Below are 230,686 nucleotides of genomic sequence, written 5' to 3' on the forward strand. Positions count from 1 at the left end.
CGCCAGCCGCTGCCAATGGCTGCCCCCCAGCGCGTCGGCGCGCGCCTGGGCCTGGGTGATGGTGTCGAAGCTGCGACGATAGCAGGCGAGCACCAGCTCGTCCTTGGCGTCCAGATGGTGGTAGAAGCTGCCCTTGGTCACGTTCAGCTCCGACGCGATCCGCTGCACCGAGGCGCCGCGATAGCCGAGCTCGTTGATCAGCCGCGTGGCGGCGAGCAGGAAGGCGGCCCGGCCCGGCTCCGCCTCGTCATGCGCTAGGTCGAGCATCACCGGGCTCCACGGCGCGCCGGGCGCGGCGATGCCGTGCGCGAACACGTCCATCAGCCGCGCCTCGACCCGGTCATATTGGTCGAGATCGTAGCGCTGGATCCAGATCGGCAGCCAGAAAGTATTCTCCAGCAGCACATGCGCGCGCGCGCCGGCCAGATCCTTGTGCGCCCGGCTGACGGGTGAGCCCCATAGCGCGCGGGTGTCGCGGAACACCCGCTGCCAGCCGGTCATCAGCCGGGTGCGGATCGGGTCCTCGGTCGCGCGCAGGTCGGACAGGACGGCGAACGCCTTCTCCTCGCCCGTCGCGATCCGGGCCAGCCGCACCATGTTGAGCCGCAGGTAGCGGGCGACGCGCGCCTGCGGCGTCGGCTCGCGCATCGCCTCCGCCAGCATCTCGCCCAGCCGGTCGAGCGTGTTCTCGAACGCGGCGGCGGCCAGATCCTCCTTGCGCTTGAAATAATAGGTGACGCTGGTCGTGTTCAGCCCGACGCGGCGCGCCACGTCGGCAAAGGTCATGCCCTTGGCCGACTGTTCGTTGATCGCCTCCGCCGCCGCTGCCAGGATCGCGTCGCGCTTGGCGCGGAAACGGCGGGTGCCGCTCTCCTCGGCGGCCGGGGTCCGGGGGGTGTCCTGCTCCATCCCGATCTGGGTAGCAGCTTGGTTTCGAAAAACCAGTCGCTTTGTTCAGTCAGGCGATCATGGCTTTACCGAAGATGCGGTACGGTTTACCTCTTCCGGGAATCATGGGATGGGAGAGGTGCCGTGGACTTCACGTTGACCGAACGGCAGGCCTATTATCGCGACCGCGTGCGCGCCTTTATCGATGCGGAGATCCGGCCGCGTCATGGCGACTATCTGGCGCAAAGCCACACGGACGAGCGGTGGAAGGTGCTGCCGGTGATCGAGGAGGTCAAGGCGATCGCCAAGGCCCAGGGGCTATGGAACTTCTTCATGCCGCCGCGCGCCGGCCGCGCCCATGTCGACGATAGCTTCCAGTTCGAGGGCGAGCAGCTTTCCAATCTGGAGTATGCTCTGTGCGCCGAGGAGATGGGGCGGATCGGCTGGGCGTCGGAATGCTTCAACTGCTCCGCGCCCGATACCGGCAATATGGAGGTGTTCGAGCGCTACGGCACGGCCGCGCAGAAGGAACGCTGGCTGCGGCCGCTGATGAACGGCGAGATCCGCTCCGCCTTCCTGATGACCGAGCCACAGGTCGCCTCGTCCGATGCGACCAACATCCAGACCGCGATGGTCCGCGACGGCGACCATTATGTCGTCAACGGCCGCAAATGGTGGTCGTCGGGGGTCGGCGATCCGCGCTGCAAGGTCGCGATCCTGATGGGCAAGACCGATTTCGGCGCGGAACGGCACCGGCAGCAGTCGATGATGATCCTCGACATGGACACGCCGGGCGTGAAGATCGAGCGGATGCTGTCCGTCTATGGCTATGACCATGCGCCGCACGGGCATGGCGAGGTGACGCTGACCGACGTCCGCTTGCCGGTGGAGAACATGCTGCTGGGCGAGGGGCGCGGGTTCGAGATCGCGCAGGGACGGCTCGGACCGGGCCGCATCCATCACTGCATGCGCACGATCGGCGTCGCCGAGGCGGGGATCGAGGCGATGGCCAAGCGGCTGCTGTCGCGCGTCGCCTTCGGCAAGCGGATCGCCGACCATAGCGTCTGGGAACAGCGCATCGCCAAGGCGCGGATCGATATCGAGATGACGCGCCTGCTTTGCCTGAAGGCGGCCGACATGATGGACAAGGCGGGCAACAAGGCGGCGCAGCTGGAGATCGCGATGATCAAGGTCGCGGCCCCCACCATGGCGCTCCAGGTGCTGGACGATGCGATCCAGGCGCATGGCGGCGGCGGCGTCAGCGAGGATTTCGCGCTGGCGCACGACTGGGCGGCGCTCCGCACGCTGCGCTTCGCCGACGGGCCGGACGAGGTGCACAACCGCGCGATCGCCCGCGCCGAGTTCGGCAAATATGGCGAGTGGAAGGCCGAGCTGCCGACCCGCTGATCCGATCTTCGAAGGACATGATCATGAAGGCAGCCGTGCTGTTCGAGGCCGGGCAACCGCTCCGCATCGAGGACGTCACCATCGCCAAGCCCGCCGCGCATGAGGTGCTGATCCGCACCGCGGCGGTCGGCGTGTGCCGGTCCGACCTGCATTTCGTCGACGGGGCCTATCCGCACGCCATGCCGACCATTCCCGGCCATGAAGCGGCGGGCGTGGTCGAGGCGGTGGGTGAGGAGGTGCGCTGCGTGAAGGTGGGCGACCATGTCGTCACCTGCCTGTCCGCCTATTGCGGGCAGTGCGAGTTCTGCGTCACCGGTCGGATGTCGCTGTGCGTCGACGCCGCCGTCCGCCGTCCGAAGGGGGCGCCGCCCCGCCTGATGCTGGGCGACGTGCCGGTCGCGCAGATGCTCAACCTGTCGGCCTATGCCGAGATGATGCTGGTCCACGAACATGCCTGCGTCGCGATCGACCGGGACATGCCGCTCGACCGCGCGGCGCTGCTCGGGTGCGCGGTGACGACGGGGGCGGGAGCGGTGTTCAACACCACTGACGTGACGCCCGGCGAGACGGTGTGCGTGGTCGGCTGCGGCGGCATCGGGCTGGCGGCGGTCAATGCCGCGAAGATCGCCGGCGCGGGCCGGATCATCGCGCTCGATCCCGTGGCGGAGAAGCGGGCCATGGCGGAGAAGCTGGGCGCCACCCACAGCTTCGACAGCGCGTCGGAGACGGTCGCCGACGAGGTGGTCGCGCTGACCCGGGGCGGGGTGCATCATGCGATCGAGGCGGTCGGCCGGCCGCAATCCGCCGCCACCGCAGTTAAGGTGCTGCGGCGCGGCGGCACCGCGACGATCCTGGGCATGATGCCGCTGGGCGAGAAGGTCGGCCTGTCGGCGATGGACCTGCTGGCGGGCAAGCGCTTGCAGGGCGGGCTGATGGGATCGAACCGTTTTCCCGTCGACATCCCCCGCCTGGTCGACTTCTACCTGCGCGGGCTGCTCGATCTCGACACGATCATCGCCGACCGGCTGCCGCTGGACCGGATCAATCAGGCATTCGACGAACTCCGCCGGGGCGAGACGACGCGCAGCGTGGTGACCTTCGCATGACCGGCGCGCCGAAGGAGGCGACCGTCGCGGTGGCGGAGAAGGACCGGCTCGATCTCGACCGGCTGGCCGATTGGATGCGCGGGGCGGTGCCGGGCTTTGCCGGGCCGATCGCCTATGCCAAGTTCGCGGGCGGCCAGTCCAATCCCACCTATCGGCTTGACACGCCGGACCGCGCCTATGTGCTCCGGCGCAAGCCGTTCGGGCCGATCCTGCCCTCGGCCCATGCGGTGGAGCGCGAATATCGCGTGATCGCCGGGCTGCACCCGACCGGCTTCCCCGTGCCGCGCCCCTACGGCCTGTGCGAGGATGCGGGGGTGATCGGCGCGCCCTTCTACGTCATGGAGATGGTGGAGGGGCGGACGATCTGGGACGGGGCGATGCCGGACCAGACGCCGACCGAACGCCGCGCCCATTATGACGCGATGATCGACACGCTCGCCGCGCTCCATCAGGTCGATCATGCGCGCGCGGGGCTGGCGGATTACGGCAAGCCGGGCAACTATTTCGAGCGGCAGGTCGCGCGCTGGACCAAACAATATCGCGCGTCGGAGACGGAGGTGATGCCGGCCGTCGACCGCCTGATCGAATGGCTGCCGCGCACCCTGCCCGAGCAGACACGCACCGCGATCGTCCATGGCGATTATCGCATCGACAACATGATCTTCGCGTCGAACGAGGCGCGGGTGGTCGCGGTGCTCGACTGGGAATTGTCGACGCTGGGCGATCCGCTGGCCGACTTCTCCTATTTCCTGATGAACTGGGTGACGGAGCCGGAGGGGCGATCGGGCGTCAAGGGCCTGACCGGGCCGGAGACCGGCATCCCGACGATCGAGCAGGTGGTCGAGCGTTACTGTGCGGCGACCGGGCGCGACGGGGTGCCGCAGCTCGACTGGTACTTCGCCTATAACCTGTTCCGCCTGACCGGCATCGTCCAGGGCATCAAGAAACGGATCATCGACGGCAATGCGTCGAGCGCGCGTGCGGCGGAAACGGCGGCGCGCGTCCACGGCCTGGCGGACGCCGCCTGGGCCTTTGCGGAAAGGGCAGGAGCATGACCGACCTCTTCGACCTGACGGACATGGTGGCGATCGTCACCGGATCGTCGCGCGGCATCGGCCGCGCCTCGGCGATCGAACTGGCGCGACACGGCGCGCGCGTCGTCATCTCCAGCCGCAAGCAGGAGGCGTGCGAGACGGTCGCGGCGGAGATCAACGCCCAATTCGGCAAGGGGCGGGCCATCGCCATCGCCGCCTCCATCTCCGACAAGGCACAGCTGGAGGCGCTGGTCGCCGGCACGCGGGACGCCTTCGGCCGGATCGACGTGCTGGTCTGCAATGCCGCGTCCAACCCCTATTACGGGCCGCTCGCCGGCATCGCCGACGATCAGTTCCGCAAGATCCTGGACAATAACGTCCTGTCCAATCACTGGCTGATCCAGCTGGTCGCGCCCGAGATGCGCGAGCGCAAGGGCGGCTCGATCATCATCGTGTCCTCGATCGGCGGCCTGCGCGGGTCGCAGACGATCGGCGCCTATAACGTGTCCAAGGCCGCCGACTTCCAGCTCGCGCGCAACTATGCGGTCGAATATGGCCCGGACGGAGTGCGGGTGAACTGCATCGCGCCCGGCCTCGTCAAGACCGACTTCGCCCGCGCCCTGTGGGAGGACCCGGAGCAGATCCGCCGTTCGAACGAGATGGTGCCGCTGCGTCGCATCGGCGAGCCGGAGGAGATCGCCGGCGCGGTCGTCTATCTCGCCAGCCGCGCCTCCGCTTTCATGACCGGACAGGCGATGGTGATCGACGGCGGCGTGACGATCTGACGGGAGGGTGAGAATGGAGCAGCGATTCCGGGGCAAGTCGGTGATCGTGACGGGCGCGGGGTCGGGGATCGGCCGCGCCGCCGCCATCGCCTTCGCGAGCGAAGGTGCGCGCGTGATCGTCGCCGATCTGAGTGGCGCGGAGGAGGAGACGGCGGCGGCGATCGGTGCGGCGGCGCGGCCGATCCGGGTCGATGCGGGCCACGAACCCGATGTCGAGCGCATGGTCGCGCTGGCGGAGGCGGCGCATGGCGGCGTCGACGTGATGTTCGCCAATGCCGGCATTTCCGGCGGCATGGCCAATATCTTCGACACCGACCCGGCGCTGTTCGCGGAGGTGCTGCGCGTCAACCTGATCGGCCCGTTCCTGGCGATCCGCCATGCCGCGCCGCGCATCGCCGCGCGGGGTGGCGGCGCGATCGTGCTGACTGCCAGCGTCGCCGGCTTGCGCTCGGGTGCGGGCTCGCCCGCCTATTCGGCGTCCAAGGCCGGGGTGATCAACCTGGCCCAGGTCGCCGCGCAGCAGCTGACCGGATCGGGCGTGCGCGTCAACGCGGTGCTGCCCGGCCTGACCGAGACCGGCATGACCCAGCCGGTGTTCGACCATGCCCGCGCGGTCGACAAGCTGGACCGGATCGGTCGCCTCAACCCGTTGCAGCGCGCCGCCCAGCCGGAGGAACTGGCGGCGGCGGTGCTGTTCCTGGCGTCGGACGCGGCCAGCTATGTCAACGGACAGGCGCTGGCGGTCGATGGCGGCTTGTCGTCCAGCCATCCGGTGACCCGGCAATCCTATGGGAGCACTGCCGCATGAGGATGTGATTACCCCTGCGTTCACCGAATCTTAGCGGTCGAAGCTCACATATTCCTCATGTCCGTCAGCGTCCTGCCCAATTCGTCCAGCCATGCCGATCTCGCCGCCCTGTGGCGCGCGGTCGACATCTCGCAGGTGGTGATCCGCTTCGCCTGCGATGGCACCATCCTCTCCGCCAATGAACAGGCCTGCGCCTTGCTGCACTATCGGCCGGACGAGCTGGTCGGCCGGCATTGCGGGCATTTGTCGCCTGATCTCCAGGTCGGCACGGCCAGCTTCCAACGGGTCTGGCAGTCGCTGCTCGGCGGTCGGCCGCTCGGCGGTGTGCATCGCGGCGTCGGGCGCGATGGCCGCAACGTCTGGGTCCGCGCGACCTTCCAGCCGATCCTGGGCGCGGACGGCACGGCGGAGGGGGTGCTGCTGGTCGGGTCGGACATCACCGCCGCGACGCTGGCCGCCGAAGAGGCCGACCGGCGCATGGCCGCGATCGAGCTGACGCATCTGGTGATCGAATTCGACCTGGACGGGCGGGTGCGCGATGCCAACGACCTGTTCCTCGAACGCATGGGCTATACGCGCGACGAGGCGATCGGCCTGCCGCACCATCGGTTCTGCGATGCCCAGTTCGTCGCCTCCGATGCCTATACGGATTTGTGGGAGAAGCTGCGCAACGGACTGCACAGCGCCGGCCGGTTCCGCCGCATCGCGCGGGACGGCACCTCGGTCTGGCTCCAGGCGACCTATACGCCGATCCTGGACGACCAGAAACGGCCATGGAAGGTGGTGAAGTTCGCCACCGACGTGACCGACGAAGTGCATCTGCAAGAGGAGGTGCGGCTACGCCTGGCGGAGAGCCGCGCCTTCAGCGAGGAGGCGGCGGCGCGGCGGGCGGAGGCGGACCAGCTGGTCCTGCGGCTGGGCGAGATCGTGGAGACGATCGCCGGCATCGCCTCGCAGACCAACATGCTGGCGCTGAACGCCACGATCGAGGCGGCGCGGGCGGGCGATGCCGGGCGCGGCTTCGGTGTGGTCGCGGCGGAAGTGAAGAAGCTCGCCGACGGCACGCGCGCCGCGACCAACATGGCGCGCAAGATGATGGCGGCGCGGTAGGAGCCGGTGGTCCTGTAGTTCGCCGGGCGGTCGACCGGCCGTCATTCCCGCCGCCGGATCAGTCCCTCCTGCGCGGAGCTGGCGACCAGCCGCCCGTCCTGCGTGAACACCCGCCCCCGATTGAAGCCGCGCGCATGGCCGGCCCAGGGGCTGTCCATCGTGTAGAGCAGCCATTCGTCGGCGCGGAACGGCTCGTGCAGCCATAGCGCATGGTCCAGGCTGGCGGTCTGCATCCCCGGCGTCATGAAGCCGACGCCGTGCGGCCGCATCGACGTGCCGAGCAGCGCCATGTCCGACGCATAGGCCAGCACCGCGCGGTGCAGGGCCGGATCGTCGGCGATCGGCGCGCAGATGCGGAACCACAGATGCTGGACCGGCGCGTCCTGCCCCGGCTTGATCCAGCTGCGCGGGCCGACCGGGCGGATGTCGATCGGGCGCGGCCGGAGCAGCCAGGCATGGTGGCGCTCGGGCACCTCCGCCGCCATCGCCTGGCGCAATTCCCGCTCGCTGGCCAGCGTGTCCGGCGCGGGTACGTCGGGCATCATGTCCTGGTGCGCCAGTCCGCCTTCCGGCGTCTGGAACGAGCAGGCCATGTTGAGGATCGGCTGGCCCTGCTGCATCGCGATCACCCGGCGGGTGGCGAAGCTGCGCCCCTCGAAATCGCGCACGACGCGGTAGATGATCGGATGCGCCTCGTCGCCGGGTCGCATGAAATAGGCGTGGAGCGAATGCGCGACCTTGGGGGCGTCGGTCGAACGCTGCGCCGCCTGGAGCGCCTGCGCGATCACCTGCCCGCCGAAGACGCGCCCCTCGCCACCGGGCTGGCGCCCACCCCGGAACAGATCGGTGTCGATCCGTTCGATATCGAGCAGGGCGACCAGGGTCTCGGCCAGCTGTTCGGGCGTCGCGTCATGGGGCGTGTTGAAATCCATGGCTTATTCTCTGCGGAAAAAGCCGCCCGCCCGCAATGCCCGCCCGGCCGGATCAGCGCGTGGCGACCGTCGCGCCGCCCCCTCGCGCTCCAGCGCGGCGGCGGCATTGGCGAGCGCGATGTACATCGCCCCCTCCGGCACGACATATTCATTCTCGCCCCAGAAGAAGGGCCAGTCGTCGCGATTCTCCGGATAGTCGGGCTTCAGCAGCAGCACGCCCGGCACCACGCCGCCGGGGATGAAGGTGAAGTCCGCGCGGTTGCTGCCATAGGCCACCTCCTTCGACAAGGCGCCGACGCCCGAGACGAAGGACCGGTCCGAGGCCGGATGATGGCCGTGCAGATAGTCGAGCGCGCGACCCACGGTCGACCCGTCGACCAGCTCCGGAAAGGCGCGGTGCAGCGCATAGCCGGTCAGGCCGAAGTTCAGCACCGCGCCATTGCCGGCCCAGCCGCCGGTGGTGATCGGCACGCCGAACGGGTTCGCCGTCTCGGTTGCGGCCGCCTGCGCGACCCAGGCCTGCACCGCCGGGCGCAGCGCGGCGCGATATTCGGGCGGCATCGCCGGCAGCGCCTTCACCATCGTGGTGGCGCTGAACGCGAAGCCCTTCAGCATCGCCGGGGTCAGCGCCATGACGCGGTCGGCATATTGCCGGTCTCCGGTCGCGAGCAGCAGCTCGACCGCCGCGCCGAACTCCTCCGCCTCCAGCGGGCCGCCGGTGGTGTTGCCGTGGTGGAACAGGTCGGGGGCGTGGCTATGCTCGTCCTTCCAGACCTTCACCGCGCGGTCGAGGCAGAGGGTCGCGAATGCGTCGTCGCGTCCCTTCCACGCGCGATAGGTCGCGGCGAGCGCGGCGGCCGAGCCATATTCCAGCGCCGACGCCTTGCTGGTGAAGGCCCAGCGATCGTCCGGCGTGCCGCTGCGCCCGCCATTACGGTCATAGGCGCGCTCATAGGGCTTGAGCTTCGGGTCATAGACCAGCCCGTCGGTCTTGCTCGCCGCGTCGCCCAGATGCGTGTACTGGCCGACATCGGGCTCGACGATGCCGTGGATCGCATGGCCGACCGCGTTATATTGCGCCAGCAGCTGCACGCTGCCGTGGCGGATCTGCTGGAGGATGTCGGGCGTGCCGTCGGGCACATGGATCTCGACCCGCCGCGTCGTCCAGTCGACCGCCACCGTGTCGCGCTCCGGCTTGTACCGCTCCCAGATGTCGACCAGCTCGCGGATCACCTGATATTGGGTCTGGGTGCGGATGTCGAAGTCGCCCGCATCCAGCCACCCGCCGACCGCCAGGCCGGGGATGTGCTCGCCGGGCTTGAACGCCGTGTCGGTGGTCGGTCCCTGGCGATAGAGGTCAATATGCTCGTGGTTGATCGGGGCCTGGCGCGCATCGTCGCGATGCGGGTCGCCATGCCAGGTGCGATAGCCCTCGTTCACCGCCATATGGTCCATCGCGATCGGCAGATAGACGTCACTGCTCAGATGCCAGGACGTGGCCGTCAGCCCGGCGGCGATCGGGAAGGGGGCGGTGCGCGTATCGCCATATTGCAGCACATAAGTGCCCGGCGTCTTCACCCCGCTGAAGTCGAAGCGGACATAGCGGTAGCGCAGGTAGCGACCCCAGTCGCGCGCCGCCGGCGTGGCCACCGGGGTCATCCGGCCATCCTCCCCGACCCGGAGCAGGCGCGGCTGCCGGGTGCCGCGATCGTCGCGGTCCAGCTCGATCGTCGCCAGCTTGGGTGCATCCGGCGCATAGCCGAGCTGCGAATGGCCGATCACCGGCGGGCGCAGCCAGCCGGGCACGCTCGCCGCCTCCAGCGTCCATTCCACCACCTTGCCCGTCCGCCCGCCGGGCAGGAGCTGGCGGACGACATACCAGCCATTCTGCGCCTGGTTGCGACCGTCATAGAGCGACAGGTTGCCGCTCGCCGTGGCGATGCCGACGCGCCGCGCCGCATCCTCGGGCGACAGCACCAGCTTGCGGCCCGTCGCGAAGGGCAACGGCTCCGCGCCCGGTCCGTCGCTGCGGCCGCTGGCGGCGTTGCGATCGGGTGTCAGCGTCATCGCGTCCGCCGGGTGGCGCGGGAACAGCGCCGGCCGGCCATCGGCGGAGAAGGAGCGATGGAAATAGGCCGAGGGCACGAATTCCAGGTTCAGCCCTGCCTTGCCGACCAGGTCCGCCGGCAGCGGCTGGTCGAGCAGCACCGACAGCACCACCGCGCTGCCCCGCCGCTCCGCGCGGACGGTGTAGCGGAAGCCGGGATATTCCATCACCGCCTCGATCACCCCGGCCGCCTTGTCGACCCGGCGGCTGACGAACTGCGCGGCCGGGTCCCATTGCCCGGGCGTGGCGGACAGGCGCACATCGCCGTTGGTGGCGGTGCGCACGCCCTGCTGGATCAGTTCGACCCCGCTGATCTTGGCGTCGGCGAACAACCCTTCATTGACATTGGAGAAGATCAGCCAGTCGACGCCCGGCGCCTCGAAATAATCGGCGCGGTCGAAGCGGAGCGGGGTCTGCGCCACCGCGGCGAACGGCAGGCTGCCGAGCAGAGCGGCGAGCAGGATGCTGCGGCGAGGGGACATGGACATTCTCCTGGAGGCGCGGAATTCGGGGTCGGGGTCAGAGCGCGGCGTTGCGCGTGATCGTCAGCCTGGTGTCGCGGCACCAGCCGCAATCGGGTCCGGCGAAGCGGGCGCGGGCCTTGCCGTCGCCCTTCAGCTGCCAGTCGAGCCACTGGGTCACGACCTGCGCCGCCAGCCCGCCATGCGGCTGCATATAGGTGCCGCCATGGCCCACGGGGATGTCGACCAGCGCGGCGGGCACGGCCTGCAACCGGCGGAAATCGTCGCTGCCATTGGCATGGGCGATGTCGTCCGGCCCGCCCAGCACATAGAGGACGGGCGTGTGGAGACGGCCGAGCAGTGCCTTGTCGGAGACGATGCCGGGGATCGGGCTCTTGCCGTCGTTGAAGAAGCCGGTGTTCATCGCCACCACCGTGCGGACACGGGGGTCGGAGCCGATGGTCAGCGCCTGCAACCCGCCGCAGCTCCAGCCGGAGACCGCGATCCGGTCGGTCGCGATCCGGCCGCGCAAGGGGCTGCCGGGCCGGACATTCTCCCGCGCCACCCAGTCGATTGCGTCGGTCATCAAATGCGTCGCGGTCTGGGCCTGGAGCGGGCCACCGGTCGCGGCCGGCTTAAGTCCGGCCTTGCGGATGGTGCCCGAGGCGATCACCAGATAGCCGTGCGAGGCGATCTCCAGCAGGTGATTGCGCGAGCTGGTGGCATCGGCGCTGCACCCGCCATTGCCGAAGATATAGACGGGTAGGGGATCGCGGCCCATTTTGGCGGGGCGGTAGACGACATGGTCGGGAAGGCTGGCGCGTTCCTCGAACAGCGCGGGGAAGGGGCCGCTGCCGCGTTCCGGCGGCGGGCTGGCGGCCATCGTCATGGTAGCGCTCACCACAAGCCTCACGCTCATCAGGATCGTCATGCCGGATCGCGCCATTCGGTCCATCCCCTCGATTATTGTCGGAGCATTTTGCTGCTCCCTGAAGCCCGATCCTGCCCGAGAAGCCGTTTGTGATCAACGGTGTACCACGTAACGGCCATCAATCCCGCGAGATTGGCGGGGTCGTTGCCGAGCGCTGATCGCTATTGTTGTTGGACAAGTTGACGGCCGGCCGCGACCGTGCGTAGGTTGCGCTACCACGGATCGGGACCGGCGCGGGACAGCGTCGGCGCGAGGCAGGGAGAATGAGAGGATGGCGGTGGCCAGGGTCCTGATCGGAGGCGCGATGCTGGCGGCGATCGCCGTGCCCGCGGCGGCGCAGGATGCGCGGATGACGCCCATGGCCGCGCCCGCCGCGCCCGGTGCCATCCCGCTCGGCACCGGACCCGGCAACAGCGCCTCCGCGCCGGCGGAAAGCTGGTTCCGCCAATATGGCGTGGCGATGACGCGCAACGTGTCGGTCGCGACGCTGACGCCGGTCCTGCCCGACCCCGCCAGGGCCACGGGCGCGGCGGCGATCGTCGCGCCGGGTGGCGGCTTCCTGATGCTGTCGATGGAGAATGAGGGCTGGCGTGTCGCCCGCGCGCTCGCCGATCGCGGCATCGCCGCCTTCGTCCTCAAATATCGGTTGAAGCCGACGCCCGCCGACCTGCCGGGCTTCGAACGCGCGGTGAACGCGATGTTCGCCAGCGTCGGACAGCCGCGCGCCCGGCTTGGCTCGGATGCGGCGGCGGCGGGTCTCACCGACCAGATCGCCGATGCGCGCGCCGCCGTCCGACTGGTGCGCGCGCGGGCCGGGGAATGGCATGTCGACCCGAACCGCATCGGCATGATCGGCTTTTCGGCGGGCGCGATGACGACGATGGTCACCGCCCTGTCGGCGCCGGACACGAAGCTGGCCTTCATCGCGCCGATCTACGGATCGATGGAGGCGGTGACGGTGCCCAGGGACGCGCCGCCCCTGTTCGCGGTGCTGGCCGCCGACGATCCGCTCTTCGCGCGCAAGGGGCTAGGCCTGATCGATGCCTGGCAGCAGGCGGGGCGGCCGGTCGAATTCCATCTCTACCAGGGCGGCGGCCATGGCTTCGGCCTCGGCAAGCCCGGCACCACCAGCCCCGGCTGGTTCGACGCCTTCACCCGCTGGCTGTCGGTCAGCGGCATCACCACGCCCATGTCCACCACCGGACCCTCTTCGGGAGCAGCAGGATGACGCGACACGCCTTCTTCGGGGGCCTGATCATGGCCCTGACCCCGGTCGCGGCGACCGCGCAGACGCCGGCCGCCAGCGCCCCCGCGGTGCTGCCGCTCGCGGATTATTTCCAGCCGGCCGCGGGCGGCCCGATCGCGCCGGATGCGGACGGCTTCCTCCGGCGCTGGCTGCTGCTGGAGCCGATCACCAAGCCCAACCCGACCAATGCGGTCTTCACCGGCACCTATGTCCGGGAGACGCTGTCGCCGCAGACTTATCCCGGCCGCTTCGCCGCCCTGCCGCGCGATGGCCAGATGGTGCGGGTCGACCGGCCGCTGCGTTGGCACGCGCTCGACTCGAAACTCTGGGACGTGAAGCTGTTCAACTTCGCGCAGGCGCTCGGCCAGCCCAAATATGGCGTGATCTTCTGGGCGGTGACGGTGGTGAACAGCCCGCGCGAGATGCGCGACGTGCGTCTCGCGGTCGGGTCCAACTCGGCATCGCGCTGGTGGCTGAACGGCGATCTGGCGGTCGAGGCGTTCGACGACCGGCGGATGGTGATGGACGATCTGCTGTCTGATCGCATCACCCTGAAAAAGGGGCGCAACGTGCTGCGCGGCGCGGTCATCAACGGGCCCGGCCTGAGCGACTTCGCGATCCGTTTCGTCGACGCGGCCGGACAGCCGATCCGCGACATCACCACCGACGTGAAGTGAGGATGCCCGTCATGATCAGGACCCTTTGCCGGCTGTCCGCCGGTGCCGCCGCACTCCTCGCCGTCTCGCCCGCCCCGGCGCAGCTCGCCGGCACCGTCTTCATCCACGACCCCTCGACCGTCACCGAGTCGGACGGGAAATGGTTCACCTTCGGCACGCGCGGCGGCGGGCTGATCTCCGAGGATGGCTGGACCTGGCGCGGCGGCGCGGAGCGGCCGGGCGGCGGCGTCGCACCCGACATCATCCATATCGGCGATCGCTATTACGTCGCCTATGCCGTCGGCGGCGGCGGCATGTCGGGCGGCCATGCCAGCCAGGTCAAGATCATGTGGACCAAGTCACTCGACCCGCAATCCCGCGACTTCGGCTATCACGATGTCGGCGTCGTCGCCTCGAGCGACGGGGTGGAGAATCACGACGCGATCGATCCCGCCTTCCTCTATGTCGATGGGCGGTTGTGGCTGAGCTACGGCACCTATTTCGGCTCGATCCGCATCATCGAGCTCGATCCCAGGACGGGCCTGCGCGTCGCGGGTAACCAGCCGGTCGATATCGCCATCGACATGGAGGCGACCGCGCTGATGCACCGCGATGGCTGGTATTATCTGCTCGGCACGCACGGCACCTGCTGCGACGGACCGAACTCGACCTACAACATCCGCGTCGGCCGGTCGCGGAACGTGCTGGGGCCCTATGTCGACAATATGGGCCAGCCGCTGCTGAAGGGCGGCGGCAAGCTGGTCGCCGCCGCGCATGACCGGGTGCAGGGGCCCGGGCATTTCGGGCTGATCGACCTGGGGGGCGGCACCCAGAAATTCTCGATGCACTATGAGTCCGACCTCGACCGGGGCGGGCGCAGCGTGCTGGCGATCGAGCCGCTGCTGTGGCGCGACGGCTGGCCGGTGGCGGGCAGCAACGTGCGGCCGGGCGACTATGAGATCCAGTCGGAGCGGAGCGGCAATGCCTTGCAGCTCAAGGTCGATTTCGTCCGCATCCCCTTCGACGTGCGCGCCAGCTTCATGGCCAAGCCGACCGATGCGACCAGGGCCTTGCCCGATCAGGGTCTGGCGGACGTGCAGGGCGGCTGGCCGGCGGGGCGGGTACGGGTCGAGCTGGCCGCGCATATGAACCGGCCGAACCAGCGCTGGACGGTCACGCCGATGCCCGACAAGGGCGGCTGGTTCGGCGCGCCCTATTACCGCATCGGCATCACCGGCACCGAGCGCGTGCTGGCGACGACGCCGGCGGGCGAGGTGGAGGCCGTGCCGGGCTATACGGGGTCGGATGCGCAATTGTGGCGGATCGATCAGCTGACCGACGGCAGCTACCGGATCACGCCCAAGCTGCGCGCCAAGGGACAGGACAGCGCACTGATGGCGATCGGCACCAGCACGGTGACGCTGGCACCCTTCGACGCGCGCAGCGATGCGGGGCGGTGGCGGTTCCGTATGCCTTGAGCGGGGTGGTGCGGAGGTGGTGTTTCGTTCCTTCTTCGGTTCCCCGGCGAAGGCCGGGGCCCAGGTGGGAAGGTTGATGTAACGGAGCGAAGCACTCCCTACCGACGTCCCCCAACTGGGCCCCGGCCTTCGCCGGGGAACTGGTGGGTCGTTAAATGGACAGGATCGGAGCGCGTGCACCCCACGCACCCGCTTCGCGTCTTCGCGCGATCCCATCGCCCTCACACGAAAAGGCCGCGACCCCTCGCAGGATCGCGGCCTTTCGCTTGAACTCTCAGGCGTCCGGACCGGCCGGACGCCCGGGCACCGTCCTTACGCCGCCAGCTTGCGCAGCACGTAGTGAAGGATGCCGCCGTTCAGGAAATATTCCAGCTCGTTGACGGTATCGATCCGGCAGCGGGTCTGGAACGTCTCGCTGCTGCCATCGGCGCGGGTCAGCGTGACCTCGACATCCTGGCGCGGACGCAGGCCGCTCACATCATGGATGGTGAAGGTCTCCGAACCGTCCAGGTTCAGCGACTTGCGATCGACGCCCGCCGCGAACTGCAGCGGCAGCACGCCCATGCCGACCAGGTTCGAGCGGTGGATGCGCTCGAAGCTCTCGGCGATCACGGCGCGGACGCCGAGCAGGTTGGTACCCTTCGCCGCCCAGTCGCGCGACGAACCGGTGCCATACTCCTTGCCCGCGACCACGACCAGCGGCGTGCCATCGGCCTTGTAGCGCATCGCCGCGTCGTAGATCGGCATCACCTCGCCGTCATACTTGGACATGCCGCCCTCGACGCCCGGCACCATCTCGTTCTTGATGCGGATGTTGGCGAAGGTGCCGCGCATCATCACCTCGTGGTGACCGCGACGCGCGCCATAGCTGTTGAAGTCGGCGCGGCTGACCTGATGCTCCTGGAGGTACTTGCCCGCCGGGCTGTCCGCCTTGATCGAGCCGGCCGGCGAGATGTGGTCGGTGGTGATCGAGTCGCCCAGGATTGCCAGCGGCTTCGCCTCGATGATGTCCGACACGGGGGCCGGGGTCATCTCCAGACCCTCGAAATAGGGCGGGTTGGCGACATAGGTCGAACCGGCGCGCCACTGATAGGTGTCCGACCCGGTCACGTCGATGCCCGACCACTTGGCGTCGCCCTGATAGACATTGCCATAGCGGTTGCGGAACATCGCATCGTCGATGTTCGCGTTCATCAGCGTGGTGACTTCGTCGTTGGTCGGCCAGATGTCCTTCAGGAACACGTCCTGGCCGTCCGACCCCTGGCCGATCGGCGTGGTGTTCATGTCGGTCGTGACCGTGCCCTTGAGCGCATAGGCGACGACCAGCGGCGGCGAGGCGAGGAAGTTGGCGCGCACGTCCGGCGACACCCGGCCCTCGAAGTTGCGGTTGCCCGACAGGACCGACGCGGCGACCAGGTCGTTCTCGTTGATCGCGGCGCTGATCGGCGCGGGGAGCGGCCCCGAATTGCCAATGCAGGTGGTGCAGCCATAGCCGACCAGATTGAAGCCCATGGCGTTCAGGTCCTCGGTCAGGCCCGCCTTGTCGAGATAGTCGGTGACCACCTGCGATCCGGGCGCGAGCGAGGTCTTGACCCAGGGCTTGGGGCTCAGGCCCAGCGCCCGTGCCTTGCGCGCGACCAGGCCGGCGGCGACCAGCACCGACGGGTTGGACGTATTGGTGCACGAGGTGATCGCCGCGATCACCACGTCGCCATCGCCGATGTCATGGTCGCGGTCGGCGACCGGCGCACGGACCGGGCGCTCCTTGTGATAGACCTTGAACAGGTCGCCGTTGAACACCTCGTCCACCTTGCCCAGCGACACGCGATCCTGCGGACGCTTCGGCCCGGCGAGCGACGCGGTGACGGTGCCCATGTCGAGCTCCAGCGTGTCGGTGAAGATCGGGTCCGGGCTGTCGGCGTGACGCCAGAAGCCGTTTTCCTTGGCATAGGCCTCGACCAGCGCGATATTCTCCTCGGACCGCGCGGTCAGGCGCATATAGTCCATGGTCCGCTCGTCGATCGGGAAGAAGCCGCAGGTCGCGCCATATTCCGGCGCCATGTTGGCGATCGTCGCACGGTCCGCCAGCGTCATGCTGGCAAGGCCGGGGCCGAAGAACTCGACGAAGCGGCCGACCACGCCCTTGGCACGCAGCATCTGGGTGACGGTCAGCACCAGGTCGGTGGCGGTGATGCCCTCGTTCAGGGCGCCGGTCAGCTTGAAGCCGACGACCTCGGGGATCAGCATCGACACCGGCTGGCCGAGCATCGCGGCTTCCGCCTCGATGCCGCCGACGCCCCAGCCGAGCACGCCCAGGCCGTTGATCATCGTGGTGTGGCTGTCGGTGCCGACCAGCGTGTCGGGATAGGCGATCATCGCCTCGCCGCGCGCATGGTCGCCGATCTCCTTGGACGACCAGACCGCCTGGCCGATATATTCCAGATTGACCTGGTGGCAGATGCCGGTGCCCGGCGGCACGACCTGGAAATTGTCCAGCGCCTTGCTGCCCCACTTCAGGAACTCGTAGCGCTCGCCGTTGCGCTGATATTCCAGGTCGACATTGTCCTGGAACGCCTGGGGCGTGCCGAACTCGTCGACCATGACCGAGTGGTCGATGACGAGGTGGACGGGGACCTGCGGATTGATCTTCTCGGCATCGCCGCCCAGCTTGGTCATCGCATCGCGCATCGCGGCGAGGTCGACGACGCACGGCACGCCGGTGAAATCCTGCATCAGCACGCGCGCGGGGCGATACTGGATCTCGCGATTGGAGCGCGCATCCTTCTGCCAGTCGACGATCGCCTGGATGTCCTCGCGGGTGACGGTGACGCCGTCCTCGAAGCGCAGCAGGTTCTCCAGCAGCACCTTCATCGAGAAGGGCAGGCGCGACACGTCGCCCAGCTGCTCCGCCGCCTTGGCGAGCGAATAATAATCATAGCTCTTGCCACCGACCGACAGGGTCGTGCGGGTGTTGAGCGTGTCCTGGCCGATGGCGGTCATAGGGGTCCTTCTGCCTGTCTATGCCCCAGCGCGCCGGGGACGCGGGCGCAAGGACCGCAGGGGGCGCGAAGGGCAGGGGTATGGCGCGCGATAGCAGCGCTCCGGCTGGGGGGAAAGGGGGCGGCGCGGGGTTTCTCCCGCAGCGCGCCGGCGGACGATGTCCCTCATCATAGCGCATTTTCGCCTTTGCCGGACAGGGGACGGCCGGGTCCGGCCCATCCTCGGCCACGCTGCCGGCCTTCAAAATCGGATTCGAGCATAATCAAAAGGATGCAGTGATCCGATATAATATTATCCGATTCGGTCCGTCTCCGTCCCGGCCGCCCTCTATGATGCGTTCCATTAACCTCGCATCGTGACGGACCAGAATAGATGACGATCCGGACCAGGCTGATAATATGTCTGTCGTTGCTGGCGCTGGCCTTTGCCGGATTGACGTTGACGCTGCACCTGTCGCTCCATGCCAATCGACAGGCGCTCAGCCAGTTGCTGACCGGCCGGATCGCCCCCTTGCGCGACCTGAAGGTCGTGGCCGACAAATATGCGGTCGATATCGTCGATGCCGCGCACAAGGCGCGCAACGGCAACTTCACCATGGCCCAGTCGCTGGCCCATGTGCATGACGGGCGGACGCAGTTGGCCGAGCATTGGCGCGCCTATGCCGCGACGCGCCCGAGCGGGAAGGAGGCCCTGCTGGCGGCGATCGCCGAGCAGCGGATGGCGGCGGCGGACCGGCATGTCGCGACGCTGGAGTCGATCCTGCGTCGGGGCGACCGGGCGGCGCTCGACCGGTTTGTCATTGGCACGCTCTACGGCACGATCGATCCCGTTTCGGCGGCGATGAGCGACCTGATCGACGAGCAGATCCGTCAGGCCGACGCACAGGTCAGCTGGATCAGCACGATCGACCAGGGCGCGGCGATCACCGCCTGGGTGCTGGCGGCGGTGGCGGCGGCCGTGTGGCTGGCGTCGCAGCGGGTGACGCAACGCGGCGTCGTCAACCGGATCGGGTGTCTGGCGGGGACGATGGAGGATCTGGCGGCCGAACGGACCGTCGACATCCCTTACGTCGACGATGCGGACGAACTGGGCCGAATGGCGCGCGCCTGCGAGGTGTTCCGCGCGCGCGGCGCGGCGCGGATCGAGGCGGAACGGGTCCAGGCGGCGACCCAGCGCCAGGTGACGCAAGGCTTGCAGCGGACGATCGCGGCGGTGTCCGAAGGCGACCTGACCTGTGAGATCCCGGCCGACTTCCCGGCCGATTATGCGGCGGTCGGCCGCGACTTCAATGCGGGGCTGGCGCATCTGCGCGGGCTGATCGGATCGGTTCGGACCAGCGCCGTGTCGATCCGCACCGGATCGAGCGAGATCGCGCTCGCCTCCGAGGATCTGGCCCGTCGCACCGAACAGAGCGCCGCCAATCTGGAGTCCACGGCCGCCGAGATCGGCCGGATCGAGGCACGGGTCACCGCCTCCGAACAGGCGGCGGGGGAGATGGTGGTGAAGGCCGGCGATGCGATCGCGACCGTGGGCGATGGTCGCGCCGTCGCCGACGAGGCGGTGGCGGCGATGCAGCGGGTTTCGGCCAGCGCCCGCGGGATCGACTCGGTGATCGAGGGCCTGGACAAGATCACCTTCCAGACCCGCGTGTTGGCGATGAACGCCGCTGTCGAGGCGGGCCGGGCGGGCGAGGCGGGGCGTGGCTTCGCGGTGGTCGCCGATCTAGTCTCCGCACTGGCGATGCGCGCCGAGGAGGAGGCCAAGCGCGCCCGGTCGCAACTGACCGTGACCCAGGGCGAGATCGTCTCCGCGGTCGATCTGGTCCAGCGGGTCGACGAGGCGCTGGTCGCAATCGCGGGCGATGTCGGCCTGGTCCACGGGCTGGTCGGCCGGATGGCGACGGACAATCAGGTGCAGGCGACGGCGATCAGCCAGATCGCGCGCAACGTCAGCGTGATGGACGGCGCGACGCAACAGAATGCCGCGATGGTCGAGGAGACTTCGGCCGCCGCGCGTACCCTGTCGCACGAGGTGGAGGCGATGGCGCGGCAGGCGGAAAGCTTCACGGTCGACATGCGGGGGGCGCCGATACCGACGCGTGCGCCACAAGCCGGCGTCCTGCTGGAAATGGCCTGACGGGCATGAAAAGACGGCGCCGGTCGACTGGATCGACCGACGCCGTGTCAGGGCAGGGGAATGCCACCCCGGAGGGGTCCGGGGCAACCTGGGGGGATCAGAAGCGGGCGCGGACACCGATGCGGTAGAAGCGGCCCAGCGTGTCGTAGAGCGCCGGATTGACGTCGAGTCCGGTATTGGTCTGCGGCGACGGCGTCGGATCGCGGTCGAACAGATTGTCGACCTTGAAGAACATCGCCACTTCCTTGGTGACGTTCACCGACCCGCCGATATCGACGTAGAAGGCGCCCTTCATCCGGTTTATAGTCGATCGTCGGATTGTTCGCGGTCGAGACCGGGCAGTTGCCGGCCGAGCAGACGACATATTGGTTGCCGAACACACCGTCGCTGAACCAACGCTCCTGGACCAGCAGGCTGAACTTGTCATTGTCATAGGTCTGGATGGCCAGCCACTTCCAGTCCGGCGTCGCGCCCGAATTGGCGCCGGCCGAGTCGACCGGGATGGTGCCGGGCAGGCCGGGATCGGTGATGAAGTCGATCACGTGCGTGCCGAGGCCGCGCAGCGTGAAGTTGCCGTCCAGGCCCAGCGGATTGCGCCACTGATAGCTGGCCTCGATGTCGAAGCCGCGCGTCTTGATCGAGGCGAGGTTGAACGACTGGACGTTGACGAACTTGAAGTCGCTGTCGAGGTCGAATGCACCGCAGGTGGCGGGGATGTTCTGGACGACGCAGAGGTTGACGATCTGCTGCGCCGACAGGCTGGATACGACGTCCTTCACCTTGATGTTGTAATAGTCGAACGACAGGCTGAGACCGGGCAGCCAGGACGGCCGCGCATAGACGATGCCCGCCTCGGTGCTGCGCGCGGTTTCCGGGCGAAGCTGGGAATTGCCGATCGTGTTCTGGATGATCAGCACCTGCCGGCCATTGGGGAACTGCGCCGAGGTGCGCGGATCGGTGAAGTTCGGCACGGTCGTGGTGGTCGGCGCGGCGAACAGTTCCGACAGGTTCGGTGCCCGCACGTCGCGCGAGGTGACGGCGCGGAGGCGGAGGCCGTCGAGCGGCGTCTCCCAGGTGCCGCCGACCTTCCAGGCATAGATCAGGCCCGAGGTGGAATAGCGGGTGGCGCGGCCGGCCAGGTTGACGTTCGCCTTGCCCAGCACTTCCGAGTCGAGCACCGGCAGGTTGAGCTCCAGGAAGCTTTCCAGGACGTGGTACTTGCCCGAGCCGTTCTTGTAGTTGCCGGCGTACCAGTTGCTGCCCGTCGTCGAATTGAGGGTCGGATCGGCCGGGTAGAGGTCCGAATTGGGGCTGATCGACGAGACGCCCGCGCCATACGGATCGGCGTTCACCCGGTAGAATTCCCGGCGATATTCGGCACCGAACGCGATGGCGAGCGGCCCGGCCCACAATTCCAGCGGCGTGCCCGACACGCTGATCGCGGCGGCATCCTGGGTCTGCTTGGTATGCTGGAACGGGCCGTTCTCCGGCACGATGTACGACAGCGCGCCGGCCGAAGGAGTGAAGCCGCCGAAGATGTTGATCGGCTGGCAGCCATTGGCCCGCGCCGTCGCATCGGCGCAGACAATCTGGCCGTTGATCCGGGTCGCGTTGATCGCCTGGTCGTAACGGCGGGTCAGCAGGATGTTGTCGACATTGATGTCGGTGAAGTTGATGCCATGCTCGTAATAGGCATCATAGGACCAGTTGGTCCCGCCCAGATCGGCCTTACCCTTCAGTCCGCCGACGAAGCGATATTGGCGCCGGTCGGTATGGACCTTGATGTTGGGCAGGATCGCGCTGCTCAGGCCGTACTGGAACGAGGAGATGCCGTTCGCCGCGCAGGCCGCGGTGATCGACTCGGGCAGATAGGGATTGGCGCAACTGATCGTCAGGCCGCTGCGCGCCGCGCCCGGATTGGGCTGATTGCTCGACTTGACCTGCGCGACATTGACGGTGGCGTAGATCTCCGTGTCGGGCGCGATGTCATAGCCGATGCGCGTATAGCCGTTCAGCCGTTGGAGCGCCGATTGCAGCGAGGTGCCCGAGCCGACATGGCCCGACTGGTCGCCGCCGACGCAGAAGCCGACGAAGCAGCCGATCACGCTGCCGCCCGCATTCTTGGCCGGCACGCCGTTCGAGCCATAGTTGAACTGGAAGGGGACGCCGTTCACGTCAAAGGCGGTGCCCTGGAGCGGTCCGTTGCTGATCAGGCCGTAGCGGGTATATTGATAGGCCTGGGCATGGTCGCGATAGTTGAACTGCGGCGAGCCGTTGTTGCGGATGCCGGTGTCGACCAGCGTGCTGGCGCGATACCAATCGCGGCTGCCGGCCAGATCCTCGCCGAAATAGCCCGGGCCGACGCCCTGGTCCTTGGAATACTCGCCGCTCAGGATGACGTGCAGCCGGTCGCCGGCAAAGGCCTTGCCGACCGCCGCCTGTGCCAGCACCTGCCCGCCATCGCCATAATTGGTGACGCCGGTCTGAAGGTTGCCCTTGAACCCGGTGAAGCGCGTGTCGGTGATGAAGTTGATGACACCGCCGACCGCGTCCGAGCCATAGGATGCGGAGGCGCCGCCGGTGACGATATCGACGCGCTTGATGAGGAGCTGCGGGAACTGGCTGATGTCCGGCACGCCCGTCACGTTCGCGCCGACCACCCGCTGCCCGTCGAGCAGCGTCAGGGTGCGGATCGTGCCCAGACCGCGCAGCGAGAAGGAGCTGAGACCCTGCGAGCCGCTCGACGTGCTGAACGTGCCCGTCTGCGCGCCGGTCGAGCCTTGCAGCGACGGCAGCTGCGCCACCGTGTTGAAGATGTTGGGCTGCGCGTTCTTGAGGATCTGGTCCTCGCCGATCACCGTCGTCGGCGTCGGCGCGTTAAAGCCGGTCGCGGTGATGCGCGTGCCGGTGACGACGATGTCCGCGCCCGTGGTCGGGGCCTGTTGCGGCTCGGCGGTGCCGTCGGTAGTGGTCTCCGGGGCGATCAGCTGGTCGGGCGCGGCGGGATCGGCGGAGCGCGTGGAGTCCGGCACGCCGGCCTGGTTCTGCGGCGCGGCCGGGGCCGCTTCCTGCGCCAGGGCCGGGCTGGCGATCAGCGCGGCGGCCAGCACGATCAGGCTGGTAGCGTTATCATAAACCCGCGAACCCCGTGTCCGCCCGCGACTGCCCTTCGTCATCATCCATCCCCTTGGTCGTCGGGGCCGTGCCGTTCGATCGGACTGGTCCCCTGGTCGGTGGCGGTCCTTCTACGCCAATGGGGCGCAGCGGGCATCTACGACCAAAGTCGCAGCGACCATCGTGGGGGAGGGGGCTGAACGATCGCCGATCCCGTCGAACGATCGGTGGGAGCGCGACATTCGCAAAACGCTCTGCCGCGCTCCTGCGACGGCAGGAGCCCAGGGCCAGGCCAAGCAACGGCCGGAGATGTGCGGTACCCTGGGCCCCTGCGTTCGCAGGGGCGCGGCAGGGGTACTACAGAGTTGGCGGCCGCCTCGGGTTCGCCCCTGGTTCGGCTTCAGCCGCTTCCGATACGGCTACGCAAAAGGAGATGGGGCGGGCGTCAATCCTCGATCGCGCCCTGACCGCCGGCTTACCGGGCCGCGGACACCCGCCAGATCGCGTTGCCGACATCGTCCGCGACCAGCAGCGCGCCGGTGCGATCGGTGATGACGCCGACCGGACGGCCCATCGCGTCGCCCTTGCCGTTGAGGAAGCCGGTCAGCACGTCGACGGGCTTGGCCCCCTTCACCGGATAGCCGGTCGGACCGAAAGGGATATAGACGACCTTGTAGCCGGACACCGGCTTGCGGTTCCACGAGCCATGCTCGCCGACGAAGGCGCCGTTCGCCCAGGCCGTGCCCAGCTTGGCGCTGTCGGCGAAGCTCAGGCCCAGCGCGGCGACATGCGGCCCCAGCGCATAATCGGGGCGCTTGGAATATTCCTGCAATTGCGGGTTTTTCGGCTCGACCCGGTTGTCGGGATAGCCGCCCCAATAATACCAAGGCCAGCCGAACTGATCGCCAAACTCGACCTGGGTCAGATAATCAGGGGCGAGGTCGGAGCCGAGCATGTCGCGCTCGTTGACCACCGTCCACAATTGCTTGTTGATCGGATTGATCGCCATGCCGTTCGGGTTGCGCAGGCCGGCGGCAAAGATGCGCCAGTCGCCGTTGGGCCAGACCTGGAGGATGTTGGCGCGGTACTTCTCGCGCTCGATCCCCTCATCGGCGATGTTGGTGCGCGAGCCGACCGAGACGAACAGCGTCTTGCCGTCGCCCGACACGATCACGTTCCGCGCCCAGTGGTTGCCGCCACCCGACAGCGCAACGACCTTTTCCGGCTTGGCGGTGATCTGCGTCTCGCCATCGCGATAGGGCACGCGGACCAGCGCATCGGTATTGGCGATGTAGAGCTGCCCGTCCAGCAGGGCCATGCCGAAGGGCGAGTTGAGGCCCTGCATGAAGACGTGGCGCTGTTCGGCCACGCCGTCGCCATTGGCATCGCGCAGCAGCGTGATGCGGTTGGCGGAGGGCACGCCCGCGCCGACCTTGCCGAACAGGTGGCGCATCACCCAGCCCTTGATGCCGCCACCCGAGCGCGGCGGGGAGTTGGTCTCGGCGACCAGCACGTCGCCATTGGGCAGGCGGTAGAGCCAGCGCGGATGATCGAGCCCGGTGGCGAAGGCCACCACCGCCAGCCCCGGCGCGGCCTTGGGCTTGGCGCCGGCGGGCCAGCCGATCGCATCGGCCACCTCGACGGTCGGAATGGTCTGGACGCGCGGCGCGGTGATATCGGGCCGTGCGCCCGCCACCTGGTCGACCGACAGCTTCGCCTCATCGGGCCAGGCGATATAGACGACGATCCCGATCGCCACGACGATGACAAGCGCGAGGACGCGCAGGACGTGCTTCAGCATGACGGCAAGTTAGGCGCTCCGCGTGCCGAACGGAAGGGCCGATGGTTGGTGCGGCGCGGGTTTGCGGATCACGTTGACGATCAGAAACCGCACCGCCCCAACCGCCACGCGGTTAACCGCAATATAAGATAACCACGTCAATCCGAATGCGAAGAGGGCAAGGACCGTGATTAAGCTGGTCATCTGGGATCTAGATGAAACCCTGTGGCACGGCACGTTGGACGCTGGCGACACAATCCGGCTGATTGAGGAGCGTGCCGAGTTGGTGCGGGCCCTGAATGCCCATGGCATCGTCTCTGCCATCTGCTCCAAGAACGACTTCGCGACGGCCCGCGCGCAGTTGGAGGCATTTGGACTGTGGGATGAGTTCGTGTTCCCGGAGATCGCTTATCAGCCCAAGGGCGAGGCGATCGCTACGATCCTTGCCGACATGCAGCTACGCGCCGAGAACACGCTGTTCATCGACGACAATCACGTCAATCTGAACGAGGCCATGTTCCGTCTTCCGGGGCTTAGCACCCTTGATGCAACCTTGCCGACCGTGGAGTCGGACCTGCGCCGCTTGCTCACCGACCAGGCTGCCAGTCGCAACCGGGTCGCCGAGTATCGCAGTCTACAGGCGAAGCGCGACGATCGCCGTACGCAGGGGCAGGTCAGTGATGAAGCCTTCCTGCGTTCGTGCGACATAAAGGTGTGTGCCGTGCGAGGGATGGGAATACTGGATTACCTTCCTCGAGTCGTCGAACTGGTGGCACGCTCCAACCAGCTCAATTACTCCAAAAGTCGTATTTCTTCGGAACATCTCTATGGCTTCATCATGGATGGAAGTCATGCTTTTGACTGTTATACGTTTTTTGCATCGGATCGGTATGGCGATCATGGATTGGTCGGCTTCGGCGTGGTGGATAACGCAACTAAAAATTTGATCCATTTTGTCTTCTCATGCCGGGTGATGCATATGGGCATTGAGAGTTGGGCAATCGAAAAAATTCAATCGTATCATACTGCCGATCTCATAATACCTGGCGACTGGGTGCGGCGGTGGTCGCGGGAAAGTGGTACATGGATCAGTGAACAATATTACCACGAGCCTGAAGTGCGTACTATGCTGCTCAACAGTCAGCACGAAGCCATGGATACGGAATTGTCGATGCGGCTTATGGCTTCCTGCCAGTCAGGAGGCATAGCGCACTATAGTAAGTTTCGTAGTAAAATCGATGCCGATTTATACCCGCGAGAATTTGATTTAGCCAGATTTATTGATGGTTGTTACGTAATTCCTGATTGTCCAAAGTTTATTGTCTATGATGCAGGGTCGCAATACAGATATAGCTACAACACTGGAATTATTATTCAAACTGATATCGGGCTATATGAAGCGTGCGTGGAACACATGTGTCAGTTTCTCGAATTTAATGACATAAAAGCATTGATATTGCTGCCACCGGAGGATTTGGAAAGCGATGCATATCGTAATGATGCTCTCCCCAAGGAAGTATTTTTCGCGCTAAATAGTATCTGGCGACGAATGTTGTTAACGTACGGGTGTATCACTCTTTTCGATATAGGGGTTGGTATCGCTCGGCACGATATAGCCGACGCTCGGCACTTGCGACAAAATGGACCGAAGACGCTCGCTGGCTATATTGATCAGTGGTTCGAGATCGTGACCCAATCCGAGGAAACACAGAGCATCGCGACGACGTCGCAGGACGATCAGCCACGGTGCGAAGCTGCCTGATCACCAGCGGCGCAAGCCGCCGCTGGTGAGGCCTTGTTCAATCGGCGGCCTCGAGGGCCTGCTCGGCCGGCGGGTGGAGCCGCAGCCGGTGGATGCGGCGTTCGTCGGCGTCGATGATCTCGAACGTCCAGCCCGAGGGATGGACGATGCACTCGCCGATCGCCGGGACATGGCCGGCCAGCACCGCCGCCAGCCCGCCCAACGTGTCGACATCGCTGTCCGCTTCGCCCAGCCGCTCGTCGATCGCCTCGGCCGCGTCCTCCAACTCGGCGCGTGCGTCGGCGTCCCAGCCGCCATTGTCGAGCGGGATCAGCAGCACCTGGGGCGCCTCGTCATGCTCGTCCTCGATCTCGCCGACGATCTCCTCGACCAGGTCCTCGATCGTCACCAGGCCCTCGGTGCCCGAATATTCGTCGAGCACGATCGCCAGATGGACGCGCTTGGAGCGCATGTCGGCGAGCACGTCGAGCGCGCCCCGGCTCATCGGCACATAGAGCGGCTCGCGGATCAGTGCCGCGATCGTCGCCGGCTGCGGCCCGCCGCGCGCCAGGATCGCGAACACGTCCTTGATATGGACCATGCCGATGATCGTATCGAGCTTCTCGCGATAGACGGGCAGGCGGCTGTGGCCGGCCTCCGCGAAGATCTGGACCAGATGCGCGAAGCTGGTCCGCTCCTCGACCGCGACGATATCGGCGCGGGGCACGCCGACATCGCCGGCATCGCGCTCGCCGAAATGCAGCAGGTTGCGGACCATCTGCCGCTCCAGCGGCGACAGGTCCCCCTTGGCGTCCGGCGCGGGGTCGTCCTCGTGCCGGTCGATCGCCTCTTCCAGCTGTTCGCGCAGCGATTCCTCGACCCCATTGCCGAAGATGAGGCTTTTCAGGCCGCGCCAGATGCTTTCATCGTGCGCGGCGCTACTTCGGTCGTCGGCCAAGATCAGTCCTCACGTATCAGATAGGGGTCGGCGATGCCGAGCGAGGCGAGCGCCTGGCGTTCCAGTTCCTCCATCGCCTCGGCCGCCTCGTCGTCATCGACATGGTCATAGCCTAGCAGATGGAGCACGCCGTGCACCATCAGATGGGTGGCATGGTCGGTCACCTGGATGCCGCGCTCGGCCGCCTCGCGCTCGCACACGCCATGGGCCAGCACGATGTCGCCGAGCAGCAGCTCGCCATCGTCGCTGTTCTGGCTGACCGTATCGATCAGGTCGGGCTGCACCATCGGGAAGGACAGGACGTTGGTCGGCTTGTCCTTCTGCCGATATTGGTGGTTGAGCGCCTGCACCTCGGCATCGTCGGTCAGCCGCACGCTGATCTCGACCAGGGCCGGCGTGGTGATGAGCGGGCCCTGCGGCGTCCGCTCGATCGCGGCGCGGGCGGCGCGCTCGGCGATCACCTGCCAGTCGCCATCGGGCCAGGGCTCTTCGCGGGAAAGTTCGATCTGGATCATGCCCGGTCCTTAGCCGAGATGGGGAGGGGGGAACAGCACGCCCGTGGATACCGGGCGTGCTGCGCGTCAGGCGTTCGGGCCCTCATAGGCTTCGACGATGCGGCCGACGATCGGGTGGCGGACGACGTCGGCGGCGGTGAAGCGGCTCATCGCGATCCCCTCCAGCCCCTCCAAGCGGCGCACCGCGTCCGCCAGACCGGAGGCGGCGACGCCGCCGGGCAGGTCGACCTGGTTGGGATCGCCGCAGATCACCATCCGGCTGTTCTGGCCGAAGCGGGTCAGGAACATCTTCATCTGCGCGGGCGTGGTGTTCTGCGCCTCGTCGAGGATGACGAAGGCGTCGCCCAGCGTCCGGCCGCGCATGAAGGCGATCGGCGCGATCTCGATCTCCCCGCTGGCGATCCGCCGTTCGACCTGCTCGGCGGGCAGGCAGTCGTAGAGCGCGTCGTAGAGCGGGCGGAGATAGGGATCGACCTTCTCCTTCATGTCGCCAGGCAGGAAGCCCAGCCGCTCGCCCGCCTCGACCGCCGGGCGCGACAGGATCAGCCGTTGCACCGATCCGGTGATCAGCTGCGCCACCGCCTGCGCCACCGCCAGATAGGTCTTGCCGGTGCCCGCCGGCCCCAGCGCGAAGATCATGTCGTTGCCGACCAGTTCGCGCATATAGTGCGCCTGGGCCGGCGTGCGCGGCACGATCGTCTTCTTGCGGGTGCGGATCATGATGCCGGGGCCGCGCTGCCCCTCGGCGGAGACGATGCCGTCGAGCGTCGGCTCCGCCGCCATCGCGATCGAGGCGTCGACCAGCCCCGTGTCGACCGGTTCGCCCCGCTCGACCCGGCTATAGAGATCCTGGAGCACGTCGCGGGCCAGCGCCACCTGTTCGGCGGTGCCCTCCAGCCCGATGCGATTGCCCCGCGCGGTGATGTACACTCCCAGCCGATTTTCCAGCGCGACCAGATTCTGGTCATATTGGCCGAACAGCAGCGCCAGCGCCTGTGGGCGGTCGAACACCAGTTCGGTGCGGGAACGCTCACCCAGGCGGGCGGGGACGGGCTTGCGGCTCATGCGGTCCTTTCAGTGTCAGCGAGTCGAAGGTGAATGTGGGACGCCGACGACCGAAAGGAAAGATGTCATGCGGCCTCGGCCATTCGGACGACGCCCGAAAGCGAAACGGGGCCGGCGGCGGTCAGCGTCACGGTGACCAGATCGCCGATCGCATGGTCGCCCATGAAGTGGACGGATTGCAGCCAGGGCGACTTGCCGAGCATCTGCCCGGGCAGCTTGCCGCGCCGCTCGACCAGCACCTGGCAAATGCGGCCGACGGTGGCGGCGTTGAACGCCTGCTGGTCGCGGCCGAGCGCCGCCTGGAGCCGCTGGAGCCTTTCGTCCATCACCTCCGCCGGCACCTCGTCGGTCAGGCCGACGGCGGGGGTGCCGGGGCGCGGGCTGTACTTGAACGAAAAGGCCTGGGCATAGCCAACTTGCTCGACCAGGCTCAGCGTGTCGCGGAAATCCGCTTCGCTTTCCCCCGGGAAACCGACGATGAAGTCGCCCGACAGCGCGATATCGGGCCGCACCGCGCGCACCCGGTCGAGCAGGCGGAGGTAATCGTCGCGGCCATGGCTGCGGTTCATCGCCTTCAAGATGCGGGTCGAGCCCGACTGCACGGGCAGGTGCAGATAGGGCATCAGGCTTTCGACATCGCCATGCGCGTCGATCAGGCCCTGGCGCATGTCGTTGGGATGGCTGGTGGTGTAGCGGATGCGCGCCAGGCCGGGGATCTGGTCGAGCGTGCGGATCAGGTCGTGCAGCCCGCGGCCCTCATCGTCCCAGGCGTTGACGTTCTGGCCGAGCAGCGTGATCTCGCGCGCGCCGGCCTCGACCAGCGCCCGCGCCTCGACCACCAGATCGTCGAAGCGGCGCGAGACCTCGGCCCCGCGCGTATAGGGCACGACGCAATAGGTGCAGAATTTGTCGCAGCCCTCCTGCACGGTCAGGAAGGCGGAGGGGCCGACCTTGCGCCGCGCGGGCAGCTTGCCGAACTTGGAGGCGAGCGGCATGTCGGTGTCGAGCGCGGGCGCGCCCGCCGCCGCCTTGGCGACCAGATCGGGCAGGTTGTGATAGGCCTGGGGGCCGACCACGACGTCGACCTTGGCGCGCGCGATGATCTCCTCGCCCTCGGCCTGGGCGACGCAGCCGGCGACGGCGATCATCGGCGTGCGGCCGTGCTTGCGGAGCCGGCCGATGTCCGAATAGACCTTCTCCGTCGCCTTTTCGCGGATATGGCAGGTGTTGAGCACGACGAGGTCGGCGCTGTCCGCATCGGCGGCGGTCAGCCCCTGCGCGGCCATGAGTTCGGCCATGCGCTCGCCGTCATAGACGTTCATCTGGCAGCCGAACGACTTGACGTGGAATGTCTTGGGCAGGTCTTTGCTGGGCGCGGTCATGCCGCGCCGTTACCAGAAGCCGGCGCGGAAGGGGAGGGGGCGACGCTGCCGAGCGCCGCGACCGCCGCATGGGCCTGGGCCGCGATGGTCTTGCGATGGCCGTGCGGCAGGAAGGGCTCGCCGAACCGCAGCGTCGGGCGGAAGCGGCCGGGCCGGCGCAGGACGCGCAGCGCATGGGTCAGGCCCGTCTCGTCCCCCCAGATCAGGTCGCGCGCCGCGCCATAGTCGATCCGGACCGGCTGCACGCACAGGCCCGGCGGCGGCGGGGCGAGGGCACCGAGCAGCGCGGGCTTGAACGGGAGCAGCGTCTCGCCGTCGCCCGTCGTCCCCTCGGGGAAGATCACGATCGGCCAGGGGCGGGCCAGCGCGCCGCGCAGCCGCTCGACCTGGTCCGCGATCCCCAGCCGGTCGGCGCGATCGACGAACAGCGTGTGGTTGAGCCCCGCCAGCCAGCCGACCATCGGCGACGCCTGCAACTCCGCCTTGGCGACGAAGGCCGCGCCCGTCTCGCCCGCGAGCAGCAGGATGTCGATCCAGCTCAGATGATTGGCCAGCATCACCGTCTGCGCCCCGGCCGGGGTGCCGATCACGACCGGCCGCGCGCCGACGATCCGCCCGCATCGCCGCAGGAACCGGCGCGGCCAAGGCGATGGCCGGCCCGCCAGTCGCCACAGGCCGTGGAGCGGCAGCGCGGTGACCAATGCGGCGGCGAGCCTGGCGAGGCGCGCCGCCAGTCGGAGGTTGGCGGTCACCGGCCGTGCTCCGCCTTCGGGATCACGGCTTGCGGTCGAGGCGGACGCCGTAGAGTTCCATGCGGTGGTCGACCAGGCGGAAACCCATCCGCTCGGCGATCGCCTTTTGCAGCAGTTCCAGCTCGGGATCGACGAATTCCAGCACATTGCCGGTCTCGACATCGATCAGATGGTCGTGATGCGCCTCGGGCGAGGGTTCGTAGCGGGCGCGACCGTCCCCGAAATCGTGCCGGTCGAGGATGCCGGCCTCCTCGAACAGGCGCACCGTGCGATAGACGGTGGCGATCGAGATGCCCTTGTCGATCGCGGAGGCACGCTCATACACCTTCTCGACGTCCGGATGATCTTCCGCCTCGGACAGGACGCGGGCGATGATCCGGCGCTGTTCGGTGATGCGCAGCCCCTTTTGCTGGCAAAGGGCTTCCAGGTCGATCTTCCGCGCCATCTCATGTCACTCCTTGATGACGACGCATTAGGCCCGTTCGCTTGTTGCGAAAAGAGGATACCGACTCGCAATAAGTGAAGGGGGTCGAATTAGAGGGCGCGCGAATAGGTATGGGCGTCGAACGCCTCGCCACCCCGGCCGCGATAATAGGCGCGACGCTCGCCCACCTTGGCGAAGCCGGCCCTGTCATAGAGCGCCAGCGCCGGATTGCCGGCCCGCACCTCCAGATGCAATTTGGTCACTTCGGCGCGCTCGCACTCGGCGATCACCTCACGCAGCAGCGCGCCGCCGATGCCGTGGCGCTGATGGGCGGGGACCACCGCGAGCAGCAGCAGTTCCGCTTCGTCGGCAACGATCCGGGTCATGGCGAAGCCCGCCGGCACCTCGTCGATACAGGCGATCATCAGCGACACGCCGGGCATCGCCAGCACGCCCAGGCACTGGCTGCGCGTCCAGGCTTCGCCAAAGCGGGGGGCGAAGGCGGCGGCCATCAGCTCGTCGACGATCCAGGCGTCGCGGGTATCGCCAGGGCGCAGGGTGAGCATCCGGGTCGCCATCATTGCGGCAGCTTGGCGTCTGGCGCGCGCCCGTACAAGGGGCGCGGTGGCAGGTCTGCAAGCGCGGGCGGTAGCAGCAGGAGGTCGGCCGCGTCGGGCAGCGCCTGCCGCCGGTCCGCGACCAGACCCTCCAGCCGGTGGACGCCGTTGCCGACCGCGGGTGCGTCGCCGATCAGCGCCGCCGCCTCGGCCGGCGGCATGGAGCGCACGTCGTCGAGCGGCGACAATGCGGCATCGAAGCGCTGGAGGAAGACCTCGCCATGCCCCGCCTCCAGCACGGCGGCGACGAACGCCGCCTCCGTCGGCAAGGGCCGGTCGCGCAACGCCGCCGCCGCGACCAGCGCCAGCGAGGAGAAGCCGCCGACGCTCGCGCCCCAGCCCAGCTTCAGCCCACGCGCCGCCGCGATGCCGACGCGCACGCCGGTGAAGCTGCCCGGACCGACATCGACCAGGATCCGCTCGGCGCGGCCGCCCTCCGGCAGTTCCGCGATCATCGGCACCAGCCGTTCGGCATGTCCGCGCCCGACCACGTCATGGCGCGCCGCGATCACCCGCCCGCCCGCGATCAGCGCGACCGAGCAGCTTTGGGTCGCGGTCTCGATCACCAATGTCCGCATCGACTCAGGCCGTTCCGCTCATGCGATGCTATTGAACTTCTCGAACGCCGGACGCGGCGAGCGGCCATGCAGCGTCGCCGGATCACCATGGCCAAGCGTGGCGATGAAGTTCGTCTTGACCGAGGGCTGGTCGGCGAAAAACAGCTTGTCCACCGCGCCCGCGTCGAAGCCCGACATCGGCCCGGTATCGAGCCCCAGCGCACGGGCGGCCATGATCAGATAGGCCCCCTGCAAGGTCGAGTTGCGGAAGGCCGATGCCTGGCGCAGTTCGGCATTGCCGTCGAACCAGCTCTTGGCGTCGGTATGGGGGAAGAGTTCGGGCAGATGCTCGTGGAACTCGGTGTCCATCGCCACGATCACCGTGACGGGAGCCTTCAGCACCTTGTCGCGATTGCCCTCCGAACAGCATTCGGCTAGCTTCGCCTTGGCGTCGTCCGACGTGCACCAGACGAAGCGCGCCGGCAGCTGGTTGGCGGAGGTGGGGCCCATCTTGAGCAGGTCCCACAATGCGTGGAGCTCGTCCTCCGACACCGGCTGGTCGGTATAGTGATTATAGCTGCGCGCGGTCAGGAACAGCTGGTCGAGCGCGGACGGGTCGAGCTTTGCCATCAGACGGCCCTTACCTCGGTGACTTCGGGAACATAGTGGCGAAGGAGCTGCTCGATGCCGTTCTTCAGCGTCGCGGACGAGGAGGGGCAGCCGGCGCAGGCACCCTGCATCCGCAGATAGACCTTGCCCTTGTCGAAGCCGCGATAGACGATGTCGCCGCCGTCATTGGCGACCGCCGGGCGGACGCGCGTGTCGATCAGCTCGCGGATCTGCGCGACGATCTCCGCATCGGCGGGATCGTCGGTGAACGTCTCGGCCTCGACCGGAACCGAGAAATCGGCGCTGGCGGTGCGGAACAGCGGCATGTGCGCGGAGAAATGGTCGAGCAGGATCGACAGCACGTCCGGCTTGGCGTCGCGCCAGTCGGCCCCCGGCGCGATCGTCACGGAGACGAAATCGCGGCCGAAGAACACGCCGGTCACGTCGCCGAGACCGAACAGCGCCTCGGCCAGCGGGCTCACCTCCGCTTCCTCGGGGGTGGCGAAATCGCGCGTGCCGGCGTCCATGACGACGCGGCCGGGCAGGAACTTGAGCGTCGCCGGGTTCGGCGTGGCTTCGGTTTCGATCAGCATGACCGGCATGTGGCGCGGGCCGGCCGCCGGATCAAGCGTCCAGTCCGGAAACACCGTGTTGCCGGCCTTGCACCGGTCAGCCGCCGGTCAGTGCGCGATAGGTGTCGAGCACCGCCTGGTTCGCGGTGTCCCAGCGATAGGCGGCGGCGCGGGCATGGCCCGCATGGCCCATCGCTGCGCGCTTGGCCGGATCGGCGACGATCGCGGCGATCGCATCGGCATAGCCGGCGATGTCGCGCGGCGCGACCAGATAGCCCGTCTCCCCCGGCACGACGAGGTCGACCGCGCCGGTGGCGCGCGCCGCGACGACGGGCACGCCCGCCGCCATCGCCTCGGTCGTCACATTGCCGAACGTCTCGGTGACGGAGGGGTTGAAGAACACGTCCATCGACGCGACCGCGCGGCCCAGATCGTCGCCGCTCTGGAAGCCGGCGAAGATCGCCTCGGGCGCCTGTTCGGCGAACCAGTCCTGCGCCGGGCCCTTGCCGATCACCAGCACCTTGTGCGGCACGCCGCGCTGGCGGAGCGCCGCGATCACGTCGGCGAAGACGTCCAGCCCCTTTTCCTTGACCAGCCGGCCCAGGAACCCGACCGCCACGTCGCCATCGGCGATGCCCAGCGACCGTCGCCATCCCAAGCTGCGCCGGTCGGGGCGGAACCGGTCATGGTCGATGCCGCGCGACCAGATGCCGATCGGTGCGGCGACGCCCCATTGGTGGAGCAGGTCGATCATGCTGGGGCTGGGCACCAGCACCCGGTCGAACTTGTCGTAGAAGCGGGTCATCAGCCGCACGATCAACGGCTCGACCGCGGCCAGGCCGTAATAGCGCGGATAGGTCTCGAACCGCGTGTGGAAGGAGGCGACGGTGGCGATGCCGCGCCGCTTCGCCCAGCGTACCGCCGCATGGCCGAGCAGTTCGGGCGCGGAGACATGGACGATATTGGGGACGAACGCCTCCAGATCCTGCGCCACGCGCCGGGGCAGGCCGCGCGCGATGCGATATTCGGCGCGGCCGAACGGCATCGGAATGGCGGGCACGTCGACCAGGTCGCCGGTCGGGGCGAAGGCCGGCTTGGGCAGGGTCGGCGAATAGACGCGCACCGCCACCCCCGCCGCCAGCAAATGGCCGACGAGCAGGTTGAGCGACTGGTTGGCCCCGTCGCGGGTATAGTTATAGTTGCCGCTGAAAAGGGCGACGCGAAGATCGGTGGCCTGCATGGAACCGGGGCCATAGCCGGATGGCCCGGGAATGACCATAAGCCGCAGAACGACCGGTTTGCCCTTGGCGTTCCTGTCCTGTTCCCCTATGTCGCTGCCATGGCCAAGATCCAGAAACGCTATGTCTGCCAGTCCTGCGGGTCGGTGTCGCACCGATGGCAGGGGCAATGCGCCGATTGCTCGGCCTGGAACACGCTGGTCGAGGAAGCGGGGGCGAGCGCGACCCCCTTTGCCGCCAAGCATAACCTGCAGGGCGGCGGTCGCATGATCCTGATGAGCGGGCTGGACGCGGAGGTCGCGCTGCCCGATCGGATGACGACCGGCATCGCCGAGTTCGACCGGGCGCTGGGCGGCGGCTTCGTCGAGGCGTCGGCGACGCTGATCGGCGGCGATCCCGGCATCGGCAAGTCGACCCTGCTGCTCCAGGCGGCGGCGCGGATGGCGATGCAGGGCAAGACCGTCGCTTATGTCTCGGGCGAGGAAGCGGCGGACCAGGTGCGGCTCCGCGCGCGGCGGCTGGGGCTGGGGGGGGCGCCGGTGCAGCTCGCCTCCGCCACCTCGACTCGCGACATCCTGACCACGCTGTCGGCGGGGACTCCGCCCGACCTGCTGATCATCGACTCGATCCAGACCATGCACAGCGACCTGATCGAGGGCGCGCCGGGCACGGTCAGCCAGGTCCGCGCCTCGTCGCAGGAACTGATCCGCTTCGCCAAGGAGCGCGGCACCGCGCTGGTGCTGGTCGGCCATGTCACCAAGGACGGCAGCATCGCCGGTCCGCGCGTGCTGGAGCATATGGTCGACACGGTGCTGGCGTTCGAGGGTGAGCGCAGCCACCAGTACCGCATCCTGCGCGCGATCAAGAACCGGTTCGGCGGCACCGACGAGATCGGCGTCTTCTCGATGCAGACGGAGGGACTGGCCGAGGTCGGCAATCCGTCCGCGCTGTTCCTGACCCAGCGCGACGAGGGGGTGACGGGGGCCACCGTGTTCCCGGCGCTGGAGGGGACGCGGCCGGTGCTGGTCGAGATCCAGGCGCTGGTCGTGCGGCTGGCGAGCGGGGCGACGCCGCGGCGCGCGGTGGTCGGCTGGGACAGCGGCCGGCTGGCGATGATCCTGGCGGTGCTGGAGGCGCGGTGCGGCCTCAGTTTCTCGACCGCGGAAGTCTATCTGAACATCGCCGGCGGCTACCGCGTGCAGGACCCGGCGGCCGATCTGGCGGTGGCGGCGGCGCTGATCTCCGCCCTGTCCGAACGGCCGGTGCCGGCGGACTCGGTCGCGTTCGGCGAGGTCGCGCTGTCGGGCGAGGTGCGGCCGGTCGCCCATGGTCCGCTCCGGCTGAAGGAGGCGGGCAAGCTCGGCTTCGAACGCGCGATGGTGCCGATCGCCATGGCGAAGGACGACGGTCCCTTGCGCCTGTCGGGCTTTCGCACGCTGGGCCAGTTCGTTGACCATATGATGGGGCGGGGCTAGTCGAAGGACGAGGCGGCGCGGGCGTGGCGTCGTAGCGTTCAGCGGAGACAGCGTGACCCAGCCAGCCGTCCTGATCGATCAAGGCGAGGGGCTGCGCGCATGGCGCTGACCTCGCTCGACGTGATCGTGCTGCTCGCGGTCGGCGGTGCGGCGGTGCTGGGCGGCATCCGGGGCTTCGTGACCGAGGTGCTGTCGCTGTTCGCCTGGGTCGCGATCGTCGCGGCGCTCAAGCTGTTCCACATCCCGCTCGCCCAGTCGCTGACCGGCGTGATCGGCACCGTCTCTGGCGCGGCGGTGCTGGCCTTTGCGATCATCGCCGGCATCACCTATTTCGGCGGCAAGCTGGTCGCGCGCGCGATCGGGGCGCGGACCCGCACCTCGGTACTGGGGCCGGTCGACCGGGCGCTGGGCTTCGGCTTCGGGGCGCTCAAGGGCCTGATCCTGGCCAGCCTGGTATTCCTGCTCGCCGCGCTGGTGGTCGATACGGTCAGCGGCGGGCCGTCGCGCCGTCCGACCTGGATGACGCAGAGCCGCACCTATCCGCTCCTCAACGCCACCAGCGCCGGCATCGCCGATTTCGTCGACCGCCGCCGTCGCGGCCTGCCGGTGTTCGGCGCGCGACCCACGCCCGCTGCCGAACGAACGAGTAACCAGCCATGACCGAGACGCTGTACAATACCGAGATCCTGCGGCTCGCCGCCTCCATCCCCCATCATGAGCGGCTCACCGATCCGCAAGGGTCGGCCGAGCGCCGCTCGCCGATTTGCGGCAGCCGGGTGACGGTGGACATCGACCTGGGCCCGGACGGCCGGGTCGCCGCGATCGGCGTGCTGGCGCGCGCCTGCGCGCTGGGACAGGCCTCGACCGCTTTGCTCGCGCGCGAGGTGATCGGCCGCACGCCGGCCGAACTGGCGACGGCGCGGGACGCACTCACTGAGTGGCTGGCGGCGGGGCAGGGTGAGCCGCCCGCCTGGCCGGGCCTGGCGCTGTTCGCGCCGGCCCTGGCCTATAGCGCGCGACATCCCTCCATCCGCCTCGCCTTCGAGGCGGCGGCGGAGGCCGCGGCCCAGGCCCAGACACGGGAGGGAGCCGCCGCAGCCGATGCATAACGAGGTATCGCTGCTGCGCGACGGCGCGATCCTGTTCGGGGTCGGCCTCGCCTTCGTCCTGGTGTTCCGGCGGCTGGGGCTGGGGGCGACGCTCGGCTATCTAGTCGCCGGCGCGGTGGTCGGTCCGCATGTGCTGGGGCTGGTCGGCGGCGCGGAATCGAAGATGGGGATCGCCGAACTCGGCATCACCCTGCTGCTGTTCATCGTCGGGCTGGAGCTCAATCCGTCGCGACTGTGGCGGATGAAGCACGAGATTTTCGGCCTCGGCCTGCTCCAGGTGCTGGCCTGCGGGCTGGCGGTGACGGGCGTGGTGTGGCTGGCCGGGTTCAGCGGACCCGCCGCGCTGGCGCTGGGCCTGCCGCTGGCCCTGTCCTCGACCGCGCAGGTGCTGCCGATGCTGCAATCGGCCGGACGATTGCGCACGCCGTTCGGCGAGCGGACCTTCGCCATCCTGCTGTTCCAGGACCTATCGATCGTCCCGCTAATCACCATCGTCGCCGCGCTCAGCCGCAATCCGGCCGACGCCAATGCGCCGCCGGGCTGGCTGCTCGGCATCTACACGCTGATCGCGGTGGCGGGGCTGATCCTGGTGGGGCGGTTCCTGCTCCGGCCGCTGTTCCGGCTGATCGGCAATCTGGGCGAGCGCGAGATGTTCGTGTTCGCGGCGCTGTTCACGGTCATCGCCTCGGCGGCGGTAATGGAATATTTCGGCCTGTCGACCGCGCTCGGCGCCTTCGTCGCGGGCGTGATGCTCGCCGACAGCCCCTATCGCCACGAGCTGGAGGCGGATGTCGATCCGTTCCGTTCGATCCTGCTCGGCCTGTTTTTCCTGGCGGTCGGGATGATGCTGGACCTGGGCGCGATCGCCGAGCGGCCGGCCTTCGTCTTCGCGATGGCGGCGGCGCTGATCGCGACCAAGGCGGTGGTGATCGTCGGCATCGGCATAGTATTCGGCATGACCTGGCGCAACGCGCTGGCGCTCGGCCTGCTGCTCAGCCAGGGCGGCGAGTTCGGCTTCGTGCTGTTCGCGCAGGCGCAACAGGGGCTGCTCGTCGCGCCGGAGGCGGCAAGCCTGTTCGGTGCGATCGTCACCCTGTCGATGGCGACCACGCCGTTCCTGATGGGCGCCACCCGCCGGTTCCGCGAGGCGCCGGTGCAGCCGCTGGAGGCCCCCGACGGCCCCAAGACCGATGGGGCCAATGCGATCATCGTCGGGTACGGCCGCTTCGGGCAGACGGTGGCGCAGATGCTGATCCTGCAGGACATTCCGGTGACGCTGATCGACCGCGACATCGAGATGATCGAGATCGCCAGCAGCTTCGGCGCGACCGTCTATTATGGCGACGGCACGCGGCTCGACCTGTTGCGCCAGGCCGGCGCGGCGGAGGCCGAGCTGATCCTGTTCTGCATCGATGGCGACCAGCTGGAGCCCGACATGCTGGAGGGGGTCCATGCCGCCTTCCCGCAGGCGACGTTGTTCGTCCGCGCCTATGACCGGCGCTCGCTGATCAAGCTGCGCGACGCTCCGGTCGAATATGTGGTGCGCGAGGTGATGGGCTCGGCGATCGAGATGGCGCGCCGGGCGCTCAAGTCGCTGCGCGTCGATGCCGGGGCGATCGACCGCGCGGAGGAGGAATATCGCCACCGCGACCGCGAGCGGCTGCGCGAACAGCGCGCCACCGGCGATCTGCGCGCGGCGCTCGATCGGATCGTCACGCAGAAGGCGAGGGACTGATGCTGGGAATGATGGCGGCGCTGGCGGGTGCGCTGGCGGTGGCGGCAGGCGCGTTCGGCGCGCATGGCGCCCAGGGGCAGGCGGCGGACTGGCTGCGCACCGGTGGCCAATATCAGCTGATCCACGCGGTCGCGGCCCTGGTCGCGCTCCGGCTGGAGGCGCGGGGGCCGGGCTGGCTGTTCGTGGCGGGCGGCGCGATCTTCGCGCTGACGCTTTATGCGATGGCGCTGGGCGCACCGCGCTGGCTGGGCGCGGTCACGCCGATCGGCGGGGCGATGCTGATCGGCGGCTGGCTATGGCTGGCCTGGCGGATGCGGGGGTAGGGGCAGTCGTTCAACTCCTTCCCTTGCAGGGGAAGGGATCTCGACGGCTATTGTGCCGGTCAACTGCGCAGACTGGCCACCGTGGCGAGTACCCGCTCGGCCAGCTCCGGCCGGCAGATCAGCAGGTCGGGCAGCAGCGGATCGGCACAGTTATAGACCAGCGGGCTTCCGTCGATCCGCGATGCATGGAGCCCGGCCGCCAACGCGACGGCGGCGGGGGCGCAATTGTCCCATTCATATTGCCCGCCATCATGCAGATAGATGTCGGCGCGGCCGTCGATTACCGCCATCGCCTTGGCCCCGGCCGATCCCATCGGCACCAGTTCGGCGTCCAAGGCCTTGCCGACCGCCAGCGCGATGTCGGGGCAGCGGCTGCGACTGACCACCACGCGGGGGCGCGGGGGCGCAGGCTCGGTCGCGGCGCGGGCGTGGTCGGTGCACCAGACCCGGTCCAGCGCCGGCACCGCCACCGCGCCGAACGCCGGCCGGCCATCGATGGCGAGGCCGATATGCACCGCCCATTCGTCCAGCCCGCCGGCATATTCGCGCGTGCCGTCGAGCGGATCGACGATCCATACCCGGCTGGCGGCGCAGCGGCGGCGATCGTCGAGCGACTCCTCGGACAGGATGAAGTCCTCCGGCCGCGCATCCGCCAGCCGGCTAAGGATCAGCGCATTGGCCTCGCGGTCGCCCCGGTCGCCCAGCGCCTTGCCCGTCTCCTGCCCCTCCGCACGGATGGCGAGCAGCAGCGCGCCCGCCTCCCGCGCGATGTCGGCGGCCAGTTCGGTGTCGTTCACAGCTCGTGACTCCACACGCCAATGATATGTTCGACGATCCGCTCGGCCGCCGCCTCGGGCGTCTCGCGCAGCGTGTCGACGCGGATTTCCGGCCGCTCGGGCGCTTCATAGGGGCTGGAGATGCCGGTGAAGTCGGCGATCTCGCCCGCGCGCGCCTTGGCGTACAGGCCCTTCACGTCGCGGCGTTCGGCCACCGCCAGCGGCGTGTCGATGAAGATCTCGACGAACTCGCCCGGCGGCAGCAGCCCGCGCACCATGTCGCGCTCGGCGCGGAAGGGTGAGATGAAGGCGGTCAGCACGATCAGCCCGGCATCGGCCATCAGCCGGGCGACCTCGCCGATGCGGCGGATATTCTCGATCCGCCCCGCTTCGGAGAAGTCGAGGTCGCGGTTGAGGCCGTGGCGGATATTGTCGCCGTCGAGCAGGAAGCTGTGCCGGCCGAGCGCGTGCAGCTTCTTCTCGACCAGATTGGCGATGGTCGACTTGCCCGATCCGGACAGGCCGGTGAACCACAGCACGCGCGGCGACTGGCCCTTCTGCGCGGCATGGGCCTCGCGGGTCACGTCGATCGACTGCCAGTGGACGTTGCCCGCGCGGCGCAGTGGCTGGTCGATCATGCCGGCCGCCACGGTCGCGTTGGTGGCGCGGTCGATCAGGATGAAGCCGCCCAGTTCCGCCCCGTCCGCATAGGGCTCGAATACGATTGGCCGGTCGCAATAGACCTCCGCCACGCCGATATCGTTGAGCGCCAGCGTCGGGGCGGCGAGATGCCCTTGCGTGTTGACGTCCACCACATGGCGCGGCGGCTGGATCGTGGCGTTGACCGTCTGCGATCCGAGCTTCAGCCAATAGCCGCGCCCGGGGGCGAGCGGCTGGTCGGCCATCCAGACGATGGTGGCGACGAACTGGTCGGCGACCTGGGGCGGATCGCCCGCCGCCGCCAGCACGTCGCCGCGCGAGCAATCCACCTCGTCCGCCAGCGTCAGCGTCACCGACTCGCCCGCCGTAGCGACCTGCCGCGCGCCGTCCGGCCCCAGGATCGTGGCGATGGTGGTGATGCGGCCGGAGGGGACGACGCGCACCCGGTCGCCGACCGAGACGGTGCCGGCGGCGATCTGTCCGGCAAAGCCGCGGAAGTCGAGATCGGGCCGGTTGACCCATTGCACCGGCATCCGGAACGGCCGCGCGGTCTCGCGCGCGTCGTCGACCGGCAGCGCCTCCAGATGCGCGAGCAGGCTTGGTCCCGTATACCAGGGCATCGCATCGGACGGACCGGTGACGTTCGCGCCGGTCAGGCCGGACAGCGGGATGGCGGTGAACGTCTCGATCCCGATCGTGCCAGCGAACCCCGCATAATCGGCGACGATCTGCGCGAACACGCCCTCGTCATGATCGACCAGGTCCATCTTGTTCACCGCCAGCACGATGTGACGGATGCCGACCAGATGCGCGAGATAGGAATGACGTCGCGTCTGGGTCAGGATGCCCTTGCGCGCATCGATCAGGATCACGGCGGCATCGGCGGTCGACGCGCCGGTCACCATGTTGCGGGTATATTGCTCGTGGCCGGGCGTGTCGGCGACGATGAACTTGCGCTTCTCGGTCGAGAAGAAGCGATAGGCGACGTCGATGGTGATACCCTGCTCGCGCTCGGCGGCGAGGCCGTCGACCAGCAGCGCGAAGTCGATATTCGCCCCTTGCGTGCCGACGCGCGCCGAGTCCGCCTCCAGGGCGGCGAGCTGGTCGGCGAAGATCGCCCGGCTGTCATAGAGGAGGCGGCCGATCAGCGTCGACTTGCCGTCGTCGACCGAGCCGCAGGTGATGAAGCGCAGCATCGACTTGGCGGCATGGCCGGCGAGATAGGCGTCAATATCCTCGGCGACCAGGTCGTCGGGGCGATAGGCGAGATCGGTGATGGCTGCGGTCATCAGAAATACCCCTCGCGCTTCTTCTTCTCCATGCTGGCGGCCTGGTCGTGGTCGATGGCGCGGCCCTGGCGTTCGGAGGTGGTGGTGAGCAGCATCTCCTGGATCACCGCTGACAGCGTGTCCGCCTCGCTCTCCACCGCGCCGGTCAGCGGATAGCAGCCCAGCGTGCGGAAACGGATCGAGCGTTCGACCGGCACTTCGCCGGGATGCAGGCGGAACCGGTCGTCATCGACCATCAGCAGCATCCCGTCGCGCTCGACGGTCGGGCGCGGCGCGGCGAAATAGAGCGGCACGATCTCGATCCCCTCGGCCACGATATATTGCCAGATGTCGAGTTCGGTCCAGTTGGACAGCGGGAAGACGCGCAGGCTCTCCCCCTTGTGCAGCCGGGCATTGTAGAGATGCCACAATTCCGGACGCTGCGCCTTGGGGTCCCAGCCATGGGCCGCGGAGCGGAAGGAGAAGATGCGCTCCTTGGCGCGGCTCTTCTCCTCGTCGCGCCGGGCACCGCCGAACGCCGCATCGAAGCCGTGGAGCGTCAGCGCCTGCTTCAACCCTTCGGTCTTCCACATGTCGGTGTGGCGGCCGCCATGGTCGAAGGGGTTGATGCCCAGCGCCTCCGCCTCCGGATTGCGGTGGACGATCAGCTTCATCCCCGCTTCCTCGGCGGCGCGGTTGCGCAGTTCGTACATGGCGCGGAACTTCCACGTCGTGTCGACATGGAGCAGCGGGAACGGCGGTCGCCCCGGCGCAAACGCCTTTTTGGCAAGGTGCAGCATGACCGCCGAATCCTTGCCGATCGAATAGAGCATCACTGGGTTGGCCGCCTCGGCGACGACCTCGCGCAGGATGTGGATGCTTTCGGCTTCGAGCCGTTGAAGATGGGTGAGCCCGCTCATGACGGTGTCGATGTAATGATCGCACGCGCCGTGGCGACGAAGTTATCCTGTAGCGCGCTCAAGTCGCTCGCGCTCGATCGAGTCGAGGATGCGCGCGCCGGCCATGAACACCGCGACCGGGCAGCAGGCGAAGAGCAGCCAGCCGGCATAGCCGGGATATTGGTGAAGATATTGGACGCCGCGCTGCGTCGCGCCGACCGCCAGGCCGTAAATGACCAGAAAGGCTTCGAACTTGGTCTTGATGACGAACAGGCGGAGCAGCTTCTGGATCATGCTCGATGGTTACGCAAGACGCGCGCCAGTGGCGGAAAACCGTCGATCCGGGTTTAACGAACAGGGTTAACTGTAAGTTAAACCGACAAGGTCGAGCGTTTTCAACAGCGCGGCGCGGGCGCTTTCGATCTGCGCGATCAGCGCCGGGTCGCCGATCGCGTCGGCTTCGATCCGCTCGGGCCAATGCTGCTCGATGACGGCGGCGATCCGGTCGAGCCGGGCGTCGTCGACCAGGAAGCGGGGGTCCACGGTCGCAGGATCGGCGACGACGCGCAGGCGCAGGCAGGCCGGGCCGCCGCCATTGGCCATCGATTCGCGGACATCGACCACCTCCAGCCGTCGGATCGGGCCGTTGCCGGCGACATGCTCCTGCAACCAACGCCAGACCGACGGCGTGGCCCGCCCTTCCTCGGGCAGGATCAGCGTCGGACCGTCCGGGGTGGTGACCAGTTGCGCGTTGAACAGATAGGAGGAGATCGCGTCGGCCAGGCTGACCGAGGCTGCGGGCACCTCGACGATCTCAACCTCGGGCATCAGCGCGCGGATCCGCGCATAGGTGCCGGCGGGGTCGGCAAAGGCCTGTTCGTGGGTGAACAGCACGCGCGCGTCGGCGACCGCGACCACGTCATTGTGGAAGGCCCCGGCGGCGATCGCCTCCTCCGACTGTTCGACGAAGAGCGTGCGGGCGGGGTCCAGGCCGTGGGCGCGGGCGACGGCTTCGCTGGCGGTGCGGTGCTGGCGGGCGGGGAAGCCGCCGCCGCTGCGACCATAGACGAAGATCTCCAGCCCGGCCGCATCATGTCCGGCACAAAGCCGCATATGGTTTGCCGCGCCTTCGTCGCCGAACGGGGCTGGGACGGGGCCGTGCACCACGAAGACCGGATCGGCGAAGGCGAGGCGAAGCTGCGCCAGCGTCGCCGGCCATTCATGGCTGCGATGCGGCATCGTCACGAGGTTGGCGACGGTCAGATGGCAGCGGCCGTCGCGCGTATCCGGCGCGGGCGAGACGGTGGCGGCATTGGCGGCCCACATGGCCGAGGCGGATAGCGCCTGCGCGCGCAGGTGCGGCGCGGCGTCGGCATAATCGGTCGACAGCGATGCCAGCCAGCGATGATCCGGCCGGGGATGGGGCAGGAGGATGCCCTGGGTCAGGCCCAGCGCCAGATTGGCGCGCATCTTGGCGATGCCCTGCAGCGCGGCGGCGCGGGGATGGGCGGTCGCGCCGGCATTGCGCGTCGCGGCCAGGTTGCCGGGGCTGAGGCCGGCATAATTGTGGCTGGGACCGATGATCCCGTCGAAATTGATCTCGCGCAGCATCACCACCGCCCCACATGCAGGACCCGGTCGTCTTCGCCGACGCCCAGCGCCCGCGCGCAATCGGCGGACAGGACGATGCCGTCGCCCGCCTCGCGCACCAGCCCGAAGGCGCAGCGAAAGGCGCCGAGCCGGCCGACCGACACCAAGCTCTCGGCCCCGCCGTCGCGGTCGATCGCGACGATGCGGGCCGAACGCGCCTCGCGGATCGAGCGGACTTGGTCGGTGCGCGCGGTCATGGTCGGCCCGCCATCGAAGATGTCGAGATAATTCTCGAAGGCGAACCCCTCATGTTCCAGCATCCGCATCGCCGCGCGGCCATTGGGGTGGGGCAGGCCGATCGCGGCGCGCGCACCTTCGGACAGCATGGCGGTGTAGATCGGATGCTTGGGCATCAGGTCGGCGATGAACTGGTGGCCGTTGATCGCATTGAACTGGTCGGCATCCTGGAAATTCATGCCGAAGAACCGACCGGCCAGCCCGTCCCAGAAGGGCGATCCGCCGGCTTCGTCGATGATGCCGCGCAGTTCGGCCAGGATGCGGTCGGCGAAGCGCGCCCGGTGGCTGGCGATGAACAGGTAGCGCGACCGGGCGAGCAGCAGGCCGAGGCCGCCGGCCCGCTCGCCGGGGTGTAGGAACAGGCCGCCGACTTCGCTCGACCCCTCCAGATCGGTGGCGAGCGACAGCATCTCGGCGCGGAAGGTGCGGCCCAGCTCGCGGCTATGCTGGGTCAGCGTGCCCAGGCGATAGCTGTAGAAGGGGTGGTGCTGGCCGACCTGGGTGAAGAGCTGGCTGGTGCCGCGCACCTCGCCGGTCTCGACATTCTCCAGCATCAGCACAAAGGCTTCGTCGGACAGGCCGTCCTCGTCCCGGCCGAAGGCGGCGTGGCTGCGGTCGAGCTTGGCGCGCAACGCCCGGCGGTCGGGCGGCAGGTTGGTGAAGCCGCCGCCGGTCAGCTTGGCCATTTCATAGAGATGCTGGAGATCGTCGTCAGTCGCCGCCCGGATTCGAAACGTCACGCCAGTCCTTCCTCTGCAAGCCGCAGGATGGTGAGCGCCGACAGACCGGCGCGTTCGGCCAGGCTGTCGACCAGCAGATATTCGTCCGGCGAATGGATCGCGCCGCCGCGCACCCCCATCGTGTCGATCACCGGCACGCCGGCCGCCGCGATATTGTTGCCGTCACACACCCCGCCGGTGTCGCGCCGGGCGATGGTCAGGCCCAGATCGGCACCGCATCGCTCGACCAGCGCGAACAGCCGCGCCGCGCCCGTGTCGACCGGCTTGGGCGGGCGGTTGAAGCTGCCATGCACCGCGACCTGGACGTCATGCTCGGCGGCAATGGCGGCGGCGGCCTGGTCGAGCGCGGCCTGCGCGGCGGCGATGGCCTCGGCATGGCGCGGGCGGAAGTTGACGCGCAGGACGGCGAGGTCGGGCACGACATTGTTCGGGCCGCCGCCATCGATCCGCGCCGGATTGACCGTCAGCCCCGGCACCGCCGCCGCCGCCAGCCGCACCGCCAGCGCGGCCGCGGCGACCAGCGCATTGCGCCCTTCCTCCGGATTACGGCCGGCATGGGCGCTGCGCCCGCGCACGATGATCGAGAAATTGCCGGTGCCGCCGCGCGCGCCGGCCAGCGTGCCGTCGGGCAAGGCGGGTTCGTAGGTGAGCGCAGCAAGCTTGCCGCGCGCGTTCCGCTCGATCAGCCGGCGGGAGGAGAGCGAGCCGGTTTCCTCGTCCGAATTGATCAGCACGTCATAGCCGATCGCGACCCCCGCCGCCTCGACCGCCGCCAGGGCGGCGAGCAGGACGGCCAGTCCGCCCTTCATGTCGGCGACACCGGGGCCGACCAGTTCGTTCGCGCTCCGCCAGCTCAGCGACTGGAAGGGGTGGTCGACCGGATAGACCGTATCCATATGGCCGGTGAACAGCAGCCGCCGCTCGGCCTCGGGCCGGACGGAGAGCAGCAGGTGGCGACCATGGTCGATCGGGGTGGCGATGCCGTCCGCGCCGACCGTCTCCACCGGCTCCGGCTCGATCAGGCGGATGTCACCCGGGAGCACGGCGAAGGCGTCGGCGAGCAACCCCGCCATGGTCGCCAGCCCGGCCAGGTTGCGGGTGCCGCTGTTGACCGATGCCCAGCGTTCGACCTGCGCCAGCATCGGCGCTTCGCGCGCGCGTTCCACCGTCGACCGTTCCCGGTCCTCATGCCCTCTCATGCCAGCGGTGTAGCCGGAACCGGCGGGCGGGCGCAAATCCGCCGCCTGGGCCGGGATCAGAAGGAATAGACCAGCGAGGCGCGGGTGATCGTGTCGGTGGTCTGGCGGCCGGCCGGCGGCTGGCTTTCATACTGGAAGTTATAGGAAAGCGCGGCGGACAGCGGACCCATCAGCTTCGCGTTCACCGATGTCGTGCCGTTCACCGTGCTGTTGTACTTCTGCACATAGGCGGAGGCATTCTGGGTCAGCGACAGGCCGCCCATGATCCGCCAGCGGAAATCGATCGAACCGCGCCCGGCGATGCTCGATTCGATATTGGAGTCAGTGAACTCGGTGTGGCGGAAGCCGGGCCCGACCTCCAGGTCCAGTTGCAGGTTGCTGCGCTTGATCGCGCTATAGCCGAAGCCGGAGGAGATGGAGAGACGGTTATAGTAGCCCAGGAACCGGTCGCTCTCATATTGCGAAGCGCCATAGACATAGGCGCGCTCGCCGAACTTGTAGTTGGGCTCGTAGGACACGAGGTAATGTTCGCGCGTGGTGACGCCCAGGCTTTCCTGGAAATCGGCCTGCGCCCGGAATTTGTGCCGCCATTGCAGCCCCTCGCGCGAGGCGTCGAGGATGATGCTGCCGCCCTTGGTCTCCGAATTGCCGGTGGTGATGAAGCCGCCCAGCTCGGCCCGTCCCTTCCACAGATTGAGGAAGCCGGCCTGACGGATCACCTGGCGGCGCTGCGCCTCGCGATCGGCCCGCCATTTCTGCGCGATCGCCAGCACCGCGTCGCCGCTCATCGGATCGGCGGCGCGCGCATATTTGACGATGGTCGAGACCTCACCGTCATTGCCCGATTCGATCGCGGCATCCAGCATCGCCCGGATATTCTCCGGGATCATCTGTCCGCCCGCAGACGTCCCGCCATCCGACTGGGGCGGGGCGGGCATGGCGGCGGCCGGCACGGTGACGGACGCCAGGGCGGAAAAAAGGGCAGCAAACACGACCCGTTCCCTAGCGCGGGCGATCCGCCTGGGGAACCGCTTCGATACCAATTTGCGGGCCGAGATGGGGCCGGAACGCGGCCAGCACCGCTTCGTACAGGTCGCGCTTGAACGGCACCACCAGTCGCGGCAGGTCCGCCGGGTCGATCCAGCGCCAACTACGGAATTCGGGATGCGGCGTGGCGATGTCGATATCGCCATCCTCGCCCAGGAAGCGGAACAGGAACCAGCGCTGCCGCTGCCCGCGCCACTTGCCCTTCCACACCTTGCCGATCAGCTCGTCGGGCAGGTCGTAGACGAATTCCTGGTCCGGCGTGGCGATCAGTTCCACCTTGTCGCTGGCGACGCCGGTCTCTTCCCGGAGTTCACGGGTCGCGGCGGTCAGCGGATCCTCGCCGGGGTCGATCCCGCCCTGTGGCATCTGCCAGGCCTCCAGCGTCGAATCCATCCGCTGGCCGACAAAGGCGCGGCCCTGCCGGTCGATCAGCATGATGCCGGCGCAGGGGCGATAGGGCAGGTCGGTCATGCGGCGTCTCCCGCCTCGGCGATGGCGACTTTCAGCGCCGTGGTGAAGCCGGCGACGTCGCCGACGCTCGACGGGATCGCCCGGCGCAGCTGGAGGAAGCCATGGAGCGTGCCCGACGCCTCGCGATAGGTGACGGGCACGCCGGCCATCGCCAGCGCGGCGGCATAGGCGCGGCCCTGGTCGCGGATCGGGTCCAGCCCGGCGGTGACGATCACCGCCGGCGGCAGACCGGACAGGTCGTGGAGCAGCGGCGACGCGCGGCGGTCGGACGGGCTGGGGGCATAGGCCTTGCCGAACCAGCGCATCGTGTCCTGGGTCAGCAGATAGCCCTCGCTGAAGGCTTCGGCCGAGGGATAGTCGGTGACCATGTCGGTCGCCGGATAGAGCGGTGCTTGGACCAGCACCGGCACCGCCGCCGGTTCGTCGCGCAGGGCCAGCGCGGTGACGATGGTCAGGTTGCCGCCCGCGCTGTCGCCGCACAGCACCAGCCCGGTGACCGACCGGCCGAGTTCGTCCGGGCTGTCGGCGATCCAGCGCGCCGCCGCCTCGCAATCCTCGGGCGCGGCCGGCCAGGCATGTTCGGGCGCGAGGCGATAGTCGATCGCCACCACCGGAAGGTCGAGCACCCGCGCCAGCTCCGCGCAGGGGCTGGCATAGCTGGCGATATCGCCGACCACCCAGCCGCCGCCGTGCAGGAACAGCAGCACGGGGCCGGGCGCGCGCGTCTCGGCCGCGTCGTAGAGCCGCGCCGGGATCGCGCCAGCGGGGCCGGGGATCGCGAAGTCCCGCACCGTCGCCAGCGCCGGGGCGGGCAGGTCGGCGACGCCCTGCATCGCCCGAACCAGCGCCCGCGCCTCCGCCGGGGCGAGCTGGTGGAGCCGGGGGCCGGGGACGGATTCCAGATACTCCAGGAACTTGGCGACATCGGGTCGGACGAAGGGTGTCTCGGTCATGATCCTCCGCAGGGGTTGGGCCTGGCTGCTGACGCCCTACCTAGGGGGCGTGATCCCCGTCGTCCATCATCCCGCCTATGTCACCGAAGCACCGGCCCGCTCCACCTATCGCTGGGGCAAGAACGGCGCGATCCGCGATCTGCTGCTGGCGGAGGGCGCGCGGGTGGAATGGCACCAGCCGGAGGCGATGCCGGTGCCGTGGCTGGAGGCGACGCACGACCCCGACTACGTCGCCGAGGTGCTAGAGGCGCGGGTGCCGGCGGCCAAGTCGCGGCGTATCGGCTTTCCGGTGACCGAGACGGTGGCGCGACGCGCGGCGATGGTGCCGGGCGGCACCTGGGCCGCGGCGATACTGGCGCTGGAGCGGGGATTTGCCGCCAATACCGCGGGGGGCAGCCATCATGCGCTGCACGATACTGGCGCGGGCTATTGCGTGTTCAACGACCTGGCGGTGGCGGCGATCCGCCTGGTCGAGGAGCGCACCGTCCGGCGCGTCCTGATCGTCGATGTCGACGTCCATCAGGGCGACGGCACGGCGGCGCTGACCGCCGGACGGCCGGAGATCGCGACCTATTCGATCCATGCCGAGAAGAACTTCCCGGCGCGCAAGGCGCGGTCGACGCTGGACGTGGGCCTGCCGGACCTTGTGGGCGACGACGAATATCTGTCGACGCTGGAGCGGACGTTGGTGCCGCTGCTCGACGATCACGCACCCGACCTGATCCTCTACCAGGCGGGTGTCGACCCGTTCGCGGAGGACCGTCTCGGGCGGCTGGCGCTGTCGCTCGACGGTCTGGCGGCGCGCGAGCGACTGGTCGCCGGATTGGCGAAGCGGCGTGGCCTGCCGATCGCGACGACGGTCGGCGGCGGCTATGGCGACGATGTGATGGCGATCGCGCGCCGCCATGTCGACTCGATCCTGACCCTCGCCGACGCGCTCGGCTGAGCGATCAGGTCAGCGAGGATTTGCGCGGGATCGCCTCTTTGTCGGATTGACCCTTGTCGAGCGTGTCGGACGGGCGGCGGGCATCGCCGTCGCGCTGATGCTCGGTCGACAGGTTGGGATCGTCGGTTTCCGTGGTCGGCTTGATCGGATCGTCCACCTTGCGTCTCCTTCGCGTTTCCAATCGCGCATGCACCCGCGTCGTTCCCTCGTCCTCGCACGGGTGCCTGCACGAGGGGAGGTGACGAACCCGCTCGCCTCCGTCTAAAGCGGCGGCATGACCGAGCTTCCCAAGACCTTCGACCCCGCCGACATGGAATCCCGCTGGTATCGGCATTGGGAGGAGAATGGCCTGTTCCGCCCCGACCGGCCGGGCGCGGAGCCCTGGACGATCGTCAACCCGCCGCCCAACGTCACCGGCAGCCTGCATATCGGCCATGCGCTGGACAATACGTTGCAGGACATCCTGACCCGCCATGCCCGGATGAAGGGCAAGGATGCGATGTGGGTGGTCGGCACCGACCATGCCGGCATCGCCACGCAGATGGTCGTCGAGCGCAACCTGGCCAAGGAGGGGCAGAAGCGCACCGCCATGGGCCGCCAGCGCTTCGTCGAGAAGGTGTGGGAGTGGAAGGCGGAAAGCGGCGGCGCGATCACGCGCCAGCTCCGCCGGCTCGGCTGCTCGATGGACTGGGCGAACGAGCGGTTCACGATGGACGAGGGTTTCTCGGCCGCCGTGCTCAAGGTGTTCGTGGAACTGCACCGCCAGGGCCTGCTCTATCGCGACAAGCGGCTGGTCAACTGGGACCCGGGCCTGGGCACCGCGATCAGCGACCTGGAGGTCGAGACGCGCGAGGTGCAGGGCAAGTTCTGGCACCTGACCTATCCGCTGGCCGATGGCAGCGGCACCATCTCCGTCGCCACCACCCGGCCGGAGACGATGCTGGCCGACATGGCGGTGGCGGTGAACCCGGCGGACGAGCGCTACACCGCGCTGGTCGGGCGGATGGTGCGCCTGCCGATCACCGGCCGGCTGATCCCGATCGTCGCCGACGACCATGCCGACCCGGCGCTGGGCTCCGGCGCGGTGAAGATCACGCCCGGCCACGACTTCAACGATTTCGAGGTCGGTCGTCGTGCGGGGATCGAGGCACGCGACATGCTCAACATGCTGGGCGCGCGCGGCGAGATCGTGCAGACCGCCGATGGCCTGATCCCCGACGAACTGATCGGCCTGGACCGGGCGGACGCGCGCAAGCGGATCGTCGCGTTGCTGGAGGAGGCCGGCGCGCTGGCACGGATCGAGGATCGCGTGATCCAGACGCCCTATGGCGACCGGTCGGGCGTGGTGATCGAGCCCTGGCTGACCGACCAATGGTATGTCGATGCCAAGACGCTGGCGCAGCCGGCGATCGAGGCGGTGCGCAAGGGCGACATCGCGCTGGTGCCGAAAAGCTGGGAGAAGACCTTCTTCAACTGGATGGAGAATATCCAGCCCTGGTGCGTCAGCCGCCAGCTTTGGTGGGGCCACCAGATCCCGGCCTGGTTCGATGGCGAGGGCAAGGCCTATGTCGCCGAGACCGAGGAGGAGGCGCAGGCGCTGGCGGGCGCGGGCGTCGCGCTGGTCCGCGATCCGGACGTGCTCGACACCTGGTTCTCCTCGGCGCTGTGGCCGTTCGCGACGCTCGGCTGGCCGAACGACGACGATCCGACGCTGGGCGGCCGCTATCCCAATGACGTGCTGATCTCCGGCTTCGACATCCTGTTCTTCTGGAACGCGCGGATGATGATGCAGGGGATGCACTTCCTGAAGGAGGTGCCGTTCCGCAAACTCTATCTGCACGGGCTGGTACGCGCCGCGGACGGCGCGAAGATGTCCAAGTCCAAGGGCAATACGGTCGATCCGCTCGGCCTGATCGACACCTATGGCGCCGACGCGCTGCGCTTCTTCATGGCGGCGATGGAGAGCCAGGGCCGCGACATCAAGATGGATGAGAAGCGGGTCGAGGGCTATCGCAACTTCGCCACCAAGCTGTGGAACGCGGCCCGCTTCGCGCAGGGCAACGGCATCGGCGGATCGTCGAAGCTGGAGCCGCCGGTCGCGACCCATGCGGTCAACCAGTGGATCATCGCCGAATGCGTCGCGACCGTGCAGACGGTCGACCTGGCGCTGGCGGAGCTGCGGTTCGACGCGGCCGCGAACGCCATCTACCAGTTCGTCTGGAGCCGGTTCTGCGACTGGTATCTGGAACTGATCAAGGGCCAGGTCGACGACGAGACCCGCGCGGTGGCGGGCTGGACGCTCGACCAGATTCTGGCGCTGCTCCACCCGTTCATGCCCTTCATCACCGAGGAGCTGTGGCATGGGCTGGCCGCTCGCGACCATGACCTGATCGTCGGCCGCTGGCCGCAGCCCGATGCGCGCAGCCTTGATCCGGAGGCAAGCCGCGAGATCGACTGGCTGATCCGGCTGGTGTCGGAGATCCGCGCCGCGCGGACCGAACTGAACGTGCCGCCCGGTGCGCGTCTGCCGCTCCATGTCCGCGATGCGGGCGAGGGGACCAATGCGCGCCTGACGCGCCAAGCGGCGGCGCTGGCCCGGCTGGCCCGTGTCGATCTGGTCGCGGCGGACGCGCAGGAGCCGAGCGGCGGCGCGGCGCAGGTGGTGGTGGACGAGGCGACCTTCGTCCTGCCGCTGGCCGGGGTCATCGACCTGGAGGCCGAGCGCGCCCGCCTGACCAAGGCGATCGCGGCGGCGGAGAAGGAGCGCGATGCGCTGGCGGGGCGGCTGGGCAATGCCAGCTTCGTCGAGCGCGCCAAGCCGGAAGCGGTGGAGAAGGCGCGCGCCGATCACGCCGACAAGGCGGCGGAGGCGAGCCGCTTGCAGGCGGCGCTGACGCGCCTGGGGTAGGTCGCTGTTCGTTTAACACGCTGTTCCCCGGCCTTCGCCGGGGCCCAGTTGGGGGACATGGGTGACGACGGGCAGCGCTCCGTTACCACCACCTTCCCAACTGGGCCCCGGCCTTCGCCGGGGAACATGCTAGAAGGACAGAAGAACGCGGGTTTCCTCTGACCCGTCCACCCCTCACTCCGCCGCCGACAGCGCCCGTTCGTCGATCCGCCGCAGCATCGCCGCGAACTGCGCCAGTTCCTCCGGCCGGAAGGCGGAGAAGATGCGGCGTTCCAGCTCGATCGCCTTGGGCGCGACCGCCGCGTAGAGCGACTCGCCCGAGGACGTCAGCTGCAACAGATGCGAACGCCGGTCGTCCGGATTGGGCGTCCGCGCCATCAGTCCGCGCTCGACCAGCGCGATGGCGGCGCGGCTGACCGTCACCTTGTCCATCCGCGTCCGCACGCCGATCGCCGCCTGGGTGATGCCGCCCGTCTCCGCCACCACCGTCACCAGCCGCCATTCGGGGATCGACAGCCCGAATAGCGATTCATAGGCCCGCGCGATCGTGTCGCTGACCAGGTTCGAGGTGAAGGACAGACGATAGGGGAGGAAGTCGTCCAGGGCGAGCAGCGGCGTGGTCATGGACCGAGCGTACCCGTTGACACCGACGTCGCAAAGATGGATGTTGGTATCAACGGATACCAGTTTTGGTGCCAGTGGAGAGCGACGATGGACCATATGGACGTCAACCCGATGGGTCTGGACGGATTCGAGTTCTGCGAATTCACCTCCCCCGATCCCGAGCGCATGGCCGCGCAGTTCGAGCAGCTCGGCTTCGTCGTCGCCTCGCGCCATTCGAGCCGCGACGTGGTCCGCTACAAGCAGGGGCGGATCAACCTGCTGCTCAACCGCATGGGCGAGGGCCAGGCGGCCGACTTCCGCCGCGACCATGGTCCCTCGGCGAACGGCATGGCGTTCCGAGTCGCCGATGCAAAGGCGGCGTTCGACGCGGCACTGGCGCGCGGGGCGAAGGCGGCCGATGCGTCGACCAGCGCGCTGGGCGAGGGCGCCTATGTGCTGGAGGGGATCGGCGGCTCGCTGCTCTATCTGGTCGATCGCCACGGCGCGGCCGGCTCGCTCTATGACGACTGGCAGGCGGAGCCGGGCGCGGCCGAGGCGGAGGCCGCCAATACGGTCGGGCTCGACCTGCTCGACCATCTGACCCACAATGTCCGGCGCGGGCAGATGCGGACCTGGTCGACCTTCTACAACCAGATCTTCGGCTTCGAAGAGCAGAAATATTTCGACATCAAGGGCAAGGCCACCGGCCTGTTCAGCCAGGCGATGATCGCGCCGGACAAGGCGATCCGCATCCCGCTGAACGAGAGCCAGGACGACAAGAGCCAGATCGAGGAGTTCATCCGCGACTATAATGGCGAGGGCATCCAGCATCTGGCGCTGACCACCGACGACATCTTCACCACCGTCGAGAAGCTGCGGGATCGCGGCGTGCGGTTGCAGGACACGATCGAGACCTATTACGAACTGGTCGACAAGCGCGTCCCCGGCCATGGCGAGGATCTGGAGCGGCTGCGCCGCAACCGCATCCTGATCGACGGCGACGTGAAGGACGAGGGCATCCTGCTCCAGATCTTCACCGAGAACATGTTCGGTCCGATCTTCTTCGAGATCATCCAGCGCAAGGGCAATGAGGGCTTCGGCAACGGCAACTTCCAGGCGCTGTACGAGAGCATCGAGCTGGACCAGATCCGTCGCGGCGTGGTGACGGTGGACGCCTGATTGATCCCGAGCGGAACGGAGGACGCGATGACCGAGCAGCGCACCGACGACGGCTATATCCCCGGCTTCGGCAACCATGTCGCGACCGAGGCGGTGGCGGGGGCGCTGCCGATCGGGCGCAACTCGCCGCAGCGTCCACCCTTCGGCCTCTATGCCGAGCAATTGTCCGGGACGGCCTTCACCGCGCCCAGGCATGAGAACCGGCGCTCCTGGCTCTACCGGATGCGGCCGACCGCCGAGCATCCCGCCTATCAGCCCTATGCCGGCGCCAGGCGGTTCGTGCGGGGCAGCGGCGAGGCGGCGCTCGCCCCCAATCGGCTGCGCTGGGACCCGATCGTCGCGACCGGGGCGCCGGTCGACCTGATCGACGGCATGACCACGATGCTGGTCAACCGCCCGCCCGAGGATCTGGAGGGCGTGGCGCTGCACGTCTATGCGGCGGGCCGGGACATGGTCGACCGCGTCTTCGTCGATGCGGATGGCGAGTTGCTGTTCATTCCGCAGGACGGGCGGCTGGAACTGCTGACCGAACTCGGCCGGATGGTCGTCGCACCGGGCCAGATCGCGCTGGTCCCGCGGGGCGTCCGCTTCCGCGCGCTGCTGCCCGACGGCTCGGCGCGCGGCTATGTCGCCGAGAATCACGGCGCGCTGTTCCGTCTGCCCGATCTGGGGCCGATCGGGGCGAACGGGCTCGCCAATCCGCGCGACTTCGAGACGCCGGTCGCCTGGTACGAGGACCGCGACGCGCCGACCGAAGTCGTGCAGAAGTTCATGGGGTCGCTCTGGACGATGACGCTCGACCATAGTCCGCTCGACGTGGTCGCATGGCACGGCAATCTCGCCCCCTGGCGCTACGACCTGTCGCGGTTCAACACGATCAACACGGTCAGCTTCGACCATCCCGATCCGTCAATCTTCACCGTGCTGACCTCGCCCAGCGACGTGCCCGGTCGCGCCAATGCCGATTTCGTCATCTTCCCGCCGCGCTGGATGGTGGCGGAGGATAGTTTCCGCCCGCCCTGGTTCCACCGCAACGTCATGTCGGAGGCGATGGGCCTGATCACCGGCGCCTATGACGCCAAGGCGGAGGGTTTCCAGCCCGGCGGCTTGTCGCTGCACAATCTGATGGCGGGGCACGGCCCCGATTTGGCAAGCTGGCAGGGCGCATCGAACGCGGAGCTGAAGCCGCACAAGATCACGGGCACCATGGCCTTCATGCTGGAAAGCTGCTGGCCCTATCGCCCGACCGACTTCGCCCTGACGCATAGCCAGCTCGATTATGACGCGGTCTGGGCGGACTTTCCCAAGGCCGTGCTGCCGCGATGATCCGGCTGCACGGCTATTGGCGGTCGGGCGCGGCCTATCGCGTGCGGATCGGGCTGGCGCTGAAGGGCGTCGCCTATGAACAGGTCCATCACGACCTGCGCACCGGCGCGCAACGGGCGGACGATTATGCCCGGCTCAACCCGCAACGGCTGGTGCCGACGCTGGAGGCCGGCGACCTGGTGCTGACGCAAAGCGTCGCCATCCTCGAATGGCTGGACGAATGCCATCCGCAGCCACCCTTGCTGCCCGGCGATCCGAATGGCCGCGCGATCGTGCGATCCATGGCGGCGACCATCGCCAGCGACACGCACCCGCTCCACAATCTGCGCGTGCTCAACGCTTTGCGGAAAGAGTTCGGCGCCAATGACACGGCGGTGCAGCGCTGGATCGCGCATTGGCTCGGCGACGGGCTGGCGGCGGTCGATCGGCTGGTCGAGCGGCATGGCGACGGCTTCGCCTATGGCGACCGGCCGACGCTGGCGGATTGCTGCATCGTGCCGGCGCTCTATGCGGCGCGACGTTTCGCGGTCGACCTGACGCGCTTCCCTGCGCTGGTCGATGCGGGGGAGCGGGCGATGGCGCTGCCCGAGATCGCGGCCGCGCATCCCGACCGACAGCCCGACGCCGACCGGTGAGCGACGAACGCCTGACCGCAACGCCGGCCGGGGTGGCGCTGGGCGCGCTGGACCTGGTGGCGGACGGCGCGGCACGCAACTTCGTCGTGCAGATGCGCGCCGGGCGCTTCCATGGCTTCGTCGTGCGGCGGGGGAGCGAGGTCCACGGCTATGTCGATCGCTGTCCGCATCTGGGCCTGCCGCTGGCGCAGACGCTGGACGCCTATCTGACGCCGGACGGCGGCCGGATCGCGTGCAGCTGGCACGGCGCGCTGTTCGAGGTGGCGGACGGCCTGTGCGTCGGCGGTCCGTGCGCGGGGCAGCGGCTGACGCTCTGGCCGGTGACGGTGGTCGACGGGATCATCCGCACCACCTAGACTAATCCACCCGGTCCCAGGCCGCCGGGTCGAGCCGTTCGCGCAGGAAGGCGATGAAGGCGGGCACGGCCGGCGGCACCATCGTCGCGCGCAGATGGACGGCGTGGATACCGACGCGGCTCGATCCCTGGCATTCGGGCAAGACGCGGACCAGGCGGCCGTCGCGCAGCGCCTCGCCCACGTCCCAGAGCGAACGCAGCGCGATCCCCATGCCGGACAGGGTCAGCTCGCGGATCAGTTCGCTGCTGTTGGTGCGGACATGGCTGGGCCGATCGACGACGACGTGGCGATGGCCGTGCAGCAGTCGCCACGGCATCTGCCCGTCCGCCGCGAGCAGGCGATGCGCGGATAGGTCGTCGATCGTGCGCGGGATGCCGGCCTCCGCCAGATAGGCGGGAGCGGCACAGAGCACGCGGCGGCTGTCGCCCAGCCGGTGGGACTCCAGGCTGGACGGAATGTCGGAGGCGATGCGGATCGCGCAGTCGATGCGCCCGGCCACCAGATCGACAAAGCCGTCGGACAGGTCGACCGACAGCGCGACCTGCGGATGGCGGGCCAGGAACTCGGGCAGCAGGGGGGCGACGTACAGCCGCCCGAAGGAGGTCGGCGCGGACAGGCGGAACGGCCCGGACGGCGTGTCGAGCCGGCCGCTGACCCGGACCTCCGCCTGGTGCAATTGCGCCTGGATCTGCTGCAACTCGCCATGGAAGCGTTCGCCGGCCTCGGTCAGCGCGAAGCGGCGGGTGCTGCGGTGGATGAGTTGCGCGCCCAACCGCTGCTCCAGCCGGGCGATCCGCCGCGACGCCATAGTGGCGGAGATGCCGAGTGCGCGACCGCCCGCCGCCAGACTGCCATGCAGCGCCGCCGCGACGAACAGGTCATAATCGGGGTCCATCATCATTCATTCCCCAGAGCAACGACTGCATCGACATATCGGCGTCTACAGAACGACCGGGAGTGCTGTATACCGGCGGCAGAGGAGTGGACAATGACCGATACGCAGCATCGACATGCCGGCCTGACCGTCGATCCGGCCCTGGCGACGTTCCTGGAAGACCGGGCGCTGCCGGGCACCGGGATCGCCCCGGCGGCGTTCTGGTCCGGTTTCGCGGCGATCCTGGCCCGATTCGCACCGGAAAATGCGGCATTGCTCGCGGAGCGCGACCGGATGCAGGCGGCGCTGGACAATTGGCATCGCGGCCATGCCGGTGCGCCGGTCGATCAGGCCGCTTACCAGGCGTTCCTGCGGGACATCGGCTATCTGGTCGACCCGCCCGCGCCATTCACGATCGATCCGCAGGGCGTCGATGCGGAAGTGGCGCGGCTCGCCGGGCCGCAACTGGTCGTGCCGATCCTCAATGCTCGCTTCCTGCTCAACGCCGCCAATGCGCGCTGGGGCAGCCTGTACGATGCGCTGTACGGCAGCGATGCGATCGCGCCGGTCGGGGCGGGCGGCGGCTATGATGCCGGTCGCGGCGCGCAGGTGATCGGCTGGGCCAAGGCGTTTCTCGACGCGGCGGTGCCCCTGGCGGAGGGGACATGGGCGGACTGGACCGGGGACACGCCCCGGCTGGCGGATGCGACGCAACTGGTCGGCCGGTCGGGCGACCATTGGCTGCTGCGCCACCATGGCCTGCACATCGAACTGGTCATCGACCGCGATCACCCGATCGGCCGCGACGATCCGGCGGGGCTGGCCGATATCCTGCTGGAATCGGCGCTGACCACGATCTGCGATCTGGAGGATTCGGTCGCGGCGGTCGATGCGGCGGACAAGGTGCAGGCCTATGCCAATTGGCTGGGCCTGATGCGCGGCGACCTGTCCGAAACGTTCGAGAAGCAGGGGCGGCGGCTCACGCGCGATCTCGCACCCGATCGGGCGTATCGGGATCTGGACGGCCGTCCCTTTACACTGAAGGGCCGCAGCCTTTTGTTCGTCCGCAATGTCGGTCATCTGATGACCACCCCGGCGGTGCGCATGGCCGACGGCCGGGACGCGCCGGAGGGGATCGTCGATGCGATCGTCACCAGCCTGATCGCGCTCCACGACCGCAACGGTGCGCGCGCGAACAGTCGCGCCGGGTCGATCTATATCGTCAAGCCCAAGATGCATGGCCCGGCCGAGGCGGCGTTCAGCGATCGGCTGTTCGATGCGGTCGAGGATCTGCTGGGGCTGGAGCGCCACACGATCAAAATCGGCCTGATGGACGAGGAGCGCCGCACCTCCGCCAATCTGGCCGCGTGCATCCATGCGGTGCGGCATCGGATCGTCTTCATCAATACCGGCTTTCTCGACCGCACCGGCGACGAGATCCACACCGCCATGCAGGCCGGCCCGATGATCCGGAAGGGCGCGATGAAGGCGGCCGACTGGATCGCCGCTTATGAGGATCGCAACGTGCAGATCGGGCTGGCCTGCGGCTTTGCCGGGCGGGCGCAGATCGGCAAGGGCATGTGGGCCGCCCCCGACCGGATGGCCGAGATGCTCGACCAGAAGATCGCCCATCCCCGCGCCGGGGCGACCACCGCCTGGGTGCCGAGCCCGACCGCCGCGACCCTGCACGCGACGCATTACCACCGGGTCGATGTCGCCGCGCGCCAAGCGGAGCGGGCGGCGGAGCCGGTCGCCGCGCTCGACCGCCTGCTGGCCCCGCCGGTCGCGGTCCGGCCCGACTGGGACGCGGCGGGGATCGCCGAGGAACTCGATAATAATGCGCAAGGGCTGCTCGGCTATGTCGTCCGCTGGATCGACCAGGGGATCGGCTGTTCTAAGGTGCCCGACATCCATGACGTGGGGCTGATGGAGGATCGCGCGACGCTGCGTATCTCGTCGCAGCATATCGCCAATTGGCTGCTGCACGGGATCGTCACGGCGGAACAGGTCGAGGCGGCGCTGGCGCGGATGGCGGCGAAGGTCGATGCGCAGAATGACGGCGATCCGCTCTACCGGCCGATGGCGGGGCGCGCGGTGGACAGCATCGCCTTCCAGGCGGCACGGGCGCTGGTGTTCGAGGGATGCGCGCAGCCCAATGGCTATACCGAGCCGCTGCTCCACCGCTTCCGCGCGGAGGCCAAGGCGGCCGGCTGACCGGGCCCGATACGGGATTTGGCTCGTTGCCGCCGGATGATGACGCGATGGTGCATGGTGGCCGCCCTGATGCTCGGGGGATGTGCCGGATTGGGCGAGACGGAGCGGTTCGCCGCGCCGTCCCCGCCGTTCGAGCCGGCGGCGTTCTTCGCGGGCGCCAGCCATGGCGAGGCACGGCTGAAGATACTGTTCCGCGCGCCGCAGCGGGTGACGGTCGACAGCCTCGGCCGGATCGGGGCGGACGGCGTGCTGCTGCTCGACCAGCGCATCCGCCAGGGGGACGCGCCGGTGCGCGAGCGACGCTGGCGCATCCGCCCCGACGGACCCGGCCGCTATGTCGGGAGCCTGACCGATGCCGAAGGGCCGGTGACGGGGGAGGTGGAGGGCAACCGGCTGCACCTCCATTTTCGCACCCATGGCGGCCTGGACATGGAGCAATGGCTGTTCCTGGAACCGAGCGGGCAAGTGGCGCATAACCGCATGGTGGTGCGCAAGCTGGGGCTGACCGTGGCGGTGCTGGACGAGGTCATTCGCCGGGCCGCGCCGTCCTCAGAACCGGCGGCGCACCGATAGCGCGCTGGTGCGCGGCCGCACCGGGGTGTTCTGTTCGCCGAGCGCGATCGAGAAGGGGTTGCCGAAGGCGAAGCTGTTCGCCCGCGTATCGAGGATATTGTCGATCCCCAGCCGGAGCGTCCAGCGCCCACGGGTCGCGGTGATACTGGCGGCGGTCAGCGTCACCGCTTGGCTCTGGCGGTCGAGACCCGGATCGAAGCTCAACCGCGCATTGCCGACGAAGCTGGCGCGCGCGCCCAGGTCGATCGCCCAGCCGGCCTGTTCGAACCCATAGGCGATCTCGCCATGCGCGCTGACATCGGGGACGACTGGCAGGCGACGATCGGGATTTTCCACCGTCACGACGCCGGAGCCGATCCGCGCCCGTTGCAGCAACAGGCCGGTGGTGATCGTCCAATGCCGGTCCGGTCGCCATCCCAGCGTCGTATCGATCCCGGTATTGTTGGCGAAGCCCGCATTGCGCGTGATGACCAGCCCGTCGCTGCGCAGGAAATCCGCCTGCACGTTCGACCAGCGCGTGGTGAACAACCCCAGGTCGAGTGACAGCCCGGTGGCGGGATGCTGCCAGCGCAGCCCCAGGTCGATCGCGCGCAGTGTATCGGCGCGGTAGCGGGTCGGCTGGTCGCTCGGCCGTACCGCCGCCTGGATGCCGCCCGGCCGCAGGGCGGAGGCGATGCGCGCGAACAGCAGCAATCGGTCGTTCGCTTGCCAGGCCAGCGCCGCGCTGGGGCTGCCCCGCAGGGACGCGCGGTCGGCGGCGGCGTCGCTCGCCACTTCGCGCCGTTCGTCGGCCACGGCGGAGCGGAACAGCCGCAGGCCGAGCGTGCCGCGCAGGCTGTGGCTGATCCGGTAGGTCGCCTCGCCGAACAGCGCCGCCTCGATCACGCTGCGGCGGAAGCGCAGGATGCGGAGCGCCTCGCCGGTCGGCGCGATCAGGTCGCCCGAGGCATTGGTGTCGGCGACCAGCAGCGATGCGCCGGCCAGCCAGTCGACCCGTCCATCGGTCCGTGCGGCGCGCAATTCGGCATTGGCCACCTCGTAGCGGCGATCGTCGCGATAGGTGGCGGGCGCGCTGCCGCCAAGCAGCGTCGCGCGCGCCGAAGCGTCGTAGCGCACGTCCAGTTCCTGACGCGCGGTGCTGACCACCCCCGTCACCTTGAACCCGGCGAGCGGGCCGGTGGCGGTCAGGCTGGCGATGCGGATATTGGTTTCCTGCGGCTCCGGCAGGCGCGCGGCACGCGACGAGGTCCCGCGCTGCTCGACATATTGGCTGTCGGCGATGCGCGCTCCCTGCGCCACGCCGACCAGGTCGACCGTCCAGTCGCCGGTCGGCTTCGCCCGGATCGCGATCCGCCCGCCGCTGCTCTCCCCACGGTTGACATTCGGCCCGCGTCCCGCCTCGTCGATCCAGCCCGACTGGCCGATCCGATAGCCGACCAGCCGCACCGCCAGCCGGTCGGGCAGGATGGGCACGTTCGCCATGACGTCCGCCGCGCCCTGCATCCCGCCATGCGCGGTCGTCCCCAGTCCCAGCCGGATCGCGCCGTCGACACGGTCGAGCATCGGCTTCTCCGGCACCAGCCGATAGACGCCGCCCAGGGCCCCGGTGCCGTAGAGCGGCCCCTGCGGTCCCTTCAGCAACTCGACCTGCGCCATGTCGATCAGCCGCAGATCGGGATCGGGCGCATCATAGGTCAGCCGCGCCTCGTCGAGCTGGACGCTGACGCTGGACTGACCGAAGCCGTCGAACGGGCTGTCGCCGATGCCGCGCAGGAACAGCCGGTCGCGACCCGAACCCAGATTGGTGCTCGACAGGCCAGTTCAGGATCGTCGCGACCCCGCTGGCATCCGGCGCGTCGCCGATCGCCGCGAGGGTGCGGGCATCGGCGACCGACAGGGCCAGTGCCGCCCGGCTGGCGGGCTCGGGCTGTTTGGTGGCGGTGACGATGATATCGGGGCCGGGCGGGGGATCGATGCCATCGGCGGCCGGCCAGGCGGCCTTGGGACCGGCCTCGATCCGCCAGGCACCGGGCCCCGCCGCCTTGGCGCGCAGGCCGGTGCCGCGCAGCATCCGGTGCAGCGCCGCAGCGACCGGCATCTTCCCCCTGACGCCCCGGACCCGCACGGCCGCCAGCGACCCCGGTGCGCCGATCGCCGCGCCGGATTGCTCCGCCAGCGCCTTGATCGCAGCGGACAGGGGAGCGGCGGGGACATTGATCGCGGCCGTCTGGGCACAGGCGGGGGCGGCGCATCCGGCCACCACCGCCAGGCCGACGCCGACCGCCCATGTCCCCCCGCGCCTGCGCATGTCCCTGGTCGTCGACCCCTTCCTGAAGCGGCATAGCCGGCTGTGCTGCACGGGGCCAGCTACCCCCTTAATCGTAGGCGGTCGGCAAGGTCGGATCGCGGTGATGGGCGAACATCTGCCGCAACTGTCCGGGCTGCACCCGACCGAGTGACAGATCGTCGGGCAATGCGTCCTCCGCGAACCAGCCGATTTCCGACGTCTCGATCGACGGCGTCGCCGTGCCGCCGAGCAGGTCGCACAGGAAGAAGGCCTTGGCGCAGGAGAAGACCAGGGGCCCGTGACCCTGGCGCGTCCGGTCCCACAGCGCGACCAGCTTGCGCGCGCGGACCGCATAGCCGCTTTCCTCGCGCACTTCCTTCACGACATTTTCCGCCAGAGTCAGGTTCACGTCCGCCCAGCCGCCCGGCAGCGTCCAGCGCCCGTGATCGGCGGTCTCGCGCACCAGCAGCAGCCGATCCTCCGCGTCGAACACCGCGCCGCGCACGTCGAGCTTGGGGGTCGCATAGCCGGTCTCCGCCGCGAACAGTCCGGCGATCCGCTCCATGGGGGCATCGCTACCCGCCGCCATCATCCGCGCGGCGAGATCGCGTAGCGCCTCATAGCGATCGCGATCATAGGGATCGCGAGTGAAGGCCAGGCCGGTCTGCGCCGTCGCCTGGATCTCCCGCGCCCAGGCCAGCCATTCGGGTTCGGTGCCGCTCATGCCCGTTCGTCCTGTCGTGGAACATGGCCTGCCTCCTGCCGCGTCGGGCGGGGGTGGGCAAGGGACGCCGCGCATGAAAAAGGGCGCCTCCTTCTCAGGAGACGCCCCTTTCCGTTTGCGATCCTGGGATCAGGATCAGTCGTTCAGATACTCGCCGGCATCCGCATCGGTGCCGTTGCCCGAGGGCACGACCTCGGCGAGCGGGTCGGGACCCGTGCCGGTGTCGTCGCGACGGCTGCGCTTCTCCTCGGCGGCGCGGAGTTCCGCGGCCGACACGGGGGCAACGATCGCCGCCGACAGTGCGCGCTGCTGTGCGCGAAGCGCCGCGTCGCGGCTGGAGGCCGCCACGCGCAGGCGGTTCATGCCCGCACCGGTACCCGCCGGGATCAGGCGGCCGACGATGACATTCTCCTTCAGGCCCATCAGCGTGTCCTGCTTGCCCTGGACCGCCGCCTCGGTGAGGACGCGGGTGGTCTCCTGGAACGACGCCGCCGAGATGAAGCTGCGGGTCTGCAGGCTCGCCTTGGTGATGCCGAGCAGGACCGGCTTGCCCTGCGCACGCGCCTGGCCCGGCTCCAGCTTGTCGTTGGTCGCGTCCATCTCCTCGCGATCGACCTGCTCGCCCTTCAGCAGCGTGGTGTCGCCGCCATCGGTGATCTCGACCTTCTGCAGCATCTGACGAACGATCGTCTCGATGTGCTTGTCGTTGATCTTCACGCCCTGGAGTCGATAGACTTCCTGGATTTCCGCCACGAGATATTCGGCCAGCGGCTCGATCCCCATGGTCTCCAGAATGTCGTGCGGGTTGGGCGAACCACCGATCAGGTTGTCGCCACGCTTGACATAGTCGCCTTCCTGGACGTCGATCACCTTCGACTTCGGCACCAGATACTCGACGACGTCGCCGCCATCCTCGGGCTGGATGCCGATCTTGCGCTTCGCCTTATAGTCCTTGCCGAACACGACCCGGCCGGAAACCTTGGCAATGATCGCCGCTTCCTTGGGGATGCGCGCCTCGAACAGTTCGGCGACGCGCGGCAGACCGCCGGTGATGTCGCGGGTCTTGGCGGACTCGCGGCTGACACGGGCCAGAACGTCGCCGCCCTGGACCTGCGCATTGTCCTCGACCGACAGCACCGCGCCAGGGGCCAGCATGTAGCGGGCCGCCTCGCTCTCGTCCGCGCCCGTCAGGGTCAGGCGGGGACGGAGATCCTCCTTCGACTTGGTGGAGGTGCGGTATTCGATGACGACGCGCTGGGCGATGCCCGTCGCTTCGTCGGTCTGCTCGGTCAGCGTCTTGCCTTCGATCAGGTCCTGATACTTCACGACGCCCGAGTTTTCCGTGATCACCGGCATGGTGAACGGATCCCACTCCGCCATGCGATCGCCCTTCGACAGCATGTGGCCGTCGTCGAACAGCACATAGGCGCCGTACGGGATACGGTGCGTCGACAGCTCGCGACCGTCCATGTCGACGATCGCGATCTCGCCCGACCGGCTCAGCGTCACGCGACGGCCACGCTGGTCGGTGATCAGGCGCAGGTCGCGGAACTGGGCGGTGCCGTCGACCGGCGCCTCCAGGTTCGACTGCTCGTTGAGCTGCGCCGCGCCGCCGATGTGGAAGGTGCGCATCGTCAGCTGCGTGCCCGGCTCACCGATCGACTGCGCCGCGATGACGCCCACCGCTTCGCCGATATTGACCGGCGTGCCGCGCGCGAGGTCACGGCCATAGCACTTGCCGCAGACGCCGATCTTGCTTTCGCAGACCAGCGGCGAGCGGATCTTCATGCCCTGGATGCCGATCTTCTCGATCTGCACGATCATCGCCTCGTCGAGCAGCGTGCCCGTCGGGATGACGACCTCGCCGGTCTTCGGATCGACCACGTCCTCGGCCGTGGTGCGGCCCAGGATACGCTCGCCGAGCGAGGCGATGGTCGAGCCGCCCTGGACGATCGCCTTCATCTCGAGCGCGCGCTCGGTGCCGCAATCCTCCTCGATGATGACGCAATCCTGGCTGACGTCGACCAGACGGCGGGTCAGATATCCCGAGTTCGCCGTCTTGAGCGCCGTGTCCGCCAGGCCCTTGCGGGCGCCGTGGGTGGAGTTGAAATATTCAAGGACGGTCAGGCCCTCCTTGAAGTTCGAGATGATCGGCGTCTCGATGATCTCGCCCGACGGCTTGGCCATCAGGCCGCGCATGCCGGCGAGCTGCTTGATCTGCGCCTGCGAGCCACGGGCACCGGAGTGGGCCATCATGTAGATCGAGTTGATGTCCTTCTCGCGGCCGGCCATCGGGCCGTCCTCGTACCGGCGCACCGCCTTGATCTCGTTCATCATCGAGTTCGCGACCTGGTCGCCGCAACGGCTCCAGGCGTCGATCACCTTGTTGTACTTCTCCTGCTGCGTGATCAGGCCGTCCTGATACTGCTGCTCGAAGTCCTTCACCTGCTCGCGCGTCTCGTCGACCAGCGCATCCTTGTCCGGTGCGATGATCATGTCGTCCTTGCCGAACGAGATGCCGGCGCGGAACGCGTGACGGAAGCCCAGCGCCATGATCGCATCGGCGAACAGCACCGTCTCCTTCTGGCCGGTGTGACGATAGACCTCGTCGATCACGTCGCCCACGTCCTTCTTGGTGAGGAGGCGGTTGACGGTCTCGAACGGCACCTTGTGGCTCTTCGGCAGCGTCTCGCCGAGCAGCATGCGGCCCGGCGTCGTCTCGTAGCGCTTCAGATACTGGTTGCCCTGCTCATCGGTCTGCGGAACGCGGCTGATGATCTTGGTGTGGAGCGTCACCGCCTGGGCGTTGAGCGCCTGGTGCACCTCGGCCATGTCGCCCAGCAACATGCCCTCGCCAGGCTCGCCTTCCTTCATCATCGACAGATAATACAGGCCCAGCACCATGTCCTGCGACGGCACGATGATCGGCTTGCCGTTGGCGGGCGACAGGATGTTGTTGGTCGACATCATCAGGACGCGCGCTTCCAGCTGCGCTTCCAGCGACAGCGGGACGTGCACGGCCATCTGGTCGCCGTCGAAGTCGGCGTTGAACGCGGAGCAGACCAGCGGGTGGAGCTGGATCGCCTTGCCCTCGATCAGCACCGGCTCGAACGCCTGGATGCCCAGACGGTGAAGCGTCGGCGCGCGGTTCAGCATCACCGGGTGCTCGCGGATCACCTCGTCCAGGATGTCCCAGACTTCCTTGCGCTCCTTCTCGACCCACTTCTTGGCCTGCTTCAGGGTCATGGACAGACCCTTGGCATCGAGGCGCGCATAGATGAACGGCTTGAACAGCTCGAGCGCCATCTTCTTCGGCAGGCCGCACTGGTGCAGCTTCAGCTCCGGACCGGTCACGATGACCGAACGGCCCGAATAGTCGACGCGCTTGCCGAGCAGGTTCTGGCGGAAGCGGCCCTGCTTGCCCTTCAGCATGTCGGACAGCGACTTGAGCGGACGCTTGTTGGCGCCGGTGATCGTGCGGCCGCGACGGCCGTTGTCGAACAGCGCGTCGACCGCCTCCTGCAACATGCGCTTTTCGTTGCGGACGATGATGTCCGGCGCACGCAGCTCCATGAGGCGCTTCAGGCGGTTGTTGCGGTTGATGACGCGGCGGTACAGGTCGTTCAGGTCCGACGTCGCAAACCGACCGCCGTCCAGCGGCACCAGCGGGCGGAGTTCCGGCGGGATGACCGGCACGACCTCGAGGATCATCCACTCCGGACGGTTGCCCGACTCCAGGAAGGACTCGACGACCTTCAGGCGCTTGATGATCTTCTTGGGCTTCAGCTCCGACTTGGTCGTCGCCAGCTCCTCGAGCAGGTCACGCTTCTCGCCCTCGAGATCGAGATTCTCGAGCATGATGCGGACCGCTTCCGCGCCGATGCCGGCCGAGAAGGCGTCCTCGCCATATTGGTCCTGCGCGTCCAGCAGCTCGTCCTCGGTGAGGAGCGAGTACTTCTCCAGCGGGGTCAGGCCCGGCTCGATGACGATATAGGCTTCGAAGTAGAGCACACGCTCCAGCTGCTTCAGCTGCATGTCGAGCAGCAGGCCGATGCGGCTGGGCAGCGACTTCAGGAACCAGATGTGCGCGACGGGGGCGGCGAGCTCGATATGGCCCATCCGCTCGCGGCGGACCTTCGACACCGTGACCTCGACACCGCACTTCTCGCAGACGATGCCCTTGTACTTCATGCGCTTGTACTTGCCGCACAAGCACTCATAGTCCTTGATCGGGCCGAAGATGCGCGCGCAGAACAGGCCGTCACGCTCGGGCTTGAACGTGCGGTAGTTGATCGTTTCCGGCTTCTTGATCTCGCCGAACGACCAGGAACGGATCTTATCGGGCGACGCGATGCCGATCTGGATCTGGTCGAAGGTTTCCGGCTTCGCGAGCGGATTGGCGAAATTGGTCAGTTCGTTCATGATTTCAGTCCCTCTAGGGGTAGCTTTCCGGGCGGGGAGGGCGGGGCGCTGCCGGAACGACAGCGCCCGCGATCCTTATTCCGCCGCCTCGGCCAGCCCGTCGTCCTGCGTGTCTTCCATCGTCTTGAGGTCGACATTGAGGCCGAGCGAGCGCATTTCCTTGACCAGCACGTTGAAGCTTTCGGGGATGCCGGCCTCGAACGTGTCGTCACCCTTGACGATCGCCTCATAGACCTTGGTGCGGCCGACCACGTCGTCGGACTTCACCGTCAGCATCTCCTGCAGCGTGTACGCGGCGCCGTAGGCCTGGAGCGCCCAGACCTCCATCTCGCCGAAGCGCTGGCCGCCGAACTGCGCCTTGCCGCCCAGCGGCTGCTGGGTGACGAGCGAGTAGGGGCCGATGGACCGGGCGTGGATCTTGTCGTCGACCAGGTGGTGGAGCTTCAGCATGTAGATGATGCCCACCGTGACCTTGCGGTCGAACTTGTCGCCCGTGCGGCCGTCGAACAGCTCCGACTGACCCGACAGGTCGAGACCCGCCAGCGCCAGCATGTCGGTGACGTCCTTCTCGACCGCGCCGTCGAACACGGGGGTGCCCATCGGCACACCGGTGCGGACGTTGTGGACCAGCTCGGCCAGTTCCTCCGGCTCGCGCGACGCGATGTCGTCGGCATAGTGATCGCCATAGACCTCGAGCAGCCGGTTCTTGACCGCGTCGGGCATCTCGCCCGCCTTGGCATCCGGATTGGCCTCGCGCCACTCTTCGAGCTGCGCCGCGACCTGCATACCCAGGTTGCGGGCCGCCCAGCCGAGATGCGTCTCGAAGATCTGACCGACGTTCATGCGCGACGGCACGCCCAGCGGGTTGAGCACCAGATCGACCGGCGTACCGTCCGCGAGGAAGGGCATGTCCTCCTGCGGCAGGATGCGGCTGATCACGCCCTTATTGCCGTGACGGCCGGCCATCTTGTCGCCCGGCTGCAGCTTGCGCTTCACCGCGACGAAGACCTTGACCATCTTGAGCACGCCCGGCGGCAGCTCGTCGCCCCGCTCCAGCTTCTCGCGACGGTCGTGGAACTTGTCGGTGATCAGCTTGGCGGCTTCGTCATATTGCTGCTTGACCGCTTCCAGATCGCTCTGGCGCGCATCGTCCTGCACCGCGAACTTCCACCACTCGTGGCGGTCGACGCTGTCCAGCATGTCCATGTCGATGACCGAGCCCTTCTTCAGGCCCTTCGGCACGGCGGTCGCGACCTGGTCGAGCAGCATCTCGCGCAGGCGGCTCCAGGTCGCCCGGTTGAGGATGGTGCGCTCGTCGTCCGAGTCCTTCTTCAGGCGCTCGATCTCCTCGCGCTCGATCGCCATCGCGCGCTCGTCCTTGTCGATGCCGTGACGATTGAAGACGCGGACGTCGACGATCGTGCCGGCCACGCCCGGCGGCAGGCGCAGCGAGGTGTCGCGCACGTCCGACGCCTTCTCGCCGAAGATGGCGCGGAGCAGCTTCTCCTCCGGCGTCATCGGGCTTTCGCCCTTCGGCGTGATCTTGCCGACCAGGATGTCGCCCGGCTCCACCTCGGCGCCGACATAGACGATGCCCGCCTCGTCGAGGTTGCGCAGCGCTTCCTCGCCGACGTTCGGGATGTCGCGGGTGATGTCCTCCGGCCCGAGCTTCGTGTCGCGGGCCATCACCTCGAACTCGTCGATATGGATCGACGTGAACACGTCGTCCTTCACGATCCGCTCGCTGATGAGGATCGAGTCCTCATAATTGTAGCCGTTCCAGGGCATGAACGCGACGAGGGCGTTGCGGCCCAGCGCCAACTCGCCGAACTCGGTCGACGGGCCGTCGGCGATCACGTCGCCGGCATTGACCACGTCGCCCACCTTCACCAGCGGACGCTGGTTGATGCAGGTCGACTGGTTGGAGCGCTGGAACTTCATCAGCGTATAGATGTCGACGCCCGACTTGCCGGCATCGACCTCGCCGGTCGCCCGGACGACGATGCGCGACGCATCGACCTGGTCGACGATGCCGGCGCGCTTGGCCGAGATCGCCGCGCCCGAATCGCGCGCCACCGTCTCTTCCATGCCAGTGCCGACGAATGGCGCTTCGGCACGAACCAGCGGCACCGCCTGGCGCTGCATGTTCGAGCCCATCAGCGCGCGGTTGGCGTCGTCATTCTCCAGGAAGGGGATGAGCGAGGCCGCGACCGACACCAGCTGCTTGGGGCTGACGTCCATCAGCGTGATCTGGTCGGGCAGCGCCATCAGGAACTCGCCGCCCTGACGGGCCGACACCAGATCCTCGGAGAACGCGCCTTCGTCGGTCAACGCCGCCGAGGCCTGCGCGATCGTGTGCTTGGCCTCTTCCATCGCCGACAGATAGACGACCTCGTTGGTCACCTTGCCGTCGATGATCTTGCGGTAGGGCGTCTCGATGAAGCCGTACTTGTTGACCCGGCTGAACGACGCCAGCGAGTTGATCAGACCGATGTTCGGGCCTTCCGGCGTCTCGATCGGGCAGATACGGCCATAGTGGGTCGGGTGGACGTCGCGAACCTCGAAGCCCGCACGCTCACGCGTCAGGCCGCCCGGCCCGAGCGCCGAGACGCGACGCTTGTGCGTCACTTCGGACAGCGGGTTGGTCTGGTCCATGAACTGCGACAGCTGCGACGAACCGAAGAACTCGCGCACCGCGGCGACCGCGGGCTTGGCGTTGATCAGGTCGTTCGGCATCACCGTCGACACATCGACCGACGACATGCGCTCCTTCACGGCGCGCTCCATGCGAAGCAGGCCGACGCGATACTGGTTCTCCAGCAGCTCGCCCACCGAACGCACGCGACGGTTGCCGAGATTGTCGATGTCGTCGATTTCGCCCTTGCCGTCCTTCAGGTCGACCAGCGTCTTGACCACCGCGAGGATGTCCTCGGTGCGCAGCGTCGTCACCGTGTCCGGGCAGTCGAGGTCGAGGCGCATGTTGAGCTTGACGCGACCCACGGCCGACAGGTCGTAGCGATCGGGATCGAAGAACAGGCCGGCGAACAGCGCCTCGGCCGTCTCCAGCGTCGGCGGTTCGCCGGGGCGCATCACGCGATAGATGTCGGACAGCGCCTGCTCGCGCTCCTCGGCCTTGTCGGCCTTCAGCGTGTTGCGGATCCAGGGGCCGGTCGCGACATGGTCGATGTCGAGCAGCTCGATCGTGTCGACGCCCGCCTGGTCCAGCTTCTCGAGATTCTCGGCGGAGATTTCGTCGCCGGCCTCGACATAGATCTCGCCCGTGGTCTCGTTGATGAGGTCATAGGCGGAATAGCGGCCGAAGATCTCCTCGGTCGGGATCAGCAGCTGGGACAGGCCGTCCTTGGCCGCCTTGTTGGCGGCGCGGGGGCTGATCTTCTGGCCGGCCGCGAACACGATCTCGCCCGACGCCGCATCGACGATGTCGAACATCGGCTTGGCACCGCGCCAGTTCTCGACCTGGAAAGGGATCTTCCAGCCGCCGTCGCCGCGCACGAAGGTGAGGCGGTTGTAGAAATAGTTGAGGATCTCTTCCGAGTTCATCCCCAGCGCATAGAGCAGCGCCGTCACCGGCAGCTTGCGCTTGCGGTCGATACGGACGTTGACGATGTCCTTGGCGTCGAACTCGAAATCGAGCCACGAGCCGCGATAGGGGATCACGCGCGCGGCGAAGAGGTACTTGCCCGAGGCATGGGTCTTGCCACGGTCATGGTCGAACAGCACGCCGGGCGACCGGTGCATCTGGCTGACGATGACGCGCTCGGTGCCATTGATGAAGAAGGTGCCGTTCTCCGTCATCAGGGGCATGTCGCCCATGTAGACGTCCTGCTCCTTGATATCGATGACCGACTTGGCCTCGGTATCCGGATCGACCTCGAACGCGGTCAGGCGCAGCGTGACGCGCATCGGCGCGGCATAGGTGATGCCCCGCTGGCGGCATTCCTCGACGTCGAACTTCGGCGGCTCGAGGACATAGTCGTCGAAATCGAGATAGGCGGTGCCGGCGAAATCCTGGATCGGGAAGACGCTGCGCAGCGTCTTCTCCAGGCCCGACACATGGCCGGTGGCCTTGTCCGAGCGCAGGAACTGCTCGTAGCTCTCGCGCTGCACCTCGATCAGGTTCGGCATCTGCACCACTTCGTGGATATTGCCGAAAACCTTGCGGATGCGCCGCTTGGCGGTGCCGCCCTTGTGCTCGCGCCGGGCAGAGCCGCCGTCGATCGCCTTGGTTGCCATGTCTCGTTCGTGCCTCGTCAGCCAGAAATCCGGGCGCGGTTGCCTTGGACGGAAAAAAGCCGATCGCATGAGAATGCGTCGGCTTCAGCGTCCAAGAACCAGCAGTTTCCTATTCGTAACGACACGCTGCGCGACGGCATGTCCTATCCCGGAAAGCTGTGGTGAGAGGCTGATATAGGCGGCACGTCCCGGGATGTCAAAGGGGTGGAGGGAATGCGGCCGGTCGCCGTCGCGGCGCGCTTCGTCGCAGCACCGCTTGCGTGACGGCGGAAAGCGGGGACCGGCGAGGCGATGCGTTTCCGTACCGCCGCCCTCGCCCTGCTGCCGCTCGCCATGCCCCTGGCGGCGCAGGAGGTTCCGCCGACCCGCGACGACGCGATCACCGCGCCGCTGGTCCTGCCGACGGCCCCGCCGCCGTCGCCGACGCCAACCCCCAGTCCGGTGCCCACGCCACCGCCACCCGTGGTCAGCCTGCCATCGCCGGCCCGTCCGTCGCCGAGCCCCCGCGCCATGCCTGCGGCAGGAGCGGTCGTCCGCCCATCGCCATCGCCATCGCCGACGCCACGTCCAACACCTATCCCATCAGCCACGCCGATCGCCCGTCCGATGGCGGTCGCGCCGTCCGCGCCGATACCCGAGGTGACGCCGACTCCTGTTGCATCACCGACGCCCGCCGTCTCGCCACCGGCGACCGCTTCGGAACAGGGGGGCGGGGCATGGTGGTTGGTCCCGCTGGTGCTCGCCCTGGTTGCCGCGGGCTGGGTGATGCTGCGGCGGTCACGGGCCGATGCCGCGCCGGAAGAGGCGGAGGATCGCCTCCCAGCTGAGAGGCCATCCGACCCCGCGCCCGTGCCGGCCCCTCCGGCCGCACCCTCGGTTACGCTGCGGCCGCTGCGGATCGGCCTCAACATGCTCACCGCGACCTTCGAGGGCGAGGTCCTGCTGTCGAGCGAGGCGGCGATGGAGGATGTCCGGGTCAGCCTGCATCTGATGGCGGCATCGAAGGATGAGGGGCAGGCCATCGCCGCCCTGCACGATGCCCCCATTGGTCGCACGGTGGCGCCGGCCTTCGGCCTCGCCCCCGGCAGCACCCGTACGGTGCGCGGCATCGGCGTGCTGGCGCGCGAGGCGACCGGCGGGCTGGAGGCGGCGGGGCGCCCCTTGTTCGTCCCGCTGGTCGCGGTGCGGCTCGGCTGGCGCGACGCGGGTGGCGTTCACCACCACCTGATCCAGGCCTTTGCGGTGGGGGTGGAGCGCGTCGACTCGCCCAAGCTCGCCCCCATCTGGCTCGACCAGCCGGCGCGCAGCTACGAACAGATCGCCGCTCGGCCGCATGGCAGGGCGATGGTTCGCGACGCGGCGATCGTCGGGGAGCGTTAATTCAGGATGCCCATCGCTAGCGTCACGGAACCGTCATCAAACTGTCGCACGATCCCGCGATAGGCGGGGCATGGCCACTACAGCATTGACTGGCGGTGAATCCGAATCCCGGGTTCGCGGTCCGCATCTCGACGCCAGCCTGCACCCGGCAGGCCGTTGGATTTTCGCCGCCCTCGTGATCGGCGGCCTCGCCTATGCGGGGATCAGCATCGTCGACGACACCGCGCAGGTCGGCGAGCGCCTGGCGACGGGCGCCCTGCTGTTCCTGGGGCTGGCGCTGGTTATCGCGCTCGGCTTCGAGTTCGTGAACGGCTTCCACGACACCGCCAATGCGGTGGCGACCGTGATCTATACCCATGCCATGCCCGCGCCGCTGGCGGTGATCTGGTCCGGCGTCTTCAACTTCCTCGGCGTGCTCGTCTCCTCCGGTGCGGTCGCCTATTCGATCATCACGCTGCTGCCGGTCGACCTGGTGCTGCATGTCGGCAGCGCGGGCGGCTATGCGATGATCTTCGCGCTCCTGCTCGCGGCGGTGGGCTGGAACCTCGCCACCTGGGCGGTCGGGCTGCCCAATTCGTCCAGCCATGCGCTGATCGGCTCGATCCTGGGCGTCGGTGTCGCCAACCAGATGCTGGCGGGCGGCAGCGGCACCGCCGGGCTCGACTGGGAACAGGTGCGTAAGGTCATGTCGGCGCTTCTGGTCAGTCCGCTGATCGGCTTCGTCGCAGCGTTCATGCTGCTGCTGGTGATGAAGCGGCTCAAGCCCGACCCGGTCCTCTATGCCGAACCGAAGGGCGACCAGCCGCCGCCCAGGGGCATCCGTGCCCTCCTGATCTTCACCTGCACCGCCGTCAGCTTCGCGCATGGCAATAATGACGGGCAGAAGGGCATGGGCCTGATCATGCTGATCCTGATCGGCTGCGCGCCCACCGCCTATGCGCTCAACCGCACCCTGCCGGCGCAGGAGACGCCGGCCTTCCTCCGCGCCGCCGATGCCGCCGAGATGGCCTTTAGCCGCCAGGCGCAGGGACTGACGCCCGATCCGGCGGCGGCGCGCGTCGCGCTGACCGACGCGCTGCGCCTGCGCCATATCGAGGGGGCGCGCACCTTCGCGGCGCTTGCTGCGCTGTCCGACGATGTCAGCCACCGGATCGCCTCGCACGGGTCGCTGGGCAAGGTGCCGGCCGCGGAGACGCCGAACCTGCGCAACGACATGTATCTGGTGCTCGACGCCTCGATTCTGGCCAAGCAATCGAAGCAGACCCGCACGGTGATGACCGCCGCCGAGCTGGATGCGGTCGATGCCTATGACAAGAAGCTGCAAGACGGCACGCGCTATATCCCCGGCTGGGTCAAGGTCGCGGTGGCGCTGGCGCTGGGCCTGGGCACCATGGTCGGCTGGCGTCGGATCGTCGTCACGGTCGGCGAGCGGATCGGCAAGACCCACCTGACCTATGGCATGGGCGCGGCGGCGGAGCTGGTCGCGGCCTCCACCATCCTGCTGGCGGTCAAGTTCGGCATGCCGGTGTCGACCACGCATATCCTGTCGTCGGGCGTCGCGGGCGCATCGGTCGCGAACGGCGCGGGGTTGCAGGCGCGGACGGTGCGCAACATGGTGCTGGCCTGGGTGCTGACGCTGCCGGCGGCGATGCTGCTGTCGGGCACGCTCTACTGGGCGCTGCTCGGCCTGGCCCGCACCCTCGGCCTGTAAGCGACTGCACGGCCGATTTTTCTTATGCGGCAGTAGCCCTGTCCGTCTCTTTCCTTTGTGCGGCGATCGTGGAAGAAGGGCGCCATCGCCATGCAACAGAATGACAGCCCGCTCGCGACCGACCAGGTCCGCACGATCAACGACCTCGCCCGGCTGGCGGGCGTCTCCGCCGGCACCGTCTCGCGGGCGCTGGCGGGCAAGTCCGTCGTCAATGACGAGACGCGCCGCCGGATCGAGGAACTGGCGGCGCAGCACCAGTTCCGCCCCAACCAGATGGCGCGGCGCCTGCGCACGCAGCAGACGGGGCTGATCGGCGTCGTCGTGCCCCTGGGGCATGAGCGTCGCCAGCATCTGTCCGACCCCTTTTTCATGAGCCTGCTCGGTCCCCTGGCGGATGCGCTGACCGAGCGCGGCTATGACCTGATGCTGTCGCGCGTCATCCCTGATGCGGACGATTGGCTGGAGCGGATCGTCACCTCGGGGATGCTCGATGGCGTGCTGGTGATCGGCCAGTCCGACCAGTTCGAGACGATCGAGCGTGTCGCCGCGCGCTATCGCCCGCTGGTGGTGTGGGGCAGCACCTTGCCGGGACAGCGCCACTGCGCGGTCGGCGTCGACAATTTCGAGGGCGGGCGACTGGTCGGCGAGCGGCTGATCGCGCGCGGGTGCCGGCGGCTCGCCTTTCTGGGCGAGATCCGCTCGCTGGAGATTTTCGAGCGGCATCGCGGCCTGTGCGCGGCGGCGGCGGCGGCGGGGCTGGACGCACCGCTGCAACTCGACACGCATCTGGCATCGGACGGCATGGCGGGCGAGATCGCCGCGCATCTCGACCGGATCGAGGGGCAGGTGGACGGTATCGCCGCCGCGTCCGACCTGATCGCGATGCGCGCCGTGCGCGATCTGACCGACCGGGGCCTGCGCGTACCCGACGACATGGCGATCACCGGCTTCGACGACCTGCCCTTCGCCGAATATATGATCCCGCGCATCACCACCGTGCGGCAGGATCTGGCGACCGGCGCCAAGGCGATGGTCGAGGCTCTGTTCGCGCGGATCGACGGCAGCGAGGCCCCGTCGGTGGAGATGCGACCGGTGCTGGTGGAGCGGGATACGGCCTGACGGGCTACATTTGTTCCGTTTTGTTGGACAAAGCAGGTACGAAGCCTTAGCCGCGCGACATGGCGGCCTCCCTGTTTCTTCTGCTCGCGGTGATCCTGGCCTTTACCGGTGGCGCCGGACCATGGGTCCTTGGCGCCACGGTGGTGCTGGCGGCGGCGGCGGGCACGCGCTTGCCCGATCTGGATACGCCCTTGCGGCTGGGGCATCGCAGCGCACTGATCCACAGCGTCCTGCCGGCCTTGGTCGCGATGCTCGACGTCCGCACCTGGCCGGTCGCGGCGGGGCTGGGGCTGGGTATCGGTCTGCATCTGGCCGCCGACCTGTTTCCGGGCAGTATGCGCGGCTATGCGACGATCAAGCTGCCGCTGGGGGGATCGATCGGCGTATGGCCGTCCTATCTCTGGATCGCGGCCCATGCGGCGGGCAATCTGATCGGCGGCACCCTGTTGCTGGAGCGGATCGCCGATCGGCCGGTGGCCGTCGGCGCGCTGGCCGCGAGCGGCGTGGTCGGCCTGGCCTATCTGGTGCGGGCGCAGGGCGGATTATGCGCGCTGGCGCTGCTGGGTACGATCGGCTGGTTCCTCCACCGATAGCGGCGCGGGCGGACGGGGATCAGCCCGCCACGCGACGGATCACCGCCTCGACCTGTTCGGGCGTCAGCGGATCGGTATCGACCGAGTTGTGGATGCCGATCCCCTCGATCAGCGCATCGATCGCGCGCGCCGTCAGGGGATCGAAATGCCGCCCGAGCGCGGCCCGGCTCCGCGCCATCCAGCCGCGCATGATCGCCGCGATCTCCGGGTGCCGTGCGGCATAGGCATAGAGTTCGTAGCTGAGCAGCAGGGTCTGCGGCGTCGACCAGAGGTTGCCGGCGATGACGTCGACCGTCGCCGCGATCGCTTGCTCGCGCGTCGTCGCCTGTTCCAGCCGCGCCAGCACGCCGTCCGAACTCGCGTCCGCCACCTGCTCGAAGGCCAGGCGGATCAGTTCGTCCAGTCCGGTGAAGTGATAGGTGAGCGAGCCGAGCGGTACGTCGGCGGCGGCGGCGATGCGGCGATGGGTGGTCCCGGCCACGCCCTCCGCCTCGATCACCGCGATGGTCGCATCGATGATCCGGCGGCGGCGATCGGGATCGACGCGGCGGCGGGGCGGCGAGCTGGTCATGACGGCGGAAAAATCCCGGTTGCACGATGTGTACAAATGTACATAACGATGTTCAGCATAGCGCAGCATGGCGATCGGGCCATCCGGAAAGGGATTTATGGACGCGATGACCAGGCGGGGCATGATCGGCGGCACGCTGGCCACGGGCGCGCTGATGGGACTGGAAAGAACGGCCAAGGCGGCGGCCGGGGGCCCCTGGTCGCAGGGCGTGTGGCTGAACCGCCCGGCCCAGACGAGCGTCACCGGCGAGATGCTGGCGATCGTCACCGACAAGGGCACCGATTTCTGGCGCGAGACCCATTACGGTTTCACCCGGGACTCCGGCCATTTCCTCGGCTTCGAGACGGGCGACGCCTTCACCGCCCAGCTGCGCATCCGTGGCGCGTACCAGAAGCTCTACGATCAGGCCGGCATCATGGTGCGGCTCGACGAACGGCGCTGGGTCAAGGCGGGGATCGAACTGTCCGATGGTCGCGCGATGCTGAGCAGCGTGCTGACCGACGGCCGGTCCGACTGGGCGACCGGCCCCTATGACGGCGACGCCCGCGATTTCTGGATGCGCGCGACGGTGGCGAAGGGCGTGTTGCGACTTCAGGTGTCGGCGGATGGCCGACACTGGCCGCTGGTGCGGCTCTGCCCGTTTCCCGTCGCCACCCGATACCGCGTCGGCCCGATGGCCTGCACGCCGGAGCGTGCGGGCCTGGCGGTGCGGTTCAGCGACTGGTCGTTGACGCCGCCGCTGGGCAAGGACCTGCATGATCTGAGCTGACCGGCACGATCGTCGCCGTCTCCCCCGCCAGCGCCAGCCGGAACCAGGGCGCGACGGTGCCGCCGAAATGCGCGCGACGGATGGCGGCGGTATCGGGCGCGCGGCCGTCCAGGCCCCAGAAGTCGGCGAAACTGATCACGTCCAGCTCGCCCGTCACCCACCAGCAATAGGCCTGGAACGGTTCGGCGGGCGGATTGCCGGCGACCAGCCCGCTGCCGTTCAGCGGTCGCCACGGTCCCGCCATCGAGTCCGCGACCATGCCATAAAGGCCGGTCGGCGCGCCCAGGCCCGGGGCGAAGCGCTTCGCCTGGGTCGACCAGAAGAGATAGTAGAGGCCGTCCCGCACGATGATGTGCGGGCGTTCCAGTTCGCTGTTGACCTCGATCGCCTCGACCAGGGGACGCTGGAGGTGCCACGCGCCATCGTCCCGTCGCGCCACCCCGATGACGCCGTCGATCCGCGCGTCGGTCCAGCCGGCCGAGCCGACGAACAGCAGATATTCGCGACCGTCCGCCGGATCGCGGAAATAGCCCGGATCGCGAAAGCCCTTGATTCCGTGGGCGGGGGCCTCCGCCTCGTTGGCGATGACATAATCCCTGCCATCCGCGACGACCGATTCCACCGGCGTGGTCCAGTCGCTCAGACGACCCGAGGCGAATACGCCTTGCACCTCGAACAGGCGCTGCTCGAACCGGGGGCCGCCCTCGCGCCGTCCCGAGGCGGTGAAATAGAGGGTGAGGGTGCGATCGTCCGCCGCCAGCACTGCCGACCCCGACCATTCGCGGCTGCCGGGCGAGAAGCCGTCCGGAAAGGCATCGCCATGGTCGCGCCAGCCATCCGCGCCAAGGCTGGTCAGGCGGATGCGCGCCAGGTCATGTCGGTCGTCCGGATCGTCGCATTGCGGCGCGTCGAGGAAGAACCACCAGCTTCGCCCGTCGATACAGGCGGTGCGACCATCGGCATAGGCGATCGGCCACATGTCCCAGACGTCGCGGCCGGGCAGTACCGGAACCAGGTCGCCGATGCGGATGACGGGCAGGGCGGCGGCCGACTGATCAGCGGCCAGCGCGGCAGAGGCGGCAGACCAATGGGTGGGCGATGAAGACATGCGGCATCCAATGACGGAGAAGGGAAAAGGGGAGGGGTTGGCCGGCGGTCAGGGCGTCGCGCCGAGCGGCAATCCTTGCGCGTTTCGGGTGCGGACCGACCAGACGGCGGCGGCCGCCGCGAACATCAGCACGCCGCACAGGCTCAGCACGTTGCGCGGGTCACCGTTGAGCAGGGGCTGGTAGATGAAGGGCAGCGTGGCCGCGAGCAGCAGCATGGGAATGACGATCATCATGTTGAAGATGCCCATGTACACGCCGGTCCGTTCCGGCGGGATCGACCCGGCGAGGATGACATAGGGATTGCCCATGATGCTCGCCCAGCCCAGGCCGATGCCGATCGCGGGCAGGAACAGCATCGCCTTGTCGGTGACATGCGGCAGCCAGAGCATCCCCGCACCGGCGACGACCAGGCACAGCGCATGGAGCGTCGCCGCGCCCAGCCGCCGGGCGAGCGGCACCATCGCGAAGGCGGCGACGAAGGCGACGCCATTGTAGAAGGCGGCCATCTCGCCATTGGTCAGCACGGCGGAGTGGAAGCCGGACGAGGTCGGCACGTCGGTGCCATAGACCGAACGGCCGATGGCATAGATGACATAGGCCCAATAGGCCGCCATCGCATACCATTGGAACAGGCTCATCAGCGCCAGCTTGCGCATCGCCAGCGGCATGTCGCGGATCGCGCGGCCGATCTCCGCTACCGCCGGTCCCAGGCCCTTGGGCTGGGCGGCGATATGCGCGCGCTCGGCCGTCGTCAGCGGCAGCTCGGGCACGCGCCGGATCGACCAGAGGATCGTGCAGAAGCTCAGCACCGCACCGGCCATGAAGGTGACGCGCGCGGTATAGGGGATGTTGTGCGCGTCGACCCAATCCTGGTTCATCCCGAACAGCACGAGCAGGGAGGGGGTCAGGAAGGCGAGCATCTGCGCCAGCCCGGTAAAGGCGGATTGGGTGAGGAAGCCGATCTGGTGCTGGTCCTCGTTCAGCCGGTCGGAAACATAGGCGCGATACGGCTCCATGGTGATGTTGTTGCCGGCGTCGAGAATCCACAGCATCGACACCGCCATCAGCAGCGAACTGCTCAGCGGCATGAAGAACAGGCCGATCGCGCACAGCACCGCGCCGAACAGGAAATAGGGCGTGCGCCGCCCCCAGCGGCTGTCGGTCCGGTCGCTCAGCGCGCCGATCAGCGGCTGGACGAGCAGCCCGGTGATCGGCCCGGCGAGTTGCAGCACCGGCAGCGACGCCTCGGACGCGCCGAGATAGCTGTAGATCGGGGCCATGTTGCCCTGTTGCAGGCCAAAGGAGAATTGCAGCCCCAGGAACCCCAGGTTCATCTCCAGGATGCGGGGTAGCGACAGACGGGGTTTTGCGGCGGGGGCGTGCATCCGATCATCCTCTCGGCCGCTTGTCGGCGGCTCTGGCAGCATCATGGCGGCTGTTGGACCAACTTGCAACAATCGATTGCAGGAACGGGCCGGGCGGGGGGCGCTGCACGGCCGGCTTCCCGCCGCGCGGATCAGCGTGTACCGGACGGCAACGACCGGCAAGGGGGAGCATGATGGCGGGATCAGGCATTTTCAGGCGCAAGGCGATCGCGCTGCCAGAGGCGAAGCAGCAACTGGCGCGGACCTTGTCCTGGCCGCATCTGGTGGCGCTGGGCGTCGGTGCGATCGTCGGCACGGGCATATTGACGCTGATCGGCGTCGGGGCGGATCGCGCCGGGCCGGCGGTGATCCTGTCCTTCGCCATCGCCGGTGCGATCTGCGCCTGCGCCGCGCTCGCCTATGCGGAGATGGCGACGATGATGCCCGTGTCGGGCAGCGCCTATACCTATAGCTATGCGGTGCTGGGGGAGGTGATCGCCTGGGTCGTGGGGTGGAGCCTGCTGGCGGAATATACGCTGGTCGTCGCCACCGTCGCGGTCGGCTGGTCCGGCTATGCCAACGGCTTCCTGTTGGGCCTGGGCGTGCATCTGCCCGATGCGATGACCCATGGGCCGGCTCTGGTCGACGGCCACATCGCCCAATGGGGCGTCAACGTGCCCGCCCTGGTCATCGTCGCCCTGGTCGCCGGGCTGCTGACGCTCGGCACGCGCGAGAGCGCCACGATCAACGCGGTGCTGGTGGTGGTCAAGATGATCGCGCTGGCCGTGTTCGTCGTCGTCGCCTTGCCCTATTTTGATACCGCCAACCTCAAGCCCTTCTCGCCCTTCGGCTTCGCCAAGGCGATGTCGCTGGACGGCGTCGAGCGCGGCGTGATGGCGGCGGCGGCGATCATCTTCTTCGCCTTCTACGGCTTTGACGCGATCTCGACGGCGGCCGAGGAGGCGAAGAATCCTGGCCGCGACCTGGCGATCGGCATAGTCGGTTCGATGGTGGTCTGCATCGTCATCTATATGGTCGTGGCGATCGCGGCGGTCGGGGCCGTGCCCTTCACCCGCTTCGGCGCCAGCCCGGAGCCGCTGGCGCTGATCCTGCGCGAACTGGGCCGCCCCGGCGTCGCCGCCTTCCTGGCCGGATCCGCGGTGATCGCGCTGCCGACCGTGATCCTCGCCTTCCTCTATGGGCAGAGCCGCATCTTCTTCGTCATGGCGCGGGACCGGCTGCTGCCGGAGGGGCTGGCGAAGGTGTCGCGGCGCGGCACGCCGGTGCGGATCACCATCTTCACCGCCCTGCTGGTGATGGTGTTCGCGGGCTTCCTGCCGATCGATGCCATCGCCGCGCTCGCCAATGCCGGAACGCTGACCGCCTTCGTGGCGGTGGCGGTGTGCATGTTGGTGATGCGCCGCCGCGCGCCCGACATGGCGCGGCCGTTCCGCACCCCCGCCGCCTGGGTCGTCGGCGCAGGGGCGATCCTGGGCTGCCTCTATCTGTTCATCAGCCTGCCGACGCGGACGCAGCTCTGGTTCCTGGGCTGGAACCTGCTCGGGCTGGCGGTCTATTTCCTCTACGCGCGTCGGCGCGTCGCATGAGCGGCTGGACGATCGGCCTGTTGGGCGGCTCCGGCCTGTACCAGATTGACGGGCTGGAAGAGGCGCGATGGCAGCAGGTGGAAACTCCATGGGGTGAGCCGTCCGACGCGATCCTGACCGGGCGGATCGGCCATGTCCGCGTCGCCTTCCTGCCGCGCCATGGTCGCGGCCATCGCATCGCACCGGGCGAGATCAATGCGCGCGCCAATATCGATGCGCTGAAGCGGCTGGGCGTCACCGACCTGCTCGCCATCTCCTCGGTCGGATCGCTGCGCGAGGACCGCGCGCCGGGCAGCTTCACGATCGTCGACCAGTTCATCGACCGTACCCGGGGGCGGGCGGAAAGCTTCTTCGGCACGGGCCTGGTCGCGCATGTGTCGATGGCCGATCCGGTCTGCCGGCGCCTGTCGGCGCTGGCGGCGGAGGCGGTGCGGGCAGCAGGCGGGACGGTGACGCGCGGCGGCACCTATCTGGCGATGGAGGGGCCGGCCTTCTCGACCCGCGCCGAGAGCCGGCTCTATCGCCAATGGGGCGCGGACGTGATCGGCATGACCGCCATGCCAGAGGCCAAGCTCGCCCGCGAGGCGGAGCTGCCCTATGCGCTGATCGCGATGGTCACCGATTACGACGCCTGGCGCGAGGAAGCGGCGGCGGTCGATGTCGCGCAGGTGCTGGCGCAGGTCGGCGCGAACACGGCGCTGGCGCGGGAGACGGTGCGTCGCCTGTTGCTGGCGCTGCCCGAGGAGCGGCCGGGCTCGCCCATTGATACCGTGCTGGATCAGGCGATCATCACGCCGCCGCACGCGCGGGCGTCGGCGATGATCGCGAAGCTGGATGCGGTGGCGGGGCGGGCCTTCCGCTGAACCCGATCCTCACTCCGCCCGGGGCGCTCCCGACGGCGTGACCGGCCGGGGACCGTCCGCCGTCGCCTCCAGCGAGGAGTCGCCGCCGATGGCGCGGTAGATCGCGACCCGGTTCGACGCGCTGGTGAACAGCGTCGCGATCAGCGAGCGTTGCGCCGTGTAGAGCGTCCGCTGAGCGTCCAGCGTGTTGAGGAACGGGGTGACGCCGCCGCGATAGGCGGCATCGGTCAGACGCAGCGTCTCGGCATTGGCGCCCACCAGCCGGCGATTGGCGGCAAGCTGGTCGGCGATTGTGCCTTGCCGGGCCAGGGCATCGGCGGTGTCGCGAAACGCAGACTGGATCGTCCGCTCATAGCTGGCCAGCGCGGCATCGCGCTGCGCCTCGGTATAGCGGACGTTCGCCCGGCCGGCCCCGGCCTGGAAGATCGGATAGCTGACGTTCGGCGCGACCGAATAGTTGAAGGCGTCACCGGTGAAGAGCGACGACAAGGCGGTCGAGGCGAAACCGACCAGCCCGGTCAGCGAGATGCGCGGGAACAGCGCCGCCCGCGCCGCGCCGATCTCGGCATTATAGGCGCGAAGCTGATATTCCGCCTGCACCACGTCGGGCCGGCGCAGCAGGATCGAACTGTCCAGCCCGGCGGGCAGGGCCGCGATGCTGCCGGCGACGTCCTCGATCGGGCCGGGCAACAGCCGCTGGTCGAAGGGCGCGCCGACCAGCAGTTGCAGGGCGTTGACGTCCTGCGCCACCAGCGTGCGCTGCTGGGCGAGATCGGCTTCGGCGGTCGCCAGCACCTGTTGCGCTTGGGTCAGGTCGGTGCGCGGCGCGATGCCGCCGTCGAGCCGGGCCTGGGTCAGCTGGACGATGCGCCGCGCATTGGCGGCGGTGTCGTTGGCGATGCGGTAGAGGCTCTGGTCGGCCGCATAGGTCAGCCATGCATCGGCGATGTCGCCGACCAGCGTCAGCCGGGTGGCGCGCGCGCCAGCCTCGGTCGCGAAATAACGGTCGAGCGCGGCGCGGCTCAGGCTACGGATGCGGCCGAACAGGTCGAGCTCGAAGGCGGTGGTGCCCAGGCCCACCGACCAGGCGCTGCCCGAGCGCGAGGTGGTGACGATCGTGCCGCCGCCATTATTGCCGCCGCCCACGCCACCGGTGCCGCCGCCCGTGGGATCGCCGGTTCCACCGGTGCCGGTCCCGCCGGTGCCCGTGCCGCCCGTCCCGGTCCCGCCGCCCGAGAGGTTGGTCGCGCCATTGCCGCCGCCCTGATAGCTGTAGCGGCCGGTCGCCGCGATCTGCGGCAACAGGCTGGCGCGCTGGACGCGATATTGCGCGCGCGCCGCCTCGATATTGGCCACGGCGATGCGCAGGTCGCGATTGTTGACCAGCGCCTGGCCGATCAGCGTCTGGAGACGCTGGTCGGTGAAGACCTGCGGATAGGTGATCGCGGGCAGCGACGCCTCCTGCTGGCGCAGATAGGCGTCGCCCACCGGCCAGCTTGGCGGCACCGGCAATTCGGCACGCTGGTATTTGGGGGCGAGGCTGCACGCCGACAGCGCGACGGTGGCGAGCAGCAGGGGGACGTTACGCATCATGCGGGTTCCGGTCGGGTCTGATGGCCGTTTTGGGGCTGATGCGGGCCCTGCGGCCGGGGCGGGCCATAGGGCGTGTCGCCGTCGCCATGATCGTCGTCCTTGCCCTGGTGACCGGTCGGGCGACCGCGCAGCTTGGCGATACCGTCGCGCACGCCGCGACGGACCAGGACGAAGAACAACGGGATGTAGAAGATCGCCAGGAAGGTCGCCGAGAGCATCCCGCCGATCACCGCCGTGCCGATCGCGATGCGGCTATTGGCACCCGCACCGGTCGAGATGGCAAGCGGCAGCACGCCGAAGATGAAGGCGAAGCTGGTCATCAGGATCGGCCGCAGACGGATCTTCGCCGCCTCCAGCGCCGCGTCCATCACCCGCTTGCCCTGGCGTTCGGCCTGTTCGGCGAATTCGATCATCAGGATCGCGTTCTTCGCCGCCAGCCCCATCGTCGTCAGCAGTCCGATCTGAAGGTAGACGTCGTTGGTCAGGCCACGCAGCGTGACGAAGGCGATCGCGCCGATCAGCCCCAGCGGGATGATGAGCAGCACCGCGAACGGGATCGACCAGCTTTCGTACAGCGCCGCCAGGCACAGGAACACGACCAGGATCGACAGGCCGTAGAGGATCGGCGCCTGGCCCGAGGAGACATCCTCCTGATAGGACAGGCCGGCGAGCGCCACGGAAGTGCCGGGGATCTGCCCCGCCAGCCGCCGCATCGTCTCCAGCGCCTGGCCCGAGCTCTGCCCCGGCGCGGCCGAACCCTGGAATTCATAGGACTGGATGCCGTTGAAGCGCGACAGCGACACCGGCGCCTTCTGCCAGTTAGTGGTGGCGAAGGAGGAGAAGGGGACCATCTGCCCCTGCGATCCGCGCACGAACCACTGGTCCAGGTCCGACGGCTTCGACCGGTACGGCGCGTCGCCCTGCACGAACACGCGCTTCACACGGCCCCGGTCGAGGAAGTCGTTGACATATTGGCCGCCCCAAGCCGCCGACAGCGTCGCATTGACGTTCGCCTGGGTCAGGCCGAAGCTGGACAGCTTCTGCGGGTCGACATCGACATGCAGGGTCGGCACGTCGGGCAGCTCGGTCAGGCGGACGCCGACCAGCGACGGCTCCGCCGAGGCGGCGGCCAGCAGCTTGTCGCGCGCGGCCTCGAACTTCTCGATGCTCATGCCGCTGGTATTCTGCAACTCGATCGTGAAGCCGTTGGACTGGCCCAGACCGCGCACCGCCGGCGGCACCAGCGCATAGACCTGCGCGTCGCGCAAATTGCTGAACGCACCCGATGCACGACCGGTGATGGCGTCGGCGCTGTTTTCCTTGCCCTCGCGCTCCGACCAGTTCTTGAGCGCGACGAAGCCCAGGCCGGTATTCTGCCCGCCGGGCGCGCCGCCGCCACCGATGCCGCTGACCGAGAAGGCGGTGGCGATGTTCTTGCCCTCGTTGGTCAGGAAATATTTCTCGACCTCCTTCTGCACCTCGAAGGTGCGGTTCTGGGTCGAGCCGGGCGGCAACTGGAACTGGACGATGCCGATGCCCTGGTCCTCGGTCGGCAGGAAGCCGGTCGGCAGGCGCAGGAACAGCAAGGCCAGCACCGCGACCACGACGACATAGATGCCCAGCCACAGCCATTTGCGCGCGACGATCGCCTTGACCGCGCCGACATAGCGGTCGCTCGCCCGGTCGAAGCCATTGTTGAAATTGTCGCGCGCGCGCTCGAAGAAATGCGCGACCTTGGGGAAGCGGCGGCCGAGGAAGCTGTCGTCGATCGGATCGCCGCTCTCGTCCTGCTTCTTCTGCTTGAGCAGGGTCGCGGTGAGCGCGGGCGACAGGATCAAAGCGACCAGCACCGACAGGATCATCGCCGACACGATGGTCAGCGAGAACTGCCGATAGATCACGCCGGTCGACCCGCCGAAGAACGCCATGGGCAGGAACACCGCCGACAGCACCAGCGCGATCGCGATCAGCGCGACGGTGATCTCGTCCATCGACTGGATCGTCGCCTCGCGCGGCGACATGCCGGGATTTTCCTCCAGCAGGCGCTCGACATTCTCCACTACGACGATCGCGTCGTCGACCAGCAGGCCGATCGCCAGCACGAGGCCGAACAGGGTCAGCGTGTTGATCGAGAAGCCGGCCAGATAGAAGACCGCGAAGGTGCCGAGCAGCACCACCGGCACCGCGATGGCGGGCACCAGCGTCGCGCGCCAGCTTTGCAGGAAGACGAACATGACGATGACGACCAGGATGATCGCCTCGATCAGCGTCTTCACCACCTCCTCGATCGACAGCTTGATGAACTCGGTCGAGTCGTTGACGAAGGTATATTCGTAGCCGGGCGGGAAGGACTTGGCGCTCTCGGCGACCTGCGCCTTGACCAGCTCGGCGGTCTTCAGCGCGTCGGCGCCGGGGGCGAGCAGCACCGCGATGCCGGCGCCCGGATGCGCGTTGACGCGGCTGAGCGCGGCATAGCTTTCCGCGCCCAGTTCCACCCAGCCCACATCCTTGATGCGCACCGCCGCGCCGTCATTGGTGGTCTTGAGCAGGATGTTGCGGAACTGCTCGGGCGTCTGGAGCCGCGACTGGGCGGTGACGACCGCGTTCAGATACTGGTTGGCGCCGGAAGGCTGGCCGCCCAGTTCGCCCGCCGCGACCTCGGTATTCTGGGTCTGGATCGCCTGGACCACGTCCGAGGGGATGAGCTGATAGGCGTTGAGCTTGTTGGGATCGAGCCAGATCCGCATCGCATATTGCGAGCCGAAGACATTGGTGTCGCCGACGCCCGGCGTGCGGCCGAGCGGGTCCTGGAGCGAGGAGGTGAGATAGTCCGACACGTCGCGATTGGTCGTGCGGTCGGTGGTGTCATAGACGGCGGCGACCAGCAGGAAGTCGGGGTTCGACTTGCGGACGATCAGGCCCTGCTGCTGCACCTGCTGGGGCAGGCGGGGCAGCGCCTGCTGCACCTGGTTCTGCACCTGCACCTGGGCGATGTCGGGGTCGGTGCCCTTGTCGAAGGTGACGGTGATCGTCACCTGGCCGCGGCTGGACGAGGCGGACTGGAAATAGAGCAGGCCGTCGATGCCGGTCAGCGTCTGTTCGACGACCTGGGTGACGCTGTTCTGGATGGTCTGGGCGTTGGCGCCCGGATAGGTGGCGCGGATCGACACCTGGGGCGGGGCGACGTCGGGATATTGCGCGATCGGCAGGCCGAGGATGCCGCCCACGCCCGCCAGCATCACGATGATCGCGAGCACCCAGGCGAAGATCGGACGGTCGATGAAGATCCGGCTGAGCATCAGCGGCCCTTCTGCTGGCCGGCGCTGCCGCCGCCGCCCTCACCCTGGGGCGGGGCCTGGACGTTCTGCGGCGTGTTGGCGGGGACCGGCTTCACCGTCTGGCCGGGGCGCAGCTTGCCCAGGCCCTGGACAATGATCTTGTCGCCGTCGGACAGACCCTTGGTGACGACCCAGTTCGGTCCTTGCGTCCGCTCGGCGGTGACGGTCTTCTGCGTCGCCTTGTTGTTCGGGCCGACGACGATGACCGTGGCATTGCCCTGCGGATCACGGCTGACGCCCGCCTGCGGCACCAGGAAGGCGCGGCGGTCGATCGCCTGGGCGAAGCTGGCGCGGACGAACATGCCCGGCGTCAGCAGCCCCTGCGCATTGGGGAAGCGGGCGCGCAGCGTCGTCGTGCCAGTGGTCGGATCGACCAGCGCCTCGGCGAACTCGATCGTGCCGGTCTGGCCGTAATCGCTGCCGTCGGGCAGCTTGAGGCGCACCTGCGCGCGGGTCGGCGCGATGCCGCCGCTGGCCAGACTGCGCCGTAGCGACAGGATGTCGCCGGCCGATTGCTGGATGTCGACGAAGATCGGGTCGAGCCGTTGGATCTGCGCCAGCGGATCGGTCTGGGTCGAGGAGACGAGCGCGCCGACCGTGAACAGCGAGCGACCGATGCGGCCGCTGATCGGTGCCGGCACGGTGGTGAATTGCAGGTTGATCCGCGCGGTCTCCAGCGCGGCCTGGTTCTGGGCCACGGCCGCGGCGGCCTGGCGCGCCTGCGCCACGGCGTTGGTGTAATCCTGCTTCGAGATCGCCTCGATCTCGGCAAGCGGCTTGTAGCGCTGGGCCAGGATTGACGCGGCCTCGCGATTGGCCTGGGCGCTTTGCAGATTGGCGGCGGCCTGGTTGGCGGCGGCGCGATAGAGGCGCGGATCGATCTCGTAGAGCGGCTGGCCGCGCTGGACGATGGATCCTTCCTTGAACAGGCGGCGGCGGATGATGCCGGTCACCTGCGGGCGGACATCGGAACTCTCGAACGCGGTCGTGCGTCCTGCCAGCTCGGTCACCAATGCGGCATCGGTGGGCTGGACGACGACATAGCCAACCTGAGGCGTTCCTTGCCCCGGTTGGCCGCCATTCTTGCCCTTGCCCTTCTGCTGCGACTCACCACCGCTTCCGCACGCCGCCAAAGCGATGGCCAGAGCGATGACCGCGACGCGCGGCCGCATTGCCTGTGACTGCAAAATGTGCGCTTTCGTTCGTTGGCCGGAAGGGACTGCCCGGAACGGGCGGGAAACCAACCGACGGTAAAAAGGTTGCCTTGGCTGTCATATTTTGCGCGGGTCGGGGATACCGATCAAGTCCTTGAGGGTTCATTGCGACAATGTGTGACAAAGTTTTCTCCGGGCCGTCCCAGGCCGAGCTGGACAAGCGCGCGGCCGCCGAGGCGGCGGTGCGGGAAGTGCAGCCGGGCATGCTGGTCGGCTTGGGCACCGGGTCGACGGCGGCGGCGGCGATCCGGCTGATCGGCGAAAGTGGAGTCGCGATCGAGGCGGTGGCCACGTCGGAGGCGAGCGCGGCGCTCGCCCGCTCGGTCGGCATCCGGGTGCGCGACTTCGCCGAAGTGTCGCGCGTCGACCTGACGATCGACGGGGCCGATGCGATCGATCCGCAGTTCCGGGCGATGAAGGGTGCCGGCGGCGCGATGCTGCGCGAGAAGGTGGTGGCGGCGGCGAGCGACCGGATGGTGGTGATCGCCGACGCGAGCAAGCGGGTCGACACGATCGCGGTCGCCAAGCTGCCGATCGAGGTGCTGCCCTTCGCGCGCAGCTATGTCGAGGCGGCGGTACGGCCGATGTTCGCCGAGGTCGCGGTGCGCGGCGGGCAGGGCGGGGCCTATCGCACCGACAATGGCAATATCGTGATCGACTGCCATGCGCCGATGCTCGCCGATTGGGACCGACTGGCGGCCTGGCTGGGCAGCGTGCCGGGCGTCGCGGGTCACGGCTTGTTCCTGGGCGAGGTCGACGCCGCCTATATTGCGGATGCCGGCGTCGTTACGCGGCTGGAACGGCGGCTGGTCACGGGCTAACAGCAGCGCTACATCGCAACCCGTGCGGCGGACGGGCGTTCCGCCAACCGACCGGTTCACCTCAATTGCCAAGCGAGGCCTATTCCATGTCCGATACCCAGACCGCCCCCACCGCGACGGCGGGAGCGTCGTTGCACGAAGACGGCTCCCCCGAGCGCTTGGCGATCGACACGATCCGCACCCTGTCGATGGATGCGGTGCAGAAGGCCAATAGCGGCCACCCCGGCACCCCTATGGCGCTGGCGCCGGTCGGCTGGACAATCTGGGCCAAGTATCTGCGCTACGATCCCGCCCATGCCGACTGGCCCAATCGCGACCGCTTCGTGCTGTCGGTCGGCCATGCGTCGATGCTGCTCTATTCGCTCATCCACCTCGCCGGGATCGAGGAGATCGATGCGGAGGGCAGCAAGACCGGCCGTCCGGCGCTGACGCTGGACGATCTGAAGGGCTTCCGTCAGCTCGCGTCGCGCACGCCGGGCCACCCCGAATATCGCCACACCACCGGCGTCGAGACGACCACGGGGCCGCTGGGCGCCGGGTGCAGCAACTCGGTCGGCATGGCGATCGCCGAGCGCTGGCTGGCGGCGCGGTACAACAAGGACGGCTACACGCTGTTCGACCATGACGTGTACACCGTCTGCGGCGACGGCGACATGATGGAGGGCGTGGCGTCCGAGGCGGCGAGCCTGGCCGGTCACCTCAAGCTGTCGAACCTGTGCTGGATCTACGACAGCAACCATATCTCGATCGAGGGCGGCACCGACCTGGCGTTCGACGAGGATGTGGGCCTGCGCTTCCAGGCCTATGGCTGGAACGTCATCCATGTCGACGACGCCAACGACATCGCCGCGCTGACCGCCGCGCTCGACTCGTTCCGCCGCACCGACGACAAGCCGACACTGATCGTCGTCCATTCGGTGATCGGCTGGGGCAGTCCCAAGGCGGGCAGCGAGAAGGCGCATGGCGAGCCGCTGGGCGAGGATAACATCCGCGCCACCAAGCGCGCCTATGGCTGGCCCGAGGACAAGCAGTTCTACGTGCCGGAGGGCGTGCAGGAGGCATTCCAGTCGGCGGTCTCGGAGCGTGGCAAGCCGCTGCGCGACGCCTGGGTCGAGCTGGTCGAGCAATATCGCGGCGACTATCCGGAGCTGGCGGCCGAGCTGGATCACATGCTCGCCGACAAGCTGCCCGAGGGCTGGGACGCCGACATCCCGGAATTCCCGGCCGATGCCAAGGGTCTGGCCAGCCGCGATTCGGGTGGCAAGGTGCTGAACGCGATCGCCAAGCGCGTGCCCTGGCTGCTCGGCGGCTCGGCCGATCTCGCCCCCTCGACCAAGACGGACATCAAGGGTGCGCCGTCGTTCGAGGCGAACAATTACGGCGGCACCAACTTCCACTTCGGCGTGCGCGAGCATGGCATGGGCGGCGTGGTGAACGGCATGGCGCTGTCGCACTTCCGCGCCTACGGCTCCACCTTCCTCGTCTTCCTCGACTATATGCGCGCGCCGGTGCGACTGTCGGCGATCATGGAATTGGGTGCGATCTGGGTCTTCACGCACGACTCGATCGGCGTGGGCGAGGACGGCCCCACCCACCAGCCGATCGAGCATCTGGCGACGATGCGCGCCATTCCGGGTCTGGACACCATCCGACCCGGCGACGCGAACGAGGTCTCCTGGGCCTGGCGCGCGGCGCTCGAACATGCCGATCGTCCGACCGCTCTGGTCCTGTCGCGCCAGGCGCTGCCGACGCTCGACCGTACCCGATACGCGGCCGCGGAGGGCGTGATGAAGGGGGCCTATGTCCTCGACAGCGACGATAATCCAGAAGTGATCCTGATCGGCACCGGCAGCGAGCTGTCGATGGTGGTCGAGGCGCATGAGAAGCTGAAGGCGGAGGGTGTGCGCAGCCGCGTCGTCTCGATGCCGAGCTGGTATCGCTTCGAGCTGCAGGACGAGGCCTATAAGGAAAGCGTGCTTCCGAACACGGTGGATGCGCGCGTGGCCGTGGAGATGGCCGGTTCGATGGGCTGGGACCGCTATGTCGGGCGCAAGGGCCGCACGATCACCATGTCCACCTTCGGCGCTTCGGCGCCGATCACGAAGCTGCAGGACAAGTACGGCTTCACCGTCGACAATGTCGTCAAAGTGGCCCGCGAGGCGATCGCCAACGCGAACACCCGTGCGGGCGAGGAGAAGTAATCATGGGCAAGCTCAACGACCTCAGCGCCGCCGGCACCGCCGTCTGGCTGGATTTCGTCGATCGCAAGTTCCTGGAGGCCGGTGGCCTCAAGGCGCTGGTCGAGGAGGACAGCCTGACCGGCGTCACCTCCAACCCGTCGATCTTCGAGAAGGCGATGGGGCATGGTGACGCCTATGACGGGACCTTGGCCGCGTTCGACAAGGAGAACCCCGGCGCGGCGACGATCGACCGCTACGAGCATTTGGCGATCCAGGACATCAAGGCGGCGGCCGAGACGCTGACGCCGGTCTATGAGCGGTTGGACGCCAAGGATGGCTATGTCAGCCTGGAGGTGTCGCCCTATATCGCCGACGACACCGACGCGACGATCGCCGAGGCGGACAAGCTGTGGCACGCGGTCGACCGGCCGAACCTGATGATCAAGATTCCCGGCACGCAGGCCGGCGCGCCCGCCATCTCGGCGACGATCGCCAAGGGGATCAACGTCAACGTCACGCTGCTCTTTTCGCAAGCGGACTATCAGCGCGTCGCCGAGGCCTATGCCACCGGTCTGGAGGAGCGTGTCCGCCAGGGCCAGCCGATCGACCGGATTGCCAGCGTCGCCAGCTTCTTCATCAGCCGCATCGACGCCGAGATCGACGGTGCGATCGACAAGCGCGTCGCCGAGGGCGATGCGGAGGCCGAGGCGCTGAAGGCGATCAAGGGCAAGGTGGCGATCGCCAACGCGAAGCTGGCCTATGCCTGGTATCAGGACTTCATCGCGTCGGATCGCTGGCAGGCGCTGGCCGCCAAGGGCGCGCAGCCGCAGCGGCTGCTCTGGGCCTCCACCGGCACCAAGAACCCGAACTATCCCGACACGCTCTATGTCGACGAGCTGATCGGGCCGGAGACGGTCAACACCATGCCGCCCAAGACGATGGACGCGTTCCGCGACCGTGGCACGGTGGCCGAGACGCTGACCCAGGATGTCGAGGGCGCGCGCCACGTCATCGCCGAGGTCGAGCGGCTGGGCCTGGATCTGGACGGCGTCACCGGCCGGCTGGTCGAGGCGGGCGTCGCGTCGTTCGCGGGCGCATTCGACGACCTGCTCGGCGCGATCGCCAAGAAGCAGCCGGCAACGGCCTGATCCACCGGAAGGGCGGCCGCACGGGCCGCCCTTCTTCTTTGTCCATCGGGCGGATGATGCGCGTCGATCGGTCCGGTCCGCGCAACCATCGGCCCGCCGCCGGGTTTCACCCCGGCGGACGCGTACGGGATTGAAGTGAATGAAGATCGGAATGATTGGCCTCGGCCGGATGGGCGGCAACATGGCACGCCGGCTGATGGCCGGCGGTCATCAGGTCGTCGCCTATGACCGCGATGCGGACGCGGTCGCCAAGCTGACCGCAGACGGTGCAGAGGGCGTCGACTCGCTGGACGCGGTGCGCGGCAAGCTCGACAGCCCGGCCATCTGGTGGGTGATGCTGCCCGCCGGCGAGATCACTGAGGGCACGATCGCCCAGATCGCCGACAAGGCCAAGGCCGGCGACATCATCATCGATGGCGGCAACAGCTTCTACAAGGACGATATCCGCCGCGCGAAGAGCCTGCGCGAAAAGGGCATCGAATATGTCGATGTCGGCACGTCGGGCGGCGTCTGGGGCAAGGACCGCGGCTATTGCATGATGATCGGCGCGGAGCCGCGCATCATGGAGCATCTCGACCCGATCTTCGAGACGCTGGCGCCGGGTGCGGGCACCATTCCCCGCACACCGGGACGCGTCGCCGAGAAGGTCGATCAGCGCGCCGAGAAGGGCTATATCCATGCCGGGCCGGCGGGCGCGGGCCATTTCGTCAAGATGATCCACAACGGCATCGAATATGGCCTGATGCAGGCCTATGCCGAGGGTTTCGACATCCTGAAGTCGAAGAACAGTGAAAAGCTGCCCGAGGACGAGCGGTTCGACCTGAACCTGACCGACATCGCCGAGGTCTGGCGGCGCGGTTCGGTCATCTCCTCCTGGCTTCTCGACCTGACCGCGATCGCGCTGGCCAAGGACGAGATGCTGGAACAGTTCAGCGGCCATGTCGCCGATTCCGGCGAGGGCCAGTGGACGATCGACGCGGCGATGGAGGAGAAGGTGCCGGCCAATGTGCTGACCGCCTCGCTCTTCGCGCGCTATCGCAGCCGGGTCGAGCATACGTTCGGCGACCAGGTGCTGTCGGCGATGCGCTTCGGCTTCGGCGGCCATGTCGAGATTCCGCAATAATCCCCTGAATTGAAGACGCGGGCGACCGCCGGAAAAGGAACACAAGGCGCATGGCCATCCGGCTGCTCGTATCCGATGTCGATGGAACGCTGGTCGATCCGCAGAAGCAACTGACCGATGGGGTGATCGCCGCCGTCGGTCGGTTGCGAGCGGCGGGGGTGGGGTTCACCATCATCTCCGCGCGACCGCGCTCCGGCCTGATGCCGATCGCGGACGCCCTGTCGCTCGACGAGCCGATCGGCGCGTTCAACGGCGGCATCGTCTTCCGCCGCTCGGGCGAGGTGATGGCGCATCACCGGATCGCGGGCAACGTGGCGCGCGGTATCTGGGCGATGATCGGCGATGCGCCGGTCGATCGCTGGGTCTTTGCCGACGATCGCTGGTACGCCTCGACCGATCAGGGCGTGCATGTCGAGCATGAGCGCCGCGCCTCCGCGCAGGAGCCGGTGGTCACGCAGGACTTCGACGCGCTGCTCGACCGCGCCGACAAGATCACCTTCGTCAGCGACGACGAGCCTCTGTTGCGGTCGCTGACCGCGCGGGTCGCGCCCGAATATGGCGCGCGCGCGACCGTGGTGCAGAGCCAGACCTATTATCTCGACATCACCGCGCTGGAGGCGAACAAGGGCGCCGGCATCACCCAGCTGGCCGAGGCGTTCGGCGTGACGCTGGCGGAGACGGCGGCGATCGGCGACCAGGCCAACGACCTGGCGATGTTGGAGAAAGCCGGGCTCGCCATCGTCATGGGCAATGCGCCCGACGCGGTGAAGGCGAAGGCCGACAAGGTCAGCCTGGGCAACAACCACGACGGCGTGGCGCATGCGATCGATCATTTCATACTCGAAAAAGGGCAATAATCGATGAAGCAACTGGTCGCCTTCGACCTGGACGGCACGCTGGCCGAGAGCAAGCAGCCGCTGAAGGACAGCATGGGCGAGGCGCTGGCCGACCTGCTGACGGTCGCCCATGTCGCGGTCATCTCGGGCGGCGACTGGCCGCAGTTCGACAAGCAGGTCGCCAGCCGCCTGCCCGAACGGGCCGACCGGTCGAAATTGTGGCTGATGCCGACGACGGGCACCAAGCTCTATACCTATGGCGATGGCCGCTGGAACACCGTCTACGCGGAGCTCTTCACGGACGAGCAGAAGGCGGCGATCATCGAGGCCTTTCATGCCTCGCTGGAAGCGACCGGCTTCGTCCCCGAACAGACCTGGGGCGAGCGGATCGAGGATCGCGGCAGCCAGATCACCTTCTCTGCACTGGGCCAGCAAGCCCCGCTGGAGGCCAAGGAGCATTGGGACCCCGATTTCGCCAAGCGCAAGGTGATCCAGGCCGATCTGCGCCAGCGCCTGCCATATCTGTCGATCAACATGGGCGGTGCGACCTCGATCGACATCACGCAGAAGGGCGTCGACAAGGCCTATGGCCTGAAGCGGCTCCGCGACGAAAGCGGCATCCCGCTCGATGCGATGATGTTCATCGGCGATGCCATCTTTCCGGGCGGTAACGACTATCCCGCCAAGGAACTGGGCCTCGACACGGTCAAGGTCCGCGATCCCGATGAAACGCTGAGCGTGATCGCCGCGATCGTCGCCTGCCAGAAGTGACGGGTTGATATAGATAAAAGCGGGTGGGGAGGTGACGGCGCTACACGCCTTCACCTCCCCCAAGCCTTGTGAGTGTGCACAATCTTCGATCGCCCGTGTCCATGAATGCCGATCCAGCCCGTCGCGTGCTGCCCGTCGAACAGTATCACGCGCTGTTCGACACGATCGATGCCGGTTTCTGCATTATCGAGATGCTGTTCGATGGCGCTCGTGCATACGACTATCGCTTCCTGGAAGTGAACGCCGCCTATGAGCGGCAGACCGGGCTGCGCGATGCGGTCGGCCGGACCGTGCGCGAACTGGTGCCGGAGCTGGAGGATGTCTGGTTCGACATCTATGGCCGGGTCGCGACCACGCGGGAGCCGACGCGCTTCGACAATGGCTCCGAGGCGATGGGCCGATGGTTCGAGGTCCATGCCTTTCCGGTCGGCGAGCCTGAGCGGCATCTGGTCGGCATCCTGTTCACCGACGTCACCGAACGGCGCCTGAGCGAACGGGCCCTGCGCGAGAGCGAGGAGCGGCTGGAACAGGCGCTGTCCGCCGGCGGGGGTATCGGCACCTGGGACTGGGACGTGCCCAATGACCGCGTTTATGCCGATGAGCGCTTCGCCAGGCTGTACGGCGTCGACCCGGACATGGCGCGGGCCGGTGCGGCGATCGGCGAATTCTTCCTCGGAATCCATCCGCACGACCGGCCGCGCGTCGAGGCGGAGATCGCCGAGGCGATGGCCAAGGGCAGTGCCTTTGTCAGCCAATATCGTCTGGTGCAGGCGGACGGCTCGATCCGCTGGGCGGCGGCGCAGGGGCAATGCCGGCTGGGGATCGACGGCCGGCCGCAACGCTTCCCCGGTGTCACCTTCGACATCACCCAGTCCAAACATTATGCGATCCGCCAGGCGGCGCTGCTCACCTTGGGCGACCAGATCCGCGACCTGTCCGACCCGTCGCGGATCGCCGCTTGTGGCGCGGAGGTGCTGGCGAAGACGCTGGACGTCAGCCGTGCCGGCTATGGCATCATCGACACGCTGGCCGAGACGATCCTGATCGAAGAGGATTGGAATGCTGAAGGCGTCCGCAGCATCGCCGGCACGCTGCGCTTCCGCGATTTCGGCAGCTATATCGACGATCTGAAGCGCGGCGACACGGCGATCGTGCATGACGCGCGGACCGATCCGCGCACCCGCGACGCCGCCCAGGCGCTCGCCGCGATCCAGGCGACCAGCTTCGTCAACATGCCGATCGTCGAGCAGGGGCGGTTCGTCGCGCTGTTCTTCGCCAACCATGCCGAACCCCGCCACTGGAGCGAGGACGATCTCGGGTTGATGCGCGACATCGCCGAGCGCGTCCGCCTCGCCACCGAACGCGCGCGCGCCGAGGCGGAGCGCGCGCGGTTGACCGAGACGCTGGAGGAGCAGGTCGCCGAGCGCACGCGCGAGCTGATGCAGGCGGAGGAGGCGCTGCGCCAGAGCCAGAAGATGGAGGCGGTCGGGCAGCTGACCGGCGGGTTGGCGCACGACTTCAACAATCTGCTGACCGGCATCATCGGCAGCCTGGAGATGCTGTCGATCCGCATCGCGCAGGGGCGGATGGCCGATGTCGACCGCTATTCGCTGGCGGCGCAGGGCGCCGCGAAGCGGGCGGCGGCGCTGACCCATCGGCTGCTGGCCTTTTCCCGCCGGCAGACGCTCGACCCGAAGCCGACCGACATCAACCGCCTGATCTCGGGCATGGAGGAACTGGTCCGCCGCACCGTCGGCCCCGCGATCGAGGTCGAGGCGGTGACGGCGGCGGGGCTGTGGCCGACCCTGGTCGACCCCAACCAGCTCGAGAATGCGCTGCTCAACCTCTGCATCAACGCGCGCGACGCGATGCCCGATGGCGGTCGGTTGACGATCGAGACCGGTAATCGCTGGCTCGACACGCGCACCGCCCGGGAGCGGGACATGGAGCCGGGTCAATATGTCTCGCTCTGCGTATCGGATACCGGCACCGGCATGACGCCGGAGGTGATCGCCAAGGCGTTCGACCCCTTCTTCACCACCAAGCCGCTGGGCGTCGGCACGGGGCTGGGCCTGTCGATGATCTATGGCTTTGCGCGCCAGTCCGGCGGGCAGGTGCGGATCTATTCGGAGATCGGCGAGGGGGCGATGGTCTGCATCTACCTGCCCCGCCATTTCGGCACGGCGGAGACGGTGGCCGACATGCCCGATCTGACCGATGCGCCGCGCGCGGCGGCGGGCGAGACGGTGCTGGTGGTCGATGACGAGCCGACCGTGCGGATGCTGGTGATCGAGGTGCTGGAGGAACTGGGCTATGCCGCGATCGAGGCGGCGGACGGCGCGGCGGGCCTGAAGATCCTGCGCTCCGGCCAGCGTATCGACCTGCTGGTGTCCGATGTCGGTCTGCCCGGCGGGATGAACGGCCGCCAGATGGCCGATGCGGGCCGGGAGGGGCGGCCCGATCTGAAGGTGCTGTTCATCACCGGCTATGCGGAAAATGCGGTGATCGGCAACGGCCAGCTCGATGCCGGTATGCACGTCATGACCAAGCCTTTCGCCATGGAGGCGCTGGCCGCTCGCATCCGCGAACTGATTGAGCGGCCCTGACCGGCCGGTTTACTCGACGGTGAAGGCGTATTGGCCCGTCGCATGGTCGCCCTTGCCAGACAGGACGTGCCACTCGACATGGTAGGTGCCGGGCGTCAGCGGCTTGGCCATCGTCACCGTCAGGCCGTTGCCGGTCGGCGTGACGCTCGCCCGGGTGCCGGCGATTGGCATCGGGGCATGGGCGACGCCGCCCATGCCCGTCATCGCCACGCTGGCCGTCGACATGCGCGGCATCACCCGCTCGCTGAAACGCAGGTCGATCCGGCTCGGGGCGGCGACCTTGGCGTCGGCGGCGGGGGTGGCGGAGACGAGGGTCGGCTCGGCCAGCGCCGGGGTCGTGACGAGGGCGGCGGCGAGCAGCAGCGGCAGGCGGATCATGAGGATTCTCTCCGGATCAAAGATATTTAAGCCAAGTGAGGTCCGGCCGACGCCGCTTCAACCCCGCGAACCAACGGGTCGGCGGATAGAGGAGGACGATGAGGATGGCCGCCAGCAGCCAGACCGAGGCGAGCGCGTGGAAGCCATAGACCTTGCCCTGATTGGGCCCCCAGATCGCCAGCGCGCCCAGATAGAGGAGGCGCAGCACATAGAGGTGGAACAGGTAGAAGCCCATCGGTGCGCCGCCCAGCACGGTCAGTCGTCGGGCGATCGCTCCGTCCCAGCGTTCGAACGCGGCGAGCAGCCACGCGCCGATCCCCAGGGTCGGCAGCAGGTAGAGCAGGGATGGCGGGTATTTGGTGAGCGCGATCATGCTCATGGCGGTCCGCAACGGCGATCCCGGCACGACGAACCAAGGCGCGTCGCCATAGAGGTTGACCGCGCGCAAGGCGACGAAGCCCAGGAGCAGGCCGGCACCCCACCGGACCAGCCGCCGCCGGCGCAGGGCGGGCCCCTCCGCGAACCAGGGGCCGATCGCATAGCCGAGCGCGATGACCCCGATCCAGGGCAATACCGGATAGGAGGTCTTCACGGTCAGCGCGCCGATCTGCAACGCCTCGCGATGGTGCAGCAGCGCCCAGGGGATGTGGAACGGATCGCCGGGCGGGACGGTGATGGGATCGAGCAGGTTATGGCCCAGCACGATCGCCGCGCCGACCGCGATCACGCCAGCGCGCGGCAGGTGGATCAGCGCGGCGAGCGCGACCATGCTGACCCCGATCGCCCAGATCACCTGTAGCCACAGGGTCTGGGGAGGCAGGCGCGGGTCCCAGGCGAAGCCGACCAGCGTCACCTCCAGCAGCATCAGGAACAGACCGCGCTTGAGCAGGAAGGCGGAGGTGGCGGCCCGCCCGCGCGTCCGGCCATAGAGCCAGGCGGACAGGCCGGTCAGCGCGATGAACACCGGCGCGCAGATCGAACTGAGCAGCCGCGTCGCGAAATAGGCGGGGGCGATCAGCCGCGCGTCGACCGGATCGCCGACGGTCATGTGCGTGTAGAAGGTGTCGCGGACATGATCGAGCAGCATCACGACCATCACCAGACCGCGCAGCGCGTCGATGCTCGACAGCCGGCGGGTCGGGGCGGGGTCGATCATGAAATATTATCTCCTCGGCAGGTCGCGCCTCCTATCGTGAAAATCCTGTCATGCAAAAGAAAGTTGATGGACGGATCAGTGGCTGCTCGCCTGATCCGCCCCGATCCCGGTCTCCGCGCGGACCCGTTGCGCCTCATAGCCGGAGCGGTCGACGACGCCCCGCGCGCTGCGATCGGTGACCGACACCAGCCAGATCGTCAGGAAGGCGAGCGGCATGGAGAAGATCGCCGGCGAGGAGTAGGGGAAGATCGGATCGGCATGGCCCAGCACCGCCACCCAGACGGCGGGGGACAAGATGGTCAGCACCAGTGCCAGGCCCAGTCCCAGGCACCCTCCCGCGACCAGGCCGCGCGTGGTCGCACCGCGCCACAGCAGCGACAGCAGCAGCACCGGGAAATTGCCCGACGCCGCGACCGCGAAGGCGAGGCTGACCATGAACGCGACATTCTGCTTTTCGAACAGGATGCCGAGCGCGATCGCCGCGACCGCCAGGACCAGTACGGTCCGTCGCGATACGCGAAGCTCGGCGGCGCTGTCCGCCTGCCCCTTGCGGAACACGGTGGCATAGAGGTCGTGCGACACCGCCGATGCCCCCGACAGCGTCAGTCCGGCGACCACCGCCAGGATCGTCGCGAAGGCGACGGCCGAGATGAAGCCGAGGAACAGGTTGCCGCCGACCGCATGCGCCAAGTGGATCGCCGCCATGTTGCCGCCGCCGATCAACGCGCCGGCACCGTCCAGATATTGCCGGTCGGTCGCGACCATCACGATCGCGCCGAAGCCGATGATGAAGGTCAGCAGGTAGAAATAGCCGATCCACCCCGTCGCCCACAGCACCGAGGTCCGCGCCGCGCCGGCATCGGGCACGGTGAAGAAGCGCATCAGGATATGCGGCAGGCCGGCGGTGCCGAACATCAGCGCCATTCCGAAGGATAGCGCGCTGACCGGGTCCTTGATGAAATTGCCCGGCCCCATGATCGACCGGCCCGCCTCCGCGGCGGCCGACGCGCTGTCCCCCGCACGCGCGGCAAGCATCGTCTTCACCGCCACCGCATCGGCGAACATCGCCTCCGGCGAGAAGCCGTAGCGAGCCAGCACCATCACCGCCATGAAGGTGGCGCTGCCGAGCAGCAGCACCGCCTTGATGATCTGGACCCAGGTCGTCGCGGTCATGCCGCCGAACAGCACGTAGAGCGTCATCAGCACGCCGACGATCACCACCGCATATTCATAGCGCAGGCCGAACAGCAATTTGATCAGCTGGCCCGCGCCGACCATCTGCGCGATCAGGTAGAAGAGGACGACGACCAGCGTGCTGACCGCCGCGAAGCAGCGCACCGGCGTCTGCGCGAAGCGGAAGGAGGCGACATCGGCGAAGGTGTAGCGACCCAGATTGCGCACCCGCTCCGCCATCAGGAACAGGATGATCGGCCAGCCGACCAGGAAGCCGATCGAATAGATCAGCCCGTCATAGCCGTCCTTGAAGATCTGCGCCGAGATGCCGAGGAAGGAGGCGGCGGACATGAAGTCGCCCGCGATCGCCAGCCCGTTCTGGAAGCCGGTGATGCCGCCGCCCGCCGTATAGAAGTCGGAGACGGTGCGCGTCCGCCGCGCCGCCCAGCGGGTGATCGCCAGGGTGAAGGCGGCGAAGGCGGCGAACATGGCGATCGCCGTCCAGTTGGTCGCCTGCTGCACCGTCTGCCCGGTCAGGGCGTCGGCACCGGCGATGCCCGGCAGGCCGAGCGCCAGCACGGCAAGGATGATTCGCTTCACGCCTGGTGATCCCGCACCAGCGCGGCGACTGCCGCATCGAAATCGCGATTGGCGCGGTGGACATAGATGCCGGTCAGCGCGATCGCGAGCAGGATCAGGGAAAAGCCCAGCACGATCCCCAGCGAGGTGACCCCGCCGGGATGAATGGGGCGCGCCAGCAATGTCTTGTCGAAGGCGACGAGCAGGATGAAGCCGAAATAGGCGGCGAGCATCACGGCGGTCAGTGCCAGCGTGAACCGCCCGCGTCGTTGCAACAGCGCGCCATAGCGCGGGTCGGCCGCGATCCGTGCCGCCCGATCGGTTTCCCCCACACCGCTCTCCTCATCCCGTCCCGACCGATGCTTCGGCTTGGTGGCGGGATCATGCGGAAAGCAGCGCGGGACGCAAGGATTATTCCGCTTCGGACTGATTTCCGGCTTCGGGCAGCGGCGGTGCTGCATCGTCGCCGCGCTTGGCGCGCGCCGTCATGCCGGTCGCCGAGGCATCGTCCAGCATCTGCTGGTCGACGCTGCGCTCCGGCGGCGGCGGCGGGGCAGGCTCCGCCTCGGCCATGTTGGTGTCCGGCTCGGCGATGTTGGCGACGGGCTCGGTCGGCTCGGGCGTCGGTTCCGCGACGGGTTCGTCGACATAATTCTCGGTCGGTGCCGGCTCGGGCTCGGAGCGCGAGCAGCCGGACAGGCCGAGGGCGAGAAGGCTCGCGGCCGCGATCGGCAGCGACAGGCGATGGATGGTCTTGCGCATGGAAACGGTCCTACACGGCAGGTCTATGGGTAGGCGAGCGACTTATCGCGCCGCCAGCGACTGGCGCGCGGCGGACCGCGCCTCGATCTTGCTCGCCAGCGTCGCGTCCCAGCCATAGGGATCGTCGCGGAAGCCGACCACGCCGTTCGCATTGGCGAAAGCGGTCCAGTAGAGCAGATAGACCGCGACCGGCTCCGCCATGGTGGCACGCACCGTCTTGCCCGAGGCGAGGACGCCATCGACCGCCGCCGGCTGCCAGTCCGGCGTCGTCTTCAGCATCAGCGCGGCGAGATCGGCCGGCTTCTCCAGCCGCACGCAGCCATGGCTCGCCAGCCGGTCGAAGCGCGAAAAGCCCGACTGCGCCGGCGTATCGTGCAGATAGACGGCAAAATCGTTGGGGAAGTCGAACTTGAAGCGGCCGAGCGCGCTCTTCTCCGAACTCTGCTGGAGCCGCTTGCCGCCATTGCCGGTGTCGATGATGCGGAAGCCGCTGCGCTTCAGATAGCCGGGATTGGCCTTTTCCTTCGGCCACAGCTCCTTGTTGGCGATCGACTCCGGCACGTTCCAGGGCGGGTTGAGCACGACACTGTGGATCGAGGACACCAGCATCGGCGTCTCGTTGCCGGGGCGGCCGGTCACCGCCTTCATCGACAGCACCGGGGCGTCGCCGTCGAAGACGGTCAGCACGGCGGCGGCGATGTTCACCTGCACGCGCTTCTGCTCCAGGTGATCGGGCAGCCAGCGCCAGCGTTCCATATTGGCGGCGATCTGGCGCATCCGCGTCGCGACGGGCACGTTGAGCGCGGCGATCGTCTGCGCGCCAACGGTGCCGACCGGGTTCAGGCCATAGCGGCGCTGCGCGCGGCGCACCGCGTCGAGCAAGGCCGCGTCGAAGCGGTTGCCAGTGGCGGTGACGGCGGGGTCCTCCATCGCCAGCCGCTGGCGGAGCGCGGCGACGCCGGGGCCGCTCTTGCCATAGGCCATGTCGGCGGTGGCGACGAGCGGCTGCCAGCCGCCCGCCGCGGCCATCGCGCGGTAGCGGGCAAGGCCGGCGACCAGCGCGTCATAGCCCGCATAGGGCGGCGGCAGCGAGGCGATCCAGGCGGCCAGCCGATCGCGCTTCACCGCCTCCGCAAAGGCGGGCAGGGGATCGTAGCTTTGCGGCCGGATGCCCCAGTCGCGCTGGAAATCGCCCGGGTCCAACCGGCCGACATGCACGGCATGGGCATGATCCAGCGCGATGCGGACCAGCGCCTCGGGCGATGATTCGGAGAGGTCGCGCGGCGCCCCCTGCCGCAGCCCTTGCGCGATTTCGTCGCGCGCGATCAACTGGGCGAGCTGGCGGGCCTGGGCTTCGCTCAGCGTCGGTAGCGTGACGGGCGCGGCCGGCGGGGCGACCGGCTGCATCACCGTCGGCGCGACTGGCGGCGGGACGATCTGCGGCGTGGTGGCCGGCACCGGTGCCGGCATGACGGGCGGTACGACCTGCGCGACGGCGGAGGTCCAGCTGGTCGCAAGCAGCGCGCCGAAGCCGATGGCGCGTGCCCCGTGGCGGCGGACGGACGAACGCGCCCGGCCATCCCAAATCGTCATGGTCTGAAAGTCCCTGCCTGTCATGCCGGCCCCTGTGCCCGGCCCAATACTACGCCAAGCTGAACGAGCGTACAGATGGTTCGATGCCTCGATGAGCCCAAGACGCGCTATGCCAGCCACGCTGCGGCATGGATGCCACAGACAGGGTCGCTCATTGCGTCTGCACATCCTCCGCCGAGACGGCATAGCCGCCGTCCAGCCAGCGCACGACTTCGGCGGCGACCGGATGATCGATCGCGGCATAGCGGGCGCGGGCGGCGCTGCGCCGCTCGGGCGACAGCCGTTCCAGGCCGCTATCCTCGAAGCTCAGCAGATCCGCCTCCAGCATCGCGGCAAGCGGTTCGCCCGCCACCGCCGCGGCCGCCGCCCGGAACGCGGCCATGTAGCGATAGTCCGGGTCCGCATAGAGGCGCGGCAGGGTCAGCGCCGGGATGCAGCCGATTTGGGGCTGGAGCGCCGGGTTGATCGCATGACCCGCCAGCCAGCGGGCATTCTCCGCCGGCCGGCCGGTGAAGCCGCGCAGGTGCAGATGCGTCGACATGCGGGGACCGTCATTGACCGGCCAATTGTCCCACAGCCACGGCTTGCGGCCGAGCCGACCGGCGACCTCGGCGAGATGAGCGGGATCGATGGCGCGCGCGCAGACCTCCTCGCCCGTCCAATAGACCTGGATGGCGGGGTCGAGCCGGCGGCCAAGCTCCTCCAGATAGCCGGGCGGACGCTGGCCGAAGACCCGGTCGAGCACCCGGTCGTCGCTATAATAGCTGGGACAGGTGAAGAGGCGGGTCGCCTGGCTATGCTCGGCGCAGAAGGCGACGATCGCGGCCTGTCGTTCGGCCAGGTCGGGCAGGTCGCCGCGCATGTCGTCGAACAGGATGGCGAGATCGTCGATGCCGATCGCGTCCAGTTGCGCCAGCCGCCGCGCCAGCGCCGCGCGCCCCTCCGCCCCGAAGTCGAGATGCAGGTCATAGGGGGTCAGGCCGATGCCGAACCGCATCCCGGCGGCGCGCGCATCGGCGGCGAGGCGGGCCAGCGCCGTCGCCGTCTCGACCGGATGTTCGCGCCGCCAGTCGCGGCGCAGATGGGCGTCCGCCTTGGGCGCGTAGTGGAACAGGCCATATCCCGCCGGGGCCAGCCGCTCGACCACGGCGCGCCGTTCCGCCCAGGACCAGGCGGGACCGAAATAGCCCTCGATGATGCCGAGTTCGGGGAGGATGCGGGCCGGTTCGATGCGCGTCATGGCCGGGGGCATCGCGCGGGACGCCGCGTCTGTCCAGCGGGTTGCGGGCCGGATTCAACCAGCTATAGCCGGCGGGATATAGAAGGATGTCGCTCGTGCCGACCCGCCGTCAATTTGCCCTGTCCCTCGCCGCCACCCTGCTGCTGCCCTCCGCCGCGATCGCGGCGCCGGCGCGGCCGCCGCTGACGGTGTTCGCCGCCGCCTCGCTGACCGATGCGCTGCAGGCGGTGGCGAAAGTCTATACCGCGCGGACCGGGCAGCCGGTGCGTTTCTCGTTCGAGAGCAGCGGCACCGCCGCGCGCCAGATCGCGGCGGGCGCGCGGGCGGACCTGTTCCTGTCGGCGGATAGCCGGTGGATGGACGATCTGGCGGGGCGCAACCTGCTGGCGGCGCGGCGCGACCTGCTGGGCGGCCGGCTGGCGCTGATCGCGCGGGCGGGCAGCAATGTCCGGCTGCGGCTGCGACCCGGCGCGCAGCTGGCGGCCGCCCTGGGGACGGACGGGCGGCTGGCGGTCGGCGATCCGCGCTCGGTGCCGGGCCGGGCGGTACGCGCAGGCGGCGCTGACCCGGCTCGGCCTGTGGTCCTCGGTCGAGCAGCGGCTGGCACCCGCGCAGGACGTGCGCGCGGCGCTCGCCTATGTCGCGCGCGGCGCGTCCCCGCTCGGCATCGTCTACGAAAGCGATGCCTATGCCGATCGCACCGTGCGGTTGGTGTCGCTGTTCCCGGCGGCCAGCCATCCGCCGATCGTCTATCCGGTCGCGGTGCTGCGCGGCGCATCGGCCGGGGCGAGCGACTTCTACCGCTTCCTCGGCAGTGGCGCGGCACGGTCGATCTTCGCCCGCTATCGCTTCCGCCCCTTGGGCTGAGCGATGCTGCTGACGCCCGAGGAGGGGCAGGCGCTGCTGCTCAGCCTGCGCATCGCGGGATGGGCGACCTTCTGGGGGATGATCGCGGCGACGGCATTCGCCTGGCTGCTGGCGCGGCATCGGTTTCCGGGGCGGGTGCTGCTCGATGCGCTGCTCCATGCGCCGCTGATCCTGCCGCCGGTGGTGATCGGCTTCGTGCTGCTGATGCTGTTCGGCGCACAGGGGCCGATCGGGCAATGGCTGGATGCGACCTGGGGGATCAGGCTGGCCTTCACGCCGGCCGGCGCGGCGCTGGCGGCGGGGGTATCCGCCTTTCCGCTGATGCTGCGCGCGGTGCGGCAGGCGATCGAGGCGGTCGATCCCCGGCTGGAGGAAGCGGCGCGGAGCCTGGGCGCGGGGCCATGGGACCGCGCGGTCACCATCGTCCTGCCGCTGGCGCTGCCCGGACTGATCGCGGGCGGGGTGATCGGTTTCGCGGCGGCGTTGGGCGAGTTCGGCGCGGTCATCACCTTCGCCGCCAATATCCCCGGCGAGACCCAGACCCTGCCGCTGGCGATCTATTCCGCCTTGCAGGTGCCGGGCGGCGAGGGGGCGGCGTTGCGCCTGTCGCTCCTGTCCTTCGCGGCGGCGCTCGGCGGATTACTGCTCTCGGAACTGCTGCTGCGGCATGGCCGGCGGCGGGCGGGGCGGTGATGCGCGTGGCGGCGGTGCGGCGGCTGGGGGACTTTCGCCTGTCGGTCGCCTTCGAAGGGCCGGAGGACGGCGCGACGATCCTGTTCGGTCCCTCGGGCGCGGGCAAGTCGGCGACGCTGGCGGTGGTCGCCGGACTGGCGAAGGCGGAACCGGCGCTGGTCGCGATCGGCGATCGGGTGCTGACCGACACCGCTTCCGGCCGGTTCGTGCTGCCCGAGCGGCGACGGATCGGCATCGTCCATCAGGATGCCCGCCTGTTTCCGCATCTGAGCGTGGCGCGCAATCTGGCCTATGGCCAGCGCCGCGCCGGCGGGCGCGACCGGATCGCGGCCGATGCGGTGATCGACGTGCTGGCGATCCGCCCGCTGCTGGACCGCGCCCCGCGTGACCTGTCCGGCGGCGAGCGACAGCGCGTGGCGCTGGGGCGGGCGATGCTGAGCCAGCCCGACCTGTTGCTGCTCGACGAACCGCTGTCCGCGCTGGATGCGGCACGGCGCGAGGAGGTGCTGGCCTTCATCCTGGCGCTCAAACGGCGCTTCGCCCTGCCGATGCTCTACGTCACGCACAGTGCCGAGGAGGCGCGCGCGCTGGGCGATCATTGCGTGTTGATGGCGGCTGGGGGCGTGACGGCGCAAGGAATGCCGGCCGACCTGCTGCCGGCGCCGACGCAGCTGGGGGAAGTGGTGGCACCGGGCGTGGTGCTGATCGCGGGGCAGCGCATCGCGGTGCCGGGCCTCGATGCGCCGATCGGTACGGCGCTGCGGCTGGAGCGATAGCGGAATATGCGACATGGGTCAGGGCATCGCCCGCCCCCATGCGCCATCGGGGCTTTCGAGCGTTACCTCACGCCGCCAGGGCGAGCTGCCACGCCTCCGCCTTGGCGAGCGCGGCGGCATCGTCGACATCGATCCAGTCAAGATCGCTGCAATCGACGACGCCGGCACGCCCCCGATCAGCGAGCATCCGCATCCCCTCAGTCAGCGACGGCGCGTCGAGGCTGGCGAGCGCGGCGAACAGCCCTTCGCCGATCGCGAAGACGCCGGTGTCATAGGCATCCGCTTCGGCCAGCCCCTTGCCGATCGCGACGATGCGGTCGCCCCGGGTGCGGACCCAGGTGACGTCGTCGGGGTCGACCCAGGGATGGCCGATCCGCCGATCGATACCGAGCGTCGCGCCGTCGCCCACCTCCACCGCCGCCATCCGCGCGTATAGAGCGGGCATGACCAGATGGTCGCACATCGCCAGCACCGCCGGCCGGCCAGAGAGGCGCGGCGCGGCGGCGAGGACGGAGACGCCATTGGGCTGGTGATGGTCGCGCGTCATCACCGTCTCGACCGTCAGCGGCCAGCGACGCGAGGCCAGATGATCCTCGATCGCCTCCGCGCCATAGCCCAGCACGACGATCGCGCGCGACAATCCCGCGTCCGCCAGGCCGGTCAGGGCATGGTCGATCAACGGCCGCCCCGCCACTGGGCAGAGCGGCTTGTACGGCGCATGGGTCCGCAACCGGCTGCCATGGCCGGCGGCGAGCAGGACGGCGGTGTCGATCATGCCCTATGACCTTCAGGCGGCCGCGATGAACTTCTCGACCTCAACCTGGGCGATGTCGTCGGTCATCTGGGTGCGCGGATGCTTGCAGAAATAGGCGCTGGCGGGATCGATCACGCCCTTCAGCCCACGGTCCTTGGCGATCTTCGCACAGCGGATCATGTCGATCGCGACGCCCGCCGAATTGGGCGAATCCTCGACCGACAGGCGCAGCTCCAGGTTCATCGGCACGCCGCCGAACAGCTGGCCCTCCATGCGCAGGAAGCAGACCTTGTTGTCGTTCTGCCACGGCACATAGTCGGACGGGCCGATATGGACATTGTCCTCCTCCAGCCGCTCCGCCGCGACCGACTGCACCGCCTCGGTCTTGGAGATCTTCTTCGACTCGAGCCGGCGATGGTTCGACATGTTGAGGAAGTCGGTGTTGCCGCCGGTGTTGAGCTGGTAGGTGCGGTCCAGCTTGACGCCGCGCTTGGCGAACAGGTCGGTCAGCACGCGGTGGACGATGGTCGCGCCCAGCTGCGCCTTGATGTCGTCGCCGATGATCGGCACGCCCGCCGTCTCGAACTTCGCCGCCCATTCGGGGTTGGAAGCGATGAAGACCGGGATGTTGTTGACGAAGGCCACGCCCGCTTCCAGCGCGCATTCCGCGTAGAATTCGGTCGCCTGCTGGCTGCCGACGGGCAGGTAGTTCATCAGCACCTCGGCCCCCGACGCCTTCAGCTCGGCGACCACATCGGCCTTGCTCGGCTGGGTGTCGTTGGCGACGATGAAGGTGCGGTCGTCCTTGTAATCGGCCATGTGGTCGGCGACGCCGTCGAGCACCGCGCCCATCTTCACGACCGTGCCGGTCGCCGGGATGGTGGCGGCGAACACGGCGGTGCAGTTCGGCTTGGCGAAGATCGCCTCGGCCACGTCCTTGCCGACCTTGCGGCTGTCGACGTCCCAGGCGGCCACCACCTTGATGTCGGAGGGACGATAGCCGCCCATCTCCCAGTGCATCAGGCCGACGAGGTCGTTCGCGCCCTCGCGGTAATGCTCCAGACCCTGCACCAGCGAGCTTGCGCAATTGCCGATGCCGATGATGGCGATACGGATGCTACCCATTACTGACCTTGTTCCTTGACGAAGAAACGCGCCGGTTCTGCCGGCGACGTTGGATTATGTGTTGAAAATTGCAGGAGCGCGCGCTCGACCCGGCGGTGCCAGGCGAGGCCCGCGATCGCGACCAGCGTGAGCGGCACGATCTCGATCCACCAGAAGATGCGCGGATCGCCGATCAGGCAGGCGAGGAAGATCGCCAGCACGCGGACATTGGCGGTTTCCAATGACAGAAGCTTCATCGGCGCGGTCGCGCGCATACCATAGATTTGCGCCAGGGCGCTCGGATCGGCGCTGGAGGCGAGCTTGCGCTCGAACGGCCGCGCCAGCCGGCCGGGCAGGCCGGCGAGGCGGTCATATTGTCGTACCAGCCAGCTGCCGCCGGCCGACGTCCCGCCCTCGGCGATGCCCTTGACCCGGCGGTGGAAGCGGGTGCGTTCGCCCTCGTACAGGCTCGACTGCACGGCATGGGCCGCCCCCGCCGCGATCGCCAGTGCCCAGCCGCCGGGCGTGCCGACGCGCAGCGCCAGCGCGACATAGATGAGGATGAAGACGCCGTGGTCGCACACCCCGTCGAGCAGCCGGCCGAGCGCGCTCGCCGTGCCGGTGGCGCGGGCGACCATCCCGTCCAGCCCGTCCGCGACCAGCCACAGGACCGACAGCCCCAGCCCGAGCAGCGCCATCGCGTCCGAGTCGAACCGCGAATAGGACAGTGCCGCGCCCAGCCCGATCAACAGTCCCGTCACCGACACGGCATTGGCGGAAACGCCCATACGCAGGGCGTAAGGCAGCAGCCGCCGGCCAAGCGGATGAATCAAAAGGAGATTGGATGGATCCTCGATCCGGCGATCGCGCGATCCATCCGGTGGAGGGACTGTCATAGGAGGGTCACATTGCTCCCCGCCCGCGCGGTTGGCAAGATGGCAGAAACGTCACGGTACGTTGTTTTCCAACTCCTCCAGCCAGATACGCGCGGTGCCGTCGGACGGCGCGCGCCAGTCGCCGCGCGGGCTGACCGCTCCGCCGGCCGACACTTTCGGCCCGTTGGGAAGGGCGGAGCGCTTGAACTGGCTGGTCTGGAAGAAGCGGTGCAGGAACCGTTTCAGCCACAAGCGGATGGTCGGCAGGTCATAGGCGATGCGCGCATCGGCCGGGAAATCCTCCGGCCACCGCCCCGCCTCGACGTCGCGCCACGCATGCCAGGCGAGGAAGGCGATCTTCGATGGCGCCAGCCCGTGGCGGAGCACGTAATGCGCGAAGAAATCGTTGAGTGCATAGGGGCCGACGCGTTCCTCGGTCGACTGCATCGCGCCGTCCGCGCCGGCCGGTACCAGTTCGGGGGAAATCTCCTGCGCCAGGATGCCGGCGAGCACGCGGTCCGTTTCCGCATCATATTGCCCGGTGCGGATGCACCAGCGGATCAGGAACTGGATCAGCGTCTTGGGCACGCCGGCATTGACGGCATAATGGCTCATCTGGTCGCCGACGCCATAGGTGCACCAGCCGAGCGCCAGCTCGCTGAGGTCGCCGGTGCCGAGCACCAGCCCGCCGCGCTGGTTGGCGAGGCGGAAGAGATAGTCGGTGCGCAGTCCCGCCTGCACATTCTCGAACGTCACGTCATAGACCGGCTGCCCTTCGGCGAAGGGGTGGCCCATGTCGGCGAGCATCTGCCGCGCGGCGGGGCGGATGTCGATCTCGTCGGCGGTGATGCCCAGCGCGCGCATCAGCGCCCAGGCATGGGCCTTGCTGGTCTCGCCGGTGGCGAAGCCGGGCATGGTGAAGCCCAGGATCGCCGAGCGGGGCCGCCCGATCCGGTCCATCGCCTTGGCCGCGACGATCAACGCGTGGGTCGAGTCGAGCCCGCCCGACACGCCGATCACCAGCGTCTCGGCATGGGCGGCGGCGAGACGCTTGGCGAGGGCCTCGACCTGGATGTTGAACGCCTCGTAGCAATCCTCGTCGCGCCGTGCCGGGTCGTTGGGGACGAAGGGGAAGCGGCGGATGTCGCGGCGCAGCCCCAGGTCGCGGACATCCTCGCCATGGGTGAAGCCGATGCGGCGGAAGCGCCGTTCGGGATGGTCGAGCGCGGCGGCGGCGTCGTTGAACGTGCCGAAGCGCAGCCGTTCCTGGATCAGGCGCTCGCAATCCACGTCCGCGACCAGCAATTGCGGTTCGGTGGCGAACCGCTCCGACCCGGCGATCAGCTCGCCCAGTTCATGGACCAGCCCCTGTCCGTCCCAGGCGAGGTCGGTGGTACTCTCGCCCGGCCCGGCGGCGGAATAGACATAGGCGCAGACCGCGCGGGCGCTTTGCGCGGCGGCGAGCATCGCGCGTTCGCGCGCCTTGCCGATGACGATGTTGGACGCGGACAGGTTGCAGCAGATTAAGGCGCCGGCCAGCGCGCCGGCCGTGGAGGGCGGGGCGGGGGCCCAATAATCCTCGCAGATCTCCGCATGGACGGTGAAGAAGGGCAGGTCGCTGGCGGCGAAGATCAGGTCGGTGCCGAACGGCACCTCCTCCTCGCCCAGCATCATGGTCTGGCCCGACAGGCCGAGCGGCGAGGCGAACCAGCGCTTCTCGTAATATTCGCGATAGTTGGGGAAGAAGCTCTTCGGCACCACGCCCAGCACCCGACCGCGATGAACGGCGACGGCGCAATTGTAGAGCCGCCCGTTCCGCTCGATCGCCGCCCCCAGCAGCAGCAGCGGCTTCAACGTGCGGCTGGCGTCGCGCACCGCGGCGATGGCGGTCAGCGTCGCCCGTTGCTGCGCGCTTTGCAGGTGGAGATCGTCGATCGCATAGCTGGTGAGGTTCAGCTCGGGATAGACGACGAGGTCGCAACCTTCCTCATGCGCGCGGGTGGCCATGGCGATGGCGGTCTCGGCATTGGCGATCGTGTCGCCGACCGTAGCGCGCGGCGTCGCGGCGGCGACGCGGATCATGCGGTGACGGTGCAGCGCGAAGAAGGGATGCTGGGTCATGCCGCACGCGATACCGCGATGGCGGGGCGATGCATACTTATGCGTATGGATTGGGCGGGGCGCCAGCGGCCGAAAGGGCGGTCTACTTAAGAGCGGCCACTGGTTATTCCTCATTTGTCCCGGTGATGCCAGCCAGTTCGCAGGCGCGCAAAATACGTTGTTACACCATAGTTTGGTAGTTTATATTAGGGTTTTTACTAATTTTCTCGACGGTGTTGCATGAAGCGGTAAAATTTCATGAGAATGATCCAAAATGGAAAATACTAAAGTCTTGCTTATACTGCGATATGTCAAAATTGTATGACAAAAAATAATAAACGGATCAAATTGCAAATTATTAACAAGAGGTTGATGGTTGCCAATAAAGGTTATTTATTTATAAATAAAAAAGCGTCATCGATGATCTTTAATTCTATTGGCTGACGCGAACAGGGGGAAACATGCGCTTTTTCATAGCTATGGCACTGATGCTTGCGCCAGCTGCTGTCAACGCACAGGCTGTTCTGACGTCGTCGAACAACAAGGTGCGGATTGGGATCAATAGCACGGGTGATCTCAATGGAGGGTCGCCATATACCGGTCTCGCCTACAATTTCTCCGGTCAAGGCGGAGTAAGTGGTTATCGCGATGCTTTGACGCCGGGCTGCGCGTGTGAGGCATGGGGTGTTGCCGCGAATGGCCGCGAGGGCCAAGTCGGTCGAGTCACTGGGAACACCAATATATCCTTTGTGTCCGCGGCGGCTGGCGCAGGTAGCTATACGTCGGTTACCCGTTTGAGCAACGTGTCAGGGCTGACCGTCACGCAACGCTTCTCGGAAGCGGCATCCACGGCAACGGGCGCCCTGTTCGTCAACCAGGTCACGATCAGCAACACGACAGCGTCAACCATGACCGATGTGCGATACGCACGCGCCATGGACTGGGACGTACCGCCAACGGAATACTCGGAATTCACCACGTTCAAGGGCGTATCGACGACCAAAACGCTGTTGCGGTCCACTGACAACGGCTTTGCCTCGGCCCTGCCCATTTCGGGTATGAGCGATCCGGGCCGGCAAGGGCCCATCAATAGCGACGGGACAACCGGCCCGTCCGACCACGGTGCCTTTTTCATCTTCGGGTTTGGCGACATCGCGGCGATGAGCAACTACACCTTCAACATTTATTATGGTGCCGGTGCCAACCAGTTGGACGCCTTGAACCTACTCAGCAATGTCAGCCCGGAACTGTACAATTTCGGGCAGTCTAACGCATCGGGCAAGCCGGCAACCGAACTTCCGACCTATGTCTTCGCGTTCAGCGGAGTTGGCGGCTCGGTGGTAGTGCCGACCGTGCCGGAACCATCGACTTGGGCGTTGATGGTGGTGGGCTTTGGCGGCGTCGCCTGGGCGGTTCGCCGCCGTCGCGCGACCGGCGGTGTGGTGTCATTGCTCGCATAACGCAACGCGCCAGAGTTCGTAAGCGGCCGAATGTAGTGGAGGCTGCCGATCATCCGGTCGGCGGCCTTCGCGCATGGTGCGACGCTGCAACGAGGGGCAAAGATCCGTCAGTCGTGCTAGGAACCTGGTCCGCAGCAGAATTACGGATCAGAGGGGAATTGACGAAGTGACGACCGGTTTCGGTAAGACGGGGCTCTACGGCATCCCCAATTGCGATACGATGAAGAAGGCGCGGACCTGGCTCGACCAGGCCGGCATCGCCTATCGCTTCCACGACTATAAGAAGGCCGGCGTCGCCGAGGCGGACCTCCGGCGCTGGGTCGACCGACTGGGCTGGGAGACGGTGCTCAACCGCGCCGGCACCACCTTCCGCAAGCTGCCCGAGGCGGAGCGCGCCGGGATCGACGCCGACAAGGCCGTGGCGCTGATGCTGGCGCAACCCTCGATGATCAAGCGGCCCATGCTGGAGTCGGGGGACGCCTTGCTGGCGGGCTTTGCGCCGGATCGCTATTCGGCTGTTTTTGGGAAGTAAGCCATGTCCACCACCTTCACGATCGACAGCGCCACCAGCCGCGCCAATCCCACGCCGGCCCCGCGCAAGCGGCTGACCGTGCCGGCGATCCGCGCCCGCAAGGGGGGCGAGCCGCTGGTGATGCTGACCGCCTATACCGTCCGCACCGCGCAGCTGCTCGATCCGCATTGCGACATGCTGCTGGTCGGCGACAGCCTGGGGCAGGTGATCTACGGTCTGCCCTCGACCGTGCCGGTGACGCTGGAGATGATGGCCGCCCATGCCGCCGCCGTGGTGCGCGGCAGCTATCAGTCGCTGGTCGTGGTCGACATGCCGTTCGGCAGTTACGAGGCCAGCCCGGAACAGGCATTCCTGAGCGCGGCGCGGCTGATGAAGGAGAGCGGCGCGGCGGCGGTGAAGCTGGAGGGGGGCGAGGCGATGGCCCCGACCGTCCGCTTCCTGACCGAGCGCGGCATTCCGGTGATGGGCCATGTCGGCCTGACGCCCCAGGCGGTGAACCTGCTCGGCGGCTACGGCGCGCGTGGGCGCAGCAGCGAGGAAGCCGCCAAGATCGTCGGCGATGCACAGGCGGTGGCGGCGGCGGGGGCGTTCTCCGTGGTGATCGAGGGGGTGGTCGAGCCGATCGCGATCGAGATCACCCGCACCATCGCCTGTCCGACGATCGGCATCGGCGCCTCGGCCCAGTGCGACGGGCAGGTGCTGGTCGCGGAGGACATGCTCGGCCTGTTCGAACGCACCGCCCGGTTCGTGAAACGCTATGACGACCTGGCCGGGCGGATCGGCGCGGCGGCGGAGACCTATGCCGGCGAAGTCCGTTCGCGCGCCTTTCCCGGCGCGGAACAGGTCTATGCGCCCAAGACGTGAGAACATGCCACGAAACATGCCCGGCACGTTTTCGGGCCGAAGCTGACGCGGCTTCCGTTTCGGTCCCGGCGCGGCTATGGGCGCTGATCGTTTCCCCGTAATTCGGAGCCGCTCCTTGGCCTTGCCGCCCGACGCCAATGCTGAAGTCTTCATGCGCGAGGTGGACGACGAGGTCCGTCGCGACCAGCTCACCGCCTTCTGGACGCGCTGGGGCAAGCTGCTGATCGCCGCCATCGTCGTCGGCCTCGCCCTGTTCGCCGCCTATCTGTTCTGGCAGAGCCGCCGGGACGAAGCGGCGGGCGTGCAAGGCGAGCAATTGCAGGCCGCCTATGACTCGGTCGCGGCCGGCGATTATGCCAAGGCGGAAGCGCCGCTGAAGCAGCTCGCCGCCGAGGGTGGCCCGTCCTATCAGGCGCTGGCCAAATATACCCAGGCCGACCTGCTGCTCCAGAAGAACGATCCCAAGGGCGCGGCGGCGAAGTTTGCCGAGATCGTCAAGGACGACTCGATCGCCAAGCCGTTCCGCGACCTGGCCCTGGTGCGCCAGACCGCGATCGAGTTCGACAGCCTGCAACCCCAGGTGGTGGTCGAGCGGATGCGGCCGCTGGCGGTGCCGGGCAATCCCTGGCTGGGCAGCGCCGGCGAGATGATGGCGGTGGCGCAGATCCGCCTGGGCCAGACGCGACAGGCCGGCCAGCTCTTCGCGCGGATCGCCGAGGATGAGGGCGTGCCCGCCTCGCTTCGTCAACGCGCGGTTCAGATGGCCAGCGCCATGGGCGTGGAGGCCGCTCCTTCGTCGGCCGAGGCCGCTATCGTTCGCAAGGTCCAGCCATGAACAAGACTTTCCGCGCGCCCGTGATGGTCGCCGCGCTCATCGCGCTCAGCTCCTGCGGCATTTTCAAGGGCGGTGGCCCGAAGAAGACGCCGACCGTGGGCCAGCGCGTGCCGATCCTCGCCTCGGAGAATGAGGTGGCGACCGATCCGGCGATGGCCGATGTCCAGGTGACGCTGCCCGCGCCCTTCGCCAATGACGCCTGGGCGCAGCCGGGCGGCAACGCCGCCAAGTCGATGGGCCAGCTCGCGCTCGCCGAGGCGCCGGCCCGGGCGTGGCAGGCGACGATCAACGGCGGGTCCGATCGCGAGCGGCTGGCCGCCGCGCCGGTGATTGCCGACGGCAAGCTGTTCATCATCGACGTCGATGCGACCGTCCATGCCTTCGACGCCCGGACGGGCGCGGTGCTGTGGACCAAGAGCATCAATGACGGCGAGCGGTCGCGCGCCGCGCGCTTCGGCGGCGGCGTCAGCTTCGACGACGGCAAGCTCTATGCCACCGACGGCCTGGGCGATGTCGTGGCGATGACGGCGGCGGACGGCGCACAGCTGTGGCGGGCCAAGCCGGGCGGCCCGCTGCGCGGATCGCCGACCGTCGCCAATGGCAATGTCTATGTGCTGAGCCAGGACAATCAGCTGTTCGCGCTCGCCCAGGCCGATGGCAAGGTGCAATGGGCGCAGTCGGGCACGCTGGAGACGCAGGGCGTATTCGGCGTCGCCGCGCCGGCCGCGAGTCAGGGCACGGTGGTGACCGGCTATTCGTCGGGCGAACTCTCCGCCTATCGCTACGAAAATGGCCGCGTGCTGTGGCAGGACGCGCTGTCGCGCACCGCCGTCACCATGTCGGTGTCCAGCCTGGCCGATATCGATGCCGATCCGGTGATCGACAATGGCCGCGTCTTCGCGGTCGGGCAGGGCGGGCGCATGGTCTCGCTCGACCTGTCGACCGGACAGCGGCTGTGGGAGCAGAATCTGGCGGGCATCTCCACGCCCTGGATCGCCGGCGACTGGCTGTTCGTCGTCACCGACGATGCGCGGCTCGCCTGCCTGTCGCGTGCCAGCGGCAAGGCGCGCTGGATTTCGCAGCTGCCCCGCTATCGCAACGTCAAGAAGCGGAAGGGGCCGATCACCTGGTTCGGTCCGGTGCTGGCGGGTGGCCGACTGGTCCTGACCAACAGCGACGGCCAGATCGTCTCGGCCGGTATCGGCGACGGCAAGATCGTCTCGACGATCGAGACCAAGACGGCCTTCTCCCTGCCGCCGGTCGTGGCGCTGTCGACGCTTTACACCATCGACGAGCGCGGACGCCTGACCGCTTTCCGGTAAAGGATGCCCCATCGATCGGGCGGCACGGAAAGGCCGCCCGATCGTGGCGCAGACGGGGTGACGCCTCGCTTCGTAGCGGCTAAGGGCGGATCATGCCCAAGCTCCCTGTGGTCGCGATCGTCGGCCGGCCGAATGTCGGCAAATCCACCTTGTTCAATCGTCTCGTCGGCAAGAAGCTCGCGCTGGTCGACGACCGGCCCGGCGTCACCCGCGACCGCCGCGAAGGCGACGCGCATCTGGTCGGCCTCGATTTCCGCGTCATCGACACCGCCGGTTACGAGGATCACGACGCCCAGACCCTGCCCGGCCGGATGCGCCTCCAGACCGAGGCCGCGCTGAAACAGGCCGATGTCGCATTGTTCCTGTTCGATTCGCGCTCCGGCATCGTGCCGCTGGACGAAGAGATCGCGCGCTGGCTGCGGTCCTCAACCACGCCGGTCGTCCTCGCCGCCAACAAGGCGGAGGGGCGTCAGGGCGAACAGGGCATCCTCGAGTCGCTCTCCCTCGGCTTCGGTGATCCGGTCCAGCTCTCGGCCGAACATGGCGAGGGCATGGGCGACCTGTTCGAGGCGCTGCTGCCGCATCTGGAACGCGGCGAAGCGGAGGGCGACATCGAAGAGGATGAGGACGACCGCCCCGACGCGCCGCTGAAGTTGGCGATCGTCGGTCGTCCCAATGCCGGCAAGTCGACGCTGATCAACCGGATGCTCGGCGAGGATCGCCTGATCACCGGGCCGGAAGCCGGCATCACGCGCGACTCGATCGCGATCGACTGGATGTGGCCCGACCCCAAGGGCGAGCCGCGCCCCGTGCGGCTGATCGACACCGCCGGGATGCGCAAGCGCGCCAAGGTCCAGGACAAGCTGGAGAAGCTGTCCGTCGCCGACGCGCTGCACGCGGTCGACTTCGCCGAGGTCGTGGTGCTGCTGCTCGACGCGACGCTGGGACTGGAGGCGCAGGACCTGCGCATCGCCGACCGCGTGCTGGAAGAGGGGCGGGCGCTGATCATCGCGCTCAACAAATGGGACATCGCCGAAAACGCCTCCTCGCTGTTCAACGGCGTGAAGAAGGCGCTGGAGGACGGTCTCAGCCAGGTGAAGGGTGTGACGGTCATCACCGTCTCCGGCGCGACCGGCAAGGGCATCGATCAGTTGATCGGCGCGGCCTTCGAGGTGCGCGAGGCCTGGTCGAAGCGCGTCGGCACCGGCGAGCTCAACCGCTGGTTCGAACGTGCTATCGAGGCCAACCCGCCGCCCGCGCCTGGCGGCAAGCGGATCAAGATGCGCTACGTCACCCAGGTCAAGTCGCGGCCGCCGAGCTTCGTCATCTTCGGCACGCGCGTCGACCAGTTGCCGGCCAGCTACGAACGCTATCTGGTCAATTCGATGCGGCGGGAACTCGGCTTCGGCGCGGTGCCGGTGCGATTGACGCTGCGCGCGCCCAAGAACCCGTTCGACCGCAAGGACGACTGACGACCAGAGGCAAACTTCTGCCGGTGCGGCAAGATGCTGTTTACCCTTGATCGGCTATGACCCGGCAAGATTTGCCGGTGGAGCCAAGACATTGTCGTTCGAGGGTAGCACGCTGGTCGATTGGCCTGCCTTTTTCGCGACGCGGGCCGAGTTGGGGACCGGCTTCGTCCGCATCCTGGGGTATTTCCGCGAGGACGGAGTGAAATCGGTCGCCGCGATCGAGCTGGCGATGCGGGGGCTGAACGCGGCGGGGCTGGTCATCCCCGCGCATACGCTGAAGGGCGAGGCGCGCCAGTTCGGCGCGCTGCCGCTCGCGACGCTGGCGGAGGAGATCGAGGTGATCGGCCGCGACTGTGTCGAGGCGCAGGAGACGTGCGAGGCGGCGCTGCCGGCGGTCACGCGACTGCGGCCGCTGTTCGAACAGACGCTGACGCTGCTCGAACGCGAGGCGAGCCCGCCGGTCCCCCGCCGGCCGCTGGGGGGCGGGGGGTTCGGGCGCAAGATCGCCTGACGCCTATCCCGGCGTCGCCGCCGATCCGGCGAGCAGGCCGCCATCGATCGTCACTTCCGTACCCGTCACATAGGTCGCCTCGTCCGAGGCGAGCATCGCCGCCACCGCCGCCACTTCGCCCACCGTCCCGAACCGCTTGAGCGGCGTATCCGCGACCAGCGCCGCCATCCGCTCCTCGCGATCCGGACCGTCGCCCAGCATCGGCTCCCAGATAGGCGTCAGGATCGCGGCGGGGTGGATCGAATTGCAGCGGATGCGCCAGCCCTGCTGCGCGCAATAGAGCGCCACCGTCTTGCTATGGTTGCGGATCGCCGCCTTGGACGCGGCATAGGCGGCCGCGCCGGGAATGCCGACCATCCCCGATCGCGACGAGATATTGATGATCGAGCCGTCGCCGCGCGCCTTCATCGCGCCGATCGCATAGCGGCAGCCGAGGAACGTGCCGTCCAGATTGACGCGGTGCACGGCCCGCCAGTCGGCGAGGCTGGCATGTTCGGGATCGTGCGGCACCATTCCCCGTTCGAAGCCGGTGATGCCGGCATTGTTGACCACCACATCCGCGACCGGCACCGCCTCTGCCAGCCGCCGCCACTCGGCTTCCTCGCCCACGTCGAGCGGTAGGAAGCGCGCGCCGATCGACTCGGCGGCCGCCACACCCGCCTCCGCATCCATGTCGGTGAGGATGACGTTGCCGCCCTCCGCCTGGAAACGCGCCGCGATGGCACGGCCGATCCCGCGCGCCGCGCCGGTGATGACGCAGGTCTTTCCCGTCAGTCTTTGCATGATATTCGCCTTGTCCATGAAAACCCGACCGGCGATGCGCAACCGCCGATACTGGCTCGGTCCGCGTCAGCGGCGATGCTGGTTCATGTCGAAGGCTCCTGAACGAGGTCCGAGCCTATGCCTGGCGGATCGTCCGGGCAAGCCGCACCAGCGCCTCGTCCAGGGCGGACAGGAAGCGGGAGCGGTCGCTCTTCTGGAACGGCGGCGGCCCGCCGATCACGTCTCCGCCGGCGCGCAGATCGGCCATGATCGCCCGCGTCGCGATCGCGCTGCCGATCGAGGCGGTGGTGAAGGGGCGGCCATTGGGCGCGATCACCGCCGCGCCCGCCTTCAGGGCCCGGTCGGCGAGCAATATGTCGGCGGTGACGACGATAGTGGCGTTGCCCGCCTGCTCGGCGATCCAGTCGTCCGCCGCATCGAAGGCCTCGCTTACCACCTGACGGGTGATGAGGGGATGATCGGGGATGCGCAGTCGGGCATTGCTGACCACGACCACGGCTGCCCCGTGTCGCAGCGCCACCCGGTAGATCTCGTCCTTGACCGGGCAGGCATCGGCATCGACCAGGATACGGATCATCGCCGGGCGATATCGCTCAGCATCGCCGCCGGGGTGATGACCTCGACCTGCGTCTTCAGGTGGAGCAGGCGGACGCCCGTTTCCCCCTGCGCGCGGGCGAGGGCGGGGCCGAAGGCATCGGTCGTCTCCACCGTCTCCGCCCACGCCCCATAGGCGCGGGCGAGCGCGGCGAAGTCCGGATTGGCGAGGCGGGTGCCGCTGATCCGGCCAGGAAATTCGCGCTCCTGATGCATCCGGATCGTGCCATAGGCGCCATTGTCGACGACGATCACCAGGATCGATGCGCCCGTCTGCACGGCGGTCGCCAGTTCCTGCCCGTTCATCAGGAAACAGCCATCGCCCGCCAGCGCGACCACGCTGCGCCCCGGATGACGGAGGCTGGCGGCGACGGCGGCGGGCAGGCCATAGCCCATCGCCCCGGCGGTGGGGGCCAGCTGCGTACCCGGCCCGGCATAGCGCCAGTAGCGATGCCACCAGCCGCTGTAATTGCCCGCGCCGTTGCAGATGATCGTATCAGCCGGAAGCGTGTCGCGCATCGTGCCGACGCACTGGCCCAGATCGAGCGCGACCCCGGCACGCGGCACGGGCTCGCTCCAGCTTCGATAGGCCTCATGCGCCGCCGCGCCATCGGTGAAGCTACGGCCGTCCACGCTCTGCAGGGCCGCGCCGAACGCCTCCATGCCGGCGCAGATCGCCAGATCGGTGCGATAGGTGCGATGCAGTTCCTCCGGGTCGGGATGGACATGCACCAGGGTCTGTCCGGGATGATCCGGCGTGACGAGCACATAGCCATCGGTGGTCGCCTCGCCGAGCCGCGGGCCGGCGACGATCAGCAGGTCTGCGGCCCGGACTCGGGCGACCAATGCGGGATTGGGGCCATAGCCGAGATTGCCGGCCCAGGCGGGCGACTGGTTGTCGATCGCGTCCTGGCGGCGGAAGGCGCAGGCGACCGGTATGCCGCGTCGCGCCGCCCAGTCGGCGACCGTGTGTCCGGCCGCCTCGGTCCAGCCGGCACCGCCGACCAGCATCAGCGGCCGTTCGGCGCGCTCGACCAGCGCCCCCAGATCCGCAAGCGCGGCGGGGTCGCAGGCTTGCGTGGTCCGCTCGATACGGGGCCGGTCGAGCGCCTCGACCTGATCGATCAGCATGTCCTCCGGCAGCGCCAGCACCACCGGGCCCGGCCGTCCGTTCATCGCGGTGGCATAGGCGCGCGCGATATATTCCGGGATGCGCGCGGCATCGTCGATTCGCGCCGCCCATTTGCACAGCGGCGCGAACATCGCTTGGAAGTCGACCTCCTGAAAGGCTTCGCGGTCACGGGTGCCGCGATCGACATCGCCGATGAACAGGATCATCGGCTGCGAGTCCTGCATCGCGACATGCACGCCGATCGAGGCATTGGTCGCGCCCGGGCCGCGCGTGACGAAGGCGATGCCGGGCCGCCCCGTCAGCGTGCCGTCGGCACAGGCCATGAACGCCGCGCCGCCCTCCTGCCGGCAGACCACCAGGTCGATCGCCGGCGTGTCGTGCAGCGCGTCGAGCACGGCGAGGAAGCTCTCGCCGGGCACGGTGAAGATACGCTCGCATCCTTGCGCGAGGAGCTGGTCGACAAGGAGGCGGCCGCCGGTTCTGCTGGTCATGCCCGGTCATAGCGTGGGCGGATGGGAACGGATAGCCGCCCGGAACCGGCATGGGACTGGCGCATTCGCACCTCGACCTACCCAAATATATGGAGAGCGATCATGGCGTTAGCGCAAGACCCGGTGTGGTTCATCACCGGCTGTTCGACCGGTTTCGGCCGGTCGCTGGCAGAGGCGGTGCTGGCGCGCGGCGAGCGGGTGGTGGCCACCGCGCGCGACGTGGCGCGAGTCGCCGATCTGGAGAGCGCCTCCGACCGGTTGCTGCCGCTGACGCTCGACGTCACGGACGACGCGCAGATCGCGGCGGCGGTCGACGCGGCGCGCGAGCGGTTTGGGCGGGTCGACGTTCTCGTCAACAATGCCGGCTATGGCTATCAGGCCAGCATCGAGGAGGGCGAGGATGCGGAGATCCGGGCACAGTTCGACGCGAATGTGTTCGGCCTGTTCGCGCTGACCCGCGCCGTGCTGCCGCTGATGCGCGCACAGGGCGGCGGGCATGTCATCAACATCACCTCGGTCGCGGGCCTCGTCGGCTTTCCGGGCTCGGGCTATTATGCCGCGTCCAAACATGCGGTCGAGGGCTGGTCCGATGCGCTGGCCGCCGAAGTCGCGCCGCTCGGCCTCCATGTCACCTGTGTCGAGCCGGGGCCGTTCCGCACCGACTGGGCCGGGCGCTCGCTGCGGCAGACGCCGGTGGGGATCGATGCCTATCAGGCGACCGTCGGGCAGCGGATGGAGAGCACGCGCTCGGTCAGCGGCCGGCAGGCGGGAGACCCGGAGCGGGCCGCCGCGGCGATCATCTCCCTGGCGGAGGAGGCCGAACCGCCACGGCATATGGTGCTGGGGGCCTGGGGGATAGACCAGGTCACCGAGCGGCTGCGTCGCCGCCTGAAGGAGATCGAGGCGCGGCGCGAGGCAGCGATCGCGACCGACTTTCCCGAATAAGCTGCGGGATCGGGGGAGGGCGACCCGGCCGCCCTCCCGTCGCCGTCCTTACAGGCCGACGATACCCCCGTCAGTCCGGGTGATGACGATCGTCGCGGACCGCGGGCGGCTGCCGGCGGCGGTGCCCGTCTGGCTGGCCGGCCAGTTGCTGCTGATCGAACGGGCGTTGCCGTCCTCGCCCGGATGCTGGATGTTGACGAACAGCGAGGTGCCGTCCGGCGTCGAGTGGATGCCGGTGATCTCGCACTGCTTGGGTCCGACCAGGAAGCGACGCAGGGTGGTGCCCGGCGTCTTGCCGATGCGGGTGGTGACGGTCGCGCTGCTGCCGTCGACGGTGCTGGTGACCGATCGGGTGCCGCCATCGCCGACCGTACCGGGGATCGCCGCCAGCATCATGCAATTGGTCTGGTCGGTGAAGGCGCCGTCATCGGTCTGGAGCCAGAGCAGCGGCGTCCCCTGGCCCGTGACGTTGCTGGACAGGCCGAACCACATGCCGTCCGGCGAGGAGAAGTCGTTGGTCGCGTCCAGCCCCGACAGGTTGATGTTGGTCGCATCCAGGTCCGACCCGGCGCCGAAGGCGTAGATGTCCCAGGCGAAGCTCATGGCTTCGGACGTGTCGCCGCTCTCGCGCAGGCGGATGACGTGGCCGTTGGCATTGCCGGTGGTCGAGCCGCCGGTCGTCTTGGGGTCGACATAGGCACGCGGATTGGCGGCATCGACGCCGGTCCGCGATCCGCTGGCGACCGGGCGGCGCGAGCCGTTGTTGGTCAGCGTGCAGTACATCTCGCCGGTCGCCGGGTTGACGGCGGTCCATTCCGGCCGGTCCATCTTGGTCGCGCCCAGTACGTCGGCGGCAAGGCGGGTGTTGACCAGCACATCGGCCTGGTCGGCGAAGGGATAGCTGGCGTTGCTGCTGGTCAGGCCGTTCTGCCCGAACACCAGGGGCAGCCATTGGCCGGTGCCGTCCGCGTTGAAGCGGGCGACATAGAGCGTGCCGGTGTTCAGATATTTGTCGCCGACCGCCAGACGGTCGCTGGCATCGGCATCCGCCGCCGACCAGGGCGTGGCGGACACGAACTTGTAGATATATTCGTTCTGCGCGTCGTCGCCCATGTAGAAGGCGGGGCGGACGCCCGCGATGGTGCGGCCGACCTGGCAGCCCTCATGGTTCATGCGGCCGAGCGCGGTGCGCTTGCGCGGGGTCGAGCCGGGATTGAACGGGTCGATCTCGACCACCCAGCCGAACTGGAAGGGTTCGTGGCGGAAATCGCCGCTGCCGTCCGCCGCCTGGGTGGCGTCGGCGGTCGCGTTCCAGCGCGAGAAGACGGTGTTGCCGGCGGTCGCGGGCGTGACCGTGGTCCAGCCATTATTGCCGGTGCGTCCCTCTGAGATACCATAGCGGGCGAGCGAGACATTCTCCTTCGCCATGCCGACCGTGCTGCGCACCGCGGCGTCGCCCACGTTGCGCCGGAAATAGCCGGCCCAATTCTCTTCGTTGGTCAGATAGGTGTGCCACGGCATCGTGCCGTTGGCGCAATTGTTGATCGTGCCGCGACCGCTGGTGCCGTCCGGCGAATAGGCGGTGCGGAGCAGGGCGCTGCCCGCCACCGGGCCGCTGAAGCGCATCGGCGTGTTGGGGGTGATGCGGCGGTTGAGCGCGGACGACTGGACATAGGTCCAAGTGCCGCTGCTGGACTTGCTCACCTCGACCACGGAGACGCCATGCGCCTCGATCTCCTTGATCGCCTCCGCTTCGGGCCGTGCGCCGTTGCTGCTGGTCGGGCCATTGGGGTGGAGATAGGCGGCGGTGATATTCTCGTGGTTGAGCACCAGCAGGCCGCGATTGCTGTTGGCGGCGTCGGGCGTGCTGCCCGACGCCGCCAGACCGAAATAGCTCATGCCGTCATGATGATCGCCGGCGCGCTGCGCGAAATTGGTGTCGGTGCCGTCATTGGCATAGGCCGTGACACTGGAGGCGAGCGGATCGCCCAGCCGGTAGAGGACGGTGACGTTGTAGCCGCTCGGCACCACCACCGTGTCGCCCAGGCCCTTGGCCACGGCGGTGAAGCCCAGCACGGCGGGGTTGACGGTGACCGTGGTCTGCGCCTCGCTCTTCACGCCCGTGTCGCTGGCGGCGGTGAAGGCGAAGACCAGTGGCGTCGCGGCGCTCACGCCGGGCGCGGTGAAGCTGATGCTGTTGACCCCGGTGCTGGTCAGGGTGACGGCGGGGCCGCTTACCTGACGCCAGGCGAGGTCGCGCGCGCCGAACTGCGTCTGGCCGGTCAGCGTGACGGTGCGGCCCGCCGTGGTGGTCGCAGCCTCGCCTGCGCTGATCGACAGCGGCTTATTGGCGTCGTCATCGCCGCACGCGCTCAGCAACATGCCACCGAACACCGCCGCGCCCGCCGCCGACAGACCACCCATCAGCGCCTGACGGCGCGAATAGCGCTGCTCGATCAGGTCGTTGAGATGGGGGTTGGCGCTGCGGTTGGTGTCGATCTCGCCATCGTCATAGCCGGCGATGGTGCTGAACGGTGATTTCATGAAACGTCCCCCGGGGATTGGCCGGCGTGGCCCGGCATGTGCGGGGACGTCAGTGGCGACAAAGCATGTCGCCGTGATTGCACCGCAATGGCGCATCCATGTCAAAGTGATGACGCTTGCATGACAGGTGCGTCAGTTCCGATGGCGACCGCAGGGGACAATAAAAAAGGCCGGGGTTTCCCCCGGCCTTCTTCCTGTCGGTCTGTACGGACCGCAGCTTGGGGATCAGGCCCCGGCGACTTCCGCCGTGTCGACCTTGATGCCCGGGCCCATGGTCGAGGAGATCGCGACCTTGCGGACATACTTGCCCTTGGCGCCCGACGGCTTGGCCTTCACCACCGCGTCGACCAGCGCGTCGAAGTTCGCGCGCAGGTCCTCGGCGGGGAACGACGCCTTGCCGATGCCGCTGTGGATGATGCCGGCCTTCTCGACCCGATACTCGACCTGACCCGACTTGGCGTCCTTGACCGCCTGCGCGACGTTCATCGTCACGGTGCCCAGCTTCGGGTTCGGCATCAGACCCTTGGGGCCCAGCACCTTGCCGAGGCGACCGACGACGCCCATCATGTCCGGGGTCGCGATGCAGCGATCGAAGTCGATCTTGCCGCCCTGGATCTGCTCCATCAGGTCCTCGGCGCCGACCACGTCGGCACCGGCCTCACGAGCCTCGTCCGCCTTGGGGCCGCGCGCGAACACGCCGACGCGCACGGTCTTGCCGGTGCCCTTGGGCAGGTTGACGACGCCGCGGACCATCTGGTCGGCGTGGCGCGGATCGACGCCCAGGTTCAGCGCGACCTCGATGGTCTCGTCGAACTTGCTGGTCGCGTTGCTCTTCGCGAGCGCGATCGCCTCGTCAACGCCGTGCAGCTGCTCGGGGTTGATGCTGTTCGCCTTCTGCTTCTTGGTCAGCTTGGCCATGATCTCAACCCTCCACCACTTCGAGGCCCATCGCGCGAGCGGAGCCTTCGATGATCTTCGTCGCCGCTTCGATGTCGTTCGCGTTCAGGTCCTTCATCTTGACCTGGGCGATCTCCGACAGCTTCGACCGGGCGATCTTGCCCGCGGACACCTTGCCCGGCTCCTTCGAGCCCGACTTCAGGTTCGCGGCCTGCTTGATCAGGAAGGTCGCCGGCGGGGTCTTCGTCTCGAACGAGAACGAACGGTCCGCATAGACGGTGATCTTGGTGGGGATCGGCGTCCCCTTGGCCATGTCGGTCGTCGCGGCGTTGAACGCCTTGCAGAACTCCATGATGTTCACGCCGCGCTGACCCAGCGCCGGGCCGATCGGCGGGGCGGGCTTTGCGTCGCCGGCCGGAACCTGCAGGTTGATGTAACCTGTGATCTTCTTTGCCATGTGTCTCTCTCAGTTTAGCGGTGCTGTCGGCCGATGCCGGCCTCCCGCGATCACTTGCCCCCGAACGATCGCACCCGCGGACGGATGCGCCTGGCCGCGGGGGCGCGGCCGGGATAGGGAAAGCGGGGCCCTTAGCGGGGATGCGACGCGGCGTAAAGCCCGTGCGTCAGCCTCTCACTCGGGGCGACCGACACGGGCGCAGATGCCGCGTCGTCTGACGGGTTCGGCCAAGGCCGACCCGCCGGCCGGCGGAGCACGTCGTCTCCGCCCTCCGGCGGCGCTTACTTGCTCCGCTCGACCTGCTCGAAGTTCAGCTCCACCGGGGTGGCGCGACCGAAGATCGACACGGAGACCGAGACCTTCGACTTGTCGAAGTCCAGCGCCTCGACCACGCCGTTGAAGGTCGCGAAGGGGCCTTCCAGAACCTTGACCGCGTCGCCGATCTCGTAATCGACCTTGACCTTGGTCTTCGGCGCGGCGGCGGCTTCCTCCTTGGAGTTGAGCATCCGCGCGGCCTCGGCCTCGCTGATCGCCTGGGGCTTGCCCATCGAGCCCAGGAAGCCGGTCACCTTCGGCGTGTTCTTGACCAGGTGATAGACCTGGTCGTTCATGTCGAGCTTGGCCAGCACATAGCCGGGCATGAACTTGCGCTCGACTGCGATCTTCTTGCCGCGCCGGGCCTCGGTCACGGTCTCGGTCGGCACCTCGATCTGCTCGACCAGCCGGTCGAGCCCGAGCCGGGTCGCCTCGGCCATGATCGCGTCGCGAACCTTGCCCTCGAAGCCGGAATAGGCGTGGATGATGTACCAGCGCGCCATCGTCATTCAGTCCTTACTGCGCGAGCTTGAGCAGGGCGGTGACCACCGCGTTGAAGAACGAGTCCACGCCCAGGAAGAACAGCGCCAGGATCGTGGTCATGATGACGACCATCAGGCCGGTCATCCACGTTTCCTTCCAGCTCGGCCACGAGACCTTCTTGGTCTCCACCTTCACCTGGTTGATGAACTCGACAGGGGTCGTCTTCGCCACTTGGTTCAGCCCATGAAATTGCACGATCGGGAGACATGGAACCACTCGCCGCTTCCCTTACGGAAACCGGCGCGGGGCGCCATCCTCGCTGTCGGATAGACCATGCACTTAAGCGGAGGAACCGCGAAAGGCAAGGCGCGAGAAAGGGTCGGCGTCAGGAGATGCCCAGATCGCCGGGGCCGAAGGCGGCGGGCAGCAGTTCGGACAGGCGATAGCGGGCGATCGCCTCGCCCTCCGCCGCGCCGCACAGCACTGGCAGATCGCGCCCGCCCAGCTGCGCGGCCTCGTTGATCACCTGGCGGCAGCGGCCGCAGGGCGAGACGGGCTGGGTGCCGGTCGGCCGCCCCTCGGCGTCCATCGCGCCGCCGATCACCGCCACCGCGACGATCTCGCGCAGGCGTCCACTGGCGCTGGCGGTGGCGATCGCCACCGTCTCCGCGCAGAGCGACAGGCCGTAGCTCGCATTCTCGACATTCGCGCCGGTGACGATGTCGCCGCCCTCCATCAACAGCGCCGCACCCACGGCGAAGCGCGAATAGGGGGCATGGGCATGGCGGGCCGCGTCGCGTGCGGCCTGGATCAATTGTTCGTCGGTCATCAGTCTATCCGCGGATATGCAGCACGCAGATGAGCGTGAAGAGGCGGCGGGCGGTGTCGAAATCGACCTCGATCTTGCCCGCCAGCCGCTCCTGCAACATCGTGGCTGCGTCATTGTGGAGGCCGCGACGGGCCATGTCGATCGTCTCGATCTGCGCGGGGCTCGCCTTGCGGATCGCCTCGTAATAGCTGTCGCAGATCGCGAAATAGTCCTTGATCGGCCGGCGGAACCGACCGAGTGCCAGCACCAGCGTCTCCAGGTGCGAACCGTCCTCGCGGTGCATGTGGATGCCCAGCCGGCCCTCCTCCTGCTCCAGCTTGATGCGATAGGGGCCGGCATAGCCATCGGGCTGCTCGCGCTGGGGCGCGAAGCGGTTGTCTTCGAGAAGGTCGAAGATGGCGATCCGCCGCTCCTGCTCGACATCGGCGGAGCGCCAGCCCAGGCTGCGCTCGTCCAGTTCGATGTCGATGATCCGCGGATCGGCCATGCCCCCGCGATAGAGGGTCGGAGGCGGAACGACAATCTTTCGCGCCGCGACCGGCGGTTTGCCGCAGGATGCTTGAGGGGAGGGGGCGGCCGGGTCTACGGCGGGCCGATGGCCACGCTTGCTTTTCCGACTCCCACCACTGCCGCCGCCGAGCCGCAGCAGCTTCCCCGCAACGTCGAGGCCGAAGCCGCGATGCTCGGCGCGATGATGATCGACAACCGACTGGCGGACGACCTGGTCGACCGGCTGGAGCCCGCCCATTTCTTCGAGCCCCTGCACGGCCGCATCTTCGCCGCGATCAAGACGCTGCGCAGCAACGACATGCTCGCCACCCCGGTCACGCTCCGCCCGATGTTCGAGGCGGACGAGGGGATGCGCGAACTGGGCGGCCCGGCCTATCTCGCCAGCCTGACCGGCTCGGGTGCCGGCCTGATCGGCGCGCGCCAGTTCGCGCAGCAGATCTACGACCTGGCGATGCTGCGCGCGCTGGTCACGGTCGGCCGCACGCTGGTCGACCGGGCGATGGACACCTCGGAGGAGGTGAACCCGCGCGCCCAGATCGAACTGGCCGAGGAGGAACTGTACAAGGTCGCGGGCGACGGCGGCGCGGAAAGCTCGATCAAGACCTTCGCCCAGGCGACCACCATGGCGGTGAAGAATGCCGAGCGCGCGCTGAACAGCGGCGGCCATGTCTCGGGCATCACTACCGGCCTAGATTCGGTCAATTCCAAGATCGGCGGCATGCACCGGTCGGACCTCATGATCCTGGCGGGACGTCCCGGCATGGGCAAGACCTCGCTGGCGACCAACATCGCCTTCAACGCCGCGCGCCGCTGGATGCGCGACATGGCGGACGGCATCCCGCCCTCCGAATCGGTCGGCGCCAAGGTCGCCTTCTTCAGCCTGGAAATGAGCGCCGACCAGCTCGCCACGCGTATCCTGGCGGAACAGTCGCGGATCAGCTCGGAAAGCCTCCGCATGGGCAAGATCAGCCGCGCCGAGTTCGGCCAGCTCGCCCAGGCGGCGGCGGAGCTGGAAAATCTGCCGCTGTTCATCGACGACACCGGCGGCCTGTCGATCTCCGCGCTCCACACCCGCGTGCGCCGCCTGCAACGCCGGCATAACAACGAGCTGGGGCTGGTCGTGGTCGACTATCTCCAGCTGCTGACCGCCGGCGGCAAGGGCGACGGCAACCGCGTGCAGGAAATCTCCGAGATCTCGCGCGGATTGAAGACGCTGGCCAAGGACATGAACGTGCCGGTGCTGGCGCTGTCGCAGTTGAGCCGCGCGGTGGAAAGCCGCGAGGACAAGCGGCCGATGCTGTCGGACCTTCGCGAATCGGGCTCGATCGAGCAGGACGCCGACATGGTCTGGTTCGTGTTCCGCGAGGATTACTACACCGCCGCGCGCGAGCCGAAGCGGCCGGTCGAGGGCGACAATGCCAAGGTGTTCGAGGACCACGCCGCCTGGGCCAGCGACATGGAGCGCGTCTATGGCCTGGCCGAGCTGATCGTCGCCAAGCAGCGCCACGGCGCGACCGGCAAGGTGGTGCTGAAGTTCGACCCGACCATCACCCGCTTCTCGGATTATGCGGGCTATTGAGCGGGAGGATCGATAATCCTTCCCCCTGGCTGTTCCCCGGCGAAGGCCGGGGCCCAGTTACGAAACCTTGGTGATGACGGGCAGCGTTCCGTTACAACCACCTTTTCAACTGGGCCCCGGCCTTCGCCGGGGAACAGGTAGCAAGGAAACGCCGCTCGCTCGCCACCCTTACTGCCGCAACCCCGACCCATGATCCGCGCGCCGGGCGGTCAGGACGGCGCGGGCGTCGCCGGGGGTGCGGCGATGGCCATGGCCGTCCGTCGCGGCGGCGATCACGCGGTCGAGCAGTTCCTGCCCTTCGCGCCACAGGCCGAGCCCGCTCGCTGCGTTGATATGGCCATGCGCGCCGATGTCGAGGAAATGGCTGCCCCAGTCGGCCGCCATGCTGTGGGCGCGTTCGATCGATACCCAGGGATCGTCGGTGGAGGCGACCAGGATCGACGGGAAGGGCAGCGAGAGGCGCGGGGCGGGCGCGAAGCCGGTCAGTTCGACCGGCGCGTCGCGGCGATCGACATCGGCGGGCGCGACCAGCAATGCGCCGGCCACCGGCCAGCCATAGGGTTGCGGGCTAAGTTGCGCCCACCACGCCACCGCCTGGCAGCCCAGGGAATGCGCCACCAGGATCACCGGCGCATGGGCATGGCGGATCGCCTCGTCCAGCCGGTTGACCCAGCTGTTGCGATGCGGCGTGTGCCACATGCCAAGCTCGGCGCGGATCGTGTCGACCCGGCTGCTTTCCCACAAACTCTGCCAATGCGACGGACCCGAGCCACCCAGGCCGGGAACGGTGACGACCGTCGGCTGGACGGTCTCGAACGGTGCGAACGAACCCATGGCGCTTCTCCCGACAACAGGGCCCCGAAGACGGGGTTAGGGGGCGGGGCGACTCCGGCGGTCAGGGTCCGCCGTGACGCTACACCCTATGACCGCAACATATTCCTACTAAGCCGATAGGCAATAGCCGTCGCGTCGGAGCGATGGCGGGTTGCGGTAGGGCGTTGCGCTTGTCATGGCCGATCCATGAACAAGGTGGCCAAGCAGCGCGCGGACCAGATGCTGGTCGATCGGGGACTGGTGGAGTCGCGCGCGCGGGCGCAGGCGCTGATCATGGCGGGGCTGGTGTTCGCCGGCGATCGCAAGGTCGACAAGCCGGGCCAGGCGCTGGCGGCGGACGTGATGCTCGACGTGCGCGGACGCGACCATCCCTGGGTGTCGCGCGGGGGGATCAAGCTGGCCCATGCCCTGGTCCATTTCGGGCTGGACGTGACCGGGCAGGTCGCGATCGATGTCGGCTCCTCGACCGGCGGCTTCACCGACGTGCTGCTGCAGGGCGGCGCGGCGCGCGTCTATGCGGTCGACAGCGGCACCAACCAGCTCGCCTGGAAGCTGCGCCAGGACGAACGCGTCATCGTTCACGAACAGACCAGCGCCCGTATCCTGACCGCCGACCATATCCCGGAATCGATCGACCTGATCGTCTGCGATGCCAGCTTCATCGGCCTGGCCAAGGTGCTGGAGCGGCCGATGACGTTCGCCAGGCCGGGGGCGCGCCTCGTCGCGCTGATCAAGCCGCAGTTCGAGGCGGGGCGCGAGGAGGTCGGCAAGGGCGGCGTGGTGCGCGACCCGGTCGTCCACCAACGCGTCTGCGACGAGGTCGCGGCATGGATGAGCGGGCAGGGCTGGTCGGTCGAGGGCATCGTCGCCAGCCCGATCACCGGGCCGGAAGGCAATGTCGAATTCCTGATTTCCGCCCGCCATCCCCCCGTTGACGCAGGGTAATGAGCGACCAAGCCCGGGAAAAACGGGACAGGCGGTTTACTGGTCCTTCATCCTGCGGCAGGACATGGGCGGTGCGAAGATCTCAGGAGCCAATGTGAACGGTATCGCGTCGAAGGGGCAGTTGCGGGCATCCTATCTGCGATGGGCGGTCGTCACCGTGCCGTTGATGCTGCTGCTGGGCTTCGCATCCGGGCGATCGGTCCCGGCCGGGTCGGAAAACGGCTGGTACGTCGCGCTCGCCAAGCCCGAGCTGACACCGCCCGGCTGGATGTTCCCGGTCGCCTGGACGATTATCTATATCTGCCAGGGACTGGCGCTGGCGATGATCCTGAACGCGCGCGGCGCGCGGGGACGGATGACGGCGGTCGCGCTGTTCGCGATCGGCGTGGCCGCGGCGCTCGTCTGGATGCCGTTGTTCTTCGGCGCGCACCGGATCGTCGCGGCGGCGGTGCTGATCTCCGCGATGGTGGTGATCGGCATCGCCACGGCCTTCGCGTTCGGGCGCATCCGGCCGCTGGCCGCGTGGCTGCTGGTGCCCTATCTGGTGTGGATCAGCTTTGCGACGGTGCTGACCTGGAGCATCCACCAGCGCAATCCTGATGCCGAGACAGTTGCGCCGGCGGCGCGCAGCTCCCAACTCTTGTAATCCCCGCCGATTGGAATTCGACATGCAATCCGAGAACCGCATCTTCGACGATCTCGCCAAGCTGATGAACGGCGCGGCCGGCACCATCGCCGGCATGGGCCGCGAGGCGGAATCGACCGCTCGCGCCCGCGCGCGCGACTGGATCGGCGGCCTGGACTTCGTCAGCCGCGACGAGTTCGAGACGGTCAAGGCGATCGCCATCGCCGCGCGCGAGGAGGCCGATGCGCTGCGCGCCCGGCTCGACGCGCTGGAGGCCAAGGCGGCCGACCCGCTGCCCACGGCATGATGAATTTCGATCGAGTGCCGATGTCCCAGGAGGGCGCGTGCGGAGGTCTCTTCCGTCGCGCCGCGATCGGTGCGACAGGATGCTGATGCTCGACCACGACGACCAGGCCGACGACGCTGCCCCCATCGACATGCTCGAGGCCTATTATGCTGCCCATGGCTGGGAGCATGAGCGGCATGACGATGAGATCATCGCCACGGTCAAGGGAAGCTGGGCCAGCTACGAGCTGCGCGCGCTGTGGCGCGAGGAGGACAGCGTCCTCCAGTTCCTGTGCTTCCCGGACATCAAGGTCACCGACGATCGTCGCGCGACGGTCTATGAGGCGATCGGGCTGGTCAACGAGCAGCTGTGGATCGGCCATTTCGAACTCTGGTCGTCGAGCGGCATCCTGCTGTTCCGCCACGCGGCGATGATCGACGGCGGCGACGATCGCGTCCTGTCGCTGACCGCCGCCGAACTACTGGTCGAGTCGGCGATCGAGGAGTGCGAACGCTTCTATCCGGTGTTCCAGTTCGTGCTGTGGGGCGGCAAGTCCCCGCGCGAAGCGCTGGCGGCCGCGCTGGTCGAAACCCAGGGCGAGGCATGAGCGGTCCCGTATCCGTGACCGACATGGCCGCCATCCCGCAGCCGCTCTGGATGATCGGTTGCGGCAACATGGGCGGCGCGATGCTGCGTGGCTGGATCGCCGCCGGGCTGGATCCTGCCGCCGTCACGGTGGTGACGCGCAGCGGGCAGGGGGCGCCGGCCGGCGTCCGGTCGCTGACCGCCCTGCCGGCCGGCGAACGACCGGCGACCTTGGTGCTGGCGGTCAAGCCGCAGCAACTCGATGACGTCGCGCCGATGCTGGCGCGCCTTGAGCCCGACCTGCTGGTGTCGATCCTGGCGGGGGTGGAAGCGGATGTGCTGGCGACGCGCATCCCGGCTGGCGCGGTGGTGCGCGCGATGCCCAACCTGCCGGTCGCCATCCGTCAGGGCGTGACCGCCTTGTTCAGCCCGAGCGATGCAGCCGACGTGCGTCAGGCAGCCGAGGCGCTGGCCCGGCCGCTGGGGCTTGCCGAATGGATCGCGGACGAACGGTCGTTCGACGCGGTGACCGCGCTGGCGGGTTGCGGACCGGGCTTCGTCTTTCGCTTCGCCGATGCGCTGGCGGCGGCCGGGTCGGCGCTCGGCCTACCGGAGGATCAGGCTCGCCGGCTCGCGGTGGCGACGCTGGCGGGGGCGGGGGCGATGGCGGCCGGGGCCGACATGTCGCCGGCCGTGCTGGCGGACCGGGTCGCCAGTCCCGGCGGTTCGACGCGCAAGGGCCTGGACGTGCTGGACGCCGACCATGCCCTGGTACGCCTGCTGACCGCGACGCTGACGGCGTCGGAGCGACGCAATGCCGAGATGGCGGCGGCGGCACGCGGTTGACCGGTAATGAACATCGGGGCGTGACCACGCGTTCCTCGGCCATGCCGATCATCAAGCCCCGCATCCTGCTATGCTCGCCCATCCCGGTCACGCAGCATGAAGGGGGATGGCGGACGCTCGACCTCTGGGCGCGCGATATCAACGCCCAATCCGAGCAGGCGGACATCGTGCTGCTGTGTCCGATCGTCACCGGACCGATCGAGGACGGTGCGCCGCTCGCCTCGGCGATCGAGGTCGTCGACGAAGGGCATCTGTCGGGTGGCCCGACGCTCGACCGGACGGTGGAGTGGTCGACGGCGATCCAGTTGCCGGGCAATGGCGGCTGGCGGATGGCCCGCCGGTTCCGCCCGCTGCTGCGGACGGCGGCGGCCAAGGGGAAGGCGGTATTCCTGGGCATCACCAGCAACCGCGCCCGCACCGCCATATTGAACTCCAGGAACGGGTCGTTGCCGCGTCGCGTCCAGGGCCTGCTCCATTATGCGGATGTCCGGCTGTCGCAGACCTGGCTGGCGCGGCGCTGCGCCGGCGTGTTCGTGGTCGGCGAGGGGGTGCGGGCGCTGGTCGAGCCGGTCGCCCGGTCGATCCATGTCGGCGTGGCGAGCTGGATCCAGGTCGAGGATATCGTACCGCCCCGCCCCCTGGTGGACCGGCCCTTGCGCGTCTGCATGGCGGGACGGCTGGAGCCGATGAAGGGGTTCCATCTGGGCATCGAGGCCTTTGCCCTGGCGGGCGCGGAGCGGTTCGATCGATTGACGATCATCGGCAAGGGCGCGGAACAGGACAGGCTGGGCGCGCAGGCCCTTGCCGCCGGGCTGAAGAATTTCCAGCTCCTCCCGCCGGTCGGCTATCCCGATGCGTTCTTCCGCTTCCTGGACGAGTATGATGTCGTCCTGATGACCAATCTGAACGACGAACAGCCGCGCCTGATCTTCGATGCGATCAGCCGTGGCTGCATCCCCGTCTGCCCCGATACCGTGCCGTACCGGGCCCTGGGGCTCGACCAGCGGCTGCTATATCCGCAAGGCGATGTGGCAGCGCTCGCCGACCGCCTGCGCACCTTGTCCGACCCTAATCTGCGCCGCGACCTGTCCCACGCGATCGCCGACCTCGCCCGGCGTTTCACCTTGCCGGCCATGCACAAGGCGCGCCTGGACTGGATGGCGTCGGTCAAGCAGGGCGGCGGTTGACGAGGGTGGTTCACCTGAGCCGCAAACCGGTATAGACGACGCCATCCCCGGGGGGCCGCTGATGCGCGGCTGAGATTTGGGCCGCAGCCCATGACCCGCTGAACCTGATCCGGATGATACCGGCGTAGGGAGGGTTGGCGGCTTCTCCCGTCGTCCCTTCATGTGAAGTGGACGCGAGACGATGCCGGTTATGAATATGCACGGTCGGACGACGATCCGCCGCGATGCCCTGCTGGTCGCGACGGCGTGGCTGGCGCTGCCCGCCACGGCCGTGGCGCAACAGGCGCCCGAGGCGCCCGCGGATATCCGGGTGATCGGCCATCGCGATCCGGAGGGACTGTTGCCCGACCAGACCGAGCCGAACGCGGTCAGCGCGATCTCCGCGGACTTCATCGTCAAGCAGGCGCCGACCCTCAATGCCTTCCAGCTCGTCGGCCTGTTGCCCGGCGCGAACGTTGCCTCCAGCGATCCCTATGGCCTGTCGACGAGTTCGAGCCTGACGCTTCGTGGCCTGGGCCAGGATGAGATCGCGGTGCTGCTGGAGGGCGCGCCGCAGAACGACATCGGCTATTATTATGCCTATCCGTCGCAATTCGCGGACCCGGCCAATATCCGGCAGATCGCGCTCGCACCGGGATCGGTCGATATCGGCGCGCCGACCGTCGTGGGGGCAGGCGGCCTGCTGTCGCTGACGCTCGACGATCCGAAGGCGACCCGCCAGCTGCTCGCCGACCTCTCGCTCGGATCGCACGACCTGCGCCGGGCCTTCGTCCGGGTCGATACGGGCACGATCGGGGGCAGCGGGGTGAAGGCGTTCCTGTCCTATTCCAACACCCGCGCCGACAATTGGCGCGGCGCGGGTTTCGACACGCGCCAGCATGTCGATGCCAAGCTGCTGCGCGACTGGTCGAACGGCAGCCGCGCCAGCCTGGCCTTGTCGTATAACGACGCCAATTCCTCCAGCTATCCCAGCCCGACCCTGGCCGAATGGCAGGCGCTCGGCCGTAAGTTCAATTACGATGCGCGCTACACGCCGGGGAACAGCAACTATTGGCGGCTCTACCGCGCGCCGTTCCGCAATCTCTACGCCTCCGCGCCGGTGCATTTGGTGCTCGGCGATCGACTGACGCTCGACAGCACGACCTATCTCCAGTTCGGCTACGGCAATTCGCCCTATGGCACGCAGCTCGCCACCACCGGCAATTATCTGGGGGCCGAGCCGCTGGCCGAGCCGATCGCGCTGCCCGGCGCGCGGGACGGCGTCGCGACGGTGATGGGCAATTATACCGGCGACCAGATGCGCGCCGGTCAGGTCGCCACGCTGACCGCGCAGGCCGGTGCCCACCAACTCTCTGCCGGTTTGTGGTACGATCACGGCACCGATCGCGTCACCCAGACCTATACCGCGGTCGATGCCGATGGTCGTCCGGCCGATCGCTGGGGCTATCGCAGCAAGGCGATCCGCACCGCCGACGGCCGGCTGCTCGCCTATGAGAACCAGCGCACGGTCACCGTGACGAAAGGCGTCTTCCTCGCCGACCGCATTGCGCTCGGGCAGGACCTGACCGTCGACATCGGCGTCAAGGGCGTCAACCTCCTGCGCAACGGCCGCAACTATTTGCCCGGGCCGCAGACCCGGGTCCGGAGCGACAGCGTCGCCGTCCTGCCGCGCGCCGCCATCCGCTACGCGATCGACGCGCGCCAGCAGCTCTTCGCCAATGTCACGACCAATTTCCGGACGCCCAACGAGTTCACGCTCTATGACAGCTATGACGGCGGCGTGGTCGCGACCCGTGGCACGAACGCGCTGAAGAACGAATATTCCGTCTCGCAGGAACTGGGCTATCGCTATATCGGCGCCAATGTCTCGGCCTCGGTGACCGGTTTCCACGCCAAATTCCGCAATCGCCAGCTCGCGACCGTCGCCAATGTCGGCGGCGCGCTGGTGAACACCACGCTGAACGCGGGTGGGCAGACCTCTTACGGGGTCGATGCCGAGATCGACTATCGCCCGGCGCGGGGCGTCAGCGTCTATCTGTCGGGCGAGTATCTGCACGCGCGGATCGACGACGACCTGCCCGTCGGCGACGATCACCTGCCGACGCGGGGTCGGCATGCCGTGTCGAGCCCGACCGTGCAGATCGGCGGCGGCGGCACCTATGACGACGGGCGGATATTCGGCAGCGTCGCGGGCAAATATGTCGGACGCCAATATGCGACCTTCCTGAACGATCAGAGCATCCGGGGCTATGCGACCGTCGACCTGGCGATCGGGCTCCATCTCGCCGACTGGTTCGGCGGCAAGCGCACCGACCTGCGGGTCAACGCGATCAACGTCACCGACCCGCATGTGCTGGCCGGCGTGCAAGGGGTCACCACCAACGCGCAGGATGCCGTCGGCCGGAACGGCACGATCATCGCGGGCGCGTCGCCGACCTATTATATCGGCGGCGGCGCGGCGGTCACCGCCACCGTTTCCCGCAGCTTCTGAGCATGGCGGTCTTCCGATGCGGCGGCGGCCGGCCATCATGTCCATGGCATGGGACTGGCCATGGAGGCACCCACCTGGCCGGCGATCACGCCGGACGAAGCGGCGGCGATCCTCGCCCGCTTTCCGGCGGCCGGACGGATCGAGGCGTTGCGATGGCATTCGCCGCGCCCCTTTTCCGCCGCGACGCTGATCGAAACCGGCAATGGCGGCCTGTTCTTGAAACGGCATCACCGCCGGGTCCGCACGGTCGCGGGCCTGATGGAGGAACATCGCTTCATCGCCCATCTGTCGGCGGCGGGCGCGCCGGTGCCCGAACTGCTCCATACGGCAGAGGGGGAAAGCGCCGTCGCATCGGGGCAGTGGACCTATGAATTGCAACGCCAGGCGGCGGGCGAGGATGTCTATCGCGACCGGCTGTCCTGGACGCCGTTCCGGTCGCTCGACCATGCGCAGGCCGCCGGGGAAGCGCTGGCACGGCTGCATCGCGCGTCGCACGGGTTCGATGCGCCGGCGCGGCGTCAGCAGCCCCTGGTCGCCAGCTTCGCCATCCTGGCGGCAGCCGATCCGATGGCCGCCGTCGAGGCCTATGTCGAGGCACGCCCGGCCCTGGCCGCGTTCCTGGCGGATCGACCGTGGCGACGTCGATTGTCGACGCTGTTCGCGGCATCGGGACGGGGGCTCGCGGCGATCGTGGCGCGCCAGGTGCCGCTATGGACGCATAACGACTGGCATCCGTCCAATCTGCTCTGGTCGGGGGATGGCCGGGTGCGGACCTGGCTCGATTTCGGTCTCGCCGATCGGAATTGCGCGGCGCATGATCTGGCGATCGCGATCGAACGGACCGCTTTTGCCTGGCTGGAACTGGGGCAGGGGCGGGACGACGATCTGGCCGATCCCCTGGCGGCGCAGATGCTGATCGCGGGGTATCGGATGGGCGATGCTGCGGACCGTTCGGTTGTCGAGGCGGCCATCCGCCTGTTGCCTCTGGTCCATGTCGAATTCGCCCTGTCCGAGATTGATTATTTCGCCGGGATCGTCGACGATCGCGCGGCGGCGGCGCTGGCCTGGGACACTTATCTCCTGGGTCATGCCGAATGGTTCCTGTCGCCGGCCGGACGGGATGTCTGCGCCCGGCTTTCGGATGGCGGGAGCGTCTGATGTCGCCGCTGGAGGTCGCCGGAGTTACGACCAGTGTCCTGGCGATCTGGCTGACGGCGCGGCGCAATGTCTGGTGCTGGCCGTTGAACCTCGTCGCCTGTGCCTTGTATTTCAAGCTGTTCCTCGACGTGCGCCTCTATGCCGACATGGTGTTGCAGGCCCTGTTCGGGATCGGCATCCTGTATGGCTGGATCGTCTGGAGCCGGGGTCGGCGCGACACGGGCCAGGTCGTGGTGATGCCGCTGCCGGGGCGTCGAGCCGTGGTCGGGATCGCGGCCGGCACGCTGGGGGCGCTGGCGATCGGCTGGTTCACCAGCCGCCACACCGATGCGGCGCTGCCTTGGATGGACGCGACGCTCAGCAGCTTCAGCCTCGTCGCGCAATATTGGACGGCGCGGCGCCACCGGGAAAGCTGGCTGCTCTGGATCGCAGTCGACATCGTCTATGTCGGCATGTTCCTCGCCAAGGGACTGATGCTGACGGCGGGCCTGTACGCGGTGATGATCGGCCTGGCGGTGATCGGCTATCGGGACTGGCGAAAGTCCTGATCGATTCGATAAAATCTCTACCGGCCGGTACAAAAGGCGTTGACGAAACGGTTCGGCGTTAATATACCAGTCAGTATAGAAGAGGGCGCCACCCGAAGCGCCCTGGCTCGCAAGGACGCCGCTATGCTCCATCCTGTTTTCCCGGTGGTGTCCGCCCTGTAATCGGCGGCGCCCGGACCAGCGTTTATCTCTCATCATGGACCCGATCCGCCTGACGCCCGGCGTCATGGCGATGATGGTCCACACCTGCGCGCCAGCGTCATGGCCCTTGCGAAGGGTGGTGGCGAACGTCCGGCCTTGCCCTGACGCGGCGCGCCCATGACCATGAAGGAAGGACAACTCATGGCCTATGTCGATTCTCCCGGCGGTTCCAGGTCGACCGTCGGTGCCGGCACGGCGCGATCGGAGCCACGCGCATGAACATGCTCAGCCCGATCGATGCCCCCGTCGATGATGCTCGACCCGACGCCGCCCGGCGTCGGTGGCGGCGAGTTGGCTGGATCGCCTTGCCCGTCGTCGCGATCGCCGGCGCCTGGACCCTGTTCCATCACGACGAACCGGCTGTGGCGGCCATGCCGACACCGACCGTCGAGGTGGCGCAGCCCCTGGTCCGCGAGGTGACCGAATGGGACGATTATGTCGGCCGCTTCGAGGCGTCGAAATCCGTCCAGGTCCGCCCGCGCATCTCCGGCGCGATCACCGCGGTGCATTTCACCGATGGCGCGATCGTTCGGAAGGGCCAGTTGCTGTTCACGATCGACCCTCGCCCCTTCGCCGCCAGCTTGGCCGAGGCGCGGGCCAGCGTCGCCAGCGCGAACAGCGACCTGGCGCTGGCACGCGCCAATCTGGATCGCGCCAATCGACTGGTCGCCGACGATGCGGTGTCGAAGAGCGATCTCGACCAGCTCGCCGCCCGCGTCCGCGCCGGGCAGGCCGCCCTGGTCGCGGCGCAGGCGCGCGTCCAGGCGCGCGCGCTGGACGTCGAGTTCACCCAGGTCCGCGCGCCGATCGCCGGCCGAATCTCCGATCGCCGGATCGATGCCGGCAATCTGGTGACCGCCGGCGACACCGGCGGCACGCTGCTGACGACGATCAACGCGCTCGATCCCATCTATTTCGCCTTCGACGCGTCGGAGGGCCTGTTCCTCAAGTCCAGGCGCGCCGGGGCGGAGGGGTCGATGGTCCAGGTCCGGTTGCAGGACGAGGCGAATTATGGCCGATCGGGAAGGCTGGACTTCACCGATAACGGGCTCGACCCGCGATCGGGCACGGTGCGGGGGCGGGCGGTGCTGGCCAATCCCGACCTGTTCCTGACGCCGGGCATGTTCGGCAATATGCGCCTCGCCAGTGGCACGGCCGTGCGCGCGCTGCTGGTGCCCGATGCCGCGATCCAGACCGACCAGGCGCGCAAGACGGTGCTGACCGTCACGCGCGACGGCACCGTCGCCGCCAAGGGCGTCGTGCTGGGACCGGTCGTGGACGGGCTGCGTATCGTGCGCAGCGGCCTGGAAGCCGGCGACCGCGTCGTCGTCAGCGGCACGCAGATGGCGATGCCCGGCACGAAGGTGACCGTCCGGCCCGGGCGGATCGCCGCGAACCGCGCGGCGGCCGCGCCATTGCCCGTGGCGATGGTCGGCGAGGCGACGCTGACCCGGTAGCGCGCCGTCGCCGGCCGGCGACCACCGAACCCATCCCGATCTTTTCTCGTCGTCGCCCCATGGGGCGAGGAGGCTATCCATGCGCCTGTCGCGCTTCTTCATCACGCGGCCGATCTTCGCCGCCGTCATCGCGGTCGTCATCACGATCGTCGGGGCGCTGGCCTATCTGGGCCTGCCCGTCTCGCAATATCCCAACATCGTGCCGCCGACCGTCACCGTCGCCGCGACCTATCCCGGCGCATCGGCCGAGACGGTGGCGGAGACGGTCGCCGCGCCGATCGAGCAGGAGATCAACGGCGTCGACGGCATGATCTACCAGTCGTCGCAATCGACCGGCGACGGCCGCGCGACGATCACGGTCACCTTCAAGCCCGGCACCGATCTCGACGCCGCGCAGGTGCTGGTCCAGAACCGCGTCGCCATCGCCACGCCGCGCCTGCCCCAGGAAGTGCAGCGGCTGGGCATCGTCACCAAGAAGACCTCGCCCGACTTTCTGATGGTCGTGAACCTGGTGTCGCCCGACCGTTCGCTCGACACCCAATATCTGTCCAACTACGCCCTGACCCAGGTCAAGGACCGCCTGGCGCGGATCGAGGGCGTGGGCGATGTCCAGCTCTTCGGCGCGCGCGACTATGCGATGCGGGTGTGGATCGATCCGGGTCGCGCCGCCGCGCTCGGCCTGACCGCCGGCGACATCGTCGCGGCGCTCCGGGCGCAGAATGTGCAGGTCGCGGCCGGCACTTTGGGCCAGCCGCCCTATAACCAGGGCAATGCCTTCCAGCTCAACGTCGAGACGCAGGGCCGGCTGACCGAGCCGCAGCAATTCGCCGACATCGTCATCCGCACCGATGCGGACGGTCGCCAGGTCCGGGTGCGCGATGTCGGCCGCGTCGAACTGGGCGCGGCGGACTATTCGACCAACACCTATCTGTCCGGCGAGCCGACCGTGCTGCTCGGCGTGTTCCAGCGCCCCGGCTCCAACGCGCTGGCCGCCGCCAAGGCGATCACCGCCGAGATGGACACGGTGCAGAAGACCTTCCCCAAGGGGCTGGCCTATCGCGTCATCTACAATCCGACCGAGTTCATCGCCCAGTCGATCGACGAGGTGATGCACACGCTGCTGGAGGCGATCGTCCTCGTCGTGCTGGTCATCATCGTCTTCCTGCAGCGTTGGCGGGCGGCGATCATCCCGGTCGTGGCCATCCCCGTCTCGCTGATTGGCACCTTCGCGGTGCTGTTGCTGGTCGGCTATTCGCTGAACAACCTGTCGCTGTTCGGGCTGGTGCTGGCGATCGGCATCGTCGTCGACGACGCGATCGTCGTGGTCGAGAATGTCGAGCGCAACCTGGCCGGCGGCATGACGCCGCTCCAGGCCGCCTTCACCTCGATGGACGAGGTTGCGGGCGCGCTGGTGGCGATCGTCGCGGTGCTGTGCGCGGTGTTCATCCCGACGCTGTTCATGAACGGCATCTCTGGCGCCTTCTACCAGCAATTCGCCGCGACGATCTCCACCGCGACGATCATCTCCCTGATCGTCTCGCTGACCCTGTCGCCGGCGCTGGCCGCGATCCTGCTCAAGAACCATGTCGAGGATCATGGCGGGCAGGGGCTGGTGATGCGCCGGGTGCGCGCCGCCGGCGACGCGTTCAATCGCGGGTTCGAGTCGCTGAGCGCCCGCTACAGCCGACTGACCCAGGCGCTCGTCACCCGGCCAAGGCGCGTGATGGCGACCTATGCCGGGCTGATCGCGGCGACCGTCGCGATGCTGTGGTCGACGCCGACCGGCTTCATCCCGCAGCAGGACCAGGGCTATTTCCTGACCGTCATCCAGTTGCCGCCCGGCTCGTCGGTCGAGCGGACCGACGCGGTGATGCGCAAGGTCGCGGCCCGCATCCTGCCGCTGGCCGGCGTGAAGGGCGCGGTGATGCTGGCCGGCTTCGACGGTCCGTCGCAGACGCTCGCCCCCAATGCCGCCGCGGCCTACATCCCGCTCAAGGACTTCAAGGATCGTAAGGGCATCCATGTCAGCCAGATCATGGCCGAGGCGCAGAAGGCGACCGCCGACATCACCGAGGCGCGGCTGATGATCGTGCCGCCGCCGGTCATCCAGGGGATCGGCGCGGCCGGCGGCTTCCGCATGATGGTGCAGGATCGGGGCGGCCATGGCTATCAGGCGCTGGGGCAGGAGGCGCATGCCCTGATCGCCAAGGCCAACACCGCGCCGGGCCTGGCGGGCGCCTATACCTTCTTCGACACCGCCACGCCGCGCGTCTTCGCCGATATCGACCGGGCCAAGGCCGATCTGCTCGGCGTCCCGCCGGAGCGGGTGTTCGAGGCGCTGAACATCTATCTGGGGTCGGCCTTCGTCAACGACTTCAACCTGCTCGGCCGGACCTATCGCGTCACCGCCCAGGCCGATGCGCCGTTCCGCGCGACCGAGGCCGATATCGCCAATCTGAAGACCCGGTCGAACGCCGGGGGGATGGTGCCGATCGGATCGGTCGCCACCTTCCGCGACAAGACCGGCCCCTACCGCGTCGTCCGCTACAACATGTTCCCTGCGGTCGAGCTGGACGGTAACACCGCACCGGGCTTCTCGTCGGGCCAGTCGCTGGTGACGATGGAGAAGCTGGCGGCCGAGACGCTGCCCGCCGGCTACAGCACCGAATGGACCGACATCGCCTTCCAGCAGCGGCTGGCCGGCAACACGGCGGCGGTCATCTTCGCGCTCGCCGTCGTCTTCGTCTTCCTGGTGCTGGCGGCGCAATATGAAAGCCTGGTGCTGCCGCTGGCGATCATCATGATCGTGCCGATGTGCCTGCTGGCGGCGATGATCGGCGTCAACCTGCGCGGGATGGACAATAATGTCCTGACGCAGATCGGCCTGGTCGTGCTGATCGCGCTGGCCGCCAAGAATGCGATCCTCGTCGTCGAGTTCGCACGACAGGCGGAACTGCAGGACGGATTGTCGCCGGTCGAGGCGGCGGTGCGTGCGGCCGGTGACCGGTTGCGCCCGATCCTGATGACCAGCTTCGCCTTCGTGCTGGGGGCGGTGCCGCTGCTCGTCGCGACCGGGGCCGGGGCCGAACTGCGCCAGGCGCTCGGCACGGCGGTGTTCTTCGGAATGCTCGGCGTCACCGGCTTCGGCCTGATCTTCACCCCGACCTTCTATGTCGTCTGCCGCGCGCTGAGTGACCGGCTCCGCCGCGACCGGGCGGTGCCCGCCGCCCAGTGGCAGCCGGCCGAATGAGGAACCTCTCCATGATCCGTATCATCCTGGCCTCCTCGTCGGCACTCGCCCTGTCGGCCTGTGCGGTCGGCCCCGATTATCGGCCGCCCGCTCCGCTGCTGGCGACGGACAGCCATTTCCTGATGGCCGGTCCTGCCGTCACCGCCACCGCGACCGGAAATGATCGCTGGTGGCAGCTCTATCACGATCCCGTGCTCGACGGGCTGATCGCCGATGCGCTCAAGGCGAATACCGATATCCGGGTCGCCGTCGCGCGGCTGGCCCGGGCGCGGGCGTCGCTGCGCGAGGTACGCGGCGACCGCCAGCCGCAGGCGACGGCGGGGGCCAGCGCCACCTATGGCCGTCTCTCCGCGATCCAGCGCCCGCCCGGCGTCCAGCGCGAGGACTGGACGATCGATACCGGGCTGGATGTCGCCTATGAGGTCGACCTGTTCGGGCGCGTGTCCCGCAATATCGAGGCGGCGCGTGGCGAGGTCGGCGCGGCGCAGGCCGATGTCGAGGCGGTGCGCGTCGCGGTGGTCGCGGACACGACCCGCGCCTATGCCGATGCCGCCTCCGCCGCCGAGCGCCTGACGGTCGCCGAGCGGATCGTCGCCTTGCTCGACCGCTCGCTGCGGGTCACGCAGGGGCGGGCGCGGGTCGGCCTGACCACCGGGCTCGACAGCGCCCGGATCGCCGCGCTGCGCAACCAGCGCCAGGCGGATGTGCCGGCGCTGGTCGCGGAGCGGCAGGCGGCCCTGTTCCGGCTGGCGACCCTGACCGGCCGGATGCCGGCCGAGCTGCCACCGATCGCCGGGGGCCGCGCCACCACGCTGCGGCTCGACCAGCCCATCCCGGTCGGCGACGGCTTCGCGCTGCTGGTGCGCCGTCCCGATGTCCGGGCTGCCGAGCGTCGTCTGGCCGCCGCCACCGCGCGGATCGGGGTCGCGACCGCCGACCTCTATCCCCGCATCAGCCTGGGCGGTTCGATCGGTTCGACGGGGACGGGAGTCGGTAGCCTGTTCGGCGCAGGACCGCTCAACTGGCTGCTCGGGCCGCTCCTTAACTGGAGCGTCAATCCGACCAGGGCGCGGGCACGGATCGCGGGTGCGGAGGCCGACAGCAAAGCCGCGCTCGCCACGTTCGACGGGACCGTCCTCATCGCATTGGAGGAGACCGAGACCGCGCTCTCCAACTATGCCCAGGCATTGCAGCGCCGCACCGCGCTCCAGGCGGCGCGCGACCAGGCGGCCGTCGCGGCGCGCATCACGCGGGCGCAGCAGCGGGAGGGGCAGATCGACAGTCTCGCACAACTGGATGCCGAGCGGACCTTTGCGGATACGGAGGCCGCGCTGGCGCTGGCCGATGCGCAGATCGCGCGGCAACAGATCGATCTCTTCCGCGCCCTGGGCGGTGGCTGGACCGCCTGATCGTCCGGGGTGGGGGAACGGCCCCACCCTCGCTCATGACGATCGGGACGTCCAACACGATGTTGTGCGGCGCGGCGTGCGATGCCGGCCGGATATCGGTGCACTACTGACCAATTGTGAAATAATACATCGTATATCAACCGTTTAGGACCATTATATCTTTGCTTGTTAACCATAATGACCCTAGGCCGCCCCCGGAAAAGGGGCAGCATTATGGACCTACCGGTGCAAGCGCGTTCCCAAGGCCTGGACATCGTTCGCGGGACGGCGGTGATCCTGATGGTCGTGTACCATATGTGCGAATATGCCCCCACGCCGACGAACGCGTCCCTGATGACGATCTGCCTGGCGCTGACGGCCTTCCGCATGCCGGTGCTCTTCCTGATTTCCGGCTTCCTGTCCGCCGGCATCGTCAACAAGCCGAAGCGGCAGGCCTTGTCGCGCGTGACCAACCTGGCATGGCTGTACGTGCTATGGCTGCCGGTGATGCTGTTGGCGTCGCCCGAAAAGGTGCGGGCGGATGCGGTCTATATCCTGGACAATGTCTGGCGGCCCGCGACCGAATTATGGTTCATCTGGGCCTTGATGATCCTGATCGCGTCGCTGTTCATCGTGGTCAAGATCCCACGCCGCACCGTGCTGCTTGCCTCGCTGCTCGTCGCGACCATCGACTATAGCGGCATATTCGGCCTGACCTTCGGTCACGACAATCTGCTGCGATATGCCCCGATGTTCTATGTCGGCGCGCTGTGCCGGGCGGAAGTGGCAGGCCTAATCAAGGCTCCATTTTCGCTGCGCTCGGCGAGCATCGTCGTGGTCGGCATCGCAGCGATCCATGTCATCAGCGAGCTTTTCCGCCATTCGCAGGGTTGGCAGCTTTTTGGCCCGATCGAGCGGATTTCGGTCTGCGCGGCGGCGATCTATCTGCTCAAGCCCGTCGAGATGATGCCGGCCGTCGCCAATTCGCTGGCATCGGTGGGACAGAAGACCTTGCCCATCTATCTTCTGCACCTGCCGCTCTGGATGGCGCTCAAGCCCGTGATCCCGAAGCTGGGAGGGGTGGCGACACCCCTGTTGAGCGCCAGCCTTCTGGTCGTGGCATGTTTGCTGATCCACCATGCGGCTCGCCATAGCCGTATGAAGTGGTTGTTCGGACAGCCGCTTTGGTGGTCCAACGGCATCGCACAGGCGGCCTGGGCGGTGGATCGCCGATACATAGCTCGGTAAGCACAGGACGATGTCGGTTCTCGGTAAAGGCGTTGCCGACGCGTCAAGCGCCGGTCACACCGATCTTCCGGTCACGAAATCCCGATCGTCGCGATGCTAGCGGAGCCCGCGCACCGCCGGCGTGTCGAGGCAGCGCGACAGGGCGGCGGGGTCGGCCTTTGGCGTTTCGGCCGGCGGTGTACCGCTCAGGGGCGGGATGGCGACCGGTCGCCCGATCCGTATATCGGCGAAGCGGCGATCGGTGATGCCCGAGCAGTGCATCGCTGCCGCCAGCAGCCGGGGCGGGGTGCGATAGGCCTCGTAGGACAGCCGGAACGTGCCCCAATGGATCGGGATGGCGGTCTGCGCGCCCAGCCGGTCGAACACCGACACGGCGTGGAGCGGGCCGATATGCGCGCCCGATGCCATTTGTCCGGGCGTGAAGCGGAATGCCCCGATCGGGATCAGCGCCAGCCGGATGGGCCCGAGCCGGCGCGCCTCGCGCGGCCATTCGCCGTCGCCGAAGCCGGTATCGCCCGCGAAGAACAGATTGCCGCCCGGCAGCGTCACGACGAAGCTGGACCAGAGCGCGCGGTTGCGATCCGTGAACCAGCGACTGCCCCAATGATGGTTGCGCGTCACCGCCACGCCGACGCCCGAACGACCGCCGACCGGCACGACGCGCCCCCAGTCCGCCGCCACCGCCTGGATACCATGGGCGCGCAGGATCGCGTCATTGCCCAGGCTGGTGACGATCTGCGGGTGATCGCGGTCCCAGAGACGCTTCAGCGTGCCGAGATCGAGATGGTCATAATGATTGTGGCTGATCAGGATCAGGTCGACATGCGGCAGGTCGGCGAGCGCGATGCCGGGCGCCGCGACGCGCTTCGGCCCCAAGCCGAACGGACCCGAACGCTCCGCCCAGACCGGATCGGTCAGGATGGCGAGGCCGGGCACCTGCACCAGCACGCTGGCATGGCCGATCCAGGTCGCGCGCATCGGTATCGTCGCGGCGGACGACAGTGGTGCTAGTTCCGCCGTGCTCGCCGGTCGAACCGGGACCTGGGTCGGCCAGGGCGGGCGGTCGTCGCTGCCCGTCAGGTAGCGCCAGAAGAAGCCGGCGCGGCTGCCGCCACCGGGCGTACGGCCGGTATCCTGGTCGCCATCGGGATTGGCGAAGCGCGCGCCATCGAAATGGCCACTGACCGGTCCGCGATAGTAAATCCGATCGAGGAAGCGCGGGACGACCACCACCGCCACGGCGAGGAGGATCAGCAACAGCAACAGGACCGCGCCAAGGCGTCGGAGCAGAAAGGCCAAGCGCGCATCCCTATGCCGGCAAGGATCGGGAGACGCTTAACGCCGATCAGCCGGTCCGGTTCATCGCCATCGGCAAAGCGCCTTTCCTCAAGGCCTTGCCTCGGTTAGCCTCACAGTCCTCAACGGGGGAAATCCATGCGTCCTGTCCATTGCGTCGCGCTGCTGCTCGCCCTCCTGCCGGCCACCCCGATCGCCGCGCGCGACGTGCCGGTCGAGGAACGGTCGATCGACGATCTTCAGGCGATGATGACGCGGGGGCAGGCGACCAGCCTCGATCTCGTCCGGGCCTATGAAGCACGGATCGGCCGGATGGATCGCAAGGGGCCGATGCTGCGCTCGGTGATCGCGCTCAATCCGGAGGCCGAGGCACAGGCGCGCGCGCTGGATGCGGAACGGCGGGCGGGGCGGGTGCGCGGGCCGCTCCACGGCGTCCCCATCCTCATCAAGGACAATATCGAGACCGCCGACCTGATGCCGACCACGGCGGGCAGCCTCGCGCTCCGGGCCAATGTCACCCGCCGCGATGCGCCGGTGGTGGCGCGGCTGCGCGCGGCGGGCGCGGTGATCCTGGGCAAGACCAACCTGTCCGAATGGGCCAATATCCGCTCGACCCGGTCGATGAGCGGGTGGAGCGCCGTCGGCGGTCTGGTCCGCAATCCCTATGCGCTGGACCGCACCGCCTGCGGCTCCTCCTCGGGATCGGGCGCGGCGGTGGCGGCGAGCTTCGCCGGGGCGGCGGTCGGTACGGAAACGGACGGCTCGGTCGTCTGCCCCTCTTCGGTCAATGGCCTAGTCGGACTGAAGCCGACGATCGGCCTTATCAGCCGCACCCATGTCGTGCCGATCAGCCATTCGCAGGACACGCCCGGGCCGATGGCGCGCAGCGTCCGCGACGTGGCGGTGATGCTCGGTGCGATGGTGGGGGCCGATCCCGCCGATCCGGCCACCACCGGCGCGGTGACGCGCGACTATGCCGCCGGCCTGTCGACCAGCGCCTTGTCGGGCCTGCGCATCGGCGTGATCCGGCCATCCCTGTCGCCCGCGCTTGCCGCCCGCTATCAGGCGGCGCTCGACCTGATGGCGCAGGCGGGCGCGGTGCTGGTCGAGGTGGAGCAGCCAAAGCTGGAGGGGATCGGCGCGGCCGAGCTGCTGGTGTTGCAGACCGAGCTGAAGGCCGATCTGGACGCCTATCTGGCGACCACGCCGTCCGCGGTGACGACGCGGACGCTGGACCAGGTCATCGCCTTCAACCGCGCCCAGGCGGCCCGGGAAATGCCCTTCTTCGATCAGGAGACGTTCGAGGCGGCGGCCGCGACCAAGGGGCTGGACGATCCCGCCTATCGCGCCGCCCGCGCCAAGTCGCTGCGGCTGGCGGGGGCGGAGGGGATCGACGCGATGCTGCGATCCGCTCGCGCAACCGTGCTGGTGGAGCCGACCTATGACGCGGCTTGGCTCAGCGATCCGGTGCATGGCGACCAATATGGCGGTCCCTCCGCCTCCGAGCTGCCGGCGATCGCAGGCTATCCGCACCTGACCGTACCGATGGGCGCGGTGCGCGGTCTGCCGGTCGGCCTGTCCTTCATCGCCGGGCGGCTGGGCGAGGCGGCGGTGCTGGGTGCGGGCTATGCCTATGAACAGCGCAGCCGGATGCGTCAGGCGCCGACCTATGCCGCGACGGTGGCGGCGGGGCCGGGGCCGGACGGCGTCACTCGTTGAACAGGTCAAGGATGTCCTTGCGCACATGGATCGCCTGCAGCGACACGCGCACCTCCATCATGAAATAGGCGAGCGAGGCGATCAGCAGCAGCATCGCGACGATGAACAACAATGCCACCAGCGTCGCGAAGTGGAGATGCGCCAGGGTGGCGACGAACAGCAGCGCGACGACCAGGCTGGTCATCACCGCGCTCGACACCGCCAGGAAGAGCGAGGCGTTGATGATCGTGATCCGCCGGTCAAGCAGTCGCAGCTCCCAGACCAGGCGGCTGCGATCGCCATCGCCACGCTGATGGATTTCCTGCTCCAACGCGCGCACCCGGTCGACCACACGGCTGAGCCGGCCGGCCAGCACATTGAGCAACTGTCCGATCGCCGTCAGCATGAAGATGGGCGACAGCGCCAAGGTAATGGTCTGGGCGACGGTGGTAATGCCGGGCAGGGTGGGGATCATGCGGTTCCTGATGGCGAGTGCGGGCGCCCACCTAGCTGCCACGCCCGGAGCGGGAGGGCTAGGCCGGATCGACAGGCCGTCCGGATATTTGGATGTATCCCGCGCAAGGCGGGGTGGGCGTGAGGAATGCCCGGCCATCCCCCGCCTTTCAGCGGAGGCATAGGATAACGGTCGATCCCCAGGCCGGGCAGGCCTGGGGATGACAGGGACAACTATCAGAAGTTGAAGCTGGCCCCGGCGCTGAAGTTGCGGCCGACCAGGCCGGCATAATGCCAGCTGCTCAAATAATTGGGATTGCTGGTATAGGCCGCCGCCGCCAGCGGCGCACGGGCGTTGGTCAGGTTCTGCACGTTGAAGAAGAAGCGGAACTGATCGTTCACCCGCACACCCGCGTTCAGGTCGACATAGACGAACGGCCGGATGAAGCATTGGAAATTGGGGTCGGTGCCGGACGGGATCGGCGCCATCGAGTTCTTGCACGACAGGTCGATGACCTTGTTGACCGGTGTGATCTGGTCGGCCGCCACCTGCTTGATCCGGCCGACATAATAGGCCGTCGCGGTCAGCGTGAGATTGCCGACTTCCAACGCATTCTGCCAATTGCCGCGGACGCGCGGCGTGCCGCCACCCGACGACAGCTGGTACGGCCCGAGCGTACCGGCATATTTCTGCACGATGCCGTCCGGCGTCTCCAGGTCGAGGCGCAGGGTGCGGGTGATGTCGAGCCGGCTGATCAGCCGCATATTGCCCGACAGACGGATATTGGCGTTCGCCTGCACGTCGATGCCCGAGCTCAGCAGCGCGTTGGCGTTGACATAGGGCACGTTGAACACGAGCAGTCGGGGCAGGGCGTTGGGGTTGGACGGATCGGGCGCGTCGACCACGGTGCAGCGATAGCCCTCGCCCACGGCGGCCAGCGCGGCGCAGCCATCGGCAGCATTGCTCTGGCCGTAATAGGCTTTGATCGCATCGGCGCGGCGCGGCCCGGTGACGATCAGGTTCGACTTACGGATATTATAGTAATCGACGGTCAGGTTGAACCAGCGCACCGGGTTCAGGATCGTGCCGACCGTGAAGCTGCGCGACACTTCGGGCAGGATGGCGGGATTGCCGGTCGACGCGCTGCCCAGGCCGTATGTGCCGGTATAGGCGGGGTTGCCGGGATGCGCGGCCGCGAAGCTTGCCGGCGGCGTGAAGGAGGCGAAGCCGGCATAGCTGCTCAGCGGATTATTCTCCGCGAAGGTCGGCGCGCGGAAGCCTTGCGAATAGGTGGCGCGGAGCGAGACCTGGCTGACGGGCATGAACTTCGCGCCGATCTTGGGCGAGAAATGACCATAGCCTTGCGAATAATGGTCGTATCGACCCGACACGTTCAGGTCGAACGTGCGGGTGAAGGGCGCATCGATCTCGAAGAAGCTGGCGGTCACGGTCTGCCGGCCCTGCGCCGAGGAGGTGTTGAGGCCGTAATAGGCGAGGTCTGCATTCTGGTTGCGGTTCATCAGCGTCTCGCGCCGGATCTGGAAGCCGCCGCCGATGTTGAGGTCGCCGCCGGGCAGCGCCATCAGCGACTTGAGCAGCGATCCGCCGATCGTCGCCACCGTCGAATAGGAGGGCGTGGTGCGTTCCGGGGAGATTTGCTGGCGGACCGCCGCGCTGTTCTGCGACGGGTCGACGAAGTTGTACGCGCCCGTGTTGATCGCGCCGAGCAGGCCCTGGATGTTGATGAAACCGCGCTGGGTGACGGCAAAATTGTCACGGGCATAGACGCCGTTCAGGCGGAACTTGAAGCCGCCGCCCAGGTCGCCGGAGATGCCGCCGGTCGCGCGGAACACGTCGACATAGCGATGGCTGGAGGCCGGGATGTCGCCGAACAGGTAATAGATGCGCGCGGCGCCGTTGGCGGGATCACCGGCGAAGGCGGCGGCATAGGGATTGTTCGGGTTGAGCCGTCGGTCCGCCGCCGTGGTGCAGTTCACGCCGGCGGCGCAGACATAGACGGGCAGCACGATGCCCGGGCTGCTCGACGCGAGCGCCGGCGAACCACGGAAGGGCTGGGTCTGCCGGATGTTCGCCGGAATGCCGCGAATGTCGACCTCGGAATGCGAATAGCTGCCGCTGGCGAACATCTCCCAGCCTTCGGCCAGGCGGACGGTGAGGCGGCCGGTGGTCGAGTAGCGCTCCTGGCGCGGCTGGATGATCGAATATTCGTCGGGCAGGTTATGGGCGCAGCCGGTGCCGCTTTCTGCGGCCTTGTTGACCGTGAAGGTGCCGAAGGGGCAGGCGCCCGGATTGAGCAACTGATACTGGTTGGTGATCGGCGCGCCGACCTGTCCGGACAGCGGATTGTTCAGGTCGCTCTGCCGGACGCGGGTGACCACCGCCTGCGGATTGGACTGGGTCAGCGATTCGTCGTTCAGGTTGCGGTCGCGCAATCCGCTGGCGCGCAGATCGAGCGTGTTGAACGGGTAGCCGCGCGAATGGTTGGTGATGTACCCGTCATAGGTATATTCGCCGTTCAGGTAGAAATTGAAGCCCTGGGTGGGATAGTCGCCATAGCCGGCGGTCAGCGTCGCCCGGTAATGGGAACCGTCGCCCTGCCCGGTCGCGCCGCCCTGGGCCGATCCCTGGATCCCTTGGACGTTCTTCTTGCTGATCAGGTTGACGACGCCGCCGATCGCGTCCGCGCCATAGGTGGAGGACGCGCCGTCCTTCAGCACCTCGATCCGGTCGACGACGCTGAAGGGAATGGAGTTCAGGTCGACATAGGCGTTGTGGCCGTCATCGTTGAGCGGGAAATTCGCCGAACGCAGTCCGTCGATCAGCACCACCGTCGACGAGACGCCGAGCCCGCGCAGCGACACCGCCGCGCCACCGGCCGAGAAGCCGTTGCGGAAGCCGGTCGAGATCGAACCGGCGCTGTCGGCGGAGACAGAGCGGATCGCGTCCTGCGCCGTGGTGATGTTCGCGCGCAGCAGCGTCGCCGAATTGAGCACCGTGACGGGCGAGATCGAGCTGGCGTTGGAATCGCGGAACAGCGTGCCGGTGACGACGATCGTGGCGGGCTGCGTCGCTTCCGGCTTCGCCGTAGCCGAGGCGGTATCCTTGGCGTCCGGCGCGATCGGCGCTTCCGATGCTGCGCTCGGTCCGGCGGCATCGACCACCTGCGCATGGGCCGGGCTTGCGGCCGCGATCAGCAGGGCGGCGGTCGAGATTCCGTATCGCACGCTAGAAATGGCGGAGTTCATGAAAATTACAAAGCCCTTCCCTGGACACGCAGCTTTCCAATCGGTGCCGGACCCATCCCCCATGATGGTTCCGGCGCTGCGCGGGTTGCGCCCATAATCTAGGAGGCTTTTCGTCCGTCTTGGACAAAGGAGCTGACTTTATATTGCGTGTACGAAGTCGAAGGTCCGGGGATATACTTCGCTTAGACGGTTTTTCGTCGAAATGGGCGCAAAGATCGTCTTTATTATGAATGGATCTCCGCATGTGCTCGTGGATCGACCGACGCGGAACAGCGGCGGCCTTGTGGTCTGCCCATCGGGTGCTGGGATTCGATGCCCATGGTCTCGGAATAGTCGCCGGTTCGCATCCGGGTGCGGCCGATGCTAATCCGTTGACATGATGAAAAGTGAAATCAATCCTCGAGTGTTCTGGGGCGCATCAGCGATCATCGCCCTGCTGCTGGCGACGACGCTCGCCATGCCGGGCACCGCCGATGCCGCGTTCAAGACGGCGCAGGCCTGGGCGATCGACACGTTCGGCTGGTTCTACATCGCGGCGGTGGCGGCGTTCCTGGTCGTGGTGCTGGTGCTGGGCTTCGGTCCGGCGGGCAAGCTGAAGCTGGGGTCGGACGATGCCGAGCCGGACTTTCCCTATCTGTCCTGGCTGGCCATGCTGTTCGCGGCCGGCATGGGCATCGGGTTGATGTACTTCGCGGTCGCCGAGCCGATCCAGCATTATATCTCGCCACCCGAAGCGCCGAGCGGCACGATCCTGGCGGCGCGCGAGGCGATGGCGATCACCTTCCACCATTATGGCGTCCATGCCTGGGCGATCTATGCGCTGGTGGGCATGAGCCTGGCCTATTTTACCTATCGCAAGGACATGCCGCTGACGCTGCGGTCGGGCCTGTCGCCGATCCTGGGCAAGCGGATCGACGGTCCGCTGGGCGACGCGATCGACATCTTCGCGGTGTGCGGCACCGTGTTCGGCGTGTCCACGTCGCTCGGCTTCGGCGTGTCGCAGATGGCGGCGGGGCTGGCCTATGAATATGGCGTGCCCGACACGACCCAGGTGAAGATCGCGATCATCGTCCTGGTCATGGGCGCGGCGACCTTGTCCGTGTTGAGCGGTGCGGATCGCGGCATCCGCCGCCTGTCGGAACTGAACCTGGTCCTGGCGGTGCTGCTGATGCTGTTCGTGATGGCGGTCGGCCCGACCCTGTTCCTGCTGCGCGCGCTGATCCAGAATTTCGGCCTGTATCTCGATCATTTCGTCAAGCGCACCTTCACCCTCTACGCCTATGAACCGCGCGCCTGGATGGCGGACTGGACGCTTTTCTACTGGGCGTGGTGGATCGCCTGGTCGCCCTTTGTCGGCATGTTCATCGCGCGCATCTCGCGCGGGCGGACGATCCGGGAGTTCGTGATCGGCGTGCTGTTCGTGCCGACCGCCTTCACCTTCCTGTGGATGACGGTGTTCGGCAACACGGCGATCGCGCTCGACCTCGGCACGGCGCAGGGTGGCATCGCTGGAGCGGTGCAGGCGAACCTGTCCACCGCCTTGTTCAAGTTCCTGGAATATCTGCCCGGCGCCAGCGTCACGTCGACGCTGGCGATCGTGCTCGTCGGCTTCTTCTTCGTGACCTCGGCCGATTCCGGCGCGCTGGTCATCGACACGCTCGCCTCGGGCGGCACCGAGGAGACGCCGCGCTGGCAGCGCGTCTATTGGTGCGTGCTGCTGGGCATCACCGCGACGCTGCTGCTGGTCGCCGGCGGATTGGGCGCGTTGCAGTCGGCGACGTTGCTCGCCGCGCTGCCCTTCTGCTTCATCATGCTGCTGCTGGCGGTCGGACTGGTGCGGCAGACCAATGCCGATCTGGCGGGCGTGTCGCTGCCCGCCGACGGCCCCGCCATCAGCGAGCGGATCAAGCGTCTGATCGTGCCCGCCCGCCGCGCCGACATCGTTGCGCAACTCCGGTCACAGGGGCAACCGGCGGTGCAATCGGTGCAGGAAGCGCTGAAGGCGGAGGGCTGGACGGCCAGCCGGCTGGACAGCGAGGCGGACAGGGTCGAACTGACCATTACCGCGCGCGACGGCCGCCTCTTCGTCTACCGCCTGTCGCCACGCTCGCGCCCGCTCGCCGCCTATACCGCGCTGGAGGCGCCGGAGGGCCGCCGCAGCCTGGCCTGGATGCTGGCCGCACAGACCAATGGCGAGACGGGCTTTCGCGACCTGACCGGTTTCACCGTCGGGCAGATCGCCAATGACGTGCTGACCCAATTGGAACGCTGGCGGCTGACGGAGGCCCATGTGCAGGACCGCTGAGCGGTCCGATAGCGACGGCCGGTCGTGGCGCGGCGGACGCCCATGCCACGGTGCGGGTGGGTGTTCGCCGATCACCGCGTCGACGCCATCCTGCCGGCCGGCCGGAATGTCGTCGAGCGGTGAGACCTTCCATCTCGCACCGACCCACCGGGAAATGGCATCGGGTCGATCGGAGCGGCGGCTTAAGGCTCCAGCCCGAGCGCGACGCGATCGGCGGTAGCGGCGGCGAGTTCGGCGCGGGCCGCCGCGATCCGGGCCTGCGCATCGATCAGCCGCACCCGGGCGTCGTTCGCCGTTTCCTCGCGCTGGTTGACCAGGAAGAAGTCGCTCGACCCCAGTTCAAACCGTCGACGCTCGGCCGCCGCCAGGCGTTCGGCGAGCTGTCGCTCCTGCTCGGCGATCGTCGCGAGCTTTTCCGCCGCGCCGACGCCGATGGTGATGCCCTCCACCTCGACGGTGATCTGGTCGCGCAGGAAGCGGCGACGCGCCTCCAGCGCATCGATCTCCGCGCGGGCCTCGACGATCTTGCCCTTCGCCGCGCGGTTCTGCAGCGGCAGCGAGAAGCGGAAGCCGACCGCCGCCTCCAGCGGCGTGCGCGTGGGGCCGCCAAGGCCGATCGGGCCGACATCCTTGCCGATCTCGCCCCGCAGGTCGAGCCGGGGACGCAGGTCGTTCTGCGCCAGCGCCAGCTTGGCCGAACCCTGGTCGATGCGGGCCAACAGCATTTGCAGGTCGGGCCGTCGCCGCTCGAAATCGGCGCGCGCCGATGCCGCGACCCCGGCCAAGGCGCTGGCGTCCGGGGGCAGTCGCTCCGGGCCGACCAGCACCGGCTCGCCGGCGGCATCGCGATAATAGAGCGACAGGGCGTTGGCGGCGGCCTGGAAGTCTCCCTCGGCCCGCACCACCAGCGCGCGGCGGCGGACCAGATTCTGGTCGTTCTCGGCCAGCAGGATGTCCGGCCGGGCGCCGAGCTGGACCTGGCGCGCCAGGCCGCCGCGCCGGCTTTCGGACAGTTGGAGAAGGTCGCGATACGCGCGCAGGCGCAGGCCCGCCGCGACCCAGTTCTGATAGGCGTCGATCGCACGCCGCTGCACGCCGATCGCCACCGCCTGCCGCTCGAACTGGGCGATGTCGATATCGCCCGATGCCAGGGTGCGGCGGGTCCGCCGCTCGTCGACCAGCCGGTCGCGGAGCAGCGAATAGAGCGCGCCGACCTTCACCTCGCCCAGGCGGTTGGTGTAATTCTCGTCCTCATAGACGGGGAAGCGCCCGCGACTGGCGCGGTAGCCGCCATAGACATAGCCGCCATTGTCGGTCAGCGGCCGCGTCGCACGGGCGGAGGCGATCGTCCCGTCATAATAGCCGAGCGTGCGCGAGCGGCCATCGGCCTCGAACACCGTGTCGAACGTGCCATCGGCGGTCACGGCGCGGCCCTCGGCGGCGCGGACCTTGGCCAGGGCCTCGATGATCTGCGGCGCGGCGCGGGCAGAGGCTTGCAGCACGTCGTCCAGCGTCAACGGCGCGGTGCTGGTTTCGAGCGCGGGGGCCGGGTTCGCGCGGATGCGCTGCGCCACGGCCGATGGCGCCATGATGGGGGCGGCGACCAGCGCGGCAAGCAGGAGTGGCCGGATCATTTCGGCTTGCCCGCCTTGGAGGCGATCTTGCGATCGTCGTCCTTGCCGCCGCCATCCTTGCCACTGCCGTCCTTATAGGGCGTGGTCTGGCCGAACTCCAAGGGGAAGTCGTTGAGCTGACGCCAGAGCTCATAGCCGACCGTGACCGTCTCGCCCTGCACCCAGCCCTGCACCTTGCCGCCGAGCCGGACGAAGCGCCGATCCGGCCAGGCGGGCTTGCCGGGCATCGGCTCGACCAGGATGCGGAACAGGCCCTGCGCATTGGCATTGGGATCGATGGTGCGGACGCGACCGTCGAAGAAGCCATAGGCGACCGAGGGCCAGCCACTGAACTGGATCGCGGGCCAGCCCTCGAACTCCAGCCGGACCGGACGACCCGGGCGCAGCAGCGGCACGTCGCGACCGTCGATCAACAGCTCGACCGCGCGCTCGACCCGTTCCGGTGCGACCACCGCCAGCGCGGTCCCGGCCGAGACATAGGCGCCACCGGCGGCGGCGTTGAGGTTCTGGATACGGCCGTCGCGCGGCGCCCGCACCAGCTGCGCCGACTGGCGATTGAGCTGCACGTCGATGCGGTTGAGCTTGGCGCGCGACTCCGCCAGCTTCGCGCCCGAGTCCGCGACCTTGATCTGCGCCTGCTCGTAATCGCGACGCGAGGCGAGGCCTTCGGCATAGAGCTGCCGGGTGCGGTTGACGTCGATCTGGGCGACCGCCTGCGACTGGCGGACCGAGGCGATCTCGGCCTGCACCTGCGCCCGCTCGGCGGCGAGGCGCGAGAGCAGGTTGGGATCGAGGTCGATGATGCGGGCGATCGGGTCACCGCGCTTCACATGCTGGCCGTCATGCACATACCAGCGCTCGACCTGGCCGGGCACCAGCGCGGTCACGTCCTGCGCCCGGTCCTGCGGATCGAGCGAGACGACCTGACCGCGCCCGACCGCAGTCTGCAACCAGGGTACGCAGAAAAGGACGAAGATCGTCGCGGCGATGCCCATCGTCACGATCCAGGCGACGGCGACCGCCACCCGGGGCGGACGCAGCGAGGCGAGGGTGCGGAAATGCGCGAGCTGTTCAGGCGGATGCTGCATCGTCGCCCTCCCGGTTGCAGGCGGCCTGGAGCTCGGCCAGCGTGTCGAAGCGACGCTGTTCGGTCAGGCCGAGATAGAGATAGCCGTCGAGCACCAGATCCTCCGGCCGGCCGGTGCAGAGCAGCACGGTCGTGCCATGATCCTTCAATATCCGTATGGCCGCACGCAGCCGTTCGGGTGGCAACAGGTCGAAGATCTGGCCGAGCAGCAGGAGCTTGGGCCGGACGAGGAGGGCATTGGCGAGCTTCAACGCCATCGCCTCGCCGACGCTGAGCGGATAGCCGGTCGAGCCGAGCGGCGTGTCCAGCCCCTGGGGCAGGCTGGCGAGGCGGCGTTCCAGTCCGACGGTCGCCAGCGCCTCCATCGCCGCGCCGTCCAGCCCCTGCGAGGCCAGGCGGAGATATTCGCGGATCGTGACCTCGACGATGGTCGAGCGGTCCAGCACCGTCACGTCGGAGCGGAGATGGTACATGTCGAACGAGCCCAGGTCGCCGCCGCCGATCCGCACCAGGCCGCGTTCGGGCAGGGCGTGCCGCTTCAGCAGCATGGCCAGCCAGCGCTCCGCCCCCGGCTCGGCGACCGCGACGAGCTGCTCGCCGGCGGCGAGCGTCAGATCGTAGCGTGCGTCCTTGAAGGCCACGTCGGTCAGCTTGACCGCGCCGTCGCGCGGGCCGTTGCCGCCGCCTGCGGCACTCTCCTGCGGGATGGCGAACAGCAGCGACAGTTCCTCCGAACTGGCGACCATGTCGTAGAAGATGTCGAGATAGGTGCCGAGCTGGGCGATGCCGTAGAAGACGCCCGACAGGATCAGCTCCGCCGCGACAAGCTGGCCGAGCGATAACTGCCCGCGCAGGATCAACATGCCGCCGAGCAGCAGCAGCCCGGCACTGGCGAAGGCGTAGATCAGCAGGAAGGCGATGGTCTGTGCGAACTGGTAGCGGAAATAGCGCCGATGGGTGGCGACATAGGCCGCGGTCATCGCCTCCGACCGGGTCATCGCGAAGTCGAGGTGGCGCGCCGACTTGTAGAAGCCGTTCGATCCGCCGACGCTCTCCAGCCAGCCGGCGGCATTGTGCTTGGCATGGCTGAGCGCCACCGCCCCACTGATCGCGCCGCGCCGCCAGAGCATCCAGACCAGCAGCACCGCCGCGACCAGCACCGCGTTGAAGGCGAGGAAGACGGGATGGTAGAAGCTGGTGATGGTCAGGCCGATCACCGCCTGCAGCATGATCGTGAAGGCGCCGATCACCATGCTGGGCACCGACTTCTGGACGACCACCAGGTCGAAGAAACGGTTGAACAGATGGCCGCGATTGCCGTCGGCGAAGAAGGGGTCCTGGGCGTGGACGGCCCGCAGCGTGACCTCCGCGACGACGCGGGAGAACAGGCGACGCTCGAACGCGGCCATGATCCAGACGCGAAGCGCACTGAGTGCCGCGACCATCAGCAGCAAGAGGAGAAGGACGCCCGACAGCGCCCATAAGGGGGCCGGCATCGCGGTGTTGGCGACGCTGTTGATCAGCAACTGGACGGAAATGGGTGTCGCGAGCGCCAACAGGCTGATCGCGATGGTATAGACGATGCCTAGACGAATATAGGCCCCGTCGGGCCCGATCGTCTGCGACAGCCACCCCACCGCATCCCGAAATCCCAATCTCTGCGCCGCCAAAACAATCCCCCTTGTCATGCCTCTCGGCAGATCGGCCCTGAAACGATGCTGTGGACATGCCACCACCTCGCAGTGGGGTCACATCATTCATTGATCCAGATTGTTATAGGGTAATGGCATATCATCCGGGTTGCCAATCGGATTATAGCTGTCACGTCTATAGACGGATGCTATAGGGCGCCATGCCTACGCTGCGTCAGCTGGAATATCTGGTCACGATCGCGGATACAGGGTCCTTCGCGCTCGCCGCCCGGGTGGCGAACGTCTCGCAGCCGACGCTCAGTCAGCAAGTCCGCACGCTGGAGGATCGGCTGGGGGCCAAGCTGCTCGAACGAAGCGCGACGGGCGCGATGCTGACCCCGGTCGGCCGAACGATCGTGGCGACGGCACGGCGCATGTTGAGCGATGCCAGCGACATCGTCGCACTGGCGGCGGGGGCGTCCAACAGCTTGGCGGGGATCCTGCGGCTCGGCACGACGCCCACGCTCGGGCCCTATCTGCTGTCGCCGATCATCGCCGAGTTGCACCGCATGGCCCCGAACCTGCGGCTGCATGTCCGGGAGGGCATTCCCGACGAGCAGGTGCTGGAACTGTCACGTGGCGAGATCGACGTGGTGCTCGGTCCATTGCCGATGACCGGCGATGACCTGACGATCGAGCCGCTGTTTCGCGAGCCGCTGCACCTGGTGGCGGCGCTGGATCATCCGAGCGATGCTGGCGGAACCATGCCGGACGACCTTGCCGGCAGTCCGCTGCTGACGCTCGACCCCCGCCATCACCTGGCGCGCCAGGCGGCGGAGATCGCCGAACGCTACGGGATGACCGTGGCGCCGGACTATTACGGCACCAGCCTGGACAGTCTGCACCAGATGGTGGCGAGTGGCCTGGGACTGGCGCTTCTGCCCAGCCTCTACCTGCGATCGGATGTGGGCGGTCTGGCGGGCCTGAAGGTCCTGACGGTCGAGAATTGGCGGGCGCACCGCTCGATCGCCATGGCGTGGCGGCGACAGTCACCGATGAGCGCGGCCTTCCGGTTGATCGCCGATCATGTCCAGAACTGCGCCCGGACCTTGCTGGCCTGATCCGACACCGGCCCTGGTCTGGACGTACCTGGCCCAGGCTCGACACGCCCGGTCCGGAGACAGGGCTTCCATGATCCGTCGAGCCCGAGACCATGGTTCGATCGGCCTCGATCCGGATCGGCGGGGGCGGTCATTCGCTCCCACCGACCCGGCCCGATCCTGACCTTAGGGGATCAGTCGACCGTCGCGCAGCCGCTGGAACAGCGCGAAGAACGCATCGTCGGTCGGCTGATAGCCGGCAAAGCCCAGCCGCCGGCTCTTCGACATGTCGGTGACGACCTCGATCGGACGGCCGAGATCGGCATCGGTGTGCCAGGGCGAGGCGAGCCGGCCGAGTTCGGCCTCGGCCAGCCCCTCGCGCGCCGCGATCTCGCGCCACAGGCCGGCATCGTCGGCCATCTGCTCCTCGAGCGGTCGTACGACGCCATCGAAGGGTGCCGCCTCCACGCCGAACCAGTCGGCGATACGGCCCCACATCCACTGCCAGCGGAAGACGTCGCCATTGACGACGTTGAACGCCTCGTCATGCGCCGCCTCGGTTTCCGCCGCCCAGAGAAGGTGACGGGCGAGCTGCCCCGCATCGGTCATGTCGGTCAGGCCCTGCCATTGCGCGGCCGAGCCGGGGAAGCGGAAGGGCTGGCCCTTTTCCCGGCACAGGGTCGCATAGACCGCCAGCGTCGTGCCCATGTTCATAGCATTGCCGACCGCGAGGCCGATCACGGTGTGCGGCCGGTGGACGCTCCAGGTGAAGCCATCGCGCTTCGCGGCGGCGAACAACGCGTCTTCCTGGGCATAATAGAAATTCTCGACGTCCAGCCGGCCCTGTTCCTCGCGGAACGGGGTCTGGGGCAGGCTGCCCTTGCCATAGGCCTCGAACGGCCCGAGATAATGTTTCAGACCGGTCACCAGCGCGACGTGGCGCGGGCCTTCGCCTCCGCGCAGTCCGTCGAGCAGGTTGCGGACCATCGCCCCATTGACGCGGATATTCTCCGCCTCGCTGTCCTGGCGCAGCCAGGTGGTGACGAACACCGCGTCGGGCGTGAGGCCGCGCAGCGCCGTGGCGGTGGCCTCCGCATCTTGCAGGTCGGCGGCGATCGGCCGGACCCCGGACTGTTCGGTCGGGCGTCGGGCGAGGCCGTGGACGGTCCATCCCTGTTCCACCAGCAGCGTCGCGGTCGCGCTGCCGACGATCCCGCTCGCCCCCACTACCAAAGCCGTTTTCGTCATGAAATTCTCCTTGTCGAGGCATGAGTTAGTCATGGGTGGACAGTGGTTCCAGACGGCACCATCTACGCCCCCAGGCACCAGGAGGTAACCATATGCAACCCGGCACGGCGGATGAGGAATGGCGGGAGGATTGCGCGCCGCGCCGCGTGCTGGAACTGTTCGCGACCAAATGGACCAGCATGGTCTTGCACACGCTTCATGCCCGCCATGACGGCACGGCGCGAACCGGCGTGCTGCTGCGCAGCCTGCCGGGCATCTCGAAGAAGATGCTGACCCAGACGGTCCGGGACATGGAGGCGAGCGGCCTGCTGAGCCGGCACGTCCACAGCGCCATCCCGCCGATGGTCGAATATCGGCTGACCGATCTCGGCCGGCGCTTCGTGGAGCCCGTCGAGCTGCTCTATGGCTGGGGACGCGACAATGCCGATGCGCTGGATCGGCTCGTGCCGCGGGCAAGCTCGCGGCGCGCCTGATCGTGCCGGCTTGCGCCATGACGGCGAGGCCGTGCTAAGGGCGCGTCCATGTCGAAGTCCCATACTACATCCGGCACGATCGCCGTGGATGGCATCCCCTATGACTGGCGCCTGCAGCGCGAACCCCATCTGTCGGACGATGAGGGGTGGAAGGGCATGACCCTCTCGATCCTGCAACAGGATGCCAAGCGCGAGGTCTTCGTGGAGTTCCCGCCCTCCAAGCGGCTGCTCAAGGGACTGCCGCGCGGCCGCCTCCAGCTGGACGATGCGACGATCGCACGGTGCATCCGCGCGGCCCTGTCGGCGGGCTGGGAACCGATGTCGCGCGGCCGGCCGGTGACGGTGGTGGTCGACGCCGAGGGCAATTGAACCGGCCACCGCCCGCCGCCCACTAGGCCACGACCCGGATCGTCGCGTCGGTCGGATCGACCGGGTCCATTATGAACGCCCCGGCGTCGCGTTGCGCCACCAGCCAGGCGACATGCGCGGGCGAGATGCGTTGCCCGGGCACCAGCCGGGGCACGCCGGGCGGGGCGGGGGCGATCATCTCGGCGGCGATCCGGCCGCCCGCATCCTCGTACCGGACCATCTCGACCGGCGCGGCGATCGCGTCCGGCCCGGCCATCGCCATCTCGACGGACAGGGTCTCGATGCCGGGCGTGGTGGCCAGCGGGGGCAGCATCGCGGGATCGGCGGCCAGCCGCGCGACCAGGTCCGCCAGCCCATGCTCCAGCGCGCGGATGTCACCGCGCGTCGTGCCGAGCGCGATCACCGCCAGAAGGTGACGGGCATCGGACAGGCCGATGCTGATGCGATGCTCCGCGTACAGCCAGTCGTCGATCGCATAGCCCGACACACCGAGCGCCGACACGTCGATCAGGATCTTGGTACGGTCGAGATCGGCCCCGGCCGGCACGTCGTCGCGGCCGAGCACGCGCAGCGGCGCGATCGCGGCGATGGTCTCGCGCGCATGGTCGGCCAGCGCGAGGACGTCGTTCCACATCTGCTCGCCCCGCAACGCATGGTCGCGCCGCGTCGCGTCGAGCGACGCCAGGATCGGCACCGAGGGACTGGTCGTCTCGAACAGTTCATAGGCCATCCACAGGCGTTGCCGGTCGAGCAGATCGCCCTTGGCGACGATGATCGATCCTTGCGCCAGCGCCCCCATCGTCTTGTGGGCGCTGTAGACGGCGGCATCCGCGCCCTTGGTCAGCGGATCGTCGGGCAGGGCCTCGCAAAAGGCGAAGGCGCCGCCCCAGGCCGCATCGACGATCAGCGGGATGCCATGCTCGTGGCAGAGGGTAGCCAGGGCGGCCACATCGCTGGTCACGCCATAATAGGTCGGGCTCACCAGGACGAAGGCCTTGGCCGCCGGATGGTGCGCCAGCGACTCCCGCAAGGCGTCGGGCGTGACGCCATGTTCGATGTCCCAGCCCTGGTCGACCTGCACCGGGACAATGCCGATGTCGAGGCCCGCGGCGAGGGCGTAGGTCCGCTCGGCCTTGTGGGCGTTCGCCGCGACCAGGATCGTGTCGCCCGGACCGGCCACCGCCGCCATCACCGTGTGAAGGCTCTGGGTCGATCCGCCGGTGACGAACCGGCAGAAATCGGCGTTCCAGGCCTCCGCCGCGATCTCGTGCGCGCGTTGCAGCGCCAGCGTCCCTTCGGTCCGGTCGTCCAGCCCCTTGGGCGTCAGCACATCGGCGCGGAACGTACGCCGGCCCAACAGGCTCCGCAGACCCGAGGGGATGACGGCCCCCTGATTATGCCCCGGCGCGCCGAACCCGATCAGCGGCTTGCGCTCGATCGCGGCCAACGCCTCCACCAGCGGCGCGCTCTTCTGATCCATGTCGATCCCTTGGTTGTTGGGATCGCATAACGTGCAAAATCAAAAACCTAGGCCAAAGGAAAACGAACTTATTGCGGCTTTGTTATCCGAGGATGCCCTGAGGGATCGCGATCGATCAAAAGGCGACCTGCGCGCGGCCGATCAGGGTCTGGCCATGGTCGGTCGCGCCGCCCCGCTGCGTCGGATTGGCGACCGTCCAGTCGATCGCATTGAGCTGGAGCCGGACGAAGTTGTTGAGGTACCAGTTGACGCCCAGCGTCAGCGCGGTGCCGCGCCCGGCGGTGGGATTGTCGCTATAGTCCAGTTCCTCATAGCGGGTGGCGAGCTCGATCGCGCCGCTGCCGCCCGAGGTGAAGGGACGCAGCACCTTGGGGCGGCTCCAGACGCCGCCACGGGTCAGATAGGGCGGGGTCTCCCCGGTCAGGAACCAGCCCGCCTGCACCGCCCAGGCCGACTGGTCGGTCGACGCGCCCGCGCGATTTTCGATCTGCCGCGCGCCATATTCGCCGTAAGCCCAAAGCGACTTGTGGAACGTGCCCAGCTCGACGCCATAGCCGTCGCCCGACCGGGCATCCGCGAAGCTGCCCGGTAGGATGCGGAGATTGTCGTTGAAGAAGCCGCCGACCGCGATGCTGCGCGTCGGCCGCGTCGCATCGGCGGCGATGTCCTCGTGAAAGCCCCAGAGGCCCAGATGGACCAGCCAGTCGGCGGTCTTCACCGGGTTCCAATGCGCGCGCGCGCCGATCGTCAGGCCGTCGCCCTGGGTGCCGGGATTGTTGATGTCGTCGCCCGAGACCTGCACGCCGACATGCCAGCCATCGCCATAGATGCGGGCCGCCGCGCCTAGGCCGAAGAAGCCGCGCACCGGTATGATGCCGGCACCGACGAAATTCCGTTCCAGGAAGGGGACGGAGATGGTGCCGCTCGACCCGTCCAGCCCGCGATCGTTCAGGCGGTTGCCTAGTGCGAACTCGGCCTGCTGGCCCACGAAGCGCGTCGTCCAAGCAAGATAGGCCGATTTGATCGCCACGTCGTTGTCGGCGAAATCGCCCTCCAGCAGATAGGAGAGGTGCGGGCCGATCGACCCTTCGAACCCCAGGCGTAGCGACCGGGCGGTGGTGGCGGTCATGTTGCGGGCCGGGATCGCGCTGCCAGTCGTGGTGGCGAGATCGACCAGGATGCGGCCGCGCGGGCGGAAGGAGAAGCGGCCGTCGGCGCTGGTGAACTCCGGCGTGCCCTTCGACCAGTCGACATGGACGCCCTCCTTCTGCGCCTGCTCGATCCGCGCCAGCCGCGCGTCGAGCGACGGCGGATGGGCGTCGGAGGGGAGCGACTGGCCGAGCGGGGCTGGACTGCGCGGCCGTTGCGGGGCTTGGGCGGCGGTTCGGGGCGGCGGCGATGGATGCGCGTCGGAGGGCAGCGCCTGTCCCAGCGGCGCGGCGGCGACCGCCGGGGGCGGGGCGCCCTCGATCGCGGCCAGCCGCGCCTCCAGCCGGGCGATCTGCGCCTGTTGCTGCTCGACCAACCGGGTCAGGCGCGCGACATCGTCGGCGCCTTGCGCGGCGGCGGGCAGGGACGTGCACAGGCCGATCGCGAGCAAGGCTCCACGATACATGACGGCATCCTCTCAGGGGTGGGCGGGAAGCACATCGGCTGCCGCCTCTGGTCTTGGACAAGGTGACCGCCGCACCCGATGACGGGCGCGGCGGTCGAGGGGGTCAGGCGGCGCGGCGGCGGCGCGACCCGATCAGCAGGGCGAGCAGCGAGAGCAGGGCGGCGGCGGCGCACCAGGCGCCGGGGATCGCCTTGTCGCCGGTCGCCCCGATCAGCGCGGTGCTGATCGCCGGGGTGAAGCCGCCGAAGATCGCGGTCGCCAGGCTGTAGGCCAGGCTGAAGCCGACGGTGCGGACATGCGGCGGGATCGCCTCGGTCAGGTAAACGATGAACGCGCCGTTATAGGTGGCGTAGATCGCAGCGAGCGCCAGTTCGACCGTCAGCAACCGCCCGAAGCTGGGCGCCGCGACCAGCCAGCTCATCAGCGGATAGGCGAGCAGCGCCCCCAGCACGGTCGCGGTGATCAGCAGCGGCTTGCGCCCGATCCGGTCGGACAGCGCGCCCATCACCGGCAACAGGACGAAGTTGGTGACGCCGACGCAGGCCGTGACGAACAGCGCCGCGCCCGGCGTCAGCGACAGCACCTTATTGCCGAAGGTCGGGGTATAGGCGGTGATCATGTAGAAGAAGACGGTCGTCATCACCGCCATCAGCGCGCCCTGGAGCACCACGCCCCAGTTGGTGCCGATGGTCCGCATGATCTGCGACAGCGGCGGATGCTCCTTGCGCTTCAGGAAGACCTCGGTCTCCTCCATGTGGCGGCGGATGACGAACAGGAAGGGGATCATCACGCAGCCGATGACGAACGGAATGCGCCAGCCCCAGGCCTGCATGGTGACGGGATCGAGGCTGGACGACACGAGCAGTCCGATCAGCGCGGCGAACACCACCGCCGCCTGCTGGCTGGCCGACTGCCACGAGCAGAAGAAGCCCTTGCGGTCGGGTGGCGCGATCTCGTTCAGATAGACCGACACGCCGCCGACCTCGACGCCCGCCGACAGGCCCTGGACCAGGCGGCCGAGCAGGATGATGACGGGGGCGGCCACGCCGATCTGGGCGTAAGTGGGCGTGATCGCGATGGCGAGCGTGCCCAGCGCCATCAGGCCGAGCGTCAGGAGCAGGCCCTGCCGCCGGCCATGCTTGTCGATATAGGCGCCCAGCACCAGCGCGCCGACCGGCCGCATCAGGAACCCCGCGCCGAAGGTCATAAGCGTCAGCATCAGCGACGCGAATTCGCTGCCGGTCGGGAAGAACGCCTTCGAGATGTAGGTGGCGTAATAGCCGAACACCATGAAGTCGAACATCTCGAGGAAGTTGCCGCTGGCGACGATGAAGATCGACTTGAACGCCGATCGCCGGCGCTCGGCCGATACGGGCGATGCCGCGTCCTCGGTGGCGGGGAAGGGGATGGTGGAAGCGGTCATGGCTTGGCCTTTTGCGCGGCGGGCTCCAATCCGCTGTCGCGGATGATCGAATAGGCTTTGGGCGAGGCGAGATAGGCGATCAGCGCCCGCGCCTCCGCCTGATGCGGCGACCAGGCGACGATGCCGGCGGAAAAGGGCGTCACCTTCTGCAAGGAGTCCGGGATCAGGCCGACAATGCGGATGCCCTTGACCGCCTTCAACTCGCTCAACTGCTGGAAGCCGATCTCCGCCTTGCCCTCGGCGACGACGCGGCCGACCGGGGTGGCGGGGATCATCCGTCCCTTGGGGCGGACCTGGTCGGTGACGCCCAGCCGGTCGAGCATGGTTGACTGGATATAGACGCCGGACGCGCTGTCCGACCATGCCACCGACTTGGCGTTGACCAGCGTCGCTCGCAGCGCCTCGGGCGTGGCAATATCGGGCGCGGGAGCGCCGACCTTCACCGCCATGGCGATCTTGGACAGGCCGAGGTCGATGGAGGTGCCCGGCGCGATGCGGCCCTGCTCCGCCAGCTTGTCCAGGCCGCTACGCGCCAGGATGACGACATCGGCATCTTCGTGACGGGCCAGGCGATTGGGGATCGCCTGGGGCGTGTCGCCCATGGAGGGGCCATGTTCGGCGACGATGTGGATGCCGGTGTCGCGCTCATAGGTCTTGGCCAGCGCCTCGAAGGCGGTGGTGAAGCCGCCCGAGGTGACGACGTGCAATTCCCGCACCGTGGCGGCTTTGGCCGCAGCCTTGCCCTCGCGCGCCGCCGCAGGGGTGCCGATCGCGGTCAGCCCGAGGAGCAGCGCCAAGCCGAGCGCCCGTCGCCGTGGCACCACGGTTCGATATCTTGGAGTTCGCACGTTCGTCATACCTCTCTCGGTCGCCCCGTCTTGATGCGGGTTCCTGTTGGAGGGCAGAGGCTTGAGCCATCATGCCGTAGCAGGCACTAAGCAGGACAATGGGTGTTTCGATCAAATGCAATGATCGGTCCGCTCTATGCGTTTGGTGCATGAATAAGGATCGATCCGCTTTGCGCGCCTTGCGCCACCTCCATGTCCAGATGCTGATCGGCATCGTCGCCGGCACGGTGATCGGTGCGCTGGCCCCGGCCTTTGGTCGCGACTTGGGCCCGCTCGGCATCGCCTTCGTCAAGGCGATGCGGATGATGGTGCCGCCGGTCCTGTTCTGCACGATCGTCGAGGGCATCGTCCGCAACGGCGCGGCGCGCGACACCGGCGCGACGGTGCTGCGCAGCTTGATCGTCTTCCTGGGCATCACCATCGCCGCGCTCGCCATCGGGCTGGGCGTGGCGGCGCTGATGCAGCCGGGGCGCGGCCTGCCCCTGCCGCCCTATGGCGAGGCCGTGGCGGAGGTGGAGCGGCAGCTGGCCGGGCGGCACATCACGGGGGCGGGGGATTTCCTGGTACGGATCGTGCCCGACACGCTGTTCTCCGCCTTCACCGCCGGCGACGTCCTGCCGGTGCTGTTCGTCGCCGGACTGGTCGGCTTCGGCCTGTTGCGCATCGGTGCGGACGGCGCGCCGATCGTCCGCGCGATCGAGGCGCTGACCCGGCTGCAATTCACCATCTTCGGTTTCCTGGTCCGCGCTGCGCCGGTGGGAGCGTTCGGGGCGATCGCCTATACGGTCGGCACCTATGGCCTCGGCTTCATCGGTTCGCTGGGCCTGTTGTTCGGGACGCTGGCGCTGGCGTGCGGCCTGTTGATCGCCGGGCTGGTCCTGCTGGTGCGGCTGACCACCGGCCTGGGGGGCGGCATCCTGCTCCGGACGTTCCGCGACGAGATCCTGATCGTGCTCGGCACCGCCTCGACCGAGGTCGTGCTGCCGCGCCTGATCCAGAAGCTGGAGGGATTGGGATGTCCGCGCAGCGTCGCCGGGCTGACCGTGCCGCTGGGCTATTCGCTCAACCTGGCGGGGACGGCGGTCTATCTGATCGTCGCGACGCTCTTCCTGGGCGAGGCGCTCGGCATTGCGCTGACCCCGGAGCGGGTGGCGGTCTATCTGGGCGTGATGCTGGTGACGTCCAAGGCGGCGGCCGGGGTGACGGGCAGCGGCTTTTCGGCCTTGCTGCTGACCCTGTCGCTGCTGCCCGACATTCCGGTCGGCGCGGCGGCGATGCTGATCGCGGTCGACCGTTTCCTGTCGGAGATCCGCGCGCTGACCAGCGGCACGGCCAATGTCTCGGCCTCGCTACTCGTCGCGCGCTGGGGCGGGGCGCGGCTAGGCGGTCCAGGCCTGGGTGAGCAGCCCCATCAGCCGGGCGGCGGCGGGCGATAAAGTCGCGGAGGCGCGGCGCAGCACGCCGATGGTCCGCGCGACCTCCGCCCCGCGCAGCGGCCGCCAGATCAGGTCGCGCGCATCGGCCCCCTCGCAGGCGAGGCGCGGCAGCACCGACGGCCCGAGCCCCGCCTGGACCAGCGCCAGCGCCGAGGTGAGGCGCGTCACCTCGTAGAACCAGCGCAACTCGATCCCGGCGCGCGCCAGCCCGGCGTCGAGCGCGGTGCGATTGCCGCTGCCCGGATGCACCGTCACCAGCCGCTGGCCCGCCAGGTCGCTCCACGCCGGATCGGCCAGCTTCGCCAGCGGATCGTCGGCGCGACAGACCAGCCCATAGGGATCGTCGGTCAACGGTTCATAGACCAGGTCGCCGTCTGACGAGACGGGCAGGGTGATGGCGAACTCGGCCTGCCCGGTCCGCACCGCCTCGGCGCATTCGGTCGCCGACAGGTCGAGCACGCGGACGCGGACGTTGCGATAGTCGCGGCCCAGCGCCTCCAGCACCGCCGGCAGGAACCGGACCGTGGCGCTGGGAATGCTGGCGATGGTCAGCCGTCCCGCCTGTCGCTCGCCGGACGCCATGACGCCCATCAGCGACTCGTCCAGTTCCTCCAGCAGGCGGCGGAGCAGGGGCAGGATCTCCTGTCCCGCCGGGGTCAGCCGCACCGTCCGGCTGGTCCGCTCCAGCAGGGGGGTGCCGACGGTCGCCTCCAGCTTCTGGACCCGGCGGCTGATCGCGGGTTGTGACAGGTGCAACTGCTCGGCCGCGCGCAGAAAGCTCCTGCCCTCGGCGATCGCGACGAACACCCGCATGTCCAGCAGCTCGAAATTCATGGAGGCCATGGGAGATGCTAGCAGGACCGGGCGCGGCCTGTCACACCGCGACCGGCGTGCGGACCATGCCGCGATCGCCGAAGATGCGCAGATAGCGCGCTACCTCTTCAGGCTCCCCCGTCGCCTTGGCGGGATTGTCCGACAGCTTGACCGCCGGCCGGCCATTGGCGTCGATGACCTTGGCGACCAGCGAGATCGGCGCCAGTGCGTCGCCGCCGGACGGGTCGCAATCGCGGAAATCGTTGGTCAGGTTGGTCCCCCAGCCGAAGCTCGTGCGGACGCGGCCATGGAAATGCCGATAGGTCGCCTCGATCGTATCGACGTCCATGCCATCGGAGAAGATCAACAGCTTGGTCGCCGGGTCGACGCCCTGCGCCCGCCACCAATCGATGATCTGCTCGCCCCCCTCGACCGGCGGCATGGAATCCGGGCGGAAGCCGGTCCAGTTGGCGAGCCACTTCGGTGCGCCGGCCAGAAAGGCGGTGGTGCCGAACGCGTCGGGCAGGGCGATCAGCAGGTTGCCGTCATATTGCGTCCGCCATTCGTCCAGCACGCGGTACGGGGCGGCGGCCACGCCGGCATCGTCATCGGCCAGCGCGGCGAACACCATCGGCAATTCGTGCGCATTGGTGCCGATCGCCTCCAGGTCGTTGTCCATGGCGAGCAGCACGTTGGACGAACCGATGAAGCGCGGGCCGAGCCCCTCCTTCAACGCCTCGACGCACCAGCGCTGCCACAGGAAGCCATGGCGACGGCGGGTGCCGAAGTCGGACAGGACCAGGTCGGGCAGGGCGCGCAACCGTTCCACCTTGTCCCACAGCCTGGCCTTGGCGCGGGCATAGAGGATGTCCATCTCGAAACGGCCACGCCCCTTCAACGCGGCGCGCGACCGCAGTTCGTTGACGATCGTCAGCGCCGGTATCTCCCACATGGTGGTGTGGGTCCAGGGGCCGGGGAAATGCAGCTCGAACTGGCCATCGACGACGCGAAGCTCATAGTCGGGCAAGCGGAAGTCCGCGAGCCAGGCCAGGAAATCGGGCGCGAACATCTGTCGCCGACCATAGAAGCTGTTGCCGGCGAGCCAGATCAGCTCCTTCTTGCCGAACCGGACGGAGCGGGCATGGTCCAACTGCTCGCGCAGTTCGTGCACGTCGATATCCTCGGCCAGCCGCACCGAGCGGGTGCGGTTGATGAGCGAGAAGGTCGCCTCCACGTCCGGGTGCAGCCGCCAGATCAGCTGGAGCATCAGCAGCTTGTAGAAATCGGTGTCGAGCAGGCTGCGGACGATGGGGTCGAGCCGCCAGCCATGGTCATAGGTCCGGGTCGCGATGTCGGTGACGGGCATGGGAAATCCTCAGGCGGTGACGGGGGCGGTGGCGGGTCCGCGCCTGTTGCTTCGCGTCCGTCCTTTCCGCAGATAGGCGATCATTCCCGCCGCCTTGTGCCTCAGCCGGAAGGCGTAGAAGCGGCCGATGCCGCGATGGGTCGTGACCGGGTCGACGAAGTCGCGCGACAGGTCCGACAGGTCGCGCATGATCGCGCGGATGATGCGGCGGTCGCGCAGCAGATGCTTTGCGTATAATGCCCCATCGCCATAGCTGTAGCCGGCCAGCAGGCGTGTTTCGTCCTCCACCAGCGTGCGGCCGTGATGATGGTGGACGACGAAGCGGGGATCGTAGCGAAGCGGGATGCCCAATCCCGTCGCGCGGAAGAGATAGTCGGTATCCTCCGCAGAGACGAAGGCCGCGCCCGCGCCGAACCGGGGATCGAACCGGCCGACGCGCCTCGCGACCTCCGCCGAGAAGGCGAGGTTCGCCCCCATGACGAAGCCGCCGGGAAAGGCATCCGGCGGGGCGATCATCGCATGGTCCTCCAGCTTCAGCGTGACGGGCAGGTCGGCGGGGTTGCCGGGCAGGATGCGGCCGCCGACGATCACCGGGCCATCCAACTCGCCGAAGCATCGGGCCAGTTCGATGAAATAGCCGGGATCGAGCACGCAATCATCGTCAGTCATGGCGACGATGCCGCCGCGCACGGCGGACAGGCCGCGATTGCGCGCATGGGCCAGGCCGGCCTGTGGTTCGTGCACCACGCATACGGGGAAGGCTTGGCTCCCGCTCCACCGGGCAAGGCGCTCGGCGGTGTCGTCCTGCGATCCGTTGTCGACCAGCACCACTTCGATCCGGTGGTCGACCGCGCGCGTCACGGCGACGGTGATCGACTCCAGCAGCGTGGCCAAGGCATGGCTGCGGTTGCGGGTACAGACCAGGAGGCTGATGTCGGGCGTTGCGGTCATGCCGCCATCTGCACCAGCGGCGACGCGGCCGTCCAGGCCGCGACATAGGCACCGACCTTGCCATAGTCGTTGTCGAGCACGCGATGCGGAATGTCGAGCAGCAGCGCGAGGATATGACCGTGCAGCCGGTCGGTCACGACCTGCTCGCCGCGCGACAACAGCCGCAGGCCGCGCGCGACGCGGTGGCGGGCCTGCCGTTCCCGGTCGGACGGCGTGCTGCCGGCCGGCAGAGCGGGGTCGTCCTGGAGCCAGTCGACGATCTCGGCATCCTGGGGAAGGGGGCCGGCGTGCGCGCGACGCTCGGCATCGGTGCGCATCAGCCCCAACAGCGGCACCGAGGCGGGTTCGCGGATCTGCCGTCCCAGCGCAAAGGCGGAGTCGGGGGCGATGGTAGCGTGGCAGCCGAGCAGTTCGGCGGCGATCGTCGCGCTCGGTCTATCTCGGACATATAGGGTGAAATCAGGATGGGCGGCGGCGATGTCGGCGAAGCGTCGCGCCGATCCGGCATCGCGGAAGTGGATCGACTGCGGCAGTTGCACGACCGGCCGGTCGCGGATGTCGGTGAGGATCGTCTCCCGCAGACGCTGGTGATGGGGCCAGATATCGCCGAGATTGCCACCGCCATGGAGCAGCAATATGGTGTCGGGATGCATCGTCGCGAAGGCGGCCGCATCGAAATCGTGCCACGTCGCGACATGGTCCGGATCGCGGCCGGTGACCATGCGCAGCATGGTCAATTCCCCCAGCCAGATCGCGCTGTCGCCCACATTGGCATGATCCGGGAAGTCGATCAGCGCATAGCGGCTGCCGTGGCGCAGATGCCTGTGGTAGAGTTCGTGCAGGGCGGCCTGCTGGGTGGCGACGACATCCTCGATCGCGTCCGGGGATCGCGGCACGGTCGGATGTGGATGCGCGCTCGCGCCAGAAACCGGCAGTGGTGCGAGTGACTGGGTCGTCATGCGCGATGCCGCTTCCGGCGTCGGTGATCGGTTTCGGAAGCGCATGGCCGCGCCGCCGCATCGTGTATGTTCCCCGTCACGTTCGGCGTTCTCCCCAAAATCCCGTCTCCCGCACCTCCGGCGACCGGCCGGGGCGGCAGGCAAAACGCGCGAGGCCGTGATGGGTCCATGGAAGCCGGGCAGGATCGGTCCCGGACCTTGCTCGTGAGGCGATCATCGGCCGCGTTTTGCGGGCTGATCCGGCTTCGGCGAGAGGACCAGCAGGGAAACGCCCCGGCGGGGCAGGGTGAAGCGCAATCTGGTCCGGCCATGATCGGTCGCGAACGGCGTCGGCCCGGGATCGATCGTCGCTAGTTCGGCGGCACGCAGCAGGGCGGCGCGCTGCGCGTTGGTCGGTCCCAGCGGCGCACCCATCGCCTGCCATGCGGCGAAGCTGTTCGAATGGGCGTCGTCGATCCGGTAGTGGGTCAGGACCGCGCCGCGCGACAAGGCCGGTGGCAGGCCCCGGAGATCAAGGGCGACTGCCGCCGCCGGGCCCGGCAGATCATCGTCGTGATAATGCCAGACCAGGATGGAAAGCCGATCGCCATCACGGCTGGCGACGCTGCCGACATCCGCCGGACCGTGCACGCCGCCCCGCAGCATGTCGTCCAAGGCGACCTGATGGTCCGAGATCGCCGCCACACGCCGTCCAGTCATTTTGGCGAAGAGCTTGAACATGTTCATGACCGGCAGATCGATGCCGTTCGAGGTCAACTGGCGGAAACCGGCAAAGGGCGCCTGATCCTCGAACTCGAAGGCCCAGGACAGGACGCCCTCCAGCGTCAGGCCGCGCCGCTCGGCGAGGTCGCGGAGCCGGGGGAAGACGGCGGCGGTGTAGCTCGAATACATCGTGCCGTTGCGATAGGCATTGGCCGGCCCCTGGCAGGCGGCGCACCCTTCCGGATCGGATTCGCCGATGATGATCGGCTTGGTGCGGAAGGCGGGATCGCCGGCGATGGCGGCGAATTCGTGATCCGCCGCGCGGAGATGCGTGCCGATGCCCATGCGGACATGGCTGGTCGCGCCGGTTCGCACGACCTCCGGTTGACCCTTGGCATGGAAGGACAGGAAATCCGTCGGCGTGCCCGCGGCCTTCGCGTGGGCCATGAAGGCTTGCAGGAAATCGTCGCCCGCCCCGGCGCTGTCGGGCCCGCCGACCCGCGCGTCCGGCAGCGCCCGCCGCACGCCGTGGATGGCGGCGTCGTGCAGCCGGAAGAACTCCTCTCGCGTGCCGCCCCAATAATATTGGGGCAGGTTGGCCTCGTTCCATGTCTCGAAATACCAGCTCGCGACGTCTTCGCGGCCGTAGCGCTCGACGCAGTGCCGGACCCATTGGAAGATCAGTTCCTCCCACCGCCCATAGTCGCGGGGCGGATAGGCCCAGCCGGTGCGAAGTTCGCCGCTACCGGGTCGCCAGTCATGCTGGTACGGGATCGGCCGGGTCGACATGGCCTCCGGCATGAAGCCCAACTCGACATAGGGCTTCACCCGGCGGGCGCGATAGGTGTCGAAGATGCGATCGACGATCGACCAGTCATAGTGCGGCCGACCTTCGGCATCCTCCGAATAGATGCCGGTCGAACCCCATTTCAACGCGGGCGTGCCATCCCCGGAGGTGAGGAGATTATGCGTCCGGAAATAGACGCGGTCGGGTGCGAGCGAGCCCAACGTGGCGAGGGTGGTCCGCCCGTCCTTCATCGTCGCATAATTCGGCTCGTCCGCGCCGAAGAAGCGCCATTGCGGCTGGACGGGCGGGCCGATGCGGCTCGCATCGACCTGGATGGTCACGGGAAACGGGTCCTGGCCCGGTGTCGGACCTGCCGCCAGCGGACCGGCAAGCGCCATGGCTACCGGACCGATCACCACCAGTCGCTTCCGCATCGCCCCTCCATCCGGTTCCGTACCGCAAAACGCGATCTCGCCGTTCGATGGGCGACCCATGTCCTTGATATCCGCAGCCTTATGACTTGTCGATGACGGGCGCGTCATGGCAGGACGGCCCCCGACAAGCCGGCACCGGTCCAGGGCAAGCAGGTAGAGGAGCGGTGTGATCTCATCTTCACAGGCGACATCGACGACGGCCATCGCACCCGGTAAAAGTCATTTCGAGATCCTGGATGGCTTGCGTGGCATAGCCGCGCTGATGGTGGTCATCTTCCACGTATTCGAAGCCTATTCGGACGCGGACCCCACCAAGCAGATCATCAACCACGGCTATCTCGCCGTCGATTTCTTCTTCCTGCTGTCCGGCTTCGTGATTGCCTATGCCTATGATGATCGCTGGTCGCGCATGGGGCAGTGGGAATTCTACAAGCGGCGATTGATCCGGTTACAGCCGATGGTGGTGCTGGGCAGCGTGTTCGGTGGCGCGCTTTTCTATCTCCAGGCGGGGGGCCTGTTTCCACGCATCGCCGAGACGCCGGTCTGGCAGATGCTGCTGGTGATGCTGCTCGGCTGTACGCTGCTGCCGTTGCCGAAGGCGTTCGATATTCGCGGCTGGGATGAGATCCATCCGCTGAACGGCCCGGCTTGGTCGCTCTTCTACGAATATGTCGCCAATATAGCCTATGCGCTGGTGCTGCGCAGGCTTTCGCGTCGCGGCCTCACGCTGTTGCTGGTGCTGGCGGCCGGGCTGTTGCTCGACGTCGCGCTGCGGGGCGAACGACGCGATCTGATCGGCGGCTGGGCGCTCGACGCGGCCGGCATCCATATCGGTCTGGCGCGTCTATGCTATCCGTTCCTGGCGGGGATGCTGCTGATGCGATCGGGCAAGCGGTTGCGCGTTCGGCACGCCTTTGCCGTCAGCGGCGTCCTGCTCATCCTGGCCTTGGCGCTGCCGCGTATGGGCGACACGCCGCATGACTGGCGCAATGGCCTGTACGATGCGGCCTGCGTGCTGTTGCTGTTTCCGCTGATCGTCGCGATCGGCGCCGGGCAGAAACTGGCCGATGGCAAAAGCCTGCGCGTGGCCCGGTTCTTCGGTGACCTGTCCTTCCCTTTGTACATCACCCATTATCCCCTGATCTACCTCTACACGGCCTGGGTCGTGGACCAGAAGGTCCCGGCCCGTATCGGCGCGCCCATGGGCGTCCTGCTGGTGATCGTCGCCGTGCTGATCGCCTATGCGAGTCTGAAGCTGTACGACGAACCCGTGCGTCGCCGGCTTGCCGCCCGCTTCCTCCGGCGGTCGGCGGTCGCGCCGTCCCGATGACGATCGGGCTTCGATAGGTCGTGATGCGCTTCGTCGGCGACGGGGCATCGGTCTGGAATGGGGTTGCGGGCGGACGGCCTGCCAAGGATGACCCGTCATCCGCTTCCCGGCATTAGCCCGATGATGGCGAAGCCGAGGAAGCGGATCGGGGTCGGAGCCTAGGTACGTCAGACGCTGGCAGTCGCCGAACAGCCCCCGACTGCGCCGGTCAGGCCGTGATTTCCCGCCTGACGATCGCCGCGCCCGCACCCAGCGCCTTCAACTTGCCGGTCGCGACCTTGCGGCTCAAAGGCGCCATGCCGCAATTCGTCGCCGGGTAGAGCTTGTCCGCATCGACGAAGCGCAGGGCGTTGCGCAGGGTATCGGCGACCTGTTCCGGCGTCTCGATGCTATCGGTGGCGACGTCGATCGCGCCGACCATCACCTTCTTGCCGCGGACGAGCTCGATCAGGTCCATCGGCACTCGCGAATTCTGGCATTCGAGCGAGATGATATCGATCTTCGATTTCTGGAGGTTGGGGAAGGTTTCCTCATATTGCCGCCATTCGGAGCCGAGCGTCTTCTTCCAGTCGGTATTGGCCTTGATCCCATAGCCGTAGCAGATGTGGACGGCGGTCTCGGCCTTCAGGCCCTCGGCGGCGCGTTCCAGGGTGACGATACCCCAGTCGTTCGCCTCGTCGAAGAACACGTTGAAGGCGGGTTCGTCGAATTGGATGATGTCGACGCCCGCAGCCTCCAGTTCGCGGGCCTCCTCGTTGAGGATGCGGGCGAATTCCCAGGCCAGCTTCTCGCGGCTCCGGTAATGGGCGTCGAAGAGGGTATCGATCATCGTCATCGGCCCCGGCAGGGTCCATTTGATCGGCTGGGTGGTCTGGGCGCGCAGGAACCGCGCATCGTCGACGAAGACCGAGCGGGGCCGCGACACGGCGCCGGTGACCGTCGGCACGCTGGCGTCGTAACGGTTGCGGATACGCACCGTCTCGCGCTTCTCGAAGTCGACGCCGTCCAGATGCTCGATGAACGTCGTGACGAAGTGCTGGCGGGTCTGCTCGCCGTCTCCCAGGATATCGATGCCCGCCTGGCGCTGATCGTCGACCGCCAGACGCAGCGCGTCCTGCTTGCCCGCGATCAGTTCCTCACCCTCCAGCTTCCACGGCGACCACAGGGTCTCGGGCTGAGCAAGCCAGCTGGGCTTGGGCAGGCTGCCCGCCGTCGTCGTCGGCAACAATCTCGTCATGATGGAATATACCTGTCGTTTGGGTGGGATCAGAGGCCGCAGGTCGCGGACCAGCGTCGAAGGGCGGCACCATGCGGCGCGATGATATGCGCCTCGGCCAGCTTGCCTTGCTCCACGGCGAGCCGGCTGCGCTCCTCGCGATCGTAGACGATGCGGGTCAGCGAATAGTCCTGATATGTCAGGCTCGGCCGGTACTGCTCCGCCGCCACGGAGTTGGCGTTGTAGATTTCGGGGCGATAGATTTTCTGGAACGTCTCCATCGTCGCGATCGTGCCGGCGAGTTCGAGGTTGGTGTAGTCGCTGACCAGATCGCCGATATGATAGAAGGCCAGGGGCGCGACGCTGTGCGGCGGCATGAAGTAGCGCACTTTCATGCCCATCTTCGCGAAATACCGGTCGGTCGGGGAGGTATCGTCGTTCCGATACTCGACGCCGAGGATAGGATGGACGTTTGCCGTCCGGTGGTAGATCGCCTTGCTCGACACGCTCAGGCAGATGACCGGGGCCTTCCGAAAATGGTCGCGATAGGCGCTTGAGCCGAGAAAGCGCTTGAACAGAGCGCCGTGGAGATCGCCGAAATCGTCCGGCGCACCGCCACCTCCGGTCCTGAGGTGGTCCGGGAGAACGACGTTGAAGTCGTAGTCCCGGATGTAGGAGGAGAAGTTGTTGCCGACGATGCCATCGGTCCGCTCGCCGCTGCGTCGGTCGACGATGCTGGTGTGCAGAATCTCGATCAGGGGAAGCGCGTCGTCGGCGTCACCATCGCCAATGGTCAGCGCGGCGGAGATGATCTTCAACTCGATCGTGTAGCGATCACCGGTGGGATTGTCCCAGTGCATCAGCGCGTTGAAACGGCGATCGATCATCATCAGCGTGTTGCGCAGATTCTCTTGCCGGTTGTCGCCTCGGGCGAGATTGGCGAAGTTGGTGGTGATGCGCGTGCTGTCGGCCGGACGATAGTCCTCGTTGAACGGGATGCTGCTGATCGTGAATGTGAACCCGCTATTCGTCATGACTCACCTGGCTTTGCGGACAGAGGTCAGGCGAGAGCGCGCAAGGCAGGGACAGGCCCGGATGGCGGAACGTCACGGACCGTCGCGTCGAGCGCGATCCACCGGAGGAACCCCCGTCCGAGGAACGTTATGGCGTCGAAAGGCAGGTCTCCTGGCTTGCGGGTCGACGCGGTGGCTCCGGCCTTCCCGGGCTCCTTGCGGGAACCCAGTGACACGAATTGGAGCCGCCGCTCGCCGCTTACAGTTGCGGGGGCAGCGCCGGACTCTGCCCTGAAGGACACCACCGGCTTCCCGTCTTAGCCCCATCGCCATGCCTGGGATGGGGAACCTCGACGCCGCGTTCCAACACCAACACCGAGGCATTGTCAATCATGATATAAAGATATCCTTATATCTTGATGACGTGATGTCCGGCGCCCGGATGCCCTCTGGCGCAAGATAGGGCGCGTGCGCCTACAAGCCGGCCTGGTCGATCCTTTGTGCGATTTCGCTGGGCAACGCGGCTTCCGATTTCGGTTGCAGCCGATGAAGCGCCGTCTGCACGCGCTTGCGCGCGACCTGATAGGCCTTGTGGCGGATGACCCGCATCGCGTTTGTCCGCCAGGACGGGCTTTCGCCCAGCCGGGCTTCCCATTTGGCCTCCTCCGCTTCGAGGATCGACAGCGCCATGCGCAGTCCGTCGCGTCGTCCGCGGGCATAGTCTTCGGAAATGGGGGATGTCGTCATCGGGTGGCGAGGGTGGCCCGCCCCATGGTCCCTGACAAGCCAAATTCCCGGCCCGGCAATCGGTCCTGGCCGATATCCGCTTCATCCTTCGGGCCGCCTGCACCGATCCGATGGCCCGGATGCCGCTTCCGTTCGTTCCGGGCACTGTCCCAAGCAGGAGAGAATAGCGTGCTGTTTCACACGATGGTCGGATCGAACGACATTGAGCGATCGAAGCGTTTCTACGACACGGTGCTGGGCACCCTCGGCGTAGGGGAGGCGATGCGGAACATCGCCGACAGCGGTCATACCCGACTGATCTATCGGAACGACAACGGGACCAACTTCATCGTCAGCCAGCCGATCAACGACGAGCCGGCAACCGTCGCGAACGGCAGCACCGTCGCCTTTGCTTGCAACTCGCCGGAGCAGGTGAAGCAGTTTCACGATGTTGCGGTCGCCAATGGCGGCACGTCGATCGAAGCACCGCCGGGTCCGCGCAACACGGCCTCCATGGGCACGATCGAACTCGCCTATGTTCGCGATCCCGACGGCAACAAGCTTTGCGGGATCCATTTTCCCAAATAAGCGGGCCTAACCGTGCTGCCCGTCCCGGTTGCGGGCGGGCAGCACCCGATTGATCCGGTGCGACCAACCACGGAAGACATCGTCCATTCGGGTTCGGCAGGTCAGGCGCAGCAATGCTTGCGCTTCTTTCCCGAGCCGCAGGGGCAGGGATCGTTGCGGCCGGTCTTGGCCGGCGCGACTGTCTCCATGGCATTCGCCTTCGTCTCGCCCGTATGAGCGCGGGCCGCATGGAGGCGCTGGATCGTGTCCGTCAGTTCGGCCACCGCACGGTCCTGGAACGCATTGATCTCCACGCTGTCGAGATCGCTTTCGTCGCGGGCGATCGCGATCAGCGCCAGCAGGCGCCGCCACGGATCGGCCCATTCGCTATCAGCGGCCGCGGCGTCCCACGCATCCGGACGCAACGCGATCGCATCGGAAAAGCCGTCGATCCAGAATTCCCACAGAACGTCGCCATCCCGCTCGTCGATGTCGAGGATCGGCTGCAGCTTGCCGCGGGACAGGTCGCGCGCGATCTCGTCGCGCCGCGCCGTCACCGCCCTGACGAACCATTGCACGTCGAGCGGGTCCTCGAACGGTGGGACGCCATCGATCTCGACGCCCCATATGACCGTCATCCACGCGTCCACCGGGATCGCCTCGGGACAGACGATCAGCCCGGTGAGGAAGCCGTCGAGCTCGGTGAGCAGCATCGGCTCTTCGACCGGAAGGTCCGCCAATGCCCCGTCGAGGCGTCGGAAACGGGATGGCATTTTTCTCACAGGCGAAGGTTCCGTTCGTGCATTTTTGCCTCCTCCTTCACCCATAGCGGCGTAGGATCGCCCGTGACGATATCGGTGCCGTCGATGAGGTGCTTCATATGGGTTTCCCGCATGGCGCGCCCGTTAATAGGATCGTTCGGGTTTGACAGTGGTCGATCGTCGACCGGCCGCGACCTTGACGGACATAGACCCAATGCCGATCTCCGTCGGCGTCAGGAGAGATATGATGGTCGAAGCTCGGTGGAACGGTGCCCGCATTGCCCATAGCGACGAGACGGTCATCGTCGAGGGCAACCACTATTTCCCGGTGGACAGTGTGGATGCCGCCGTCTTGCGGCCGAGTGGCACGACGACCGTTTGCCCCTGGAAGGGAACGGCGCATTATTACAGCCTGCACGTCGCGGGCGCCGACAATGCGGATGCCGCTTGGTATTATCCCGATCCTAAAGCCGAAGCGGAGGCCATTCGCGGCCGTATCGCTTTTTGGAAAGGTGTCACCGTGAGCTGAGCCGGGTCGTGCAAGCATCCGGCCGGTGACGGAGTGTAGCATCCCGTAGTCGTTCAGGCGCAAATTGCGTTTACAGGCGGCATTATGTGCAGAAGCGCGAGCGCTCGACGATGTCGCCATTGCCATTCGACCCGTGAAGGACCGCCACCCGTCCGGCGGCATTGGCACCCGCGTTCGTCCAGTATTCGGTTGATTCCGGGTACCTCGTCGGTGGTGCATCGGCACGACAACCCTGCCGCGGCATGGCCGGCGCTGCCCTCGGGTGCCCTCGCGGAACTCGACGCCCTCGGTCGGTGATCAGGCCCGCCGGTTGGCGAGCACCGCGTCGAGTAGGCCGGGAAAGCGCTCGTCGAATTCGGCCCGGCGCAGCGTGTTGATCATTTCGCGCCCGGCCTGCATCGTCTCGATCAGTCCCGCTGCGCGCAGCAGCTTGAGGTGGTTCGACAGCGTGCTTTTCGGAATCGTCTCGCACGGGGCCGCATCGGTGCAGCTCAGTCGCTCGGTCGCAGCGAGCCGCGCGACCATGCCCAGCCGGTTGGGGTCGGCCAGCGCATGCAATGCCAGATCGAGCGGAACGTCTTCCAGCCGGGGATGGGTGAAGCGGGCCATGCAATCGATATAAGGCATGATCGCTAATTTAATAGTTCGGGAATATTGAACTATTGAACCGTCGTCCCATCTTGCCTCTGCCGACAGCGTACGACGTCGTGATCGCGGGCCGGATTTGGAGAATGCACATGTCAGTCAAGGGGAAAGACAGCGCTCGTCACGGGCGGATCGCGTGGCATCGGCTCGGCCATCGCCAAGCGACTGGCGGCCGATGGCGCGGCGGTGGCGATCACCTATGCCGGCAACAAGGCGGCAGCCGACGCGACCGTGGCGGCGATCGAGAGCGCAGGCGGCACTGCCTTCGCCTTCCAGGCCGATGCCGCCGACCCGGCGTCGCAGCGCGCTGGCGTTGAACAGGCCGCCGCCGCCCTGGGCGGCATCGACATCCTGGTCCACAATGCCGGCGTGGCGGAATTCTCTGCGATCGCCGAGGATACCGACGAGACCTATGACCGCCAGTTCGGCGTCAACGTGAAGGGGCTGCATGTCGGCACCCGCGCGGCCCTGCCGCATCTTCGCGATGGGGGGCGGATCATCCTGATCGGCAGCATTTCCGGCGAAATGGCCTTTCCCGCGACCACCGTCTACAGCGCGACCAAGGCCGCGGTGGCGGCGCTGGCGCGCGGCTGGGCCAAGGATCTCGCCCCGCGCAACATCTTGGTCAACACCGTGCAGCCGGGACCGATCGACACCGACATGAATCCCGCCGACAGCGAATTTGCGGGACAGGTGCTGCAAGCGATCCCGCTCGGCCGCTACGGCACGGTCGAGGAGATCGCGGGTGCGGTCGCCTTCCTCGCCGGTCCCGATGCGAGCTACATCACCGGCACCACGCTCAACATCGACGGCGGTGCGACGGCGTAAGTCGCGGGTGCGGCCCTTCCCATCCGTGGGAGGGGCCGTTGGCGCTCGGGCGACAAGGGTTCAGGGCTTGTTGATCGCAGCCACAAGTCTGCTGCGATAGGCGGGTGGGTGCAGGTTGCACCCGCTTGCCTCCATTCGGTAGCGTGAATGAAGACGGAAAAACGTTGGACTGACGGTGGAAAGCCGATGCACACGTCAGCCTTTGCAATGAATAAGTGGTTGTAAAAGCACAGTCTTCGCTTGATGGTCGGCACCGGCGATTCGGACCATCATGAGGATCAAAGCTATGTTCAGACGATATGCATTGCTAGCAACGTCGATCATGGCTTTCGCTCCCGGGTTGGGAGCACATCAACTAGCCGCGGACGAGAATATAGCTCATGCTGTCACGGGCAAGATAATTGAACCAGGGGCGGAGTGCGTCAATACGCAGCGCTCTCATCCTCGGCTTTTCTCGTACGGATCAAACCTCCTCTACCGGGTCAGCAACGACGTTGTTTATGTTGTGCGGACATCGGGCGGTTGCGAAGGTGTATCACGAGGCGACAGCCTACAAACCCATCCATTTAAAGCTCGGCTTTGTGTAGGCGATATCGCTTACACCACCCAGATCCCATCCAATCTCCCAAGTGGAAGTTGCACCGTCGAAAGCGTGACACCTTATAAATCAAAAGGCTAGATCGTGTTAGAGACCCCGGCACTCTAAGGTCAGGACTTGTTGATCACAGCCAGGAGATGACCGTGGCAGCGAGTGCGACGATGGAGAAGAAGACGGTTGGGCAGCGATCGTAGCGGGTGGCGACGCATCGCCAGTTCTTGAGGCGACCATATATGACCTCATGCGGTCGCGGCGCCGATAGCGCCGCTTATCGTATCTGACCGGCTCGTTGTGGGATCGCCAACCCGGGATGCAGGGCTGGACGCCTTTGGCTTGCAGAACGTCCCTGGAACCAATCGGCTTCACAGCCGCGATCGCCGCGCCGAGTAGCCACTGCGCCTTGGGCATCTCGTCGAGCAGTGCTGCTGGTCCGGTGTCGTCGCTGATCTGGCCTGCGGTCATGGAGAAGCTCAAAGGCCGGTCGTTCTCGTCAGCGACGGCGTGGAGCTTGGTGTTCATGCCGCCTTTGGTGCGCCCGATCAGGCGGCCGGAATCCTCCTTTTTACCCGCAGGCTTAAGGTCGTGCAGTGCGCCCTCAGGTAAATCGCGTCGATCGTGACCGTCTTCGGCTCGGCCCCTGCCGACGCCAACTCTCCCTCATGCGCGTGAACACGCCGGCCTCACCCCAGCGCTTCAACCGATTATAGAGCGTCTTGTGCGGACCGTAGGTGTCGGGTGCATCTCGTCAGCGCAGCCCACTCCTGTTGACGAACACGATGCTACCCGGCACCCGCCGGTCATCCACGCGCGGCTTGCCGTGGCCTTTTGGAAGAAATGGTCGCAGCTGCCCCATCTGCTCATCAGTCAGCCAAAACAGGTCGCTCATTCTGGTCTTCTTACGGAGCCTGAGTCAGGTCGTAACGCTCACATCAACGGATCCTGAAACTAAGCAGGGCGGCAGGACAGCGTTGAAACCTTCGGACTAATCATCTTTTGCAAGTTCGAACTTCTACCCGAATCTAGACATTGGCGCGGGCCAGTGGAGTCCAGCGCTGAATATGTTCGTAATGAACGTATTCCGGCCCTTCCTTTGAGCACCAGTCAACGGATAAGTGGTCTGAGAACAGGGAGGGTCCACATGAAAAAGCTTGCAGCCATTTGTCTGGCGTTAACGATTGGTGGATGTGATGTCCCGAAAGTCACTCAACAGCCAAGCGACAACCATAATCGTGTAGCGACAGAGGGTTCGTCTAAGCAGGTCGCTGCCCGATCCGGTCCGTTCGGCTTCAATATGGGCCAGAGCATCGAGGGGCTTAGCCTTGAAAAGCTGGAAAAGGCCGGCTTCTACATAGCGACTTCGCCACCCAAGTCACATCCGGATATCGAAACGGTGGTCATAGAAGCGTACCCGGAAACGGGTATCTGCCAAATCCGCGGGGTAGGCAGAGACATATCGAACGACGGTGACGGATCGCAGGTTCGGCAGCGGGTCAAGGATTTGGCGTGGGCGCTTGAAACCAAATATGGCAGCGGACGGCTGGTCAATCGTTGTTCGGGTGGCGACATTCAATGCCGAAATGATTTCTGGATGATGACGCTTAGTGATGACGAACGTTTTTACGGCTATCACTGGGACAAGCCAAAAATGGCAGGCAAGCCCGGCGCCATGGGAGAAATTACTGTCGCCGCCGCCGCAAGCAACATCAACGACAGCTATCCAATCGTCGAATATCATTCGGCGAAAGTCCGCGAATGCGAAAAGGCGAGAAAGTCCGTATCAGCCACCAGCTTGTAATTGCTATCCAATGGGCTTCGCGCGGATCAAGGCTCCGCGCGTTGACCAACCAAGGCTCACCCAGGCCTGTCCGCTACGCGTGTGCGTTGTTCGGTGTTCGGTGTTCGCGAGGCGCCTGGGCACCAATTCCATCATCCTGGAAGCGGGCCCCGATGCCGATCGCCGCCTCAAGCAGGCGTTCGAGGCCGCCGTGCTGGCGCGGGCGCTCAAGACCCACCGGGCCGCGTTCTGACGATCGAACGGGGTGGCGGCGGCCATCCCGCCCATCGGATCAAAAGCCAAGTCGCACCGATTGACCCGGCTTCACGGCCACCTCCGCTCGCAGCCGTTCCACCAGATCCAACGCATCCGTCGCAGGCCAGTGGCGCAACTGCCGCGCGACCACCGCGAAGTCGCCGGGAGTCAGCCCCTCTACCGTGCCCAGGCACGCTGGAGCGGACTGGCCGAAAAAACGCTGGAAGGCCGCGGCGGCTCGTTCGGTGCCGAGCGGTTTGAGTCGCAGCTTGACGACGAACCGCCGCAATGTCGCCGGGTCCAGCCCCGCCTCGTGGTTCGTCGCCGCGACCACCGGCAGCGGATGCAGGTCGAGCCACGTCAGCAATTCGTTGACCTGTCCCACTTCCCAACTGGTTCGCGCCGTACTGCGGTCGAACAGCAGCGAGTCCGCCTCGTCGAACAACAGAACGGCCTCCCGCCGCCGCGCCTCGGCAAAGGCGTCGGCGATCTGCGCCTCGGTCTCGCCGACCCATTTGGACAGCAGGTCGGATGCACGCTTGACCAGCAGCGGCCGGTCGAGCGCCCGTGCGAGATGATGTGCGAAGGCAGTCTTGCCGGTGCCCGGCGGGCCCGTCAGTAGCAGCGACACGTCGCTTGCCCCGCCATCTGCCATGGCCGCGAACAGGCGATCGATCGGCCGATCGGTCTCGAACAGGTCGAGGTCGAACGCCGCCGGTCCGGGCGGCGGCAGCGTGCCACCCCGCAGTGCCCGGACCAGCGCTTCGGCCGCGACGGTGCCGCCATCTTCTTCACCGGCCAGTTTACCCGCACGCGCCGCCATGCGCAGAACCGTCGCTGCCTCTGGTGCGGCGTCGAGCAAGGTGGCGAAGGCAGGGCCGGGCGTCACCCGCTCCTCCCGCGCCACCCGGTCGAGCATCGCCGCCGCGGCCGCACGCGACGGCAGGTCGAGCCGCAGCACGAAGCTCATCCGTCGCAGGATCGCCGCATCGACATTGCCGATCGCGTTGGTCGTCCAGATCACCGGCACCGGGTTGGTCTCCAGCAGCCGGTTGACGAAGACCTTGCTGCCCTCGCGCCGACTGAACCAGTCGCCGCCCGCGGACGGGCTGGCATCGCCGATCAAATCCTCCATCTCGTCGAACAGCAGCACGGCCGACCCGCGCCCGCCAAGCAGACGTTGCGCTAGCGCCAGTGCTGCGACGCGGTCCCACCGGCCGGGTTCCTCGCCGTCCTCGTCCGCCTCGCCAACGCCGTGCAGCACCGCGCCTGCCGCCGCCGCCAGCGTACGCGCGAGTTCGGTCTTGCCGGTGCCGGGCGGGCCGTAGATCAGGATGTTGACCCCTGCCGCCGCCTCGCCCAGCGCACCGCGCAGCAAGCGGACGAGGAAGTCGATCGGCTCGACATGCGCAAAGGCGTCGAGCCCCAGCGTTGCCGCCTGCCGCCGACCGACCAAAGTGTCGAGCATTGCCTCCTCGCTCGCCGGAGCCCGGTCGAGCAGACGTTGCAAGGTCCAGCGGATCTCGACATCCGCCTCACCCTCGCGGGTTGCCGTGAAGCAGGCCAGGCCCAGCCGCGTGACCGCACCCCGCCGCGCCGCGCGGTCCGCGTCCTCCGCACCCGCCCCGGCCATCTCGCCGAGGAGTTGCGGCAGGTCATGCCCGTGACGGCTGAGCAATCGCGCCAAGGCACCGACGCGCGGCAGTCGGTCGCACGCGACCATCAGGCGCAGCAGCGCCGCATCGATTGGCGACAAGCCCAGCAACCGCGCCAGCGTACCCGCGAGTTCGAGCGCCTCCGCCCGCACCGGTTCCCCACGCGGAGCAGCCAGACCGGCGAGTAAGCCTTCCCAGTTCCACTCGCCTTCTACGTCGGGCAGCAGCCAGGGCCGATGCGGCTCCGCCCATTCCAGCAGCGCCTTGGCGAGCGGTGCCGTAGCGGGCAACGCGCCCGCCGTCCGGAGCATCAGGCCCCGAACGATATCCAGTTCGTCCATGTCGTATCCACGCGTCTCTCAGGCCGACAGCGCAAGTACGCGCGTCGACGTCATTCCTGTCGAAAGGGTGAGGTGCGGCGGGGGCGGATGCCGGCCCGCCGCCAACGTCGTGGGACGTTTACGCGAAAGGCCGGAGACCGCCGACCCGTGCACCGCAATAGGCGGCAAGGTCGAACACAGCATGTCTCCGTATGGCCCGCCAGTTGGTGCGGGCTCGCAGGGCAGATAGCAGGAAGTCGTTACGCTCGCAATCCGTCAGGCGATCGTCACGGCATGCGCCCCTCCCGCCTGCTGCTCGAACCGGGTGCGTTGCCCGGTGAAGCGCTCGATCACCGTCGCCGCTGTGCGGGCATGCTCGCCCGGCTTGACGGTGGTGAACACGCCGCCCCCCGCCAAGGCCATCGGTAACAGCAACTGGTCGGCGAGATACGGTCCGGCAAAGGCCTTGCACCCCAGATAGCCGCGCATCCGCCCCACCGCCGTCTTCGCGACCCGCTCCGCCGTCACGCCCAGTTGCGCGAAACCGCTGACGATCTCGGTGACATGCTCGAACCGCGCTTCCAGCAGCAGGATGTTGCCGGGCCCCTGATCGACCGGCAGTTCCCGCATGAAGCATTCGCGCTCCGACCAGTCAAACGCCTTGCGGACAACGGCAATCTCGCGTTCGGCAATCGACATGGGCAGTCCGGCGTTTAAGGCGCAGGCCGAGACGCCGACCGCCTCGCCACGCGTCAGGCATTCGATCGGCCGGAGCGGGCCGGGGGTGATATCCACCTCGATCCGCCCGCCGCCGCGCGGGTAGAAGCCATGTCGGACCAGCCGCGTCTCGACCTGCCCGCCCATTCGCCGGACGATCGGCAAGAAGCAGCGCTCAATGAACTCGAACGGCGGGGCCAGCATGTTGTGGGTGCCGCCCTCCAGCACCAGCCGCGACGGAGCGTCGGCGAGCAGCAGCGGCATCAGGACCGTCTGCAGCACCAGCCCCGTCGATCCCGCCGTTCCGACCGAAAAGCGATAATCGCCCGCCGTCACCCGGCCGGGACGGAAGGTCAGTTCGGACGCCCCGACGACCAGCCCCTCGCACGTCGCGCTGCCGATCGCGCACGCCGCCTCGATCGCGGTGACATGCTGACGCATCAACCCCGGCTTCGATCGCTTGGCGCGGACGTTGGTGATGCGGGCCGGCTCCCCGGTAACAAGCGACAGCGCGCACGCATTGCGTACGACCTGTCCGCCGCCTTCGCCCTCGCCGCCATCAATCTCGATCATAATATTCACTCTGACCAATGGTGTGCGTCACCCTTTGACGCACACCACCTGTTTCAACGTATGGACGATCTCGACTAGATCGGCCTGGGCGGCCATCACGGCTTCGATCGGCTTGTAGGCCTTAGGCGTCTCGTCGATCACGCCTTCGTCCTTGCGGCATTCGACGCCCGCCGTATCGGCGATATGCTCGTCGAGCGTCACCAGCTTCTTGGCCGCCGTCCGGCTCATCACCCGACCCGCGCCGTGGCTGCAGCTATCGAACGAGTCCGGGTTGCCGAGCCCACGGACGATGAACGACTTGGCGCCCATCGATCCGGGGATGATCCCCATCACGCCCTTCGCCGCCCGCACCGCGCCTTTGCGGGTCACCAGCACGTTCTCGCCGAAGTGGTTTTCGCGCGTGACGTAATTGTGGTGGCAATTGACCGCCTCCAACTCCGCCTCGAACGGCTTGGTGATGACCTTGCGCAGGGCGCCGATGACATTGGTCATCATCATCCGCCGGTTGAGCGCCGCGTAATCCTGCGCCCAACCGACCGCCTCGACATAATCGTCGAAATGGTCGGTTCCTTCCGGGAAGTACGCCAGATCCTCATCGGGCAGGTTCAGGTGCCACTTGCGCATGTCCTGCTTGGCCAGCTCGATGAAGAAGGTGCCAATCGCGTTGCCGACGCCGCGCGAGCCGGAGTGCAGCATCACCCACACCCGCGCTTCTTCATCTAGGCACAGCTCGATAAAGTGGTTGCCGGTGCCCAGCGTCCCCAGATGCACGAGGTTGTTCGTGTTCTTGAGCCGCGGGTGCTTCTGGCAGATCCGGTCGAAGCGCTGGACGAGCGTCGCCCAGGCCGAGACGATCGCGGGCGGCGGCGAGCCCCAACTCCCATTGTCGCGCTTGCCCCGGCCGACGCTGCGGCCATGCGGCACCGCCTGCTCGATCGCCGAGCGGACACCCTCCAGATGGTCGGGCAGGTCGCTCGCCATCAGCGAGGTGCGCGCCGCCATCATGCCGCAGCCGATATCGACCCCGACCGCCGCCGGAATGACCGCGCCCTTGGTCGGGATCACCGAACCCACCGTCGCGCCGATCCCGATATGGACGTCGGGCATGGCCGCGACATGCTTGAAGATAAACGGCATCTGCGCCGCCCGCGCCAACTGCGCCCTCGCGCCGTCCTCGACCGGCACGCCGCGCGTCCAAGCCTTGATCGGCACGCCGCCGGGAACGTCGGTGTATTCGTAAGCGGTGGCGGTCATCGTCTAACTCCTCGGACTTACCTTTGAGGCGGCCGGCCTATTCCGGCCGCCTCTGCCGCGTGTCGGACCGTTCGATACCATGCGATCCGACGAACATGGCTTTGCGAGGAGCGTGCCAAATGCCGCGCGACAGTCGAAAATCTTGCCTATTCACTTCGTAATTGGGGATTTTCCCGGCACTTCGATCATGAGCGGGTTGATCCACTCCTCAAGTGGTTCCGATCGACATGGATCGTAGTTTATCCTATAGTATCGCCATGAAGCCCACTGTCGCTATCGGTTTTCTCGGCTCGACGCTCGATGCCGCTAAGTTCGACACCGGGCGGTGGAACCGATGGCGGCCGACGGTCGGCCTCACCATGCACGAAGACCTGCGGGTCGACCGGCTCGTCCTGATACACGGGACCCAGCATGCGCGCCTCGCCGCGTTCGTGGCGCTCGACATCGCCTCGGTGTCGCCGGAAACGCGGGTCGAGATGCAGGTGATGGACTTCGCCGACCCATGGGACTTCGAGGAGGTCTATGGAAAGTTGCTCGACTTCGCGCGGGCCTATCCGTTCGATCCGGATACGGAAGACTATCTCGTCCACATCACGACCGGTACGCATGTCGCGCAAATCTGTCTGTTCCTGCTGACCGAGGCGCATTATCTGCCGGGTCGCCTGCTTCAGACACAGCCTGCCCGTGGGTCTGGCGGGGCGGCGGGGACGTGGAACATCATCGACCTCGACCTGTCGCGCTACGACAGCATCGCCACGCGCTTCGCCGCCGACAGCGCCGAGAGCACCAGCTTCCTGAAATCGGGCATCGACACCCGCAACGCTGCCTTCAACGCGATGATCGACGAGATCGAGCAGGTCGCCGTCCGCAGCCGCGCGCCCTTGTTGCTGATGGGGCCGACCGGCGCGGGCAAGAGCCAGCTCGCCCGGCGCATCTACGAACTGAAGCGGGTCAAGCGGCAGGTGAAGGGGCCGCTGGTCGAGGTGAACTGCGCGACGCTGAAGGGTGACAGCGCGATGTCGGCCCTGTTTGGCCACCGCAAGGGCGCCTTCACCGGGGCGGCCGCAGACCGCGCCGGGCTGCTGCGCACGGCGGACACCGGCGTGCTGTTCCTCGACGAGATCGGCGAACTCGGCCTCGACGAACAGGCGATGATCCTGCGCGCGATCGAGGACAAGCGCTTCCTCCCCGTGGGCGCCGACCGCGAAGTCGAAAGCGACTTCCAACTGATTGCCGGTACCAATCGCGATCTTGCCGCCTGCGTGGCAGCGGGGACGTTCCGCGACGACCTGTATGCGCGGCTCAATCTCTGGACGTTCGCGCTGCCCGGCCTTGCCGAGCGCCGCGAGGATATCGCACCCAATCTCGACTATGAACTCGACCGCCATGCCGAACGCGAGGGCGACCGCATCACCTTCAACAAGGAAGCGCGCGACCGTTATCTCGGCTTCGCGACCAGTGCCGAGGCGCGCTGGCCGGGCAATTTCCGCGACCTCGCCGCCAGCGTCACCCGAATGGCCACCTTCAGTCCGTCGGGACGGATCAACGTCGACTGCGTCACCGCTGAGATCGCACGGCTCAAGCGCCTTTGGACGGGCGGGGCGGACGCGCCCGATGCACTCGCCGATCTGCTATCACCCGAGCAGTTGGACGCGCTGGACCCGTTCGATCGGGTCCAGTTGGCCCATGTGGTGGAGACCTGTCGCGAGAGCCGCTCCTTGTCCGAAGCCGGCCGTACCCTGTTCGCCGCATCCCGCCGCCAGCGTACCTCGACCAATGACGCCGATCGATTGCGCAAGTACCTAGCCCGCTTCGATCTCAGTTGGACCGACGCGATGGGCGACCGCTGACCCTGGGGCATACGAGGCGGCCGATGCCGCCCCGTGCCGCTCAGGCCGCCACCGTGATCCTGCTCTATCCCATGCAGAAGGCGCTGATCTCGTCCGCCCAGAGTTGATGGGCCGTGCCGGCGAGGTCGGGGTGCTCACCTTCCGATGCCTCCAGCGGGACGCAATCGATACGGCCCGCTCCGACGGTAAGCCCCTCCTCAACATCCTGGCGAACTTTGCCGAGTTCGAGTTGGACATACGGAGGGAGCGACAGAAGGACGGGATTGAGAAGGCGAAAGCCAGCGGGGTCTACAAGGGGCGCCTGAGCTGCTGCCGGTCTCGTGAATACCGAGATGAGGTGTTTTTGGAACCGGAGGATGGAGATGCAACAACGGAAGTTCAGCCGCGAGTTCAAGTTGGAGGCAGTGGAGCTCGTGCGGGAACGCCGAGTCCGACCTGACTTTTTGCGGCTACTCACTTTGGGTGAAAGGTCGTGAGTTCCCTAATGCGACAGACTATTGGGACAGTAATTGGCCGGGGATCCGAGTTGAAATGAGGGCATCCGTTGCGCTCTGGAATGCGGCGGACCCATTCTTATGACGGGAGATGTCGAACGGTTCCGCGACGAGATCGTTGCAATGGTCACGACACTCGCAGGTGGGGCAGCGCTGGAGGGATTGGAACCGGGTATCAAGCTGACCGTGCGGATGCGTGGCAGGGGCCATGTTGAGGGAGTAGTTGATATAAATCCCGACCACCTAAATCAGCAGCATCGCTTCAACGTGGAAGCAGATCAGTCCTATCTTCGTGCGCTCATCTTGTCGTGCGACGCCATCTTGGCAAGTTTTCCGGTGATCAGCACAACCACGCAATAGGAGGCTTGTATCCGCTCCTGGGCGCTTTCCGACATCCGTGGCAGAGCCGCAAAGGCCACATACCCCAACTCATACCCCAGAGGGGTAAAGCGGCCCGACGGGGTCACGCCGTCTTCGCACGCGGGGGCACCGCGCTCGTCTACTGGACGGGCCGCATAATCCGGCTTCGGAAAGGGCCGAACCGGATTACGCCGCGCCACGTCCAGCACGCTCGCCCCCGGCATCATCGCCTCCGACACGATCCGCGCCTTGTCATCGTCGCTGAACCGTCGTCGCGGCTCCGCCCCAACCATCTCGATAATTCACGTCGCCATAATGCCGCACCGGTGTCTGCCACAGTACCGCACCTGTGGCTTCCACATCACCTCGTCAGCAAGGCGGAGAAGACCGGACGCTTACTGGAAAAGCAGCCTTCCGGAAGGTGTAGCGGTATCGAAGCCTTCAGTCAGCGACCGAAAGTCGACATCGCGCGAAGAGAGGCCCGCCGCCAGATCGATGAGGCCCCGGATGGATCGACCGAGCCGATCCAGCTTCCAGATGACAAGCGCGTCACCGCCTTGCGCGAACTCAAGTGCGTCGACAAGCCCCGGACGGTCGGCTTTTGCGCCGCTTGCCTTGTCGGTGAAGATCCTCTCACAACCGGCCTTGGTAAGCGCATCGATTTGCAGGGCTATATCCTGATCGGCTGTCGAGACACGTGCGTAACCTATAAGCATTCTGTTTTCCGTGGCTGTTGGCTCGCAGACCGTGCAGCGAGGTAGACCGCCGCACCCGGGGCTTCGCGGAAGGGGGGCGCTATGTCGAACGCCCTCCTACGATCCCGCTGTCGGCAGCGCTGAGGAGGCGTCCCATAGGACGGGTACAAATATACGGTAACGGCTCAGAGCCGTTGCGCCCGGCCATTCATCCAGAACAGGAAAGCGGCGGTGAGAGCCGTAGCGATAGCGAAATGGAACGTACCGGCTTCCGGTGACCAATGGCTCGCCCACAGGCTGCGGTCAAAGGCTATGCCGCCAACGGCGTTCACCAGCCTATGCAGCCAGATGCAAGGGATCAGGCTGCCACGGCCGGCCAGCCATATGCGCGACATGACGAATGACAGGCCGATGACGCCGAGCGTGTAGAGAGGGAGATAGGCGACGAAAGGAACGCCGCTTCGCCAGTCGGAGAACATTGCCATGATCGGCAGATGCCACAGCGCCCAGACGATGCCGATGATGAGGGAAGCGCGGACCTCGCCGCCCCGCTCCAGCAGGCGAGGCAACAGATAGCCGCGCCATCCGCCTTCCTCTTCCAACGGGCCGGCCCCCATGATCGCGGTCGTCACGCCGTTGAAGATCGAAACCGGGAACACCGTCAGGTACAGGAGGATCGATGCCTGACCATGCAGCCCTTATAGCCGTGGGGCATAACCAAGAGCGATCGTCAGAAGGAGAAGCGCGATCGGAAATGGCAGCAGCGCAGCGGCATAGGCCCGCCATCCACAGCGGAAACGGATGAACCCGCGCAGCCATTCCTTGAGGGAACTAGGGCACGAGATAGCAGACAAAATGGCCGCAGCCACGCCCGGCCCGAACGAACCGGCATAGATCGCCGCCATCATGGCGCCTGGACCATGAAACGTAGTCGGCCGTCCAGTTGCCAGCCATGCCGCGATCCAGATCGACCAGCTCAACGACACCGTCAGCAGGACGAACGCCATCGCACCCGGTCGCACGCGACCGGCTGTCGTGTCAGTCATCATTATTACCTTGCTATGCGAGGTTTTCAGGCAAAGCTTCAGCGCCGCTGTCGGAGAGCCCGAAGTCCCTTTGTGAGAGCGACGTAGAGCAGCGCCGCCAGCAGCAGCGCGATGGGGATCGACCACCAGCCAAGCAGTTCGCGGGCGCCATCGGATTGCGCGACAATGCCGGCGCTGACCGTGCCGTCCGCATAACGGAACACACCGACATGCTCACCCCAGAGCGGCTTGAGCAGCGCCATGCCGGTGAAGATGGCGAGCAGTAGATAACCGAGGCCGAATGCGAAACCGATCACGGCCCGGCGCGATCCGGCCATGATGGCATGGGAAAGCCCCCGCGCGATCGTGATCGGGCTGTAGGTCCGGGTGCCGCGCTCAAGCATTTCGTCGGCGAGCAGCGGGCGCAGATAGTCGATCGGCCGGCCGAGGCGGGATAGGGCCGCGTCAAGCCGTTCCCCTTCGTTTCCCCCCGACGCATCAGCCATGCTGTCAACGACATGCGCTTCCAGATCGCCGCGCATCTCGGCCACGTCCGCATCTGCGCGCGCGAGCAGGCGATCGACCTCGGAGAAATAGGCGTCCCAGCGACGGCGCGCGGCAGGGTCGGTGAAAGCGGGGGTCATGCGGACGCTCCTGGCAGCAGGCTATCGACGGAGGCGGCGAGCTTCGACCATGACGGGACCATGCCCCGCAGAAGCTCCCGGCCCTGGGCTGTCAGGGCATAGTATTTGCGGGGTGCGCCACCATCGCCATCGGCGAGGCGAGACGAGATCAGCCCGTCCTTCGCCAGGCGCAGCATCAGCGGATAAAGCGTCCCCTCCGGCACGTCGATCGCGGCGCGCTTGGCGATCCCGGAGATCAGCTCGAAGCCATATTGCTCGCGCTCGCTGAGTGACAACAGGATGACGAACTCCAGCACGCCCTTGCGGAGCTGGACCTCCCATCTGCCAATCGCATTTTGCGATTCACCCGATTGCCTTGTCATGCAAGGGTATTAGGATACATATTCATGCTATGCAAGGGTTATGCGTCAATACTGACAAACACGCAGGGCATAGTGGGAAACGCCATCGCTGGTCGTAGGGTACGGCTTGGGGGCGGAACGAGACCCGAAGGCTTTATGTCTCGTCCTATTGGGATCGAGAAATGGGAAATCGACGTGCACGACCCGTTGGAAAGCGTGTTGCTACGGGAATGCTGTCCGGCCATGAGGGGGCGTTACGTGAAACGGGCACAGATACACGGTAAGGCATCGATACCCTGACGTGAGACGGTGTTGATGCAACGCAGCTACCAGGAAGATTCAAAGGCGGTCTGGCATCCCCTCGCGATAGAAACCGTATGGCGTTCATTCGCGGTATGTGACGGTCATCACAGGGTTCCTCCCGATGGGCGATGCGATATCATTCTGCGGTTTCCGTCTGATGGCCTGAAACCCTCCGGGGTCATTGCAGTACGGATCGCCGGGCCATCTACACGTTTCCACCTTGTACCGGTCAGCGCAGGTACGGCGTTCGTGGGCGTGGGATTGCGTCCGGGCATGGCGGGTGGTGTGCTGGCACTCGATCCAGGATTGATCGTCGATCGCGTCCTGATGGATGACGAGGCCATGACGGCACTTCCCGCGCTTGCTGAGTTATGTCGGCCCGCCGCCAGTGTCGATGCCTTAGCCGACCGGCTCGGCCTGTTCGTCGCCGGGCGGTTTCGCATGCAGCATGTCGATCCGCTGACGATGGCCATGATCGATATGCTGCATGTCACCGGAGGACGCCTGCCGATCGCGGAGCTGGCCAAGCTGCACAATATGGATGTTCGAACCGCGCGACGCCGGATCACCGCTGCGACCGGGTTGGGGCCGAAGCAACTCGCTGCGATCATTCAATTTCATCGCGCGCTTCGCCTCCGTTACGGAGGTATTGGATCTGCGAATGCCGCGATAGAGGCTGGTTATGCCGATCAGGCACATATGTCCCGTACGTTTCGCCAAATGGGGGGCATTGGTCCAGGGCGACTGCCGGACCCCGCGCTTGCCGGCCTGACGCCGTGAGTGTCCGATTTGTTCAAGACGATATGCCGCAGGCGGTTCATATGGGTGATATGAAACTCGGATACACCAGCATCTACGTCGCCGACGTGCTTGCCATGATCGATTTCTATGAACGCGCCTTCGGCTTGAAGCGTCGCTTCGTCCACGAGAGCAACCTGTATGCCGAGCTCAATACCGGGGAGACCGTGCTCGCTTTTGCCGGTTAGCCGATGGCGGAAATGAACGGCCTGGCGATCCGCCCCAACCGCACAGGTGATATCGCTTCCGGCTTTGAAATCGCGCTGGTCACGGACGATCCGCAGGCGGCCTATGAAAGGGCAGTCGGCGCGGGCGCGAACCGCGTGGCCCCACCGGCCGAGAAGCCGTGGGGTCAGATCGTCGCTTACGTGCGCGACATCGACGGATGTCTGATCGAGATATGTTCGCCTGTCGCAGGATGACCGATCACGGACCTGACCGCGTGTGTGCCCGCTTTGAACATCTGCCAACAAACAGGTGGGGCCGTTCAAAAGGCCCCACGATCCCCGGCCGCCTCTCTCCCAAGGGATAACGCTCTGGGGTGCGGGGCATATCGACCGCTTCAGAAAGGCGTGGCGGAGTTGAAGCGGATGTTCGCCATTCCGGCAAGTAAAGGGGTGGGATCGACTGTCGTCAACGATCTCGAAAGAAGAGCAGAAGCCGATGGCTATCGCGAGCTGTGGCTGGAAACACGATTGGTAAACAGCCGCGCCGTTCAGTTCTACGAGAGAAACGGCTATCGGCGCATTCTCAACTTTGGCAAATATGTTGGACGATCTGAGGCAGTCTGCTTCGCGAAGACCTTGGGACGGGAAAGGGTTATGACGGCGTGAAGCGCCAACTGAACACATACCATGGCGATGCAATGCCAATCGACATTTTCGACTGGGAACGGCTAGTGAGACGGTCAGCGACATCTCTAACAGGTGCCATGATGAGACTGGGTGGCTTGGTCCATCAACCGTGACGTCCATAACCGTTCTACGGAGTTGCCACGTTGTCTTGGAACAGGTGGGCAGTGGCAAAGTCGATGAAGGTCCGCAGCCGTGATGACACCAGGCGGCCGGAGGGCCATACGAGTGAGAATTGGCCTTCGGAGCGCACCTCGTCCTCCAGCAGGTGGCAGAGGCCTCCAGTCCGAACGGCATCTGCCGCCAGGAAGTCAGGCATATATGCGATGCCCAGACCATTGATAGTCGCGTCGCGTACACCTTCCATGTTGCTGCATGCCAGGACTGTACGCGGATATCGGTCGAGTTCGACAGGCCAAGGCTGTAACTGTCCAGAGCCTGGATGGCGGAACCGCACCGCGTCATGGGTCGCCAAGGCGTCGACCGAGTGCGGTTGGCCGTGCGCGTTAATGTAGGCAGGCGACGCGCACAGCACGAACGAAAAGGAGCCGAGCCTGCGCGCGATCAGCGATGACGTGGCCAATTCACCGCCGCGTATCGCCACGTCCATCCCTTCTTCAAGCAGGTCGACCAGTCGATCATTGCAATGCAGGTCGAGCTCGATGTGCGGATAGGCAGCGCAAAACGCGGGCAGGTGCGGGACGAGAAACCGGTAACCGATCGTGGGCAGGCTGACCCGAAGGATACCGCGCGGTGTCGCTCCCGCGTCCGATACGGCAATCTCGGCCTCGCGCAGATCATCCAGAATGCGCCGGCAGCGCTCCAAGAACAGCGCGCCTTCATCGGTGAGACGGACGCGGCGGGTGGTACGATGCAGAAGGCGCACATCAAGCGCCGCTTCCAGTTTGGCGACGTTCTTGCCGACAGCGGATGGCGACAGCCCGAGCGCGCGGGCTGCGCCGACGAAGCTCTGCAGTTCCGCCGTTCGGACGAAGCTGGTGATCCCAAGCAGATTATCCACGTCAGCAGATTATAGCCGAAAAGGATATAGACCAAGTCCGGTTGACCTGATTATCGCCCGGAATTCGTGAGATAAGGCCGTGCGCGGAGGTATCCCGCATATGACCAGCTCACCTCATAATCCCACCAGCGACCGCCCCCGCACCGCGCTCGCGGCGGTGTGCACAGCCGCCCTCATCCTGCCAATGAGTTTCTCAGGCGGAGCAGTGGCAACGCCTGCGATCGGGCATTTGGTGGGCGGCGACCTGCCGGGGCTCGCCTGGATCACGAACGTCTTCATGCTGACGTTCGGTGGCCTGCTCATGACCGCAGGTGCAGTGGCCGATCGCTGGGGCCGCAAGCGGGTGTTCATGGCAGGCGTCGGTCTGTTCGGCGTCGCCTCCATCATGCTGAGCCTGGCGCCGACGCTCGGTTGGATCGATCTGTTGCGCGCCGTGCAGGGTGTCGGTGCAGCTGGGGCCCTGGCCGGAGGAACCGCAGCCTTGGCGCAAGAAGTCACCGGTTCGGCGCGCGCGCGGGCATTCAGCCTGCTGGGCACCACATTCGGCATCGGCCTCGCATTCGGGCCGCTTGTCGCAGGCATACTCATGGAGGCGGTCGGGTGGCGTGCGGTGTTCGCCGCGCCGACGGGCGTGGCGGCCCTTGCGCTTTTGCTCGGAGCGGCGTCGCTCCGCGAAACGCGTTCGTCTATATCGTCTGCAATAGACTGGCTGGGCGCAGCAACCTTCTCCATCGCGCTCGCGTGCCTCACCCTTGCTATCCTTCAAGGACCGGTCTGGGGTTGGACCAGCATGCCAATGGCAGGGCTGCTCCTTGCCGCCGTTGGCGGGTTTACACTTTTCGTTCGCGTCGAGCGACGCGGCACGGCGCCGCTGCTTGATCTCACCCTTTTACGCTATCCCCGCTTCCTGGGGGTGCAGTTGCTGCCGATCGCAACCTGCTACTGCTTCGTCGTGCTGCTGGTTCTGCTGCCACTGCGATTCATTGGTGTCGAGGGCATGAGCGAAACACACGCAGGGATAAGCATGCTTGGCTTGTCGGCACCCATGCTGGTCGCGCCGACGCTGGCGGTACGGCTGGCGCGTCGGCACTCGGCAGGGACCGTATCAGCGGCCGGACTGCTGGCAGCAAGCATAGGTCTGCTGTGGCTACCGCGCTGCGGTCCCGGGTCCGGCGCGACGCCTGTGCCGGCGATGCTTCTGATCGGTATGGGGGCCGGATTGCCATGGGGATTGATGGACGGCCTGTCGGTCGCGGTCGTGCCATCGGAACGTGCCGGCATGGCCACGGGTATCTTCAGCACGACCCGGGTCGCGGGTGAGGGCATCGCGCTGGCCAGTGTGACGGCGGCATTGGCGGCTCTGGTGCGCTGGCACCTCGACAGGCTTACGATCGGTTCTGCTCAGGTCCGGCCGCTTCTGGCCCAGCATCTGGTTACCGGCGACATTGGCGGGGCTATCCGGCTGGGTGCATCCGCCGAGGCGCTGAAGGAGAGTTATGCGGGCGGCTTCGCAGTTCTCCTATACGTCCTGGCTGGCGTGACTTGCGCGTCCGCAGTGCTGGTGTTCGTGACCTTGCGCCGCGTCGACGCTCATGAGATGTCGGCGTAGTTCGAAGCGCACTGCGGTTTGAAAACGTCAACGAACAATCAACATGTTGATCGGCTATGCTCGTGTGTCGACCATCGACCAGGATCTGGCATTGCAGACGGAGGCGCTAACGAGAGCCGGCTGCGAGAAAATGTTTGCCGATAAGGCGAGCGGTGTGATGCCTGATCGACCGGGTTTGACGGAAGCTCTGCAATTCCTGCGCGCCGGAGACACGCTCGTGATATGGAAACTCGATCGGCTTGGTCGTTCCGTCCAGGGCCTTATCGAACTTGCCGCAGGTCTTTCCGACCGGACGATTGACTTTCGGTCCCTGACCGATGGTTTTGATACCGCCACCCCTTCAGGGCGGCGGCTCTTTCACATCCTTGCGTCCGTTGCATAAATGGAACGCGAGTTGGTCAGCGAGCGTACGATCGCTGGATTGGCAGCAGCCCAGGCGAAGGGCGGCACCGGTGGAGGTCGTAAGCCAACTATGACGGCCGACAAGATGGATACCGCGCGCAAGCTGCTGGCGGCAGGAGACAAACCTGCTAAAATCGCCAAATTGCTGCGGGTTGGCTTATCGACGTTCTATCGCCATTGCCCCGCAAGCGATTCGCGAGACAACTAAGCCAGTTCGCTGCAACGGTCGTAATCCTTTCCCATTGGGATGGTGAAATGGGAATGCGCACAGATGATCGTCAGACGATCAACGAGAACGAATTTCCAAAGTTATGGAGCAAGATTGGGAGCAGGACGCTTCCTGTTCGGATACGTAGCCAAACGATGATAAAGGATGGCAGTGCCGTCAGGGCCATAATCATCCAGTCGAACATAAAGTGGCCGTCCGAAAAGCCGAAGGCGTGAGCCATACCGAACAGGAAGCAGGAGATTACAGCGCCCCAGCCCCATTCAACGCCAAGAAAACGCTTTCTGCCTGTGAACGCTCGATCGAGCCCCAACAATAGAATGCCTCGGTAGAAAGGTTCCTCTTCCAGGCCTGGCATCGTCAACTGGAAGGCCACTTCCTCCACGCCAACTTTACCGCTCGGAAAGGCGACTGCAAAGGCGACAAACACAGCACAATAGAGCAGGCACACCGGTACGGCGGCTTTAATGCTCCCCGGCTCCTGTTTTAGTGTGAGCCCTGATCGTCGCCAGCCGAATGCAGGCAGGATTGCGATAGCGAGTGTTGCGCAAAGTGCGAACAGCTTGCTTTGCCAGTCCCATTCTCCGCCCACCAGATCGGGTATCCAGCCGTATCCTCCGGTCAGCAGAAACGCATTGATCGCTACAAGGAATGCCGCGACCACGAGCCAGCGGACTGTAAAACGGCGACGATCGGCCAGCCCGATCAGGACGCCTAATGGGACAAGGATCGCTATCCTTCCGCCAAGACCTATCGCTAACTCGGTCACATCGATTCTCTGACGATCACTTCTGTGCGAGGGCTTATGACGCATCAATGAGATGCGGCAAACCGGCTGCCGCCCAATGGCACGATCAACCCTTCCCATTTGGGAACGAACTTCGGGAAAGGTAGCTTGACAGCATCTTACCTTCCATCACTGGTGGTGTCATCAAGTTCGATCTGCCGATAAAGGAAGGCGCCAATATGCTGAACCCTTTTCGGGAAAGGAGTGCATGGTAAGTGACTGATTTTGAATTGATTACTTTAGAGCTAGATACTGATCAGCTTGAAGGTATCTTGATACCGCTATGCGCTGAAATTCTACCAGGGGTGACGACTGAATACTTCCGTGATCGCTTAGACAGTATTCGACGCCCCCACCTTATTCTTGCGAGACTCAAAGGAAAGAATGTCGGTTTCAAATTAGGTTATGAACTGAGCGGCAGTGTTTTCTTTAGTTGGTTAGGTGGCGTCGAACCAAATAGCAGACGCCATGGAATTGCCTCCCGCCTCATGTTCGCGCAACACCAAGCGGCATCAGCAAACGGCTACGCACATATAGAGACTCGTGCACGTGCCACCAACAACGCAATGATCATTCTTAATCTGAAGCACGGTTTTCAGATTATAGGTTTTGAAATTGATGTAAGGAATATACCGGTGGTGCTGCAACGAAAGGCACTAAGCGGCTGAGCTTACGAACTTCGCCGGCTTCTGGGCGCAGTATCGAAAACGATCCAATATTGGGAAGGGAGGACGTGATATCCTATATCAGCCGGCGAGTGATTTGGTCATCCTGTCATCGTCTTTGCTGGCACCCTCGCGACACCGATAACCGGCAGACTGATAGAAATTTCGAGCTGTTTTCGTGCTGTCCAAGCTGCACTCGGTAAGGCCAAGACGACGTGCTTTGGTTTCCATATGATTGAGAAGGGCCTTGCTCACCCCACGTAGGCGAGCATCAGGCGAAACGTAGTTCAGCATGATCTCACCTTCCGCATCCATCATGCCGACGCCAAGAATACGTTCTGCCTCGATAGCGACGTACAGTTCGGTTGCTTCTTGATCGACCCAAGAGCGCCACATCTCGGGATTCTTATTGCTGGTCCAGCTAGCGATGGCCGCGGGATCACCGCCATGATCCTCACCGCACAACTCCCCGATTGAACGCCGCAAAACGAGACTACCTTCATCGGCGTCCAAGTATGTTGCTGTCCTAATTTTCATGCGTAGAATTCTAGCGCCGCACACCTTGTTCGCAACGTTCCCGATTGGGAATCCGTGGTGGGAACGCGGACCTACCGACCGCGCTGACAGACGTCCGGATCATACGCTTTCCCAAAATCTGTTCCCAATTGCTCTTTCCCGAAAAAGCATGTTGGAGACGGAGAAACGGGAAAGATCGCGCTGAACGAATGGCCGGTTTCGGGAGCCGGGATCGCCGGCCTGCTCGACTGAGATTGGGCGTGGAACGGACGCGGCACGTGTCGGACACATCCTCCGCCGCGTCTGCCATTCACCCTCCTACGCTGAGGCGGTAAGGTCAAAATATACCCCTGCGATACCCTAGCTTAAGAGAGGGCAAGAATGTCATCGTCAAAGCAGCCAGACTCGGTTCCCGATCCTGATAAGCCGCTGTCGCCTGTCAGTCGCCAGGTCGCCCGCGAAGCCAGGCGCGAACTCTTCCAATGAGAAGGTTCGCCACGAGAGCGATGTCCGCCGCAATCGCGGCCGCAGCGATCAACATCATTGATTTTGAGGCACCGTCGTAGGGGCAATGCGCCCGTAGTCCGATGCACTCGAGGTCACTGCGCAGACCTGAATGGAATATGATGACAGCCAGGGGAACCAATATCACCCCAGACAGGGCATATCCGAGGATGGCGAGCGAGGCTTTTGGCGACATTACGTTCTCCTGTGGGGCAACGCAGATGCCTTCAACCTTTAAGGGCTTGAAACGGATATGGGCCGTGAGTGTGATCGGACCAGCCGATCTGCAATCACCAGTTGGGGCTTGAAAGGGGAGGGGAGGCATCCTCCGCTGCGCATCGCCTTTCCCCTTCTATACGGGATCTTGAAGCGGCGATTATACCCCGACCGTACCCCATGCGCGCCTGGAAGGATTAGCAGGGAGTGGATTAGCCTGACGTTGCCAGGAGTCGATGTCCGGGTTTGGGAGGGAGCGGACTGGCGGCTTTCGGTCATCAAAGCCGGTAACCAGCCGATGCTTGACTATGACGCCCCAAGTCCTTGCCGATACCAGCGGAGAATACGGGTCGCGCCCGTGTATATCGCGCAGCCCACGATGCAGAAGCCGATGCCCATGACCCCAATAAAGGTAAGATCACCCGTTCTACGGTCGGGCGGGACGATAAAGTTGCTTAATGCGATGAGGGGTGCCGCCGCTGCGAAAAATGCACCGAACACGCGGAGACACCAGATCAGGAAAAGATGGTAACGTTGCCTCCCGCTTAGCTTACGCCAACGCTTCATGCCGACCACCCCAACCTGCTGACCACCGCTGCTTATTAAATGGGCGTAATGTCCGCAATTGGAAGGCGCACATTTTGGCATGTGAGTCGTGTTTTGGGCGAAAGCGGACGGTCCGCTCTTGGGCGCTTTTCGACATAGCGCGCGGCGGACATTTCCTCCGCCGCGTATGGCAACTCCCCCCCCCCTGTGGAAGGTATGTCAGGGCCGGGGGTAGCGCAGTCGTACCCCAATCATCCTACCCAGAATGGCTGGGTTGGAAACGGAGGTGCCGGACATTGAAAAGGCCGCGGATCTTACGATCGACGGCCTTTCCATCCTGCTTAAACCCGGTGAAGTGATCAACAGGCGTAGGAGACGCGGGTGTTTACCTTCCTGCGACGCAAGGTTGATCCGATCATGGCGAAGCCAACCAGCATCATCGCCCAAGTTGCGGGTTCCGGAACCGCCGCTACGAGGCCGACATTCTCCAGCGCGTTTGCAATCAGCTTGGTGCCGTCCATAGAGCTATTCCAGAAGTTTCCACCCGCATCACTGGACGGAGCATAGAAATTAAGATTGACCGTTTGAAAGCCATGGACAACCCGCTTTGCAATCAGGGTTTGGCCATTTTTCGTAATTTGCTACCGCAACGGCGCCTTGAACAAGATTTGTATCCGTAATCAGGGCGGAATTTCCCCCATCAAATCTTTTGACGCCATCCATCAGGGGGTCGTTAGGCAAAAGAATCTTGCCGAGCTTGGGATTGGTAGAAGCTATAAAAGTACCGGCTGGATTCAAGGCGTAGTTATTGATGAATGCTCCTCTCAATCCAACATAATTATATGCGAACATATCTACAACCACGCCGCCACCTGCGCGCATATAACTATCCAGCGTATTTCCTAGTGCAACTCGATCCGAGAAGTATTGACCTGAGTACAATAGCACAGAGTGATAATGTGACAGGGTATCGAGTGTTGGGGTGGAGAATCGGACGTTAATGTAATCTACGTCCGCAAAACGCCCAGTAGCCATCAGTTTGGCCACGACATCGGCATCATGTTGCGGGATCGTAGCCAGAACGGCAACCCGCCCGGCGGCCGACACTGTTGCCGGAACCGACAGCCCAGTGAGTATTGCTGCTGCGATTACATAGTTCTTCATGATATGCCCCTTGATCACTTGCGGCCTGCGACCGCAATTTTTTTTCATAGACGTACAATTCCTATCGATGAACAACTCAATTACTTAAAATAAATGTTGAAAATGCAACCGAGCGCAAAGCTGAGCAATCTATTTTGAAAGCCAAAACTTGAGTAATGACTGAATAATGCTTAAAAACAATTTTATAAATACGTATAAATCACATAAGGACAATATTGTGGTATTTTAGTTTACTAAAAATCATACATCATCATATCGATATTTTAAAATGTCGCACTTGTGTGATGTGCGGAACAAGCATCTGATTTAAAAGGCGTTCAAAATGTTGTGCTGTCATTGACGGATGGTAGGCTAAGAATGGGCGTTCCCAAAATCACCGGCACTTACCCAAGCTTGATCGTTGCCAGTACCAGTCCCACCGCACCGCAGCGCTGGCCGCGATCGTCGCGCAGACCAAGGACCGCCCGTCCGGCAGCATGCAGCCTGCAGCATGCTGCGTGCGACGATTCGGTCGTAGCTGGTGTCGACCGGCTGGCAGCGGAGGCGTTTGTTCAGGGTGAGGGCAAGCACCAGGCGCTGGCGGCGGGCGGCGCGATCGTGGCAGCGGAAGGCTCGGTGATCGCGAACACCGGCTGGTCGGGCACGGCGAACCACATCTCGCCCTTGATCGGCGGCCCGTCGCCGACCCGGTGCTTGTCCGGCGTCCACTCGCAGAACTCGGTCAGCGGCACGAGGCAGCGGTGCTGCGGCTCGGCGGCGAGCCGGCGCCATTGCGGCAGGCCCAGGTTGCGCACGTTCGTCATCGGCCATGGCGCCGCGCCGCCCACCACATCCCCCAGCATGCGGCCTTGGTGGGCGGGGAGGGGAGTGGACCCTGGATGCCGCTCGGCAAGCTGATCCGGGCGGCCGGCATGACGCAGACGACCGGCCTGCGGATCATCGACGCGCTGGTGGTGGGCGGCTGGCTGCAATCGAAGCGCGACCCGGCCGACGATCGCCGGCGGCTGATCGCGCTGGGGGCGAAGGCCGTCGCCGCGATCGGCCGCTATCGCGCGCGCTTCGGATATCCCCGCCCCGGTAAGGCGCTTGCGCCGATCGCGGCCGAGCAGATCGACCTTGAGGAGGCAATCGCCCGACAGGCGGCTGCCGCGCCTGCCCTGGAGTGCATCGCGTGAAGCCGCGCGACTTCGACCCGCAAGCCCGGTTGCAGACCAAGGAAGGCATCTGCGCCTATCTCGGCCACATCAGCACCGCGACCTATGATGCCTGGGCGGCAAAGGGCCTGGTGCCGGGGCCGGTGCGCGGCACCAACCGCTACGACGTGCGCGCGCACGATCTGCTGCTCGACCGCCATGCCGGCTTGGAGAAATCGACCGGGCGCGGCTTGTCGCCGCTGGAAAGGTGGGAAGCCGATAATGCGCGTGCGGCTTAAGGGCGTTTACAAGAGTGAAAAGAAGGCACGGGACGGGAGCAAGCGCACCTACTGGTTTCTTCGCGGCGTCGGCGCGATCAACCCCCTGCCCGGCGATGAAGATGCGCCATTCTCGCCCGGTCAGCCGGCATTTATGCGCGCCTATCATGCGGTGATCGACGCACCGCGCCAGGCTCGCGTGCTGGGGACGTTGCTGTCCGTCATCGATCGCTACCAGAAGAGCCAAGCCTATGTCGCTTTGTCTGTCCGAACGAAGAGCGACTATGACAAGGCGCTGATCAAGATCGCCGGTAAATTCGGGTCCTACCCGCTGGAGGTCATCGACGATCCGAAGATTCGCGTCCGCTTCCTGGAATGGCGCGACGATATGGCGATAGCCTCACCGCGCCAGGCGGACGCGGTGATCGCCGTGTTGCGCGTGCTGCTGGAGTGGGCGCGCGATCGCGGACTGCTCACGCACAATCACATCACGCGGCCGAAGAAGGTCTACAAGGCCGATCGCGCGGACAAGCTCTGGCTGCCGCCCGATATCGAAGCGATGCGCGCGGTGGCCTCGCCGGAGATCCGGCTGGCCTTTGAGCTGGCGCTGGCGACCGGGCAGCGCAAGAGCGACCTGCTGGCGCTGACCTGGGCGGACTATGACGGCGCGCGCATCCGGCGTCGGCAGGGCAAGCGCAAGCGGCAGATCGACATGCCGATCACCCGCGCCCTGAAGGCGCTCCTCGATGCCGAACCGCGTCCGGCGGCGACGATCCTGTCGCGTAATGGCAAGCCATGGGGGAGCGTCAATTTCGATCACCGCTGGCGCGAGGCCGTCGTCGCGGCCGGACGCAATGGCCTGCATTTCCATGATCTGCGGGGGACAGCCTGCACCGTCCTGGCCCAGGCCGGAGCGACGCCCAGCGAGATTGCCGCGATGCTCGGCTGGACCGTCTCGACGGTCGCCCGAATGCTCGATGTCTACCAGGCGATGACGGCCGCACTGAGTGACTCCGCGGTCGCCAAACTCGAAGCACACGACGCAAAATTGCGGAAAAAAGTGCGGAAAGCCAATTCCACTACCCCGGCAAAAGGGGTAAAAAGCCAATGAAATCAATGGCTGGGGCGGCAGGATTCGAACCTGCGTATGACGGTACCAAAAACCGTTGCCTTACCGCTTGGCGACGCCCCACCGGGAGGCGCGCCTTATAGCCAGAAAGACGCGCCTGAAAAGCCCTTATCCGATGCGGCGCAGCCATCCGTGCGGATCGGGTGCGGCGCCACGCTGGATCGCCACCAGCGCCTCGTGCAGCCGGCGCGTCACCGGGCCAGACGCGCCGTCGCCGATCGTGAAGCTGCCCTCCGGTGCGGCGACGCGGCCGATCGGCGTCACCACCGCCGCCGTGCCGCAGGCGAAGGCTTCGACCAGGCGGCCGCTCTCCGCATCGGCGCGCCACTGGTCGATGGCATAGGGCGCCTCGCGCACCGTCAGGCCCATGTCGCGCGCCAGCGTCAGCAGCGAATCGCGGGTGATGCCGGGCAGGATGGTGCCGGTCAGCGCCGGCGTCTGCAGCGTGCCGTCGGCGAAGACCAGGAAGACGTTCATGCCGCCCAGTTCCTCGACCCAGCGGCGCTCGACCGCGTCGAGGAACACGACCTGGTCGCAGCCCTGTGCGATCGCCTCCTTCTGCGCGAGCAGGCTGGCGGCATAATTGCCGCCACACTTGGCCGCGCCGGTGCCGCCGGCCGCCGCGCGCGTGTAATGCTGGCTGACCCAGATCGACACCGGCTTGGCGCCACCCTTCCAATAGGCGCCGACCGAGGAGGCGATGACCATGTAGAGATATTCGGCCGCCGGCTTCACGCCCAGGAACACTTCCGACGCAAACATGAAGGGACGCAGATAGAGCGCACCGTCCGGCCCCTCCGGGATCCAGTCGCGATCGGCCTCGACCAGCCGCTCGACCGATTCGAGGAACAGCGCCTCCGGCAGTTCGGGCATGGCGAGGCGTCGCGCCGAGTCCTGGAAGCGGCGGGCATTCTGTTCGGGGCGGAACAGCGCGGTGCCGCCATCGGCCAGGCGATAGGCCTTCATCCCCTCGAAAATCTCCTGCGCATAGTGCAGCACCGAGGAGGCGGGATCGATCAGCACCGGCTGGCGGGCGGCGATGTGCGCGTCGTGCCAGCCTTGTGAGTCGGAGAAGCGAATCACCGCCATATGATCGGTGAAGACGCGGCCAAAACCTGGATCAATCAACTGCTTAGCCCGTTCCGCATCTGCCACGGGCGTGGCATTCGGTTCGAAGCGGAACGATTGCGCGGACATTCTTGGCCTCATGCTGTTGGCGGATTGCAAACGCCTAGGAGGCCTGTCTAAACGGGTCAACATGGCTGCCTCTGCCCCCTCCGCCCAGTTTCTCCGCGAGCCCGAATTGCGGCGTGGACTCGAACTCCTGTATTTCGGCCACAGCCACCTGACCCGGTCGATCGACCGCGGGCTGGCGGCCGAGGGCCTGGGTCGAGCGCATCACCGTGCGCTCTACTTCATCGCGCGCAAGCCCGACCTGACGGTCAGCGCGCTGCTGGCGCTGCTGGCCATCACCAAACAGTCGCTCGGCCGCGTGCTGACCGAGCTGACCCAGCGTGGCCTGGTCGAGATCCGCCCCGGCGAGCGCGACCGGCGGCAGCGCCTGTTGCGCCTGACCGAAAGTGGCTCCGCGATGGAGAGCGCCTTGTTCGATGCGGTGCGCGAACGCATGTCCGCCGCCTATTCGCGCGCTGGGCAGGAGGCGGTCGCCGGTTACTGGATGGTGCTGGAGGGGATGATCCCCGATTCCGAACGCCTGCTCGTGGAAGCACTCCGAGACTAGGAACGGGCTGGGGGGAAGGATGTCCGCCCCCCCGGTCACGCCATGATCAGTGGGCGTCGCCGGCCGCACGCTGTTCGGCGGCGCGTTTGGTCAGCGTCGCCAGCGTCTCGTCGAACCGACCCTCGCGCTCCGCCTGGCGGAGGAACTGGACCTCGTCGACCAGGATCTCCTTCGGGGTCGGCTGCTGCGCAAATTGCGCGGCGACCGCATCGGCGAACGCCTCCAGCGGCATATAGCCGGGGCGGTTGGCCTGTCCGGGCGTCAGGTCGGTCTGGACGCCGGGCGGGGCGAGTTCGATGATCTCCACCTTGCCGTCCAGCTGGGTGCGCAGCGACAGGGTGTAGGAGTGGATCGCCGCCTTGGTCGCCGAATAGGTCGGCGCGGCGACCAGCGGCACGAAGGCGAGGCCGGAGGTGACGTTGACGATCGCCGCGTCCGGCTGGCCGCTCAGATGATCGATTAGCGCGTTGGTCAGACGGATCGGGCCGAGCACGTTGATCGCCAGCGTGGCTTCCGCGTCGGACAGGTCGCGGCGGCCGGTCAGATCCTCGAACTTCATGATGCCGGCATTGTTGAACAGGACGTTGAGCGCCGGGAAGTCGGCGACGATCCGCTTGGCAAAGGCGTCAACCGCCGCGGCGTCCTCGACGTCGAGCGTGACGGTGTGGATACGCTCCCGGCCGGCTGCCGCGCGGTCCAGCGCGTCCTGCCGGCGGCCGGCAATGATGACGGTGTCGCCGCGATCGTGGAAACGATGGGCGAGCGCTTCGCCAATGCCGCTGCCGCCGCCGGTCATCAAAATGGTGTTGCCACTGGTCTTCATGGTCGACGGCTCCGGGTGATGTAGGGGATGGTCGTCCAAATGTTCGGCGTGGCGGATCGTTCACCCGCGCGGTCATCCCGGTGCGTGGAGCGTCTCGGCCTCGATCGCGCCGATCGCCGCCGTCATCGCTTCGAGTGAGCCGAACTGGAAGCCGAGCTGCGATGTGTAGGCCGCGCACATCGCGATCCGATCGGCGCGGTCGGCGGCGTTCAATGAGTGCCGATGTCGTACCGGCTCGACGGGGCGGGTCGTCGCGCGGGTGAGATAGGGCCAATCCTCCCAGAGCACGACCGGGCGGCCGATCGCCGCCAGGGCATCGCGGACCAGCCAATGGTCGACATGGTCGCCGACCGCCAGCGGGCCGAGCAGAAGATCCGGCCGCAGGCTCTGAAGATGTTCGCCCAGCATCGCGGCGAGGGGGCCGAGCATCATGTCGTCCGCGCGCCGGGTGCCGAACAGTTCGGGCGCGCTGGCATAGCCGCGATGCGGTGCCTCCAGCAGGGGAAGGTGGATGGCATCCGCACCGATGACGGCACAGGCGGCCCGATCCTCGGCCCGGCGCAGCGCCATATAGTCGACGTCCGGGGCCAGTCCCTTGTCGAGCTGGCAGGCAAGCGCGAAGCCGGTCGGCCGTGCGACATTGCCGGTGAAGCAGGTCAGGATCGTGATCCGGTCGCCGGCCCGCGCCTGCGCGGCGAGCAGTCCGCCGACCGAGAAGGCGGCATCGTCGAGATGCGGCGAGATCGCGACGACATGGCTCATAGCAGATGCGGCTCCATACGAAACCGGCAGGGGGTAATCGGGATTTGCGCGGGAATGCCGGTCGCGGGCTTCGTGCCCTGCAACTGCTCGTAAATCTCCATGATCTGCCGCCCGACGCCGTGCCAGCTATAGGTCCGCCGGCATTCGGCCAGCCCCGCCTCGGCCAGCCGCTGGCGCAATCCGGCATCGGTGACGATCCGGGTCAGCGCGCCGCTCAGCGCCGCGACATCGCCGGGGTCTACCAGCAGGCCGTTCTCGTGATCACGGATGCAATCCACCACGCCGACCGACCGGCAGGACAGGATCGCCTGTCCGCTCGCCATGGCTTCGAGGATCGTGTTGGAGAAGCCCTCGGCATAGGTGGGCGAGACGAAGACGTCGTGTGCGCGGTAGAGGTCCGGCACCCGGTCATATTCCGCATAGCCGCTGAAGCGAACGCGACCATGGAGGCCCAGTTCGCCGGTCAGCGCCTGTGCGGCCTCCATATCGGGGCCGATGCCGGAGATGGTGCAGGTCCAGTCGCCCTCGACCGCGACAAGCGCGTGGAGCATGTCGAGCACGCCCTTCCGACGGTCGACCCGGCCATGATAGAAGAGGCGCACCGGCCCTTCGGCCCGCGCTTCGCCGGGCGTGAAGCGGTCGGTATCCACCGCGCCTGGTACGATCGTGAACCGGTCCATGGGCGTGCGGAGCCGATCGTGCACTTCCCGTGCGAAGCTGTCGCCGCCGATCAGCAATGCGCCGGCATGGTCCAGCACCCGTTCCATCGCGATCCGATGGGTGTCGCAACAGGAGCCGACCCAATGTCCGTCGCCGCCCTGGATCGACACGACGCAGGGCACGCCCAGCGATTGCGCCGCGAGCACCGTCGCCCAGCCGGTCGGATAGCCATATTGCGCGTGGAGGATGTCGAAGGGCTGGCGGGCATGTTCGGCGGCGATCGTCGCGATCATCGCCTCGACATCACGCTCGAAGTCGCCATCGGTCTGTTCACCCAGCGCCTCCAGCCCGATGACTCGGACGCCGGGCACCGCCGGCGGCGGGCCGCCGCCATAGACGCGGGCACGCGCCGGATCGCCATAATATTGGCTGACCATGGTCACGTCATGGCCCGCCGCCACCAGCTGGCGCAGCAGGTTGATCGCATAGATCGACATGCCCGAGATGGCGGGGAAGAAGCGGCGCGAGACGAAACAGATCCTCATGCCGCGATCCGGCGCAGATAGGCGATCGATTCCGGAATGGCGGCGTGCGCGCGCGGGCTCTCGCGCGACAGCTCGACGCAGACCAGCCGGGTGAAGCCGATATCCTCCAGCGCCGCCAGCACCGCGGGCATGTCCATGTCCCCTTCGCCGAAGGGCAGGTGGCTATGGTCGCCCCGCCGCATATCCTCGATCGCGACGGTGCCGATCCGGTCGGCCTGGTCGCGGATCGCCTGTGCCGGTTCGATATCCTTCGTGACCAGGCAATGGCCGGTGTCGAGCGCCAGGCGCAGGCGGGGGTGCCGCTCGGCCAGCGTCGCATAGTCGCCCACCGTCTCGATCAACATGCCCGGTTCGGGCTCGAAGCTGGCTTCCACCCCGACCGCCTCGGCATGGTCGAGGACGCGCGCCAGTCCGTCGTCGAGCCATGCAAGCGCCGCCTCGCGATCGATGCCGGGCTTGGGAACGCCGGCCCAGAAGGACATGGTCTCGCTGCCCAGTCGTGCCGCCACGTCGAGCGCGCGACACAGGAAAGCGACGCGACGGTCGCGCCCCTCGGCGGCGGCGGTCACCAGCGTCGGCTCGTGCTTGGCGCGCGGGTCGAGCAGATAGCGCGCGCCGGTCTCGATCACGCTGCCAAGACGTAGCCGGTCGAGCAGGGCGGCCACCCGGTCCGCTTCGCGCTCCCAATTGGGGGCGAACGGATCGAGATGATGGTGGTCCAGCGTCAGCGCGACACCGGCATAGCCCGCATCGGCGATCAGGTGCAGCGCGTCGTCCAACCGGTGATTGGCGGCGCCGTTGGTGTTGTAGGCATAGCGCAACGTCATGCCACGGCCTCCGCGCGTTGCTGTGCGCGATGGGCGACGTGATGCGCCTCCGGCTCGCGATAAAGGGGGTAGAGCGGCCCGACCAGCTGGTCCGCCGCCACCGTGTCGAACAAGGGGTGGCCCAGCCGCACGGCATCGCCGGCCGGCAGGCGGATGCGGCGCAGCTCCTCCGTCTCGTCGCCGAAGCGGATCATCGGCGAGTCCATCGCCAGCAGCTTCTCGGTGTTGCGCGTGCCGATCCGGTAATAGCTCATCGTCTCCACCTCCATGCTGGGGACGATCACCTTGACCACGCTGACCGCGCGGTCGGGCGGGGACATGTCGACATAGAGGATGTCGAAGCCGGCTTGCTCCACCGCCGCGCGGGCGGTGGCGGCGCGGGCATGGCCGTCCGGGGCGGGGGCGCTGGGCAGGGCGGAAAAGGCATGGCTGGAGCGCTCCGACAACACGCTGTCGGCCAGCCAGCCGCGCAGGGTCGCCGCGTCGCGCCCGGTCCAGTCGCGCATCGCGTCGAAGGCACGCGGGTCGCTCGACTTGGCGGCGCCGCCCGCCTGCGCCATGAACCGCTCGACATAGCCCTGCGGCGCGACCTGCGCGACCAGGTCGGCGGGGCCATGGGCGAAGGCCTTGCGCGCGCGGCTGGCGGCATATTCGGTCAGGCACTTGTCGAGCGCGGCGGCGCGATCGGCATGACAGGCCTCGCCGCATCCCGTCACCATGATCGGCGCGGCCGGTGGCGCGCGCTCGTCCACACCGACGCAATAGAGGTTGGGCAGGCCATATTGGTCGGTCGCGAATTTCGGCATCGCACGGATGCCGGCGGCGTCGAACCGGTCGAGAATGGCACGCGTCGAGGCGGGCAGGGCGATATCCAGGTCGAGCGTCACGCCCTGGTCGAGCGCGCGGAACAACAGGCCGTTGCCGTCACGCTGCAGGATCTCGCACAGGCCGTGCCCGATCGCCCAGTCGAGATCGGGCCCCGCGCCCATGCCGTTGGAGATGATCGTCGTGAACGGCCGATAGCCGGGCGACAATTCCTTCGACGAATAGGCGGCGAGATCGATCGGGACGAGGACGGTCGATCCGTCCGCCCAGCGCTTCGCCTCGACCCAGTCGAGCATCGTGTCCCAGCCGACCGGCGATCCGGCGGGCAGGCATAGGGTCAACGGATCGGCCACCGACCGCGCGCCCAGGGTGCGGGCCAGATCGGCATAGCTGCCCCGCGTCTTGCCCCGCTGTCCCAGGGTCAGCGTCGGCCAGACCATCTCGGCTATCTCGCCCAGGCCACCCAGCACCGCCGCCTCGTCGGTCGCGCCGTAACCGACGCCATAGGGCATGATGCCGGCCAGTGCCGCATCCTCCGGGAACAGCGCCACAACCCAGACGGGCAGGCCCAGCCGGTCGAGCGGATGGATAGGAAAGGCGACCACGTCGCCCTTGGGAAAGGCATCGAGATAGGCGCGGGCGGCAGCGCCCAGCCCGGTGGGAAGGCCTGAATTCATAGCGGCATCCTCTTCACGCCCGGCGCGCGCGCCAGGCCATCGTCCAGCGCGGCGAGCGCGACCGCCCGGTCCACCTCCGGCGCATATTCGAACGGCGTCAGCACCGCGTCGAAGTCGAGCGCGGCGACCACGTCGCGATAGCCGCGCAGTTCGTCATGGGTCAGCGGTATGTCCTTGTGGAACGCCTTGTGGCTGGAGATGGCGTGGCTGCGCCCCTCCGCATCCTGGTCGATCTTGAACATGTCGCCGCAGAACAGCCGGCGGCCGGGCGCATCGTGCAGGCAGGCCTGCCCCTCATAATGGCCACCGACATGATGGAGCATGTAGCCGGGCGCGAGCTCCAGCCGGTCGTCATAGGGGGTGGTGACGCGGAACGCCTTGGTCATGCGCAGGTCGTCGCGTTGGATCGCGACCACCGGCGGGTCGAAGCGCCGCTGGAGCTGGAACAGTGCGCCATAGCCATGCGCATGGCTGGCGGCGAGGAAGGTGACGCCGCCCAGCGCGGCGATCCGGTCCAGCATCGCGTCCGAGTAATAGGGCGCGGCCTCGAAGGCGATGTTGCCCCCCTCGCGCACGATCAGCCAGCCGGTGCCGGCCAGGCCCAGCGCCGGGCGGGTGGTGAAGGCCCAGAGGCCGGGCGCGACTTCGCGACCGTCACCGTCATGCGTGGCGGCGACCTCCGCCTCGGGCAGGAAATGCCAGCCATCCTCCGGCAGGTCGTTGCGGACATCGGTGCAGACCGGGCAGTCGGGCGGCGCGAAATGGCGCTGCCAGAAACCGCAATTCGCGCAGGCGAACCAGCTTAGAGGCATGAGCGGGCATCCTGGTAAGCCTGGTCGAACAGGCGCATCAGCGCGAGGTCGCGCGACAGGGAGAAATCGTGCGGCTGCCCTTGCGCCGCCGCCATGAAGGCGGCGGCCTGTGCGGCGAAGGGCGAGGTGTCGGCATCGAAGGCGATCACAGTCTCCACGCCGGTCGCGGCGCAGCGCCGTGCCAGCGCGCCGCCGGCGGTCTGGCCCATCGTGTCGGTCGCGACCAGCAGGCCATGCTCGCCCAGCACCTCCAGCCGCCGCCGGGGCAGAACCTCGGCGCAATTATAGGCGACATGGCTTTGGAACAACACGCCCGAGGCGGTGCGGCCCGACAGCATCCCGCCATCGTCGACCGGATAGGCATGGATGCGCCGCTGCAACTGGATCGACAGCGCGGCAAGCGGTTCGCCGAGCAAGCGTTCGCCGAGGTCGAGACCGTGGAGCGCGAGGTCGATCACCGCGCCGCCGCCCGCCCGCACCGGGTCGGCGCGCCAATTGTCATGCGCGCCGCCATCGGGGCTCCAGGCCGGATCGACCCAACAGGCATAGACGATCCGCACCGCCACGGGGCGGCCGATCGCACCGTCGGCGATGGCGCGTTTCATCGCGACATGCGCCGGATGATGCCGCTGGTCGAAGGCGGTGCCGTAGAGCAGGTCGCCCGATACGGCCGCCGCCATCGCCTCCGCCTGGTCGAGCGTGGCGGCGATCGGCTTTTCGCATAGTACCGGCACACCCGCCGCGGCGCAGGCCCGCACCGGCGCGACATGCGCGTCGTTGGGCGTGGCGACATAGACGAGGTCGCACAGCCCGGATGCCAGCATCGCCTCCGCATCGGCGAAGGCGGCGAGGCCACTCGCCTGCGCATGGGCGCGGGCGGTGGGGGAGGGGTCGGCGATCGCCGTTACCGTCCCACCCGCCGCGACGATGCCGGGCATCATATAGTCACGCGCCACCCAGCCGAAGCCGACGATCCCCCAACGCATCACCACCGCTCCGGCAGGTCGACCAGACGGCGCAGGCGCCCATCGGTCGGGGGAGCGAAGGGCAGGGTGTCGTCGGCCATCGCCCAGAAGCAGCCGGCCGCATATTCGTCGCGATACCGCTCGGAGGGCCAGGCCACGGTGTCGTCGCCCAGCAACGGGTTGCGCCGCAGCCTCGCCCCGTCCGTCGGCACCGCCAGCCCACCCGATACGGCGCGCGGACTTCCACCGCCTTCCACCAGCGACCAGGCCTCGATGCCCGGATCGGGCGTCCAGCCGGTCGGGGTCGGCAGGGTCTCCGTCATCAGCGCGGTCAGTAGCGTGCGTTCGTCATAGACGATGGCGGCCGGGAACAGGGCGGCCCATTCCTCGGCCGGTCGTGCGGGCCCTTTCGCCCCATTCGTCACGCCGCTGTTATGGACATGACTGACCGCCATCACACCGCCCGGCGCGGTCAGGTCGCGCAAGGCGGCAGCGACACGCGGCTGGTCCGGCAGGAAGTAGAAGGCGTCATGGCACATCACCAGGTCGAACCGGCGGCCAGCCACCGGCCATGCTCCCGCCGCGTCGAACACAACATAATCGGCCTCGGGCGCGACCCAATGTTTGGCGAGCCAGCATTTGGCGAACACTACGTCCGCGCCGGTGCAAGCGACGCCATGCTCGGTCAATTCGCGCAGATAATGACCGATGCCGCAGGCCAGTTCGAACGCCTGGCCCGGCGCAGTCCAATGCGCCTCGACCAGCGCGAGCCCCGCCAGATAGGTCGGGTCGCTCCAGCGATAGGCAAAGTAATCCGCGACGGGCCCCATGCGCAGCAACGCCATCGCATCGCGCAGGCTCAGCCGGTGGCGGTCGCGGACCAGCGCCTTCAACTCGGACAGGTCGGTCGCGGGGCCGGTCCACCACGCGTCCTGATCGGTCAGCAGCGCGACCAGCGCATCGTCGGGACAACCGGCATCGAGATGGTCGAGCGCGACCCGGACCAGCCCCTCGCTCTCCGTGCGCAGATAGGGGATGCCGTCCACCACCGGCCAGCGCTCGCCCGGCGCGGCCAGCGAATGCGGCGTATCGGACTGAAGCGGCCGGCCGGTCAGGGGCGAGGACAGGATCACATCAGTCCCGCGTCATGCAGGATGCGATCGTGGAACACCTTGACGGGACCGTCATGCACCAGTCCGTAATCGTCCAGCACCACCGCCATCGTCAGCTGCGCGGCGCGGCCATGCTGCTCGATCTCTAGCACCCGGTCCAGCACGTCGCCGACATGGAAGGCACGCGCCTCCGGCGTCGTGTCGCCGGCGATCGGAGACAGGGCCGCGCGCACCCGGTCCGCGAGTGCGGCATTCGCCTGTTCCAGTTCGTCCAGGCTGGCCTGCCGCGCCGCCGCGATCACGTCGTCCAGCAGATCACCAAGCAGCATCTCGCCCGAATAGCCGCTATCGGCCATGTCGGCATTGTGCAGGTGATGCGCCATGCCGGCCAGGAAGACCGCCACCGGGTCCGCGTCGTGCCAGGGACTGGCCAGCACGCCGTAGACCGCCACCATCAGGCAATGTTCGGCGTGGTTCTCGGCGGGTTGCAGCATGATCCGGGGCTTGCCCGGACAGGTCACGCCGGCGCGCGGCTGCCGGACCAGCTTGCCGACGAAGCCGGGGGTGTCGCCCATCGCCGGACGACCGAACGGCAGGGCGGTGCGCAGGTCCGCACGCAGTTCCGGGGCAAGATTCCCCGTCACCTCGTCGAACGCCCGCTCCAGCACCTCGGTCGCCCGGTCGCCCAGGCCCAGCGCGGCCAGCGTCGCCAGGTCGAGATCGCCCAGCCGCGCCGACACCAATGCCGACGCCACCACCTGCCGCATCACCTGCGCGGGGTCGTCGCCCTGCACCAGCGCCGCCCAGCCGGCGACGAACAAGCGCTCGGCGATCGATCCCGGCGCCTTGGCCGAATAGATGCGCTTCAGGTCACCTAGTTCGCGGAAGAAGGGGAGGGCGGCGGGCGACAAAGCCCCGCTCACGCGTGGCCGCCGTCCAGCCAGTCGTCCAGGATGCGCTGCTGTTCGGGCACCGCATGAACCGGATCGTGCGGACCGCTGGTCTGCGGCAGCTTGAAGAACAGGCCCATCTGCTCCTGCACGCCGCCTTGCCCGCGCTGCTGCGCGAGGTCGAGGCAGCGGGCGATCTCGATCGCCAGCGGCGCGGCCAGGATCGAGTCCTTGCACAGGAAATTCAGCTTCAACTGCATTTTCTGACCCATGAAGCCGGTCAGGTCGATATTGTCCCAGGCTTCCTTGTCGTCGCCGCGCGGACGGTAATAATGGATCATCACGATATGATCCTCGACCGGATAGCCCAGGATCGAGTTGAGCACGCTGCCCTTGGTTCCGAGCTTCGACTGCAGGGACTTGGGGTCGTCGAGCGCCAGTCCGTCGGAGTTGCCGAGGATGTTGGTCGAGAACCAGCCATCGACGTGCAGCGCGCGGTCGCGCAGCGCGGGGGCGATCACCGTCTTCATGAAGGTCTGGCCGGTCTTGCCGTCCTTGCCCGCCACCGGCACGTTGCGCTCGGCCGCCATTTCGGCGAGCGGCGCGATGTCGGCCGCGACCGAGGGGGTGAAATTGGCATAGGGGGTGCCGGCATCGATCGCGGCATAGGCATAGAGCATCGCCGGGCTGATCGCCGCGTCGTCGCTGTCCAGCCCCTGTTCGAACGCCGCGCGCGACTGGAGCGCGGCATCGTCGGCATGGGGCACCCGCTCGGTCGAGGCGAGGTTGACGACGACGACCCGGTCGAGCTGTTTCTCCTCGGTGAAGCGGCGCAGATCGTCCTGGATCTGGCGGATGGCGGCGCGGTGACCAGTCGCCATCTTGTTGCTACCGTCGATATTGGCGCAATAGCCGGTCGAGCCGGCCGCCTTCCACGCCCGCATGTCGTTGAGCGCGGCGGCCCCGTCGGCCAGTTCCTTCTCGCCGATCACGCCGTGGCGCAGCGCGAGCGTACCCAGCGACTCGTCCGCCAGATCCCAGCCGCCGAACTCCATGTTGCGATATGCGACCATGCCGGCGACGTCGCGGTCCGCGAGCGGCAGGCCGTCCAGGCTGTTCGATCCCGCCTTGATCATCTCGATCCCGGCAATGGCGGTCGTCGCGACCGCGCCTCCGACGCCGACAATCGCCACGCCCAAACGTTCTGCCATATTCCAGATCCCCACCCATGTGGTCCGCTTTGGACCGTATCGAGGGGGGCAATGATGCAGCGTCGGCGAAGGTTTCCGGTTTTTTCAGATAGTTGTCAAAATGAGGCTATCGCTGTGACATAGGTTCTTTCGGTTCCGTAACGGAGTGACCTATGTCATCGCCGGCGTCGGCATCTCCATCGCGCCGACCGGCGGCAACCAGTCGACCGCGATCTCACGGTGCCGGTCGCGGAAGTCGACCAGCGTCGCCAGTCGCTCGATGTCGTTGATGCGGATGAGGCGTCCGTCCCGCTCGACCAGCCCGGTCGCCTCCAGCGCCTTGAGCGAGCGGTTGACATGCGTCTTGGTCAGCCCGACCGCGTCGCCCAGATCCTTCTGCGTCAGCGGCAACTCGAACGAGCCGCCCTCCAGCCCATCGACGACGCGCAGCCGCGACCAGATGTCGAGCAGCAGCGTCGCGATGCGCGTGAAGCCGTCGGTCTTGCTGACCGAGGTCAGCCGGTCGGCCATCGCCACCTGTTCCGACGCGGCGATGGCGAACAGCAGCGCCCCGATGCGCGGATGGGTGCGGAATATCCGGCCGAACACCTCCTTGGGCATTTCGAACAGGGTCACGTCGCTGACCGCCTGCAAGGTCGCGGCGCTTCGTCCCCAGGCGATCGAAAAGGTCGTGGTGATGTCGCCGACGAAATAGAAGCGAAGGATCTGCCGTTCGCCGTCCTTCAACAGGGTGGAGCCATGCAGCCAGCCGCTCGACACGATATAGAGGCTGTCGGTCGCCTCGCCTTCGTGGATGACGATGTCGCGCGCGCGGAAACTCTTCTCGCGCCGTTCCAGCCAGCGGATCGCCTCGCGTTCCGAAAAGGTCAGATCCAGGTGATGCGACAGGCGCGCTTCGAGGGGGCTAATCGGCATAAGGGCCAGAACGTCCTGACCGATCACGATTTCCCTGCGATGCCGTCGTCACTGCCGTCACGATCGACATAAGTCGTAACAAGACACGCTATTAATCAGATGATTAGCGCTTGTGACCCCGGTCACCACGCGCGATAGCTTCGGTCAAACAGGCGGTTCGGGAGGGATGATGAGGCGCATCGGAACCATCGCAGCGGGGATGCTGCTTGTCGCCGCATCGCCGGTCGCGGCGCAGACGGCGACACCGGTGCCGCATCTGGAGCACCGAAACGGTCGCCACGCGCTGATCGTCGATGGCGCGCCGTTCCTGATGCTGGCGGGGCAGGTCAATAATTCCAGCAACTATGCGGTCGCCCTGCCGCAGGTCTGGCCGGTGCTGGACCGCATCCATGCCAACACCGTCGAGATTCCCGTCGCCTGGCAACAGATCGAGCCGCGCGAGGGGCAGTTCGACTTCGGCTTCGTGCAGACCCTGCTCGACCAGGCGCGGGCGCATGACAAGCGCGTCGTGCTGCTATGGTTCGGCACCTGGAAGAACACCTCGCCCGGCTACACGCCCGACTGGGTGAAGCTGGACAATCGCCGCTTTCCCCGGATGAAGGACAGGACCGGCAAGGATCATGACGTCCTGACCCCCATGGCGAAGGCGACGATGGAGGCCGACCGGCGCGCCTTCGTCGCGCTGATGACCTATCTGCGCGATCACGATCCGCAGAACACCGTCATCATGGTCCAGCCGGAGAACGAGGTCGGCAGCTATCGCAACCCGCGCGACTATAGCGCCGTCGCCACGGTCGAATTCGGCAAGCCGATCCCGGCGGCGCTTGCCCGCAAGCTCGGCAAGTTCGGGACATGGACGCAAGCCTTCGGCGCACAGGCCGACCGGGCGTTCAACACCTGGTACACCGCGCGGTTCGTCGACGCGATCGCGGCGGCGGGCAAGGCGGTGAAGCCGCTGCCCATGTACGTCAACGCCGCACTCGCGGGTCCGTCCAACGTGCCGGACCCGAACGGGGTCGCCAGCGGCGGTCCGCAGCAAGACGTGCTCGACATCTGGAAGGCGGCGGCCCCCTCGATCGATTTCGCCGCACCCGATCTCTATGACAAGGCGAGCAGGAACGTCGATCTCTATCTCGACGCCTATCGTCGGCCCGACAATGCGCTGATGGTCCCGGAGATCGGCAATGCGCGCACCTTCGCCCGCTATTTCTATGCGGCGATCGGGCGCGGGGCGATCGGCTTCTCGCCCTTCGGGATGGACGATACCGGCTATTTCAACTTCCCGCTCGGTGCGACCACGCTGGACGCGGCGACGCTGGATGCCTTTGCGAAACCCTACGGCGTATTCGCCGGGATGCAGCGCGAATGGGCGCGGATCGCCTTCGAGCATCCGACCTGGGGGGCCGCCAAGCCCGATGACGATGCGCCGGCAACGACCATCATGGGCGAGTGGTCGATCACCGCGAGCTGGGGCGAGTGGCAGTTCGGCCTGAAGAGCTGGAGCTGGCTGAAGTCCGACCCGGCGCCCTGGGGCAAGGAGCCAATCGGCGGCGTCGCGGTCGCGCAACTCTCGCCCGACGAATTCCTGCTCACCGGCGACCATGTCCGCGTCACATTCGGCACGCGGCCCGGCGGCCCGGCGAACGGCCTGGTGGTGAAGGTGGAGGAGGGGCATTTCGACCAGGGGCGCTGGGTCATGGAGCGGCTGTGGAATGGCGATCAGACCGATTACGGCATCAACCTGATCGACCGGCCGGCCGTCCTGAAGGTGACGATGGGGCGCTATCGCTGATCTCGGGGCCACGATCCGACGTCGGATGGCTCGGGCCGGTCGACGAACATGTCAGCGCGTGGGGCAGGGCGGCGCGATGGCCGGATCATCCCGCCATCATGATGGCTTGATGAAATTCCGGTAAGCCGTCCGTCGAACGTTGATCCTGCGGCGTCGCGCCTCATCTTCGGCATCGTCGAAGGAGAATGGAATGACGCCGGACGAACGCCAGTTGCTCACGCGGTTCCTGCAGGATCTGGACCATGCCAGGAGCGTGCCCAAGGATCAGGAGGCCGATGGCATGATCCGCCAGACGCTCTCCGCCAATCCGGATGCCGGCTATTGGCTGGTCCAGCACGCGATCGTCGCCGACCAGTCGCTGCACGCCGCGCAGGCCCGCATCGCCGAGCTGGAGGGCGAGCTCCGCGAGATGTCCTATCGCGCCGCGCCGCCGGCCGCCGCATCCAGCTTCCTGCCCCCGCAACCGAGCCAGGCCTCGCCCTGGGGACAGCCGGCACAGCCGAGCTATGCGTCGCCGCAACCCGATTATGCCTCCGTGCCGCCGCAGCAGCGTCCCGGCCTGTTCTCCGCGCAAAGCGGGCTCGGCAGCTTCCTGCGTAATGCCGGCACCACGGCGGCGGGCGTCGCTGGGGGTGAGATGCTGTTCAGCGGCCTGTCCGACATGTTCGGCCGCCATAATGGCGGTGGCGGTATGTTCGGCGGCGGGCAGGGCTTTGTCGACCAGCCCGAAGAGACCATCGTCAACAATTATTACGACGACGGCAACGATGGCGGCAATGACGGCAGCGACGACCGCGACAACTATTGAGGACTGACCGGATCGGCACGGGGGCGTCAGACGGTGACGCTCACCGTGCCGATCGTCCCCCTTTGCCGCCGCTTTCCACTCGTAAGAACGAGTGAACCCAGATCGATCAGCGCGCCGGGCGCAGCCAGCCGACGAACCCGCCCTGCGCGCGCAGGGGGACGTCAATGGAGCCGGTCGACCGGACCATGCGCTCCGTCCGGTCGTAGGTATCGGGCCGGGCCGCATCGTCGGTGAACGACAGGAGCGACCAGTCGCCCTTGCCGAGGAAGCGCAGGTCGATCGTCAACGATCTCGCCGATGAGCCGTTGATGACCGCGACGAACCATTGATGGCCACGCCGCCGGGCAAAGCCCGCCAGCGTGCCGGGCTCGCTGCCGGGTAGGACGATGGTTTCGTCATAGAGTGCGGGGATCGCCTTCAGCAGGTCGACTGCCGGGTTCTTCAGATAGTTGCGTGGATGGCCGCCGAACGAGAGATAGGGGGAAGTGAAGATGATCGCCTGCGCCAGTTCGTGCGACCAGCTGTTGCCCTGCAATTCCTCCGGCGCGAACACCGTCGGCGTGTAGTCGCCCGGCCCGACGATATAGCGGGTGAAGGGGATGATCGTGTCATGGTCGGCGGGCAGCACCCGCTTGTACCGGGTGATCTGCCATTCGTGACCGCGAACCGCCTCTCGCGTCAGGATATTGGGCCAAGTCCGCTCGGTGCCCGTGGGCTTCACCGCGCCGTGATAGTCGACCATCAGCCTGTCGGCCGCCGCATCGCGCGCGACATCCTCATACCATTGCGTCCAGACATGGTCGGGATGCCCAGGGAAATCGACCTTCACGCCGACGATGCCCATAGCCGCATAGCGATGCAGCGTGGCGCGGCGCCGCGCCGGCTCGACCATCTCCTTGCTGTCGACCCAGATCCAGATGTCGACACCCTGCGACCGGGCATATCTCACCGTGTCCGCCAGCGTGTCCCAGGGGCGCTTCCATGCGGCCCAACCCTCGTCGACCAGATAATATTCGTAGCCGAGCTGCCTGGTCCAATCGACCCACCGATGCTGGTCCGCCTCCAGCGGCGCGCCGATGGCGAGCCACTGCCAGCTCGACCGGCCCGGCCGGATCCATGGGGCGGTGGCGAGCGCGGGAGAGGGGGGCGGGTTGAGGTTCTGGATCAGCGTCGTGTTGACCAGGCCGGTCAGGTCGCGCGCGACGACCGTCACCCGCCACGGCTGGACGACCGCCCTGTCGGTGCGCCAACCCTTGGGATCGGCATAGAGATCGCCCGTCAGCCGCCCACCGGCATCCGGCGTGATCGACATGTCGCCATAGCCGACCGTGGCGGCCTCGCTGATCGTGACCCAGTAGCGGTCGACCTTGGCCGTCAGGGGAAGGCCGAGCGCCTGGCCGGCCAGTTCGCCCAGCGTCTTGTTTTCGTAGATCGCCTCATAGCCGGGATCCCGCGGCGTCACCCAGATGCGCGGATCGGCGGCGGCAAGCGTCCAGCCCGAATGATCCGCCTCGATCCTCCGACCGGCTTTGGCGGGCAGGCGTAGGCGGACGCCGACCCCGTCATTTGCGACGCGGACATCCGCCTCGAACGTCGTGCCATGGTTGGTGAGCGACACATGCGCGATGTTGCTGCGGTCGATCGCCGTGGCCTTGGCACCGAAGAAGCGGTAGCGGCTATCGGTCCTGTCGCGGCGAGTGGCGCCGATGGACGCGCCATCGCCCAGTTCGATGCCATCCACCCGCATTCGGAGCGGTGACGGGGCGAGGATCGGCCGTCCATCGATGGCGACGCGGTAGGACAGGTGGCCGCCGTCGTCCGACAGTAGCGCCTGCACCTTGCCATCGGGACTGGTGACCTGCACGGTCTTGGCCTGCGCGGCGCCAATGGGCGTGATCCCCGCGATACAGGTCAGGGCCAGGCCGCAAATGCCAGGGAGGAGCCGCGATCCCCGGCCTGTCGATCGTCCCATCCCCATTCCTCCCATGATCATGAATCGGAGGTACGATCGGGATGCGATCGCCGCTCTCGCCCTTTGATCTTGAACGTGGAAGGTGGCTCTGGCGCTTGCAAGTCAAATCGGCTTGCTCGGCAAGCGTTATGGCAGGCAGGTGCAGCACCATAGGAGCATATGAAGGACCGCAACACCATCGACCGGCCGGCCCCATGGGCGCGCCGTCGATAAGCACCCGGATGCGACGGGATGCCGGGTAATCCGATCCACATCAGGGACCGATGGGCGGAAGATGCTATGCTCGCCCTCCCGGACAATCCAAGGAGCGCATGGCGGTCGTCATGCGGCAGGTGCATGGCTCGTTTCATTCTCAAGCTCCGGAACAGCCCGCAGGCCACGAAGAGCATCGAGTGTGTCGATCTCGGCGAGGCGCGCAACGAGGCGGTGCGGCATCTGGGACGCTACCTGTCCGACCATCCGGGCTTTGTCGATGAGGGCCATTGGCAGCTCGATATCGAGAACAGCGTCGGTCAGTCCCTGGCCCATATCATCGTGGCGACCGTCATTCCCCGATCGTCGCCGTTTCGGACCGATCTGACCGCGAATGAGCCCGGATTAGGTTAAATCGTTTTAAACAAGGGAAATTAATGGAACGGCCGGTGGCCGTACGGATTGGCAGCGCACAGAAGCGGAGACGAACGGTGAGCGCGGTCAATTGGAGGGCGGAGACGATGCTTCTCCTTCGGCATTCGGACGATGCAACGCGGAGCAAGCGGGTCGACCGTGGACGCCTGAGCGAGATGGTCGGCCGGGCCCTGGCCTGGGACGAGCGTGAGCGCCATCGGCTCTACATCCAATATGTCGACAGCGCCGAGATGATCCCCTTCGGCAATATGACGATGCTGGCGCGGCGATCGGATTTCCCGATCACGATCTGACCACCGCGCCGATCGGCCTCAGGGCCGAGCGCTGTAGAGCGCGTGATGGGTGAGGATGAACAGCGTGCGCCCGTCCTCTCCCCCGAACAGCAGTTGCAGCGGCCGACCGGGCACGTCGATCCGCCCCGCCTCCTGCCCATCCGCACCATAGACGAACACCTGTCCGTTCGCGACATAGACGCGGCCGTCCGGTCCCTTGGCGACGCTCTCGCCGCCGCGCGGCGCGAAGGGGCGGAGGTCGGTCAGGGCGCCGCCGGGGCCGAGCAGCGCGCTATAGGTGCGATCCTCCGAGCCGTTGGCGACATAGACCCGCTCGCCCACCGTGCCGGTGACGAAGCCATAGGTGTCGAGCGTGTCGGAGAAGCGCCAGCCGATATGGTTGGCCGGCCCCTGCTGCCACACGCGGAAGGCCGGGAGCGCCACGCTGCCGTCGGCCGAGACATAATGATCGGGCTTGGGGGTCGCCGCGTCACGCGCGAACATCTCGGCCAGCGTGGTGAAATGGTCGGTGGCGGGATCATATTGATCGCGGAATTCGCCATTGTTCCAGAAGCTTCCCGGCAGGGCGAGCGTCGCGCCGGCGCGGTCGGTGCCGGCGGTCGGCGCGATGACGCGCACGTCCTGCGGATGCGCGGGGTCGAGGCTGTAGACCGTCGCCGCCGGACCGGCCGAGGAGAGGACCATCAGCTTGCCCGACCGGTCCGCCACCAGGTTGACCGGATCGAGCGGCGCGTCGGCGACGATCGACAGGCCCTTGGCCGCGGTCCAGCCATGGATGCGCTGGAAGTAGCGATCGACGAAATAGAGCTGGCCCTTGCCGTCGACCGCGCCGCCACCGAGCGAATAGAAGCCGTCGGCCAGCTTCGTGACCGGTGCCAGTGTCGCGCCGGGCGGGGGCAGGGGGGCGTCGGTCACGTCGAGCACCGCGAATTCGCGTTCGCGCACCGCCGCGCCGCGCGTCACGTCGGTGATCGCATTAGCATAGGGATATTTGCTCGCGCGCAGATAGGTGCCGCAGCCATTGGCGTCACAGGTCGCAAAACCGCTTTCGCCGTTCACATGCACGTTGCGGAAGCGGAGGTCGTTCGACCCGTAGAGCGCCACCGCGCTGGGG

The 230,686-nt window shown here is 67.3% G+C and carries 200 protein-coding genes, 1 tRNA gene, 8 pseudogenes and 2 riboswitches (2 of these 211 running past the window's edge); of the genes and pseudogenes, 93 read left to right on the forward strand and 116 right to left on the reverse strand.

Translation table 11 applies throughout. The features are described 5' to 3' along the window. Positions 1-909 carry the 5' portion of a TetR/AcrR family transcriptional regulator gene (locus QE452_RS04415; protein WP_309659858.1) on the reverse strand. 348 nt of this gene lie to the left of the window's left edge, so the window shows 909 of its 1,257 coding nt (coding positions 1-909); its start codon is at positions 907-909; the stop codon falls past the left edge of the window. A 123-nt stretch (positions 910-1,032) separates the two neighbouring features. On the opposite strand from QE452_RS04415, the gene QE452_RS04420 reads away from it, so the two are divergent. The 6 genes from QE452_RS04420 to QE452_RS04445 are packed head-to-tail and all read left to right on the forward strand — an operon-like array spanning position 1,033 to position 7,138. Beyond that, complete coding sequence (locus QE452_RS04420; RefSeq protein WP_309659857.1) at positions 1,033-2,295, forward strand: acyl-CoA dehydrogenase family protein; 1,263 nt, start codon at positions 1,033-1,035, stop codon at positions 2,293-2,295. A gap of 23 nt (positions 2,296-2,318) precedes the next feature. Next, entirely contained in the window at positions 2,319-3,401 is a 1,083-nt protein-coding gene (locus QE452_RS04425; RefSeq protein ID WP_309659856.1) for a Zn-dependent alcohol dehydrogenase, read from the forward strand. Further along, positions 3,398-4,456 (forward strand): phosphotransferase family protein, encoded by a 1,059-nt coding sequence (locus QE452_RS04430; protein ID WP_309659855.1) that lies wholly within the window; start codon positions 3,398-3,400, stop codon positions 4,454-4,456. Before QE452_RS04425 ends, QE452_RS04430 begins: the two co-directional genes overlap by 4 nt. Continuing rightward, entirely contained in the window at positions 4,453-5,220 is a 768-nt protein-coding gene (locus QE452_RS04435; protein WP_309659854.1) for an SDR family oxidoreductase, read from the forward strand. The genes QE452_RS04430 and QE452_RS04435 overlap by 4 nt, the downstream gene beginning before the upstream one ends. 13 nt (positions 5,221-5,233) lie before the next feature. Continuing rightward, entirely contained in the window at positions 5,234-6,028 is a 795-nt protein-coding gene (locus tag QE452_RS04440) for an SDR family oxidoreductase (RefSeq protein WP_309659853.1), read from the forward strand. Positions 6,029-6,085: 57 nt separating this feature from the next. Continuing rightward, positions 6,086-7,138, forward strand: coding sequence for a PAS domain-containing methyl-accepting chemotaxis protein (locus tag QE452_RS04445; protein WP_309659852.1), 1,053 nt, complete (start codon positions 6,086-6,088; stop codon positions 7,136-7,138). Positions 7,139-7,179: 41 nt separating this feature from the next. Here the strand turns inward: QE452_RS04445 and QE452_RS04450 are convergent, their stop codons facing one another. From QE452_RS04450 to QE452_RS04460, 3 genes are read right to left on the reverse strand one after another with little or no spacing between them, the layout of a single operon-like run. Continuing rightward, on the reverse strand, positions 7,180-8,070 hold the full coding sequence (locus QE452_RS04450; RefSeq protein ID WP_309659851.1) for an acyl-CoA thioesterase II: 891 nt from the start codon (positions 8,068-8,070) through the stop codon (positions 7,180-7,182). A gap of 3 nt (positions 8,071-8,073) precedes the next feature. Further along, entirely contained in the window at positions 8,074-10,659 is a 2,586-nt protein-coding gene (locus QE452_RS04455) for a glycoside hydrolase family 9 protein (protein WP_309729653.1), read from the reverse strand. Positions 10,660-10,696: 37 nt separating this feature from the next. After that, the gene (locus tag QE452_RS04460; protein ID WP_309659849.1) at positions 10,697-11,539 is read right to left on the reverse strand and encodes a hypothetical protein; all 843 of its coding nucleotides are present in this window, start codon (positions 11,537-11,539) and stop codon (positions 10,697-10,699) included. A 301-nt stretch (positions 11,540-11,840) separates the two neighbouring features. On the opposite strand from QE452_RS04460, the gene QE452_RS04465 reads away from it, so the two are divergent. The 3 genes from QE452_RS04465 to QE452_RS04475 are packed head-to-tail and all read left to right on the forward strand — an operon-like array spanning position 11,841 to position 14,949. Next, complete coding sequence (locus tag QE452_RS04465) at positions 11,841-12,797, forward strand: alpha/beta hydrolase (protein ID WP_405052731.1); 957 nt, start codon at positions 11,841-11,843, stop codon at positions 12,795-12,797. Beyond that, entirely contained in the window at positions 12,794-13,492 is a 699-nt protein-coding gene (locus QE452_RS04470) for an acetylxylan esterase (protein ID WP_309729656.1), read from the forward strand. The genes QE452_RS04465 and QE452_RS04470 overlap by 4 nt, the downstream gene beginning before the upstream one ends. 11 nt (positions 13,493-13,503) lie before the next feature. Further along, on the forward strand, positions 13,504-14,949 hold the full coding sequence (locus QE452_RS04475; protein ID WP_309729658.1) for a family 43 glycosylhydrolase: 1,446 nt from the start codon (positions 13,504-13,506) through the stop codon (positions 14,947-14,949). 312 nt (positions 14,950-15,261) lie between these two features. Here the strand turns inward: QE452_RS04475 and acnA are convergent, their stop codons facing one another. Continuing rightward, positions 15,262-17,949: an aconitate hydratase AcnA gene (gene acnA / locus QE452_RS04480; RefSeq protein WP_125994547.1), complete on the reverse strand. Its 2,688-nt coding sequence runs from the start codon at positions 17,947-17,949 to the stop codon at positions 15,262-15,264. A gap of 372 nt (positions 17,950-18,321) precedes the next feature. Between acnA and QE452_RS04485 the strand changes: the two genes are divergently transcribed. Next, positions 18,322-20,085 carry a methyl-accepting chemotaxis protein gene (locus QE452_RS04485; protein WP_309659846.1) on the forward strand — a complete coding sequence of 588 codons (1,764 nt, stop codon included), beginning with the start codon at positions 18,322-18,324 and terminating at the stop codon, positions 20,083-20,085. 97 nt (positions 20,086-20,182) lie between these two features. Here the strand turns inward: QE452_RS04485 and QE452_RS04490 are convergent. Both QE452_RS04490 and QE452_RS04495 read right to left on the reverse strand, forming a co-directional pair. Next, positions 20,183-23,264 (reverse strand): annotated as a pseudogene (locus tag QE452_RS04490) (TonB-dependent receptor plug domain-containing protein). A 410-nt stretch (positions 23,265-23,674) separates the two neighbouring features. Then, a complete protein-coding gene (locus tag QE452_RS04495; RefSeq protein WP_309659844.1) occupies positions 23,675-25,000 on the reverse strand; it encodes a sorbosone dehydrogenase family protein in 1,326 nt (441 codons plus the stop codon). A 166-nt stretch (positions 25,001-25,166) separates the two neighbouring features. On the opposite strand from QE452_RS04495, the gene QE452_RS04500 reads away from it, so the two are divergent. Then, positions 25,167-26,741 (forward strand): HAD-IIIC family phosphatase, encoded by a 1,575-nt coding sequence (locus tag QE452_RS04500; RefSeq protein ID WP_309659843.1) that lies wholly within the window; start codon positions 25,167-25,169, stop codon positions 26,739-26,741. A 37-nt stretch (positions 26,742-26,778) separates the two neighbouring features. On the opposite strand, the gene QE452_RS04505 is transcribed toward QE452_RS04500, so the two are convergent. The 11 genes from QE452_RS04505 to QE452_RS04555 all read right to left on the reverse strand — a co-directional run bounded on the left by QE452_RS04505 (position 26,779) and on the right by QE452_RS04555 (position 35,411). Further along, positions 26,779-27,678 (reverse strand): hemolysin family protein, encoded by a 900-nt coding sequence (locus tag QE452_RS04505; protein ID WP_309659842.1) that lies wholly within the window; start codon positions 27,676-27,678, stop codon positions 26,779-26,781. Positions 27,679-27,680: 2 nt separating this feature from the next. Further along, positions 27,681-28,193 carry an rRNA maturation RNase YbeY gene (gene ybeY / locus QE452_RS04510; RefSeq protein ID WP_309659841.1) on the reverse strand — a complete coding sequence of 171 codons (513 nt, stop codon included), beginning with the start codon at positions 28,191-28,193 and terminating at the stop codon, positions 27,681-27,683. 66 nt (positions 28,194-28,259) lie between these two features. After that, a complete protein-coding gene (locus tag QE452_RS04515; protein WP_125994553.1) occupies positions 28,260-29,258 on the reverse strand; it encodes a PhoH family protein in 999 nt (332 codons plus the stop codon). A gap of 65 nt (positions 29,259-29,323) precedes the next feature. Next, positions 29,324-30,640, reverse strand: coding sequence for a tRNA (N6-isopentenyl adenosine(37)-C2)-methylthiotransferase MiaB (miaB, locus tag QE452_RS04520; RefSeq protein WP_309659840.1), 1,317 nt, complete (start codon positions 30,638-30,640; stop codon positions 29,324-29,326). Next, positions 30,637-31,392 (reverse strand): lysophospholipid acyltransferase family protein, encoded by a 756-nt coding sequence (locus QE452_RS04525; protein ID WP_309659839.1) that lies wholly within the window; start codon positions 31,390-31,392, stop codon positions 30,637-30,639. Before QE452_RS04525 ends, miaB begins: the two co-directional genes overlap by 4 nt. Before the next feature lie 22 nt (positions 31,393-31,414). Then, positions 31,415-31,837: a Fur family transcriptional regulator gene (locus tag QE452_RS04530; protein WP_125994556.1), complete on the reverse strand. Its 423-nt coding sequence runs from the start codon at positions 31,835-31,837 to the stop codon at positions 31,415-31,417. 89 nt (positions 31,838-31,926) lie between these two features. Next, on the reverse strand, positions 31,927-32,382 hold the full coding sequence (locus tag QE452_RS04535; protein ID WP_405052732.1) for a GNAT family N-acetyltransferase: 456 nt from the start codon (positions 32,380-32,382) through the stop codon (positions 31,927-31,929). 11 nt (positions 32,383-32,393) lie between these two features. Next, complete coding sequence (gene tsaB, locus QE452_RS04540; RefSeq protein ID WP_309659838.1) at positions 32,394-33,011, reverse strand: tRNA (adenosine(37)-N6)-threonylcarbamoyltransferase complex dimerization subunit type 1 TsaB; 618 nt, start codon at positions 33,009-33,011, stop codon at positions 32,394-32,396. Between the two features lie 18 nt (positions 33,012-33,029). Then, positions 33,030-33,620: a malonic semialdehyde reductase gene (locus QE452_RS04545; protein WP_309659837.1), complete on the reverse strand. Its 591-nt coding sequence runs from the start codon at positions 33,618-33,620 to the stop codon at positions 33,030-33,032. Beyond that, complete coding sequence (locus QE452_RS04550) at positions 33,620-34,192, reverse strand: NifU family protein (protein WP_309659836.1); 573 nt, start codon at positions 34,190-34,192, stop codon at positions 33,620-33,622. Before QE452_RS04550 ends, QE452_RS04545 begins: the two co-directional genes overlap by 1 nt. Positions 34,193-34,268: 76 nt before the next feature. Beyond that, positions 34,269-35,411: a glycosyltransferase family 1 protein gene (locus tag QE452_RS04555; protein ID WP_309659835.1), complete on the reverse strand. Its 1,143-nt coding sequence runs from the start codon at positions 35,409-35,411 to the stop codon at positions 34,269-34,271. 99 nt (positions 35,412-35,510) lie between these two features. Between QE452_RS04555 and radA the strand changes: the two genes are divergently transcribed. The 5 genes from radA to QE452_RS04580 all read left to right on the forward strand — a co-directional run bounded on the left by radA (position 35,511) and on the right by QE452_RS04580 (position 40,051). Next, the gene (radA, locus tag QE452_RS04560) at positions 35,511-36,884 is read left to right on the forward strand and encodes a DNA repair protein RadA (RefSeq protein WP_309659834.1); all 1,374 of its coding nucleotides are present in this window, start codon (positions 35,511-35,513) and stop codon (positions 36,882-36,884) included. 99 nt (positions 36,885-36,983) lie between these two features. After that, on the forward strand, positions 36,984-37,544 hold the full coding sequence (locus QE452_RS04565; RefSeq protein WP_309659833.1) for a CvpA family protein: 561 nt from the start codon (positions 36,984-36,986) through the stop codon (positions 37,542-37,544). Beyond that, positions 37,541-37,993 (forward strand): iron-sulfur cluster assembly scaffold protein, encoded by a 453-nt coding sequence (locus QE452_RS04570; protein ID WP_309659832.1) that lies wholly within the window; start codon positions 37,541-37,543, stop codon positions 37,991-37,993. The genes QE452_RS04565 and QE452_RS04570 overlap by 4 nt, the downstream gene beginning before the upstream one ends. Then, complete coding sequence (locus QE452_RS04575; RefSeq protein WP_309659831.1) at positions 37,986-39,728, forward strand: cation:proton antiporter; 1,743 nt, start codon at positions 37,986-37,988, stop codon at positions 39,726-39,728. The genes QE452_RS04570 and QE452_RS04575 overlap by 8 nt, the downstream gene beginning before the upstream one ends. After that, on the forward strand, positions 39,728-40,051 hold the full coding sequence (locus tag QE452_RS04580; protein WP_309659830.1) for a DUF423 domain-containing protein: 324 nt from the start codon (positions 39,728-39,730) through the stop codon (positions 40,049-40,051). The genes QE452_RS04575 and QE452_RS04580 overlap by 1 nt, the downstream gene beginning before the upstream one ends. Positions 40,052-40,110: 59 nt before the next feature. On the opposite strand, the gene QE452_RS04585 is transcribed toward QE452_RS04580, so the two are convergent. The 10 genes from QE452_RS04585 to QE452_RS04630 all read right to left on the reverse strand — a co-directional run bounded on the left by QE452_RS04585 (position 40,111) and on the right by QE452_RS04630 (position 49,951). Beyond that, entirely contained in the window at positions 40,111-40,848 is a 738-nt protein-coding gene (locus QE452_RS04585) for a 3'(2'),5'-bisphosphate nucleotidase CysQ (RefSeq protein ID WP_309659829.1), read from the reverse strand. Further along, positions 40,845-42,776, reverse strand: a complete 1,932-nt coding sequence (gene cysN, locus QE452_RS04590) for a sulfate adenylyltransferase subunit CysN (protein WP_309659828.1) — start codon at positions 42,774-42,776, stop codon at positions 40,845-40,847. The genes QE452_RS04585 and cysN overlap by 4 nt, the downstream gene beginning before the upstream one ends. Continuing rightward, the gene (gene cysD, locus QE452_RS04595; protein WP_309659827.1) at positions 42,776-43,675 is read right to left on the reverse strand and encodes a sulfate adenylyltransferase subunit CysD; all 900 of its coding nucleotides are present in this window, start codon (positions 43,673-43,675) and stop codon (positions 42,776-42,778) included. The genes cysN and cysD overlap by 1 nt, the downstream gene beginning before the upstream one ends. Before the next feature lie 42 nt (positions 43,676-43,717). Next, complete coding sequence (locus QE452_RS04600; RefSeq protein ID WP_125994568.1) at positions 43,718-43,948, reverse strand: hypothetical protein; 231 nt, start codon at positions 43,946-43,948, stop codon at positions 43,718-43,720. Between the two features lie 66 nt (positions 43,949-44,014). Further along, a complete protein-coding gene (locus tag QE452_RS04605) occupies positions 44,015-45,265 on the reverse strand; it encodes an N-succinylarginine dihydrolase (protein WP_309659826.1) in 1,251 nt (416 codons plus the stop codon). Continuing rightward, positions 45,265-46,281 (reverse strand): arginine N-succinyltransferase, encoded by a 1,017-nt coding sequence (locus tag QE452_RS04610; protein WP_309659825.1) that lies wholly within the window; start codon positions 46,279-46,281, stop codon positions 45,265-45,267. Before QE452_RS04610 ends, QE452_RS04605 begins: the two co-directional genes overlap by 1 nt. Further along, positions 46,278-47,480, reverse strand: coding sequence for a hydrolase (locus QE452_RS04615; RefSeq protein WP_309659824.1), 1,203 nt, complete (start codon positions 47,478-47,480; stop codon positions 46,278-46,280). Before QE452_RS04615 ends, QE452_RS04610 begins: the two co-directional genes overlap by 4 nt. A gap of 56 nt (positions 47,481-47,536) precedes the next feature. Then, positions 47,537-48,472, reverse strand: a complete 936-nt coding sequence (locus QE452_RS04620) for a DUF481 domain-containing protein (protein WP_309659823.1) — start codon at positions 48,470-48,472, stop codon at positions 47,537-47,539. Between the two features lie 10 nt (positions 48,473-48,482). Beyond that, a complete protein-coding gene (locus tag QE452_RS04625; protein WP_309659822.1) occupies positions 48,483-48,998 on the reverse strand; it encodes an RNA pyrophosphohydrolase in 516 nt (171 codons plus the stop codon). Next, positions 48,995-49,951: an alpha/beta hydrolase gene (locus QE452_RS04630; protein WP_309659821.1), complete on the reverse strand. Its 957-nt coding sequence runs from the start codon at positions 49,949-49,951 to the stop codon at positions 48,995-48,997. Before QE452_RS04630 ends, QE452_RS04625 begins: the two co-directional genes overlap by 4 nt. A gap of 49 nt (positions 49,952-50,000) precedes the next feature. On the opposite strand from QE452_RS04630, the gene QE452_RS04635 reads away from it, so the two are divergent. Continuing rightward, the gene (locus QE452_RS04635; RefSeq protein ID WP_309659939.1) at positions 50,001-50,897 is read left to right on the forward strand and encodes a histone deacetylase; all 897 of its coding nucleotides are present in this window, start codon (positions 50,001-50,003) and stop codon (positions 50,895-50,897) included. Positions 50,898-50,901: 4 nt separating this feature from the next. On the opposite strand, the gene QE452_RS04640 is transcribed toward QE452_RS04635, so the two are convergent. Beyond that, entirely contained in the window at positions 50,902-51,054 is a 153-nt protein-coding gene (locus QE452_RS04640) for a hypothetical protein (protein ID WP_309659820.1), read from the reverse strand. A 117-nt stretch (positions 51,055-51,171) separates the two neighbouring features. Between QE452_RS04640 and QE452_RS04645 the strand changes: the two genes are divergently transcribed. After that, positions 51,172-53,805 (forward strand): valine--tRNA ligase, encoded by a 2,634-nt coding sequence (locus tag QE452_RS04645; protein WP_309659819.1) that lies wholly within the window; start codon positions 51,172-51,174, stop codon positions 53,803-53,805. A gap of 174 nt (positions 53,806-53,979) precedes the next feature. On the opposite strand, the gene QE452_RS04650 is transcribed toward QE452_RS04645, so the two are convergent. Then, complete coding sequence (locus tag QE452_RS04650; RefSeq protein ID WP_309659818.1) at positions 53,980-54,429, reverse strand: MarR family transcriptional regulator; 450 nt, start codon at positions 54,427-54,429, stop codon at positions 53,980-53,982. A gap of 87 nt (positions 54,430-54,516) precedes the next feature. Here QE452_RS04650 and hppD point away from each other — a divergent pair, with 87 nt between their 5' ends. The 4 genes from hppD to QE452_RS04670 are packed head-to-tail and all read left to right on the forward strand — an operon-like array spanning position 54,517 to position 57,904. Then, positions 54,517-55,587 carry a 4-hydroxyphenylpyruvate dioxygenase gene (gene hppD / locus QE452_RS04655; RefSeq protein ID WP_309659817.1) on the forward strand — a complete coding sequence of 357 codons (1,071 nt, stop codon included), beginning with the start codon at positions 54,517-54,519 and terminating at the stop codon, positions 55,585-55,587. 27 nt (positions 55,588-55,614) lie between these two features. After that, complete coding sequence (hmgA, locus tag QE452_RS04660; protein ID WP_309729663.1) at positions 55,615-56,913, forward strand: homogentisate 1,2-dioxygenase; 1,299 nt, start codon at positions 55,615-55,617, stop codon at positions 56,911-56,913. Beyond that, the gene (gene maiA, locus QE452_RS04665) at positions 56,910-57,548 is read left to right on the forward strand and encodes a maleylacetoacetate isomerase (protein ID WP_309659815.1); all 639 of its coding nucleotides are present in this window, start codon (positions 56,910-56,912) and stop codon (positions 57,546-57,548) included. Before hmgA ends, maiA begins: the two co-directional genes overlap by 4 nt. Beyond that, the gene (locus tag QE452_RS04670; protein ID WP_309659814.1) at positions 57,545-57,904 is read left to right on the forward strand and encodes a Rieske (2Fe-2S) protein; all 360 of its coding nucleotides are present in this window, start codon (positions 57,545-57,547) and stop codon (positions 57,902-57,904) included. Before maiA ends, QE452_RS04670 begins: the two co-directional genes overlap by 4 nt. A 1-nt stretch (position 57,905) precedes the next feature. Here the strand turns inward: QE452_RS04670 and QE452_RS04675 are convergent, their stop codons facing one another. After that, positions 57,906-58,805 (reverse strand): LysR family transcriptional regulator, encoded by a 900-nt coding sequence (locus QE452_RS04675; RefSeq protein ID WP_309659813.1) that lies wholly within the window; start codon positions 58,803-58,805, stop codon positions 57,906-57,908. An 87-nt stretch (positions 58,806-58,892) separates the two neighbouring features. Between QE452_RS04675 and QE452_RS04680 the strand changes: the two genes are divergently transcribed. Next, positions 58,893-60,992 carry a malate synthase G gene (locus QE452_RS04680; protein ID WP_309659812.1) on the forward strand — a complete coding sequence of 700 codons (2,100 nt, stop codon included), beginning with the start codon at positions 58,893-58,895 and terminating at the stop codon, positions 60,990-60,992. A 54-nt stretch (positions 60,993-61,046) separates the two neighbouring features. Then, a complete protein-coding gene (locus QE452_RS04685) occupies positions 61,047-61,565 on the forward strand; it encodes a DUF3833 family protein (RefSeq protein WP_309729666.1) in 519 nt (172 codons plus the stop codon). Here QE452_RS04685 and QE452_RS04690 read toward each other — a convergent pair. The 5 genes from QE452_RS04690 to rpoB all read right to left on the reverse strand — a co-directional run bounded on the left by QE452_RS04690 (position 61,542) and on the right by rpoB (position 73,252). Then, positions 61,542-63,365: a TonB-dependent receptor domain-containing protein gene (locus QE452_RS04690; RefSeq protein WP_309730500.1), complete on the reverse strand. Its 1,824-nt coding sequence runs from the start codon at positions 63,363-63,365 to the stop codon at positions 61,542-61,544. The genes QE452_RS04685 and QE452_RS04690 overlap by 24 nt on opposite strands. Then, on the reverse strand, positions 63,253-63,873 hold the full coding sequence (locus QE452_RS04695; protein ID WP_309729669.1) for an STN domain-containing protein: 621 nt from the start codon (positions 63,871-63,873) through the stop codon (positions 63,253-63,255). Before QE452_RS04695 ends, QE452_RS04690 begins: the two co-directional genes overlap by 113 nt. Positions 63,874-63,940: 67 nt before the next feature. Continuing rightward, positions 63,941-64,576: an NUDIX hydrolase gene (locus tag QE452_RS04700; protein ID WP_309659809.1), complete on the reverse strand. Its 636-nt coding sequence runs from the start codon at positions 64,574-64,576 to the stop codon at positions 63,941-63,943. A 135-nt stretch (positions 64,577-64,711) separates the two neighbouring features. Continuing rightward, a complete protein-coding gene (gene rpoC, locus QE452_RS04705) occupies positions 64,712-68,998 on the reverse strand; it encodes a DNA-directed RNA polymerase subunit beta' (protein WP_125994583.1) in 4,287 nt (1,428 codons plus the stop codon). Between the two features lie 75 nt (positions 68,999-69,073). Beyond that, positions 69,074-73,252 (reverse strand): DNA-directed RNA polymerase subunit beta, encoded by a 4,179-nt coding sequence (gene rpoB / locus QE452_RS04710; protein WP_309659808.1) that lies wholly within the window; start codon positions 73,250-73,252, stop codon positions 69,074-69,076. A 291-nt stretch (positions 73,253-73,543) separates the two neighbouring features. On the opposite strand from rpoB, the gene QE452_RS04715 reads away from it, so the two are divergent. The 4 genes from QE452_RS04715 (at position 73,544) to QE452_RS04730 (ending at position 78,055) form a co-directional block, all read left to right on the forward strand. Further along, the gene (locus QE452_RS04715; RefSeq protein WP_309659807.1) at positions 73,544-74,632 is read left to right on the forward strand and encodes a hypothetical protein; all 1,089 of its coding nucleotides are present in this window, start codon (positions 73,544-73,546) and stop codon (positions 74,630-74,632) included. 70 nt (positions 74,633-74,702) lie between these two features. Continuing rightward, positions 74,703-76,343: an anion permease gene (locus tag QE452_RS04720; protein ID WP_309659806.1), complete on the forward strand. Its 1,641-nt coding sequence runs from the start codon at positions 74,703-74,705 to the stop codon at positions 76,341-76,343. Between the two features lie 90 nt (positions 76,344-76,433). Continuing rightward, positions 76,434-77,462, forward strand: coding sequence for a LacI family DNA-binding transcriptional regulator (locus QE452_RS04725; RefSeq protein ID WP_125994587.1), 1,029 nt, complete (start codon positions 76,434-76,436; stop codon positions 77,460-77,462). Positions 77,463-77,521: 59 nt separating this feature from the next. After that, positions 77,522-78,055, forward strand: a complete 534-nt coding sequence (locus QE452_RS04730) for a hypothetical protein (RefSeq protein WP_309659805.1) — start codon at positions 77,522-77,524, stop codon at positions 78,053-78,055. 19 nt (positions 78,056-78,074) lie between these two features. Here QE452_RS04730 and QE452_RS04735 read toward each other — a convergent pair whose 3' ends face one another. Then, positions 78,075-78,626 (reverse strand): TetR family transcriptional regulator, encoded by a 552-nt coding sequence (locus QE452_RS04735; protein ID WP_309659804.1) that lies wholly within the window; start codon positions 78,624-78,626, stop codon positions 78,075-78,077. A gap of 106 nt (positions 78,627-78,732) precedes the next feature. Here QE452_RS04735 and QE452_RS04740 point away from each other — a divergent pair, with 106 nt between their 5' ends. After that, a complete protein-coding gene (locus QE452_RS04740; protein WP_309659803.1) occupies positions 78,733-79,395 on the forward strand; it encodes a DUF1349 domain-containing protein in 663 nt (220 codons plus the stop codon). On the opposite strand, the gene QE452_RS04745 is transcribed toward QE452_RS04740, so the two are convergent. Both QE452_RS04745 and QE452_RS04750 read right to left on the reverse strand, forming a co-directional pair. Beyond that, the gene (locus QE452_RS04745) at positions 79,340-80,503 is read right to left on the reverse strand and encodes a glycoside hydrolase family 68 protein (protein ID WP_309659802.1); all 1,164 of its coding nucleotides are present in this window, start codon (positions 80,501-80,503) and stop codon (positions 79,340-79,342) included. The two genes, QE452_RS04740 and QE452_RS04745, sit on opposite strands and share 56 nt — an antisense overlap. 48 nt (positions 80,504-80,551) lie before the next feature. After that, positions 80,552-81,889 (reverse strand): MFS transporter, encoded by a 1,338-nt coding sequence (locus QE452_RS04750; RefSeq protein ID WP_309659801.1) that lies wholly within the window; start codon positions 81,887-81,889, stop codon positions 80,552-80,554. Positions 81,890-82,062: 173 nt separating this feature from the next. Here QE452_RS04750 and QE452_RS04755 point away from each other — a divergent pair, with 173 nt between their 5' ends. Both QE452_RS04755 and mtnP read left to right on the forward strand, forming a co-directional pair. After that, positions 82,063-83,475 (forward strand): amino acid permease, encoded by a 1,413-nt coding sequence (locus tag QE452_RS04755; RefSeq protein WP_309659938.1) that lies wholly within the window; start codon positions 82,063-82,065, stop codon positions 83,473-83,475. After that, entirely contained in the window at positions 83,472-84,338 is an 867-nt protein-coding gene (gene mtnP, locus QE452_RS04760; protein ID WP_309659800.1) for an S-methyl-5'-thioadenosine phosphorylase, read from the forward strand. Before QE452_RS04755 ends, mtnP begins: the two co-directional genes overlap by 4 nt. Positions 84,339-84,347: 9 nt before the next feature. Here mtnP and QE452_RS04765 read toward each other — a convergent pair whose 3' ends face one another. The 3 genes from QE452_RS04765 to QE452_RS04775 are packed head-to-tail and all read right to left on the reverse strand — an operon-like array spanning position 84,348 to position 90,441. Further along, entirely contained in the window at positions 84,348-85,931 is a 1,584-nt protein-coding gene (locus QE452_RS04765) for an efflux transporter outer membrane subunit (RefSeq protein WP_309659799.1), read from the reverse strand. Continuing rightward, on the reverse strand, positions 85,928-89,230 hold the full coding sequence (locus QE452_RS04770) for a multidrug efflux RND transporter permease subunit (RefSeq protein WP_309659798.1): 3,303 nt from the start codon (positions 89,228-89,230) through the stop codon (positions 85,928-85,930). The genes QE452_RS04765 and QE452_RS04770 overlap by 4 nt, the downstream gene beginning before the upstream one ends. Next, positions 89,230-90,441: an efflux RND transporter periplasmic adaptor subunit gene (locus QE452_RS04775; RefSeq protein WP_309659797.1), complete on the reverse strand. Its 1,212-nt coding sequence runs from the start codon at positions 90,439-90,441 to the stop codon at positions 89,230-89,232. The genes QE452_RS04770 and QE452_RS04775 overlap by 1 nt, the downstream gene beginning before the upstream one ends. Before the next feature lie 155 nt (positions 90,442-90,596). Between QE452_RS04775 and rpiA the strand changes: the two genes are divergently transcribed. The 7 genes from rpiA (at position 90,597) to QE452_RS04810 (ending at position 99,968) form a co-directional block, all read left to right on the forward strand. Further along, complete coding sequence (gene rpiA, locus QE452_RS04780; RefSeq protein ID WP_309659796.1) at positions 90,597-91,304, forward strand: ribose-5-phosphate isomerase RpiA; 708 nt, start codon at positions 90,597-90,599, stop codon at positions 91,302-91,304. A gap of 86 nt (positions 91,305-91,390) precedes the next feature. After that, positions 91,391-93,505 carry a transketolase gene (gene tkt, locus QE452_RS04785; protein ID WP_309659795.1) on the forward strand — a complete coding sequence of 705 codons (2,115 nt, stop codon included), beginning with the start codon at positions 91,391-91,393 and terminating at the stop codon, positions 93,503-93,505. Positions 93,506-93,507: 2 nt separating this feature from the next. Further along, positions 93,508-94,632, forward strand: a complete 1,125-nt coding sequence (tal, locus tag QE452_RS04790) for a transaldolase (protein ID WP_309659794.1) — start codon at positions 93,508-93,510, stop codon at positions 94,630-94,632. Between the two features lie 139 nt (positions 94,633-94,771). Further along, on the forward strand, positions 94,772-95,755 hold the full coding sequence (gnd, locus tag QE452_RS04795) for a phosphogluconate dehydrogenase (NAD(+)-dependent, decarboxylating) (RefSeq protein WP_309659793.1): 984 nt from the start codon (positions 94,772-94,774) through the stop codon (positions 95,753-95,755). A 50-nt stretch (positions 95,756-95,805) separates the two neighbouring features. Then, positions 95,806-96,612 (forward strand): Cof-type HAD-IIB family hydrolase, encoded by an 807-nt coding sequence (locus QE452_RS04800; protein ID WP_309659792.1) that lies wholly within the window; start codon positions 95,806-95,808, stop codon positions 96,610-96,612. 3 nt (positions 96,613-96,615) lie between these two features. After that, positions 96,616-97,362 (forward strand): HAD-IIB family hydrolase, encoded by a 747-nt coding sequence (locus QE452_RS04805; protein ID WP_309659791.1) that lies wholly within the window; start codon positions 96,616-96,618, stop codon positions 97,360-97,362. Between the two features lie 101 nt (positions 97,363-97,463). Then, complete coding sequence (locus tag QE452_RS04810; protein ID WP_309659790.1) at positions 97,464-99,968, forward strand: ATP-binding protein; 2,505 nt, start codon at positions 97,464-97,466, stop codon at positions 99,966-99,968. Positions 99,969-99,977: 9 nt separating this feature from the next. Here the strand turns inward: QE452_RS04810 and copC are convergent, their stop codons facing one another. The 7 genes from copC to QE452_RS04845 all read right to left on the reverse strand — a co-directional run bounded on the left by copC (position 99,978) and on the right by QE452_RS04845 (position 106,849). Beyond that, positions 99,978-100,346: a copper homeostasis periplasmic binding protein CopC gene (gene copC, locus QE452_RS04815; protein ID WP_309659789.1), complete on the reverse strand. Its 369-nt coding sequence runs from the start codon at positions 100,344-100,346 to the stop codon at positions 99,978-99,980. A 16-nt stretch (positions 100,347-100,362) separates the two neighbouring features. Further along, positions 100,363-101,502: a heparan-alpha-glucosaminide N-acetyltransferase domain-containing protein gene (locus QE452_RS04820; protein ID WP_309659788.1), complete on the reverse strand. Its 1,140-nt coding sequence runs from the start codon at positions 101,500-101,502 to the stop codon at positions 100,363-100,365. A 75-nt stretch (positions 101,503-101,577) separates the two neighbouring features. Next, positions 101,578-103,275 (reverse strand): cation acetate symporter, encoded by a 1,698-nt coding sequence (locus QE452_RS04825; RefSeq protein ID WP_309659787.1) that lies wholly within the window; start codon positions 103,273-103,275, stop codon positions 101,578-101,580. Then, positions 103,272-103,586, reverse strand: coding sequence for a DUF485 domain-containing protein (locus QE452_RS04830; RefSeq protein WP_309659786.1), 315 nt, complete (start codon positions 103,584-103,586; stop codon positions 103,272-103,274). The genes QE452_RS04825 and QE452_RS04830 overlap by 4 nt, the downstream gene beginning before the upstream one ends. 79 nt (positions 103,587-103,665) lie before the next feature. Beyond that, a complete protein-coding gene (locus tag QE452_RS04835) occupies positions 103,666-104,016 on the reverse strand; it encodes a hypothetical protein (RefSeq protein ID WP_309659785.1) in 351 nt (116 codons plus the stop codon). A gap of 42 nt (positions 104,017-104,058) precedes the next feature. Next, positions 104,059-105,609, reverse strand: coding sequence for a murein L,D-transpeptidase (locus QE452_RS04840; protein WP_405052733.1), 1,551 nt, complete (start codon positions 105,607-105,609; stop codon positions 104,059-104,061). A gap of 151 nt (positions 105,610-105,760) precedes the next feature. After that, positions 105,761-106,849: a beta-N-acetylglucosaminidase domain-containing protein gene (locus QE452_RS04845; RefSeq protein ID WP_309729673.1), complete on the reverse strand. Its 1,089-nt coding sequence runs from the start codon at positions 106,847-106,849 to the stop codon at positions 105,761-105,763. An 86-nt stretch (positions 106,850-106,935) separates the two neighbouring features. Here QE452_RS04845 and modA (QE452_RS04850) point away from each other — a divergent pair. The 4 genes and pseudogenes from modA (QE452_RS04850) to QE452_RS04865 form a co-directional block, all read left to right on the forward strand. Continuing rightward, positions 106,936-107,325, forward strand: a pseudogene (gene modA / locus QE452_RS04850) (molybdate ABC transporter substrate-binding protein); the annotation flags it as partial. Further along, positions 107,294-107,716, forward strand: coding sequence for a molybdate ABC transporter substrate-binding protein (gene modA, locus QE452_RS04855; protein WP_309729676.1), 423 nt, complete (start codon positions 107,294-107,296; stop codon positions 107,714-107,716). The pseudogene modA (QE452_RS04850) and the gene modA (QE452_RS04855), both read left to right, overlap by 32 nt. Positions 107,717-107,722: 6 nt before the next feature. After that, complete coding sequence (gene modB, locus QE452_RS04860; RefSeq protein WP_405052788.1) at positions 107,723-108,409, forward strand: molybdate ABC transporter permease subunit; 687 nt, start codon at positions 107,723-107,725, stop codon at positions 108,407-108,409. Further along, complete coding sequence (locus QE452_RS04865; protein ID WP_309659781.1) at positions 108,409-109,185, forward strand: ATP-binding cassette domain-containing protein; 777 nt, start codon at positions 108,409-108,411, stop codon at positions 109,183-109,185. Before modB ends, QE452_RS04865 begins: the two co-directional genes overlap by 1 nt. 67 nt (positions 109,186-109,252) lie before the next feature. Here QE452_RS04865 and QE452_RS04870 read toward each other — a convergent pair whose 3' ends face one another. The 4 genes from QE452_RS04870 to QE452_RS04885 all read right to left on the reverse strand — a co-directional run bounded on the left by QE452_RS04870 (position 109,253) and on the right by QE452_RS04885 (position 114,039). Continuing rightward, complete coding sequence (locus QE452_RS04870; protein WP_309659780.1) at positions 109,253-109,960, reverse strand: NTP transferase domain-containing protein; 708 nt, start codon at positions 109,958-109,960, stop codon at positions 109,253-109,255. A 12-nt stretch (positions 109,961-109,972) separates the two neighbouring features. Continuing rightward, positions 109,973-111,064 (reverse strand): inositol-3-phosphate synthase, encoded by a 1,092-nt coding sequence (locus QE452_RS04875; protein ID WP_125994611.1) that lies wholly within the window; start codon positions 111,062-111,064, stop codon positions 109,973-109,975. Next, on the reverse strand, positions 111,064-111,831 hold the full coding sequence (locus tag QE452_RS04880) for a CDP-alcohol phosphatidyltransferase family protein (protein ID WP_309729679.1): 768 nt from the start codon (positions 111,829-111,831) through the stop codon (positions 111,064-111,066). Before QE452_RS04880 ends, QE452_RS04875 begins: the two co-directional genes overlap by 1 nt. Before the next feature lie 159 nt (positions 111,832-111,990). Beyond that, entirely contained in the window at positions 111,991-114,039 is a 2,049-nt protein-coding gene (locus QE452_RS04885) for an NAD(+) synthase (RefSeq protein WP_309659778.1), read from the reverse strand. 440 nt (positions 114,040-114,479) lie between these two features. On the opposite strand from QE452_RS04885, the gene QE452_RS04890 reads away from it, so the two are divergent. The 7 genes from QE452_RS04890 (at position 114,480) to QE452_RS04920 (ending at position 121,014) form a co-directional block, all read left to right on the forward strand. Continuing rightward, complete coding sequence (locus QE452_RS04890) at positions 114,480-115,478, forward strand: PEPxxWA-CTERM sorting domain-containing protein (RefSeq protein WP_309659777.1); 999 nt, start codon at positions 114,480-114,482, stop codon at positions 115,476-115,478. A 166-nt stretch (positions 115,479-115,644) separates the two neighbouring features. Further along, positions 115,645-116,010, forward strand: coding sequence for an ArsC family reductase (locus tag QE452_RS04895; protein ID WP_309659776.1), 366 nt, complete (start codon positions 115,645-115,647; stop codon positions 116,008-116,010). A 3-nt stretch (positions 116,011-116,013) separates the two neighbouring features. Beyond that, positions 116,014-116,874, forward strand: coding sequence for a 3-methyl-2-oxobutanoate hydroxymethyltransferase (gene panB, locus QE452_RS04900; RefSeq protein ID WP_309659775.1), 861 nt, complete (start codon positions 116,014-116,016; stop codon positions 116,872-116,874). 115 nt (positions 116,875-116,989) lie between these two features. Further along, a complete protein-coding gene (locus QE452_RS04905; RefSeq protein WP_309659774.1) occupies positions 116,990-117,709 on the forward strand; it encodes a tetratricopeptide repeat protein in 720 nt (239 codons plus the stop codon). Beyond that, complete coding sequence (locus tag QE452_RS04910; RefSeq protein WP_309659773.1) at positions 117,706-119,031, forward strand: PQQ-binding-like beta-propeller repeat protein; 1,326 nt, start codon at positions 117,706-117,708, stop codon at positions 119,029-119,031. The genes QE452_RS04905 and QE452_RS04910 overlap by 4 nt, the downstream gene beginning before the upstream one ends. A gap of 92 nt (positions 119,032-119,123) precedes the next feature. Next, complete coding sequence (gene der / locus QE452_RS04915; RefSeq protein ID WP_309659772.1) at positions 119,124-120,503, forward strand: ribosome biogenesis GTPase Der; 1,380 nt, start codon at positions 119,124-119,126, stop codon at positions 120,501-120,503. 91 nt (positions 120,504-120,594) lie between these two features. After that, the gene (locus QE452_RS04920; RefSeq protein ID WP_125994620.1) at positions 120,595-121,014 is read left to right on the forward strand and encodes an Hpt domain-containing protein; all 420 of its coding nucleotides are present in this window, start codon (positions 120,595-120,597) and stop codon (positions 121,012-121,014) included. Positions 121,015-121,017: 3 nt separating this feature from the next. On the opposite strand, the gene QE452_RS04925 is transcribed toward QE452_RS04920, so the two are convergent. From QE452_RS04925 to QE452_RS04935, 3 genes are all read right to left on the reverse strand, one after another. Beyond that, a complete protein-coding gene (locus QE452_RS04925) occupies positions 121,018-121,797 on the reverse strand; it encodes an SDR family oxidoreductase (protein ID WP_309659771.1) in 780 nt (259 codons plus the stop codon). Positions 121,798-121,912: 115 nt separating this feature from the next. After that, entirely contained in the window at positions 121,913-122,374 is a 462-nt protein-coding gene (locus QE452_RS04930; RefSeq protein ID WP_309659770.1) for a YaiI/YqxD family protein, read from the reverse strand. Next, positions 122,371-124,014: a thiamine pyrophosphate-binding protein gene (locus QE452_RS04935; RefSeq protein WP_309659769.1), complete on the reverse strand. Its 1,644-nt coding sequence runs from the start codon at positions 124,012-124,014 to the stop codon at positions 122,371-122,373. The genes QE452_RS04930 and QE452_RS04935 overlap by 4 nt, the downstream gene beginning before the upstream one ends. 102 nt (positions 124,015-124,116) lie before the next feature. Here QE452_RS04935 and QE452_RS04940 point away from each other — a divergent pair, with 102 nt between their 5' ends. After that, complete coding sequence (locus QE452_RS04940) at positions 124,117-124,959, forward strand: oxidoreductase (RefSeq protein ID WP_309659768.1); 843 nt, start codon at positions 124,117-124,119, stop codon at positions 124,957-124,959. Positions 124,960-125,007: 48 nt separating this feature from the next. Here the strand turns inward: QE452_RS04940 and QE452_RS04945 are convergent, their stop codons facing one another. The 7 genes from QE452_RS04945 to QE452_RS04975 form a co-directional block, all read right to left on the reverse strand. Next, positions 125,008-127,503 (reverse strand): alkaline phosphatase PhoX, encoded by a 2,496-nt coding sequence (locus QE452_RS04945; RefSeq protein WP_309659767.1) that lies wholly within the window; start codon positions 127,501-127,503, stop codon positions 125,008-125,010. Positions 127,504-127,728: 225 nt separating this feature from the next. Continuing rightward, positions 127,729-128,421, reverse strand: coding sequence for a 50S ribosomal protein L1 (gene rplA / locus QE452_RS04950; protein WP_309659766.1), 693 nt, complete (start codon positions 128,419-128,421; stop codon positions 127,729-127,731). A gap of 4 nt (positions 128,422-128,425) precedes the next feature. After that, a complete protein-coding gene (rplK, locus tag QE452_RS04955; RefSeq protein ID WP_125994627.1) occupies positions 128,426-128,857 on the reverse strand; it encodes a 50S ribosomal protein L11 in 432 nt (143 codons plus the stop codon). Positions 128,858-129,138: 281 nt separating this feature from the next. Beyond that, positions 129,139-129,675, reverse strand: coding sequence for a transcription termination/antitermination protein NusG (gene nusG / locus QE452_RS04960; protein WP_125994644.1), 537 nt, complete (start codon positions 129,673-129,675; stop codon positions 129,139-129,141). Positions 129,676-129,688: 13 nt separating this feature from the next. Then, positions 129,689-129,886 carry a preprotein translocase subunit SecE gene (gene secE / locus QE452_RS04965; RefSeq protein WP_125994628.1) on the reverse strand — a complete coding sequence of 66 codons (198 nt, stop codon included), beginning with the start codon at positions 129,884-129,886 and terminating at the stop codon, positions 129,689-129,691. A 154-nt stretch (positions 129,887-130,040) separates the two neighbouring features. Then, on the reverse strand, positions 130,041-130,484 hold the full coding sequence (locus QE452_RS04970) for a cytidine deaminase (protein ID WP_309659765.1): 444 nt from the start codon (positions 130,482-130,484) through the stop codon (positions 130,041-130,043). A 4-nt stretch (positions 130,485-130,488) separates the two neighbouring features. Next, positions 130,489-130,971 (reverse strand): UPF0262 family protein, encoded by a 483-nt coding sequence (locus tag QE452_RS04975; RefSeq protein ID WP_125994630.1) that lies wholly within the window; start codon positions 130,969-130,971, stop codon positions 130,489-130,491. A gap of 108 nt (positions 130,972-131,079) precedes the next feature. On the opposite strand from QE452_RS04975, the gene QE452_RS04980 reads away from it, so the two are divergent. Then, complete coding sequence (locus tag QE452_RS04980; protein ID WP_309659764.1) at positions 131,080-132,573, forward strand: replicative DNA helicase; 1,494 nt, start codon at positions 131,080-131,082, stop codon at positions 132,571-132,573. Between the two features lie 168 nt (positions 132,574-132,741). Here QE452_RS04980 and QE452_RS04985 read toward each other — a convergent pair whose 3' ends face one another. Further along, entirely contained in the window at positions 132,742-133,407 is a 666-nt protein-coding gene (locus tag QE452_RS04985; protein ID WP_125994632.1) for an alpha/beta hydrolase, read from the reverse strand. A gap of 195 nt (positions 133,408-133,602) precedes the next feature. On the opposite strand from QE452_RS04985, the gene QE452_RS04990 reads away from it, so the two are divergent. The 13 genes from QE452_RS04990 to QE452_RS05050 all read left to right on the forward strand — a co-directional run bounded on the left by QE452_RS04990 (position 133,603) and on the right by QE452_RS05050 (position 149,622). Next, positions 133,603-134,352, forward strand: a complete 750-nt coding sequence (locus QE452_RS04990; RefSeq protein WP_309730503.1) for a TlyA family RNA methyltransferase — start codon at positions 133,603-133,605, stop codon at positions 134,350-134,352. A 94-nt stretch (positions 134,353-134,446) separates the two neighbouring features. Next, positions 134,447-134,998: a TspO/MBR family protein gene (locus QE452_RS04995; protein ID WP_309659763.1), complete on the forward strand. Its 552-nt coding sequence runs from the start codon at positions 134,447-134,449 to the stop codon at positions 134,996-134,998. A gap of 22 nt (positions 134,999-135,020) precedes the next feature. Beyond that, the gene (locus QE452_RS05000) at positions 135,021-135,284 is read left to right on the forward strand and encodes an accessory factor UbiK family protein (RefSeq protein WP_309659762.1); all 264 of its coding nucleotides are present in this window, start codon (positions 135,021-135,023) and stop codon (positions 135,282-135,284) included. 85 nt (positions 135,285-135,369) lie between these two features. After that, positions 135,370-135,870: a YbjN domain-containing protein gene (locus QE452_RS05005; RefSeq protein ID WP_125996056.1), complete on the forward strand. Its 501-nt coding sequence runs from the start codon at positions 135,370-135,372 to the stop codon at positions 135,868-135,870. Beyond that, positions 135,867-136,694: a pyrroline-5-carboxylate reductase dimerization domain-containing protein gene (locus QE452_RS05010; RefSeq protein ID WP_309659761.1), complete on the forward strand. Its 828-nt coding sequence runs from the start codon at positions 135,867-135,869 to the stop codon at positions 136,692-136,694. Before QE452_RS05005 ends, QE452_RS05010 begins: the two co-directional genes overlap by 4 nt. A 20-nt stretch (positions 136,695-136,714) precedes the next feature. Beyond that, positions 136,715-137,881, forward strand: a complete 1,167-nt coding sequence (locus QE452_RS05015; RefSeq protein ID WP_309659760.1) for a glycosyltransferase — start codon at positions 136,715-136,717, stop codon at positions 137,879-137,881. 38 nt (positions 137,882-137,919) lie between these two features. Further along, positions 137,920-138,029: riboswitch (TPP riboswitch) on the forward strand. Positions 138,030-138,071: 42 nt separating this feature from the next. Further along, entirely contained in the window at positions 138,072-140,372 is a 2,301-nt protein-coding gene (locus tag QE452_RS05020) for a TonB-dependent receptor domain-containing protein (protein ID WP_309659759.1), read from the forward strand. Positions 140,373-140,432: 60 nt separating this feature from the next. After that, the gene (locus QE452_RS05025; RefSeq protein WP_309729682.1) at positions 140,433-141,530 is read left to right on the forward strand and encodes a phosphotransferase; all 1,098 of its coding nucleotides are present in this window, start codon (positions 140,433-140,435) and stop codon (positions 141,528-141,530) included. Further along, positions 141,530-142,078, forward strand: coding sequence for a nicotinamide riboside transporter PnuC (gene pnuC / locus QE452_RS05030; protein WP_309659757.1), 549 nt, complete (start codon positions 141,530-141,532; stop codon positions 142,076-142,078). The genes QE452_RS05025 and pnuC overlap by 1 nt, the downstream gene beginning before the upstream one ends. Positions 142,079-142,494: 416 nt before the next feature. After that, positions 142,495-143,736, forward strand: a complete 1,242-nt coding sequence (locus tag QE452_RS05035; protein WP_309659756.1) for an efflux RND transporter periplasmic adaptor subunit — start codon at positions 142,495-142,497, stop codon at positions 143,734-143,736. Positions 143,737-143,815: 79 nt separating this feature from the next. After that, positions 143,816-146,986 (forward strand): multidrug efflux RND transporter permease subunit, encoded by a 3,171-nt coding sequence (locus tag QE452_RS05040; RefSeq protein ID WP_309659755.1) that lies wholly within the window; start codon positions 143,816-143,818, stop codon positions 146,984-146,986. Between the two features lie 11 nt (positions 146,987-146,997). Continuing rightward, entirely contained in the window at positions 146,998-148,395 is a 1,398-nt protein-coding gene (locus QE452_RS05045; protein ID WP_309659754.1) for a TolC family protein, read from the forward strand. A 213-nt stretch (positions 148,396-148,608) separates the two neighbouring features. Then, entirely contained in the window at positions 148,609-149,622 is a 1,014-nt protein-coding gene (locus tag QE452_RS05050) for an acyltransferase (RefSeq protein ID WP_309730507.1), read from the forward strand. A 96-nt stretch (positions 149,623-149,718) separates the two neighbouring features. Here the strand turns inward: QE452_RS05050 and QE452_RS05055 are convergent, their stop codons facing one another. Continuing rightward, positions 149,719-150,921 carry an MBL fold metallo-hydrolase gene (locus QE452_RS05055; protein WP_405052734.1) on the reverse strand — a complete coding sequence of 401 codons (1,203 nt, stop codon included), beginning with the start codon at positions 150,919-150,921 and terminating at the stop codon, positions 149,719-149,721. Between the two features lie 135 nt (positions 150,922-151,056). On the opposite strand from QE452_RS05055, the gene QE452_RS05060 reads away from it, so the two are divergent. Further along, entirely contained in the window at positions 151,057-152,637 is a 1,581-nt protein-coding gene (locus QE452_RS05060) for an amidase (protein WP_309659752.1), read from the forward strand. Here QE452_RS05060 and QE452_RS05065 read toward each other — a convergent pair. Both QE452_RS05065 and QE452_RS05070 read right to left on the reverse strand, forming a co-directional pair. After that, a complete protein-coding gene (locus tag QE452_RS05065; protein ID WP_405052735.1) occupies positions 152,627-153,091 on the reverse strand; it encodes a DUF2721 domain-containing protein in 465 nt (154 codons plus the stop codon). The two genes, QE452_RS05060 and QE452_RS05065, sit on opposite strands and share 11 nt — an antisense overlap. A 215-nt stretch (positions 153,092-153,306) precedes the next feature. Continuing rightward, positions 153,307-156,336: a TonB-dependent receptor domain-containing protein gene (locus tag QE452_RS05070; RefSeq protein ID WP_405052736.1), complete on the reverse strand. Its 3,030-nt coding sequence runs from the start codon at positions 156,334-156,336 to the stop codon at positions 153,307-153,309. A 379-nt stretch (positions 156,337-156,715) separates the two neighbouring features. Here QE452_RS05070 and QE452_RS05075 point away from each other — a divergent pair, with 379 nt between their 5' ends. Next, on the forward strand, positions 156,716-158,641 hold the full coding sequence (locus QE452_RS05075; RefSeq protein WP_309659750.1) for a BCCT family transporter: 1,926 nt from the start codon (positions 156,716-156,718) through the stop codon (positions 158,639-158,641). Between the two features lie 182 nt (positions 158,642-158,823). Here QE452_RS05075 and QE452_RS05080 read toward each other — a convergent pair whose 3' ends face one another. From QE452_RS05080 to QE452_RS05090, 3 genes are read right to left on the reverse strand one after another with little or no spacing between them, the layout of a single operon-like run. Then, positions 158,824-160,275: a TolC family protein gene (locus QE452_RS05080; protein WP_309659749.1), complete on the reverse strand. Its 1,452-nt coding sequence runs from the start codon at positions 160,273-160,275 to the stop codon at positions 158,824-158,826. Next, positions 160,272-161,363: an efflux RND transporter periplasmic adaptor subunit gene (locus tag QE452_RS05085; RefSeq protein WP_309659748.1), complete on the reverse strand. Its 1,092-nt coding sequence runs from the start codon at positions 161,361-161,363 to the stop codon at positions 160,272-160,274. Before QE452_RS05085 ends, QE452_RS05080 begins: the two co-directional genes overlap by 4 nt. After that, positions 161,347-163,032 carry an ABC transporter ATP-binding protein gene (locus tag QE452_RS05090; RefSeq protein WP_309659747.1) on the reverse strand — a complete coding sequence of 562 codons (1,686 nt, stop codon included), beginning with the start codon at positions 163,030-163,032 and terminating at the stop codon, positions 161,347-161,349. The genes QE452_RS05085 and QE452_RS05090 overlap by 17 nt, the downstream gene beginning before the upstream one ends. Before the next feature lie 182 nt (positions 163,033-163,214). On the opposite strand from QE452_RS05090, the gene QE452_RS05095 reads away from it, so the two are divergent. Next, positions 163,215-164,114 (forward strand): hydrogen peroxide-inducible genes activator, encoded by a 900-nt coding sequence (locus tag QE452_RS05095; RefSeq protein ID WP_309659746.1) that lies wholly within the window; start codon positions 163,215-163,217, stop codon positions 164,112-164,114. A gap of 165 nt (positions 164,115-164,279) precedes the next feature. Here QE452_RS05095 and QE452_RS05100 read toward each other — a convergent pair whose 3' ends face one another. Beyond that, complete coding sequence (locus tag QE452_RS05100) at positions 164,280-165,341, reverse strand: SDR family oxidoreductase (RefSeq protein ID WP_309659745.1); 1,062 nt, start codon at positions 165,339-165,341, stop codon at positions 164,280-164,282. A 92-nt stretch (positions 165,342-165,433) separates the two neighbouring features. On the opposite strand from QE452_RS05100, the gene QE452_RS05105 reads away from it, so the two are divergent. Further along, positions 165,434-165,814, forward strand: a complete 381-nt coding sequence (locus QE452_RS05105; RefSeq protein ID WP_125996042.1) for a helix-turn-helix domain-containing protein — start codon at positions 165,434-165,436, stop codon at positions 165,812-165,814. 48 nt (positions 165,815-165,862) lie between these two features. Next, complete coding sequence (locus tag QE452_RS05110; protein WP_309659744.1) at positions 165,863-166,183, forward strand: hypothetical protein; 321 nt, start codon at positions 165,863-165,865, stop codon at positions 166,181-166,183. A gap of 22 nt (positions 166,184-166,205) precedes the next feature. Here QE452_RS05110 and QE452_RS05115 read toward each other — a convergent pair whose 3' ends face one another. The 4 genes from QE452_RS05115 to QE452_RS05130 form a co-directional block, all read right to left on the reverse strand. Then, the gene (locus tag QE452_RS05115) at positions 166,206-167,663 is read right to left on the reverse strand and encodes an aminotransferase class V-fold PLP-dependent enzyme (RefSeq protein WP_309659743.1); all 1,458 of its coding nucleotides are present in this window, start codon (positions 167,661-167,663) and stop codon (positions 166,206-166,208) included. Positions 167,664-167,778: 115 nt separating this feature from the next. Next, the gene (locus tag QE452_RS05120; protein ID WP_309729685.1) at positions 167,779-169,278 is read right to left on the reverse strand and encodes a porin; all 1,500 of its coding nucleotides are present in this window, start codon (positions 169,276-169,278) and stop codon (positions 167,779-167,781) included. Between the two features lie 103 nt (positions 169,279-169,381). Then, positions 169,382-170,701, reverse strand: coding sequence for an MFS transporter (locus tag QE452_RS05125; RefSeq protein ID WP_309659741.1), 1,320 nt, complete (start codon positions 170,699-170,701; stop codon positions 169,382-169,384). Then, entirely contained in the window at positions 170,698-171,498 is an 801-nt protein-coding gene (locus tag QE452_RS05130) for a substrate-binding domain-containing protein (RefSeq protein ID WP_309659740.1), read from the reverse strand. The genes QE452_RS05125 and QE452_RS05130 overlap by 4 nt, the downstream gene beginning before the upstream one ends. Before the next feature lie 221 nt (positions 171,499-171,719). Between QE452_RS05130 and QE452_RS05135 the strand changes: the two genes are divergently transcribed. Continuing rightward, positions 171,720-172,985: a cation:dicarboxylate symporter family transporter gene (locus QE452_RS05135; RefSeq protein WP_309729688.1), complete on the forward strand. Its 1,266-nt coding sequence runs from the start codon at positions 171,720-171,722 to the stop codon at positions 172,983-172,985. Here the strand turns inward: QE452_RS05135 and QE452_RS05140 are convergent. The 5 genes from QE452_RS05140 to QE452_RS05160 all read right to left on the reverse strand — a co-directional run bounded on the left by QE452_RS05140 (position 172,929) and on the right by QE452_RS05160 (position 178,997). After that, complete coding sequence (locus tag QE452_RS05140) at positions 172,929-173,828, reverse strand: LysR family transcriptional regulator (RefSeq protein ID WP_309659738.1); 900 nt, start codon at positions 173,826-173,828, stop codon at positions 172,929-172,931. The two genes, QE452_RS05135 and QE452_RS05140, sit on opposite strands and share 57 nt — an antisense overlap. A 31-nt stretch (positions 173,829-173,859) precedes the next feature. Further along, positions 173,860-175,164 carry a nicotinate phosphoribosyltransferase gene (gene pncB, locus QE452_RS05145; protein ID WP_309659737.1) on the reverse strand — a complete coding sequence of 435 codons (1,305 nt, stop codon included), beginning with the start codon at positions 175,162-175,164 and terminating at the stop codon, positions 173,860-173,862. 9 nt (positions 175,165-175,173) lie between these two features. Beyond that, the gene (locus QE452_RS05150) at positions 175,174-176,115 is read right to left on the reverse strand and encodes a glycosyltransferase (RefSeq protein WP_309659736.1); all 942 of its coding nucleotides are present in this window, start codon (positions 176,113-176,115) and stop codon (positions 175,174-175,176) included. Continuing rightward, the gene (locus QE452_RS05155; RefSeq protein ID WP_309659735.1) at positions 176,112-177,074 is read right to left on the reverse strand and encodes a polysaccharide pyruvyl transferase family protein; all 963 of its coding nucleotides are present in this window, start codon (positions 177,072-177,074) and stop codon (positions 176,112-176,114) included. Before QE452_RS05155 ends, QE452_RS05150 begins: the two co-directional genes overlap by 4 nt. Positions 177,075-177,287: 213 nt before the next feature. Continuing rightward, a complete protein-coding gene (locus tag QE452_RS05160; protein WP_309659734.1) occupies positions 177,288-178,997 on the reverse strand; it encodes a GH39 family glycosyl hydrolase in 1,710 nt (569 codons plus the stop codon). 241 nt (positions 178,998-179,238) lie between these two features. Here QE452_RS05160 and QE452_RS05165 point away from each other — a divergent pair, with 241 nt between their 5' ends. Next, on the forward strand, positions 179,239-180,327 hold the full coding sequence (locus QE452_RS05165; protein ID WP_309659733.1) for an acyltransferase: 1,089 nt from the start codon (positions 179,239-179,241) through the stop codon (positions 180,325-180,327). Between the two features lie 208 nt (positions 180,328-180,535). On the opposite strand, the gene QE452_RS05170 is transcribed toward QE452_RS05165, so the two are convergent. From QE452_RS05170 to QE452_RS05180, 3 genes are all read right to left on the reverse strand, one after another. After that, positions 180,536-181,564, reverse strand: a complete 1,029-nt coding sequence (locus tag QE452_RS05170) for a methionine synthase (RefSeq protein WP_309729691.1) — start codon at positions 181,562-181,564, stop codon at positions 180,536-180,538. A 29-nt stretch (positions 181,565-181,593) separates the two neighbouring features. Then, complete coding sequence (locus QE452_RS05175; RefSeq protein WP_309659731.1) at positions 181,594-182,577, reverse strand: DUF1852 domain-containing protein; 984 nt, start codon at positions 182,575-182,577, stop codon at positions 181,594-181,596. A 123-nt stretch (positions 182,578-182,700) separates the two neighbouring features. Next, positions 182,701-182,924, reverse strand: a riboswitch (cobalamin riboswitch). Between the two features lie 106 nt (positions 182,925-183,030). Further along, complete coding sequence (locus QE452_RS05180; RefSeq protein ID WP_309659730.1) at positions 183,031-183,246, reverse strand: hypothetical protein; 216 nt, start codon at positions 183,244-183,246, stop codon at positions 183,031-183,033. A gap of 240 nt (positions 183,247-183,486) precedes the next feature. On the opposite strand from QE452_RS05180, the gene QE452_RS05185 reads away from it, so the two are divergent. Continuing rightward, on the forward strand, positions 183,487-183,870 hold the full coding sequence (locus tag QE452_RS05185; protein WP_309659934.1) for a VOC family protein: 384 nt from the start codon (positions 183,487-183,489) through the stop codon (positions 183,868-183,870). Positions 183,871-183,971: 101 nt separating this feature from the next. On the opposite strand, the gene QE452_RS05190 is transcribed toward QE452_RS05185, so the two are convergent. Continuing rightward, positions 183,972-184,676 carry a UPF0149 family protein gene (locus QE452_RS05190; protein ID WP_309659729.1) on the reverse strand — a complete coding sequence of 235 codons (705 nt, stop codon included), beginning with the start codon at positions 184,674-184,676 and terminating at the stop codon, positions 183,972-183,974. A 181-nt stretch (positions 184,677-184,857) separates the two neighbouring features. Here QE452_RS05190 and QE452_RS05195 point away from each other — a divergent pair, with 181 nt between their 5' ends. After that, the gene (locus tag QE452_RS05195; protein WP_309659933.1) at positions 184,858-185,139 is read left to right on the forward strand and encodes a DUF427 domain-containing protein; all 282 of its coding nucleotides are present in this window, start codon (positions 184,858-184,860) and stop codon (positions 185,137-185,139) included. A gap of 297 nt (positions 185,140-185,436) precedes the next feature. On the opposite strand, the gene QE452_RS05200 is transcribed toward QE452_RS05195, so the two are convergent. Next, positions 185,437-185,748, reverse strand: a complete 312-nt coding sequence (locus tag QE452_RS05200; protein ID WP_309659728.1) for a helix-turn-helix domain-containing protein — start codon at positions 185,746-185,748, stop codon at positions 185,437-185,439. A 177-nt stretch (positions 185,749-185,925) separates the two neighbouring features. On the opposite strand from QE452_RS05200, the gene QE452_RS05205 reads away from it, so the two are divergent. Further along, a complete protein-coding gene (locus tag QE452_RS05205; RefSeq protein WP_309730511.1) occupies positions 185,926-186,612 on the forward strand; it encodes an SDR family oxidoreductase in 687 nt (228 codons plus the stop codon). 722 nt (positions 186,613-187,334) lie between these two features. On the opposite strand, the pseudogene QE452_RS05210 reads toward QE452_RS05205, so the two are convergent. Next, positions 187,335-188,096, reverse strand: a pseudogene (locus QE452_RS05210) (IS5 family transposase). A gap of 252 nt (positions 188,097-188,348) precedes the next feature. On the opposite strand from QE452_RS05210, the gene QE452_RS05215 reads away from it, so the two are divergent. Continuing rightward, a complete protein-coding gene (locus QE452_RS05215; protein WP_309659726.1) occupies positions 188,349-189,005 on the forward strand; it encodes a hypothetical protein in 657 nt (218 codons plus the stop codon). Positions 189,006-189,105: 100 nt separating this feature from the next. Further along, entirely contained in the window at positions 189,106-189,237 is a 132-nt protein-coding gene (locus QE452_RS05220) for a hypothetical protein (protein ID WP_309659725.1), read from the forward strand. A 39-nt stretch (positions 189,238-189,276) separates the two neighbouring features. On the opposite strand, the gene QE452_RS05225 is transcribed toward QE452_RS05220, so the two are convergent. The 3 genes from QE452_RS05225 to QE452_RS05235 all read right to left on the reverse strand — a co-directional run bounded on the left by QE452_RS05225 (position 189,277) and on the right by QE452_RS05235 (position 193,758). Continuing rightward, positions 189,277-191,235 carry an AAA family ATPase gene (locus tag QE452_RS05225; RefSeq protein WP_309659724.1) on the reverse strand — a complete coding sequence of 653 codons (1,959 nt, stop codon included), beginning with the start codon at positions 191,233-191,235 and terminating at the stop codon, positions 189,277-189,279. Between the two features lie 255 nt (positions 191,236-191,490). Next, on the reverse strand, positions 191,491-192,504 hold the full coding sequence (gene rtcA, locus QE452_RS05230) for an RNA 3'-terminal phosphate cyclase (protein ID WP_309659723.1): 1,014 nt from the start codon (positions 192,502-192,504) through the stop codon (positions 191,491-191,493). A gap of 27 nt (positions 192,505-192,531) precedes the next feature. Then, a complete protein-coding gene (locus QE452_RS05235; protein ID WP_309659722.1) occupies positions 192,532-193,758 on the reverse strand; it encodes an RtcB family protein in 1,227 nt (408 codons plus the stop codon). Between the two features lie 257 nt (positions 193,759-194,015). Between QE452_RS05235 and rtcR the strand changes: the two genes are divergently transcribed. The 3 genes from rtcR (at position 194,016) to QE452_RS05250 (ending at position 196,462) form a co-directional block, all read left to right on the forward strand. Next, a complete protein-coding gene (gene rtcR, locus QE452_RS05240) occupies positions 194,016-195,608 on the forward strand; it encodes an RNA repair transcriptional activator RtcR (RefSeq protein WP_309659721.1) in 1,593 nt (530 codons plus the stop codon). A 106-nt stretch (positions 195,609-195,714) separates the two neighbouring features. After that, entirely contained in the window at positions 195,715-196,047 is a 333-nt protein-coding gene (locus QE452_RS05245) for a recombinase family protein (protein WP_309659720.1), read from the forward strand. 136 nt (positions 196,048-196,183) lie between these two features. Then, entirely contained in the window at positions 196,184-196,462 is a 279-nt protein-coding gene (locus QE452_RS05250; protein ID WP_309729694.1) for a hypothetical protein, read from the forward strand. Here the strand turns inward: QE452_RS05250 and QE452_RS19040 are convergent. The 6 genes and pseudogenes from QE452_RS19040 to QE452_RS05275 all read right to left on the reverse strand — a co-directional run bounded on the left by QE452_RS19040 (position 196,387) and on the right by QE452_RS05275 (position 199,122). Further along, entirely contained in the window at positions 196,387-196,755 is a 369-nt protein-coding gene (locus QE452_RS19040; RefSeq protein ID WP_309659719.1) for a transposase, read from the reverse strand. The two genes, QE452_RS05250 and QE452_RS19040, sit on opposite strands and share 76 nt — an antisense overlap. Before the next feature lie 108 nt (positions 196,756-196,863). After that, positions 196,864-197,178: pseudogene (locus QE452_RS05255) on the reverse strand (recombinase family protein); the annotation flags it as partial. A 164-nt stretch (positions 197,179-197,342) separates the two neighbouring features. Further along, positions 197,343-197,816, reverse strand: coding sequence for a CPBP family intramembrane glutamic endopeptidase (locus tag QE452_RS05260; protein WP_309729696.1), 474 nt, complete (start codon positions 197,814-197,816; stop codon positions 197,343-197,345). A gap of 39 nt (positions 197,817-197,855) precedes the next feature. After that, a complete protein-coding gene (locus QE452_RS05265; RefSeq protein WP_309729699.1) occupies positions 197,856-198,164 on the reverse strand; it encodes a hypothetical protein in 309 nt (102 codons plus the stop codon). Positions 198,165-198,241: 77 nt separating this feature from the next. Further along, positions 198,242-198,826 carry a hypothetical protein gene (locus tag QE452_RS05270; protein ID WP_309659716.1) on the reverse strand — a complete coding sequence of 195 codons (585 nt, stop codon included), beginning with the start codon at positions 198,824-198,826 and terminating at the stop codon, positions 198,242-198,244. Beyond that, entirely contained in the window at positions 198,823-199,122 is a 300-nt protein-coding gene (locus QE452_RS05275; protein ID WP_309659715.1) for a PadR family transcriptional regulator, read from the reverse strand. The genes QE452_RS05270 and QE452_RS05275 overlap by 4 nt, the downstream gene beginning before the upstream one ends. Positions 199,123-199,482: 360 nt before the next feature. On the opposite strand from QE452_RS05275, the gene QE452_RS05280 reads away from it, so the two are divergent. From QE452_RS05280 to QE452_RS05295, 3 genes and pseudogenes are all read left to right on the forward strand, one after another. Further along, the gene (locus tag QE452_RS05280; RefSeq protein WP_309659714.1) at positions 199,483-200,250 is read left to right on the forward strand and encodes an AraC family transcriptional regulator; all 768 of its coding nucleotides are present in this window, start codon (positions 199,483-199,485) and stop codon (positions 200,248-200,250) included. A gap of 50 nt (positions 200,251-200,300) precedes the next feature. Then, a pseudogene (locus tag QE452_RS19045) lies at positions 200,301-200,690 on the forward strand (VOC family protein). A gap of 24 nt (positions 200,691-200,714) precedes the next feature. After that, positions 200,715-201,101, forward strand: coding sequence for a GNAT family N-acetyltransferase (locus QE452_RS05295; RefSeq protein ID WP_309659711.1), 387 nt, complete (start codon positions 200,715-200,717; stop codon positions 201,099-201,101). Between the two features lie 148 nt (positions 201,102-201,249). Here the strand turns inward: QE452_RS05295 and QE452_RS05300 are convergent, their stop codons facing one another. Beyond that, a complete protein-coding gene (locus QE452_RS05300; RefSeq protein ID WP_309659710.1) occupies positions 201,250-202,140 on the reverse strand; it encodes a LysR family transcriptional regulator in 891 nt (296 codons plus the stop codon). 100 nt (positions 202,141-202,240) lie between these two features. On the opposite strand from QE452_RS05300, the gene QE452_RS05305 reads away from it, so the two are divergent. Both QE452_RS05305 and QE452_RS05310 read left to right on the forward strand, forming a co-directional pair. Continuing rightward, positions 202,241-203,749, forward strand: coding sequence for an MFS transporter (locus QE452_RS05305; RefSeq protein WP_309659709.1), 1,509 nt, complete (start codon positions 202,241-202,243; stop codon positions 203,747-203,749). A 43-nt stretch (positions 203,750-203,792) separates the two neighbouring features. Beyond that, positions 203,793-204,359 (forward strand): annotated as a pseudogene (locus QE452_RS05310) (recombinase family protein). Between the two features lie 70 nt (positions 204,360-204,429). On the opposite strand, the gene QE452_RS05315 reads toward QE452_RS05310, so the two are convergent. After that, complete coding sequence (locus tag QE452_RS05315) at positions 204,430-205,146, reverse strand: CPBP family intramembrane glutamic endopeptidase, BDIM_20840 family (protein ID WP_309659708.1); 717 nt, start codon at positions 205,144-205,146, stop codon at positions 204,430-204,432. A gap of 233 nt (positions 205,147-205,379) precedes the next feature. Between QE452_RS05315 and QE452_RS05320 the strand changes: the two genes are divergently transcribed. Then, positions 205,380-205,832 (forward strand): GNAT family N-acetyltransferase, encoded by a 453-nt coding sequence (locus QE452_RS05320; protein WP_309659707.1) that lies wholly within the window; start codon positions 205,380-205,382, stop codon positions 205,830-205,832. Positions 205,833-205,910: 78 nt separating this feature from the next. Here QE452_RS05320 and QE452_RS05325 read toward each other — a convergent pair whose 3' ends face one another. From QE452_RS05325 to QE452_RS05340, 4 genes and pseudogenes are all read right to left on the reverse strand, one after another. Beyond that, the gene (locus tag QE452_RS05325) at positions 205,911-206,342 is read right to left on the reverse strand and encodes a GNAT family N-acetyltransferase (protein WP_309659706.1); all 432 of its coding nucleotides are present in this window, start codon (positions 206,340-206,342) and stop codon (positions 205,911-205,913) included. 1,628 nt (positions 206,343-207,970) lie between these two features. Beyond that, positions 207,971-208,081: pseudogene (locus tag QE452_RS05330) on the reverse strand (PEPxxWA-CTERM sorting domain-containing protein); the annotation flags it as partial. 100 nt (positions 208,082-208,181) lie between these two features. Next, positions 208,182-208,775, reverse strand: coding sequence for a hypothetical protein (locus tag QE452_RS05335; protein WP_309659704.1), 594 nt, complete (start codon positions 208,773-208,775; stop codon positions 208,182-208,184). Between the two features lie 617 nt (positions 208,776-209,392). After that, positions 209,393-209,617: pseudogene (locus tag QE452_RS05340) on the reverse strand (DUF159 family protein); the annotation flags it as partial. 36 nt (positions 209,618-209,653) lie between these two features. Between QE452_RS05340 and QE452_RS05345 the strand changes: the two are divergent. Genes QE452_RS05345 through QE452_RS05355 form a run of 3 tightly spaced genes read left to right on the forward strand, consistent with a single transcriptional unit; the run spans position 209,654 to position 211,297 of the window. Further along, a complete protein-coding gene (locus QE452_RS05345) occupies positions 209,654-209,950 on the forward strand; it encodes a MarR family winged helix-turn-helix transcriptional regulator (RefSeq protein WP_309659703.1) in 297 nt (98 codons plus the stop codon). Beyond that, positions 209,947-210,207 (forward strand): hypothetical protein, encoded by a 261-nt coding sequence (locus QE452_RS05350; protein WP_309729707.1) that lies wholly within the window; start codon positions 209,947-209,949, stop codon positions 210,205-210,207. The genes QE452_RS05345 and QE452_RS05350 overlap by 4 nt, the downstream gene beginning before the upstream one ends. Further along, positions 210,191-211,297: a tyrosine-type recombinase/integrase gene (locus QE452_RS05355; RefSeq protein ID WP_309660550.1), complete on the forward strand. Its 1,107-nt coding sequence runs from the start codon at positions 210,191-210,193 to the stop codon at positions 211,295-211,297. Before QE452_RS05350 ends, QE452_RS05355 begins: the two co-directional genes overlap by 17 nt. 6 nt (positions 211,298-211,303) lie before the next feature. On the opposite strand, the gene QE452_RS05360 is transcribed toward QE452_RS05355, so the two are convergent. Both QE452_RS05360 and QE452_RS05365 read right to left on the reverse strand, forming a co-directional pair. Beyond that, positions 211,304-211,378, reverse strand: a tRNA-Gln gene (locus tag QE452_RS05360). A gap of 45 nt (positions 211,379-211,423) precedes the next feature. Further along, a complete protein-coding gene (locus QE452_RS05365; protein ID WP_309660132.1) occupies positions 211,424-212,512 on the reverse strand; it encodes a branched-chain amino acid aminotransferase in 1,089 nt (362 codons plus the stop codon). A gap of 61 nt (positions 212,513-212,573) precedes the next feature. Here QE452_RS05365 and QE452_RS05370 point away from each other — a divergent pair, with 61 nt between their 5' ends. Further along, on the forward strand, positions 212,574-213,056 hold the full coding sequence (locus QE452_RS05370; protein ID WP_309660133.1) for a helix-turn-helix domain-containing protein: 483 nt from the start codon (positions 212,574-212,576) through the stop codon (positions 213,054-213,056). A 46-nt stretch (positions 213,057-213,102) separates the two neighbouring features. On the opposite strand, the gene QE452_RS05375 is transcribed toward QE452_RS05370, so the two are convergent. The 11 genes from QE452_RS05375 to QE452_RS05425 all read right to left on the reverse strand — a co-directional run bounded on the left by QE452_RS05375 (position 213,103) and on the right by QE452_RS05425 (position 224,080). Then, a complete protein-coding gene (locus tag QE452_RS05375; RefSeq protein WP_309660134.1) occupies positions 213,103-213,879 on the reverse strand; it encodes an SDR family oxidoreductase in 777 nt (258 codons plus the stop codon). A 72-nt stretch (positions 213,880-213,951) separates the two neighbouring features. Then, entirely contained in the window at positions 213,952-214,641 is a 690-nt protein-coding gene (locus QE452_RS05380; RefSeq protein ID WP_309660135.1) for a PIG-L family deacetylase, read from the reverse strand. Beyond that, positions 214,638-215,846, reverse strand: coding sequence for a glycosyltransferase family 4 protein (locus tag QE452_RS05385; RefSeq protein ID WP_309660136.1), 1,209 nt, complete (start codon positions 215,844-215,846; stop codon positions 214,638-214,640). The genes QE452_RS05380 and QE452_RS05385 overlap by 4 nt, the downstream gene beginning before the upstream one ends. Further along, positions 215,843-216,673, reverse strand: coding sequence for a sugar phosphate isomerase/epimerase family protein (locus QE452_RS05390; RefSeq protein WP_309660137.1), 831 nt, complete (start codon positions 216,671-216,673; stop codon positions 215,843-215,845). Before QE452_RS05390 ends, QE452_RS05385 begins: the two co-directional genes overlap by 4 nt. After that, positions 216,670-218,175 (reverse strand): YcaO-like family protein, encoded by a 1,506-nt coding sequence (locus QE452_RS05395; protein ID WP_309660138.1) that lies wholly within the window; start codon positions 218,173-218,175, stop codon positions 216,670-216,672. The genes QE452_RS05390 and QE452_RS05395 overlap by 4 nt, the downstream gene beginning before the upstream one ends. Further along, positions 218,172-218,987, reverse strand: a complete 816-nt coding sequence (locus QE452_RS05400) for a hypothetical protein (RefSeq protein WP_309660139.1) — start codon at positions 218,985-218,987, stop codon at positions 218,172-218,174. Before QE452_RS05400 ends, QE452_RS05395 begins: the two co-directional genes overlap by 4 nt. Continuing rightward, positions 218,978-219,973, reverse strand: a complete 996-nt coding sequence (locus QE452_RS05405) for a Gfo/Idh/MocA family oxidoreductase (protein WP_309660140.1) — start codon at positions 219,971-219,973, stop codon at positions 218,978-218,980. The genes QE452_RS05400 and QE452_RS05405 overlap by 10 nt, the downstream gene beginning before the upstream one ends. Further along, entirely contained in the window at positions 219,973-221,085 is a 1,113-nt protein-coding gene (locus QE452_RS05410) for a class I SAM-dependent methyltransferase (protein ID WP_309660141.1), read from the reverse strand. The genes QE452_RS05405 and QE452_RS05410 overlap by 1 nt, the downstream gene beginning before the upstream one ends. Then, positions 221,082-221,987 carry a hypothetical protein gene (locus QE452_RS05415; RefSeq protein ID WP_309660142.1) on the reverse strand — a complete coding sequence of 302 codons (906 nt, stop codon included), beginning with the start codon at positions 221,985-221,987 and terminating at the stop codon, positions 221,082-221,084. The genes QE452_RS05410 and QE452_RS05415 overlap by 4 nt, the downstream gene beginning before the upstream one ends. Continuing rightward, positions 221,984-223,165, reverse strand: coding sequence for an inositol-3-phosphate synthase (locus tag QE452_RS05420; RefSeq protein ID WP_309660143.1), 1,182 nt, complete (start codon positions 223,163-223,165; stop codon positions 221,984-221,986). The genes QE452_RS05415 and QE452_RS05420 overlap by 4 nt, the downstream gene beginning before the upstream one ends. A 150-nt stretch (positions 223,166-223,315) precedes the next feature. Beyond that, a complete protein-coding gene (locus QE452_RS05425) occupies positions 223,316-224,080 on the reverse strand; it encodes a Crp/Fnr family transcriptional regulator (protein WP_125993840.1) in 765 nt (254 codons plus the stop codon). 169 nt (positions 224,081-224,249) lie between these two features. Between QE452_RS05425 and QE452_RS05430 the strand changes: the two genes are divergently transcribed. After that, positions 224,250-225,872 carry a DUF5597 domain-containing protein gene (locus QE452_RS05430; RefSeq protein WP_309660144.1) on the forward strand — a complete coding sequence of 541 codons (1,623 nt, stop codon included), beginning with the start codon at positions 224,250-224,252 and terminating at the stop codon, positions 225,870-225,872. A 190-nt stretch (positions 225,873-226,062) separates the two neighbouring features. Beyond that, positions 226,063-226,680, forward strand: a complete 618-nt coding sequence (locus tag QE452_RS05435; RefSeq protein ID WP_309660145.1) for a DUF2076 domain-containing protein — start codon at positions 226,063-226,065, stop codon at positions 226,678-226,680. Positions 226,681-226,786: 106 nt separating this feature from the next. Here the strand turns inward: QE452_RS05435 and QE452_RS05440 are convergent, their stop codons facing one another. After that, complete coding sequence (locus QE452_RS05440; RefSeq protein WP_309660146.1) at positions 226,787-228,652, reverse strand: glycoside hydrolase family 97 catalytic domain-containing protein; 1,866 nt, start codon at positions 228,650-228,652, stop codon at positions 226,787-226,789. Positions 228,653-228,988: 336 nt separating this feature from the next. Between QE452_RS05440 and QE452_RS05445 the strand changes: the two genes are divergently transcribed. Together QE452_RS05445 and QE452_RS05450 are read left to right on the forward strand one after the other, a co-directional pair. Continuing rightward, positions 228,989-229,258, forward strand: coding sequence for a DUF6894 family protein (locus QE452_RS05445; protein ID WP_309660147.1), 270 nt, complete (start codon positions 228,989-228,991; stop codon positions 229,256-229,258). 107 nt (positions 229,259-229,365) lie between these two features. After that, a complete protein-coding gene (locus tag QE452_RS05450; RefSeq protein ID WP_125993835.1) occupies positions 229,366-229,572 on the forward strand; it encodes a hypothetical protein in 207 nt (68 codons plus the stop codon). 18 nt (positions 229,573-229,590) lie between these two features. On the opposite strand, the gene QE452_RS05455 is transcribed toward QE452_RS05450, so the two are convergent. Then, positions 229,591-230,686 carry the 3' portion of a glycosyl hydrolase family 28-related protein gene (locus QE452_RS05455; RefSeq protein WP_309660148.1) on the reverse strand. The gene runs 1,991 nt beyond the window's last position, so only the last 1,096 of its 3,087 coding nucleotides appear in the window; its start codon lies beyond the right edge, outside the window; it ends in the stop codon at positions 229,591-229,593.

The organism is Sphingomonas sp. SORGH_AS_0438 (genome assembly GCF_031453475.1).
Classification (GTDB): Bacteria; Pseudomonadota; Alphaproteobacteria; order Sphingomonadales; family Sphingomonadaceae; genus Sphingomonas.

Coding starts and splice junctions, on each gene's coding strand:
- QE452_RS04645 (WP_309659819.1), top strand. CDS start 51,172: ATGACCGAGCTTCCCAAGACCTTCGACCCCGCCGACATGGAATCCCGC.
- QE452_RS05080 (WP_309659749.1), bottom strand. CDS start 160,275: ATGATCCGGCCACTCCTGCTTGCCGCGCTGGTCGCCGCCCCCATCATG.
- QE452_RS05120 (WP_309729685.1), bottom strand. CDS start 169,278: ATGTATCGTGGAGCCTTGCTCGCGATCGGCCTGTGCACGTCCCTGCCC.
- QE452_RS05430 (WP_309660144.1), top strand. CDS start 224,250: ATGAGGCGCATCGGAACCATCGCAGCGGGGATGCTGCTTGTCGCCGCA.
- QE452_RS04445 (WP_309659852.1), top strand. CDS start 6,086: ATGTCCGTCAGCGTCCTGCCCAATTCGTCCAGCCATGCCGATCTCGCC.
- QE452_RS04745 (WP_309659802.1), bottom strand. CDS start 80,503: ATGTCTTCATCGCCCACCCATTGGTCTGCCGCCTCTGCCGCGCTGGCC.
- QE452_RS04450 (WP_309659851.1), bottom strand. CDS start 8,070: ATGGATTTCAACACGCCCCATGACGCGACGCCCGAACAGCTGGCCGAG.
- QE452_RS04805 (WP_309659791.1), top strand. CDS start 96,616: ATGAAGCAACTGGTCGCCTTCGACCTGGACGGCACGCTGGCCGAGAGC.
- QE452_RS05160 (WP_309659734.1), bottom strand. CDS start 178,997: ATGCGGAAGCGACTGGTGGTGATCGGTCCGGTAGCCATGGCGCTTGCC.
- QE452_RS04865 (WP_309659781.1), top strand. CDS start 108,409: ATGCGCGTGGCGGCGGTGCGGCGGCTGGGGGACTTTCGCCTGTCGGTC.
- QE452_RS05020 (WP_309659759.1), top strand. CDS start 138,072: ATGAATATGCACGGTCGGACGACGATCCGCCGCGATGCCCTGCTGGTC.
- QE452_RS04730 (WP_309659805.1), top strand. CDS start 77,522: ATGGCGGCCTCCCTGTTTCTTCTGCTCGCGGTGATCCTGGCCTTTACC.
- QE452_RS04515 (WP_125994553.1), bottom strand. CDS start 29,258: ATGAGCCGCAAGCCCGTCCCCGCCCGCCTGGGTGAGCGTTCCCGCACC.
- QE452_RS05355 (WP_309660550.1), top strand. CDS start 210,191: ATGCGCGTGCGGCTTAAGGGCGTTTACAAGAGTGAAAAGAAGGCACGG.
- QE452_RS05180 (WP_309659730.1), bottom strand. CDS start 183,246: ATGGCGCTGTCGATCCTCGAAGCGGAGGAGGCCAAATGGGAAGCCCGG.
- QE452_RS05045 (WP_309659754.1), top strand. CDS start 146,998: ATGATCCGTATCATCCTGGCCTCCTCGTCGGCACTCGCCCTGTCGGCC.
- QE452_RS05185 (WP_309659934.1), top strand. CDS start 183,487: ATGGTCGGATCGAACGACATTGAGCGATCGAAGCGTTTCTACGACACG.
- QE452_RS05375 (WP_309660134.1), bottom strand. CDS start 213,879: ATGAAGACCAGTGGCAACACCATTTTGATGACCGGCGGCGGCAGCGGC.
- QE452_RS04775 (WP_309659797.1), bottom strand. CDS start 90,441: ATGCGGCCGCGCGTCGCGGTCATCGCTCTGGCCATCGCTTTGGCGGCG.
- QE452_RS04455 (WP_309729653.1), bottom strand. CDS start 10,659: ATGTCCCCTCGCCGCAGCATCCTGCTCGCCGCTCTGCTCGGCAGCCTG.
- QE452_RS05400 (WP_309660139.1), bottom strand. CDS start 218,987: ATGCCTCTAAGCTGGTTCGCCTGCGCGAATTGCGGTTTCTGGCAGCGC.
- QE452_RS04495 (WP_309659844.1), bottom strand. CDS start 25,000: ATGCTGAAGCACGTCCTGCGCGTCCTCGCGCTTGTCATCGTCGTGGCG.
- QE452_RS05190 (WP_309659729.1), bottom strand. CDS start 184,676: ATGGGTGAAGGAGGAGGCAAAAATGCACGAACGGAACCTTCGCCTGTG.
- QE452_RS04425 (WP_309659856.1), top strand. CDS start 2,319: ATGAAGGCAGCCGTGCTGTTCGAGGCCGGGCAACCGCTCCGCATCGAG.
- QE452_RS04770 (WP_309659798.1), bottom strand. CDS start 89,230: ATGCTCAGCCGGATCTTCATCGACCGTCCGATCTTCGCCTGGGTGCTC.
- QE452_RS05370 (WP_309660133.1), top strand. CDS start 212,574: ATGGCTGCCTCTGCCCCCTCCGCCCAGTTTCTCCGCGAGCCCGAATTG.
- QE452_RS05245 (WP_309659720.1), top strand. CDS start 195,715: ATGGGCCGTGCCGGCGAGGTCGGGGTGCTCACCTTCCGATGCCTCCAG.
- QE452_RS04835 (WP_309659785.1), bottom strand. CDS start 104,016: ATGCGCAAGACCATCCATCGCCTGTCGCTGCCGATCGCGGCCGCGAGC.
- tkt (WP_309659795.1), top strand. CDS start 91,391: ATGTCCGATACCCAGACCGCCCCCACCGCGACGGCGGGAGCGTCGTTG.
- hppD (WP_309659817.1), top strand. CDS start 54,517: ATGGACCATATGGACGTCAACCCGATGGGTCTGGACGGATTCGAGTTC.
- QE452_RS05110 (WP_309659744.1), top strand. CDS start 165,863: ATGTCGAAGTCCCATACTACATCCGGCACGATCGCCGTGGATGGCATC.
- QE452_RS04440 (WP_309659853.1), top strand. CDS start 5,234: ATGGAGCAGCGATTCCGGGGCAAGTCGGTGATCGTGACGGGCGCGGGG.
- QE452_RS04575 (WP_309659831.1), top strand. CDS start 37,986: ATGCATAACGAGGTATCGCTGCTGCGCGACGGCGCGATCCTGTTCGGG.
- QE452_RS04735 (WP_309659804.1), bottom strand. CDS start 78,626: ATGACCAGCTCGCCGCCCCGCCGCCGCGTCGATCCCGATCGCCGCCGC.
- QE452_RS04800 (WP_309659792.1), top strand. CDS start 95,806: ATGGCCATCCGGCTGCTCGTATCCGATGTCGATGGAACGCTGGTCGAT.
- QE452_RS05365 (WP_309660132.1), bottom strand. CDS start 212,512: ATGTCCGCGCAATCGTTCCGCTTCGAACCGAATGCCACGCCCGTGGCA.
- QE452_RS04940 (WP_309659768.1), top strand. CDS start 124,117: ATGGCGTTAGCGCAAGACCCGGTGTGGTTCATCACCGGCTGTTCGACC.
- QE452_RS04430 (WP_309659855.1), top strand. CDS start 3,398: ATGACCGGCGCGCCGAAGGAGGCGACCGTCGCGGTGGCGGAGAAGGAC.
- QE452_RS04720 (WP_309659806.1), top strand. CDS start 74,703: ATGGCCACTACAGCATTGACTGGCGGTGAATCCGAATCCCGGGTTCGC.
- rplA (WP_309659766.1), bottom strand. CDS start 128,421: ATGGCCAAGCTGACCAAGAAGCAGAAGGCGAACAGCATCAACCCCGAG.
- QE452_RS05445 (WP_309660147.1), top strand. CDS start 228,989: ATGGCTCGTTTCATTCTCAAGCTCCGGAACAGCCCGCAGGCCACGAAG.
- QE452_RS05060 (WP_309659752.1), top strand. CDS start 151,057: ATGCGTCCTGTCCATTGCGTCGCGCTGCTGCTCGCCCTCCTGCCGGCC.
- QE452_RS05095 (WP_309659746.1), top strand. CDS start 163,215: ATGCCTACGCTGCGTCAGCTGGAATATCTGGTCACGATCGCGGATACA.
- QE452_RS04650 (WP_309659818.1), bottom strand. CDS start 54,429: ATGACCACGCCGCTGCTCGCCCTGGACGACTTCCTCCCCTATCGTCTG.
- QE452_RS04685 (WP_309729666.1), top strand. CDS start 61,047: ATGGTGGCCGCCCTGATGCTCGGGGGATGTGCCGGATTGGGCGAGACG.
- QE452_RS04630 (WP_309659821.1), bottom strand. CDS start 49,951: ATGACCGAGACACCCTTCGTCCGACCCGATGTCGCCAAGTTCCTGGAG.
- QE452_RS04885 (WP_309659778.1), bottom strand. CDS start 114,039: ATGACCCAGCATCCCTTCTTCGCGCTGCACCGTCACCGCATGATCCGC.
- QE452_RS05235 (WP_309659722.1), bottom strand. CDS start 193,758: ATGACCGCCACCGCTTACGAATACACCGACGTTCCCGGCGGCGTGCCG.
- QE452_RS04700 (WP_309659809.1), bottom strand. CDS start 64,576: ATGAGCGGCACCGAACCCGAATGGCTGGCCTGGGCGCGGGAGATCCAG.
- QE452_RS04725 (WP_125994587.1), top strand. CDS start 76,434: ATGCAACAGAATGACAGCCCGCTCGCGACCGACCAGGTCCGCACGATC.
- QE452_RS05345 (WP_309659703.1), top strand. CDS start 209,654: ATGCCGCTCGGCAAGCTGATCCGGGCGGCCGGCATGACGCAGACGACC.
- QE452_RS05115 (WP_309659743.1), bottom strand. CDS start 167,663: ATGGATCAGAAGAGCGCGCCGCTGGTGGAGGCGTTGGCCGCGATCGAG.
- QE452_RS04845 (WP_309729673.1), bottom strand. CDS start 106,849: ATGACGCGCATCGAACCGGCCCGCATCCTCCCCGAACTCGGCATCATC.
- QE452_RS04565 (WP_309659833.1), top strand. CDS start 36,984: ATGGCGCTGACCTCGCTCGACGTGATCGTGCTGCTCGCGGTCGGCGGT.
- QE452_RS05425 (WP_125993840.1), bottom strand. CDS start 224,080: ATGCCGATTAGCCCCCTCGAAGCGCGCCTGTCGCATCACCTGGATCTG.
- QE452_RS04930 (WP_309659770.1), bottom strand. CDS start 122,374: ATGATCCGTATCCTGGTCGATGCCGATGCCTGCCCGGTCAAGGACGAG.
- QE452_RS05195 (WP_309659933.1), top strand. CDS start 184,858: ATGGTCGAAGCTCGGTGGAACGGTGCCCGCATTGCCCATAGCGACGAG.
- QE452_RS05040 (WP_309659755.1), top strand. CDS start 143,816: ATGCGCCTGTCGCGCTTCTTCATCACGCGGCCGATCTTCGCCGCCGTC.
- QE452_RS04555 (WP_309659835.1), bottom strand. CDS start 35,411: ATGCAGGCCACCGATCTTCGCGTCGCCCTTTTCAGCGGCAACTATAAC.
- QE452_RS04470 (WP_309729656.1), top strand. CDS start 12,794: ATGACGCGACACGCCTTCTTCGGGGGCCTGATCATGGCCCTGACCCCG.
- QE452_RS04715 (WP_309659807.1), top strand. CDS start 73,544: ATGCGTTTCCGTACCGCCGCCCTCGCCCTGCTGCCGCTCGCCATGCCC.
- QE452_RS04545 (WP_309659837.1), bottom strand. CDS start 33,620: ATGGCAAAGCTCGACCCGTCCGCGCTCGACCAGCTGTTCCTGACCGCG.
- QE452_RS04605 (WP_309659826.1), bottom strand. CDS start 45,265: ATGCTGCGCGAGATCAATTTCGACGGGATCATCGGTCCCAGCCACAAT.
- QE452_RS05065 (WP_405052735.1), bottom strand. CDS start 153,091: ATGATCCCCACCCTGCCCGGCATTACCACCGTCGCCCAGACCATTACC.
- QE452_RS04600 (WP_125994568.1), bottom strand. CDS start 43,948: ATGATCCAGAAGCTGCTCCGCCTGTTCGTCATCAAGACCAAGTTCGAA.
- tal (WP_309659794.1), top strand. CDS start 93,508: ATGGGCAAGCTCAACGACCTCAGCGCCGCCGGCACCGCCGTCTGGCTG.
- QE452_RS05105 (WP_125996042.1), top strand. CDS start 165,434: ATGCAACCCGGCACGGCGGATGAGGAATGGCGGGAGGATTGCGCGCCG.
- QE452_RS05380 (WP_309660135.1), bottom strand. CDS start 214,641: ATGAGCCATGTCGTCGCGATCTCGCCGCATCTCGACGATGCCGCCTTC.
- QE452_RS05305 (WP_309659709.1), top strand. CDS start 202,241: ATGACCAGCTCACCTCATAATCCCACCAGCGACCGCCCCCGCACCGCG.
- QE452_RS04485 (WP_309659846.1), top strand. CDS start 18,322: ATGACGATCCGGACCAGGCTGATAATATGTCTGTCGTTGCTGGCGCTG.
- pnuC (WP_309659757.1), top strand. CDS start 141,530: ATGTCGCCGCTGGAGGTCGCCGGAGTTACGACCAGTGTCCTGGCGATC.
- QE452_RS05420 (WP_309660143.1), bottom strand. CDS start 223,165: ATGGCAGAACGTTTGGGCGTGGCGATTGTCGGCGTCGGAGGCGCGGTC.
- QE452_RS04695 (WP_309729669.1), bottom strand. CDS start 63,873: ATGCGCAGGCGCGGGGGGACATGGGCGGTCGGCGTCGGCCTGGCGGTG.
- QE452_RS04890 (WP_309659777.1), top strand. CDS start 114,480: ATGCGCTTTTTCATAGCTATGGCACTGATGCTTGCGCCAGCTGCTGTC.
- QE452_RS04625 (WP_309659822.1), bottom strand. CDS start 48,998: ATGACCGACCTGCCCTATCGCCCCTGCGCCGGCATCATGCTGATCGAC.
- gnd (WP_309659793.1), top strand. CDS start 94,772: ATGAAGATCGGAATGATTGGCCTCGGCCGGATGGGCGGCAACATGGCA.
- QE452_RS04970 (WP_309659765.1), bottom strand. CDS start 130,484: ATGACCGACGAACAATTGATCCAGGCCGCACGCGACGCGGCCCGCCAT.
- QE452_RS05075 (WP_309659750.1), top strand. CDS start 156,716: ATGAAAAGTGAAATCAATCCTCGAGTGTTCTGGGGCGCATCAGCGATC.
- QE452_RS05100 (WP_309659745.1), bottom strand. CDS start 165,341: ATGACGAAAACGGCTTTGGTAGTGGGGGCGAGCGGGATCGTCGGCAGC.
- QE452_RS05050 (WP_309730507.1), top strand. CDS start 148,609: ATGGACCTACCGGTGCAAGCGCGTTCCCAAGGCCTGGACATCGTTCGC.
- QE452_RS05435 (WP_309660145.1), top strand. CDS start 226,063: ATGACGCCGGACGAACGCCAGTTGCTCACGCGGTTCCTGCAGGATCTG.
- QE452_RS05150 (WP_309659736.1), bottom strand. CDS start 176,115: ATGACCGCAACGCCCGACATCAGCCTCCTGGTCTGTACCCGCAACCGC.
- rpoB (WP_309659808.1), bottom strand. CDS start 73,252: ATGGCAACCAAGGCGATCGACGGCGGCTCTGCCCGGCGCGAGCACAAG.
- QE452_RS05070 (WP_405052736.1), bottom strand. CDS start 156,336: ATGAACTCCGCCATTTCTAGCGTGCGATACGGAATCTCGACCGCCGCC.
- QE452_RS04975 (WP_125994630.1), bottom strand. CDS start 130,971: ATGGCCGATCCGCGGATCATCGACATCGAACTGGACGAGCGCAGCCTG.
- QE452_RS05395 (WP_309660138.1), bottom strand. CDS start 218,175: ATGAATTCAGGCCTTCCCACCGGGCTGGGCGCTGCCGCCCGCGCCTAT.
- hmgA (WP_309729663.1), top strand. CDS start 55,615: ATGACCGAGCAGCGCACCGACGACGGCTATATCCCCGGCTTCGGCAAC.
- QE452_RS04580 (WP_309659830.1), top strand. CDS start 39,728: ATGCTGGGAATGATGGCGGCGCTGGCGGGTGCGCTGGCGGTGGCGGCA.
- QE452_RS04435 (WP_309659854.1), top strand. CDS start 4,453: ATGACCGACCTCTTCGACCTGACGGACATGGTGGCGATCGTCACCGGA.
- QE452_RS05005 (WP_125996056.1), top strand. CDS start 135,370: ATGCTCGACCACGACGACCAGGCCGACGACGCTGCCCCCATCGACATG.
- rplK (WP_125994627.1), bottom strand. CDS start 128,857: ATGGCAAAGAAGATCACAGGTTACATCAACCTGCAGGTTCCGGCCGGC.
- QE452_RS05170 (WP_309729691.1), bottom strand. CDS start 181,564: ATGACGAGATTGTTGCCGACGACGACGGCGGGCAGCCTGCCCAAGCCC.
- QE452_RS05085 (WP_309659748.1), bottom strand. CDS start 161,363: ATGCAGCATCCGCCTGAACAGCTCGCGCATTTCCGCACCCTCGCCTCG.
- QE452_RS04810 (WP_309659790.1), top strand. CDS start 97,464: ATGAATGCCGATCCAGCCCGTCGCGTGCTGCCCGTCGAACAGTATCAC.
- pncB (WP_309659737.1), bottom strand. CDS start 175,164: ATGCCCGTCACCGACATCGCGACCCGGACCTATGACCATGGCTGGCGG.
- QE452_RS05215 (WP_309659726.1), top strand. CDS start 188,349: ATGAAAAAGCTTGCAGCCATTTGTCTGGCGTTAACGATTGGTGGATGT.
- QE452_RS04980 (WP_309659764.1), top strand. CDS start 131,080: ATGGCCACGCTTGCTTTTCCGACTCCCACCACTGCCGCCGCCGAGCCG.
- QE452_RS04935 (WP_309659769.1), bottom strand. CDS start 124,014: ATGACCAGCAGAACCGGCGGCCGCCTCCTTGTCGACCAGCTCCTCGCG.
- QE452_RS05035 (WP_309659756.1), top strand. CDS start 142,495: ATGAACATGCTCAGCCCGATCGATGCCCCCGTCGATGATGCTCGACCC.
- QE452_RS04750 (WP_309659801.1), bottom strand. CDS start 81,889: ATGCACGCCCCCGCCGCAAAACCCCGTCTGTCGCTACCCCGCATCCTG.
- QE452_RS04880 (WP_309729679.1), bottom strand. CDS start 111,831: ATGGGCGTTTCCGCCAATGCCGTGTCGGTGACGGGACTGTTGATCGGG.
- QE452_RS05450 (WP_125993835.1), top strand. CDS start 229,366: ATGCTTCTCCTTCGGCATTCGGACGATGCAACGCGGAGCAAGCGGGTC.
- QE452_RS04535 (WP_405052732.1), bottom strand. CDS start 32,382: ATGCTCACCCTGCGCCCTGGCGATACCCGCGACGCCTGGATCGTCGAC.
- maiA (WP_309659815.1), top strand. CDS start 56,910: ATGATCCGGCTGCACGGCTATTGGCGGTCGGGCGCGGCCTATCGCGTG.
- copC (WP_309659789.1), bottom strand. CDS start 100,346: ATGATCCGCCTGCCGCTGCTGCTCGCCGCCGCCCTCGTCACGACCCCG.
- QE452_RS04875 (WP_125994611.1), bottom strand. CDS start 111,064: ATGGGTAGCATCCGTATCGCCATCATCGGCATCGGCAATTGCGCAAGC.
- QE452_RS05405 (WP_309660140.1), bottom strand. CDS start 219,973: ATGCGTTGGGGGATCGTCGGCTTCGGCTGGGTGGCGCGTGACTATATG.
- QE452_RS04755 (WP_309659938.1), top strand. CDS start 82,063: ATGGCGGGATCAGGCATTTTCAGGCGCAAGGCGATCGCGCTGCCAGAG.
- QE452_RS04570 (WP_309659832.1), top strand. CDS start 37,541: ATGACCGAGACGCTGTACAATACCGAGATCCTGCGGCTCGCCGCCTCC.
- QE452_RS04910 (WP_309659773.1), top strand. CDS start 117,706: ATGAACAAGACTTTCCGCGCGCCCGTGATGGTCGCCGCGCTCATCGCG.
- rpoC (WP_125994583.1), bottom strand. CDS start 68,998: ATGAACGAACTGACCAATTTCGCCAATCCGCTCGCGAAGCCGGAAACC.
- acnA (WP_125994547.1), bottom strand. CDS start 17,949: ATGACCGCCATCGGCCAGGACACGCTCAACACCCGCACGACCCTGTCG.
- nusG (WP_125994644.1), bottom strand. CDS start 129,675: ATGGCGCGCTGGTACATCATCCACGCCTATTCCGGCTTCGAGGGCAAG.
- QE452_RS05250 (WP_309729694.1), top strand. CDS start 196,184: ATGACGGGAGATGTCGAACGGTTCCGCGACGAGATCGTTGCAATGGTC.
- QE452_RS05265 (WP_309729699.1), bottom strand. CDS start 198,164: ATGGCGTTCGTCCTGCTGACGGTGTCGTTGAGCTGGTCGATCTGGATC.
- panB (WP_309659775.1), top strand. CDS start 116,014: ATGTCCACCACCTTCACGATCGACAGCGCCACCAGCCGCGCCAATCCC.
- QE452_RS05270 (WP_309659716.1), bottom strand. CDS start 198,826: ATGACCCCCGCTTTCACCGACCCTGCCGCGCGCCGTCGCTGGGACGCC.
- QE452_RS05000 (WP_309659762.1), top strand. CDS start 135,021: ATGCAATCCGAGAACCGCATCTTCGACGATCTCGCCAAGCTGATGAAC.
- QE452_RS05225 (WP_309659724.1), bottom strand. CDS start 191,235: ATGGACGAACTGGATATCGTTCGGGGCCTGATGCTCCGGACGGCGGGC.
- QE452_RS05385 (WP_309660136.1), bottom strand. CDS start 215,846: ATGAGGATCTGTTTCGTCTCGCGCCGCTTCTTCCCCGCCATCTCGGGC.
- cysN (WP_309659828.1), bottom strand. CDS start 42,776: ATGACCGCAGCCATCACCGATCTCGCCTATCGCCCCGACGACCTGGTC.
- QE452_RS19040 (WP_309659719.1), bottom strand. CDS start 196,755: ATGGTTGGGGCGGAGCCGCGACGACGGTTCAGCGACGATGACAAGGCG.
- QE452_RS05440 (WP_309660146.1), bottom strand. CDS start 228,652: ATGGGACGATCGACAGGCCGGGGATCGCGGCTCCTCCCTGGCATTTGC.
- mtnP (WP_309659800.1), top strand. CDS start 83,472: ATGAGCGGCTGGACGATCGGCCTGTTGGGCGGCTCCGGCCTGTACCAG.
- QE452_RS04530 (WP_125994556.1), bottom strand. CDS start 31,837: ATGGCGCGGAAGATCGACCTGGAAGCCCTTTGCCAGCAAAAGGGGCTG.
- QE452_RS04985 (WP_125994632.1), bottom strand. CDS start 133,407: ATGGGTTCGTTCGCACCGTTCGAGACCGTCCAGCCGACGGTCGTCACC.
- rtcA (WP_309659723.1), bottom strand. CDS start 192,504: ATGATCGAGATTGATGGCGGCGAGGGCGAAGGCGGCGGACAGGTCGTA.
- QE452_RS04765 (WP_309659799.1), bottom strand. CDS start 85,931: ATGATGCGTAACGTCCCCCTGCTGCTCGCCACCGTCGCGCTGTCGGCG.
- QE452_RS05200 (WP_309659728.1), bottom strand. CDS start 185,748: ATGGCCCGCTTCACCCATCCCCGGCTGGAAGACGTTCCGCTCGATCTG.
- tsaB (WP_309659838.1), bottom strand. CDS start 33,011: ATGCGGACATTGGTGATCGAGACCGCGACCCAAAGCTGCTCGGTCGCG.
- rpiA (WP_309659796.1), top strand. CDS start 90,597: ATGTGTGACAAAGTTTTCTCCGGGCCGTCCCAGGCCGAGCTGGACAAG.
- QE452_RS04925 (WP_309659771.1), bottom strand. CDS start 121,797: ATGCAAAGACTGACGGGAAAGACCTGCGTCATCACCGGCGCGGCGCGC.
- QE452_RS04945 (WP_309659767.1), bottom strand. CDS start 127,503: ATGAAATCACCGTTCAGCACCATCGCCGGCTATGACGATGGCGAGATC.
- rtcR (WP_309659721.1), top strand. CDS start 194,016: ATGAAGCCCACTGTCGCTATCGGTTTTCTCGGCTCGACGCTCGATGCC.
- QE452_RS04465 (WP_405052731.1), top strand. CDS start 11,841: ATGGCGGTGGCCAGGGTCCTGATCGGAGGCGCGATGCTGGCGGCGATC.
- QE452_RS04615 (WP_309659824.1), bottom strand. CDS start 47,480: ATGAGAGGGCATGAGGACCGGGAACGGTCGACGGTGGAACGCGCGCGC.
- QE452_RS05390 (WP_309660137.1), bottom strand. CDS start 216,673: ATGACGTTGCGCTATGCCTACAACACCAACGGCGCCGCCAATCACCGG.
- QE452_RS04740 (WP_309659803.1), top strand. CDS start 78,733: ATGACCAGGCGGGGCATGATCGGCGGCACGCTGGCCACGGGCGCGCTG.
- QE452_RS04820 (WP_309659788.1), bottom strand. CDS start 101,502: ATGATCGACCCCGCCCCGACCCGCCGGCTGTCGAGCATCGACGCGCTG.
- modA (WP_309729676.1), top strand. CDS start 107,294: ATGTCCGGCTGCGGCTGCGACCCGGCGCGCAGCTGGCGGCCGCCCTGG.
- QE452_RS04840 (WP_405052733.1), bottom strand. CDS start 105,609: ATGACGATTTGGGATGGCCGGGCGCGTTCGTCCGTCCGCCGCCACGGG.
- ybeY (WP_309659841.1), bottom strand. CDS start 28,193: ATGATCCAGATCGAACTTTCCCGCGAAGAGCCCTGGCCCGATGGCGAC.
- radA (WP_309659834.1), top strand. CDS start 35,511: ATGGCCAAGATCCAGAAACGCTATGTCTGCCAGTCCTGCGGGTCGGTG.
- cysD (WP_309659827.1), bottom strand. CDS start 43,675: ATGAGCGGGCTCACCCATCTTCAACGGCTCGAAGCCGAAAGCATCCAC.
- QE452_RS05010 (WP_309659761.1), top strand. CDS start 135,867: ATGAGCGGTCCCGTATCCGTGACCGACATGGCCGCCATCCCGCAGCCG.
- QE452_RS04870 (WP_309659780.1), bottom strand. CDS start 109,960: ATGATCGACACCGCCGTCCTGCTCGCCGCCGGCCATGGCAGCCGGTTG.
- QE452_RS05125 (WP_309659741.1), bottom strand. CDS start 170,701: ATGACCGCTTCCACCATCCCCTTCCCCGCCACCGAGGACGCGGCATCG.
- QE452_RS04475 (WP_309729658.1), top strand. CDS start 13,504: ATGATCAGGACCCTTTGCCGGCTGTCCGCCGGTGCCGCCGCACTCCTC.
- QE452_RS05155 (WP_309659735.1), bottom strand. CDS start 177,074: ATGACGACCCAGTCACTCGCACCACTGCCGGTTTCTGGCGCGAGCGCG.
- QE452_RS04550 (WP_309659836.1), bottom strand. CDS start 34,192: ATGCTGATCGAAACCGAAGCCACGCCGAACCCGGCGACGCTCAAGTTC.
- QE452_RS04680 (WP_309659812.1), top strand. CDS start 58,893: ATGACCGATACGCAGCATCGACATGCCGGCCTGACCGTCGATCCGGCC.
- QE452_RS05335 (WP_309659704.1), bottom strand. CDS start 208,775: ATGAAGAACTATGTAATCGCAGCAGCAATACTCACTGGGCTGTCGGTT.
- QE452_RS04675 (WP_309659813.1), bottom strand. CDS start 58,805: ATGATGATGGACCCCGATTATGACCTGTTCGTCGCGGCGGCGCTGCAT.
- miaB (WP_309659840.1), bottom strand. CDS start 30,640: ATGACCGCGCCCAGCAAAGACCTGCCCAAGACATTCCACGTCAAGTCG.
- der (WP_309659772.1), top strand. CDS start 119,124: ATGCCCAAGCTCCCTGTGGTCGCGATCGTCGGCCGGCCGAATGTCGGC.
- QE452_RS05175 (WP_309659731.1), bottom strand. CDS start 182,577: ATGACGAATAGCGGGTTCACATTCACGATCAGCAGCATCCCGTTCAAC.
- QE452_RS05280 (WP_309659714.1), top strand. CDS start 199,483: ATGCAACGCAGCTACCAGGAAGATTCAAAGGCGGTCTGGCATCCCCTC.
- QE452_RS05140 (WP_309659738.1), bottom strand. CDS start 173,828: ATGGCCTCCATGAATTTCGAGCTGCTGGACATGCGGGTGTTCGTCGCG.
- QE452_RS05025 (WP_309729682.1), top strand. CDS start 140,433: ATGGAGGCACCCACCTGGCCGGCGATCACGCCGGACGAAGCGGCGGCG.